This is a genomic window from Exiguobacterium sp. SH5S4, from assembly GCF_004337045.1.
Classification (GTDB): Bacteria; Bacillota; Bacilli; order Exiguobacteriales; family Exiguobacteriaceae; genus Exiguobacterium; species Exiguobacterium aurantiacum_A.
Map to the genome: position 1 here is coordinate 1 of NZ_SJUQ01000003.1, position 209,796 is coordinate 209,796.

Sequence of the window (209,796 nt, forward strand, 5' to 3'; positions counted from 1 at the left end):
CGTCCATGTTTTCAAGCACGGCCTTTACTTTGAATTCACCGGTGTATTGGATCGAGCGTTCTGAAACCGACGAGACGTTCGGGTTCGACTCAAGCTGATCAATTTGATGGATATTGAAAATGATTTTACTCATGGTTGTTTCTCCCGTCTGAATGAATAGGTTCATTATAGCGATTCGTGCGCATACGAAAAACCCCGAATGGGTCACTTATTTCAAGTGTCCTTCATTCGGGGTTCAGTTCAACTCAAAACAAGAGACACTTTTTTTATTTTGTATGCAATGAAGAAGACATCGCTTCTTTAAACCGCGCCGTGATCTGTTGTGGACGCGTGATGGCTCCACCGACGACGACGGCGTGCGTGTCGAGGTCCATACACCGTTTTGCCATCTCAGGTGTCAAGATATTGCCTTCCGCGACGACACAAATAATTCAACCGATTGATACGAAGGCTCCACCGCTCGCTACCATCTCGACGTTGACGAACCGCTCGTCCCGTGTGTTCGGACGTGCGGAAGCCGGCTCGACAATCGTCGTTCATCACAATAAGAAACAATTGACTACGACCGCTTAGTCAGCAGGTGTCTACTCACTTAACTTGTCGCAGCTGACACGTGGTGATACCGTGTCAGTCCAAGCAATGGACGCGGCCGGAAACACGTCAAGTTCGATCAAACGGACCGTGCTCGGTGTCCAAGCGAAGCTCACGGCGACGGCCACACCGCGTGTCGTCAGCGGTAAAGGTGAGCCAGGTGCGTTCGTCCGCGTGTTCATCGGGACGAAGATGATTGGGAAGACCGTCAAAGTGGACGCCAAAGGAGCGTATCGCGTCGCCATCCCAGCACAAGCGAAAGGGAAATCACTTCTCGTGACACAACAAAAAACAGGGTATGTGAAACAGACGCAGACCGTCATCGTCAAGTAGTCAGTACATAAGAATGGGGTCATTAGAAAAATTACACTTGAATGAAGTAAGATTTGAGACTTAAAATCGACGGAAATAGTAACTTATTTGTCACCTCAATTCCACTCCACTATTTAATTTCAACATGTGGTGATTTAGTATACTCTTCTCCTAAAGTAAAAACGCATTATCGACATAGCCTAATTCACACTCCGTCAAAGAAGCCGAATCGAAGCGGTTTTTCCCTATGATAGACTAAAAATGTGTAATGCGAACTCACCTAAAGTTTGCGATATACAACACAATTTTAAGCTTAGAAAAGAGGTGAATGAGCTTATGCTTTCTTTTTCAGTGAATGCGGAACAGACGTCAGTAGTTAAGTTTCAGCTTAACTCTGAAGTGAAGAATGCGTCTTACGCGGATGGAGTATTAGTCATCGAAACGGAGGATGGCAAACAAATTAAACTCAATGTAAATCAAGACGCATTGATTTTAAAATCTTCCCATCAATTCTCGGTTCAAAAACCTTACTTTTTTGAACTGGAAGAATTTTAAGAAAAGATCGGGCGAGTTTCTTATTTCGAAACTTGTGCCGAGCTTTTTACGTACATGGATATGTAACCCAAAGGAGGGACTCCCATGAAACGCGAACAACATATCCGCCGCCTCGTCGACTACGCACGGCAAGGCAAAGCAAAAGCGATTATGATCGGAGCCGGTTCCATCTTCCTGACGAGCACGTTCCTGCGAACGGTCGACCTCTCACAACCGCTCCTCATCGGACTCGGTTTTCTCGGCGTCGTCCCGCTGCTCGTGCGTGAATGGAAACTCGGGACAATCCGGAGTACGTTCAACGATGACGCGACGTATCAACGGCTCATCCGCTTCCCGTTTTGGCTGACGCTGTTTGGCCTCCTTGTCTTGTACGCGTTGCTTGGGTGGTTTGAAACCGGCTCGCCGGGGACGTCGTTCTTTCTAGCGCTCGGCGTCCTGTTACTTGGCATGTTCGCCCTGCAACGCACCTTCGACCGCGTCATCCTAAAGCTCGAACCCGACTATATCACCGACCGCGAACTGCATCGCGAACTGAACTGACCGACCGTCTCCTCGCGAGGCGGTCTTTTTTTTAGGTCCAAGTTCCTAAAAAGACAAAGAACGAAACGGAACGGCAACATGACATGATGTTGCGAAAAAATGATAAATGATTCCCTCCGATTGTCAAGATGAACAGGGAAAGAACGTATTACGGTAGGCTCATGCCTTATTTCTGTCGTCCATTCTGTCTGTAGGGAGGGAAACATTTATGAATCAGCAAACGACGATCGTCGGTGATCTCGTCGAGGTACTTAAGAAAAGCAAGTGGTTACTCGTACCGTTCATCCTGCTCGGCGGGCTCGCTGCTTATTATGTGAGCACGGCGTTCATCCAACCGACGTACGAGGCCTCGACGCAAGTGCTCTTAGTGACCGAACAAGAAGGCGACCGCGTCGACAGCTCGGAAGTGCTCTCGTCGCTCTCGCTCGTCAATACGTACCGGGTCATTATGAAGAGCCCGGCCATCTTGAACGAAGTGACAGAGCGCGTCCCGAACGCGCCAGACCCGATCAGTGACGTGCTCACGGTCGAGAGTGAGGAAGAGTCACAAGTCATCAGCGTCGTCATCACCCATACGGACGCGGCGGTGGCGGCGGAGACGGCGAACGTCATCAGCGAAGTGTTCGCGGACGAGATCCCGGACTTGATGAACATCGACAACGTCCGCATCTTGTCGCCGGCTGAAGTGCCGCTCACCCCGATCTCACCGAACATCCTCGTCAATACAATAATCGGTATGTTCGTCGGCTTGTTCTTCGGCGGGCTGATCGGTCTCTTACGCTACGTGTTCGACAAACGGATCCAAAACGAACAAGAGGCGGAACGGCTGTTAGACCTTCCCGTCATCGGATCGGTGCCGGTCATCGAACGGCGTGACATGAAACCGAAAAAAATAAAAACGAACACCCCTAAAGGGAAAGGAGAGGCCCCTCATGTTTCTGAGAAAAAAGAACGACAATCTTCCTGATTACGGGCAGCGTGATTTGATCACGCTCGCCAATCCGAAGTCGCCGATCTCGGAGCAGTATCGGACGATCCGGACGAACCTCGAGTTCACGTCGATCGGTCAGAAGCTACAGATGATCAACGTCACATCGGCCTCGACCGGGGAAGGGAAGTCGACGACCGCCGCGAACCTCGCCGTCGTCTATGCGCAGCTCGGAAAGCGCGTCCTCCTCATCGACTGTGACCTTCGTAAACCGACGGCGCAGTTCACGTTCAACCTCTCGTCCCAAGCCGGGCTATCGACGATTCTCGTCGGTCGGATCTCGCTCGAGCGGGCCATCCAACAGACGGGCGTCGAGCGGTTGTCGCTCCTCACCGCCGGACCGATCCCGCCGAATCCGACCGAGCTCGTCGCTTCTGACCAGATGGTCGAACTGCTCGACGAGGTGCGTCGGCAATACGATATCGTCATCCTCGACGCACCGCCGATGATGCAAGTGGCGGACGCCCGTCTGCTCGCAAAAATTGCCGACGGCACGATCCTTGTCATCGGCTGCGAGAATTCGGAGCGCCAACTCGTCGTGAAAGCGAAAGAACAGCTCGATCGGACCGGGACGCATATGCTCGGCCTCGTCTTGAACAAGCGGAAGAGCAGACGGCATAAGTATTACGCGTACGAGTGAGGTGGCGACGATGAAGATTCTCCATATTAACGCGATCAACGACGTGAAGAGCACCGGACGAATCTGTAAAGAACTCGCATCTGTCCATCACGACTGCGGACACGAGACACGTGTCGCCCATTCGACGGGACCGGTCACCGAGGCGAGTTACGTCATCGGCGATCCCGTAGACGTGAAGCTGCACGCGCTGCACGCCCGGCTCACCGGACGGCAAGGCTACGCCTCACGATTTGCGACGGAGAATTTGGTCCGTGACATCGAGCGCTACGCTCCGGACGTCGTCCATCTCCATAACTTGCATGCCAACTACGTTCATCTCAGGACGTTGTTCGAATACTTGGCCGCACGCGACATCCCGACCGTGTTGACGCTCCATGACTGCTGGTTCTTCACCGGCAAATGCACGCATTACACGACGGCCGGGTGCAACAAGTGGCAACACGGTTGCGGCGATTGCCCGCAACTTCGGGACGATATCCCGAGCTGGCTGTTCGACCGGACGAGTGAGATGCTCGACGACAAACGTCGCTGGTTGACGGCGATCCCGCGCCTCGCCGTCGTCGGGGTATCCGACTGGATCACGACCGAGGCGCGCTTTTCGTTCCTCCGACACGCTGCCGTATTGCGCCGGATTCATAACTGGGTCGACCTCGACGTGTTTCGTCCGGTCGACGCGACCGAGCTCCGGGTGCGGCTTCAGTTGGCCGACAAGATGGTGCTGCTCGGTGTCGCGAGCACGTGGAGTGAGGCGAAAGGGCTCGGTGCCTTCCTCGACCTCGCGGCGGCACGTCCGAACGACGCCTTTCTCTTGATCGGCCGGCTTGACGACACAGAGCTCCCGGACAACGTCATCCACGTCAACGAGACGAACGACGCCCGTGAGCTCGCCCGCTACTACGCGCTCGCCGACGTGTTCCTCAACTTATCGGAACAGGAGTCGTTCGGCAACGTCACGGTCGAGGCGATGGCGTGCGGGACGCCGGTGCTCGTCTTGGACGCGACCGCGAGCCCGGAACTCGTCACCGACGATACGGGTGTCGTCGTCGCGACACGGGGACTCACCGATTTGAATTACGGGATCGAGCGCATCTTTGCCCGTGGCAAACGGTCGTACAAAGACGCGTGCGTCACCCATGCCCGGACGAACTTTGCGCTCCGTGACCGCGCCATCGACTACTTGGACGTCTATGCGGCGCTCCGACACGAGAAAGTGAGGAATATTCTATGAAACCACTCGTCTCGATCATCATCCCGGTGTACAACGGGAGCAACTATTTGGCCGAATGTATCGACAGCGCCCTGGCCCAGACGTATACGCATATCGAAGTCATCGTCGTCAACGACGGCTCGACCGACGGAGGGAAGACGGCCGCCGTCGCCAAAACCTACGGCGACCGGATCCGTTACATCGAGCAAGTGAACGGCGGCGTCTCGAGCGCGCTCAACCGTGGGATCGACGAGATGCGCGGTGACTTCTTCTCTTGGCTCAGCCACGACGACTTGTACGCCCCGCGGAAGATCGAGGCGCAGCTCGAGACGCTCGAGCGGGAAAGACTCGACCCGTCGCGGACGATCCTCGTCACCGGCACCCGCTTCATCGACGAACACGGGGCCCCGATCCGGCGTTACCAGCGCAAGTTCACCGGGTTGTATCAAGCGGGTGATATGTTCCGTCACTTGATGCTGACGTCGAGCCTGAACGGTTGTGCGCTCCTCATCCCACGCGCGGCGTTCGCAGCGCGGCGCTTCTCGGAGGAGGACCGGTTCATCCAAGATTGGATATGTTGGATCGGGTTCGCGCTTGACGGGTTTGACTACTATTTGACGGATGAGCCGCTCGTTCTGTCCCGGATTCACGGGGCCCAACAGACGAAAAAGATTGCCCACCGTGCCGAAATCGAATCGGACCGCTATCTCAGCCAGTTACTGATCGATGTCGAGCGCCGTCCGGACGCGGGTACGCTCATCCCGATCATCTTGCGCCATACGTTCAAAGAAGACGCGGCGGCGGTGCGTGAAGCGTATCTCGCGACCCGGGACGTGCGTGACTATTTCAGTCCGTTCGAACATGGGCGTCTGCGGTTCAACGGACTTTTGATCTCGAACTTGCTGTCGCTCTATCGGGGCGTCACGAACCTCATCTATCGTTAGAAAAGAGGCGACCTCATGACCATCTATCTCGTCAACATCGCACTGCTCGTCCTCTGGGCGATGCTGCTCATGCGTTCTGACACGACTTACAGGCGCGGTTGGTTCGTGACGTTCGCGACCGTCCAGTGGATCGTCTTGTCGGGATTTCGTCACATCTCGGTCGGGGACGACACGGCGCAATACGGAGCGCTTTTTCTCGCGACGAAGCCGCTGCCGCTCGACGCGCTGACGCAGGACTTCTTTACCCTCGTCTTCACCGAGAGCGAGGACCCGGGCTATTATTTGTTCCAACGGCTCACCCAGTTCGTCATCTCGGACTATCAACTGTATCTCGTCTTGATCGCCGTCATCTTCATGGTGCCGCTCGGTTACTTCATCTATAAATATTCGAGCGAGCCGCTCATCAGCTTTTTACTCTTCTCGGTCCTGTTTTATGAATTTTTCGCCGTGACGGGGTTACGCCAGACGGTGGCGACGGCGCTCGTCGTCCTCATCGGTTATCACTTCGTCCGGGCCCGCAAGCTCCTACTGTTTCTCGTCCTCGTGCTCGTCGCCATGACGATCCATAAGTCGGCGCTCGTGTTCTTGCCGTTTTATTTCTTGGCCAACCGGCAACTGACGAAAGCGTACATTCTCGGCATGCTCGGCTTCATCGCCGCCTTGTTCGTGTTTCGGGGCCCGTTCTTTGAGATGTTGGTGACGTTATCTGGCTACGACACGTATGACTACATGAATGGGGCGGGTGCGATCAACTTCAGCGCCATGCTCCTGTTCGTCCTGCTCGTCGCCTTATGGCGGCGCGATGAGATCTTGGCGAACAACCCGTCGGCGACGCATTACTTTAACGCGTTGTTCCTCGCGGCATGCTTCTTGCCGCTCACGTTCATCAACCCGTCGATGATGCGGCTCGTCCAGTACTTCACGCTGTTCTTGATTCTGATGATCCCGGAGATCCTCAAGACGTTCGAGCGGCGCGAACGATTGCTCGTCTATTACGCGGCGGTGACGCTGTTAGTCTTGTTGTTCCTGCAGGACGCACCGGTGTATACGTTCTTCTGGCAGTAAGGAAGAGAGGTGGAAACACATGTCGACACGCGTCGAGCCCGATGAGGCCGCGAGCACGCGCAAAATCAAATACGGGGCAGCGATGTCGTATACACAAATCTTTTTCGGCATCTTGTCCGGATTGATCTATACGCCGTGGATGATCCAGGAGATCGGTCAAGCGAACTACGGGCTCTACATGCTCACCATCTCGCTGATCAGCATGTTCGCGATGGACTTCGGGCTCGACGCGGCCGTATCCCGGTTCATGAGCAAATACATGGCCGAAGGGGACGAGGATAAGGCGGCACGCTTCCTCGGCGTCGCCTATAAACTGTTCACCGTCATCGGCTTCGTCTTGTTCGTCATCCTCGCGGTCGTCTATTTCTTTCTCGACTCGGTATACGCGGGGCTGACCGCGGCCGAGCTCGACAAGTTGAAAGTCCTGTACGTCGTCGCCGGTCTGTTCATCGTCATGTCATTCCCGGCGAAACCGTTCACGGGCATCCTTGTCTCACATGAGTACTTCTTGTTCTCGAGCGCGCTCCAGTTAACAGAAAAGATTGCGACCGTCGTCCTCATGGTGACGGCGCTCATCCTCGGCTACGGGCTGTATGCGCTCGTCCTCGTCACCGCGTTCGTCGGCACGCTCGTGCTCATCATCGAATACATCTTTATCCACCGGAAGACGACGGTCCGCGCGAACTTCCGTGAACGCGACAAAGGAATTTATAAAGACATCTTCGGCTTCATGACATGGAGCACGGTCACGCTCGTCGCCCAGCGCTTCATCCTCAACATCACGCCGAGCCTGCTCGGGATGCTCGCCGGCAGTGCCTCGATCGCCTTGTTCTCGGTCGGGATGGTCATCGAAGGGTACGTCTGGACGATCGCGTCGGCGCTCGGTTTCTTGTTCTTGCCGAAAGTGAGCCGGATGCTCACGCGTGACGACAGGGGAGGAATCGCCGTCTTGTTCGTCCGGATCGGCCGCATCCAGCTCTATATCGTCGGATTGATCGTCCTGTCATTCTTCGTCCTCGGACAAGAGTTCATGCGGCTCTGGGTCGGCGAGGCGTTTCACGATTCGTATTACGTCGCGCTCCTCCTCATCGCCCCGAGCCTTATCACATTGACACAAGACATCGGCAACACGACGCTCATCGCCGAGAACAAAGTGAAGTATCGGGCGTATGGCGCACTCATCGTCGCCTGTATCAGCATCACGTTATCTCCGCTCCTCATCCCGATTTACGGGCCGATCGGGGCGGCTGTCGCCATCTGTATCGGCAATATCGTCGGGCTCGTCTTCTATATGAACTTCGTCTACAGCCGCATCCTCAAACTCGACATCGGGCTATTTTTCCGGTCATGCCACGTGAGGATTCTTCCGGCGCTCGCGCTCTATACGGTCATCGGCTGGGGCATCCAACAGCTGTTCCCGGCGTCGAACCTGTTCACCTTCGCCTTGAAAGGGGGCGTGCTCGTCGTCCTCTATGGCATCATCATGTGGTTCCTCGCGTTTGATGACAGCGAGAAAGCACTCGTCCATCAAGTGTTCGCCCAAGTGAAGATCCGCATCCTATCCATCCACCATACTTCTTAGGAGGGAACGTTATGAATCGACTCAAAGTGATGACCATCGTCGGCACGCGCCCGGAAATCATCCGTCTCTCGGCCGTCATCGCCAAGCTCGAGGCGTCGGAGGCGATCGAACACATCCTCGTCCACACCGGACAAAACTACGACTACGAGTTGAACGAGATCTTTTTCGAAGACTTCGGTCTGCGCACGCCCGACTACATCCTCGACGCCTCCGCGGACGGGCCGATGGCGACGATCGGCAACATCTTGATCGCGGTCGAGCCGGTGCTCAAGGCTGAACGACCGGACGCCGTGCTCATTCTCGGCGATACGAACAGCTGCCTCGCCGCCATCGCCGTCAAACGCCATAAAATCCCGATCTTCCACATGGAGGCAGGGAACCGCTGTTTTGACGAACGGGTGCCGGAAGAGACGAACCGCCGCATCGTCGACCATATCGCCGATGTCAATTTGACGTACAGCGACATCGCCCGCGAGTATCTTCTAAAAGAAGGGCTCCCGTCCGACCGCGTCATCAAGACGGGCAGTCCGATGTTCGAGGTGCTCACGCGCCAGCGAGACAAAATCGACCGCTCGGACGTGCTCGACCGGCTCGGTCTGACGGCAGGCGGCTACTTCGTCGTCTCCGCGCATCGAGACGAGAATATTAGTGCGGATGAGAACTTCTTCGATCTCGTCGACACGTTGAATGCGATCGCCGAGACGTACGACCTCCCGCTCATCATCAGCACGCACCCGCGCACTGCCAACCGGATTCGTGAGACCGGGGTGACGCTGCACCCGAATATCCGCACGCTCAAGCCGCTCGGGTTCAGCGACTATGTCCACTTGCAACTTCATGCGAAAGCGGTGCTCAGTGACAGCGGGACGATCAGCGAGGAGAGTTCGATCCTCGGGCTGAAAGGCTTAAACATCCGCCAAGCGCACGAGCGGCCCGAGGCGATGGAAGAAGGGGCGGCGATGATGGTCGGCTTGAAACGCGACCGCGTCCTCCAGGCGCTCCGCGTGTTAGAGGAGACGGATACACCGATGCGACTCGTTTCCGACTACGCGATGCCGAACGTGTCCGATAAAGTGCTCCGCATCTTGTTGTCGTACACGGATTATGTGATGCGTGAAGTGTGGAAACAGACGCCGGGGAGTCCGCTCAAGAGGGAGGTGTGAGGGATGCGCTATTTGAATCAAAAGCGGAAACTCGACATCGTCTTGAGTTCGCTCGCACTATTTTTGCTCGCACCGTTGCTCGTGTTGATCGCGATTTTGATCAAACTCGACTCGAAAGGACCGGTCCTGTTCAAACAGCAGCGCGTCGGTCAGGACGAGACGTTGTTTTGGATCTATAAGTTCCGGACGATGCGGGACGACACGCCGAAAGACGTGCCGACCCACATGTTCGCCGACCCGACGAAACACATCACGCCGATCGGTAGCGTCCTCAGGAAGACGAGCCTCGACGAACTCCCGCAACTCGTCAACATTTTAAAAGGCGACATGGCGCTCGTCGGTCCGCGGCCGGCGCTGTGGAATCAGACCGACTTGATCGAGGCGAGACGCGCGGAAGGCGTCGCCCCGGTCAAACCAGGCCTGACCGGGTGGGCGCAAGTGAAAGGACGCGATGAGCTCCCGATCGAGGTGAAGGCGAAGTTTGACGGGGATTACGTCCGGCACATGGGTCACCGTCTCGACCTCGTCTGTATCTTGTTGACGGTCCGAAACGTCCTCCTGCGCAAAGGCATCATCGAAGGGCAGGTCGAACCGCCGACCGTCCCGTTGAAAGAAAAAGAGATGACACATGTTGCGAAAAAATGATAGGAGTTTCCCTTCTATTACCAATTCATTTCAAATTTGGCGGGTAAAAGACTTCATACACAACCTCCTGACCTCTCAGACAATGCACCTCAGAAAGGAGACTCGATCATGTTTTCGAATAAGACTTTGCTCATCACCGGCGGGACCGGCTCGTTCGGCAACGCCGTCATGGAACGGTTCCTCCATACGGACATTAAAGAGATCCGCATCTTCTCACGTGACGAGAAAAAACAAGAAGACATCCGCAAACGCTACAACGATGACAAACTGAAATTTTACATCGGTGACGTGCGCGATTCGAATAGCGTCAAGAACGCGATGTACGGCGTCGATTACGTGTTCCACGCCGCGGCGCTCAAACAAGTCCCATCGTGCGAATTTTTCCCAATCGAAGCCGTCAAGACGAACATCCTCGGCACCGAGAACGTCTTGAACGCTGCCGTCGATGCCGGTGTCGCGAAAGTGATCTGCCTGTCGACCGACAAGGCGGCCTATCCGATCAACGCGATGGGCATCTCGAAAGCGATGATGGAAAAAGTGTTCGTCGCCAAGGCACGCGCCGTCGGTCCGGACAAGACGCTCATCTGCGGCACCCGTTACGGTAACGTCATGGCGTCACGCGGATCGGTCATCCCGCTCTTCGTCGAACAGATCAAAAACGGGGAACCGCTCACCGTGACCGACCCGCTCATGACCCGGTTCTTGATGAGTCTCAGTGACGCGGTCGAGCTCGTCGTCTTCGCCTTCAATTATGCGCACGCGGGCGACATCATGGTCCAAAAGTCACCGGCTTCGACGATTGGTGATCTCGCCGAGGCGCTCAAACAATTGTTCCAAGTCGACAACCCGGTCAAAGTCATCGGTACCCGGCATGGCGAGAAGACGTTCGAGACGCTCATGACACGTGAAGAACACGTCCTCGCCGAAGATATGGGTGGTTTCTTCCGCGTCCCGGCTGACAACCGTGACCTCAACTACGATAAATATTTCAGTGAAGGCAGCAGGGAGCTGACGGTCCAAGGCGAGTACAACTCGAACAACACCGAACAGCTCGGCGTCGAAGACGTGAAACGGCTGCTGTTGACGCTGCCCTACATTCAAGCAGAACTCGCAGCTTGGCACGTGCCGAGCTCGACGAAGCGGATCGGGTGAGGTGAATATGATGAAACAACGACTCGTCTTCATCACGAACATCGCCGCCCCGTATCAAGTCAAGTTCTGCTACGCGCTCCAAGAACATTTCGATACCGAGTTTTGGTTTTATGACCAATTGACCGCCCGACGTCCCGACTGGTGGAAAGTCCCGCTCGGCGACCGCTGTAAAGTGCTCAAAAGCAACTACTTCGCCGGACCATTGAACTATGTGTCACTCCAAGTGTTCCAAGAACTTGCCCGCTTCAAACCGGACATCATTCTCGTCGCCGGCTTCACACCGCTGCACTCGCTCATCTTGAAGCTCGCGAAACGGAAAGGCAGCAAAGTCGTCGTCTTGAGCGAGCCGATCCGCGACGTGTCGGGTGAGGATAACGCCTCGGACAAGCTGCTCGAACAAGCGAACGCGAAGTGGAAGACGCGGATCATCCACACGATGTTCCGTGACGCCGACCTGATCTTCGGAATGGGACAAGTCGCCCGCGACCAATTCGTCCGCGAGTTCGGATTCATGGAAGAACAAGTCGTCAACGCCCCGTACCCGATCGATATCGACGCCTATTTCGACCATCCGCTCCGCGTGAAGCGCCGAGGTGACCCGGTCCGGATCTTGTTCGCGAACCGGCTCATCGACCGCTACCAACCGCTTGTCGCCCTAAAAGCGTACCGGGCCTTGAAACGAGACTATCCGAACCTGTCGCTCGCGCTGAACCGGGACGGACACTTGTACGAGGCGTGTCGTGACTACATCAAGGAGCATGACCTCGAAGGTGTGACGTTCTTGGATGAAATCGACGCCTGGGACAATATGCATCTCGTCTATCGTGACTCGGACATCTTAGTCTTGCCGGCGACCTATTCGAACGGCAACTTGACGATCATCGAGGCGTGCGCGTCCGGGATGGGCGTCATCGTCAGCCGTCAAGTCGACAACGTCTCGGGGCATTTGACGGAAGGGGAGAACTGTTTCAAATGTGAGCCGACCGCTACGTCGCTCGAGGCGTCACTCCGGAACTACCTGGAAGCACCGGAACGGCTCGCGACGCATGGCGCCCTGTCAAAACAAAGCGTCGAGAATCGTCGCAACCGTGCGACCGCGGCGACGTATCGCCAACTGTTCACGCAAGCAAACATCATTTGACGCCAAAGGAGACCAACGACATGGTGAAGCTCATGCTGTTAGGAGGAGCGATGCATCAAACGCCCGTCATTTTAAAGGCGAAAGAGAAAGGGATCTTCACGATCCTGTGCGATTTCTTGCCGGACAATCCGGGGCGAAACGTCGCTGACCGTTATTACTGCGTCAGTACACTCGACCGCGAACGCGTGCTCGAAGTGGCACGCGAGGAACAGATTGACGGGATCATCGCTTACGCGTCAGACCCGGCCGCTCGCACGGCGGCTTACGTCGGCGAAGCGCTCGGGCTCGTCACGAACCCGTTCCAGACGGTCGAGACGTTGACGAATAAAGTCAAGTTCCGCGCCTTCTTGAAAGCGAACGGCTTCCCGACACCTGAGGCATACGCCTTCACCGAATTCGAAACGGCCGTTTTGGCACTGTCGACGCTGCGTGGGACGTACGTCGTCAAACCAGCCGACTCGTCGGGAAGCAAAGGGATTAGCCGCATCACCTCGTCGGATACGCCCAGGAGGATTCGCGAAAAGCTAGCCGCCGCCTTCGAGGTGTCACCGGGCGGGGAAATCGTCGTCGAACAGTTCGTCAAACGTGACGGCTATCAAGTCGCCGGAGACGGGTTCGTCGTCGACGGGAAACTCGTCTTTCGTTGTTTCGGTAACAGCCATTTCAACGTGAAAGGCGTCAACCCGTTCGCGCCCATCGCTGCGAGCTTCCCGAGCGTCCAACCGGACCGCGTCCAAGCGAAAGTCCACGCCACGCTTCAATGCATGATCACGAAAGTCGGGCTGAAGAACGGTCCGCTCAACTTCGACATTTTCGTCAGTAAAGGTGCCGTCTACTTGATGGACATCGGCCCCCGTAACGGCGGCAACTATATCCCGCAGATCATCGAACAGGCGACCGGCGTCGACATGGTGAGCGCGACGATCGACCTCGCGCTCGGACGACCGGTCGAACTGGAAATGAAACGTGTCACGACGCCGTCGAGTTACTTCATGCTCGGCAGCCAAGTACCAGGCCGTTTTATCGGACTCACGTTCGCATCCAAAGGGTACACGATCGTCAAATCGAATTTGGCCTACGCGATCGGTTCGGATATCCCGCGCTTCGAAGGGGCGAACAAAGCACTCGGCAGTCTCATCCTTCGGTTTGAAGACGTGCCGACGATGCTCAGGCTGCTCGATCATCCGGACAAATGGGTGACGCTTCACGTCACGCCGGCTACTCAACAGAAGGAGGGATTGTCATGGATATCGTCGTCACCGGAGCAAGCGGCTTTTTAGGAAAACACCTCACGCACGCACTTGAACAGGAAGGGCACAACGTCCTTAAGGTCACGCAGGAGACACACTTCGCTGAACGGAGCCGGATGCTCCGAGCGGCCGACTTCGTCTTCCATCTCGCCGGCGTCAACAGGCCGGAAGACCCGCACGAATTCATCACCGGTAACGTCGATTTGACCGAGGTCATCGCGACGGAGCTGTTGTCATACAACCCGGTCCCGATTGTGTTCGCCTCGTCGATCCAGGCGACGCAAGACAACGACTACGGCCGCAGCAAGCTTGACGCGGAAAACGTGCTCGTCGTCTACAGCGAACGCTCTGGGACACGGGTCCACTTGTTCCGCTTGCCGAACGTGTTCGGGAAGTGGGGGCGCCCGTTTTATAACAGCGCCGTCACGACGTTCTGTCATCAGATCTCGCGCGGCGAGACGGTCACGGTGAACGACCCTGAGCGGTTGCTCACGCTCGCCCACGTCGATGATGTCGTCGCCTCGTTTCTTGACACGTTGACGACGGACGTCGCGCTCTATCCGACCGTCCCGTCGCATGAGATCTCCCTGCTCGACGTCGTCCGTACGCTCGAGGCGTTCGAGACGATGCGGGCGGCGCACAGCGTGCCGGACTTGTCGGACGCGTTCACGAAACAGCTGTATAGCACGTACACGAGTTACTTGCCGAGAGAGCGGATGGTGACACCGCTCCTGATGCACCGCGACGCGCGCGGCTCGTTCACCGAGTTCTTGAAGACGCCGGACCGGGGGCAAGTCTCCGTCAACGTCGCCAAGCCCGGCATCAAAAAAGGGGAACATTGGCACGACACGAAGCATGAGCAATTTCTCGTCGTCAGCGGAGAAGGCGTCATCCGTCTCCGATTGGTCGACGACACGGAAGTCATGACGTTCCATGTGAGCGGGGAAACGCTTGAAGTCGTCGAGATCCCGCCTGGATACGTCCACAATATCGAGAACGTCGGCACGACCGACCTCGTCACCATCATGTGGGTGAACGAACCGTTCGACCCGGGCCAGCCCGACACGTACTCAGGCACCGTCGCCCGAGCTGAAACCGAAGTGCTGTGAGGAGGAAACGCGATGATCATGGTCAGTATCAACTGCATCACCTATAACCATGAGGCGTATATCGGTCAGACGATCGAAGGATTCCTCATGCAGGAGACGGATTTCGACTTCGAGATCCTGATCCATGAGGATGCGTCGACGGACCGGACGGCCGATATCGTCCGGAGTTACGAACGTCTTCATCCCGACAAGATCCGGGTCATTTATCAGACGGAGAACCAGTACTCAAAAGGCGTGTTCGTCAACTTGTTGAACGAAGAGCGGGCCCGCGGCAAATACGTCGCCCTCTGTGACGGTGACGACTACTGGATCGACCCGCACAAGCTGCAAAAGCAAGTCGACTACATGGAAGCAAATCCCGACTGCACGCTTTGCTTCCACGACGCCTACGTCGAGACGGACGACACGTTGCATACGGACTGGCGCGTCATTCCATGGATGCCTGAGAACCGGAAGTATGCGTCGTTTGAAGCACGGACGTACAACGCCGGTGAGCTGCAACTGCTCGGGTTCATCCCGACGATGTCGATGTTGTACCGAAACGGGCTGATCCTGGACGGGCCGGACTGGTTGAGCGATGCGCCGGCAAAAGACGGGGCGATGAAACTGTACGTCGCGAGTCATGGCTACGCTTACTATATGCCCGAGGTGATGAGCGTCTATCGATATGGCGTCGCAGGATCGGCGACGACGATCTGGAACGAAGGGAACCTCGAGCGGGATATCGCGCGTCACGAGGCGTTCATCCGCTTTATCGATACGTTCGATGCGTATTCAAACGGACAGTATCATCAGGAGATGGAACTTTCTCGCATCTCGTTCGAGGTCGGGCTGCACCGGCTGAGACGAGACTATGCCGCTTTAAAGTCACCACGATACGATCGCTACCTTGACCGTTTCGTCGGGAAAGAGCGGATTCGTCCTTACTTGATGGTGCGGCATCCGATCGTCACCGAACTGTTGATTCGGCTTCGGTCGCGGCAACTGATATAAGGGGGTCGTAAACTTGAAACTGGCAATCATGCAACCTTACTATTTTCCATACCTCGGCTACTTCCAACTCATGGCCGCGGTCGACACGTTCGTCATCCTTGACGATGTCCAGTTCATTAAAGGGGGCTGGATCCATCGCAACACGATCCTGCTCGAGGGTAAAACGAAGCCGATTTTAATGCCGGTCGAGCACATGTCCCAATTGCGTTTGATCAATGAGCATGACCGTGTGCTTGATTCGAAGCAGCGGCACTCCCAGTTACGTCTCATCCGTCACGCCTATCAGCACGCGCCACACTTTGCGGACGTCATGCCGATGGTCGAGCGGATCATGAAAGACGAGGAGCGGAACGTCGCCGCGTACTTAGGGCGTCTCTTGAGTGAGGTGCGTGACTATGTCGGACTCGACACATCAATCCTCTATTCGTCGGAGCTCACGAACAACAAAAATGCGAAATGTGAGCATCTCGTTTTATCCATCTGTGAACATTTAGATGCGGACCATTACATCAACGCGATCGGGGGCACGGCCTTATACGATAAAGCGATGTTCGCCGAAGCCGGGGTCGCGCTCGACTTCATTAAGATGGACCCGGTCACATACCGGCAATTCAATGAACCGTTCACACCGAACTTGTCGATCATCGATGTGCTCATGTTCAACTCGAAACCGAAAGTCCGCGAGCTGCTGAACGCCTACACGCTAACTTGACTTAATAGAAGGAGAGGGACTAGATGAACTTACCGAAACACGATCTGTCGCCGCCGATCCCCGTGACACGTCCGGCGATGCCTGAGTTCGAGGCGTACGTCGAGATGATCCGGCCGCTCTGGGACAGCCGCTGGCTCAGCAATCGCGGCGAACACGTCCGCGCACTCGAAGAAGAATTGACGGAAGTGCTCGGTACAGAGCACGTCTCGCTCCTGACGAACGGACATTTGGCGCTCGAGACGGCGATCGACGTCCTCGGCCTCTCGGGCGAGGTCATCACGACACCGTTCACGTTCGCCTCGACGACGCATGCGCTCGTCCGAAAAGGACTGACACCGGTCTTTTGTGACATCAATCCGCTCGACTATACGCTAGATGTCTCGCAGCTCGAGTCGCTCATCACCGACAAGACGTCGGCCATCCTTCCGGTGCACGTGTACGGCAACGTTTGCCACGTCGACGAGATTGACCGCATCGCCAAACGGCACGGGTTGAAAGTGCTGTACGATGCGGCCCATGCGTTCGGGGTCACGTATCAAGGACGGAGCATCGCCACATATGGAGACATGAGCATGTTCAGTTTCCATGCGACGAAAGTATTCCATACGATCGAGGGCGGTGCGCTCGCCTACAATGAGGCGAGTTTTCACGCCGCCATCGAACAGGCCGTTAACTTTGGCATCACCGGACCCGAAGCGGTCGAATCGGTCGGGGGCAACGCCAAGATGAACGAGTTCCAGGCGGCGATGGGGCGCTGTAACTTGCCGCGGTTCGAGCACGACGTCATGAAACGGCGCGCCATCGTCGAACGCTATGATGAACGGCTCAGGGGAATCCCGACGATTCGCTTGAACCGCCGAGGCGACGACACCGTCTCGAACTACGCCTACTACCCGGTGCTGTTCAAAGGTGACCGGCGCCACCGCGACGAGATGATGGCTTGGCTCGCCGAGCACGGCATCTTCGCCCGGAAGTACTTTTATCCGCTCGTCACCGATTTTAGTTGTTACGCGTTCGACGCCCACATGCCGAACGCGAAATATGTATCCGACCGCATCTTGACGCTGCCGCTCTATCCGGACATGACGCTCGAGATGGTCGACCGGATTTGCGACTTGATTATTGAAGGAGGGAACCGGACATGAAAGGAATCATTTTAGCAGGCGGTAATGGGACACGGCTCTATCCGATGACGAAAGCCGTCTCGAAACAGTTGCTCCCGATTTACGACAAGCCGCTCATCTACTATCCGATGTCGGTGCTCATGCTCGCTGGGATCCAAGACATTCTGCTCATCTCGACACCGAAAGACATCAATGGCTATGAGCGGTTGTTCGGGGATGGACATCAGCTCGGGTTGTCGATCACGTATAAAGTGCAAGACAAACCAGTCGGTCTCGCCGACGCCTTCATCCTCGGTGCGGACTTCATCGGCGACGACTCGGTCTGCCTCATCCTCGGTGATAACGTCTTTTATGGACAGGATTTGACGCAATTCTTACGTGACGCGAAACAACGCGAGACGGGGGCGACCGTGTTCGGATATCCGGTCAAGGACCCACGCGCGTTCGGTGTCGTCGAGTTCGATGATAATCGCCGCGTCATCTCGATCGAAGAGAAACCGGCGCAGCCGAAGTCGAACTATGCCGTGCCTGGTCTCTACTTCTATGACAACCGTGTCGTCGAGTACGCCAAACAAGTCCAGCCGTCCCCGCGCGGCGAGCTCGAGATCACATCGATCAACCAGATGTACCTCGAGGCCGGTGATTTGAACGTCGTCTTGTTCCGACGCGGGATGGCGTGGCTCGATACGGGGACGCCGGAAGGGATGATCAAGGCGTCGGTGTTCGTCCAGACGGTGCAGGAGCGGCAAGGTTACTATATCGCCTGTCTCGAGGAGATCGCCTGGCGCCGCGGGTTCATCACGTCGACCGAGCTCCGCGATATCGGCCAAACGTTAAAGATGACGGATTACGGGCAGTATATCCTATCACTTCTTGAAGAGGAGCGTGTCGAGCATGAAGACTTTACTCGTAACTGGCGGAGCCGGGTTCATCGGATCAAACTTCATAAAGATGCTTCTGGAAAACGAGCAGTGGCGTATCGTCAACCTTGACGCGCTCACGTACGCCGGTAACCTCGAGACGCTACAAGACATCGACGACCCGCGTTACGTGTTCGTCAAAGGTGACATCCGGGACCGCGAGACGGTCGAACGCGTGTTTGCGACGTATGACGTGACGCGCGTCATCCACTTCGCGGCCGAGTCGCACGTCGACCGGAGCATCGTCGAACCGGACGTGTTCTTGACGACGAACGTGCTCGGGACACAAGTGCTGTTAGACGCGGCGAAGCGGTACTGGAATTTACGTCCTGATGATAAACACTCACGTGACTATTCGGAAGGCGTCAAATTCGTCCACGTCTCGACCGACGAGGTGTACGGGACGCTCGGGCCAGACGGGCTCTTCACCGAGACGACCCCGCTCGCCCCGAACAGTCCGTACTCGGCCTCGAAAGCGAGCTCCGACTTCATCGTCCGGGCCTATCACGAGACGTACGGCCTCCCGGTCAATATTACGCGTTGCAGCAACAATTACGGGCCATACCAATTCCCTGAGAAGCTGATCCCGCTCATGATCCAACGCGCCGAGCGCGGGGAGACGCTCCCGGTGTACGGTGACGGTCAACAGATCCGTGACTGGCTCCACGTCAAAGACCATTGCGTGGCGATTTGGACGGTCGCTGAGCGCGGACGCGACGGCGACGTGTATAACATCGGCGGCAACAATGAACAAGCGAACGTGACGATCGTCCGCTTAATTTTAGAACTGCTCGGTAAAGATGACTCCCAGATCACATTCGTCGCCGATCGTCCCGGGCATGACCGCCGCTACGCGATCGACAACACGAAGATCACGACCGAGCTCGGATGGCGTCCGGCCTACACGTTCGACCAAGGCTTGCGGGAGACGGTCGACTGGTACGTCACGCATCCTGACTGGGTCGACCACATCGTTTCCGGGGATTATGCACACTACTACGACAAGATGTACGCGAAAGGGTGACGGGGAATGGCTGAGACGACGAAGACGACGAACACGACGAACACGACGTACGAATGGACGAACCGGCGCTTGCTGTTCAGTCCGGAACGAGATACCGACATCGATTGGATGGATGCATTCGCACAGGCGCCGTCCGTGCTCGAGCGCGATACGTATTTGCGCATCTATTTCAGTTGCCGGCCGAAACCGATCGATGGCCGCTACGTCAGCTATAGCGCTTACGTCGACGTCGATAAACGAGACTTCTCGATTTTGCGCGTGAGTGAACAGCCAGCGCTTTCGCTCGGGGAGCGGGGCACGTTCGACGAGTTCGGCATCTATCCGTTCTCGGCAATCGACGTCGGGGACGAGGTACACGCCTACTACGGCGGCTGGACACGTTGTACGTCGGTCCCGTTCAACGTCACTATCGGCAAAGCAGTGAGTCGGGACGGTGGCAAGACGTTCGAGCGGATCGGACCGGGACCGGTTTTGTCGTATACGCTCGATGAACCGTTCGTCTTGAGCGGGCCGAAAATCCGGCGCTTTGGAGACACGTGGTACTTGTTTTACATCGCGGGCCGGGAGTGGCTCATGCACGAAGGTAAACCGGAACCGGTGTACAAGATCCGTCTCGCCACGTCAGCCGACGGCGTGAACTGGGTGAAACAAGAGCGCGACTTGATCGAGAGCATCATCCCGGACGAGGCACAGGCGAGCCCAGACGTGTTTTATGAGAACGGGTCGTACCATATGTTCTTCTGTTATCGCGACGCGACCGATTACCGGAAGAATCCCGAACGGACGTATCGGCTCGGCTATGCGTCGTCTCAGGACTTGTTGAACTGGACGCGCGACGATGACGTCATGCGCTTCACCCGCTCAGACGTCGGGTTTGACGACGAGATGGTCGCCTATCCACACACGTTCGTCGTCGGCGGGAAGCGTTATCTGCTCTATCTCGGCAACGAGGTCGGACGGGCCGGTTTCGGCATCGCCGAGCGGAAGGAGGAAACGACATGAAGTGGCGGAAACTCGGGCATATTTTCGATCCCAAGCCGCACGGCTTTTTCGGGGACTATTCAGCGTTCGCTCAATCACCGCAAGCACTCGTCTTCGACGACTTCGTCCGCATCTACTTCTCGACCCGGGAGCCGGATACGGACGGGACGTTCAAGAGCCATATCCGTTACGTCGATATGACACCGTCGTTCGAAGTGATCGCCGTATCGCACGACCCGGTCATCCCGCTCGGAAAACTGGGCACGTTCGATGAGCACGGCATCTTCCCGTTCCACGTCACGCGGACGGACACGGGCCTGTACGGATATACGAGCGGCTGGAGCCGACGCGAGTCAGTGTCGGTCGAGACGGGGATCGGCCTGTCGGTCAGTCATGACGACGGGCATACGTTCGAGCGGCTTGGTGATGGGCCGGTGCTATCGGCGAGTGTTGACGAGCCGTTCCTCGTCGGGGACCCGTTCGTCTTCACGAAAGACAAGCAGTATATGTACTACATTTACGGTACGACGTGGAAGACGGGACCGGACGGCGTCGCCGAACGGACGTACAAGATCGCGCTCGCGACGTCCGAGGACGGGCGCACGTTCAACCGGTGCGGCCGCATCGTCGATGATGTGATTCCAGACGAGAGCCAGGCACTCCCGACCGTGTTCGAGGTGGGTGGCCGCTATCACATGGTGTTCTGTTTCCGTGACACGTTCGGCTTCCGGGACGACCCGACGCGCGGCTACCGGCTCGGTTACGCTTATTCCGACGACCTCATGCAGTGGACGCGCGACGACGCCTCGCTCGGTTTCGAGCGGAGCGACTCGGGGTGGGATTCAGCAATGGAATGTTACCCGCACGTGTTCGAGATGAACGGGCGGCAGTATTTGCTGTATAACGGCAACGCCTTCGGACGCGACGGCTTCGGTGTCGCCGTCTTGGAGGAAGTATGATCACGCTCGGCCGCGGGTCGGTCGCCGACTACGAGGCCCACCTCGAGGCGTGTGATGCGTTGTTCCCGACGGCACTGTCGGAGAGGATCGACTTGCACGAATATGCGCGTAAGCTGCATGACCGGGCGACATCGTTCGAACTGTGGGACGACGACCGGTTGATCGGCCTCCTCGCAGCCTACTTTGATACGGACGTCGCCTTCATCAGCCATATATGTGTCTTGCCGGAGGCGCCGAAAGGGAGCGGGCATGACTTGTTGGTCAGACTGTTCGATGAAGCGGCGCAGCAACATAAGCAGTTGATCCGGCTTCACGTCGAGAAGACGAATGAGCACGCCATTTCATTTTACAGAAAGCATGGCTTCGTCGGGACGGGACAAGCGGGGAACGATGTGATTATGGAGCGCGAAGCGTGAAGGTTCTGATTAGAATCGAAGCGCTTCTTTTTGTTTGGCCCGGGGAGTGTCAACAGAACGTCACTCGAGTTTTCATAGGAGGCGTGGTATAACAGACATATGTGAATAAATGAACATATGGAGGATGAGCATGAAACGTTTACTATTGATTCTATTAGGTGTGACGATGTTGGCGGCTTGCGGGACAAGCGAGTCGGATGACCGGGGAGAGCAGTTTACATATACGAGGTACGAGCTCCCGCTCGAAGATAAGGTCGCGCTCGGCGAGACCGGAGATCACGAGATCGTCTTCGTCTTTGACTACAGTTGCCCATGGTGCAAAAAATGGATGGAGAGCGTCTTGCCGGAAATCGAGTCGCGGTGGATCGAGACGGGAGAGGCGACGTTCAAAGGACAGCCGCTCGTCTTGCTGAATGAGCAGTCGCAACTGCTCGCTAGTGTCGATGCGAACGCTGAACAAGTGATGCCGGAACGGTACTATGCGTTGCAACGCCACATCGGGCTCGACGCCGAGACGGTCTCGGACTTCGGTACGGAGGCGTACGTCCACCGGCTCGCGGAAACGTTCGGTGTGGACGCGGAAGCTCTGCTCGCACCGCAAGTCGACGCGGGGATTCAAAACGCACGGCTCTATACGCGTGACCTCGGCGTCGAATACGTGCCGACCGTGTACGTGGACGGGATCAAGTTGCTCGATGCGTTCAGCTTAGAGGAGATGGAGCGGGTCATGTCTGGCGAGATTGAGGCGGGGGACCAAGTCGAGATGCCGAAAGAATGAACAAGCGACACCCTCATTTCTACTGGGTGTCGCTCTGTCCGCAGGCGATGCCGTCAAGATCGGTGTCGAACGACAGCAAATAGGCGTCGTGCTCGAGTGGGACACCGTCCGGGTAGACTGCGTTCAAATCGGTGCAGGAGCCGTACACCTCGAAGAACGCATCCGTCTCGTCGGCCGTGGCGACTGCGTCGTCTTGGAGGGCGGCTAGTTCACTTTCGAGTTGCTCGTTCAAGGCGTGCGCTTCCCGCAATTCGTCTTCGAGCGCGTACATCTCGGTCCGTTGCGTCTTAATGACTTCTTCTAAATCGAACACTTTTTGAAACAAGTTGTCTTTCATCGTGTCTTCGCGGACGGCAAGGCGTGCCTCGAGTTTCTCGGTCACGTCCCGCTCGATTTGAATCGCTTGCCAGGCGAGGGCGTCGGCATGTTGTTCCTCGAGGGCGAGCAGGGATTCGTCATAGTTCGCCTCGACCTCAGCTAAGTCGGCGCTGACGTGCAGCTTGTCTTGTTCCAAGTTGTAGTAGTAGACGCTCGAGCCGACGAACAGTAAATATAAGACGGTCGCGAAGACTTGTAGTTTGATCGGCTCGACCGGATGTTCGGCGAACCAGATGAACACGAGGCTGAGCGTGCTCGCCACGCATGCGGCCGTGATGAACGTCATGATCGTCATAGACACCCCTCTTTTCCTAGACTCTCTTTGACTATTCCTGTTTCGACTCGAAAACGAAGCGACAACGCGAGCATACTTTCAAGAAATCGAATCGACAGCTAGATATTGAACCACATTTATCACAGCGAATGTTCACGTGTCATACATATCGAAAAAGCAGGAGTTTCGGCAGATTCGTGGAATAAGTGCAAAAAGAAAAAAGCGTTCGACTGTCGTCAAACGCTCTTCTTGTCTTCAAGCTGTTGATTTTTCCGCCATTTCCAAATCACAAGACCGAGGACGAGGAAAATCGGAGCGGCCACCCAAGGACGGGCTTCGAGAATCGCGACAATTTCAAAGATGGACAACCATCCGCTGATCATGACGAGGATGAGCAACAAGGTTCGCAGTCCCCCCCGGACCGGAAACCAGTAATAGATGAATAACGTGATCAAAAAGAAAGCGAGCAAGCCCATGCGGTTAGTCCTTTCTAGCATCATTTTGACCAATTATAGCAGACAACATTGCGAGAGTGTTAGAGGCTTCCCTTTAAGACGACTTTTCGCTACAGTTGAAGATAGATTATTTAAGGAGGAACTAGCGTGAAATTTGGAATCATCGGCTTAGGGTATGTCGGATTAGCCACCCTGTGTGGCCTTGCAAAAGCGGGACATGAAGTCATCGGTGTCGAGAAAGACCAACCGAGACTGCGCCGCCTCATGAGCGGCCACGCACCGTTTCACGAGCCGGGTATGGCAGAAGTGCTCCAAGACTATGCAGACTCGATCACACTTACGGATAACACCGCCGACACAAATGATGTCGATTACTTGTTCTTGGCTGTCGGTACGCCGAGCAAGGAAGATGGCAGCTGCGACATGACGTTCGTCGATGCCGCTTTGTCTGAGATCAACACGAAGCAAAAAATCGTCATCCGCAGCACCGTGCCACCGGGAACGACCGACTTACTTAGCATCATGTATCCATTCCACACGTTCGCAGTCATGCCAGAATTCTTACAAGAAGGGCGTGCGCTCGCCGACGTCCTTAAACCGCACCGCGTCGTCATCGGCAGCGGAAGTCTTGAAATCAGCGAAGAACTCGCCGGCATTTATGGCCGTCTCGGTGTGCCGATTGTTTGCACGACACCGATCAACGCCGAATTGATCAAATACGCCTCGAATGCGTTTCTCGCCACAAAAATCAGTTTCATGAACGACTTGTCACGCCTCGCGGATAAAGCTGGCGCCGACATCGCGACGATTGCCGACGGGATGGGGCTTGACCCGCGCATCGGACGTTCTTACTTAAACGCTGGTCTCGGTTACGGCGGCTCGTGTTTCCCGAAAGATATGAACGCGCTCTTGAACGTCGCGGCCGAGAACGAACTCGACTTGCCGGTCATCCGTGCGGCGATTCAAGCGAACGATGAACAGATCGCCTATGTCGCATCGAAGATCGAACACCGCCCGAACCTGCGCGTCGCTTTCCTCGGTCTCGCCTTTAAACCAGGGACGGACGATATGCGTGACGCACCGTCGATCACACTCGCCAATCACTTACGGTTACGTGAAGTCGAAGTCGTCGGCTACGATCCGCTCGCGAAGTGGGAGTACCGTCAAGCGTTGACACCAGAAGAGGCGCTCAAAGGAGCCGACGTGGCGATTCTTGTCACGGAATGGGACGAACTCGTCAACTTGAAACCGGAAGCGTTCGCCGGGATGCGGACGAAACGGTTGATTGACGCACGCAACGCATGGAAGTATGCGCGCGACCCAGAAGACGTCGAGTACGAAGGCGTCGGCCGCATGCAGGGCAAGACGAACACACCGTCATCGAAATGAGCAAAGACGAGACCTTTCAACAGGTCTCGTCTTTTTGGTTGCGGTCTATGACCTAGGTGCTGAGTGCGACGGCGGTTAGCGGTTCGTCTGTTCTTTTGTCGGGCCCATGACACCAGGGACGTGTTGTCCGGCCTGGCGTAAAAGTACCGTCATCTGACCACGATGATGTGTCTGATGGTCGATCATCATGCGGAGGACGGCACCGCGCGGCGTCATCTTCCCGTGGACATCGACTTCTTCTAGCAAGTAGTCGTCTGAGAAACCGTCAGCGGCGCTTGAAATTTCTTGTGCGTATCGTTCGTACTGGTCGGCGATCGTGTTCGCTTGATCGGGCTGGGTCAGGCTCTTCAAAGCCGAGAGACGGAAGCCGAGCAAGTTCGTGAAGTAGCCGAGCGCGGTCGTGACGTGCCAACCGATCCAACCGAGCGAGTTATGGTCGGGGACGATTTTTTGGCCGAGCGTGTCATCGGTCATGGCGCGGAGCACGTCGAGCGTGCCGGTCGATGATTTTGTCCAATCCTGTTTGAAGTCGTTAGCGGTGCGATACATAAGACTACCTCCTTCTGCGTATTCTATCGCTAGTATACGCATGTGCCTTTCGTTCACGCACGTCTGATGATCCGATGAAACATTTCGGTCGGTTTTCCCGTAGAATGAAGGAGATAGGAGGGAGTCGTTCATGTGGATTCTTGTATTTGCAGCACTGCTCATGTTTGTCCTCGGCTTCATCTTTTTCATCGTCGGACTCATTGATCTAAATCTTGAAACGAACGAAGCAACGGAACAATTATATGAGGAGGTGATCACTCGATGAGTCCATGGTACGCGCGCAACATGCCGTTCTTTTTCCTGACGTTCTTTTTTCCGCCGCTCGCGCTGCTCTTGCTCGTCTGGCAGTGGGACAAATTTACGACGGACCGGGGCATCAAACTGTTTTTCGCGGTCGGGATGACGGTGTTCATCGTGTTCGGTCTATTGCCGCGTGGCACGCTTCCGGTCATCTTGCCGATCATCTTCGGCTTGATTGCCTTAAAGCTCGTACTGAACGTGATCAGACGAAAAAAAGGCTGACGCGCTAGACGTCAGCCGATCGGGACGCTCACTCAGGGCGTCCTTTTTCTTCGTTCACCCAAGCCTCGAACGCGTCAGATTTGAGCGCCGGGGCGTAGTAGTAGCCTTGTCCGAGCTCGACCCCTTCGGCAATCATCCGTTCGAGGTCTTCCTTCGTCTCGATGCCTTCGGCGAGGGATGTGAGCGCCTGCTCGCTCGCGAAGCGTGAGACGGCACGGAGGAAGGATGTGCTGTCTTTCGCTTTCCCGCTGACGTACATCCGGTCAATCTTCACTTCTTGAATCGGTAAGTGCCAAATCGCTTCGAACGAGGCGTAGCCGGTGCCGAAGTCATCGATCGACAAGCAGTAGCCGAGGTCGGCGATGTCCTCGAGCCGATCGAGCTCGTTCGCATGTGACATGATGTCGGCCGACTCGGTCAATTCGATTTTCAAGCGGTCCGGCAGCCACGGATACGTCTCGATCAAATCACGCAGCTTCGTGACAATCGACGGGTCGACCGAGTGGGCAGACAAGTTGTACGACAACGAGACGCCGGAGAATGACGTATCGCGCCAAGCGACGAGCTGGTTGATGACTTGGTCGAGGATCGAGTGTGACAACCATAAAATCTGGTCTGACCGTTCGGCGATGCGGATGAACTCGTTCGGCGGGACGTGACCGATATCCGGATGCTGCCAACGGGCGAGCGCCTCGGCCCCGACGACGCGTCCAGTTGTCAATTCGACTTGCGGCTGATAGGCGACGGTGATGTGTCCTTGCTCGATCGCCTCGGGGAGCGCCTGTTCGATCAAGGCGGCCCACTGCAGCTGGGCGAGGATGCTCGCGTCATACCAGACGAACGGCGTCCGCGTCTCTTTGGCGTGTTGGAGTGCTCGCGTCGCCTCGAACAAACAATCCGTATAGTTCGGCGTCGTGTGTGCCGCCCCGATTTGAACGTGGACGGTCTGTCGTTTTTGATTGATCAACAGTTCAGTCGGGAACAGCTCCATCAGTTCATGTTCGTCGAGCGTGTTGAACCCTCTGACGTACAGCATGAGCGTGTCGTCCCGATAGCGGCCGAACAAGTGATGCGCATACTTCTCGAGCCGGTCCTCGACGTGACGGGCAAACTCGGTCATGAGCAGGTCAGCATAAATCGTATCGTACCAATCGACGAGATGGTGGAAATCGTTCAACTTGATTAAGAGGAACGTTCCGTCGATATCTTGTTTTTCCCACGCTCGCATAAAACCGTACTCGTTATACAGTTCGGTGGCGAGGTCGAATCGGACGAGGCGATCGACTTTCCGTTCACGCTCGACGCGCTCGGTCTCATCTTCGAGGATCAAATAGTACGTGAGTGTCTCTCCGCGCTTGAGCGGGATGATTTTCGCGTTCAAGAAACGGGCATGTTCTCCTTTTAAATGCAAAATGAACTGGGCGCTCGTCCCGTGCTCGGTCACACCTTCAAGTGCTTCCTGAAACAGGCGACGGCCTGTGTTGGTGAACAGCTGATTGATCTCGTACAAGTTCCGTTCGCCGAAGAATTGGCCGAACACATCGTTCCGTTCGATAAAGTTATAGGCGTCATCAATCAACGCGATGGCGAGACCGGTCTCTGAGAACAGGGACGACCAACGCTCGTGATAGCGAAGCAGGTCGTTCGATTTCGTCTCGAGCGTGTTGACGGTCGAATGGACGCTCACCGCGATCTCGCGGAGCTCGTCCTCGATACCGCGGAAGTCATGACTGGCCGGGAATGACGCCTCGACCGGTTCGGTGCTCGGGTCGATGGCGAGCGCACGGGCCTTCAAATGACTTAAATCATGGGCATACATTTTGCGTGTACAGCAAAGCGCGGCCAAGAGCCCGGTCGAAAGCACGAGCGTCGCGAGCAAGACGAGGACGGCGAGCGTCCCATATCGGTTTCGTTCCTCTAGGAGAAATGACTCGGTCGACGAGCGGATGGTTTGGAGCGCTTCATGCGAGTCTTCGTAAAACTTGGTCCCGTTGACGTAACGCGCCTCGATCGTCGAGCCCGCCGAAGTCAGTCGTCCCAACGCTAGGGCGCTCTCCGTTAAATCAGCGGTCGACTTCGTTTGGAGAGCAGGATTCGTCGCGATAATCTCTTCAAGTAAACGCGCTTCAGTGGCGATGGAGGCGAGTTCGGCTTCTAATTTTTCTCGGTCCGGCGTCTCCGCCAGCAAGTTCGTCACGTTTTGGATGAACGTCATCTGCATCCGCATGACGGCATCGGTCAACTCGTAGGCCGTGTTCGCTTGGGAGGTCCGCTCTAAGCCTTGGTAGAGCCAACGCCGATCAATCGATTCGATGACGTCAAACGGGACGTTGTCGAATTCGCTCGACTCGCCGTCGAGCGTCTCTTCTAGTCGTTCAGAAAAAGCGAGGAGGGCATCCCGTTCGCGTTCGTGGACCCCGGTCTCGAAATCATCGAGCAGCTGGGTGTTATACTGGAGCGCGCGTTCGCGATAAGGCGAGGACAACAACGCCGTCGGCTGGCCCGAGTTCAGTTCGTACAGTTTCGCGGCCTGGTGGAGGACGAGGTAAGACTCGACGCCGGCAAGGTCGGATGCATGGTTCAAGTTCGTCACGGACTGATCGACGCTGACGTGTTTCTCTTTCCAGTAATAGCTTAATCCGAGACCGAATAACAACACACCGACGAGGCAGGCGACAGCAAGTACCATCGTATAGATCCGGTACGGAATTTTGGCGAATCGGTTGCTTCCCATCTTACACTCCCTTTCTACCTTTCCTATCTTATATCGCATTTCGAGTCTTTCAAGTGAAATCCTGCTAACTAAAAAAAAACCCGACAAAGGTCGGGTTTTCAAATGCGTCAAAGGTCACGGTCGCTTATAGCCGATGAGGCGTGATTTCCAATACGGCTCTTTGCTGATTTGATTGTAGCCGAGACCAAACGTCCCGGCGTGGATGAACGTATCGGCGTCGATCATGATGCCCATATGGGACGGACCGGCCGTATACGTGTTCTCGAAGAAGACGAGGTCACCGGCCTGGGGCACGAACGATTTGTCGAGCTGCGGCCCGAAGTAAGACCCGGCCCAATAGTTGGCGACGTTCGTCCGCGGGATCGAGACACCCGCTTGATTGAACGCGTAATAGATGATGCCTGAGCAGTCAAAGCCGCCGTTGACCGGACTAGATGACGCCCAAATGTACGGCGTCCCGACGTATTTCTTCGCGACGGCGATCGTCGCGAGCCGGGTTGCTTGGGCGGTCTGCCCGTTGACTTGGGTGACGAACGCTTTGGCGACGAAGCCTTGTGTCCCGTTCTCGTTGACGCGGTAGTGTGTCGCCGTCTCGCCGACGACGTTCAACAGTCCGCCGCGGAGCGTCGACCCGACGACCTGACTCGAATCGTTTGCTTGGGCGCGGATTGCGGCCGGACTTGCCGTATAGAACGTATGTGAGTCGAACGACCCGCTGACCCATGTCGGTGCTGTCGTTGAGCTTTTCGGTACTTCTTTGACGAACGAGGCTGCGACGAAGCCCGTCGTGTTGCCGATATAAATCTGGTGCCAGCCGTTTGCCGTCTGGACGACGCGGAGCGTCTGACCGGCTTTGACGCTACCGACGATGGCGGAACTCGTCGACGCAGCAGCACGGACGTTCAAGGACGGGGTGTTGACGACGTAATCGACCGAAGTGTTCCCAGCCCCGGCGTCACCTAAGTTCGGTGCGACCGGTGCACTCGGTGCGGTCGTCGTCTGTTTCAAGTAGCCGGCACTGACGTAACCGCTCTTTCCGTTATACGTGACGTAGTACCAAGTGCCGCTCTGTTTCGTTGCTTGCACGGTCGCGCCGTTCGGGATCGTCGTGACGAGCGCGAAACCGATGCCTGCTCCTTTTCGCACGTTCAAGTTCGCCGTCGTGACGAACGATTGATTGACGCTCTCTTCTTTCGGCGCTGCCGGTGTCGCCGGCTGACTCGGTGAAGGTGTGGCAGGTTGACTCGGTGAAGGCGTCGCGGCGGCTTTCTTTAAGTATGTAGTGGCGACGAAGCCTGTCGTCGAACCGTACTTGATGTGCGACCACGAACCTTCGACTTTGAGGATCGTGACCGTTTTTCCTTTCGGGATCGTGACGAGTACGTTCGCCTTTGTCGATTTCGAAGCCCGGAGGTTCAAGTTGACGGTCGTCTGTGACGTCGATTGGGCGGTCGGGCTGACGGTGCTCGTTGATGCCGTCGGCTTAGTCGTTGCTGCCTTGGCTGTACCGAGATAGTCGTTATGTACCCAGCCGGTCTTCCCGTTAAAGGTGACTTGCGACCACTTACCGCTCGTCTTGAGCGGTTTGAGCGTTTGACCTTTCGGGATGGTGAGCAAGACATTATGGCTCGTACCGGCACCGGCGCGAAGGTTCAATGCAGCGGTCGTGACTCGATTTTTGCTTACCGCCGTACTCGTTGTCGTGAGTACGGTCGGTGATCCGGCCAAGTTAAGTGTTTGTCCGATGGCGATTCGGTCGGTCGTCAAGTTGTTCATCGACTTGAGTGTCGCGAGCGGGATTTGATGCTGTTGGCTGATCGACCAAAGCGTGTCACCGGCTCGGACGATATGGGTGCTAGCGGCGGACGCTTCGTCGGCCTGGGCGAGGACGCTTACGGCGGCGATTGCGGCGAATGAGTACATGAGGCCGGACTTGTGATTCATGGAGTCACTTCCTTTAATATAATAGAGTCATTCATGACGGGTAACGATACACATTTATTGTACGGTGCCGAGAAACCGGGAAGCAATGGTGGAAAGGACTCATTCGAGCGAGATTCCTTGAAAAGCAGGTCAATATTTTTTGATAGGTCTGTCAGATAGATGTCTCCTAAAAAGAGGGAAATTAGAAATTGACTTTATGTTGAATTTTGGAAGGTCTCGTATTTGTGCTTCATGCTATCATTAAGGCAAAACTGTTTGAACGAGGGTAGGGGACTATGATCGAGGGGAACTTTTCAACACAAACATACCGTAAACATCAAGAGAAACTGTTCGAGCTCGTACGGATGCCGGACGTGTCCGACGCGACAGTCGAGCAGGCGATCAGCTATATGTGCGAAGTCGTCGCGGATATGCTCGAAGTCGACACCGTATCGATCTGGCACTTCGATGAGACGCAACACTCGATCAGTTGTCAAGTCGCATATTCAAAAGATAAAGGCATCAGCAAGCCGGCATTAACGGTCTATCGTCAGGATGCGCCGGTCTATTTTGATGCGCTCTGCACGAACCGTGTCCTCCTGTTTGAGAATGTCCGGACGCACGAATGGGTGAAAAATTTATATCAACAATACTTCGTCGAAGGACAACGGGTTTACTCGATGCTTGACGCACCAATCTTTGCGGACGGACAAGCCCGCGGTGTCATCTGCTGCGAGACATACGAGCTTCGGAAGTGGACGTATGTCGAAGAGCTGATCGTGAGTACACTCGCCGATTTTGTCGCTATTTTATATAGTCGGCTCGAACGTCAGTCGGTCGAACAACACATCGCCCGGCTCGCCTATACGGATGAATTGACAGGACTGATGAATAAGAACGCGTTCATCGAACGAGTCGACCGGATGCGGGACGAACTCAATCATCACCTCGGGTCACTCATTTACGTGAGAATCGATGAGTTCCGCTCTGTCGAGGACGCGTTCGGCAGCGAGAAGGCCAATCAATTAATCCAGGAAATCGCAGATCGGCTCCGTCTCGTCGTCGATCCGGCGATGATCGCCCGAAGTTCTCAATCCGGGTTCGTCATATGGACACCGTACGGCGACCGGATCAAAGCGTACGGGATTGCCGACATGCTTTGTGAGACGGTGACGAACGAGCCGTTTACCGTCGATGAACTGGATGTCGTCTTGACGATGAGTGCCTTTATCTCGATTGAGGATAAGGCGCGCTCGACGCTCGAGATGATTCACACGACACGGATCGCCGCTAGTCATCATCATGTCCAACGCGGTGGCATCATCTTCTATGAAGAGAAGATGGGAGAGAAGGCGACGGCCCGATTGACGCTCGAGATGAATTTGCGCAAAGGGCTCGCGTTGAACGAGTTTGCGCTCTACTATCAGCCGAAAATTGACGGGTCGACCGGACGGCTTAACGGTTTTGAAGGGCTCATGCGTTGGATCCATCCGGAAAAAGGGCTGATCCCGCCGCTCGACTTTATCCCGCTCGCCGAGTCGACCGGTGTCATCATCGCCCTCGAAGAGTGGGCGCTCGAGGAGGCATGCCGCCAATTGAACGCGTGGCACGCCTCTGGCCGGACATATCACTTGGCGCTCAATTTGTCGGCCCGTCACTTCCTATCAGAAGGCGTTGTTGAGAAGTTCGCCCGTGTCGTCGAAAGCATGGGTGTCTGCCCGAACTATTTGACGTTTGAAATCACGGAGAGCGTCGGAATGGAGAATCAGCAGCACGTCATCGAACGGTTCATCGCCTTCCGCACGCAAGGTTTCTCGATCTCGATCGATGACTTCGGGACCGGTTTCTCGGCGTTCGTCTATTTAAAGCATTATCCGATCCATGAGATCAAAATCGACCGTCAGTTCATCCAAGCGACGGAGAACGACCCGACCGGAAACGTCATCGTCCAATCGATCATCGAGCTCGCCCGCGGCCTCGGTTTAAAGACCGTCTGCGAAGGCATCGAGACGACCGAGCAGCACGACGCACTCCGTTTGCTTGGCTGTGACGAGATGCAAGGGTATTACTTCTCGCGTCCGCTCCCGATTGATGAGCTCGAGGCGTGGATTGAAGCTTATAACAATGAAAACAAGGATTCGCTCCGTTGAGCGAATCCTTGTTTTCATTGTGGCAGGTCAATCTGAATCGTCGTCCCGACACCGAGGTCACTCGTCACGGTGACCGTGCCCCCGTGTGCCTTGATGATGTCCCGGGAACGGTTATAAAAATAGACTCAAATCGAGTTCAACTCAAAAAGCCTTTCCCGACGATCAACGTGTCGTCGGGAAAGGCTTTTTGGGTGCTCATGCGAGTGAACTTTCTCGCTCGGCTAATTCGTATTGGAGTATGTACGTCAATTCTACATGTACTTGATCTGAAAAGTTAGTCTTTCTGACGTGCGTACGTGGTCGTAATCCACATTCCAAAGCAATATCGATGATTGTCCGAATCTGATTTTCCGTATAAAAACGTTTGCGTCCCATCGTGAACGGGGTCGGCGGTAAGACGCCGTCCGTCTCCCATTTGATCAACTGTTGCTGGCTGCGTGGGATGCCGGCGACAGTGAAGGCGCGACTCAATTCTTTAAGCGGATAGACAATTAAATGGCGTCCGTTATATTGAAATGGTTTACCTAGTTCGGGACGATATGCATCCCATTCGGTCGCAAAGAACGTTAAATCGATCGTGTCAACTTCAAATTGAGCGGAAGGAATTGGCGTGGCGAGTGTGATGTCTAAGTTGTTCATCTAGTGTTAGCTCCTTCTTCAAGTCTGCCGGGTGGTAGTACCCTCCCTCGTATAGTACCCTATTTTCAAAAAATTAACTGTTCATTTTTTGAAAGCGTGGAAATGAATTTATGGGACTTTCGATGCGGTTGTGAAATTTACACAACGTCTATAAAAATACCCTAAATGGTATGGCGATGCAAGTCATAGGAATGATTTGAGGCAGATATAACGACTGCTTGATGATGTGGTTCAAAAGTCACGGTTAGAAAATTTGCGGTTTTTGAGCAAAACGGTTTTAGTGTCGGTTAATAAGGGCGAAGGAGGTGAGACATATGGCAGTGTATCGAGAATACGCAAGCGTTTTTTATCTCGACACGAAACGGCTCGTTGACGGCAAGGAAAAACGTCAGCTCGTCCGCTTCGGTCCGCTCGGTGCGCGGATGGAGACCGAGGAGATCAAACAGTTTGGCGACTTGTTGATCCCGTTACTCGCGGTCGAATCCGCTACGTACGTCGTGTCGCGTGAATTCCACGTGACCGTCTAAATTGGAGGCTCCCACTTATGCTAATACCCCCTCGTCCCGCCGCTCACAATCGGCACGATGAGCAGGTGGTCACATGAGCTGGCCCGAACTCATCTCAAACCTCGGATTCCCGATCGTCGTCTCGCTCTATCTGCTCCACCGGATCGAGACACGTCTTGAGCGGATGATTCAGCTGCTCGAACGTCTGGACTCCACCTATCCGTCTGAATTGTAACCACTCCCCGAAAGGAGCCATCCCCTATGGCACAGCTGACAGAAAAGAAAGCCACGCTCGTCCTGACGACGCATCATGACCTCGAAAGTTTGAAACCGACGAAGAAGACGCAACGGTTCGGTCCGATTCGTTCAGCGCTCACGGCAGATCAAGCCGATTCATACGGTCAGCTCATGCTCGATCTTCTCGAACATGAAGATTTCACCGTGTCGGTCGTCCGCGAATACGACTTAGCCTAATCCACTCACATTCTAAGGAGGAAATGAACCATGACTGAGACAAAACTAGAGATCGCCTTTTTGGACACGTTTAACAAAGTTGCCCGCTTCCGTTTGAACAACGTCAAACAACCGGTCGATCCAGTGAAAGTGCAAGCGCTCGCCGACTTCATGGTCGCGAACGACCCGCTCGGCAAAAACGTCGTCAAGTGGACCGAGATCAAGATGATCGAAGGCACCGAGACGGTGTTGAACATCCAATAATCGACAAAGCATCGTCTCTAAAAAGAGACGGTGCTTTTTTATCCAATCAAAAATCGAAGAACGGTTTCAACCGACACAGATTATCGTCAACTATATAGGAGCGACGATAGTACATATTCAGGCAGGGACATATGATCGCTTGTTTTGCTGAATGTGTCCAAACGGCAAGAAAAGCTAAGTGGAATGTTGATTCCGCTTAGCTTTTCTTTGTATGGAGCTTAATTTGCCGAACCGTTATTCGTATAAGTGTGCTCTAGTCATGTTCAAGTCGTTGTTTACATGCTTAGTAAATAGCGTTTGGTGAAGATCCAATCCGCCGTTTCGGAAAAAGGCCGCACTAGATTGGAGATATAAGCGCCACATTCGGATGAAGCGTTCGCCGTACATCTCTTCACTTCTGTCTATCGTAGCTTCAAATCGAGACGACCAATGATCGAGTGTTTGCGCATAGTGGAGACGCAGACTTTCGATATCGACGACATGGAAATTGTACTCAGGGAGCAAAGTGACGATTTCTCGCAATGAAGGAATATAGCCGCCGGGGAAAATATATTTTTGAATCCACGGGTCACCGGCTTCTTCTGTTTGGTGAGTGATTGTGTGAAGTAGTGCCATCCCTTTATCTTTTAATAAAGTGTTCACGGTTTTCATGAAGGTCGGATAGTCTTTTTGGCCGACGTGCTCGAACATGCCGACGCTCGAAATTTTATCGAACGTTAATCCGCTATGGACTAACTCCCGATAATCCATCAGTTCCACAGTCACTTGATCTTCTAGCCCTAATTCTTCAATGCGAGCTTTAGTTTTGGCGTACTGTTCTTCACTGAGAGTGACTCCATGCGATCTGACTCCGTAAGCACGGGCGGCCCGGATAATCAGTTCTCCCCAACCGCTACCGATGTCGAGAAGCGTTTCGCCTTCTTTCAGTTGGAGCTTATTCAACACATGGTCGATTTTATTCAGTTGGGCTTGGTTAAGACTATCGTATGGTTCTTTGAAGTATGCACAAGAGTAACTCATTGTTTCATCGAGCCAGAGGGCATAAAACTCGTTACCGATGTCATAGTGATGTTCGATGTTTTGTTTGGCTTTTCTGATTGATAGATTCGGTAATTTAGGTACGTTTACGTTCCATAGCTCTTGTTTATTATGAAGAGCAAGCGAAATAATATCTTCAATGTCACCGTCGATTTCGATATCCCCGTCCATATAGGCTTCACCAAAAGCGATGCTCGGTTCTTTCAACAATCTCGTCAGGGAAAACCCTTCGTTAAGTTTCAGGTACAGACGAGGCTCTTCGTGCCCGTATTGGTTCACCGTTCCATCAGCAAATTGAACTGCGAAAGGAATATTCGCATCCAAGCGGTTGAATAGGGTGTCAATCATTAAAGTTTTCATCGTCATGTTCCTCCTTCAATTGTTTAAAAAGTTCTCCATCGATTGAAACGCATCTCGGGCATCAAGATAACCTTGCGTATGCATGTTTTCAAGCTTAGAAGCATCACGTTCGGCGCGTTTGATTTTAAAGTCCTGGCTCGGCCGGATAACGAATACTTTTCCCTCTTCTTCGAGGCGCTCGATTGTATCAAGTGTATCGTTGTATAACTTCCATCGTGTCTCCAGGGCGTGGGTAAGGCCACCATAGTTTTTGTAGAAATAACGAGTCGTTTTAGAAAAGAATGAAGGCTTTTTCCGATATCCTTTCGCCTTCGTCAAAACGATGACGCTTTTTTGGACGCCATCTTGCAAAGCCTTTTGGATCGGAATGGGGTCGGAAATGCCGCCATCCATTAAAAATTTGTTTTGATGGATGACTGCCTTGGACATAAACGGCAATGAGCTCGATGCGCGGACGATAGACAAAATGTCGGTCGCGCACTCACTCTTTTCAAAGTAAACAGGTTTTCCGGTCTCACAATCTGTCGTGCCGATGATAAAGTGCTGTTTCGAGGAATGAAACGTTGTGAAATCGAAAGGTACGAGTTTGTTTGGTATATGATCGAAAATTAAATCCATCCCGAAGAGTTCTTTTCTCATTAATAAGTTCTTTATTGAGATGTAGTCGGGATGCGTCACATAGTCGATGGTCACAGACTTATTTCGTCCAGGTTGTCTCGATACATATGAAGAGGCGTGACAAGCTCCAGCAGAAACACCGATGATGTATGTGAAGTATCGATTTTGTTCCATGAAATATTCAAGTACTCCAGCGGTATAAACGCCTCTCATACCGCCTCCTTCCAACACTAGTCCATCTTTAAACACTTTATGTCTCTCCTCCTTCCGGGTTGATGAAGTGAAAATGTTTCCACCTTGAACGTCATAAATGAATTTTTGTGAAGTCATTCACAAATTAACGTTCGTGATTTGTTCCGATTGAGCGAATTGGACGGATGGTACAGAACGATAGGATGAAGATTGTCAACAAGCCGACGGGCAAGATGTTGAAGGGGCATACATACCGCTTCTTCTGGCCGAGGAAAGAACGGAGAATGTTCATCGTGAAGACGTTCGACGGCCTAATCAAATTCTGCACCGAGACGAGGGCGTCATTCTCGTCCATCAAATAACGAGATCTGGGTTCCGTCGTAAGCAAAATCAGTATTGAGCTCGGTCGTGTTGCGGTCATGACGAACGACGAGTTAGAGACTTAGAATGCCAGTCCAACGTTCGCTCTCCCGCAAGAAATGTGGATTCAGGACTTCGCCTGAAAGTATGTAGCGACTCGAGTTACCGTTAAAGTATATTTATTTATATGTAACGTTTCGTTAGTAAGATACCGTAACAGACTATAATAGTGACAAAAACATGACAATACTTTGGACTTAAGAAAAATAATTCAGATAATTGAAAGCGTTTTTATTGACATGTCGCTAAAAGATCAAAGTGCGCGGTGAATGAACAGTGGGAGTCATCAAGACTAGTTTATGCCGATACAAGTGACTGATTTTTCAGTCATCTTTTTTTATTTTGGTCAATCCACTTTAAACTTCTCGACTTCAAGACGATAAAGAATGAAACGTTGTACTTGAGAGGGGAATACATACATGGCATGGAAAGAAAAATGGTCAGCGGCTGTACGTCGATTGAACCTGCGTCGCATCGATGTCCGCCGCTTCACATGGAAACCGAAACAACGGAGACGACAAAAAGTAGAGACATCCGCGCCTTCAAGTAAAGGCCTGACGATTCGTCAAAAGTTATGGGGGCTCGTCATCCTCGCGCTCGTCATGGTCGCCGGTGTCGGCGGCTACTCGCTGTTGTCACTCGCCGACGCGAACCGTCAAGGCGATGATATCGTCAACAACTGGAATAAAGGGCTCGACTACGCCCACGAGCTGAACACGCTCGCCGCGAACTATCGTGCGCTCGAACTCGAGCATATCGTGACCGAGGACGCGGCCGGGAAAGAAGAACTGATGGCGAGACTGAAAGAGATTCGGACCCGAATCAATGAACTCGCGCCGAAATATGAGGCGACAGCGTCAGGCGAGACGGACATAGAACTGTTTACGAACTTCGCCCGCCAATGGGAGATGTATCAACGCGTGTCAGACAACATGCTCATCTTTAGTACATCGGGCAACAACGGTATGGCCCGCTCGTACTACGATGCCCAGTCTCAGTCTACATATGATAACTTTACGCAACGCCTGACCGAACTCGTCGATTACAACTCAGGAGGCTCGCGGCAAGTCGGGGCGGACATGGAACGCAAGTTTCAACAAGCGCTCATCGCCTTACTTGCCGTGACGGTTGGGGCGTTTGTCATCCTCTTGTTCCTCGGGATGAGTCTACTTCGTTCAATCATCAAGCCGATGCGGATGCTTCAGACGAAATTCGATGAACTGGCATCACAAGGCGGAGATTTGACGATGTCGATCCCGGTCACGTCGAACGATGAGATCGCGCAAGTGAGCCGTTCATTCAACGTCTTCCTCGCCTCGCTTCGTGAGATTATGATTGATGTCGACGAGACGGCGAAAGTCGTGCTCACGTCGTCGCAAGAAGTCGCCGCGGAAGTGACCCAACTGAGCCGTTATATGGAAGAGACGTCAGGTACGGTCGAAGAACTGACGGCCGGGATGGAAGAGACGGCCGCTTCGTCGCAAGAGATGAGTGCCTCGACGACCGAGATGGGCAGCTCGATCGATACGATCGTCGAACTCTCGAACGATAGTGCCAAAACGGCAGAAAACGTCGAGCGTCGTGCCCATACGATGCGTACGCAAGCCATCGCCTCGAAGACGGAAGCGAACGCCATCATCCAGAAAAAACGCATCGAGCTCGATGAGGCGATCAAAGGTGCCAAGTCGGTCGAAGAGATCCGCGTCTTGACGAGTGCGATCCTCACAATTGCCGACCAGACGAACCTGCTCGCCTTGAACGCATCGATCGAGGCGGCACGGGCTGGAGACGCCGGACGAGGATTTGCCGTCGTCGCGTCAGAGATCCGCAAACTCGCCGAGAACTCTCGTCAAACCGTGAACGAGATTCAAGCGGTGTCGAATACGGTCATCGATTCGGTCGAACGGCTCAATACGAGCTCGGCGGATATGCTCACGTTCTTGAACACGAACGTGCTCACCGACTACGACCGGCTCGAGGAATCGGCAACGCAGTACGAAGAGGACGCCACCGTATTCGGCAAGACGGCGAACACGTTCGAGACGAACGCGTTGCAGCTCCGCCATATGACCGATAGCATTTTGCACGTCATCCAAGAAGTCGCGACGACCGTGACAGAAGGAGCGGACGGGACACAGTCGATCTCAGAGAAAGTCCAACTGTCCGTCGAACGGTTCAACGATGTCCAACAGCGGATGAACGAGACAGAACAGCGGGCGACCGAACTATCGAATCGCGTGTCACAGTTCAAGTTATGAGACAGGACCACAGTCAAACGACTGTGGTCTTTAATTGTGACAAAAATTGGAACATAAAACTGATAAAGGTAGTCAATAAGAAGTCAGACTTCTTTTATTTGGTACATATTAGGTTTTGTCATCCGATATAAGAGTGGCAATACAAAATTAGAGAGAAGTAGAGGTGGGAGAGGACGTGTTCCTCAAAAGAGATGAAACGATTGAAAACACTGTCATTAACGCAAAAATTATTTAGTGGTATCGGACTTATTTTATTGTTCGTCGCGTTCGGCATGGGCTATAACTTATGGACGCTTCAAAATATGACGAATCAGTATGAAGATATGATTAGCCATGATGTGATGAAGATGAAGGCGGCCGACGACCTGTCGCTCGGCATGACGCGTCAGGCGTATGGACTTCGGGGTTACATACTCGAGCAAGATGACTCGCGTCTCGACGCAGAGAAACGTGGGTCAGAAGACAAGAAACAGGCGATTCAGACACTCATCGAACTTGCCGAGACAGAAGAAGAGCAGACAGAGCTCGAGAATCTTTTATCCTACGCAACCGGCTATGATGAGTTAGCCGCCCAATTGATTGCAGCAATCGATGAAGGGGACGAAGAGGCGATCGACCGACTCGCGCTTCGACTCATGCCGGATGTGACAGCTTCAATCACGGAGACGGGCGAGCGGTTACAAGCCGAGTCAGAGGCGGAGATGTTTGAGCAGCAACGAAGACTTGAAAAGTTAGGTGAGAAGGCACTCTTGTACTCCGCGGGAATCGCGATTTTCATCCTACTCTTGACGGTCGGTGCGGGCTACATCTTGAAACAAATGGTGACCGTCCCGCTCCGGATGTTGTCAGACGAAGTCGCCGTCGTCGCGAATGGCGATTTGACACGTGCCGACTTGGTCGCGCTGACACGTGACGAGATCGGGCAGCTCATGGTCGGCTTCAACCAAATGAAAGGCAACTTGCGCGAGTTGATCGATGAAGTGACCCGTAACGCCCAAGAGATCACGGCGCAATCGGAAGAACTTTACGCCAGCACGGAAGAGATGTCGTCTCAAACTGAAGAAACGACTCGGATGATCGAGGCGGTCGTCGAAGAGACGATTCAACAAGCGAAAGAAGCGACGAGCAGTGCCAAAGCGGTCGCTGCGGCCGATGAAGGCGTCGAACAGATCGCTCGTTCAATCGGGACGATCAGCGAAGACGTCGCGATGAGTCTAAAGCTCGCCGAACAAGGGGACGAGACGATTCAACAAGCGAAACAAGAAGTGCTCGCCCTCGAAACCGAGACACGAATGACCGGGGAATCGATTGCGGCGTTGAAACATCAGTCGGACGAGATCGCCTTGATCACGGAAGTCATCCAATCAATCACGGACCAGACGAACTTGCTCGCCTTGAACGCGGCCATCGAAGCGGCCCGGGCCGGTGAACAAGGCAAAGGGTTTGCCGTCGTCGCCGAAGAAGTCCGGAAACTCGCCGAGCAGTCGAAACAGTCGGCGACACGGATTGCCGGGTTGATCGAATCGATCCAAGTCCAATCGAACGCCGTGCTCGCAAGGCACGAACTCAGTGCGAAGCGGGTCGAGGCGAATACGAAACTGTTGGAAAAAGCGACAAACGCGTTCCAACAAATCGTCGTCCAACTCGAGACGTCGGTTGAGAACACGAAACATATTCGTGTCGCCTCAAACGAGATCGCTTTGACGACAAAACAAGTCGCCACGGCCGCCCTCGGGATTGCGACCGAGAGCGAACAGATGGCGCAGACGATGCGTTCGGTCGGCGAGACAGCCGATTCACAGCTCGCGATGATCCAAGAGTTGAACGGCGTCGCCGAGTCACTCGGGAACATGACGGGCGATCTGCAGACGTTGATCGGAAAATTCAATACATGACTTTAGCCGTCCTCGGACGGCTTTTGTACGTTCAAAGGATTGACGATGCTACGTTTCGGGAATTGCGGGAGAGAATGCAATTTAAACAGAAAAGGGGAATTCAGATGAAATATACGGTCATCACAGGGGCAAGTTCAGGCATCGGCTACGAGGCGGCGAAGCAGCTTGCCAAGCAAGGGAAATCGTTCGTGCTCGTCGCGCGTCGCACGGACGAGCTTCAAAAATTGCGTGACGAGATCAAGTCAATCTCACCAGACAGCGACGTCATCCTCAAAACGAATGACTTGTCATATAGTGAAAACGTCTATGCACTCTATGAGTCGCTCGCCGACCTCGATATCGAGACGTGGATCAATAACGCCGGGTTCGGAGACTCGAATCTTGTGAAAGACGCCGAAGTCGGAAAAATGGAAAACATGATTCGTCTAAACGTCGAGGCGCTGACCGTCTTGTCGAACTTGTACGTTCGGGACTACCACAAGGTCGAAGGGGCGACACTCCTAAACATTGCCTCGGTCGTCGGCTACCGCATCGCGGCAAAAGGGGTAACGTACAGCGCGACGAAGTTCTTCGTCAGCGCCTACACGGAAGGACTCGCCCAAGAACTCATCCAAAACGGCGACAAGCTGCGGGCGAAAGTGCTCGCACCGGCTGCGACCGAGACCGGATTCGCGAGCCGGGCCCGCGAGGAAGAGAACTTTGATTATAGTGAGAACGTCGCGAAGTACCATACGGCCGAAGAGATGGCCGAGTTTTTAGTTCAATTGCTTGAGAGCGATGAAACGGTCGGCATCGTCAATCACGAGGACTACTCATTTGAACTGCGCGGACCGATTCACCCGTATATGGGGTGAGTTAGACAGCGTTCAATACCATAAGCCGACGACAGCCCGAACTCTTTTTGAGTTCGGGCTGTCGTTTAGGATTGTCGCATCGTATCCGCATAGCCCCCGGTCAGGCGGTGGGTCAGGCGATGATACCAGTAGCGCAGGCGCAGGCGATATACATACGTTCGGGACGTGTTCGGCAAGACGACGTTATCGATATAGTCGGCGAACATGGCGCGGAACATTTTGTCCTCACTATCGTCGTACGTCGCACTCCACATGCCGTGCTCTTCGACTTCGAGCAGCGTCGCGATCGTCTCGTCGTCGAGTTGGCCGTCTTCGGGCAAACGTTTGACGAGCATCTCGACCCGGTGGCTGCAAATCGAGGCATAGAGCGAATGGGCCCGCGGGTTTCGCGGATTCGCGTTCAAATAGCCGATTGCGGCTTTGAGCAGCTCGTCGTTCATCTCGAGCGGGATCTCGTCGAACGCTTGGAAGAATTCGAGCAACATCGGCACGGTCTCTTCGCTGAAACCGGCGAGACGGACGTAGTGCATGATGTGTAAGCCCGCTTCGCCGTAGAATTTACGATTGAAGTAATGGACGGCAAGGGCGCGCCGTGTCATCGGCACGTCCGGATAGCGCTCGACGGCGCGGCAGTAATGTTGCTCGGCCTCAAACGTAAACCCGGCGTCTTCGCTGAGGGCGCCGTGCAGGCAATGGATGAGGTAATGGTCGCCCATCGTACTCGCGGTTTCGAGCACTTGTCTGGCTGTCTTGAAATCGCCTTCGCGAATGAGCGGATAAGCGCGCATCGCCGGGAAGAACGGGTCGTTCGGGAAAGCCGTCTCGCCGCGGACGATGAGCGTCTCGATGGCCTCGGCGTTATAGTCTTCGATCAACTCTTCAAGGAGCATCATCTCAAGGAAGGTGCGCTGAAAGTCTGGGGTGTGTAAGTCGATGGTGTGTTTCAAATGAGGTCCCTCCCAGCTTTTGTGATTGTCGCTTTATTATACAAGTCAATCGCTTCATGAAGTAGCATTATTTGAGAAAATGGGAAAAGAAAAGAGGGGGAGCGCATTTGGGGGAAGGAGGGATCAACGTGGTCACGTTCACGGGCTATATCGTCGAACTCGAGGCAGCGCGAATTCGGGTCGCACCGAATTTGGAGGCTGAACCGTTCGACGGCATCGTGTTTCATCTAGACGAACAGATCGGGGACATATCGACGCTCACGGTCGGCCAATTCGTGCGGGTCGAGCATAGTGAGATGATGACGAAATCATTGCCGCCCCAGGCGGCGGCGCACCGGATTGATGTGCTATGATGGATGAGAGGTGAGTCATATGGGACAGTGGAATTTTCTTTGGCTCGGCGGCGTCATCGCGCTGAGCGCATTTCTCGTCTGGCTCTTGCAAGACGCGATCCCGTTTTGGATGCTATCGATTTTGTTGCTGTTACTCGGGGCCGCGGTCGGTAACGTGCAACGCAAATTGAATAAGGGCGAGTAAAAAGCACGTCTTCCGATTTAGTCGGAAGGCGTGCTTTCTTCGTCTCGCTCTGTGGCAACCGGTTTAGCTTTTTCTTCTTTAGCAGGCTTTTCTTCTTTAGCAGGCTTTTCTTCTTTAGCGGGCTTTTCTTGTTTAGCAGGCTGTTCTTGTTTGGCAGGCTGTTCTTTTTTAACGGGCTGTTCTTGTTTAGCAGGTTGTTCTTTTTGAACGGGCTTTTCTTGTTTAACGGGCTGTTCTTTTTCAACATGCTTTTCTTGTTTAGCGGGTTGGTCTTTTTTAACCGGTTTTTCTTCTGTGACCGGTTTCTCTTTTGGCTGATCTTTCGGTTTGCTTTCTTGCTTTTTGACTGGTTTCTCTGCTTCAGCCGCTGGTTTTTCAGGCGCCACCGGTTCTGCCGGTTCTGTCACAGGAGGTTCCGGCGTGACCGGTTCTTCTGTGACGGGAGGCGGCGTCGGTTCTTCAGCTGGCACTTCCGGTTCAACGACTTCAGGCTCTGGCGTTTCCTCTGGCGTTGCCGGTGCGTCTTCAACCGGCTCTTCGACAGGCGCGGCCGGTTCTGGTGCAGCTTCCGGGGCCTCGGCTTCTGGTTGCGGCGCTGGCGCTGGTTCCGTCACAGGTTGCTCATTTCGAGGTGGCGTGATTGGTGCGACCGGTGCTAGTTTAGCTAACGGTGGCGCTGGTGTGTCCGATTCAAGAAACGCGAGCACGTCTTGTTCGAACAGGGCGACCGGGAGTGCTTTTGACTTGAGGTGCATGGCGAGTACCCGTCCATCTGCAGCAACAATCGGACTGCCGATTGCCCGTCTCGGGATATCGAACTCGCGCTCATACCCGGTTTCATTGAACGTCATCTGGCCTTCGATCCGTTTAGACGGCATGAGCGTGATGAGCGTCTCGTCCGCCGCAGCAATTGCGTGGCTGAACATGAACGGCGTCTCTTTCATTTGATTGATCCGGATGACGGCGATGTCGACGGTACGTCCGACGACCGTTCCTTTTAGTTTCTTCCCGTCGTGGTCGATTGTCATCGTCGTTAACCCCTCAACATTATGGGCAGCCGTCAAGACGTCTTGAGGGCTGATCAAAAACCCTGTACCGGCACCGACGGAAAACAGACTGTTCTCAAGCGTCGCTAAATCAATCGTCGAAGCGTTATCGGCTGAGACGGTGTCTTCGGCGATGTTCAAGTTGACTTTGTCAGCGAGTGAATCCGTCGAACGAGGAGCTTCTTTCAAATAGGCGACTGTTAAAATAGAGATGAATGCTATAAGTGCAATCACGGTCGGAATGGCAATCCATTTCAAGCGACGGGGGCGATGGCCACACGTCGGACAAGCAGTTGTTTTTGAGCGGGTCTTCGTTCCGCAGCGTGGACAAGTCACGAGGGTGACACCTTCTTTCATATACATAGATGATTAGCTATACCTTAAATAAAGAGGGGATAAACAATATTTTGATGGGGCAAGCAGATGGGGTTGGAATGAACTTCCGGAAATCGGGAATGAAATAGATATCCTTCAAGAAAGGGGAAACGTCCATGCAGCCCTTTTGGACAACGCGTGCGTTCCGTAACGGGATCTGGGTACTGCTCATTTTGACGATCATCTTCATGGCGAAACAAGTCGAGTTTTTGTTCTATCCGATCGGCATCTTTTTCGCGACCGTACTGACACCGTTCTTGTTCGCCGGCATCTTGTTTTATTTGACGGTCGGTCTCGTCGATTTCCTTGAGATCAAATGGAAACGGCGTTCGCTCGCAATCATGAGCGTGCTCATGTTGTTACTCACGCTCACCGTGTTGTTCGTCGTCACGCTCGGACCGCTCATCACAAGGCAACTGCTCGCGCTGCTTGACGCGTTCCCACGTTTTGCCGAAGGGAGCTACCGCCAGTTTTTGCTGCTGTACGGACGGCTCGAGGAATACGAATGGTTTCGGGACTATGCCGAGCAGAACGCGACATCGGTCGAGACGTGGATTCGCCAGTTGACCGACGCGCTCGGATCACTCATCGGCACCGTCGCCGGTTCACTCGGACGCGTGCTCGCACTGATCGTGTCTGGACTGTTCACATTGTTCATCGCCCTGTTCTTGTACGTATTCATGCTCATTGACGGGGGCAAGCTGTCGACGGCAATCGTACGTTGGATCCCTGAGGTGTACGAACAAAACGCCCGCCACATTTTGCATGACATGCATGAGACGATCAAACGTTACGTGCGGGCCCAGCTCATCGTCTGCACGTTCGTCGGCTTCTTCGCGACAATCGCTCTTTGGCTGCTCGACGTCCCGTTCTTCCTGCCGCTCGGTCTGTTCATTTTCGCAACGAACATCATCCCTTACTTCGGTCCGTTTCTCGGGGCCGCACCCGCCGTTCTGATTGCGTTCATCGACGAACCGGTCAAAGCGCTCTACGTCATCATCGCCATCACCATCGTCCAACAACTTGACGCCAACATCATCTCACCGCTCGTCCAAGGTAAGTCACTCCGTGTCCATCCCATCACCATCACCCTTGTCCTGCTCGTCGCGGGACGCCTCGCCGGTATCGTCGGCATGTTGCTCGCCGTCCCGTTCTATGCCGTCCTGAAAGTCACGTTCCTCAACTTGCAAAAACTATACGCGCTACGCAAACTGTCGAAGCTTCCGATTGAAAGGGATCACCACGTCTAAATTGTCTCCGAGAAAGGTTGAAAACATCTAAAACAGCTGACCAGTCTAGTGCCAACATCATTCTTTATGTCTACGGCGGGAACTTGTCTAGCGAAACCATTAAATGATATGTCGAACAACGGATGAGGAAGTTGTTAGAAGGATACAAGACAATTATTCAATGGTCGCAATCATGTCTGTGTTTATCACCGGTATCTTGTTGCTTTCATCTACTAAGGAGGGAACGACATGGCATTATCGACAGAACTAGGGAACATCAAGCAGCTGCATAACGCGGAGGCAGGCGTACTGAGTCTCTACTTAAGTACGAAGCCGAGCGAACGCGACAAGTGGGAGATTCATTTGAAGAATGAGCTGCGCCGACTCGAGCAAGAAATCAAGAGCGGGGACGAGGCGAAGTTGAAAGCGTTCAAGGGCGTCCGGGAACGGGCCGAGCGTGAGATTATGGGCAACGAACATAAGCTGTTGCGCAGTATCGTCTTGTTCGCGGAAGGAAACGATGGCTTGTTCGAGCTCCACTTCCTGCAACTCGATGTCGACAATGATTTCCATTACGGCGACAAGCCGAATTTGGATCAAATCGAGAAACTTGACGCTGAATTCCCGAACACGGGCATCTTGTTGGCTCAACTCGACAGCATCACGGTGTACGATACGCGGCTCGGTGAAGTCGAAGACATCGTCGTATTCGATCTTGATTTAGACACCGATCAATGGAGACGGTACCAAGGCCGCGGAGCTGGTGGACATGCATCGTCGAGTAGTCAAGTCGACCAATTCGACAGCCGGAAAGAAAAACAAGTCCGACAATTTTATCGCGACGTCGCCGGTGAGATTCGCTCGCTGCACAAGAAGCACAAATGGAGCGATGTCGTCATCATCGGGCAAGACCGGAGTGCCAACTTGTTGAAAGACGAACTCGACATCGACATCGAGCGCGTCGTCAATCGGAACTTAGGTCACGCCGAGGAAGAAGAAGTATTGCGCCGGGCGTTCGAACAATAAAAAGTAGCGAGTGACGTCTCATGTCGCTCGCTTTTCGCTCTTCCTACTCGAGGACTCGAGCCGTATGGTATGCTAGCAAGAAATGGATAAAGGACGGGGGAAGAATGAAGCTTGTCATACTGATTGGTCCACAAGCTGTCGGCAAGATGACGGTCGGACAGGAGCTTGCGAAGCAGACAGGGTTGAAGTTACTGCATAACCATATGACGATCGATCTCGTCAGCCCGTTCTTTGATTACGGGACGGACGAGGGGCGCCGGCTCGTCCAACTGTTTCGGCACGAGTTATTCGAAGCGGTCGCGAAAAGCGATCAGCCCGGCTTGATCTTCACGTTCGTCTGGGCGTTTGATATGGAAGAAGACCGGACGTACATCGAAGGAGTGGCGGAACTGTTCGAGTCGCACGGGGCGGACGTCTACTACGTCGAACTCGAAGCGGACATCGAGGAGCGGCTCGCCCGGAACACGACCGAGAACCGGCTGGCACATAAGCCGACGAAACGGGATATCGCTTGGTCCGAGGCCGAATTGAAGCAGACGGCGACGATGTACCGCTTGAACTCGCGTGACGGGGAGATCGATGTCGACAACTATTTGCGGATTAATAACACGGACCTTGATGCCGAAACGGTCGCGCGACAGATCCAACGCCAGTTCAACCTTTAGAAGTTTGAAGAGCGACGGCTGATTTGCCAATCGGGACGAAAAGAGATAATCTAGCACTAGATAGTAACCATTACATTCTTTGCAGTCTATCCATTGAAATGCGAGGTGAACAAGATGATAGAATTCAAATATGATACACAACTGTTGATCGAAGGGGAACAACTGTCCGAAGATGCGATATTTGAGTACATCAACACAAGCTTCGCGGGAGATTGTTTGTTGGCAGTCGGGGACGAAAATCTAATCAAGATTCATTTTCACACGAACGAACCGTGGGATCTCGTTAAATATTGTGCGTCGCTAGGTGAGATTTACGATATTGTGATCGAAGACATGAGTAGACAAGAAAGAGGTCTACCTGGTTAATCTACGAACAGAAAAGAGAGTTGTTCGCCGGCAAACGGTGAACAACTCTCTTTTTCTACACCCACCAATCAGGGCGCTCATAGTCGATCAATAGCTGCTTTTCCAGTAAGCGTTGCACGAGGTAAGACGTGACGCTTGGTAAAATCTCATCGATGTCGGCCGGGTGGACCATGACCTCGATCGAGTCGCCTGGTTGAATTGCGTCGAGCGTTGCCCGAGACACACCATCGCCGTAGAACTGGTCACTGAACCGCTCGGTCACCCACAAGTCCCGTCGTGCATCGAGTGTCGTTAAGGCCCGAAACGTCGTGCCATATTCTTCGGCGAGACGGACGATGACGTCTTGGATCGCCGGCCAGCCATGGACGTGATGATGGCTGTCGAGGTGATGGAGCGACAGTCCCGTCGCGCGGAACGCGTCGATTTGCGCTTTCCACTCGAGGTAGACGAGCTCAGGGTCGGGTGCCGCTTCCGTCAGAAACCGGTTCGTGTAGCGGAACGTCCCGTCTTCTTTCGTGAGCGGTGTACTTGTCTTTGCGAGCGGCCGTCCCCACGTCAAGGCGAGGTGCACGCCGACGTGTAAGGCGGGATGAAGTTTTGCGAGCGCGACGGCTTCATCGACGGCATAGCCGTTCATCATAAGTGTCGCCGAATTGACGATGCCGTGGACGTGACTGTCGATGATGCCCCGGTTCACGCCGGTCGTCAATCCGAAGTCGTCGGCGTTGATCAAGACGTGCGTCTTATGCATTTTGCACGAGACCGAGCGCTTGGTCGAGCACTTGGTCGCCTTTCATGAGCCCGTAAGCCATATTGTCGATGACGGCGACCGGTACCGTGACGGATGCTTTGATCTTGCCTTCGAGGTAGCGGACTTGTGGTCCGATCAAGATGACGTCGACGTTCGTTTGTTCTTTCAAGCGCGATTCCGGGATGGCATCGATTGTCGCGTCCAAGCCACGTGCTGCGGCCTCGGTGCGCATTTTTTCAACAAGGATCGATGTCGACATACCGGCCGAGCAGACGAGTAAGATGTTCATTTCAGTTCCTCCAATTGGTTGAGTCGAGTGATCATGTCGACCATCTCGATCGCAAGTTCTTTGACGGTCATTGCCGTCATCAAGTGATCTTGGGCGTGGACGAGCAGGACGCTCATGTCGCTCGTCGCACCGCGTGCCTCTTCCTGCAACAGTTCGGTTTGAAGCTTGTGGGCTTCTAAAAACGCCTCATCCGCTTCTTTCATTTTCGCTTCGGCGAGTTCACCTTCGCCGCGTTTGGCGGCGGCAATCGCCTCGAACGCCGACGAGCGGGCGTTTCCGGCGTGTAAGATGATCATGAACGATAATTGTTGGATGCTTTCTGTCTTCAACTGATTTTCTCTCCTTCGTTGACTTCTGCTTTATTTTTATTGATTTCGGCCGTCATCGCTTTCGCCCCTGCCATGACGAACGGGATATACATCGCCGTCGCGATCGTCAAGTTGACGAGTTGAAGCAAGACGCCGCGGACGCTACCGCCGGTGACGAGGTAACCGCTGATGATTGGTGGCGTCGTCCATGGCACGATGGCGACCGTCTTCGGTACCATGCCCGTTGAGAGGGCGACGTACGATACGATCGTGAGCGTGACCGGCACCAAGATGAACGGGATCAACATGACCGGGTTCAACACGATCGGGAGACCGAAGATGACCGGTTCGTTAATGTTGAACAGTCCGGCCGGAGCCGACAGTTTCGCAACTTGGTGGTACGGGTGGTTGCGCTGTTTGCGGACGACGATGAAGATGGCGAGAAGCAGGGCGAACGTCGTACCTGATCCGCCCATGAAGACGAATGAATCGAGAAACGGTTTAGTCACTGTGTACGGGACATCATAAGCCGACACACCTGCTTGGAACGCGGCCAAGTTTTGCTCGATGAGCGGGAGATAGATCGGCTCGATGACCGAACCGATGATGTTCGTGCCGTGAAGTCCGAAGAACCAAAGGATATGGTTCAAGAAGGCGATGACGAGACCGGCCGCGAGCGAGTCGCCGAACCCTTGAAGCGGTTGCTGGATGACTTTGAAGATGACTTCAAAAATGCTGAGCTCGACTTGGAGTGTCATGAACAGTTGAACTCCGGCGACGAGCGTCAAGATGAGCATCGACGGGATGAGTGCTTGGAACGAACGGGTGACCCCACCCGGTACGCCTTCCGGCATCTTGATCGTCAGTTTCGTGTTGATGAGGTAACGGAACAGTTCGGTGACCGCGATCGAGACGATGATGGCGACGAATAATCCTTGGGCACCGAGCCAAGCGAAGTTTAAGCCCCAGTCTTCTGTGACCGGCACGAGCATGATGTATGACGCGACCGATAAAATACCGGCGGCGAGTCCATCGACCCCGTACGACCGGGCCAAGTTATATCCGATCGAGAAAGCGACGAGCAGCCCGAGTATGGCGAACGAGGCCGTCCAAATGTTGCCGCCAAGTCCTTGCCAGCTGCCTTCGCCGAACGCATTGTTCATCATGCCGACGAAGTCGAGCGAGAGGCCACCTAAATTGATGGCCGGGAAGTTGTTAATGAGGACAGCGAGCGAACCGACGATGATGAGCGGCATGACGGAGACGAAGCCGTCACGGATGGCGACTAAGTGTCGCTGGGAGCCGATGCGCCCAGCGATTTCGATAAACTTGTTCATGAGTAAACCTCCTTCTTGAATTGGGGTAAGTACGCTTCGTGCGCGTCGAACAAATCTCGCAAGAGCACATCGATTTTCTTCTCATCTTGGATGAGCGGGTTCATCAGGCAGGCGAGGTAGGCGTCGTTGTATGAGCCGGACATCGCTGCGCGGATGGCGAGCTGTTCAAACGTCTTCAAATTAGTGATGAGTCCTTTGATCGGGAGCGGTAACGCACCGATTGAAATCGGACGTGGACCAGCCTTCGTGATGACGGCGTTCACTTCGATGACGGCGTCGTCCGGTAAATCGCGAATCGCGCCGCGGTTCAGTGTGTTCACAGTCTGGATATCACCGCGGTCGTTGTAGATCGAGTCCATCAAGTTGCAGGCGGCGTCGGAATAATAGGCGCCGCCGCGCTGTTCGAGCTCAACAGGCTTCACGTCGAGTTCGACGTCTTTGTATTTCTCGAACAGTTGCGCCTCGACTTGCTGGACGACCTCGGCGCGCGTGCCGTTCTGTTCATACACCGCTAGATCTTTCGCGAGTACGTCCGCCGTTTGGAAATAGTATTGATGGTACGGGTTCGGCAACATGCGGAGCGATTTCAAGAACGACTCGCTCCAACCGAGCCCGACGATGTTCGCCGGCGAGTAGTCGGTGCCGGCGTTCAGTGACGCGAGTACGTCGTCCGTACGATCGACGCCGTCGACCCAGACGTGGCGGCCGAACACGAAATGGTTGAGTCCGATGAATTCGATGGCGACACGTTCGACCGGCGTGTCTAAAATCTCAGCGACCGAGTTGCGCATGTTGAACGGGATGTTGCAGACGCCGATGACTTTTTTGTGGGCCGAGTGCTGCAAGACGGCCTCGGTGACGATACCGGCCGGGTTCGTGAAGTTGACGAGCCACGCGTCCGGGCAAATCTCCGCCATCTCATTAGCGAGCTCGACGAGGACCGGGATCGTCCGGAACGCTTTGAACAAGCCACCGGCACCGTTCGTCTCTTGCCCGATGAAGCCGTGCTTGAGCGGGATGCGTTCATCCAAGGCGCGGGCTTTCAGTCCACCGACGCGGATCTGCGTCGAGACGAAGTCGGCGCCAACAAGTGCGGCTTTCCGGTCGAGCGTCCAACTGAGTCTGATGTCTGCGCCTGCCTTTTGAATCATCCGTTCGGCGAGACGGCCGACGATGTCTAATTTGTCTCTTCCTTCCTCGATGTCGACAAGAACGATCTCCCGAACCGGAAACGTCGCTTGCCGCTGGATCAAACCTTCAATGATTTCGGGGGTATAACTCGAACCTCCACCGATGATGACGACCTTGACTGCCATAGTGCCAACTCCTCCTTGTGAAAGCGATTTCTTTTTGTTGTAACAAATATAACAAATAGTACAACTTGTCGCAATATAAAAAGTACAAATAATACAAATTGTTTTTTGTATTTGCATTTGTATGTTTGCTGTATCAGAATAAAGGAAAGAAGGATGACACAAAGGGGTGACAGAATGTCGCAGTCGACGCTTCAAACAGCCATCAAAGAAGAGTTATTGTCCCGCATCAAGAGCGGGCATTATACAGAAGGCGAGAAATTCCCGACCGAGTACGCGTTATGCGAAGAGTTCGACGTCAGCCGGACGACGGTCCGCGGCGCGCTCAACCAGTTGACGACGGAAGGCTATCTCGTCCGCCAGCAAGGGCGCGGCACGTTCGTCGCCGGGAAGAAAGTCCGGCAGACGTTATCGCATACGCCGAACAATTACGCGGCCCAGCTCGCCGTCCAAGGCAAGCGCGGCCAAGTGTCGCTCATCGACTTGTCGGTCGTCTCGGCGAACGCCCAGCTCGCCGACGTATTCACGGTCGACGAACAAGCACCAATCCAAAAGATCGAACGGATCCGTCACGCCGACGGGGAGCCGACGCAGTACGAGGTCTCGTTCATCCCGTGGCAGATCGCGCCGGGTATCACGAAAGACCAGGCCGAGCACTCGCTGTTCCAGACGCTAGCGGAAGTCCACGACGTCCACGTCGCCAAGACGACCGAGGCGCTCGAGATCGCGCTCGCCGATGAGCGGATAAGCGATCTTCTCGACTGTCCGCTCGGGACGCCGTGCTTTTATATCGAGACGGTGACCGAGGACGCGTCAGGAAAAACGATCGAGTACTCACGTTCATATTTCCGAGGGGACAAGACAAGTTTTGTCATCGAACGGAGCTACGCTTGAAAACACGCCGAAACCTGGCGTGTTTTTTTGTAGTCATATTAAACAAAAATGAACGGGTTAAGGATTTGTCAGCCTTGGAGATATCGCATTCATTGAAACCGAGGGTCATGTTGCGTACAGTTAACAGTAGGAAGGCGGGATGTCATGTTATTCAAGAAAAAAACAGACGAGGAAGTGACAAGGGCGACGCGTTTCCAAGTCAAATTGACGGAACAGTTGCCGGAACTTGGCCAAGTTATGGTACTCGTCGACACAGCGACCGGTGTCAACTACATCCAGACATGGGTCGGGACGGGTGGTGGCATCACGCCGTTACTTGATTCAAACGGTGATGTCGTGGTCGACGACGTGTCTAACTTTCAGTAAATAGGGATCGGATCGAGAAAGGATTGAAGGCACATGCACATTATCGAATTCATTGGGGTCAGTCATAACGACATCCTACATAACATCACCGGCTACTTCCGCGAAGGCCGGATCACGACGTTCGTCGGACCGAGCGGCGCCGGCAAGACGACGTGCCTGAAGCATATTAACGGGCTACTGTCGCCGGACGCGGGCGACATTTATTTCAAAGGCGAGAACATCCGCGATATCGATGTCATCGCGCTCCGGAAACAGATCGGCATGGCGTTCCAAAGCGCCCCGATGATCGACGGGACGGTGTACGACAATTTGAATTTGCCGAAAGTGATTTTCGGGGAGACGCTCGACCGGGATAAAGCGACAGAGCTGCTCGGAAAAGTCGACTTGGACGGCATCTCGCTCGACCAACCGATCAAGACGTTGTCGGGCGGGGAGCGGAGCCGGGTCGCCATCGCCCGGACGCTCGTCAATAAACCGGACGTCTTGCTGTTAGATGAGATCACGTCGAGCCTCGACTACCGGACGGTGAAAGAGATCGAGCATTTGATCGTGCGACTTCAAAAAGATTTCGGGGTCACCGTCATTTGGATCACCCACGACCTCGATCAAGCGAGACGGGTCAGTGACGACATGTGGTTTTTACGGAACGGGGAATTGATTGAGTTCGGAGACGCGTCGTTCATCGACGAGTCGGACAATCCGATGATCGGACGTTTCGTCAGGGGGGAAGAGCTATGACGTTCATCGAACTGATGACTTCCTTGATTTTTGTGGCGATTCCGCTCGGGTTGGCGTTGTTTTTGAAGCTCGGTCTCGAGCGTGACATCGTCATCGCGACGGTACGCTCGATCATTCAACTGTTGTTGATCGGCTACATTTTGACGTTCGTCTTCGAGAGCGATACCCCGGTGTTCATGCTGCTAATGATCCTCCTCATGATTGGCGCGGCGACGCAAAACATCATCAAAAAAGGGGACGGCATCCCTGGCATCACCTGGATGATCGTCCTCACGCTCGTCACGGTTGAATCGCTGACGATGGGGCTCATGCTCGGGCTCGGCATCATCCCGTTCGAGCCGGAGAAAATCATTCCGATCAGCGGTATGGTCATTGGCAACTGTATGGTGTTGTCACTCCTGTTTTTGAACAAGTTCAAAGACGAGGTCGAACGAAGCGACGAGGTCATCGAGCTCATCCTGTCGATGGGCGGGGCACCGAAAATCGCAATCGAGCGGAGCTTGAAGAACGCCATCCGGACGAGTATGATCCCGACCGTCGAGGCGCAAAAGACGATGGGGCTCGTCCAGCTTCCGGGCATGATGAGCGGTCTCATCATCGGCGGCGCCGACCCGATGGAGGCGGTGTTGTACCAACTGCTCATCTTGTTCCTCATTTTGACGACGGCGACGATCTCAGCCGTCATGGTCGGCTATATGTCGTATCCACGCTTGTTTAACCAAAAACTGCAGTTCATCGGATTGACGTATCGGAAGGGGAAAACGACATGATCACAGGCATCCATCACGTCCAAATCACGATCCCAAAAGGTGAAGAAGCGAGGGCACGCGCGTTTTATTGCGATATGCTCGGCTTGAATGAAATCGACAAACCGGAGTCGCTTCAAGGACGAGGCGGGTTTTGGCTTCAAGTCGGCGACCAAAGCGTCCATGTCGGTACCGAGGACGGGGTCGATCGGCTGAAAACGAAAGCACATGTCGCCTATACGGTGACTGATCTAGCGGAATGGGGACGGAAACTCGAAGCAGAAGGAATCGAGCGGATTGAAGGGATTCCAATCCCTGGATTTGACCGGTTCGAGTTCCGCGACCCGTTCGGCAATCGGGTCGAGATGATTCAGGCGATATGAGAAAAGGGAGCGCCCAAGTGGGTGCTCCCTTTGTCGGTTCACGAGATGCCGAACAGTTCCGTGACGGCTTTCCAGCTCGATGGGTAGGCGTTGCTGCCGGAATGCTGATGGATCAGTTTCCCGTGACGTTTCACAACAAGGCTCCACTGCGTCCCATCGGTGGTGTAATATCCTTTTTCTTCAAACACTTCAGGCCAACGATGTGAGGAGAGGGCGACGAATCGTTCGTGGACGCGTATCGCATCCTCCTTTTCGTACCAACCTGAGCTTGGGATTGCTACGCTCAAGTCGTAATCTTCGCGCCAAATCACTTCTCGTTTGACCGACCCGTCTTCAAAGAACGTCAACGTGGACTCGTTGTGGACACCGAAGCCACCGACGGAGAACGTGACGGTGATGGTCGGTTTCTTTTTACGGATGGCATCGAGCGGGATCGTCGGCTCGAACATCAATTTCTTTCGGCGTGACTCCATAAGCGCTAACTTCTCTTCTAACGTGGCTCTCGGTCGTCGCATGACCGGTTCAAAGTGATTGCGTGTGCTATATGTATTCAATTTTGTCGACCCTCTCTTTTGGTGTCATTCATACGTGAATTATAGGACATCCGGACAAGGCGGGTGAGTAAAATAAAGGGTAGGGTGAATAGAAAAAAAGGGGGCGCTTAAATCGGCGCGCCCTATCTATCGTTATTGTGCAGGTGTCCCTTGATGGAATCGCATTTTCCATACGCCGTCAATCCTGACCCAAATCGAGCTGCGGAGAGCGGTCTTCTCAGTCGCGTGATTCTCGGTTCGATACGTAGCGAGCACGACATCGTCGCGGATGACTTCGAGGTTGAAGTCGGACAGTGTGATGTCAATCTCTCCAAGGTCCATCGTATTCGTGTCGTCTTCTTTGTATAAGACGCGACCGGAACTCCCGATTTCAAAGAAATCTTCGGTCAACAGTTCACGCAACCGCTCGGGCGATGTCCGAACTTCCGTCGTCAATAAAAGGCGTTCTTTCTCTTCGATCAATGGTGCGAGCATTCGCATCACTCCTTTCTAAAAACGTTAGCCGTGTACCGTATTCGTTTTCCCGAAATTCATGACGATGACACCGAGCACGATGAGTCCGATCGCAACTGTGCCGAGATATATACGGGTGTCGACAGAACAAGGGAACGCAAACACAGAAGCTTAGGAAAATGATCAAATATCTACAGCATTCTCAAACGAAAACGAGACAAGAGAACCTGAAACCTAACCTTTCAGAAAGTGGTCGAGCACCACTTTCTTTTTATTTTGCGTTAGATAGTAGGAAAAATATTACCAATCTCTTTTTGAAAATTTAGCATTGCGCATCCTTTTTTTGTTTGCTATGCTTCTCAATGAAAACGACAATGATAATCATTATCAATGAGAAAGTATTCCTGTGACTTACATAGACAAAATCAACAACCGGGATGCCGTTCGATTGAGAAGGTTGTCAGCGTACTCAATACATATAGGGAGATGGAAAAAGTGGGGAAATTGAAAGCATCAATCATGGCGACATCGCTCGTCTTGTTACTCGCGGCGTGCGGGAACGAGAATGAGGCGAAAAATACGGGCAACGCGGAAGCGGAAGCGACACCGAAGACGGTCGAGATCACGGACGCCCATGGCAAGATCGAAGTACCGGTCAACCCGGAGACGGTCGTCGCACTCGACAACCGGACGTTCGAGACGCTCGCAGAGTGGGACGTCGAACTCGCGGCGGCGCCGGTCGGCTTGATGCCGGCTGAGTCACCATACGTCAAAGACGAAGACATCGTCGACGTCGGCATGCACTTCGAGCCGAACTTAGAAGCGATCGCCGGAGTCGATCCGGACGTCGTCATCGTCGGTCAACGTTTCGCCGACTACTACGAGGACATCAAAAAGTTGGTCCCGAATGCGGCCGTCATCGACTTGAACATCGAACTTCCAGAAGATTCAGGCACACCGGGTGAGATTTTAGTCCAAGGACTTGAAGACACGACGCTCACGCTCGGTCAAATCTTCGACAAAAACGAAGAAGCGGAAGACATGGTCGCTGACCTCGACAAGTCGATCGAAGACGCGAAAACGGCTTACGACGGTAAAGCATCAATCATGTCGGTCATCGTCTCGGGCGGAGACATCGGGTTCTCAGCGCCGATCAGCGGCCGCGTATTCGGACCGATGTACGACATCTTCGGCTGGGTGCCAGCACTAGAAGTCGAGAAGACGACAGGCGACCACCAAGGCGACGAAGTATCGGTCGAAGCGATCGCCGAGAGCAACCCGGACTGGTTGTTCGTACTTGACCGCGACGCACCGCTCGCTGACGCGGAAGGCGCAGTCCCGGCTGAAGACGTCATCGATAACGCACCTGCACTTCAAAAGACGACAGCCGTCAAGGAAGACCAAATCGTCTACACACCGAAAGACACGTACTTGAACGAATCGATTCAAACGTACTCGGAATTCTTTGAGAGCGTCGCAAAAGCGCTCGCGAAGTAACGGGGTCACGTTGTGCAAAATCCAATACTAGACAGGGTTGAGACGAGTGCTCAACCCTCCTTTTCTAACATTTGGACGAAGTCGTTCATCTTTGCCATGCTCGTCGTCCTGATGCTTGCGATTCTATCGCTCTTCACCGGTGTATACGACATTAGTAAAGCGGACGGCTTCGATATGTTTTGGATCACGCGGGTCCCGCGGACGGTCGCGCTCATGTTGACTGGTGCCGCAATGGCGATGGCGGGGCTCGTTATGCAGTTGATCACGCAAAACCGATTGGTCGAACCGACGACGACCGGCACGATTGAATGGGCTGGTCTCGGGTTGTTGGCAGTCTACTTGTTAGTCCCGGCACCGTCACTCATGATGCGTATGACGGGAGCAATCGTATTCTCGTTTATCGGAACGATGGTATTCTTTTGGTTTTTACGGTCGGTCAAACTTCGTTCGTCCTTAATCGTCCCGATTATCGGACTCATGCTCGGGGCGGTCGTCTCGGCCGTGTCGACGTTTCTTGGATTGTTCTTCCGGGCTAGCCAGACGCTCGAAGGCTGGTTCGTCGGCTCGTTCGCCTCGGTCCAAGTCGGACGTTATGAATACTTATGGCTCATCATCATCGCCACGTTCTTTATTTTCTTACTCGCGAACCGGTTGACGCTCGTCGGACTCGGGGAAGATATTGCGACGAGCCTTGGCGTCAACTACAACTTATTGATGTTGATCGCAACCGGCTTGATTGCGTTATCGGTCGGGGTCGTCGCGACCGTCATCGGTAACTTGCCATTCCTCGGCTTGATCGTCCCGAACCTCGTTTCGATGTTCCGCGGTGACGACCTCCGCAGCAACTTGCCGTGGGTGTGTGTCATCGGGATGGGGGCGATCCTTGTCAGTGACTTGATCTCCCGGACGATCATCATGCCGTTCGAGTTGCCGGTGTCACTCATTCTCGGGACGGTCGGCTCGGTCGTGTTCATCGCGATTCTGTTGCGACAACGGAAGACGGGAGGTGTACGATGAGTACGGTCATGGAGAGAGAAACTTACGAAGAAGACGTTCGTCCGCTAAGCGGGAAAGAGCGGAGCGCGTCTGCGTTTCGCTCAAAAAAAGAAGAACGCCGCTATTGGGTGTTCCTCATCGCTTTCATTATTGGGGGTCTGTTATGCGCGTTCGGTCTTCTCGTCTATAACAATCCGGTCCCGTTCGACTCACCGTCATTCATGCCGGTCGTCGAGCGCCGTGTCGTCGCCGTCATCACGATGGCGATTGCGGCACTTTGTCAAAGTCTCGCGACCGTCGCGTTTCACTCGGTGACGAACAACCGCATCATCACTCCGTCCTTACTCGGGTTTGACGCGCTCTATTCAACGATTCAAACGAGTATGATCTTCTTCTTCGGGGCTGGGGCTTTGGTCGGTTTCAGCGGGACGGGTGCGTTTTTGAGCCAAGTTGCCGTCATGGTGCTGATGAGTCTTCTGTTGTACGGCTGGCTGTTATCGGGAAAATACGCCAACCTCCAACTGATGCTCCTCATCGGGATCATCATCGGGACCGGGTTGAACTCGGTGTCGACGTTCATGCGCCGCATGCTCGCACCGTCCGAGTTTGATCTGTTGCAGGCGCGTCTGTTCGGTTCGGTGACGAATGCGGACGCCGCCTACTTCCCAATCGTCATCCCGATCGTTGTGGTCGTCGGTGTCTTGCTTTACTTGTTCTCGAACCAGTTGAACATCGTCGCGCTCGGGAAAGACATGGCGACGTCGTTCGGGGTGAACCATCGCCAAAGCGTCATCTATACGCTTATACTCATCTCGCTCTTAATGTCAGTGTCGACGGCCTTGATCGGACCGCTGACGTTCTTCGGCTTCTTGGTCGCGACGCTCAGTTATCAGGTCGCGGCGACGTATGACCATAAATACGTCTTCCCGATGGCGTTCGCGCTTGGCTTCTTCGTACTGACGAGCGCATATTTTTTTATTTATCACATTTTCAATGCACCGAGTGTCGTGTCCGTCATCATCGAATTGTTCGGCGGTGTGATTTTCTTAGCGGTGATATTAAGGAAGGGGTCCCTATGATACAAATCGAGCAAGTAAAAAAATCGTATACGGACGACGTCCAGATCGGGCCGCTCGACCTTCAAATCCCGAAAGCTGGATTCACGTCGTTGATTGGTCCGAACGGGGCCGGCAAGTCGACGACGCTCATGATGATTGGCCGTCTGCTCAACTTGGACGAAGGACAGATCCAAGTCGCAGGGATGGACGTGTCGAGCACGAAATCGAAAGACTTGGCGAAAATCATCACGATCTTACGGCAAGAGAACCATTTCGTGACGCGTCTCACCGTACGACAACTCGCCGGGTTCGGCCGTTTCCCGTACTCAAAAGGGCGGTTGACGCAAGAGGACGAGCGCATCATCTCGAAATATATCGACTTCCTCGACTTGACGAGTTTGGAGCACCGTTACCTCGATGAACTGTCGGGCGGTCAGCGCCAACGCGCTTACGTCGCGATGGTGCTCTGTCAGGAGACGGAATACGTGTTGCTCGACGAGCCACTCAACAACTTGGACATCGCCCGCTCGGTCCAGATGATGGAGTACTTGCGCCACGTCGCCGACGAGTTCGGCCGGACGATCGTCACCGTGCTCCACGACATCAACTTCGCGGCCAAGTACTCGGACCGGATTTGTGCGATGAAAGACGGCAAGATCGCCGCCTTCGGTACGGTTGATGAGATCATGGTCGCCGAGACGCTATCCGATATCTTCGAGACGAAGCTTGAAATCATTCAAGGACCATACGGACCGATTGCGGTCTATTAATAGAAGGAAGGAGTGACGACGATGCAAATTTACTGGACGCCAATCCTGAAAATCGTGAACGAAGCGCCGGATACATACACGTTCCAACTCGAGCTGCCCGACGGCTTCACGTGGGACGAGGGGGCGCATACCCACTTCGCTTTAGAAGGGTTCAACAAAGAAGACAGACCGAACCGGAGCTTGATTCGCCACATGTCGATCTCGACGTTGCCGCGTGAAGGCGCGATCGGTATCACGACACGGATCAAGCGAGAGTGCTCCGAGTTCAAGTCGATCTTGCGTGATATGAAGATTGGCGAACAAGTCGCCATCTTCAAGACACATTCGAACGTCCCGCTCCAGCGTGACGGGAAGAACGTCTACCTGCTGTCGGCTGGCGTCGGGCTCGCGACGTTCCGCCCGATCGTACTCGAATACTTACAGAATGGGGCAGGTATCCCGCATCTCCATTCGTTGAACGTCGACACGTCAGCGAACTATCTATTCAACGACGTATTTACGTCATCAAACAGCTTCACGGCAGAGTTTGTCGCCAATCGTTCAGATTATTACGCGGCGGTCGAGATGCTCGCGACCGATCAGGATGGTTTGTATTACATCGTTGGGAGCGACGACTTCTTGCGGGAGACGATCGCGACACTACGTGAGCGAGGCATCGCACGCGATCAAATTATGCTCGACAAGCATGACTTTCAGTTGGATGAGTTTTTAGCAGAAAGAGACAAAAACACGATCTCTTCTTCAGGCAAAGGATAACGATTGAGCAATCTCGTGCAATCAAAAAAAGGGTGCCGATTCATTCGAAAACAGAATGAGTCAGCACTCTTTTTCATTTGCTATGGACGTCAGGCATGCCTCAGATTGTGAACTCGATCCCTTTTGAGGTGAGCCAAGCTATTAACACGCCATACCCGAATATACTGATGGCTGAATAGATGAGAAGTGTAGAGCGCCTCATCCCAATCGAATGACCAATCACGCCAACTACCCATGATCCTAATAGAGGCGTGACGAGGATGATGGACCAACTGCCATGTTCGCGCATTAAATGACTAAAACGGTGTTTCTCTAGGCGGTCTAACCAGCCACTAAGACGTTTGAATCGATGAAGCCAATCGTAAAAATAAGCGAGCAGAGGAACCGGCAAGAAGTTACCAAGCCCGGCCCAAAGGACGGCAGAGACGCCGTCGAGACCGAGTAACATCGTACTCGGGATGGCTAAATAGATTTCGAACATAGGGAAGAAGCCCATGAACCATGCGGTCGCAGACAGGCTAATGTATTCAAATAGATTCATTTTGATTCTCCTTTATGTTCAATCGTTTGACCACTTGTCTTCACGGTGAATGCCTAAATTCAAATTATTGAATACTTCAATTGAGCCTTTCACATCAGTCCATTCTTCTAATAAATAATCATAGAATCGTCCTTCGTTTCGAATCAATTTCTTTGAGTTGGGCGGGACATCCTCGAGAAAGAGCTCCATCTGATATTCATTTTCCACGTGTACATAATAGTGTAAATCACCGATGAATCTTGGGTCTTCAATCACTTCGATTTTCATCAGTCCGCGTTCCTCGGCATTCGAGAGTCGCATTACAAAGAGCCAACAATACATACATTCTTTTCACTTTGACGGTCTTTACTAAAAAACACGTCTCGGAAGAATTATTGCTTAATCCATTTCGCACTCCGGCCGAGTCCAGACGGAGCGATTTCCCCTTCATCCCGCAATTCCCGAAGGACACGGTTGATGGTCGCCTCACTAATGTCGGGGCAGGCGCTTCGGATATCCGACTTGGTAAACGGTACGATTCTCCCTTCTACGAATCGTCTAATCCGACTACTCTTACTTTGACTTCCTGACGTGACGAGTCCTACACGATCTTCTAGCTCTTTATATGCGGCAAGAATCACGCTCAACAGATAATGAATCCATGGAAAAGGGTCTTGTTGATTCTCATGCCAATCGATTGAGGACAATCGTAGGGATTCATAGTAATCTTCTTTTCGTTCCTCGACAATCTTCTCGAGACTAATATAGCGACCGACCTCGAAGCCGAATTGATAGAGCATCAACAAGGTTAAAAGACGGGCGATTCGTCCGTTCCCGTCATTGAACGGATGGATGGATAAAAAGTCGAGGATGAACATACTCGTCAAGATGAGCGAATCGACGTCTTCATTTTGCCGACGTTCTTTTACACTGTCACATAAGGCCTGGACAGCCGCTGGGGTCTCAAAGACTGGGACTGGTACGAAACGCGTCCGGCGCGTGCCATCAGGGAAGGTCTCACTGATTTCATTATCGACATTCTTCCATCTCCCGCCCTCAATCGGAACAAACTTGTAGAGCTCTTTATGGAGCTGAAGCAATATGTTCGGGTTGATTGGGATGTCCTGGGCTGAGGCATGAATCAAGTTCAATACATCCCGGTATCCGGCAATTTCAGCTTCCGAGCGGTCGGCCGGGTCAGAGGTCTTCGACATGATGGTGTGTAGGCGGCTCTCGGTCACGACGATTCCCTCGATTGCATTGGAAGCCTTGGTCGATTGGATGACAGCCACGTCACGCAAGGTGTTCAGAATTTGAGGCGCCTGTTGTTTATACAGGTCTTGTTTGCCTTTGTATTCATTGATGTGGCCGATCAATCGTACGGTCTCCATCGGCAAGGAGAGATTTCTTAAATACTGATAATCGTAATTTCGCATAAGAATCACCCTCATTCATTATCAAAATTGATTAAACATATTCATTTCATCAATTTTTGACTATGTTTAGCTATAATATAACCTATTTATGATGAGTTTAAAATATTAAACATACTCATTCTCTTAATGTATGACTATGTTTAGGGATAGATGAGTTATATTTCAAATTATGAACGTGAGTGACATGAAAAAGCGCATCTCCGATTTCAACGAAGACGCGCTTGGTTCATATGATTCATCGTATGTGTAGCATCAGACTTCTTCATCATTGTACGGAAGTTCGACATTCAGACCGAGGACACGTTCCCCGGTCTTTTTGTGTGACAAATCGCGACGAACCGTTCGAACAGGTCTCGTCCGTCCGGTGTCCCGATCGACTCGGGGTGGAACTGGACGCCGTACGTCGGATGTTCGGGATGCTCGAGCGCCATGATGACACCGTCCGCAGTCGTTGCCGTCACGACGAGTTCCGTCGCTTGGACGACGAGCGAGTGATAGCGCATGACGTCCATCGGCTCGCCGTCAAACAAGGCACCAGGTGTCGTCTCGATCACGGACGTCTTGCCGTGCATGACCTCACGGGCCCGGCCGACCGTGCCGCCGAACGCTTCGGCGATGACTTGATGACCGAGACAGACACCGAGAATTGGGATCTGTCCCGACAGCTGCCGGACGACGTCGAGGGAGACACCGGCGTCACCTGGACCACCTGGACCAGGTGAAATGATGATACCGGACGGGGTAAGGGCGCGAATTTCATCGACCGTCAGCTCGTCGTTACGGACGACCAAGACATCGCTGAACCGGGCGACGTCTTGATAGACGTTATACGTGAACGAGTCGTAGTTATCGATCAGTAAAATCATGCGAACACCTCCAACAGGGATTTGGCTTTATGCAGCGTCTCTTCATATTCCGATACCGGATCCGAGTCAAAGACAATGCCGGCCCCGGCTTGGACGTACGCCGTATCGTTTTGGACGACCATCGTCCGGATGGCGAGGGCGAAGTCGAAGCCGCCCCGGACGTCGAGATAGCCGACGGCCCCGGCGTATACTTCACGTTTCACCGTCTCGAGCTCATCGATCAGCTGCATCGCCCGAATCTTCGGTGCCCCGGAGACGGTGCCGGCCGGGAGACAGGCCCGAAGTGCGTCGATCGGGTTCAAGTCGTCACGCAGTTCGCCTTCGACTTCGGAGACGAGATGCATGACGTTTTTGAAACGCTCGACTTCCATCTGTTTCGGGATCGTGACGGTGCCGACTTTGGCGACGCGGCCGATGTCGTTCCGGCCAAGGTCAAGCAGCATCCGATGTTCGGCCAGCTCTTTCTCGTCTTCAATCAAGTCGGCGGCGTGGCGCATGTCTTCTTCGACGGTCTTGCCGCGCGGGCGCGTACCGGCGATCGGGTTCGTCGAGACGCGGTTCCCTTCGACACGGACGAGACTCTCAGGCGACGCCCCGAGGACGATCGCTTCGCCGAGGTCGATGTAGAATAAGTACGGGCTCGGATTAAGTTTTCGCAGCGTCCGGTAGAAGTGGAACGGGTCACCGGTGAACGTCGCGTCAATCCGTTGCGACAACACGAGTTGGAACACCTCGCCGGCAAGGATTGCTTCTTTCGCTTTCAAGACACGCTCGATAAATGCGTCCTTGTCGGTCAAGATCCGTTCGCTCGTTCGGACGACCGGCGCGAGTTCATGCGTCTTCGCCGTCTCGAGCTCGATTTTCAACTGTTCGAGCCGGGCCGCTCCGTCGCTGTCGCCGGTGTCAATCAAGATGACACGCTCCTCGAGATGGTCGTATAAGACGACCGTCTCATAGCGCTGGAACAACGCGTCCGGCAAGTCGCGCGTCTCGGTCGGCGTGTTCGGGATCGGCTCATACGTCCGCAGCAGGTCGTAGCCGATATACCCGACGGCGCCGCCGATGAACGGGTAGGGCGCGTCTTCCGTGTCGCGTTCGATCAATGTGGATAAGACGGCGAGCGGGTCGTCCGCCTGGGTCGTGCCCGTTGCATCGGTCACGGTGTTGCCGTCGACACGGATCGTCTCGACCGGATTTGCCGCGATGATCGAGTAACGTCCGTGTTTGCCTTCAGCCCGGCTCTCGAGCAGTATTTTCCGCTCTCCTTGCAACCGGTGGAAGATGGCCACCGGGGTCAGTTCGTCGCCGTTGATGATCAGTTGTTCCATGTAATCTCCTCCTCCAAATAAAAAAGTCCCCCGCCCGACATGTCTAAATAGACATGAAGGACGGGAGACCCGTGGTGCCACCTTCGTTGGGGGAGTTCCCCCCACTCATCGCGAACGATCATTCGCTGTCCTCGGTAACGGGAGGACCCGTCAGAGCCTACGTATCGGTCTGAACGCTCAAAAGCCCATTCACGCGAGACACGTCACCGGTTCGCATCGACCACCGGCTTTCTGGAGACGTTCCTTCGCGCTACTCTTCTTTCTCATCGCGAGTTCGTATAATGTTATCGTTACTTTAACGGGATGAAGTGAGATTGTCAAGGTCTATCCGAGAGTTGCTGATCCGTCTGCTGTTTCCCGATGAATGTATAGGCAATCGAGAACGAGATGACGGGGAAAATTAAATTCCAAGAACTTAAGCTGATCATGCTCCATTCATAATGAACCGTCACCGGGGCGCGCTGATGGACGCGATCGAGGACAGATGCAATCGGCTCGGTCGAATGAACGAAATTGTGCTATGATGTACGGTGAAAGGAAGGTACAGCTATGGAAACACTCAACATGAAACAACTTTCTGACGACCGGTCCGCGTCTCAAACGGCGGGCGACCTTGACGCGATGCGGGGCATCATGCACGATGAATTCCGCTATGTCGACTCGAGCGGGCGTCAGTTCGATAAAGAGACATTTTTAGATCAGTTCGTCGACCCGGCCGCCATTCAATGGATCGCCCAAGAGACGGTGACGTTCGACGAGACGATCAAAGGTGAGCTCGCCGTCGTGCAACTGTTGCTCGAGGAGCGGTTCATCCTTGGGACGAACGCTTACGAGGGCCGATTCTGGGCACTGCACTTGTACGTGAAAGACCAGGATACGTGGCTCTGGCAAGGCGGACAAGCGACGATGATTCACGAGACGTGATCAGGCATCTCCAGCGATGGAGATGTTTTTTTGTGTGCTGAAGAGAAATGTGCACCTAAAATAGAAAATTATGTACCTATTTTTAAAAAAATCCATTAAAATAAAGCTGTTGTCTAATTCGATACATTATTTAGGAGGAATTCATAAAATGAAACAACCGAAATACTTAGCGCTTTTCCTCGCCGGGACACTCGTCATCGGTGGCTTTACACCGACGTTCGTCGCGGCTGAAGGAGACACGACGACTGTCGCCGACGTGACGGCACCTGCTGCGCCGGTCGTAGCGGCACCGTTCCATACGTCGACGTCGCTCACGATTCAAGGGGAGATCGGTGCAAAAGCTGAAATCCTTGTCGCTGGGAAAACATACGAGCGCGTCATCCGTACGAACGGTGAAGCCGTGTTCACGATGTCCCCACAACCAGTCGGCCGCGTCATCGATGTCCGTTTAGTCGATGCGAGCGGGAACGCAAGCGCTGTGACACGCGTCATCGTCGCGGAAGACCCGGCGGCACGTCCGGCGGCACCGGTCATCAATCCAGTCGATAACTCGGCTCGTGCGATCGAAGTGAAAGGTACACCAGGACTCGCCGTCACTGTGACGGTCGGGGGCAGCACGTTCAACGGCTCGTTCGACGCGAACGGGAACTACCGCCGTGTCATCGCGCTTCAAAAAGTCGGTACCGTCTTGACGGCGCAGGCGAAGACGGCGAACGGTGCGATCAGCGAACTCGTCAAATCGACGGTCGTAGCGGATAAGGTCGCACCGAGCAAGGCGCGCCTCACGCAAGCGGTCACGACGCTTTCGAACGGGATTGCCGGAACGGCAGAGCCGCTCGCGACGGTCATCGTGACGATCGACGGGAAAGCGTACACGGTCCCGGTCATGTCGACAGGGAAGTTCGTTCTCCCGATCCCGAAACAACCGCTCGGCAAGAAGATGTCGCTCGTCGTCCGTGACGGTGCCGGCAACCGTAGCGCATCAGAGACGCTCACGGTCCAACACGCACTCTTCAACAACTTCCACCGTGTCAGTGACGAAGAGGGAAATCGTATCGTCGTTCATAAGGAAGTGTTCGCGGCGGATGGTTCGACTCGTTACAACGAGACGTTCGCACCGTTCTTCTTCGAACGCCCGACGAAAGCGAGCATGGGCTTCCTCTTGCAGTACTATGCGGAAGACGGTGAGCCGCTCGAATTCGAGAAGCTCCGTATCCGTGTCGGTTCGGCATCGTACGTCCATACGATCGATCCGTTCGATGTCGACTATATAGAGTACGACGATGGAACGGTCGACGAGACGTATTGGTTCATTCCGGATGCGAAGATGATTGCGTTCATTAAGCAACACGTCCGTCCAGAGAACCGGATCGTCATCACCATCGAAGGCTACGAGTATGAATTCGAATGGGCGCTCCTCGGAGGCGAGAAACGGGCCTTCATTCAATCGCTCCAATACGCGGGTTACTAATATAGAAGAAAGACGTTTTTCATAAGCTACGGACCAAACCGGTTCGTAGCTTTTTTTGTGTATAATTTGCAACCGGACTAGTCAAAATGTATTCCCCAAATTTCAAACTAGTCTTATTGAATCAGTTTTAAAAGTTTGGTCAATGTAAAAATAAGGGTTAATTTATTCCTTATTTTGATACAATCTAAAATTAGACATGGTAATTATATGAGGAGGGAATAAAAGTAAAATTAAATACATTTAAAGGATTAATCATATCGAAAAATGTCGAAATGGCGTTATATCGGCGTTTTTCGACGGTTTTCGACATTTTTAAAAGTGGGTAATGTGATATTGAATTATCTCGCAAACCCCAAAATTCAAAATTATTCCCATTTTTGCAAAAAAAACGCTTGTGCTGATTGGAAGCGTTATGTATATTATGGATGTAAGGTTTTCCAAGTTCATACTTGGTAAATTGTTCAAGAGTCACATCTTGAAAAATACCTATCAGTTTAAGTGAAACTCAAGACCTAAAGGATCAGGTTGGATAAGTCGTTCGAACGAATGGCGTATACATATGGAATCGTTTAGTGGGGGGAGCGTAGCTTGCAAGCTGGTAGAGCAAAATCGCAACATACCAAAGGGAGGATTTACACAAGATGGCAAAGAAATCATTCAAGCTAGTCAAAGCGTCAGCAGCACTTGCTGTGACGGCAGCAGCTCTTACTCCGGTAATGGCAGCAGAAGCTTCAACTTCAACAGTAGAACTTAAAGCTGAGGTCGTACTCGGCGGCAAGTTCAAAGAAGCGCTCGCGCTTAACACGCCTAAAGGTGTAGAAATCAAATGGGGCAAACACCTCGTTACTGCAATCAACACATGGCAGACAATTAAAGGCCAAGGTTCTGATGGCAAGACTTACATCAAAAAACTTTACGCTCGTAACTACCCACTTTACATCTTCGATCAAGATCTTGGCGAAGTAAAAGCTGGTTCTGAACTCGAAAAACCATCGATTCGCGTTATGTACCGCGACGGTAAAGTTTACACACAAGCTCCTGAGCGTTTCACAATGAGCTCAACTTACAACACGAAAGATGCAGGCGAGCAAAAAGTCCTCATCTCTTACAACCACAACGGTAACCGTATCACTTCGTTCTTGACTTACACAGTTAAAGATACTGCTGGAGCAATCTCTTCTGCAAAAGCTTTGGGTAAAACAACTGTAGAAGTAGCTCTTAACCAAGAAGTAGATGCTGTATCAGCTGCTAACTTCTCAATCGCTGATGCTAACGTTACAAGCGCGACTCTTAAAGCAGACAAGAAAACTGTAACTCTCGAAGTTTCAGGTCTTGACTATGCTAAAGACTATGTCGTAGCTGCTAACAACATCATGGTTAAAGGTGAAGCGAAAAACTTCGGTTCAAAAGCGTTCAAATCACTTGCTGTAAACGAAGTGTGGAACCTTAAAGTAACACCAAAATCATCTAGCCTTGTTGCAAACGGTTCTGACAACACAGAAGTTATGCTTGAGCTTGTTGACGTTGCTACTGGCCGCGTTGACGCAGGTGCAGACAACATCGTTCTCGACTTGAACGCTACTTTCGGAACATTGTCTTCGAAACGCGTGACGATCCAAGACGGTAAAGCTACTGTAGTCTTGACTTCTGAGTTCTCAAACACAGGCGTCACTTCAAAAATCGATGCGCAAATCATCGAAGCTTCAGGCGACTACAAAGCACTTATCGGTAAAGTTGCTGGGTCAGCCAACGTAACGTTCGCTACTGCTTCTAACGGTAACGTAGAAACTGTAACGCTCATCGCTGCTGAATCAAACCAAGCTGACCGTTTCACACTCTTCTTTGATAAAGCGGTTTCGCTCGATCACTTCGTTAAGCAGTCGAATGGCAAATACCTTTATAAAGAAGTTAAAGGTACTAACGAAACTACATCGGTACCAACAGGTGCAGGTGAAGCTTACCGTCACGCATTCCTCGTTGATGGTGCTGAAGAATCTGTAGAAATCACACAAAATGGCAAGTCGTTCCAAGTTAAAGGATTCAAACCTGTTGCAGGTAACCCGAAAGCAATGGAAGTCATCCTTGACAAGACAACACCGTTCACTGACAACGCACGCGTTGAAGTTGAAGTTAACACAGTTAACTCAATCTCTAAAGTGACGAAGTCTTCTGCATCGTTCGTTGTTACAGACGCACGTAAGCCTGAAGCTACTTCAGTTGCACCTGAAGGATTGAACACGTTGAAAGTGAAGTTCTCTGAGTCAATCGCGGGAGCAAACTTCTTGCTTGATGGACGTTTCGTTGAAGGCACGCACTTCGATGTGGCAATCGGCGACTACAACCCGGTAACACTTGCTGACAACCGTGATCTTGCAACACTTTCACTTAAAGCAGCTTACAACGAAGGCAAAGCTACATCTGTAGCAGGGTACTTCGGAGCTGGCCAACACTCGGTTCAGATCTCTTCAATCGCAGACTTCGCTTATGCGACTGACCGCAACAACCTTGGATCGACACAAAACTTGTACTTCGACATCGTTTCTGATCCAGCTAAACCGACTGCATCTGTTTCTGTTGAATCTCCAGAACAGTTCCGCGTGAAGTTTGATAAGTCTGTTGCGCCAGTAGCTGCTTCTGAGTTCGTTCTTCAACGCCTCGTAAACGGCAAATATGTTGATACAACTAATGTTCCTTACGAAGTTACACGTGTCTCAGCAACTGAGTACGTAGTAGAGCTCACTGAAGACTGGACAAGCATCTACAAAACGAGTTCGTCGAACAAAAACTACTACAACGATGATTACCGTATCTTCGTCGCTAAAGATAGCGCAACTAACATTGCGAACGGTCTTAAAAACGAAGATCTTGCACTCGACTTGAACTATGCAGGTTCACTGCTTAACACACCAGATGTGACAAGCCCAGTGATCTCGCAAATCAGCCGTGTAGATATGACGCGCTTCTTCGATGTCACGATGAGCGAGCCGGTTAAACTTGTAGACCAAGATGATGCAGGTAACACACTTGCACAAAAACAAGGTCCACTTACTCGTACAACTGCTCAATTCATCGGTAAAGACAAAGATGGGAAGACTGTAACAATCGATGGTGTTGTACCTAGTTATTCTAACAACGCAAGCGGTATGGACAACGTCCTCCGTGTCGAGTGGAGCAACGTACAAGGCGCTCTCACACCACAAGCTGTTGTTGATGGTGGCGGATCGACTGAATGGACACTCGTTGTTCGTGCAATCTCTGACGATGTCGGTAACACAGCTGCTTCGGCTACGAAGTCGTTCACAGTTGCTAAATCACCAGCTGCTAACACGCCATTCAAATTGACTGCTGTACTTGGTCAAGATAACGAAGAGCGTCAAGACACAGTTAAGCTCACATTCTCTGAAGGTGTACAAACTGCAGGAATCAGTGATGCTACAAACCCAGCACAATACACAATCAACGGTAAGACGCTTCCGACAGGAACTTCTATCCGCGTTTCAAACGAAGATGCTATCGCTGGATTTGAAACTGTAACAATCGAACTCCCAGACGGAACTTTGAGCAACAAAGCTAAAGAGTCTAACGTCATTACAGTCAACAAAGATCTTCTTTCGCACGATGGATCGAAGTTCGAAGGTCCGGTCGAAAACACATTCAAGTTGATCGATCACCAACTGTAATTAATTGCTGACCCTCCCTTAGGGTTAAATAGAGCAACGTCTTCGGACGGAGCCATCTTGGACCGCTGACACATCATGTGTCAGCGGTTTTTGTTATATGTTAGAAGCCATAGGCAATAGCCCTCGTTTCAGATTGTCTGAAACGAGGGCTATTTGATTCATTTATTCTTGATTTCCTTCAATTTCTTGTTGCCTTGCCTTTACCCATTTCGTGAACGCACCTTCCTTCACTTCTTCAAACGTATGCGTAAAGTCAATGAAGTCGGCGTTTGCTCCGTTTGCATGTGAGTGTGAAATCGCAGCGATCGGTTCCTTTAACTCGCCCCCATCAAAATAGAAGTGTGATCGCGTTGACGCGTCTTCGATCACTTCAATCCCGACACCGAACTCTGTGTTTCCTTCTGTAGTCAGTCCGTAAGCGGTGACGTGTGAGCTATTCGCCATCACGCCGCCGACTCCGTTGTTACGGGAAGTGACGTTCTTTAGAACGGCGTCACCTTTGTTAATAATATTGATTCCGTAACGGGGCGCACCTTCGACAGTTAACTGTTCGATTGAACCTGTATAAGAGCCGCGATTCAATTGGATCAAATCGTCACCATCAAAATCGTTTGCCGCTGTCAACGTCCCATTATGTTCCCCACGAAGCACAACTTCTTCTGACAATTCAATCGTCTTGGCGACAGGGTGTTTTCCATTGATGACGATTTGATTGAATGACTCGACAGAGGAGGTCGCTTGCTCAATGTTTGTGAATCGCTCAGTCGTTCCGTTTCGTTTTAACTTGTAAATACCTTCTTGTCGGACCCACTGCGTTTCTCTTGTGACCTGATCTTCGCGTGCTACAAATTCGTCGGGCAACGAGAGTTCGATTTTTGAACCGCCTGTTGACGTGACGATAGGTGTTTCTTCTGTCATTGCCGCATGTTGTACGGTGACGGATGAGGCGTCCCCATCGAACCAGTTCTCGATTCGGATAGCAAGGCCTCCATTATCTTTCGTATAAAGGTAATCAATGTTCAAGTCTGCGTTTTCGACAACTATGGCGCCCTGTTTATTGTCGACGAATGTGACATGTTTTAACGTAACGTCATCTGCTCGTGTGACGAGTAGGCCAGCTCCGTTTCTGTGTGAGAATGAAATTCCTTCGAGTGTGATTGGATGGTTTGTCTCTCGGACGATGAAGAGGAAACCGTATCCGTGAGCCTCGATTTCATTGAACTGTTCAGAAGCTCGGATGGTCGCTCCACGAGATGACTTGATATGCACTCTTCGCGCTTGCAACGGCTCGTCTATTTCGACGTCTTTCTCTAAATAGACGATATCGCCGTGATTGATTGCCTCTTGCAACGAATCACGTGCGAAAAATGTTCTCGGCATTTCAGGGAACAAATCACTTTTTATTGAGGAGAAAATGCCTTCCGGGAAGACGGGTAACTGAATACTTTCTTCGAAGTTCATTTTTTGATTGTTTAAAAGTGATGGCTCTTCGAGATAGACGGTCCCTTCTCCCATGAATTGAATTTGATGACCGCCCGTGATAGGTTCATTCACGGTTAGCGTCACGTCTTTTGGGACATGGATATACATATGTTTCTTCGATTCAAATCCACCAATTGTCACATCTTCCCACGCGATAAAATCTGAGTCAATCGAAGTCTTGTAAAACTCAAACAATTCTTCGGTTGTAGAACTCGTCTCTTCTTCTGGCGGGTCGATCGGTTCAACGATTGGCGGTGTGACGACAGGCGGTGTAACAACAGGTGGTGTTAGTACGGGTGTCTCAATCGGTGGTGATGGCGGTACGACTTCCTCTTCCGTGACGTCGTTTTGACCGACTTCTGTTTTCCTGGTGTCGATTGTTCCTGTATTCGCTTCGGTTGCTTCGACATGATTAACTTTTGGTACATCGAGGGTAAGTGGTGCTTCCCCGTCTAAGACGACACGTTCAATTGAAGCACTTCCTGAAACCCGTATCGCGTCCTGACCTTTTCCTTTCACCGTCATGGTCGCTATCGGCACGTGCAAGACGACGTCTTTTACTCGTTCACCGAGTTCGAGGGACTTCACCATTCCACTGCCTTCTACTGTCAAGCGGTCCTCGGCTTGAATGCTATTGATTGTACGATTTTTTCCGATGGATAGAACCGTCTCGTTTGTGGCAACTAATTGGTCGACTGAGGCATCCAAATCAATCACACTTTTCTCGCCGCTTATGCCTACTTTTTTAAGTGGTTGGATAGATTGAAACTTAGCAGAAGCGTTAAATTCAACCGTATCGACCGTGGCGTCTTTGTTCACGGAGATTGTCGTGTCGGCGGCAAGCACTTTTAGCCGTGCGACGGTTCCAGAGACTTCAACATCGAGTCGGGCTTGTTTTGTCTTCATAACTAAGTCACCAATGGTTGATTTTCCTGTAATCGACAATGTGCGTGACGCGTTATGAATGGTCGATACATCTCCATTTAAATGAAGCGACGTCACCTGGTGCCCGCTCAGGACGTCTTGGATCCGTGCAGCCGCCGTCGATTGAATCGATGTGTTGGCGAATGAGCGAACTTCATTCAAAACGGTGTTACCTCGGGCTTGTAGGCGTGTGTTCGTCCGTTGCAAATCGATGGAGTCGAACGTTCCGGCTTGAATGATAATCCTCGATAAAGGTGCTGATTGTCGTTGGCTCGTTTTAGGCAAAGATGCCTGACTGAGCTTTTCAGCGTTTACATTCACGAATTGAGTCGTCGCATTGGCATGATTCGTCAAATACACATAGTTAACGGCTTTCACGTTTTGGAGGATGACGTTTCGTGCGTTGATTCGAATCATACCGGAAAAAGATTGATGGAGGCCGTTCAAAGTGATTGGATGATTGAAATTTTTTCCGTGTTGGTTGATCTCGAGTCCGATTATTTCTTCAATCTTCCGATTCTCAGAATAACGAACAGCTAAACGAGCGTTCGTTAACGCTTGTTGATTTGCTTTGAAAAAGGCAGCTTGGTCTTTTGTAATCCGAAAATGTGTTTTTCCTAACCGAATCGCCGAATCATTGATAACGGTGAGGTGATTAAGTGGGAACGTCTTCAAGGATTGGTTTTGTTTGATTTGTGAGACGGGATTACTGACAGAAGTAGCGAATGAAGGGATAGGTGAAGACGTTAAAAGCAATGAAGCAATCGCTAGTCCGCTTGTGACTTTTGGCAAATGTTTTGGCATAAAAAATAATTCCTCCTAGTATGAATAAATGGTCATATAAAAGGGATTATAAATCATAAAAAGGGATAAAAGGGGAATTAATGACGTTTAAATTGGAAAAATAATGTTTTTTAAGTTATGAGTCATTAGTGTATAAATAATTTTCTAATTTAAGGGATTTTCATAAGAAAATAAGATGGATTAACATAAGTGAATTAAAAACACAAAAAACTATTCCCCTTTTCTAAAAAAGCAATTATACTTTTTTTGTAATAAAAAATATCATTTCCCATAATTTTAAGAAAAGAGGAAAACATACGTGAAACGAATTATCTTTTTGTTGGTTCTCTTCTTGGTTGCCTCCGGCTTCGCTTTGCCAAGTGCGAACGCCGAGACGACCAATGAGCCGATCCCAGGGCACCACCGGATCTCAAACAGCCCTTACGTCTTACTAAACGACTGGACGGCGCTATATGAGCCTGCGACCGGCGAGCGCATCCCGCTCGAGGAGACGCTAGACATTATGCGTCACCATGACGTCAATAGCTTCGCGAGTATTGATGGTGACCACGTCGTCATCTTGAGAAGTTGCTCGGGTTGTTCCACGACGAGTTACCTCATCGGGTTTGACGGCAATGTCACCACGTTCTGGTTCGATGAAGACGACAAATTGCTCGGGGCGGATATTGAGAACGACCGTTTGCTCTGGTACAAAGACGGCAAGACCATCATGACAACACTCAACCGCGACGTAATTTGGGAAAAAGACCTTGGTACACGTTACGTGTCGTTGTCGACAGATCGAAAAACGGTGCTCGCCGCGTCGAGCCACCTCGAGACGGTCGACCACGTGTCGGCCGAGACGGGCGCGACGCTCTTTACTCGGACGTCACCCCGTCAACTGAACCCGATCAACAAAGTGCTCACATTCGAAAAGACGACCGTCTATGTGACAGGTTATTCGAACGAGGCCCACTACATTTACAATGAAACGACCGGTGCGGTCACCTTGACGACACGAAACCACTCACGGACCGAATACGCGATGTCGAACGGGGCGCTGCACTGGACCGGACAAAAAGCTTACTCGGTGCACGATGTGACGACCGGCGAAACCGAGACGTTCCAAACGGACACTGTGCCGCGCGTCTATAATGACGTCCTCAGTTTCACGGATCAGACGATGCCGATGGCGGATTACAAAAAGCTTCCGACGAAACTCGAACTCGTCGTCGACAAGCGTCAAAATCGCGAAGGGGACACGACGATTTATACGAAGCGTGACTACCCGGTCTATTTGAGCGCGACTTACCTGGACGGGACGACCGAGTCCATCTCGATTGAACGAGCGAAGAAAAATGGCCGTGATGAGCTGTTGACGTCGCCGTTCAATCGGAGCTATGCGACGACCGTCTATTACGATTTTATTTATCTGGGGAAAGTATTTAGCGGTAGTTTGAATACGACAGATGAAGGGACGGTCAGTTTAAATCGATTTGGTCTTGCTGGTGAAATTGTCGGACAGACGTCGCCGCGGGCAAGTGTCACCGTCCGTGTGTTGAAGTCAGAGACTGACGTGTTGACATACACGGCGAGTGCTGACGCGACGGGTGTCTTCCGTATGCAGACGGAGCGCCTGCTCCCGGGGACACCGCTCACGGTGACGTCGAATTCGAGCGGGACATACGTTTATCGGAAACCGTTCGTCGTGCCGACGCCGAATCCGGAAGCGAACACGATCACGGTCGTGAGCGATTCAGCGGAGGCAGGTGTCGTCTTCAAGACGGTGCCGAACGGGAAGATTGATTTGTACGTCATCGAGTATGCGCACCGCTACTATGACACGATACAAGCGGACGCGAACGGTATCGCCCGTGTGACCGATACGGTCGACCCGATCGCCAAGGGTGTCGAGATCCAGTACGCGCCGGCCGGGACGGAAGGAGCCGAGAAGAAGCTCGTCGTCTATGAACGGGCCGAACCGGTATTCAGTCTAGCCGGCACGCCGAACGAAGGAGATACGACACTCACGATATCTTCGACGGCAAAATTGACGACGTTCACACATTATATCAACGGAAAACACGTCGGGAATGGGAAGACGGTCTCGTTGACGACGCCATTAAAAGACGGGGACGTCATCAAAGTCGTCGCCAAAGCCGGTGACCGGGAGAAGACGCTCGAACATCGTGTCGCCGCAGTTGGTCCGACCATCCTCCAAGTGACGGACGTCGCGATGACGGCGACGCATACGGTCGTCAGTGTTCGCCGTGACACGCGCGCTGTGCTCCAATTCTTCATCAACGGGAAGTTGACGACGGCGACACCGGTCTCATCGACACGCTTCACGGTGCCGGCAAAACCGGGCGACATCGTCCTCGTCCGCTTGACACGAGGCGGGCAAAAGCTCGACACACGCCTCGCCCTCCCGCAAGTGACGTTCAGCAACATTCGTCTCCACGATGAACAGAAGACGTGGGTCGGCATGGTGCTCCCGAACAGTCGCGTCACGTTGCAGAACGGGACGAAACAAGTCGCGAGCGGCAAGAGCTCATCGACGGGCCGTGTCGTCATGAGCTTGGTACCGCAACCGCTCAAGGCGAAGATCACGCTCGTCAGCACACGCGGTGTCTATCGCTTCGTCCAGACGGTGAACGTGAAGGCGGGTCTTACCCCGGTCATGAAGGTCGCCGCCCCGACGAGTACGATGCGCACGCTTACGGTGAACACGAACGTCGACTACGGCACGATTACGGTCCGTCGCGGAACGACGCTGATCGCGACGAAGACGGTGACGTCGAAATCGACACCGGTCGCGATTGCGGCACAAAAGTCAGGCACGCGCCTGACCATCAAATTCACGACGCCGAAAGGGCGTACGCAGACGGTGTATGTGACCGTCCGCTAAACCGAAAAACGCCTGTCCGAATTGAAATCGGGCAGGCGTTTTCTTGTAAAGAAAAACGAGGCGCGTGAAGCACCTCGTTTGAAAAATTAATTGATGACCATGACAGACAGGCAAGACGTCGCCGCTTTGAGGCAGTCGCGCTGCGTATCGTATTTGGCTTTGACGTTCGGGAACCATTTCCAAAGCGCTGCCGAGTCGAGTGAATCGATTTGTTGGAATGGCTCGGCTAGCTTCGCTTGCTTACTGACGCGCAGCGTGAACGAGAATTCAGATGTGGCTGACTGGTGCAAATCGATCTCCGCGAGCCGCTGTAAATTTCGTTTATATGTGAATCGCTCGGAACAAGGGAGAAAAGTTGTCATGACCGCACCTCTTTCTATCAGTTTCTTCCACATCAGTATACATTAATACCCATAATTTGTCGCTTCTTTTTTTGTTTTTTTAGGTTGTGATTTTGGATTAATTGACGTTTACTCTTTTATGAATTCCAAATACAAGGAATTGAATAGTTTTACGAAATTACGTTTCAAAAACATAGATATTAAGGGATTCTGACGAGTACATCCTTGTAGCCATACGCTTGAATCCGAATCGATTTTCCTTTGCTCAATCCGTAACTGCCGGCCGCGAGGTATGTCCCTTTGTTCCAATCGCCGGCATCCGACACGTTGCCCACCGCGAGTTGGGTCGGTTCATCATAAGTCCCGCCTGTCTTGAACTGTTGAGCGTGTTGTAGCCATGCCTGGTCCGACGAGCGGATGAAGATGTACCCGCTGCTCAGTTTGACTTCGACTTTTGGTGCGGGCTTTTGAAAAGCATGCAACGGTTGTCCGTTCACTTTGACGATGCCGAGACGTCCGTCGACATCGGCGACTTCGACGGAGACGATGTGCCGCTTTCCGTTTTGGATGGACACGTGACGGTACAGACCGGGTGCCTCGTATGGTTCAAGAATCATTTGACTGTCAAGGGTGCCGAACTGATGCAATTTCGGATTGGAATGCGTCCGCTTGAAGGCAATCTGTTCGAACTGACCCGTTGGACCGATGAGCCCGATCAACTCGTATTGATAAAGATCCGTTCGGTCGGTCTTCAAATCACGAAGCGGGCGATCGTGACGGACGAGGATGTCGTTGTCGTTCGCCAAGACGAACGGGTGATCATACGTCGTTGTGCCGAGTGAGGCGTTCACGTCGAGGATGAGCCGCTGCCAAGACTCAAGCGTCCCCATCTCGATGCGTGTGTTGGTCGCTTTCGCGTTCGTCTCGAATGCGAGTCGGTATGAGGGGAGGGCGTCGTCCGTGACGTGTTTTAAACCGAGCTGCGTGAACCATTGACGTAGCGTCTTGTCATCGATGGTTCGATTCGCCATCATCTCGGTCCAAGAACTGATTCGCCGCTCAGGGTCATTCATCCACCGTCCGCGAACGAGCGTCGCTTGCGGTCTTGTCCCGCGGATGAGGCCGAATTGACCGTCGAGCAGCTGATTGGCGTCCACACCTTTAAGGTTACGGACGACGGTCGTTTTTCCGAGTGTGACTTGGGCGTCCGGGTAGAGGCTCTCTAGGTGCGTGATCGTCCCATTGATTTGGACGTCGGCCGTGTAGCTGTGGGCGGACGGATATAGGTCGCCCATCCGCAGGACGAGGCGGTCGATCGTCGCTTTACCGGTGAGGGTGGCGCGACCTGTCAAGTCGACTTGCCGGAACGTTCCGTTCAAGCGCAAATCGCTTTCCCCGTAAAACCCTTTCTCATACGGTCTAGCGCCATACGTCGCGAGCTGGCGAACCGGGGCGGCCGCCGTGATCGTGACGGGCAGGTTCGGGAAGGCGTCAATCGGGACGACGAACGTGTGGATGCGGCTCGCCGCCGTGGCATCGATCTGAATCTGGGCAGCTTTAGGGCCGCGCAAATCAAATTTCAGCTCTTTATAGCCGGTCACGGTATTTCCGGATATGATCGGCAGTCCGAAGATTGTCTGCAGGGTGGCCATGTTTTTTTTGAAGAACGGCAGCAGCGGCGGGTCGATTTTATAGCTTTTCCCATAAATGCTGATCACCGAACCGCCTTTGTAAGAGGCGAACTGTGTATACGCATAACTTGGTGCCGGCAACGTGCCCGCCCCCGGTTTCGGCGCGGCGGTCTGCTTCTTGATGTCGCGCTTGGCGACGTAGCCTTTCTGCTTGCCGTATTGGACGTTCGACCAGCTGCCTTTATCGGACAAGTGGGTGACGACCTTGCCTTTCGGTATGGTGACGAGCGTCTTCGCTTTCGTCGACGCCGATTGCTTGAGGGCGACTTGCTTCACGGTCACATATGTTGCCTTCGCCGAGACGGCCGGCGGGAATACGCCGATGAGGAGTGTAGCGATCAAGGTGAAGATGATAAATCGTTTCATGGGACTGGACTCCTTTACGCATTTTCTTTCAGTATAGCAACGACCGGATATGCAAACAGACCCTTTTGTCAGAAGATGGAAATGAGTTATTTGGAAACGGAAATAAAAAATGGTTCCCTTCATTTTGAAAAAGTTTCCTTATGTACGTGTTATGATGGTAAAAAAAGATAAATGGGGTATTCGATGAACACATTAATGAAAGGGACGCTTCTCACGACGGCGCTCGTCATGGCGGCGACGTCTGTCGGGGCCGAGGCCGGCGCGCGTCCCTTCTTCACAGAAGTCGCGAAAGACACGACCGTCTATCGGCTCATGCCGGATAAGTCGATGAGGCCGATCGCATTGCTCACGCCGAACAAGCGCTATGACGTCGTCGGCGTCTCGGGCGGGTACTATCAAGTCGAGGTCAATGGACGTCGTACATACGGATTGAAACGGGACATCCCGCTCAAGACGGCACTCCTCACGCAGGCGGTCGTCGCGGACAGTCAGTACGACCGTCTGCTCCACAACTATACGGCGCACTCGGTGAAGCGCGGAGTGCCATACTATTATGGTTTCTTGACCGAGGCGCAGGCGGTATCGCAAGCGGACTCGGCGCTCAAAGGCAGTTGGCGTCTCGGTGCAGCACCGGGTCGACAAGCCGTCCCGGACATCGCGACGTTCGATTGGGAACGTGACATTCGAGTCGGCGACTCGACGTCGTTCATGTTCCAGGCCCAGTACTGGATGGTCTTGAACCAAGTGACGATGGCGTACCATTACACGAAAGACGCCAAGTATTTGGCATACGGTAAACAGCTCGTCGAAGGGTGGGTCAAACAGTATCCGACGGCGCAGTATAAGCGTTATCCGAACGCCTACCATCAGCAAGGGACGGCCATCCGGACGTTCCACTTGATCAACTTTTGGAATCAATTTAAAAAGTCGCGTCTGAATAACGACCCGGCGTTCAGCGCGCTCGTGTTGCGCACGGTCGAAGGACACGGTGACATCCTATCGACGCCGTCATTTTATCGTCCGCGCCATAATCACGGCATCTTCCAAGACATGGCGCTTACCGATATCGCCGAGACGTTCCCGGAACTCGAACGGTCATCGGAGTGGCGCGACCTCGCCGCGTTGCGTCTGACCGAGCAGCTCGACCACTCGTTGAGTCCGGACAACGTCCATCTCGAGCATTCGCCGGGCTATCAAGTGTACACGTATGAGATGCTGTACCGCTTCAATCGCTGGATCGAGGCGAACGCCTTCACGACGTCACCACGGCTCGAAGCCGTCCGACAGATGCCGGAGACGCTGACTCATCTCGTCAAGCCGAACCGGACGCTGCCGCTGTTTGGGGACACGACAGGCGAGCCGCGGACGATGTCGATGATATCGACGCTGCGCAATTATCCGCATCTCATGTATGCGGTCAGTGGCGGGAAGGAAGGGGAACGCCCGCTCGAACGGACGAAACAGCTCCATACCCAATACGCGATTCTACGTGAACATTGGGGTGAGAAGGAGCCGTTCGCTGATGCCATCTCCCTCATGATGACGGCCGGCTTCCATAATACGGCGCACAAGCATCAAGACGACTTGAGCATCGACTTGTACGGCTACGGCCGTGACTTCATCGTCGAGACGGGACGCTTCGGGTACACGACGCTTCCGCAGAGAAATGCAGCGGTGCACGTCAACGCCCATAACACGGTGAACACTGGCACCCGGCAATTGACGCTTCATCCGAGTACGATCGGTAAGAGCGGGATCGTCTCGGTCGAGGAGACGGAAGGGTTACAACGAGCACTTGGGTACAGCGAGTTGATTGGGCAGGATATGCACCATACGCGCAGTATCGCCCATGATCAAGCGGGCACGGTTATTGTCGCCGATACGATTCGGTCGGACTCGCGTGCCTCGTTCACCCAACGTTTCCACCTCGGTGTCGGGTTAGAACCGGTCGCGGAACAAACTGGTGAGATGACGTTCCGCGACAAAGAGGGACGCACTCTCCAAGTCGTTCAGCTTCCGGTCGCGTCGTCTGGTGCGATGAAACGAGAGTCGAGCTTTATCGCCTACCGTGACTTCGAGTGGGTGCCGCGTCACCAAGTCGTCTCGACGAAAACGGGTGCAGGGACATCGTTCGTCACGTTGTTCCACATGTCGAAGTCGGGGACGAACGTTACGTTCTCGAACGTGGTTGAGAATGATGCGAGTTATGTTGTCACGTATTCTCTTTCGGACGGACGCTCGCGGACGATTGAGATGCCGAAGGGTGAAGGACCGGTGTTGGAGCTTGAGGAAGTTGAAATATCAGAATGAGCGAGAGGATGCCAATCGGTGTCCTTTTTTTCAAAATTCAAAAGAAATAACGAAATATTTACAGAAAAGTAATTGTGTTATTTTATGAGATTGCGTATCTTTAAAAGTGAAGTCTGTACGCGTTTTGTAATCGCTTCCATTGGCTTGAGGTCAGACATCTGGCAGTGGCGACGAAATGGCGGTTATGACTTCGGTTCGGTCGACTTATACATAATAGAGGAGGAACAGTGCATGTTGAATTCGAAGACACGCAAGTTTTATCAAGGGATGCTCGCGGCGACGCTCACGGCATCGGTGATCGCCCCGGCGGTCGTGACAGAGGCAGCCCCGGCGAAAAAAACGTTCAAATTGAAGGCGGCTTTCGTTGAGAACGGGGATCTTGACGCAGCGCTCGATAAGACATACCAAGGCAACAAGATCTATTGGTACAAATCGACAGTCAACATGGACAAACTCGGTACATATCAAACGGTAAAAGGCTACATCAAGTGGAAGAACCAACACTTCGAGAAGAAAGTGCGCGTCATCAACTATCCGAAAGCGATCATCGCACCGAAGGGTGAGTGGACGTTCAAGCACGGCGAGAAGTTGACTGGGCAATTGAACACGCTCCAAATCCAATTCGTCGACCGCGTTCTACGCCAACCGGTGAAGTGGACGAACTTATCGACTGACAAGATTGGGAAGTTCACGGCGACGGCATCGTACACGCACAAAGGCCGCACGGTGACGCTCGACGTTCCTTACGAAGTAAAAGGTTTCGAACTCTCGTTCATGCATACGAACGACACGCATGCGTCGCTCGACTTTGCGGCGAACCGTGCTTCGGCAGTCAAAGAACTCCGTGCCGCTAACCCGAACCGCCTCTTAGTTGACGCGGGTGACGTCTTCTCAGGCTCGCTCTACTTCAACGAATTCAAAGGACAAGTCGATCTTAAGCTCATGAACTATATGAAGTACGACATGATGGTACCGGGTAACCACGAGTTCGACCTCGGCACAGAGCAAGGCCATAAAGAGTTGGCACAATTCGTCCGTTACGCGAACTTCCCGTTCGTCAGCTCGAACGTCGACTACTCGAACGATCAATACGTGAAGTCGCTCTTCCGTGATGAGATCGCGATGAAGCCTTACAACGGTCGCTTGTATGAAGGGATCATCCAAGAAGTCGACGGTAAGAAAGTCGGATTCTTCGGTTTGACGACGGAAGACACGGCGAACATTGCGAGCCCAGGACCGATTCAATTCCAAAACTATATCGACGAAGCGAAAAAAGCCGTCAAAGCGTTCGAAGACATGGGCGTCGACCAAATCGTCGCTGTCTCGCACCTCGGTTACGACGACAACCCGGCAATCGACAACGACCTCGAACTCGTGAAAAACGTCGACGGCATCGATGTCATCATCGGCGGTCACTCACACTCACGTCTTGACGCACCGGTCGTCATCACAGAAGGTGGTAACTCGACCGTCGTCGTCCAAGCGTATCAATACGGTGACTTCCTCGGTACGCTCGACCTCGTCTTCGATAAAGACGGAAAAGTCGTCTCACAAGCCGGTAAGCTCATCGATGTGAAGACGTATGCACCAGACCCAGGCGCAGCCCGACTCCTCGCACCGTTCGCGGCTGAAATCGACGGCATCAAGAACGCTGAAATCGGCGCGACAGCGACTGCCGAGTTTGAAAACTTGCGTGACGCAGGTGACGTGACGAAGCCGAGCGTTCGTAAAAATGAGACGGCTCTTGGTAACTTGATCACGGACGGCATGCTCGAACGTGCGAAACAAGCCGACCCACAAGTCGTCGCGGCGATTCAAAACGCGGGCGGTATTCGTGCTAAAATCGATGCAGGCCCAATCACGACAGGCGAAGTGCTCACGACGCTTCCATTCGGAAACACACTCGCGGTCATGACGCTTCAAGGCAGTGAGTTGCTCGCGGCACTTGAACGTAGTGTCAGCGTCTATCCGATCGAGAGCGGCGGCTTCCTCCACATGTCTGGCATGAAGCTTGAGTTCGATAGCTCGAAACCGGCGAACAGCCGTGTCGTCAAGGCGCAAGTGCTCCAAGGCGAGACGTATGTCGACATCGACCCGGCAGCAACTTACAAGATTGCCACAAACTTCTTCGCAGCGAAGGGTGGCGACAACTACCTCGAGTTCAAGAAGGCTTATGAAGAAGGACGCGTCAACGACCTTGGTCTCATCGACTGGGAGATCATGCGTGACTATCTCGTGAAGCAAGGCGAAGTCACACCAACTGTTGAAGACCGTATCAAAGACGTCAAATAATGATTTTCGAAAGGACATCCACTGGGTGTCCTTTTTTTGTCTCCGTTTTGTCAAACAGATGATTTTGCCTTTTGAATTGAGCGTTTGCTATAATCAATGGGTGTCGAAACGAGATGTTTCAAATAACAGGGCATCGGCTAAAGAGAAAACGATGCCATTATGAATTTGGAGGAACCCCCCATGAGTTGGAAACGAAAAGTGAAGCGTGGTGTCTATTTAGGCATGCAACGCGGCAAACGAATCGGCCGTCGGTTGATGAAAGGAACGAAGACGCAAGTGCAGACGAGACAGTTCGTCGAAGTCGTCCCGTCTTGGCACGCTCGGACGTCTGCGAACTATGAAGTTGACGGTGCGGCGCTCGTTTCTACGATGGCTGAAAAACAATTTTTATCATACGGTGAGCGCGCCTCGTCGTTTCGGGCGGTACCTGGTGCGAACTCGTTTCAACTCAACCCGTCAATCCGCGAGTTTGACGCGAGTTTAAACGTTGAGAAGAGCGGTGACATCGAGGTCACGTTGCTCGTCATGATTTATAGCGATGAAGAACGCAAGCGTGTCGTTCGCGTCGGAGACGGTGTCCGTACGACGGTCTCGCTTGTAGACGGTGAGACGAAGACACGCTTTGTGATTCAAACGCAAGGAAAAGGTCGGGTCTTGATTCAATCGCTCCTGATTGACGGACAATCGCTTTGGAACGTCGAAGGAATGAGCAGTGCGGTGGCAGACGCCGACTTTGACGCGATGATTCCTTTAGATGTGGATTCGCTCGAACTCATCTCGCCGCTTAGCCGAATCGTTGAGATCGATGGCGGACTCATTCGTGTCAGCGGGCAAGGGAACCAATACGAGCACTACGGTGTGCTCGAGACGGCTCTCCCTCACGTCGACACCGAACGCGGTATCGATTTTTCGCTCGCCGATATGGACGATTACGTCTATCGTTTCTATTTAAAAGGAGAAGCCGAAGAGCTGGCGAAAGCGACGTTGTTCGTCGCGACGTATGCCCACGGTGAGCGCGACCAGCTCATCGAGGTCCCGCTCGGCTTCAGTAACGTCTTGAGCCTTACGCCGAGCCATGATTCGGTTCGTTATTTCGTCCGTTTCCACGGCAACGGTACACTCTCGGACTTGAAGCTCGGCGTCATCCGTGAGAACAGTGTACGCCGTACCGAGACGTTCGACCTTGACCCGACGTTCTGGACGATCCCGACACCGGAATCAATCAAGTTAAAACAAGATCCGTCTGGTCTCCGTCTCGTCCTCGATGTCGAGCCGGACGTGCGCCGCTACGTGTCGTATATGGAGACGAACAACCGCTTCACGGTCCTCCCGAAAGAGAAACCGTATACGGTCCGACCGAACCATCGTTACCGTGTGACGGTCGACGGTGAACTCGATGCGAACACCGGTGTCGTCCTCTACATCATCTCGTATTCGTTGACTGAGCGGTTATCGATGCAGCAAGTACAACTCGGCAGCGAGAAGATTTTCGAGTTCGGGAAAGACGTGCGCTACCTGCGCTTCGCGCTCCGCGTCGACGGGACTGGCGAAACGCTCGTCACGAACATTCGCGTCACCGAAGAGATCATCACGGACCGGACGCAAGTGCCGGAGTGGATCGACCCACGCGAGGCCCGTCTGTTTGAAGCGAAACCACGCGAGCTTCACGAGATGAAAGTCGCAGCCATCTTTGATGAGTTCACGACCGCCTCGTATCGCCCTGAATGTGAACTGATCACGTTCTCGCCGGACGATTGGCCGGCTGTTCTCGCCGACCGTCAACCGGACTTCCTCATGGTCGAATCGGCCTGGAAAGGGAACGACAAGACGTGGGAGAAGAAAATCGTCAAATATGGCACGAACACGTGGGAAGAGCTCGACGCGCTCCTTGACTGGTGCCGCGTCAACAACGTGCCGACCGTGTTTTGGAATAAAGAAGACCCGATTCACTATGACCGCTTCATCGAGACGGCGAAACGGTTCGACTTTGTCTACACGACGGACGCGAACATTCTCGATAACTATAAAGAAGACTGCGGACATGACCGGGTCGGTGCTTTGCCGTTCGCGGCGCAGCCGAAAGAGCATAATCCGATCCGTCTGCCGGGCACACGTGAACCGTACGCCTCGTTCGCCGGTTCGTATTACGCAAACCGTCACGAATCGCGCCGTATCGATATGGATCGCTTGTTCGCGGCGGCTGATAAATATGGCCTTGTCATCTATGACCGGAACTATGAAATGAACCAACGCGGTGAGACGGATCAACTCCAATTCCCGGAGCAGTTCCGTAAATCCATCCGCGGTAGCTTGAAGTACAACCAAATCGCTAAAGCGTATAAAGGCTTCAAAGTCATGCTGAACGTCAACTCGGTGAACGATTCACCGACGATGTTCTCACGCCGCGTGTTCGAAGGGCTCGCTTGTGCGACGCCGGTCGTCAGTACGCGCTCTGTCGGCGTCAAGCAGATGCTCGGGGATTACGTCTTCCTAGACGAAGGCGACGAGATGCTCGAAGAGACGTTCCGCAAACTGCTCACGGACGACAGCTTCTATGAAGACGTCGCCATGGGCGGCATGCGACACGTGCTCAAGTACCACACGTACACACAACGTCTCGCCCAAGTCGTCGGCAACATCGGTCTGCCTTATCGTGTCGATCACCCGGAAGTCGCGCTCGTCGCGTTCGTCCGCTCAGCCGACGAGATGGACCGCGCCGTCGAGACGTTCCGCGCGCAAGACTACGAGCATAAACACCTCGTCGTCTTCCTCGACAAGTTCGAGGGGCATCTTGACTTGTATGAAGCTTACAACACCGAGGACATCTCGACGTTCATGCTCAGTTACTTGACGCAATATAACGCCTTGTCTGAGATTCTTGAAGGCTTCGACTGGATGGCGTTCATCCGTCCGAGTGACTATTACGGACCGGCGTACGTGTCGGACTACATGCTCGCGACGCGTTACGCGGACTCGAACATCTTGACGAAAGAAGATTACTTCGTCTGGAAAGACGGACTCGAGAAGATTGACTCGGACGGCACGTACCGCTACGTCTTCGACGCGACCCCGTCGCGCTCGATCATGAAGCCGGATGTGCTCCGCTTCTACAGCGTCCTTGAAGCGCTCGATGTCTTAAAACAAGACGAGACGCTCAAAGAGCTCGCTCAGTCCGGAGAACGGATCTTCAGTACAGACCCGTATCAATACGTGAAAGCAGGGAGCGATATGCCAAAAGCGGTCGCTCAGGAGGTACAATTATGACGACACCACTTCGCGTCCTCGTCTATGGGGATGTCAATTTAAATTTGATCGACGGATCGGCCATTTGGCTGACGTCCGTCGTCTCGATGTTGAACCAAGACCCATCGATTCAAGTCGACGTGCTGCTGAAGCGCTCGATCACAAAACCGGAAGTGACGGCCGGCATCCGTGAGTTGCCGAACGTCCGCTTCATCGATGTGTTCGCCAAAGATTCAGGCAGACAAGACGCGCCGTACTACGAGCGCGGAGTACTCCAAGCCGACGAAGCGGCCAGGCTGATTGACGAGTTGATGACGGCAGGCGGCTACGACATGTCATTCATCCGTGGCTTCCAGCTTGCCTACGACTTGTCACAGTATGAACGGACGATGGCGAAGACGTGGACATATATCACCGACTTCACACACGACCATACGCAGGCGTCGGCAGAAGAACTCGCCCGCTTGCAGCAGATCGCGTCGCGTTCGGCGCGCATGCTCTGTCAGACCGAGGCGATGAAGACGTATTTCGAATCGTTCCTGCCGACGGACCGGCCGTTCCTCATCTTGAACCCGATGATCCCGAACGTGAAAGACGAGACGCCGACGTTCACGAAACCGAACGATCGCCTCGTCTATACGGGCAAGTTCGCCCCGCTGTGGTATTCGACGGAGATTCTCGACGCGTTCGCGAAGCTTCGGGCCGACTACCCGGCCGAACTCCACGTCGCCGGCGACAAGTTCAATCAAGACCCGAACAACCCGAACTTTAAACGAGACGTACTCGCCCGCTTGAAGGCGGATGACGGCGTCCATTGGTTGAAAGGGATTCCACGCGCCGATGTCGAGACGTTGATCGACTCGAGTGCGATCGGTGTGTCGTGGCGTCATCCGGAGCTCGACGCGAGTCTTGAACTGTCGACGAAACTGCTCGAGTACGGATCGCTCGGAAAACCGGTGCTGTTGAACCGTAACCCGATGCACGAACTCATCCTCGGTGCGGACTATCCGCTATTCGTCAATTCGGAAGACGAGTTCATCGAGAAGGCGAAGCTCGCGCTCACAGATGAACGTGTCTATCGCGATGCGGCGAGTCGCCTCTATGAGATGGCGCAATATTACACGTTCACGAACACGTATAAACGTCTCCACGATGAACTGTGGGGGATGAAGAAGATCAACTTGCTCTTCGCCGGACACGATTTCAAATTCCTGCGTCTGTTCATGGACTACTTCGAGCGCCATCCGCGCTTCAACGTCTTGATTGACGAGTGGGAAGGTCACAAAATCCATGACGTGAATCACAGTAAGGCGTGCTTAGACCAGGCCGATATCATTTTCTGTGAATGGGGTCTCGGTAACGCCGTCTGGTATTCGCACCATAAAAAGCCACACCAGACGATGATCGTGCGCATCCACCGCCAAGAGAAAGAGACGCCGTTCCCACGGGAGTACAACCTTCACAACATCGACCGGATCATCCTCGTGTCGCCGTATATGCTCGAAGAGATGTACCGCTTGTTCCGGATCCCGCGTCATAAGATGACGATGATTTACAACGCGGTCGATGGGACGCGTCTCATCCAACCGAAACAGCTGGACGATTTGACGTTCCACCTCGGTATGATCGGGGTCAATCCGAAGTTGAAACGACTTGATCTCGCGCTCGACATGCTCGAAACGCTCCGCAAGGAAGACACGCGCTACAAGCTATTTATCAAAGGGCATCATCCGAACGAGATTTACTGGATCAATAAACGGGAAGACGAGCGCGCCTATTACGATCGTCTGCTCGAACGACTCGAGGAACCGACGTTCAAGGACAGTGTCGTCTTCGACGGTCACGGTGATGATGTTCCGGAATGGCTGACGAAAATCGGCTTCATCTTATCGACGAGCGACCTCGAGAGCTTCCATCTTGCGCCAGCAGAGGCGATGACGTCGGGAACGTTCCCGATCATCCGCCATTGGACGGGGAGCGAGACGATTTATCCGGACGACGTGCTGATGGAAAACGTGCTAGACGGCGTCGACATCATCCGATCGTTCCGCGATGATTCAGCCAAGCTACTCGCGGCGACACAAGACTATATGGCTTACGCACATCATCATTTCGCCATCGAGACGCTCGCACCGAAGCTTGAACAGCTCCTTTTGATAGAATTGAATCGGAAACACTAAAAGCAAGCCCGGTCATCCCGGGTTTGCTTGTTTTGAAATTATTTTGAGGAGATACGCTATGAGCCATTTTATATATGAATCGACTGGTCAGACGCTTGATTTCGAGCGCCGCGACGGTCTGACACACATCGTCTCGGAGACGCCGCTCGACGTTCGTCTCGGTATGTACGATCAGTCACGAGACGAACCGAACGGAATGAACATCTCGTTCACGTTAGACGAACAGTTCAGCGTCGCCGTCCCGTTCAATAACTTGATCCCGGTCTACTATTCAGAAAGTCCGATCGTCGTCGGGACGTCACTTGAAGAAGTGGCACAGCTAGCCGGGAAAACGGCCGTTCGCGCAGAGGCCGTCTCACAGATGCGCCTCATTGGGCATGTGTTTGGGGACGGCACTCGCTTCGAAGGGATCAAACGTCTCGGTGCGGGCGAACGATTGACGGTGCGTGACGGAGCGATATTGATCGACACGTGGGACGAACTTCCGCAAAGTACGCCACAGCTCCGCGACGATTTTGTCGACTCGTGGATGACGACGCTTCGAAACGCGGTCAACGTACCGATGCAAGCCGTCAATATCCCGTTTGCCGGGTCAGCGCTCGACGTGTTGCTCACAAAACTTTATCTCGAAGCCGGAAAAAACGTGACGCTGCACGTACCTGACATGGGAGGGAACGAGGCGCGTGTCGCACGCGACTTGTTCGACGACATCGAGCTCGCCGAGACGGCTGCCCCCGAGGCGACACTCGCGTTGTCGCTCTCTAAACGGATCGCCGCTTCCTACGAGGCGACAGACGGCAACTTGACTGCCTATGAGAGCATCCCGACCGGTAGAGCCGTTGACCTTGACTATGTCGAGGTTGGGAAACACGGGACGGATTGGTTGTATGGGAAACACGTGTTTTTGAAAGACAACATGGATGAGCACGAAGCGAAGCAACAACTGTCGCGTAAGGCGATTCGTGCATTCGAAGGATTTGGTGAAGCGGAACGCGAACAAGTTGAAGGTATGCTCGACCGCCTATTCGACGCAGAACCGGAACGCGATTGGAACGGCCGGCTCGAGGCGGTCTGGTTCCATTTGAAGATCGAACATTTCCATGCTTACGCACGGCGTGGGTTCATGGGTGAGATGACGCTGTTGCAACCGCTCTTCGATCGCGACGTCTTGCGTCACATCCTCGAAGCGCCATACGAACTGCGCCGCCAAGGTCATCTCGTCAAAGTTGCGCTTGAGGAGCTATTTGGTACGAAGCCGCTCCACTTCGTCAAGGAGACGTTCGCTTGGAGTGACGCACCGCTGCTGCCGACGGTCGTACCGACGCCGCTCAACTGGCGGCTCATGCTTGAAGCGACCGCATCAACTCAAGTGAAGCGAATGAATGAATTGCTCGGTGTCGAATCGGGCGTGACTGAGGCTTTCCAACCGAGCGAGACGCCAGACCATGGCTACGTCTCACTTTGGAACGACTGGACGGCTAAAAACTGGTCGGCCCGCCTGTCTGGTTCGGAAATCGAACCGGAGACGGTCGAGTTGATGATTCCGGAGGCACACAAGCCGCGCAGCGTCACGATCAAGCCGTTCATCTATCACTACTTCATCCCGTTCAACGCCGAACTGTTCAACATGCGTGAACAAGGATTTGCCACCCATATCGAAGTCAAACCGCTCGGCGGGGAGAACGGCTACGTACAATTGTTCAACCAGAGCTTCAGTGCGCCGCCATCGACAGAGTTCCAAAAAGATGCGACACTCGGTAGCGCCCCTTATATAAACATCGAAGGAACGATCGAACTCGTGTCTGACGAGACGACACCGATCGAACTATACGTCATGCAATACGACGCGAAAAAGAATTTGAAGAAGACGGCGTTCAGCCATGAGCTCCGTCCCGGCGTGAACACGCTAAGCCACCGTTTGCCGAAAGAAGTCGAGGCCAAGTTCGTCAAGTTAGCGATTAAATTCCAAAACAATCAACACACCGTCCAAGTGAGGATGGGGTCGTGGGTCATAGAAAGCTGAGGAAATCGTCATGGATCGTCAACAAGTTGAATATGTAGAACGTGAGAACGCATTTTTGCGGGAACAGTTACATGCACTGACAGACCAAATCGAAACGGTGAAGCAAGACGTGCTTGAAGAAGGCGCGAAGCATATTCGCGGCAAAGAGAACACCGTCCAAAAAATGAAAGAGCTTGAACGCGAAATCCGCCAAGCGAAAGCGAATACGGACAAGTGGAAACAAGAAGCGATGAAGGAGAAGCAGCGAATCGAAGAGTTGACTAGTCAAGTTGAGCGTTTGCAAGGCGTGGTCAATCGGGCGAAATCAATCCCGTTCGCGGGTAAACTCGTCACGAAACTCGAGCAGGAAGGCAAGCCATCATGAGTCACTACGATGAGCTGTTAGCTGAAATCGTAGCCGAGAAGAAAGCGTGGAACCGATTCGTCGAGCAAACGTTCGAACCGGTGAAACTCCCGCCATGGTTTGACGAGCCGGTCGAACGGGGAATCAGTGTCATCGTGGCCTCTCATGACTCGGAAGAGCTGCTCGCGACATGTCTCGCCTCGCTCGAGGCCCAGACGCTTGACGCCTCGCTCATCGAATGGGTGCTCGTCTTCAATGGAGACAAGAACGAAACGTTGCTTGAGGCGAGTCGGCAGTTTGGCCGTGACGTGACCGTGCATCGTCTGCTTGAAGACGAAGCGAACGTAAGCATCGCCCGAAATCGAGGACTCGAGACGGTGACGCGTCAATACGTGACGTTCTTGGACGAGGACGACACGTTCAGCCCGACCTACTTGGAACGACTATTAAACGAGGCGTTGCCGGACCGGGTCGTCATCGCCGATATACAAGACTTCGATCCCGAGGGCAACGTACTCGTCTCGCCGCTCCATCGTGAGTTCGAGCGACTCGCCGGAGGTGACTGGTCGTACGAACAAATGGCACAGCTGTTGACGCTGAACGCCTGCAAGCTCATCCCAGCGGTGTATGCGAAACAAGTCCGTTACGAGCCGTCGCTTCGCAGCGGGGAAGACGTCGTGTATTTCTCGACGCTCTTCTCGACCTATCAACCGGCCGTCACGCTGTTGCCGAGCGGGACGGACGCCGTCTATTTCCGCCAAGTGAGAGACAATTCAGTATCTCGGCAAGGTTTGAGCCGCGAGTTCTCGATTCGACAACGCCTCGCCGTCATCAAGTCGCTTAGCGATTTGCTTATGAACGCGAACGACGCATCGCGCCGTTTCATCGAGCGCAAGATTGATGCCCAAACATCGATGATGAGCCTATACTTCAAAGATCATCCTGAGGAGCGTGGGGCCATTCATCAACTTGTCGTCGAGAGCGATCTGCCGTACTTTTCATACAGCATCTTGAACCAACACGCGGCAACGGTTGGACTTGTTCTCGGGGAAAAACTCGAGAACGTCGAACGACTCGTCTCGGAATATCCGGGCGACACGATTCTCCGAGTTTACTTGCTTAGTCCGTTCACACGAGGTAAGCTTGCCGAAGCTGTCAGTCCGGAAGTATTTCGTCGTCTGACGTTCGCTAACATGACTTCAGTGTCGAATTGGTCATTATTGCCTGAAGTTTGTTATAGTTTAGGAGATGTTCGGGCGGCGGCCTTGAGCACGGAATATGTGCTTAGTACGACCGTGCGAGCGGTTGCGTCGTCGTAATCCCGTTTTGTCATTAAAATGTAATTGCTTCTCAATTCACATCAGGAGTATAATGGGTTTGATTTTTGATGAATTCTTAAATAAAGTGAAATGTTAAGCAATATTCAGTGACCAGTGTCACTAACATCTATGGAGGTAAGCTCAACTATGAAAGTATGTACAATCGGATTAGGATATATTGGACTCCCAACGTCTGCAGTCTTCGCCCAATACGGTGTCGATGTGCTCGGCGTAGACATCCATCAGTCAGTTGTCGATAAATTGAACCGTGGTGAAATCCACATCGAAGAACCGGGCCTCGGAGACGTCGTCAAAGACGTCGTCGCTAAAGGCAAGTTCCGTGCCTCGCTCGAGCCGGAGAAGGCAGATGCATTCATCATCGCCGTTCCAACACCGAACAACGATGACGAACATAAATCGTGTGACCTCACGTACGTTCTTGAAGCGACGAAACGCGTCCTTCCTTACGTTGAAAAAGGGAACGTCATCATTGTTGAATCAACGATTGCCCCACGTACGATGGATGATCACGTCAAGCCCCTCGTTGAAGCAGCAGGCTTCACAGTCGGCAAAGACATCTTCCTCGTGCATTGCCCAGAGCGTGTCCTCCCAGGACAAATTCTGCATGAGCTCGTTTACAACAACCGTATCGTTGGCGGCATCACGCCAGACTGTGCTGAAGCCGGTGCTAAAGTATACGGTACGTTCGTAAAAGGTGAGATTATTAAAACAGATGCGAAGACGGCTGAAATGTCGAAACTCATGGAAAACACGTTCCGTGACGTCAACATCGCACTTGCGAACGAACTTGCGAAAGTGTGTAACGCCCTCGATATCAACGTCCTCGACGTGATCGAAATGGCGAACAAACACCCGCGTGTCAATCTTCACAGCCCAGGCCCAGGTGTCGGTGGACACTGTCTTGCGGTCGACCCGTACTTCATCGTCGCGAAACAACCAGAGCTCGCGAAAATCATCAAGTTGTCACGTGACACGAACGTCTCGATGCCGGCATACGTCGTTGAAAACGTTCAAAAACTTGTGTCAGGTCAAACAGATGCAAAAATCGCCGCGTTCGGCGTAACGTATAAAGGGAACGTTGATGACATGCGTGAAAGCCCAGCTGTTGAGATCATCGAAATGATGCTCGAGCAAGGCATGAACGTCGCCGTCCACGATCCACACGTCGAAGTTTCATCGTCGAAACACTTCGATCTCGTCTCGAAAGAAGAAGCGGTCAAAGATGCGGACGTCGTCCTCGTCCTCGTTGACCATAACGAGTTCAAAGCGCTCGACTTCAACGAGTTGAACGCAGCGATGCGTCGCCCGATGATTTTTGATACACGTAATATCGTGAAGGCTGATGACAGCGACCTCGCGGTTGTAAACTACGGAAACTTGTACAAATACGTCAACGGAAAAGTAACGTTGGCTTAACCTGTGTGCCGACTATGATCAAAGCCTCGAAGCAAGTATTCATCGAATTATGGGAGAGTCTCTATTTAATTGTGAGACTCTCTCTATATGAAACGAAAAGTCGCTATTCGATGCAGTACTTCGGATACTTGTGGGAAATCTTGACGCCAATCATTCAAATCAGCATCTATTGGCTCGTCTTCGGGTTCGGTCTTCGTGCGGGTCGAGACGTTGGTGATGTCCCGTTCCTTCCATGGCTCGTCTCCGGAATTGTGCCATGGTTCTTCTTTGGACCGGCCATCGTCAGTGGTTCTCGATCCGTTTTTTCGAAGATTGCACTCGTCTCAAAGATGAGCTTCCCGATCAGCACAATCCCGGCGTACGTCATCTTGTCGGAACTATACCGACACGTAGCGATGGTCGTGATCGCGTTCATCTTGATGATGGCGTTTGGCATCAGTGAAGGCTGGAACATCCTGTTCTTGCCGTACCTGCTTCTCAGTGCGCTCGCGTTCCTTTATGCGTTCTCACTTTTGACGTCGGCACTGGCCACGATTATCCGCGACTTTCAAAATTTGCTGTCACAAATTATTCGGATGATGCTTTATTTACTACCTATCTTTTGGCAACCGACCGGAACGCTTGAAACGATTCTCATGATCAACCCGCTCTACTACTTGGTGGAAGGGTACCGATCGATGTTCCTCGGAACGGATTGGCTCATGCAAAATCTTAGCTACGGCCTCTACTTCTGGGTCTTCACGCTCGTGACATTCTTAATCGGTTCGGCGATCCACGTTCGTTTCCGTCGCTACTTCATTGACTATATTTAAGGAGCGGTGACGTATGAGCTACCAAGTAAAGTTTGAAAACGTATCAAAACGGTACACGTTGTACCGGAAACAAAGTGATAAGCTAAAAGAAGTGTTGTTCAACCGGGCGAACGGGAAGCAATTTTATGCGCTCCGTAACGTCACGTTCGAAGTCCCGCCTGGGGAAGTCGTCGGGATTCTCGGGATTAACGGTTCGGGGAAATCGACGATGTCGAACCTTTTGTCGGACGTCATCCCGCCGACGCACGGCAAGATCGAGCTGCGCGGAAAACCGTCGCTCATCGCCATCTCGTCTGGGCTGAACGGAAACTTGACCGGGATGGAGAACATCGAACTGAAATGCCTCATGCTCGGCATGGACAAGCATCAAATCAGAGCGATCACCCCGGAAATTATCGAGTTTGCCGATATTGGCGACTTTATCGATCAACCGGTCAAGACGTACTCGAGCGGAATGAAGGCACGACTCGGCTTCGCCATCTCGATCAATATCAACCCTGACATCCTCGTCATCGATGAGGCGCTCTCGGTCGGAGACCAAACGTTCACCGACCGCTGTCTCGTCAAGATGAACGAGTTCAAAGACGAAGGAAAGACCATCTTCTTCATCAGTCACTCGGTGTCACAAGTTCGGCAGTTTTGTACGCAGGCGATCTGGCTTGAATACGGTGAGATCCGTGAGTACGGACTCGTCGACGATGTGGCCGACGAGTACATGAAGTTTTTGAAATGGTTCCGTACGCTTGATTCGAAGCGTCAATCGGAGTTCAAACAGCAAAAAATGGAGCAACGCACAACGATCGTCGACCAGCACGATATCGGTGAGACGATCATTTTGCCGCGTCACCCCCGAAAAGGAGAATCACTATGATTAAAGTTATGACCGTGTTCGGCACGCGTCCCGAAGCCATCAAAATGGCTCCACTCGTTTTGGAGCTCAAAAACCGTGAAGGGATCGAACCGATCGTCGTCGTCACAGCCCAACATCGGGAGATGCTCGACCAAGTCTTGCAATTGTTCAAAATCACACCAGACTATGACCTAGACGTCATGAAGAAGAATCAAACGCTCTTCGACGTGACGACACGCGTCCTTCACGGACTCGATGAAGTCATGAAGGAAGCGAAACCGGACATCGTCCTCGTCCATGGGGACACGACGACGACGTTCGCGGCGTCACTCGCGGCGTTCTACAATCAGATTGCCATCGGTCATGTCGAGGCAGGGCTACGCACGTACAACAAGTACTCGCCATATCCGGAAGAGATGAACCGTCAATTGACTGGCGTCATGGCTGATCTACACTTCGCACCGACTGAGACGTCAGCTGAGAACTTGCTTCGTGAGAACAAGACAGAAGCAGACATCTTCGTCACAGGCAACACGGCAATCGATGCGTTGAAGACGACCGTTCAAGACGGGTACGACAATGAACTGTTGAACTCAATCACATCACAAGGCAAGCGCCTCGTCTTGTTGACGGCACATCGTCGGGAGAACCTCGGTGAACCGATGCGCAATATGTTCCGTGCTGTCCGTCGCTTGATTGAAAAATATGACGATATCGAAGTCGTCTATCCGGTCCATATGAACCCGATCGTTCGTGAACTGGCCGGTGAGATTTTAAACGATCTCGACCGCGTCCATTTGATCGAGCCGCTCGACGTGTTCGATTTCCATAACTTCGCATCACGCTCACACTTGATCTTGACAGATTCAGGTGGCGTACAAGAAGAAGCACCATCACTCGGCGTACCGGTCCTTGTCCTTCGTGACACGACGGAACGTCCAGAAGGTGTCGCAGCCGGAACGCTCAAACTCGCAGGCGTTGAAGAAGAAGTCATCTTCGGCCTCGCTGACGAGCTCTTGTCTGACGCGGCGGCGCACCAAAGCATGGCGAAAGCGTCTAACCCATACGGGGACGGGGAGGCGTCACGCCGCATCGTCGACGCAATCGTCGAACGCTTCACGCGTTGATGGGTTTAGGCTGTCCCTCGGGGCAGCCTTTTATTTTTTATGAGAAAGGAGGGAACTCATGCTCTTCAGTTCGACGATTTTTTTATTCTGGTTTTTACCGATTGTTCTTATTCTCTATTATGTCGCACCGCGTTTTTTGAAGAACACGGTGCTCCTGATTGCCAGTCTATTGTTCTATGCGTGGGGAGAACCGATCTATACGACGGTCATGCTCGCATCGATCGTCATGAACTATGCGTTCGGTCTGCTCGTCGACAACAACCGTGACGACAAGAAGAAGGCGAAATGGCTCGTCGGGGCGATGGTCGCTGGAAACGTGTTGCTGTTATCCGTCTTCAAATATACGAGTTTCATTATCGAGAACGTGAACGCCATCACGGGTCTCGAGCTGACCGATCCCAAAATCCCTCTACCGATCGGGGTGTCGTTCTTCACGTTCCAAGCGATGAGTTACGTCATCGATGTGTATCGAAAAGATGGGAAAGTCCAGCGCAACCCGCTCGATCTCGCGCTCTACATCTCGCTCTTCCCACAACTGATTGCCGGGCCGATCGTTCGCTATCAGACGGTCGCTGACGAGATCAATGATCGCCGTGAGACGATGGACGACTTTGCGAGCGGGGTGCAACGGTTTGTCATCGGCCTCGCTAAGAAAATGCTCCTCGCCAACAACGCCGGCTACGTGGCCGACCAAATTTTCTCACAAGACGCCGGGGAGATGTCGATGGGCCTCGCTTGGATCGGGATTATCGCGTACTCGCTTCAGATTTATTTTGATTTCTCTGGATATTCCGACATGGCGATCGGGCTAGGACGGATGTTTGGTTTTCATTTCCTTGAGAACTTCAATTATCCGTACATTTCAAAGTCGGTGTCTGAATTTTGGCGCCGCTGGCACATCTCGCTCGGTAGTTGGTTCCGTGACTATGTCTATATCCCGCTTGGTGGGAACCGTGGCAGTGCGTGGAAGCTCTATCGTAACCTCGCCGTCGTCTGGATTCTGACCGGGGTTTGGCACGGTGCGAGTTGGACATTTATCGCCTGGGGTGCCTACTATGGAATCTTTATCATGCTGGAGCGGGCGTTCCTCGGGGCGTGGCTCAAAGCACTCCCGGCACCGCTCGCCCATGCGTTCACGTTGTTCGTCGTCATCATCGGTTGGGTGTTCTTCCGAGCGGATGATTTCCCGTACGCCATCTCGTACTTGGCGGCCATGTTCAACTTGAATGGGGCGGCGGTATGGGATAGTGAGGCGATGTTCTACTTCGTCCAATACGGGGTCATCTTACTGATTGCGATGATTGCGGCGACACCGCTCCCGAAAGTGTTTGGGGAAAAAGTGCTCTGTCTTGAACAGGAGAGCAAGAAACTATGGGTCAACTACATGGCCGGTTTCATGCGCCTCGGATTTATGGCGACGATCTTCATCTTCGCCGTGTCGTATATTATCGCGAGCAGTTTCAACCCGTTCATCTATTTCCGGTTTTAAACGACAGGAGCGCAACGTATGTGGCATACGTTGCGCTCTTTGTGTTCGGTGAGATTATCTGACAGGCTATTCATAATTCAATTTCCATAAAACAAGACATTTCCCATTTTTAAGTTATATTTATATAGTTAAAATGGTATAATTCCAAAAGAAAGGAAGTGAGTTTTTGAAAAACCTACATAAACTACTATTTGTACTGATCAGCATTCTTTATTTATCGGGATGTGACACATCATCCTCTGCAAGACCTACTGTTGAAAAAGAGGATATTCATATAAGCGATTCAAGAGTATTTTACAACGAAGAGATTGAAGGATTGCTCGTGTGGTTCACGAGTAACCTGGAAGAAGGCTTGGATGTGAATGCGACATTGTATGATTCGAGCGACGCCCCCATCGCGACAACTGATGCGGTGCTCGAATACTTTAGCGATCATGAAACGCGAATCAGCATGCCCCTTACGGAAGAAGAGCTAGCACACTTGAAAGATCCTGACGTGTACTTGGAATTGGCGATCGAGGTGAGAGATATCGGTAGCCCTAGCAAGAATCAACAGTTCTTGTCGGCCGTAGGCGGTGGAACGAAGACATCGGTTATGGAGCAATATGCAGACTCGGACGATGTCGTCATTGTGGAGGGGTCTACGAGTGATGAGTTTGATTACGCGATGAAAGTGACCGCAGATCCCGTTTTGATTAGGGATTTCGAACTGTTGCAACAGGCTCAGAATGAAGCCGAAGCCGAAGCCGAAGCCGAAGCCGAAGCTGAAGCTGTAGCGGTTGTCGATGTGGAAGAAGAGGTGGTCGAAGGAGAAGTGCTCGTCGATGAGCCTGTACATTACTCTGACGACTTTAACGCATACAACGCCAAATACTATCAGCACTTTGGCAACTATGAGGATTTGTTGGGGAGTAACTTTGAGATTTTAGCAATGGATGGTTTCGGCAATCAAAATATTTTAGACGATTTAATTAGATGGACGCAAGAGTTCGATGAATTCTTAGACGTGTATGAAGATGGAGCGAAACCGCTCAATGAGGTTGATTTGGCGCTTTATCACCATACGTTGACGATGATTGATCAGCAAAGGACGGTTAACCGGAATGTCATACTCGGACTGACGGAATATGACGAGTACTATTTGCTTGAAGCAGCGAATGAGCTTGCGTCTGTCGTTGATTTATTCCTGGAAGGTGAAGACCTTCTTTCGCGACCAATCTAATTCAAAAGAGGCGTCGCACACCTGAAAAAAGGGTGATGGTTCCGACAAGTGTCGTGACCATCACCCTTTTTCTTTTTACTCATTCAACTTGTCGTGATAGAGCGGGATGAACTCACCGAGGTTGACGTTGTGGATGAACAAGACGACGTCGATGTCGTTATCCTTCACATACGTTTCAATCGATGACTCATCGAAATGGCGGATATCGATGACCGACAGATGACCAAAATGTTCCGGCAACAGCGTTAGCATCGGATTGGCGTACGAATCTTTCAAGATGAGTGTCCGTGTATCATTCTTCGGCGTCTCTTGGTTCATTGTGATAAGTGGCCAGTTACGGTGTAAGAAGAGCGAGTACATCTCCGTGTACGTCTCTTCCGATTTGAGTGGTTTTTTGTTGATCAAATTACCGTTACACGGTTCGGCCCGGTTGTAACAAATCGAACTTGGCGTGAATCCGGCCTTTGGTTCCATCCATTCGAACGTATCACCGCTCTTGACGTATTGGAGCGTTGTGCTACGGGCGTAAGAGCCGTAGTATGGGCGGTCGTGCGCCTTCTTCCGGAGTTCGCCTGGCTTGAGCGGATCACTTACTTCGGGATGTTTGGCAGCAATCTGCTTCACCGTTTGGACGTAAGCCAGATAAGCGCCGTTTATATTCCAGTGGTAGTCGGTCTTATAAAAGACGTCACTCAATTTGTCCGCCGTGTTCAGTGGCTTGCGGTAATCCATGACCGTCATTCCCTCGACCGTAGCCAAGCTGTCACGCGTTTCTTTAAAGATTGTTGGTGCCTCGTTGCCCATGTAGTCAGGCATGTTCGGTTCGACTTCGACCATCGAAGCTTTGTTCGGGGCAAGCCCGAAGTAGACATCGACGCCAGCCGACTGCATCGATGTCGTGAACGCCGACAGATCATCGAGGAGCATGTTCGTGTCGATCGTCTCTTTCATGGGAGACTCCATCGTCCCGTCAGCCGAAACGTAAATCCCATTCTTCACGGTCTGCCGGAACAAGTCTTTCGATAAAAACGCATGTAAGCTGATCCAGCTGTCACGGTTAAAGACGTGATCGGTGACATACGTCTCGACGCTCTTCATATAGGCGCCGGACATGACGTTCTCGAACGTGAGGTCGGCGGTCGCTTTGGCGAGTTCGCGATTCTCCATGGCAGAGACTTCGCGTTTCTCCGAAGAGAGCGTCACATAGGCGCCGCCTATAAGAAAGGCTAAGAAGCCTATGATTAGCAAACTATGGAATACTCGTTTTGTAACGATATGTCGCGTCTCGTGCCGCTGTCGTGTGCTCCGAGGCGTAGGATTCAAGTTTTGCATTGTTGCGACTCCTTCAAATTCAAATTAATCCGATACTCATTCTACCATATATTTGCTTTACCTACTGTAACAAAAACGTATCAGTCAATCGAAGAAGCCGTTGATGTTATACTTGAAATCAAGGCAGGTGACCCCTATGCGACGACATCAAGCGGACGGTACGTACCGGTACGTCCTCATCTTAGGGGCGAAAGTGAACGGGACGGCACCGTCACGGGCGCTCCGAAACCGAATCGACGTGGCGGCTACATATGCGCGACAGCATCCGCACGTCATCCTAATCGCCTCCGGCGGGCAAGGTCCGGACGAAGGGATGGCCGAGGGGCGCGTCATTGCCCGGGAATTGATCGACCGTGGCGTCGACCCGGGACGCATTCACGTCGAAGCCGACTCGACATCGACGTACGAGAACTTTTTATTCAGCCGCGACGTGTGGGCAGGCGAGACGGGATTGACGGTCGTGACGAACGACTTCCATGTGCGCCGGACCCGGCTCGTCGGGCGGCTCTACTTCGGGCTCGAGACGGACGCGCTCTATGCCCCGACGCCGGCTGCGGCGAAAGCGAAGTATGTCATCCGCGAACAGCTCGCCTATATCAAGCTATTGATCAACTATATGCGCTGGAAGTGGCGCCCATGAAAACAAGGACTTAGCGGTTGCTAAGTCCTTGTTCGTCGTGACAGCCGATCTCTTCGGACAACAATTTCCCGAACGCCTCGGCGCCATCGATGTTCAAATGGACACCGTCACTCTCAAAGTAGTCGGCTTTATCGGCGGACGCTTCATGCCAGTCGATGAGCGTGACGAAGTCGTGCAGTTCGCTCGCGCGCTTGAGCAACTCGTTCACTTCACGTTCCCACGGGCGCGGGACATGCGTATTGATGACGTACACGTGATCGGCTGATTCAAACATACCGATCAACGTGTCGAGCTGTTCCATCTTGAAAGCTCCGTTCGTCCCGAGGTGGAGGAAGACGACGTGGCCGGGGGCGTCAAAGTCACGATAGCCCGCGGCGACATCTTGCGCGTCACGGACTTGGCGACCGACTTCGGCGTCGATCGTCATGTTCGGGAACGCGGTACCGAGATACTCGTTCAAGCCGAGCAAGACCGAGTCGCCGATGGCAAGTGCGGGCGGACACGACTCGACCGGCCGTTCGGTCGTCGCTTCTTTTGGCTTCGGCTTCGGTGCTTTGACGACCGGGAGATCGTGTTGCCGGTCCGAGTTATCCGTGAACGCGAGGATCGTCAAATTCCCGACGAGGACGACTGACAAGACCGTCGCGATTGTGATCGCAAACAGTCGAGCCGGTTTGATGTTGCGAGTCGGGATCAGGTTGCGGATGACATGGCGGAACCCGTCGCGGCGAATCGGTGTCTCGACGTAGCGGTAAGACGCTTCAGCGATGAGTAGCGTGAGCATGACTTGACCGAGTGCGAGAAGGGGATTGAACGAACTGATCCGCTCAAGCGGGGTCGTCAAGATGATGACCGGATAGTGCCATAAGTAGATGCCGTACGTCCGTGTCCCGATTAACCGAAGCCAAGCGCTTCCAAACAGACGGGACCAGAGCGTCGACGGATGGGCCGTCGCGGCAATCAACACACCTGACGCCACGGCGACGAGCAAGAAACCTCCATAATACAGGAACGCATCATAGGCGTTCGCTGTCATCATGACCGTGACGAGCGTTATGAGCGCTCCGGCACCACCGCCGTTCAAAATACGAAGACCGAGCGCTGGCATCTCGCGCTTGAACGCATCCGGACGCCAACCGAACGCGAGCAACGCCCCGATGAGGAGCGCGAACAGGCGCGTGTCGGTGCCGTAATAGACACGGCTCGGATCGGTCCCGGGTGTGAAGCTGATTGCCATCCAAACGGTGGAGGCGAGTAAGACGATGCCGGTGAGCTGGAGGAAGCGTTTCTTCACGGTCAGCCCAAAGATCAACAGCAGCGGCCAGACCAAATAGAACTGCTCCTCGATCGAGAGCGACCACAGGTTTTGGAGCGGTGACGGCTTGCCGAAACTCTCGAAGTACGAGACGTCGTGGAAGATATACCACCAGTTGTTCACGTAGGCGAGCGCGGCGAGCGTATCTTGGCGCACCGTATCAAGCAGTCCGCGCTCGAACAACGTGACGTACGCCATGACGACCGATAGCATGAAGACGAGCGCCGGCAACAGGCGCCGGAACCGGGCGATATAGAATCGTTTCAAATTGATCTGTCCGTGTTTAGCTTGCTCCCGAAGCAAGATGCCGGTGATCAAATAACCGGACAGGACGAAGAATAAGTCGACGCCGAGGAAGCCGCCGGGTATGTATGGTGCGTTCAAATGAAAGAGTATGACTGCAAAAACGGCGAACGTGCGCAGGCCGTCGAGACCTGGCATATACGTTGCTTTATGGTGTAAGGGCTGCATGACCCCACTTCCTTTCTCAAGTCCAAGCGGAACGTTTCCCTCTTTTGTAAAGGGATCCATACTCCAGTATAGCGAGCGCTAGACTTGAAAAAGTTTCAAATGATTAACATTTTAGCTTACGAAGTGGAGGATAACAGGGAACAAAAAAGGGACACGAAGTCCCTAGTCACGTTACAACATTCCGATAATCGTTCCACCGACGACGCCAGCGATGACGAGTGCCCAAGGCGGCAGTTTCCAATAGGCGATCATGACGAACAAGAGGGCGGCGAAGACGAAGTCGACGGCGCCATTCACCGTGCTCGTGAAGATCGGCTGATAGAATGCGGCGATCAAAATCCCGACGACGGCCGCATTGACACCAATCAACGCACCGGCCACTTTCGGGTTGCGCCGGAGTGCGTCCCAAAACGGTAACGCCCCGAGGATGAGCAGGAACGCCGGCAAGAAGATGGCGAACGTCGCGAGCAGTCCGCCCGGGACACCGTTGATGACGGTCCCGAGGTACGACGCGAACGTGAACAGCGGACCCGGTACGGCTTGGGCCGCCCCGTAGCCGGCGAGGAACGCCTCTTCGCTCAAGAATCCGGCCGGGACGAGCTCGCGCTCGAGGAGCGGCAAGACGACGTGACCACCGCCGAAGACGAGGGCACCAGACCGGTAAAAGCTGTCGAACAAGGCGAGCGACTGGCTTTCAATCGTCTCACGCAAGAGCGGCAAGATGACGAGTAAGGCTCCGAACAGACCGAGCAGCGTCGCCCCGAGCCGTTTCGAGAGCGGGAACGAGGCCGACTTGACGTCGAGATGTTGCGGTTTGAACAACAAGAATCCGGCGAGCGCGGCCAAGCCGATGACGAGCACTTGGCTATACGTCGTCTGCCAGAGGAGCACACCGGCGAGCGCGAAGAAGGCGATCGTCCGCGTCTTTGCGTCCGGCGTCAGCTTGCCGGCCATCCCGAGAATGGCGTGGGCGACGATGGCGACGGCGACGATTTTTAAGCCATACAGCCAGCCCGCGTCGGAGACGTCGAGTCCTGAGACCAAAAGGGCGAACAAGATGAGGGCGATGACGGACGGTGCCGTGAACCCGATGAACGAGGTTATGCCGCCGAGGATACCGCCACGGACGATGCCGATGCCGATCCCGACTTGACTGCTCGCAGGGCCAGGTAAGAACTGACAGAGGGCGACGAGGTCGGCATACGTTCGCTCGTCCATCCATTTCCGGCGCCTTACGTATTCCTCATGGAAGTAGCCGAGGTGGGCGACCGGTCCGCCGAACGACGTCAAGCCGAGCCGGGTCGATACGAATAAAATCTCCAGTAACGTCTTGAACGTCACACGTTGATTGGCCATTGGTTTCACTCCTTGATCTCTTTGAATAGTTCGTGCGCTTTTTGCCGGGCTTCGGCCAAGACGACGAGCCCTTTTTCGGTCGTCGTATAGTTCTTGCGGATATGACCGTCGACCAACTCGTTCGTCCGAGTGAGCAGGCCGTCTTGTTCCATGCCGTGCAGGATCGGATAGAGCGTCCCGGCACTGATCGAGTAACCGTGCTCGCGCAGCTCTTCGACCATCCACGCCCCATAAACCGGGTGTTCGGACGCATGGTGCAAGATATGGATATGAATAAAACCAAGAAACAGCTTACGAAGGACGCGGTCTTCCACTTGCTTCATCTCCTTGAAATCGGTTTTCGATATCGGTTTTCGTAATCATATTAACAACGGGGAGCGAACCGTGCAACCCGTGAGGCGGCATTTACAAAAACTTAACCTTTGCACATCGGTAGGAATCGATTCGGAAAATATAGGGAATTTATCGAAAATGAGGTAAACTAAAATGTAGAAAACAGCGTAGGAGGAAATGACGTGACAGAACGAGACAGCACCCCATACAGATCCTTGTTGCGCCATATGCCCCAAGGCTACGTCGAATTCAAAGTCATCTTCGACGGTGCCGGGGAGCCGGTCGATTATGAGTTTGTCGAAGTGAACGAAGCGTTCGAAAAAATGATGAAGGCGAAGCGCAAACAGTTTCTCGGCGGACGCATCACCGAGCAGTTGAAAGACTTCGAATACAGCGAGCGCGAATGGATCGTTCAAGTCGCGCGGGCGGTGAACAACGGCGAGACGATTAAGTTCGAACATTTCTCGCGCCGGAACAAAGCGTGGTATGAACTGTCCGTCTTCAGCGAACGACCAGGTTACGTCTCGACCTTGTTCCATGACATCACCCCGCACGTCCAAGAGAACAACGCCTTGAAACAACTCGTCAACGTGTCGCATCGCTTCGTCGCCACGGGCCGGGAACTGTTAATGAACCAACATTTCCTCGACCAGATCCGTGACTTCACCGGTGCGAAAGCGGTGACGCTCAACTTGATGAATGACGATGGACAAACGTACTCGACGGTCGCGATCTCTGGGATTGACGAGCTGCTCGAACGCAGCTTGGATGTCCTCGGCTTCCACCCGGTCGGCAAGAAATGGCCGATGAGCCGAAAACGCATCGAGCTGTTGGAGTTACCGAGTCCGATCATCTTGGACGAAATCGAACCACTCATGGACGGGGTATTGCCGAAGCGGCTCGTCAAAAACATTTTACGCATCTTCGACCTCGGGCAAGTCATCTTGTTCAAGATTGAAAAAGACGGCGTCTTTTACGGTGACTTGACGATCGTCATGCAAGGGAAGAAGCGGGCCGACCGTCTCGGTCTCGTCGAGCTGTACATCGTTCATATCCTCGAACAGATGACGAAAGTCGACCGTCAAGTCGGCGAGGCGAAAGATTCGATGTTTGAAGGGTTCGCCACCGTCGACCTCGAGTGCATCATGTCACTCGCGACGCGAGACGTACTGCATTTGAACAAAGCGTGGGAGCGTGTGCTTGGCTTCTCGATCGAGTCACTCGAGAACATGGACTTCATCGGGCTCATCCATCCTGACGATCAGGCGAAGACGAAAGCGTCCTTTAGTGAGCTCGATACGGCGCGTGAACTGTTTCGGTTCGTCAACCGTTACCGGACGATCGATGGGGATTACCGCTCGATCGAATGGCATTGCAAAGTCCAAGGCAACTACATCTACGCCGTCGCCAAGGACGTGACCGAACGCGTCCAGCTCGAAGAAGAACTCGCCGAGCGCGACCGTCTGCTGACGAAGTTGTCCGACCAAGTCCCGGGCGCCATCTATCAGTTCGAGCTCCGGCCGGACGGGTCGTTCCATTTCCCATTTATTAGCCATGGCTTTGAAGTGTTGACCGGGATCCCGGTCGATGAAGTGAAACGAGACGCGGATCTCGTGTTCAAAAAGATGCACACAGACGATTATCCGCAAGTGATGGCGAACATTGAAGAGTCCTATCGCAATTTAACGATATGGGATGCCGAATTCCGCTTTCATCGACCGGACGGGCGGACGAAGTGGATCCTCGGGTCATCCCGTCCCGAGAAGCTCGCCGAGGGGCACGTGCTCTGGCACGGCTACATCGGGGATGTGACCGAGAAGAAGACGTACGAGATGGAAATCGAGTATTTGAGCTATCACGACCAGTTGACCGGGGTGAAGAACCGCCGCTACTTCGACGAGGCGCTCGTCACGTTCGACGAGCCGGGCTATTACCCGCTCGCCCTTATCGTCGTCGACATCAACGGCCTGAAACTGACGAACGACGCGTTCGGCCACTTGGTCGGAGACCGCCTCTTGATCGAAGCGACGAATATTTTGAAGCGTGAAATCAGCGGTGTCGATACGGTCGCCCGGATCGGCGGTGACGAATTCGTGATCATCTTGCCGAATACGCCGTTGTCTGACGCGCGGCAGTTGTCCAATCGATTGAGCCGTTTATTCCTTGAAAAATCGATTGAAGGGTTGCCGATCTCGGCATCGTTCGGAGAAGCGGTCAAAACCGACGGCGCACTGTCGATCATGGACGTGTTCAATTTGGCTGAAGACCAGATGTACCATCATAAAGTGTCCGAGAAGCAGAGCCGCCGCCACTCTTCGATTCAATTGATCATGCGGACGCTGTATGAGAAAATCCCGCGCGAAGAGGCGCACTCGCAGCGTGTCGCCGAGCTATCAGGTCAGCTTGGCGAGGCGATGAACTTGACGAGCAGTGACGTGAACGAGTTGAAGACGGCCGCCATCTTGCACGATATCGGCAAGGTCGCGATCAGTAATGAGATTCTCGACAAATCGGGTGCTTTGACCGAAGCCGAGTGGCGCGAGATCAAACGACATCCCGAGGTGAGTTACAATATTTTGAGCACTGTCCCTGAGTACGGGACGCTGTCAGAGATCGTGCTGTCGCACCATGAGCGTTGGGACGGGAACGGTTATCCAAACGGCATCAGCGGGTTTGATATTCCGCTCGCCTCCCGGATCATCGCGCTCGCCGACACGTTCGACGTCATGATGACGGGCCGACCGTACCGCCAAGCGAAGACGCTCGCCGAGGCGCTCGCCGTCATCGAACAAGAGGCAGGTCGTCAGTTCGACCCTGTGCTCGTCGAGGTGTTCTTCCAAAAGATTGTTCCGACGTTACAACGCTAACAGGCGAGACGCTCTGATGAGTGTCTCGCCTTTTTTGTGTCATGTGAGCGGTCGTTTTTTCAACGCGAAGACGGTCGCCGCGAACACGACGAGCGCCATACCGACCATGACGAGGACAGACAGCGTCGGGAACCGATCGTCATACATGTCGGCGACCCCGCTGTTGAACCAATAGGTCGGCAAGAAGCGTCCGACGAGCTGGAGCGACTCCGGGAGCCACGTCAGGCTGATAAAGGCGCCCCCGGTGATGGCGGCGGCCATCGTGACCGACGTCTGCCAAATGTTCGCCTTGTCCCGATTCGTCGCGAGGACCGCGATGAGTGAACCGATCGCGAGACAGACGAACAAATAGACGGTGAACAACAACGTGAGCACGGGGAGGTGAGCGATGATGTCTTGCCGATAGAGGACGGCGCTAAAGACGAGCAGCATGAGCACGTAGATGAGCCCGACGGCGCAAAATGATAAAAACAGCGACCCGACGTAGCGGCGCGGCGTGACCGGTGCCGCGAACAAGCGCGAGTAGATCAATTCATCCCGGTCGTCGGCGACAAAAAGCGGAATGAACTGGAGGAACGCCGACATCATGACGAACGACAACAGCCCGAGGAACGCCTGTGTCCGCGCGGTCGTGCCGACACTTTCTTGGAACGGCTCGCTCGAGAGCGTGTAACCGTTCATTGTCTCCGCTTCCGCCAACTCGAGGAAGCGCCCTTCGTCAAACTCACTCGCCGCGAGCAGTTGCCGCTCGCGGGAAAGGTGGGAGTTGAGCGCCTGTTCGATCAAGGCGGCGTCACTCCCTTCGGTCGCGCTGAACGAGAGCCGCGGAATGTCGCCGGCGAACAAGTCTTCCGTAAAACCGTCCGGGATCGTTAAGACGATATCTTGTCCTTCGAGCAGCGCCTCGTCGGCCTCGTCCGTCTCAAGCGGTGTCACCGAACCGAACCGGCCCGCCTCTTCGATGACCCGGCCCGACAACGAGCCGCCGTCACGGTCGAGAATACCGATCGAGACGTTCAAAGCAGACGTCGAGTTGAGGAACGACAGGACGAGGGCGAATCCGAAGACGGATACGAACGTGAACACCCATAACCCTTTTCTTCGGAGCATCCGTTTAGCGACATGTCTAAACAAGACCACGGCGGCTCACTCCTTTCCACAACAGCAGGCTGATCACGGTGAAGACGGCGACGTGCAAGGCGAGCCAACCGAGACCTTGCCAAAACAAGGTGACGTCCCCGCCCCGGAGCAGCACTTGGAGGATGCCGTCGCGCATAAAGATCGGCATGAACACGTATTTCGCCCACGGTGCGACGCTCAGCGTCACTTGGTCGAATCCAGGCACGTAGCCCCCGGAGAGGATCATGATGATGGCGACGCTACCGTTGACGATCGCGTCTTTCGTGCCGCGCGTGACGCGAGGCAGACTGGCGATTATAAATCCGAACGTGGTGCCGTAAAGGGCGAGTGCGACCCAGGCGAGAAACAACAGTCCGAAGTGGACGTAGTCGAGCGAGAAGCTTCGGTAGACGAAGTGACTGAACCAAAAGACGAGCACGAGCTGTAGGAAGATGAGCACGTAACGGCTGACCGTGCGGGCGAGCCGGTAGTCGATTGTCTTGACCGGAGCGGCCTGGATCCGGAGATAGCTGCCTTTCATCGGCTGTTCCTCACTGAGCATGCCCGTGATATAGAAGGCGCCGAACAAGGCGGTCATGATCGAAATCGTGACCGTGAAGTATTCGAGCGAGGTCGGGGTGCGGCCCGACAAGTCGACGCTCTCGCTGTCGATGAACGTCTCCGGCTCGAACGGGACGGCGACGCCTGACTCGGCGAGCATGATCTGTTGATTGGCGACGTCGGTATATTGCCGGATGACCGCCTCGAGCACATCGAACTCGATCGTCGTCGGTTCTTCATACAAGAGACGCACGTTTGACCCGTCGAGGTGCAAGATGACGTCGGCATCGCCGTCGTTGACGCCACGTTCGGCAGCGGCGACGCTGTCGTACGGGACGAGGTTGACGAACGCCTTGATGTCATCGTCGGCGAGGAACGTCTCGAGCGGGACGCGATAGTCGTCGGTCGACTGCTCGACATAAGCGACGTCTGTGACCGGGAGTGAGAAGTCGTTACTGAAAATGGCAGACAGCATCGTGCCGAGCCCGAAAATGAGGATGATCGGGAACAGCAACATCCAAAACAAGGTCGAGCGGTCGCGCAGTTGTTGTTTGACATCGTATTTGATGAACGTCCACGTCTTCATGACCGTCACTCCCTTAGCGTCTTGCCGGTCAAGGCCAGGAAGACGGTATTCAAGGACGGGCGGTCGACAGTGATCGACGTGAACCGGACCTTCGCGTCGTGGAGCACGTCGAGGAGCGGGGCGAGCGGCGTGTCTTTCTCGAGCGACACCTCGATGTACGGCTCATGATATTCGACTTTCTTTACTTGACTGAGTGCGCCGAGCCGTTCGATGAGCCCTGGCGTCAAGGCATCAACTTTGATGCGGGCCGTCTCGAGCGTCATGACTTGGTCTTTCAACTCGTCTTGCGTCCCTTCGGCGATGATCTTCCCTTCGTCGACGATGGCGACGCGGTCGCACAGCATCTCGACTTCCTCCATGTAATGGGACGTATAGATGATCGTCGCCCCACGCCGGTTCAACTCACGGATGTTCTCGAGGATCGTGTTCCGCGACTGCGGGTCGATGGCGACGGTCGGTTCGTCCATAAAGATGAGCTCCGGTTCATGGACGATGCCGCAGGCGATATTTAAACGACGCAGCAGCCCTCCGGACAGTTCCGGCGGACGTTTCTTTTGGTGAGCGGTCAGCTCGACGAAGTCGAGGGCGGCCTCGGTCTTTTGTTTCGCCTCGGCCGGCTTGAAGCCATAAAGTTCGGCGAAAAATTGGATGTTTTCGAACACGGTCAGCTGGTCATAGACGGAAACGTGCTGCGGGACGATGCCGACGCGTTGCTTGATCGCCTGTTCGTCTTTCGGCATGACGCGGTCAAAGATACGGATCGTACCACTGTCGGCAGGATATAGGTTGAGCATGACGGAGATGGCGGTCGTCTTGCCGGCCCCGTTCGGACCGAGCAGACCGAACAGTTCGCCTGCTTCGACGTGGAGCGAGAAGTCGTTCAAGGCGATCGTCTCCCCGAAACGCTTCGTGACATGGTCGAGTGCGATGATGGACACGTGGACGCAACCCCTTTCAGATGGACGGACAGAAAAAGAGCATACAGAGATTTGTTCCCGTTTGCAGGGATTTTGAACGTGTTGGCGAATCAATTTATTATAGTCCGATTATTCAGACAATTATAAAAAGAGGGAAGTAGGGATTGAGTATGAAAGGGTGGCAGTTCAACAAAGGAGAAGCGGGTGAAAAATTTCCTGACGAGATGGCGTGGGCGTTATTTTGCACGGTCGAGCCGAAGCGGATGGATGCGACGCTCCCGTTTTATTATGACGAGTCAGTGTTCCGCTTCACGAACGGGAAAGAGTCGTTCTATTTTAAAGTCTCCCCGAGCTACCACGAGTTCGAGGTGAACGTCAAAGGCGAGACGGGCGAACTGCTCTACTATCAACTGCTCCGCACCGTCAGCAAAGTCGAAGTGCTCGAAGACCGGCGCGACCATGGGGAGCTTTTAATCGTCATGACCGAGGACCGGACCCGGACCGTGACGACGATCGAGCTGACCGTCCGGCCGCGGTTTCGTGTGCTCGTCAAAGAGCACTATGTTTGAGTTTTCTTCAGAGTGGTACATTGTTTAGACACGATACCACGAGGAGGAGATCCATATGAAAGACGGACTAAACAAAAAAGTCGACGGGTTCATCGATAAAGCGGCCGGAAAAGCGAAAGAAGCAGTCGGCAAATCGTCGGACAATCAGTCGCTCAAACGTGAAGGTCAAAAGGATCAAGTCAAAGGTACGGCAAAAGAGAAGACGGGCCAAGCCCAGCAAGATCTCGAAAGCTTGAAAGACGAGCGCCGCTAATCAAAATGGAGGACCGCCATGGGGCGATCCTCCATTTTTCATTTCGTCAAAAACACTTGGACATGAATCGTCGATCCTTGGGCGTTTTTCGCTGTGCCGACCCCGAGATGCGTGAAGCGGCCGTTCAAGATGTTGGCGCGGTGCCCGCTCGAGTTCATCCAAGCGTCGACCGCTTGGCCAGGGTCGCTCGACCCCATATAAATATTCTCGCCCCAGCCACGATAGTTGACGTTGTAGGCGTCGAGCGTGTCACCCGGGCTGCCGTTCTCACGGAGTTGGTGCGAGAATTGACCGGTCCGTGCCATCTCATCGGCCCGGACTTGGGCGACGCGGTTCGCTTCGCTCGAGGCGGCGAGCGTTGTCAGGCCAGCCGCTTGGCGCTCTTTGTTCGTCTCGCTCAAGACGCCGCTCGCAGGAGCGGTGAACGTGACGTGTTTCGCCATGATGTAACCGGTCTTCGTCCCACTCGTCGCCTTGTACCAACGTGTCGAGCCGGTATAACGGTACGAGCTCGTCTCGAGCTTTACACCTTGGCGGAGAAAAGCGACGTTCGAAGACGTCGTGAGCGGCCGTGATTTCAAATAGACGCTCGACGGGGCGACGTAAGCCGTTTTTTTGAACGCGACTTCCGCCGTCGACAGTTTGACGTAAGCGGCCGGGACGTAGGCGACGCCAGCCCCCCATTTGATCTTGTACCACGTTGATCCGCCGACGGTGAACGACGTCCGGACGGTCATCGTGCCGTAACGCTTGATCGTACCGAGTCGTGCTGCTGAAAGCGACGGGGTTTTGCGGACCGGGAGCTGGCTGATGCCCGTGACCGAACCTTTCGTGTTGATTGCTGTTTCTGTATACGCCGCTTGGACGGTGGCCTGTTCGAGCGGGAGTGAAGCCGTCGACGGGGTGAACGTGAGCGCCGCGGCGAGTGCGCTTGATACGAGGATGGTAGTTGGTTTTTTCAAGAGGGAAGTCTCCTTTTTCGATAATATAACCATATAATATATTGAATAGGGCAATAGTGGGTATTACCATTCGATTACAAATAAGGGCAGACTCAAAAGAGCCTGCCTTCGTTTCATTCATACAGAAGATAATCTTTACGAATCGGTAAGAACGCGTCGCGCTCGGCGTCGACTTTATCCATGATCGCCTCAAGCGACTCTCCGTCGAGGATCATGTCCTTCACGTAGGCGTTTCCGGTCAGCTTCGTGATGAAGTCGTTCGCGAGGAACTCGAAGTCGTCCGGGTACAAGTCGTGCGCCACTTTCAACATGACGATGCCGGTCTTGACCGCTTCGAACTTCGTCGGTTCGGTGACGTAGACCTCGACGCCGTGCGATAGCTTGCCCGCATTCTTCGAGAACGTTGGTGTGAACGAGGCGGCGCGGAACGTGACACCTGAAAGGTCGAGCGCGTTCAGCGTCTTGGCGTACTCGTGCGCGTTGATGTACGGGGCGCCGATCAATTCGAACGGTTTCGTCGTGCCGCGCCCTTCGGACAGGTTCGTTCCTTCGAACAGTCCAGTCGCCGGATAGACGTTGACCGTGTCGGTCGTCGGCATGTTCGGTGACGGCATGACGAACGGGAGGCCTGTATCTTCGTACAGCATCGAGCGTTTCCAGCCTTTCATCTTGACGACTTCGAGGTCGGCTTGAAGTTGGTATTCACGGTTGAACAGACGTGCGAGTTCACCGACGGTCATGCCATGTTTGAGCGGGATCGGGTACAGGCCGATGAAGCTTGAATAGGCCGGATCGAGCACCGGTCCTTCGACACGGAGGCCACCTTGCGGATTCGGCCGGTCGAGGACGACGAACGGGATGTCATTCTCGGCCGCAGCTTCCATCGCGTACGCCATCGTATAGATGTACGTGTAGTAACGGGTGCCGACGTCTTGGATATCGAAGACGAGCACGTCGACGTCTTTGAGCATCTCAGGCGTCGGTTTTTTCGTCGCCCCGTACAAGCTATACACCGGAAGACCGGTCACGTCGTCGATATACGAGCTGATCGTCGAGCCGGCCTGCGCATCACCGCGGACGCCGTGCTCCGGTCCGTACAGTGCCGTCAGTTCAAAGTCGTCCGCGTTGTGAAACAAGTCGACGATGCTCGTCATCGTGGCATCGACACCGGTCGGGTTCGTGATCAGCCCGACGCGTTTACCTGCGAGCAGTTCCGGGTCGTCCATCAACCGGTCGACCCCGAGTTCAACTTTCGGTTTCTTCGGTGTCGACTTGGCATCGGCGTCGAGCAAGACGACGGATGAGGTCACGAGCGTTAGGGCAGCGAGGCCACCAATCCATTTCTTCATAAGAGTTCCTCCTTTAGGAAATGTAAGCGCTTTAAAGATTACTCAGAGTGTAGCATTTTGCATTTATAATTCAATAAAATCTATCATAAATAGGAAATTAGATTTCTTGATTTGATTCGTTATACCTAAAAAAGCCACCGATTTCTCGGTGGCTCATGAATCAATGGACGGCGAAAATGCCAATCAAGGGTCAAGAGGAACGACTCAAAAATAATAAACGCTTGGATGCGATAACCAACGCCAGCCCGATCAAGACAATGCTAGTGACGAGCGGCCACGTGACACTGATATCTTCGATCAACGCTTGACCCGACAATCCGCCAAGGTTCCAAGGCAACCAGTCCCAATCGATCCAACTGAGCAGGAGCGATAAGACGAAGTGGACACCGAGTGTGATGACGAGGGCGACGAGTCCGCTCTCGAGCAGCGCGGCGAATAAGAAGAAGATCGACAGCTGCACGACGAAATGGACGATCAATAGACCCGTAGAAATGACAAAGTCCGTCACATCGAACGAGTCGAACAAGATGACCGTATAATAGGCGGCTGTGCCTTGGGCGAGCAAGATGGAAACAGCGGAAAGTAACGTGTAGTGTGCCCATTTACTCATGACGATGCGAGAAGCCGGAATGTTGAGCGACTTGAGCCAAGCGAGCGTACCGAGTGTACGTTCTTGGCTGAACGTATGCATCGCCGACAGCAGGACGACGAGCAGGCCGATCTGTCGCAGCTGCTCACTGACCGATAAGAGTACTTCGGCCGGTGTCGGCGTCGGGATCTCGATGACGGTCCCGTCCGGCAAGTTGCCGCCTGACGCTAAAATGTCTGGTAAGAAGTAGAGCGTGAGCGGCTGCATCGCCGCGAGCAACATCAGAGCGACCGGCACCCAAACGAGCCGTTTATTGCGCCACGATTCTTTCCATTCTTGTTTAAAGATGGCTGTCCGCATTAAGCGTTCACCTCCAAAAACAGTGATTCGAGCGACGGATGACCGACGTGGAACGATTGGATCATCAGTCCTTGGGCGAGGACGCGTTGCAGAATCGCCCGCTCGGACATCGTTTTATCGGACGTCTCGAACGTCCATGTCGTCCCCGTACGCGAGACACGGACGACACCCGCGAGCGCGCTCCAATCGTCTTCTGTCGTCGTGTCATCGAACAGGCGAAGTTGGATGGATGATTTGGCCCCGAGCAAATCGGTGACGGTGCCTTCCATGAGCAGGCGTCCTTGCCGAAGCAGGAGCACCCAGTCGCTCGCCTCCTCGGCGTCAGGGAGCACGTGCGTCGAATAGAGAATCATCCGCTCACGCTTCAAGTCACTCAAGAGATCGAGCACTTCCCGGCGGCCGCGCGGGTCGAGCGCCGACACCGGTTCATCGAGCAACAATAGTTCCGGGTCATGGACGAGCGCTTGGGCGATGCCGAGCCGTTGCCGCATCCCGCCTGACAAGTGCGCCGCCGGGCGGTCGACCGGTTCTAAGCCGACGCGTTTTAAGAGGTTCAAGGCGTCGACGCCGGTCGTGCCCGTCAAGTCGGCCGCATATTTAATCGTCTCGACCGGTGTGAGGGAAGGGTAAAGCGCCGGCCGTTGCGGTAAATAACCGACCCGGATCGTGTCGTGACCCTCGATCTGTCCGGACGTCGGCGTCGTCACACGGGCGATCATGTTCAGAAGCGTCGTCTTGCCGGCCCCGTTCTCGCCGAGGAGCGACGTGCAGCCCGGGCGCAGCGAGAAGCTGACGTCATCGAGCGCGGTGAACGTGCCGAATCGTTTTGTGAGATGGCTCGCGTTCACTGTTTTGTCCGTCCCCAGAGGAAATAGACGATCGGACCGAGGATGTTGATAAAGACGATGACGAGGAGCCACACCCATTTCGGTCCGTTCGTTTCAGGCCGCTTGAATAAATCGATCATGGCGACGACGAGGAGGATCAGTTGCAGTAATAATAAAGGCAGTAAAATTAATAGTAACGTACCCGGGTCGTTCATAATTTCCATAAAATTTCCCTCCTTAGTTAGCTGTGCATATACTAGTTGATTCCACACATAGGACGTTGTTCCTGTATCAGACACAAAAAATCCCTTTCTCGACTCGAGAAAGGGGAGGGCTTATTTGACGATGATGACCGGTGCTTGCGCCCGTTTGGCGAGTTTGTGGCTGACGCTGCCGAGGACGAACTCTTGGAACGTATTGAGGCCGCGCGAGCCGACGACGATATATTCAAACGGATCGCGATTGGCGTATTTGACGAGCTCGACGTCCGGTTCACCGCGGAGTTCGACGTATTCATAGGCGATGCCTTCCGCTTCGATCGTATCGAACAGCGGTTGCATCATGCGTTTTCGTTTCGCTTCGAGATCAATCTTGCCGGTCGAGTGGAGCGCGGCCTCTTTCGATTCTTTCGAACTGACGACGTGAACGATATCAATCGATGCGTCTGACGCTTTTGCGAGTTGGATTGCCTTTGTTAAAGCTCGTTTCGAGTGATCCGAGCCATCTGCCGCTAAAAAGATTTTACCCATTCTTTCAACGCCTCCTCTTATACGCTTGCTACTACAAGTATATGCGATTTTTTATGAAAGCGCATTCGTAATTGTGTCGATTCGAGATACAGAAAAAAAGGAAGTGAACGCTGAGGTTCACTTCCTTTTTGATTATCGGACGATGACGACCGGCGCGAGCGCGCGTTTGGCGAGCTTATGGCTGACGCTGCCGAGCACGAACTCTTGGAATGTGTTCAAGCCGCGCGAGCCGACGACGACGTATTCGAACGGTTCATGGTTCGCATACTTGACGAGCTCAACGTCCGGTTCACCACGGAGCTCGATATATTCGTACTCGAGTCCGGCTGCTTCGATCGCTGTGAAGAAACGTTGCATCCGCTGCATCCGTTTCGCCTCAAGGTCGATCTTGCCTGTTGATTGCAGGGCACTTTCTTTCGACTCTTTCGAGCTGACGACGTGAACGACATCAATTTTGGCGCTCGAGACTTTCGCGAGCTCGATCGCTTTCGCGGTCGCACGCATCGAATGGTCCGATCCGTCAACGGCTAAGAAGATTTTTGTCATGTGAATCCCTCCCGAATTAATGTCCGATGCCCGCATCTTGTTGTTTCAAGTGAAGCGCGAGCGTATTGAGCAGCTTCTCTGAATCTTTGTTCAAGTTCAACAGTTCTGGCTCGATACCGTGCACACGGTATTTGAAGACGACTTTGTCGATGGCGCCGATGGCCGAATCGTCCCAAAGGTGTGTGTTCGAGAAGTTGATCGTCACATGTTTGATGTCTGCTTCGATATCTTCTTCGACATCGAATTGGTTGACGAACTCAGACGTTGATGCGAAGAACAATTGACCGTTCACGACGTAGTGGGCGTGGTCGGCTTCGACGTTGCGGTCGAGTTCGACTTTCGAGATTTTCGCGGCGAACAAAATCGCAGCTGTTAAAATCCCGGCGAACACACCGATTGACAAGTCGTGCGTGAGCACAGTGACGAACACGGTGACGAGCATGACGACCGTATCCGATTTTTGAGCCGTCCGGAGCGTCTTGAGCGAGCCCCAGTCAAACGTCGCATAGGCGACGAAGAACATGACACCGACGAGGGCGCCGACCGGAATGAGCATCAAGATGTCGCTCATCGTCATGATCATGATGAACAACGCGAGTCCAGCGACGAACGTCGATAGACGACCACGTGCTCCTGACGAGACGTTGATGACCGATTGGCCGATCATCGCACAACCTGGCATCGCGCCGAAGAAACCGGCGATGATGTTGGCGATCCCCTGACCTTTTGACTCACGATTCTTGTTCGAATCCGTTCCTGTCATGTCATCGACGATTTGAGCCGTGAGCAACGACTCGATCAAGCCGACGAAAGCGAGCGAGGCGGCATACGGCAAGATGATCATGAACGTCTCGAGCGTGAATGGAACGTCAGGGAATAAGAATTCCGGCAACGTTGCTGAGATCGTTCCCATGTCGCCGATGTTTTTCGTATCGAGCCCCATAAAGACAGCAGCGAGTGTCATCGCGACGATGGCGACGAGCGGTGCCGGGATCGCGCCCGTGATGCGTGGGAACAAGAAGATGATGACGAGTGATGCGGCGACAATCGCCCACATGATCCAGCTCTCGCCCTCAAATTGTGGAAGCTGGGCTTGGAAGATCAAAATAGCGAGGGCGTTAACGAAGCCGACCATGACCGCACGCGGGATGAACTTCATAAGACGCGCTATACCAAAGAACCCGAGCACGATTTGAATAATACCGGCTAAAATACCGGCCGCTAATAAATATTGGAGACCGTAATCTCGAACTAAATCGACAACGAGGAGCACCATGGCTCCGGTTGCAGCTGAAATCATTGCTGGTCGTCCACCCGCAATCGAGATGACCATTGCGATAATGAATGAAGCATATAGACCGACCATCGGGTTCAGTCCAGCGATGAGTGAGAATGCGATCGCCTCAGGGATGAGAGCGAGCGCGACGACGATCCCCGCAAGGACGTCAGCCCGGACGTTACCGAGCCATTCTTGTTTGACAGTATTCAATTTTTCCAAAAAGAACACACCTCTCTTTTATAGTAGTTTTAATTTTGACCTCCGAGTCTCACGAAGATCAAATGCGTCATTATATGAAGGAATAAGTTGAAACGATACATATTTGCACAACGTGTTTTATCATAGCGAACTTTTTCAGAAAAGACAATTGCAACTTGCAAAAAACTGTGGTAATTTCATAACGTAAAGGTTATATAACGGTTTTGTTATACATGGGGTAAAGGAGAATGACGATGCATACCGCAGAAGAACTGAGTAAAGTGCTCAAAGTGCTCGCCGACCCGACGCGGTTGACGATGTTAAAGCAAATGCAGGACGGGGAACAGTGTGCCTGTAGCTTCGTCGACTGCTTTGACATCTCGCAGCCGGCGATCAGCCGGCATTTGAAGATGATGCGGCAAGCGGGACTGCTGCTCGAGCGCCGGGACAAGCAATGGATCCATTATCGGTTGAACGAGGCGAGCCCGTTCTATTCGATCGTCGTCGATCTGCTCGGACAAGTCGAGATGATCGATGCGAGCTGTGACTGTGACGCCGAGTGTGCCATTTAAGGAGGAATAAACGATGAAACTTGAAGTATTCGAACCGGCCATGTGCTGTCCGACCGGACTATGCGGGCCGTCGATCGACCCGGAACTGACGCGGATCGCGACGATCCATTACGTGTTGAAACAACGCGGTTTCGACGTTGAGCGTTATAACCTCGCCTCGGAGCCGAACCGTTTCGTTGAAAACGCAAACGTGCAAGCCGAGATCACGAAAGGGCTCGACACGCTCCCGCTCACCGTCATCGATGGTGAGATCGTCAAACGCGGCGCCTACATGACGAATGAAGAGATTGCTGAACTGACCGGTCTCCCGGTCGCGGCGTTCGCGAAACAAGACGGCGAGAAACCGAAAGTCCGCATCACGCTTAAAAAATAAGGAGGCGCGTCATGATGAATCGCTTTGATTTTAATACGATTGAGCCGACCCGTTACATGTTTTTGACCGGGAAAGGCGGCGTCGGGAAGACGTCGACCGCCTCGAGCCTCGCCTTGACGCTCGCTGACCGTGGCAAGCGCGTCTTGCTCGTCTCGACCGACCCGGCAAGTAATTTGCAAGACGTGTTCGAGATGGAACTTGACGAGACACCGCGAGCAGTCCCGGGGACGGAGCTATTGATTGCGAACTTCGACCCGGAAGAAGCGGCAAAAGCGTATATGGAACGCATGGTCGGCCCGTATCGCGGCGTGCTCCCGGACGTCGCCATCCAGTCGATGGAAGAGCAACTGTCCGGTGCCTGTACGGTCGAGATCGCGGCGTTCGATCAGTTCACCGAGCTGTTGACGTCAGAGACGGCCCGTGACACGTACGACCATGTCATCTTCGACACGGCACCGACCGGGCATACGCTCCGGTTGCTCACGCTCCCGAGCGCATGGGACGAATTTTTAGAGACGAACACGACCGGCGTCTCGTGCCTCGGTCCGCTCGCTGGATTATCAGACAAGCAACATCAATATAAACGGGCGGTCGAGACGCTCTCGAACGGAGACGAGACGACACTGTTGCTCGTCGCCCGTCCTGAGACGTCGACGCTCGTCGAGGCGAGTCGTGCCGCGATGGAACTCCACGCCATCGGGATCGAGCGGATGCAGCTCGTCATCAACGGTGTCGTCGATCCGGCGGAAGGCACGGACCGTTATACGAGACGGTTCATCGAGCGCCAACAAGACGCGCTCGCCAACTTGCCACAAGGCGTCGACACGCTCGAGACGTTCACGCTCCCATACGCTTATGAGAACTTGGTCGGCGTCCCGGCGCTGCGCCGTTGGGTGAACGGGGAGGCGGTCGACGTACCGGATATGACATATGATGCGAGCCGTTACGGTTCGATCGATACGCTCGTCGATGAGATCGAAGCGGACGGTCCGAGCGTCATCATGACGATGGGCAAAGGTGGGGTCGGCAAGACGACGCTCGCCTCACTCCTCGCCGTCGCTTTAAGCGAACGAGGTCACGCCGTCCATTTGACGACGACCGACCCGGCGGCACACGTCGCTTTCACAATCGGTGAGGACGTGCCCGCCACGTTCACGGTCGACGCGATCGACCCGAAAGTCGAAATCGAAAACTATCGGGCCGACGTGTTCCATGAAGCAGGGGACATGACCGATGAACAGCGCGCGATGCTTGAAGAAGACTTGCGTTCGCCGTGTACGGAAGAGATCGCGGTGTTCCGCGCTTTCGCCGGTCAAGTCGCCAAAGCGAAAGACCGGTTCGTCGTCATCGACACGGCACCGACCGGACATACACTGCTCTTGCTCGACGCGACCGAGAGCTATCACCGTGAGCTCGAACGCTCGACCGGTGTCGTCCCGGAAGCGGTCCGCGAACTGTTGCCGAAGCTTCGTGACCCGAAACAGACGCACGTCGTCATCACGACGCTCCCTGAAGCGACACCGGTGTATGAAGCCGAGCGGCTCGTCACCGACTTGGAACGTGCCGGTATCAGTCCGTTCGCCTGGGTCGTCAACCAATCGTTCACACCGCTCGACGTCGAAAGCAAACTGCTCACGGCGAAAGTCGCGAGTGAGGCGATCTGGCTCGAACGGGTGAACGCGTATCCGCGCCCGACGCTATTGTCTTGGCAACAACACTTGCCGGTCGGCTATCCGGCGTTATCTCAACTATTGAAGGAGGAAGTCAAATGAACATCACGAATGAAGCAATCGATTTTATGAAAACAGCACTCGAGGATGAAGAAGTGAAATCAGTCCGGATTTGTACGGAAGCAGGGTGCTGCGGACCGACGCTCGGTCTCCACATCGCCGCCCCGGAAGCGACGGACGACGTGAAAGACTATGACGGCCTCACGTTCGCTGTCTCGAAAGACGCAGAAGCGATGGCCGAGAACGTCACGCTCGACGTCGAAATGACAGAAGACAGCGCAAGCCTGTTCTTACGCGGTCTTCAACAAACGTGCTAACAAAAATAGAGATTATTGGAGGAACTCATTGTGCAATGGATTGCTAGTATCATTTTCTTAGTGACGCTCTTCCTCATCATCAAGCAACCGAAAGGCCTCGGCATCGGTTACTCGGCGATGGGGATGGCGGCCATTGCCCTCATCACCGGGGTCGTCAATTTTGATGACGTCGGAACGGTGTGGGACATCATTTGGAACGCGACGTTTACGTTTATCGCCATCATTCTCATCTCGCTCATTTTGGATGAGATCGGATTCTTTGAGTGGGCCGCTTTACATATGGCTCGGATCGCCGGAGGCGGCGGTGTCAAACTGTTCGTCTACATCACGCTACTCGGTGCGCTTGTCGCCGCATTATTCGCGAACGACGGGGCGGCGCTCATCTTGACGCCGATCGTACTCGCGATGGTACGGGCGCTTAAATTACCGGACGCCGTCGTCTTGGCGTACGTCATCGCCTCGGGCTTCATCGCCGATACGGCAAGTTTGCCGTTCGTCGTCTCGAACCTCGTCAACATCGTCTCGGCCGACTTCTTCGGCATCGGTTTTGCTGAGTATGCAGCGCGGATGGTGTTCGTCAACGTGTTTGCCGTCGCCGGCAGTCTGCTCGTCTTGTACTTGTACTTTAAGAAAGACATCCCGAAGCAGTACGACTTGTCAAAACTCGTCGAGCCGAGCACGGTCATTAAAGACCATAAGATGTTCCGCTTGTCGTGGGTCGTCCTCGCGTTGCTCGTCATCGGCTACTTCACGAGCGACATCATCGGCATCCCGGTCTCGCTCGTCGCCGGTGTCATCGCCCTGTTCTTCCTGATCATGGCGAACCGTTCGCCTGCTGTGAAGACGGAGCAAGTCGTCAAAGGCGCGCCGTGGGCGATCGTCTTCTTCTCGCTCGGGATGTACATCGTCGTCTACGGTCTACAAAACGCGGGGCTGACACAAGTGCTCGCCAACTTCATCGATTGGTTCTCTGTCGATGTGTTCACGGCTACGTTCGGGATGGGCTTCTTGGCCGCGATCTTATCGTCGGTCATGAACAACATGCCGACCGTCATGATCGACGCGCTCGCCATCGATTTGACGAATACGTCGGGTCAGATTCGCGAAGCGCTCATCTATGCGAACGTCATCGGTTCCGACCTCGGACCGAAGATCACACCGATCGGGTCGCTCGCGACGCTGCTGTGGCTTCACGTGCTCCGGACGAAAGGACTTAAGATCGGTTGGGGGCAATACTTTAAAATCGGGATCGTCTTGACGATCCCAACGCTTGCCATCACGTTGCTCGGCCTGTATATCAGCTTACTACTATATTGAGGAGTGGATTTTCTATGAAGTTAGTCATCATCGGTTCAGTCGCTGCCGGCACATCAGTCGCGGCGAAAGCACGTCGTAACAACGAAGACGCACAAATTACGATTTACGACCGCGATTACGATATCTCCTACTCAGGTTGTGGGATCCCGTATTACGTCGGAGGCGAAGTCGAGTCACGCGATGACTTGACGCCACGCGACGCCGCTTTCTTCAAAAAGCGTTACAACATCGACGTCATGACGCGTCATAACGTGACGGCAATCGACAAAGACGCGAAGACGGTCACGGTCGAAAACCTGGAGACGGGTGAGACGTTCACGGACAGCTATGACGTCCTCGTCCTCGCGACCGGCGCTTCGAGCATCGTCCCGCCGATCCCGGGCGTGAAGTCAGATAACGTCTTCCCGATCCGCAACATCCAGAACGCGGAAGCGACACGCAACTTCGTCGACGCGACGAACCCGAAACATGCGACGGTCATCGGGGCCGGCTTCATCGGTCTTGAGATGGCCGAGCAGCTCAAACTGCGTGGCATCGACGTCACGATCATCGAGCGCATCCCGCAAGTGATGCCGCCGCTCGACAAAGACATGGCGTGCCGCGTCGAGGACCACCTCGAGAAGAACGGCATCGAGCTGTTGCTCGGTGAGACCGTGACAGAGCTCGTCGGCGACGGTCACGTCGAACGCGTCGTCACGGAAAGCGGGAAGACGATTGAGACCGACCTCGTCATCCTATCGGTCGGTGTCCGTCCGAACACGGAACTCGCCAAGTCGATCGGTGTCACGATCGGTGAGACGGGTGCGATCGCCATCAACGAACGGATGGAGACGAACGTGGACAGCGTCTATGCTGCCGGCGACGTCGCTGAAAGCGTCTCGCTCGTCACGGGTAAACCGATTTGGCGCCCACTCGGCTCGACAGCGAACAAGATGGGACGTTCACTTGGTGATCTCCTCACGGGCGGGGAACTCGAACACCGCGGCATCCTCGGGACGGGCATCTTCAAAGTGTTCGGCCTCGCAGTCGCGCAGACGGGTCTCTCGGAGCGTGAAGCGCGTGACCTCGGCTACGACGTCGAAGTGCTCCACAACACGAAACCGGACAAGCCGGCCTACATGGGCGGGAAAGACATGACGATCAAAGCGGTCGGCGACCGGGCGACACGTCAACTGCTCGGCGTCCAAATCGTCGGCTTCGAAGGCGTCGACAAGCGTATCGACGTGTTCGTCACGGCGATCACGTTCAAAGCGAAAGTTGATGATTTGTTCCACCTCGACCTCGCGTACGCACCGCCGTTTTCGACGACGAAAGACCCGGTCATGTACACGGGGATGGCACTGGCGAACAGCATGAACAAGTCGGCCCGTCTCATCACGCCGGCTGAGCTACAGCAGCGAATCGACGCGAACGAGGACATCCAGGTCATCGATACACGGAAAGCGGCGCAGTTTGAGAAGGCGTGCGTCGACTGTGCGGTCAACATCCCGCTCGGCAAGCTTCGCGAGGCGTCAAAAGACCTCGCGAAAGACAAGCCGACGGTCGTCTACTGCAACGGCGGCGTCACGGGGAACGCGGCGCAAAACGTGCTCCGTAACCTCGGTTTCACCGACGTCTACAACTTGTCAGGCGGCAACAAGAATTATCAGTTGTTTAAAAAATACGGTAACTAATCAATTAGACCCGACTCACATGAGTCGGGTCTAATTTGCATGTTGCTGATTCCATTTACTGACCCGGTTGCGACCGCTACGTTTGGCGACGTACAGACCGAGGTCGGACTTTTTGATGAGTTGTTCGGACGTGACGATCTTTGGTTCGGACGTACTTGTGACGCCGATCGAGACGGTGATGTCGAGCTGTTTGCCGTCCGGCAGCAAAAATGGACTTTCCGCGATTTGACGCAAGTAGCGGTTGGCGATGACGAACCCTTGCGACAAGTTGCAGTCCGACAACAGCACCGAGAACTCTTCGCCACCGTGGCGACACACCATGTCATCGGTACGGGCCGTCTCTGTGAGCCGTTTGCCAAGCTCGATCAAGATGGCGTCGCCGGCATCATGGCCATACGTATCGTTCACCGATTTAAAATGATCGATATCGAGTAAGAGCAGCGTGATGTCGTAAGGACTCGAGAACACTTCCTCGTCGACGCGCTTCATCTCCTCCTCGAAGCGACGACGGTTGCCAAGACCCGTCAAGGCGTCGGTGTAGGCGGCTTCTCGATATTTTGTGATCTGCCGTTCCGAGCGCTGCATTTTGCGGATGCCCCCATAGACGATATGAAGGACGAACCCGGTTGAATATCCAATTATGATGAAAGCGACCAACGTATAGACGTACATCCTTGGAGCGGCATAGTTACTAAAATTTAAGAGCGAGAATAAAATGATAAATCCGAGGGTGATGGCGTTGACGATGCGGATGTCCCGTGTCGGTTTGATCCGCTCCCGGAGTTTCATATAGACGACTGCGGTTGTGGCCGCGACCGTATAGTCGAGAAAAACGATTAACAGCAACGTATCCGATATGATGAACGGGAGCAGCAGTATGCTCGAGACGTACGTGATCCGGACGCCTTGGAGGCCAAAGTAAAGACCGGCAATGATGATGGGGACAAACCCGTACTGAAAGTCGGCTTGGGCGTTCCAGAGCACACCATGCAACGTAATCACGATCGTCAGGCCGGCGAGGAGTAGTGAAATCGTGATTTGCCGTCTTAACGGGAGCTTGCTCGTGAACCCGAGCTTCGTGAGGCGCGAGATCATATAAAGGCCGATCAGCAGTAAGCTGGCGTTGGCAATCAAATTATTGATTAAATTGGTCATCGACATTTTAAAAATACCTCCTCTAATATCTATATTCGGCAGAGGAGGATAAAAAAGCAATCATTTTGTGATGGGAAAATGAGTTCGAACCAACAAGTGGCTTGATCTGGGAAACGTTAGTAGTTTATTTAGAAAAGAATTGAAATTAAGGAAGCGAACGTTTACAATTTTTGTGTAAGCGTTTTCCTAAATTCATGCTACAAGGAGGGACCCACATGGTCAACAAACAATGGAAACCAGTATGGGCAGTTGTGCTAACGTTTGCACTGATTCTGTCGATGTTTCCGATGTCAGCGTCTGCCCTTGATAAAGAGTCGACGTTAGTCGTCGTCCACTATCAAGAGGCGCCAGACAATCAAATGGATTGGAACTTATGGCTTTGGGCGAATGGCCCAGATTACTTCCCGAACAAAGGCTTCGCCTTTAACGGCGAGGACGATTACGGAAAGGTGGCGGCCTACGAATTCCCGGTCGACTCACCTGAACAGATCGGTCTCATCGTCCGAACGGACAATTGGGACAAGGATAAAGGGTCGGAAAACGACCGCCTGATCACGAAAGACATGATCAAGGACGGTGTCGCCGAAGTGTGGATCAAGTCGGGCGACTCGAAAATCTACACGTCGAACCCGGATGGGGAGACGGCGAAGACGGAAGTCGACATGAAAGTCCACTACTTCCGCTATGACAATACATACACCGACTGGGGTGTTTGGACGTGGCCGGACGGTGGCGACGGTCAAAGCATCAACTTTGATGAGACGGACGCCTACGGCGGTGTCGCGAACGTGAAGTTTGCGAATCCGGACGCGAAACAACTCATCGGTCTGATCACGAAAAAAGGCGAATGGTCCGACAAGGACGGCGAAGACCGCTTCGCGCTCAGCACGGCGAAAGAGATTTGGCTCGTCGAAGGTGATTCGACGATTTACTATTCAGAGCCAGAAATCGACCGCTCACCAAAAATCGTCTCGTTCGAGGCAAACACGTTCCGTCAGGCGGAACTAACGCTCAACCGCGCGATCGATGAGCAGTTCCTTAGTGAATTGAAGGTCGATGGCGCGGCAGTCGAGTCGGTCGAGAAGACTGGCGACAAATCGGTCACGTTAAACTTCAGCGCTGATCTCGACTTGGCGCAAGTCATCACGGCGTCGCACCCGACGTTCGGTGACAAAGTGCTGCAAGCGGGCGACGTACTTCGGTCACCAGAATTCGATGCGAAGTATGCGTATAACGGCAAGCTCGGCATCACGTATCAAAAGTCGAAAACAAATTTCGTCTTGTGGGCACCGACGGCTCAAGACGTTTCACTCGAACTGTGGAACATGCCGAAAGACCGTCCGGCGAACGACAAGGATATCAAGAAAACGATTGCGATGAAACGCGGCGAGCGCGGCACGTGGACTGCTGAAGTCCGTGGCGACCTCGACGGCATCGGCTACACGTACAACGTCAAGCATGCGTCAGGCAGCGTCCGTGCGGTCGATCCGTATGCGACGGCGGTCGGCGTCAACGGGGACCAAGGGGTCATCGTCGACTTGAACGAGACGAAACCGAAACGGTGGAACTCGATGAAACCGAAGCTTCAAAACGCAACGGACGCGATCATCTACGAGACACACGTCCGTGACTTCTCGATCTTTGACGTCACATCGAACACGTACGATTCAGGAATTCGCTATAAAGGCAAATACCTCGGTGTCGTTCAACCGGGTACTCGTTTGATTGAAAACGGGAAGAAGACGGCGACGAAGACAGGCCTTGACCACGTCAAAGACCTCGGCGTGACGCACGTCCAGTTCATCCCGGTGTATGACTACAACACGGCCTCGGTCGACGAGACGAAACCGAACGCGACATACAACTGGGGCTATGACCCGAAAAACTATAACGCGCCGGAAGGCTCATACTCGACGAACCCTTATGACGCAAAAGTTCGAATCATGCAAATGAAAGAAATGATCCAAGGTCTCCACGACCACAACTTGCGTGCCGTCATGGACGTCGTCTACAACCACATGTTCGATGCGCAAGCTTCGAACCTTCATAAGATCGTACCAGGCTACTACTACCGTTACACGGCAGGCGGCGACTTCGCGAACGGGACGGGCGTCGGCAACGACACCGCGTCTGAGCGCAAGATGATGCAAAAACTCATCGTCGATTCAGTCGTCTACTGGGCGCAAGAATATCATTGGGACGGGTTCCGCTTCGACCTCATGGGCATCCACGACGTCGAGACGATGAACCAAGTCCGTCAAGCGCTCGACAAAGTCGATAAATCGATCCTCGTCTTCGGCGAAGGTTGGGACCTCAACACACCACTCGACCCGGCACTGAAAGCGAACCAAAAGAACGCCTACAAGATGCCCCGCGTCGCTCACTTTAACGACAACATCCGTGACGGCTTGAAAGGCAGCGTCTTTATCGACACGGACAACGGCTTCATCAACGGCAAAGACGGTCTTGAGAACCGCATCAAGACGGGAATCGTCGGTGAGATCGACTACAATGCCGAGATCAAAGGCTTCACGAAAGAGCCGACGCAAGCAATCACGTACGTCGAAGCGCACGACAACCACACGCTTTGGGACAAGCTCGAACTCACGAATAAAGAGACGGCGGAAGCGGACCGGACGAAGATGCATCGTCTCGCGTCAAGCATCCTCTTGACGAGCCAGGGGACGACATTCCTCCACGCCGGGCAAGAGTTCATGCGGACGAAAGAAGGCGACCACAACTCGTACAAATCACCAGACCGCATCAACCAAATGGATTGGAAACGCGCCGCTGACCGTAAGGCGGACGTCCAGTACATGAAAGGCTTGATCGAGATGCGTAAACAAAACCCAGGGCTTCGCATGACGAAAGCGACTGACGTCAAGAAGAACGTCAAGTTCTATCGTTCTGCGCCAAACGTCATCACGTATTTGATCGATGACAAAGCGCCTGGCCAGAAGAAAGACTTGTTCATCACACATAACGCCAACGCAGAAACGGTCAAAGTGAAACTTCCGACAGGACAGTGGAACGTGATTGTCGACGGCAGTCAGGCAGGAACGAAGACGATCAAACGCGTCTCGGGCTATGTCGACGTGCCATCGTATGCGACGGTCGTCGTAAAACAACCATAATGCGCGAGACCACGGAGCCAACATCCGTGGTCTTTTTTACGTCGTCATCGTGTGGGAGAGGAGTAGGTTAACAGCACATTAAGGCATGACATTTTTTTGAATATATGTGTGTAAATCGGTACATTTCCCTTATTTGCAAAATGCAGAAGCGTTTTCAACTAATCAATCTTGTATAATCAAGTTAACACGTATCGAAACGTGACATTTGTCACACGAAGGAGTGGTACACATGGGCTTCTTTCGTAATTGGAAGCATGTATTGGAATCAAACGTTGAGCAGGCCGAGCATGAGGGGCAAATCAATATCGATCCGTTATTGCTCGATCAATATCCGGACGCGGTGTACGTCCTTGATCGAGATTTGAACTTCATCGACTCGAACGAAAAGTTGTCGCTTCTCTTCAACAGGGAAGAGGAACGTTTCGTCGATCCTGCCTCCTGGCTTCCAAAACTAGAAAGCGAACGTGTTCACGCCTTTCATCAGCGGGCGCTCCATGGGGAGACGGTCCATTATGAACTGAAAGCGCTGAATGCGGACAAGCGACGCATTCATCTGTCGGTCACGAATACGCCGCTCTATACCGGCCGGGTCATCACCGGCCTGTACGGCGTCGTCAAAGACTTGACGACCCAGACGGAACTGCGCGAACGATACAATCGGATGAAAGTGGGACGGACGCTGTTCGAGCGCATCCCGGGTCTCATCCTGATCGAACTTGACCTCGAGTCTGGCGAATTTTATCATTCACCGCAGACGGGTGAACTGCTCGGGCTGTCTAAACGTCAGTTAGGGGGAATGGAGCGCGAGCATTTCCGTAATATGATTCATGAGAATGAACGTGAAGCGTTTGCGGCGGCCGTCGAGTCGCTTATCAATGACCCCGAACAGCACGATTATGAGACTCAAGTCAAAGCGTTCAATCCGAAGCAACAAAAATATTTGGACTTGATTGTCCACGTCGGGATATCGAAAGATCGGAAATCGGTGACGTGGGCGATGTTTGACCTCACGAACTTGGTCGATGCCGAATCGGCGCTCACGAAAGAACGGTTAAAAGTGAAACAACTGTGCGAAATCGTCGACTCGGTCATTTTTGAACGTTACTTCGAGACGAAACAGTTCAAATTTTTGACACCGGGCTTCTCGCTCATCTTCGGTTATACGGAAGACCAATTCAATACGCACCCGGACTATTGGCAGCGTATCGTCGTGCCGGATGACCTTCCGAAAATCAAACAGGCACGCGAAATGACGCTCAGCGGAAAACCGGTGACGTTTTCCTACAGAATCTTCGCCAAAGGGAACGTCAAGTGGGTCGAAGAGAACCGGGAACCGATTTTCTCTGAAGGTGGAATCGTCATCGGTTTTCGGACGCTCGTCAAAGACATCACCCAACTGAAAGAACAGCAACAAGAGATCTGGCGCCTCGCCTCGCTCGACCCGATCACGAACATGCCGAACCGTGAATCGATCACAGGATCGGTCTATCAACTCACGCGCAAACGCGACCCGTTCACGTTGTTCTCGCTTTCGTTCAACCGCATCACTGAAATCAACAATACGTTCGGCTACGAGCTCGGTGACGAGTGGCGTGTCGCGACGGTGAACCAATTGATTCGTCTGTTGCCACAAGACGCCTTGCTCGGTCATCTCGATGCGGATAACGTCTTGATCGTGTTGCCACGCCGGATGGAAGACCCGGAAGTGCTCGCGCTCGGGAAAGAGTTTGGGACGCTGTCGAAGCACCGGTTCCGTATTGACGCGTATGACTTGTTCGCGCGCATCTCGATCGGCGTGAGCCGCTATCCTGAAGACGGGGCACAGGCGAGCGAACTGATCAAGCACGCGTGTGTCGCCATGAACCGGGCCGATAAAAAGTTCGGGACGAAACTCGAACTGTATTCGTCCCAAATGGACATCGAGTCACTTAAACGCTACGAGCTGTTGCGCGATATGCGAGGTGCGCTGAAAAACAACGAGTTTTATTTGATGTATCAACCGAAAGTGAACGCCTGGACCGGTCAAATCGTCGGAGCCGAGGCGCTCATGCGTTGGACGCACCCGACGTGGGGCTCGATCTCGCCGGCTGAATTTATTCCGCTCGCCGAGGAGAGCAACCTCCATCTCGACTTGACGAACTGGTTGATCGAGGAGGTGTGCCGCTATATCACGTCGCTCAAACATCGAGTCCCGATCTCGATCAATGTCTCGGCCAAATACTTGTATCAAGAACGGTTTGAACGCGTGTTTGAAGAGATGTTAGACCGCTTCCACGTCCCGGCGTCGTATCTCGAAGTCGAGATCTCGGAGACGTCACTGTTAGACGACGCCCAGCAGATCACACAGGCGTTCGAGCGGTTGAACAACCTCGGTATCCCAATCGCGTTTGACGACTTCGGGAAAGGTTATTCGTCGCTTGCTTACTTGCAGGCGTACAGTGCCCAGACGATCAAGATCGACCGCATCTTCGCCCATAACGTCAATCAAAGCCGAAAAGCCCAAGGCATCATCCGGAGTCTGCTCCTCATCGCCGAAGAGTTCGGGATGAACGTCGTCGTCGAGGGTGTCGAGATGATGGATGACCTGCTTCGGCTCCGTGAGTTCGGTTGTCACGTCATTCAAGGTTTCATTTTCAGCCGACCGTTGCGAGAATCCGATTTTGAACAAGCGCTTGAAGCGGGAACGCTCATCCCGATCGAAGAGTACGTCGAGACGATCCAACCGTCGAACCGGTTGATCCACGCCGGCATCACGATCACACGCCTGCGCAATCAAGCGGTCGCGGTCGGGACATCGCCGATCGTCATTATGAAGCGCGGTTTTAAAGCGATCGCCTTTTATAGCTCGATTCGGTTACCGGTCGACAGTGATATCAATCTCGTCATCTTGCTTGACGACGGGCAGCCGTCACTGCCGATTCAAGTGACGCGATTGACCGAGCTCGCGAACGGATTGTATCAATATGAAGCGACGTACGAACAGACCGTCGAACTCGAGAAACGGTTGACCGCGCTTGAGAGTGACAAACCGCGCGGCTTCACGATTCAACAAGCGAAAGATTTAGTCGAAGAATGAGACACAGCGAGCCGGATTTGCCGGCTCGCTTTTTGTGCGCCCTAAAACTAGAAACGGGACGTGATTTTCTCTAAGATGGAAGGGACAGATTAGAAGAGGAGACAGAAACGATGGATCGACTACAGGCAGCCCGCCACTTTTTCTCACAACTTGATGGGGAGCATACCGAACGGTTACGGGAGATCGAAGCCGAAATCGAGCGGACCGGGACGTACACGCTCACGACGGACGAATTGGCGTCCGGGGCACAACTCGCATGGCGCAACTCGAACCGCTGCATCGGCCGCTTGTTTTGGCAGACGCTCACCGTCCATGACGCGCGTGACGCGGAAACGTTCGATGACGTGTTTGAAGCAATCGTCGCCCATCTTCGCTACGCGACGAACGGCGGAAAGATCCGCTCGACGATGACCGTCCTCCCGAACCATTTTCGGATTTTGAACACGCAACTCATCCGTTATGCGGCGTACGAGACGACAGACGGCATCGTCGGTGACCCGCTATCGCTGTCGATGACGAGACAAGCGATGCGTTTTGGGTGGGTCGGGGCCGGTACTGCTTTCGATCTGTTACCGCTCTTGCTTACAGACGGGAACGAGATCCGCATGTATGAACTGCCGGCCGACGCCGTGCTCGAGGTCGACATTCGCCATGACGACGTCGATTTGTTCGGGGGACGTGACGTCAAGTGGCACGCCGTCCCGGCCATCGCTGACATGGAGCTTGAGATCGGTGGACACCGCTTCACATCGGTCCCGTTCAACGGATGGTACATGGAGACAGAGATCGGGGCGCGCAACCTCGCCGACGTCGAGCGCTATAACCTGCTCCCGCTCGTCGGGGTATCACTCGGTCTCGATACGTCAAAAGAGCGGACGCTCTGGCGTGACCGCGCCCTCGTCGAGCTGAACGTCGCCGTCTTGCAATCGTTCGAGCGCGCCGGCGTGACGATTGTCGACCATCATACAGCGGCGAAACAATTTAAACGGTTCGAGAAAAATGAGACGGACGCCGGTCGTGACGTGACCGGACAGTGGAGTTGGCTCATCCCGCCGCTGTCACCGGCCTCGACCCACGTCTTTCATCGCCACTATGATGACAAGATTGTGACGCCGAACTTGTTCGCGCGGTCAGGTTGTCCGTTTTCAGCGTTTCAAGCCAAGCCAAAAGAGGAATCTAAAGGCTAGGAAACGAAACGAAAGGATGATGAACGTGGCAGTCCCAATCTGGAAACGCGCTGTAGCTAGTCGAATCGATAAAATCCTATTAGAAGCACCCGCGAAACTCGTCGAGAAGACGATCCGTAAAAGAATTTGGCCGGATAAAGAAGTGAAGCATTATTACTTACCGACAATCGTCTCCATCGCAGGAGAAGCCTACTTCTTGCTCAACCGGGACGGGCAGACGATCGGCGACAAAATCGTCGGGATTAAAGTCGTGAGCCAAGACGGCCGGCCGCTAACGCTCGAACAAGTCATGAAACGGACGCTCTACAAGGACGTCGTCTATCCGGCGACGCTCGGTCTACCACTTCTTCGTGCACTTCAACAGATGAAGTCGAATAAAGACCTCGAACTGCCGCACGATGAGTTCGCCCATACAAAGCTGATTTCGACAAAATGAACGGGAGCAGGGCGATTCCGCAATCGTTCTGCTTTTTTCTTCGGGGAAGTGGCGGGGAAAATGGGTTATAATAAAAGAGGAAAAAATTGAACGACTACTGGAGGACTATTTGTTATGACAAAAATTGCATGGATTACCGATAGTATGGCTAACTTCTCGAAAGAGGAGGCCGCCCAGCTCGGCGTTGAGATCGTCCCGATCCAATTGATCGTCGATGGGAGCGGCTACAGTGAAGTCGACCTCTCGATTGAGGACTTGCACCGCTACATGATTGACCAAAAGAAAGAAGCGAAGACGTCGCAACCGATTTTTGGTGACTTCATCTCGCGTTATGAGCGCTTAAAAGAAGAAGGGTACGATTGCGCCATCGCCGTCCACTGTTCGAACGGATTGAGCAGCACCGTCAAAAACTCGAGTGCTGCGGCCGAAGCGGCTGGATTTGAAGTGCATACGGTCGACTCGCACGCGGCGCTCGAGGCGCAGCAAGAGCTCGTCCGTCTCGGTCTCGCTGCCGAGAAGGAAGGCAAGTCGGTCGAGGAGATCGTTGCTCTTCTCGAAGCATGGCGTGACAAGAAAAACTTCTTCATGATCATCGGGAACATGGAGACGATGCGCCGAGGCGGACGTGTGTCATCAGGTGAGATGTTCCTCGCGAACATCTTGAACATCAAACCGATCATCACGCTCGACGAATCCGGGAAAGTCATCCCGTTCAAGAAAGTGCGTTCGATCAAAAAAGCGTACGCTGAGATGGTCACCGAACTCGAACGTCTTCATGCGGCGAACGGGATCTATAACAACCGCGTCTTCGTCCAGACGGCGCTCGCGCCAGAGATGCAAGACAACCTCGTCGCCCTCATCCAAGCGAAATTGCCGGAGGTTGAGGTCGTGAAGACACGTTTCTGTCCGTCGATTGCGGTCCATGCCGGCTTTGAGACGGTCGGTGTGCTTTGGCTCGACGCTTAAGTTGAAAGGGGGAGACAGCATGGAGGCAGTGAAGGCACTGACGACATTGAAAGAGCGGGTCGCGGATGCCGAGCAGTTGCTCGTCTATGTCTCGCACCCGGGATGCAGCGTTTGTCACTCGCTCAAGCCGCAAGTCGAGGAGATGCTCGTTGATTTTCCCGACATCGAGGCGGTCGCGGTCGATTCGGACGAAGTGCCGGATATCGCCGGCGCCTATTCGATTTTCACCGTACCGGTCGTCTTGTTCTTCATCGACGGCAAAGAGATGCTCCGCCGGGCCCGGTTCGTGCCAATCGGTGAGTTGACCCACCAACTCGAACGGCTCCAAGAGATGAGAAAGTAAATCCACAGACGTGTGTCTGTGGATTTTTTTGATTGTCGTGATGATTTAGGTAAAATTAGTGAGGTTAGGAAGGGTGCGACCATTACTTTTTGCCGCTCGACATGCCGAAACAACAAGAGCTCACAGACGAATGATCTGTGAGCTCTTGTTTACTTTAGGGGCTGGTAGCGAGTGGATGGACCGTTTCCGACACGGATGATTTTCCGTTCGGCTATTAGCTGTTCGATTAGTTTTCGAACAGTACCTTTTTGTTGCTCGTCCGATGGCGCCCCGACTCCTGCAGGAAAGCAATCCGACGGAGACCCAGCAGCGACGCGAGTCGCGATGCGGCTCCGGGATTGCCTGCGGAAAGCGTGGGCGCCGGAAGGACGAGCGATATCAAAAAATCGATCAATCTGGATGTGGGTCCAAATTAATCGATTGACATGTTATTCTGCAATTTGTGGTACGAGATAGATCAAGCCGAACGGGTTATGGAGCAAGTTGTCGATTGATGTGCGCTCGTCTTCGCCCATCTCGACCGTGAACGTCTTGCCGTCCTCGAACGTGAAGCTATCGCCATCACCGAACATCGATCCGCCTGCGATCAAATGGAAGTTGAACGAATGGATGACGTGGATCGCGTCTTCGATCTCGAGCGTTTCTGGTACGGCGACGTCGGCATGGCCGAACGCTTTCATGCCCCACGATACGTACGCCGTCTCTTCTTCCGTGATGGCGGTGAGGAGCGAGTAGTCGAGGGCGAGGTCTTCTTCTTTCGACGCTTGCCATTCGTCTTTCGAATAAGCGACGCCTGCCGTCTCGACCATGACACCGAGTCCGCCGGCGTTCAACAGGGCGTTCGCCCCGCGACGGGCCGCGGCGATGTCTGTCACATCATTGACGTCGCCGATCAAATAGACGATATGCGTGTGGCGCGTGAGTCCTTTGGCGATTTTCGGTGTGAAGCCGCTCGTGCTGGCGTGAATCATCGCCTCGGCGAGCGCCGGGTCGCGTTCGACGACTTCGACGGTGAACGCTTTTCCGGTCTCGTCTTCTAACAGCAACAGACCGGCCATCGTATAGCCTTCGCTATGTAAACTGATTTTTTCGCTCACGGCCTCGGCCGATGGCCAGTTTCCTGGGATGGCGAGCAATACTTGTGTACGGTTCATTAGAATCATCCTCTTCTGCAAATAGTTAGGCCCCTCAAGCGAGAGGCCTAGTCTCTTCTCTTATTATGCCCTATTTCGAGCAAAATTATTCTTGATACGTCTTCAACACTTCTTGGAGCGGGATTTGATCGATCTTGCGCCGGCTGATGAACGTGCTGACGAAGAACAAGAGCGTGACGGCCCCGACCGTATAGAGCACGTATATCCATTCAAACTCGAGCGGCAAGACGAGCCCGTAGTCCTCGGCGAAGACGACGATGATTATCCGGAGGACGACGAGGGCGATCGGGATGCTCAGGAGTGCCGAGATGAGTGCGTAGACGAAGTAGCTGTCAAGAATCATCGAGCGGACCTCACGTCGATTATACCCCATCACTTTGAGGAGCGAGATGACGTAATAGTTCTTCTCGACCGTGAGCGCGGTCAAGACGAACAAGATGCTGAAGGCGATCAAGGCGGAGCCGCCGATCATGACGTTCATCATCAAATTCATATATTCGTTGATCGACTCGGACTGTTCGATCAAACCGTCGCGCGACAGAATCGTCGGATACACCGACTCGTCCGGCCGTTCACTGGCGTAGACGCCGTTGAACAAGTCGCTCGAGGCGCCGTCTGTCAGCTCGTTGCTGAGCATTTCAATTGGTAAATAGACGACGTCACCCGTGAAGTCGTCGGCGATGCCGAGGATCGGGTACGATAACGTCTCCCCGTCGAGCTCGACATCGATCGTGTCGCCGACGTCAAAACTCTGTTTTAAGGCGAGCGGTTCGGTGACGATGACGCCATCGGTTGCAGGGGTCAATTCGTTCCCGTCCCGGTCTTGCAACCGGTAGAGCGTGTTGTCGTCGCTCAAGCCTTTAAGGGTGACGAGTTGATCATCGACGAACGCGAACGGATAGGCGAGGAACGGTTCCTGACCGTCGGCGAGCATTGGCGGCGATTCCGTGTTCGCGTACGCCTCATACGCATAGTCGACGTCGTTCAATCCGCCGACCGTCATCCGGTCGACGGCCCCGTTCATCATGAGTGCGAACACGATCAACAATGTCGAGAACAAGATACCGAGGAAGAAGATGATGAAGCTGCCCGTGCTTTTGACGGCGTATAAATATTTGAACTTCGTTTTCCCGCTGGCCTGGCTTAGCATTCGGCTGACGAGCCGGCTGAGCCGATTGAGCGATATGTTGTCGCGCGGTGATAACAGTGCGAGCGCGCTCTCGCCCATGAGCTTGTAGATGACGGCACCGGCGACGATGCCGAAGAAGACGAGCGGGACGAAGACGGCGGTCAAAAAGACGAGCGGGTTTTGAGCGATCGTGATCGATGGCAACAGATAGAAGTCGAGATACAGGTTTTTGAGCGGGTCGGCGAAGTAGAGGCCGAGGAAGTACCCGATGACGAGCATGAGCGTCGCGAACACCAAGATGAGCACCAAGTAGGGGGCTGAAATCTGGCGCCGGTTGTAGCCGATCGCTTTCAACAGCCCGATCTGACCACGTTCGGTCTCGAGCATGTTCGAGATGAGAATGGCGACGATGATGACGGCGATCGAGACGATGAATAGGCTAAGTCCGAGCGCCATCGCTTTCCCCGACGAGATCTCACTATAGATGGCCCCGCTGCGCATAATATTCTCCGTCTCCATGACCGAGACGACGAACGGGAGCTCGACGGTGTTGATCGCGCCGTCCGTGACGCCTGCGAGCCGGAACGATTCCGTGCCGACGACCGCTTCATACGCCTCGTCCGTCATGAGCAGGAGCGTCTGCGTCCCGGCGTCGAGATTGAAGAAGTTCTCATCGAACAGCGGGAGCGTATAGTCCGGGAACAAGACGAAACCGCTCACCGTGAACGGCGTGCCGAGGTCGATCGTGTCACCGACCTCGATCCCGTTCTTCTCGGCGTATTTGGCGTTGAGCGCGACCTCGTCGTCCGTCGTCGGACGCGAGCCCGCTTCGAGGTAAGACTGATTGATCGTCATTGTTTCTTTTAAGACGAGCCCCCGATGTTCACTGCCCGCGAATGGATAAGTGATCAGTTTGGATTCGCGAAGTTCGATTGTCGCCTCGGGCATGACGGATTCGACCGCGTCGATCCGGGCGCCGATCAAGTCGTCGAAGCGTTTCGGGTCGACCTGTTTCAAGTCGGCGAGCGTATATGTGCCCGAGGCGACGTGGGAGGCGATTTCGGGGTCGTTCGCTTCGTCCTCGGTGACGCGGTTGAGCATCTCGACGGCGAAATCCTCTTGGTTCGACGACGCCAAATAGTCCTCGGTCGGGACCTCGATCCCGCTGATGCCGTAGAACATCATCGTATAGGTGAGCGAGCTCATGACGATGATGATGGCGATGGCGACGAGCTGCATCCATTTGCCGACGAGCGTCTTCAAAACGTTTTTATACAGCATGGTCGAAACCTCCTAACCCCAAGCGATGTCTTGCGCGGCTTGTCGGACCGGGTTGTGCGTCAGTTCGACGATGCGTCCCGAGTTCATCTTGATGACGTCGTCGGCCATGGCGCTGATGCCGGTGTTGTGGGTGATGACGACGACGGTCTTGCCGTACGTCGTGTTCAATCGTTCGAGCAGCTCGAGCACTTTCTTCGAGTTGTCCTCGTCGAGCGAGCCGGTCGGTTCATCGCAAAAGATGATCGACGGGTTTTTGGCGAGACTCCGGGCGACCGAGACGCGCTGCTGCTCACCGCCGGACAGTTGGTACGGGTACTTGTCGCGCGAAGGCGACAGCCCGACCTGCTCTAACAGCTCGTCGATACCGAGCGGTTGCGTCGACAGGTCGGCCCCGATCTGGATATTTTCGTAGACGGTCAAGTTTTGGAGCAAATTGTATTGTTGGAAGATGAAGCCGAGATGGTCGCGCCGAAACGCCGTCATCTGTTCCGGGGACAGGTCGGTCAAGACGGTGTCATCGAACGTGATGTTCCCGGACGTGACCGTATCGAGCCCGCTGATGACGTTCAAGAGTGTACTCTTGCCGCTGCCGCTCGGTCCGAGGATGACGACGAACGCCCCATCGTTGATCGTCAAGTCGACGTCTTTCAAGGCGGCCGTCTCGATGTCACCGGTCTTATAAATCTTATTGACGTTCTCGATTCGAATCATAAAAAAACGCCTCCTTTGTCCATGTTATCTTTTACCCGTTTCGGGCGGATTGTGGACCTTAGAGGTTTGAACGTTTGACGAAGACGGGTACATTTTTTGAAAAATTAGTGAAACCGTTTCACCTGTGATAAAATCATACTACCAGGTACTAATCACGATTTTAAAGGAGAGGCTCACATGAAAATTGCCTACATCACGGACAGCACGGTCGTCTTGCCAGATTCGATCAAACACCACCCAGACATCCATATCGTCCCGCTTTACGTCGTCAAGGGCGATCAACCTTATAAAGACGGCATCGAAGTCGACGCCGAGACGGTGTACGACTGGATCGATGCCGGCGAGCGCGTCTCGACGAGCCAACCGGCAATCGGGGATTTCGCCACGCTGTATGAAGAGTTGAAGCCGAAGTATGACATGGGCATCGCCGTCCACCTGTCGTCTGACTTGAGCGGCACGTACTCGGCGTCGATCCAAGGGGCCGAGATCGCCGAGTTCAAGCTGCTCGCCATCGATTCACGGTCGGGTATTTATACGATGGGTCTGTTGCTCGAAGAACTGATCGAGCGCGTCGAGCGCGGAGACGCCCTTGATGACGTCGAGGCGTACATGAAACAGCGCGTCGAGGACGTCCGGATCGAACTGACGATTCAAAATTTGACGCAAATGCAAAAAGGTGGACGCATCTCGAAATCAAAAGCGCTCATCGGCAACATGCTGCAGCTGAAGCCGGTGCTCCGCTTCGAGGACGGGCTCATCGTCCCGTATCAGACCGTACGGACGTATAAAAAGGCGCAAGCCCACTTGTTCGAGGTCATCCGGGCGGCGATCGAGTCAGGCGAATGCACGGACGTCTCGATTTTCCACGGGAACGTGCCGGAGCTTGCGGAGTCGTGGAAACAGGAACTCGGCGACAAGGTGCCGATCCGCGTCGACACGCTCGCGCCGCTACTCGGGGCCCACACCGGGTCCGGCTCGATCGGCATTTCTTATTTGAAAGCGAAATAACGGACAGACCGTGGCGTGCGCCACGGTTTTTTTCATTGTCACAACTTTCAAACAACGACTGGAATGTTTCCCCGAAACCCTTCATACTGTTAAGGAATGTTACAAGAAAAGGGGGGAGACGATGCGGTTTCGGAAGTATCTCATAAGGAGCTGGCTTTCGTGGTCGCTCGTCTTCATCGGGATCGTCTATTACATGTGGACCGATATGGAAACGTTCGATTGGACGTTCTTCTGGTTCATCTACACGCTCGGTGCCTTGTTCGTCATGAACCCGTTAAAGCGGCGGCATCTGCACTTCACATTCCACGAGCTGTTCGTCTTCATGACGTTCTTCTTGTACGGGCTCGTCCCGGCACTTTTAATGGGGCAATTGCTGTTGTTGACGTTCCAGGCACGGGCGTTCAACAGGAAAGTCGGCCGCCGGCGTTTCTTACACTTTTATCCGCTCAACACGCTGATCGAGGCGATGATTCTCGTCATCCCGGGTCTCGTCTACTTTTCGCTCGGCGGTGAGATCGGGTCGACCGTCCACTTGCTTGAGCAGGGAGCGGCACTGATCGGTTTCTTCGGAGTGCTTTATCTCGTCCTCGGCTTTAGCTTCGTCATGTCCCGGTTCTTGATCGGGGAGAGGATCCCGCTACCGATTATGTGGCGTCTGTTACGGTTCGATTGGCTCGTTATCTCACTCGAGCTGTTGTTCACGATGGTCGCGCTCGAGGCGTTCCAACTGTTCGGGTATGTCGGGTTGATGGCGACGTTCCTGCTCTTGTCGATCTTGAAGATGGGGTTGTCGAAAGCGACACAGACAGAAGAAACGCAATCGAAGATCGATCAAGTCGAGCGGTTGAAAGAACAGCTCTATCGCGTCGACAGCGAAGCGCTGTTAATTGAAAAATTTTGGAACGGCTTACGGGAAGTCGTCGAGGTCGAGCGTGGTTGGCTTCAAATCAATCGAGACGGGGACCAGACGTTTTATGATGTACGGGGGCGGAAAGCGGAAGCGGTCGCTGATGCGTATACGCTCGAGCGGCACCGTGACGCGAGTGAGCCGTACTTTCTGTACGATTCGCTCCACGAGTGGCATCCGGAGCTTCAGGCGAACCAAAGCGAACTACATCATTCCGCGCTCGTCATTCAACCGGTGACGAGCACGACGAACGCGGTCAGTTGTATGATTTCGACGACGGCGAACGGGGCCTATGATGAGGCGCTCGCGGTCGAGATTCACCGCTTGCTCAAGACGCTATCGTGGTCACTCGAGCGGATCGATGAACGGGATCGGCTCCAGCACGAGAGTCTGACCGATCCGTTGACCGGGTTGCCGAACCAGCGGGCGTTGAAACGTTGGACGAAAGAGCGATTGAACGACGTCGCGTCGTATCCGTTGTCGGTCTTCTTGGTTGACCTCGACCATTTTAAATCGATTAACGATACGTACGGCCATGCGTTCGGTGACGAAGTGTTGATTGAAGCGGGGGTCCTGTTCAACCGGCTCGTCCGGAGCAGTGACCTCGTCACGCGTTACGGCGGCGAAGAGTTCGTCTTCGTGTTCCCGAGGACGAACGAGGCGGCGGGGATTGTGACCGGTGAGAAGATTCGGCAAGCGCTCCGGTCACACCCGTTCGGGACGGAAGGAATCCGGGTCCAAGTGACGGCGAGCATCGGCATCGAGACGATTCATGAATACGAAGAGCTCGATACGGTGTTGCGGCATGCCGACCGGGCGATGTACGTCGGGGCGAAGTTTAACGGGCGCGACCGTGTCGCCCATTACCGGGACACATCGACCGAACGAATTCAATGAAAAAAGGAGGACCGTTAAACGGTTCTCCTTTTTGAATGAATGATTATGATTTCTGGCTGAATATATCGGACTCGACCGCATGGATGGCAGCGGACCAAGACCCGTAACGATGCAAGATCGCTTTCGTAGATGGCTTGTTGTTGCGTTTTGCCCATTCTCGGTACGCCTCGAATGAAAGAGAGAAGCCCATCTCATGAATCGCTTCTCGAAGAGCGTTCGACAACTCTGACTTCGAGTAAGTCACGCTCGCCTCAAGACCGGCTTCGGCGCAGGCATCATGCCACGAACCGAACGTCTTGACGATGTGGTAATGGCTCGGTGCTTTCGGGTGTAGTTTCCGCCATTCTTGATACTTCTTCAGCGTGATGATCGAACCCATGTCCCGTGAATAGAGGGCAAGCGTCTCGACGATATCGTCGCGTGTATATTTTGGCATTTTATCGGGTAAATCAACGGCGATTTCCCCATGCCATTCATAGCCGGCGATGGCGAGTGCCTCGGCCCATGATCCGAACTGTCGAATGATCGATTCGGGAGACGGCCAGTTTTGCTCCATCGCGAAGCGACGATAGACAGAGCGACGAGGACGTTCCTTTAATAAATCCCCGAGCAAACGAATACAGTGAATCATGCGTTGCTGTTCGGTTGATAAATGATGAGTATTAGTGGATAGCGTTTGACTCAATGATGGTTCCTCCTTCCATGGACTCATATCTGAACCGACAATGATGACGAAAGTGCTTCTACAATCATACTATCGGATAGTTTTTACGATTTATAAGCGCTTTTGTAAGTTTTTTATGTTAAAAATGGGACTCGGTAGGTATAAAGTTGGATAAAAGATTTAAAAAAAAGGTAACAGGCATATTACAAATTTAATATTATATGGATTCATTTGTAAACAAAAAGTTTTATTTTTGGTAAATTATATGAGTTCCATACGAAAATGTACCCAACTGGACAATGGGGTCATCGCCGTTGTCCAGTTGAGTACCCTTCTATAATAAATTTAATTTTCAGACTAATCAATAAAATTTTTCAAAATATACGAAAAAATTTTAAATGGTGGTCAATGAAACCGTGGTTCTGCTAAAATATCCGCATTGAGCGAATTTGAGAAAAGAGGATATTATGATATGACAATATGGTTATTTTACTTGCTGCTTGGTCTCGTCCAAGGGTTCACGGAACCGATCCCGATCTCGTCGAGCGGTCATTTGGTCATCTTCCAAGAGTTATTCAATATCGAATTACCGGGGCTGTCGTTCGAGATTTTCGTCAACTTTGCGTCGCTCCTCGCCGTCTTGACGATTTATCGCCAAGACGTCGTCCGGCTCGTCGTCAGTCTGTGGACGTTCTTATTTAAGAAAGACCGCAGCGAGGATACGATGATCGACGTCAAGTTCATCGGTCTCTTGCTCGTCGCGACCGTACCGGCCGGCGTGCTCGGCGTGTTATTCGGCGATTGGATCGGTGAGACGCTCAGCGGCGTCGCAACGGTCGGCTATACGTTGATCTTGACCGGGGTCGCACTTTGGTTCATCCGCAACATGCGCGGGAGTAAAGGTGACGGCGGTATCACGTTACGTGACGCCATCTTGATCGGTCTCGCCCAAGCGGTCGCGCTTATCCCAGGGATCAGCCGCTCGGGTGCCACGATCGTCATGGCGATGTTGCTCGGCATTAAACAAGAGTCGGCGCTCCGATTCTCGTTCTTCTTGTTCATCCCGGTCAGTCTCGGGACGATGATCTTGGACGGGCCGGTATTGTTCACCGATCCGACGACGCGCGATCTGTTCGGTCCGCTCGTCTTGGCGTTCATCGCCTCGTACGCGCTGACGGCCATCTCGCTCAAATGGTTCCAGCACATCATGGCGAAGGGTGAGCTCAAGTACTTCTCGTTCTATTGCTGGATCGTCGGTTTGCTCGTCGTCTTATTCTTGGCTTGATTGGAAGCGCTGCTCATCGGAGTGGCGCTTTTTTTGCGCTTTTATTTTTGCCTTCGATTCTTTTTTGCGCTAAAGTAAAGGAGTACAAACAAATATTCCTTCGGGGTCGGGTGCAATTCCCAACCGGCGGTGATGGGCGCAAGCCTTAAGTCCGTGACCCGGGCGCACGTGTGCGAACGGTGGATCTAGTGCGATTCTAGAGCCGACAGTATAGTCTGGATGGGAGAAGGAAAAAAGACAGGTCCTCGTGACCTGCGCTTCGTCGTACGTTTTTCTGTAAAGAAAACGTTTATTTGGCTCGACCAATGACGACTGAGACCTCCCGCCGAGACCCTAAGGACATCCTTAGGGTCTTTTTGTCTGTACGAAACAAGGAGGGAGAACGATGCAACAGTACATGCAACAAGCAATCCAATTGGCCAAGTCCGCTGCCGGACAGACCGGTGTGAACCCGCTCGTCGGGGCCGTTGTCGTCAAAGACGGTCGCGTCGTCGGATTCGGTGCCCATTTGAAGGCCGGTGAACCGCACGCCGAAGTGCACGCCATTCGCATGGCCGGTGCGTCCGCATACGGTGCGACGATTTATGTCACGCTCGAGCCGTGCTCGCACTACGGGAAGACGCCGCCGTGTGCCGACTTGATCGTCGAGTCGGGCATCAAGCGCGCCGTCATCGCGATGGAAGACCCGAACCCGCTCGTCGCAGGGAAAGGTGTCGCCCGTTTGAAGGCGGCCGGGATCGACGTCGAAGTCGGTCTGCTCGAAGCCGAGGCCCGTGCGCTCAATCCGGCGTTCCTACGTTCGCTTGAGACGAAACGGCCGTACGTCGTATTGAAGACGGCGACGAGCCTAGACGGGAAAGTCGCGCTCGACACGGGTGAGAGCCAGTGGGTGACCGGGACTGAAGCGAGACGTGACGTCCACGAACTACGGGCGACGGTCGATGCCGTCTTGACTGGAATCGGGACCGTGCTCGCCGACGACCCGGCCTTGACCGTCCGGCTCGACATGCCGACACGTCAGCCGCTTCGGGTCGTCCTCGACCGCGAGCTCCGCTTACCGCTCTCGAGTCAGCTCGTCCGGAGCGCGAAAGACGTGCCGGTGCTCGTCTATACGCTGTCCGATGATGAAGTGAAACGGACCGAGCTCGCTCAAAACGGTGTCGAGCTTGCCGACTATTCGACACTCGACAACGTCCTTCGTGACTTGCATGGTCGCGGCGTCGGCCGTTTGCTCATCGAGGCGGGACCGACGCTCGTGACGTCACTCTTTGACGGCCGATACGTCGACGAATGGGTCATGTATCAGTCACCGCGCGTGTTCGGTGGGAACCGAGGCGTCTATCGCTCGAGCCAAGCCGGACCGTTAGATGCGATCGAGCGCTTCGCGATCGGCTCGGTCGAGACGGTCGGTACCGACATCAAGCTCGTCATGAGAAAGGGGGAGTCCGATGTTCACGGGAATCGTTGAAGAAATCGGCAGTGTGAAAGCCGTGAAGCGGAACGGGCCGTCGCTACGGCTCACGCTCGCGGGCAAGATCGTGTTAGAAGACGTGAAGCTCGGCGACAGCATCTCGGTGAACGGGATTTGCCTGACCGTGACGGCGTTTGATCAAACGAGTTTTGCCGTCGACGTCATGCCGGAGACGCTCAAAGCGTCAAGTCTAGACGGGGTCCGCCCTGGAACGGACGTCAACCTCGAGCGGGCGATGCCGGCGAACGGTCGCTTTGGCGGTCACTTCGTCTCGGGACACGTCGACGGGGTCGGTCGCATCGTCAAGAAGCGTCCGCTCGCGAACGCGGTCTACATCGATATTAGTTGCGAGCCGTCGTTGCTCCGTTTCATCGTCCCTAAAGGTTCGATCTCGGTCGACGGGACGAGCTTGACGGTGTATGAGGTCACTGAACGCGGCTTCACGCTGTCGCTCATCCCGCATACGTACAGTGAGACGGTGCTCGGGATGAAGCAGGCTGGGGATAAGGTCAATTTGGAATGCGATATGTTGGCTAAATATATGGAAAAGCTAGTGAATCAAAAAGACATGACGCTCGAATCACTTGCGTCGATGGGATACGGAAAGGCGGGATGGTGATGTTTCACACAATCGAACAAGCAATCGAAGATTTGAAAATGGGGCGTCCGATCATCGTCGTCGATGACGAGGACCGGGAGAACGAAGGTGACTTCGTCGTCCTCGCCGATAAGATGACGGCCGAGACGATGAACTTCCTCATCACGGAAGGGAAAGGGCTCGTCTGTGCCGCCCTGGCGGAAGAAGTCGCCGTCCGGCTCGACTTGTCGCCGATGGTCGACAACAGCACCGATCCACACGGGACGGCGTTCACCGTCAGTGTCGACCATGTCGACTCGACGACGGGCATCTCGGCGAGCGAACGGGCCCACACGGTCCGCGAGCTGGCCAATGCGAACGCGCGTCCGGCCGATTTTCAACGGCCGGGACACATCTTCCCGCTCATCGCGAAAAAAGGCGGCGTCTCGGTGCGGCGCGGCCACACCGAAGCGTCGGTCGATTTGGCCCGACTGTCAGGGAGTGAGCCGGTCGCCGTCATTTGCGAAATCATCCGTGAAGACGGCGAGATGGCTCGAGTACCGGACCTGGTCCACGTCGCGGAACGGCACGATTTGAAATTCATCACGATCGAGGAGCTCGTCCGCTATATGGAGACGGACCTCGTCGAACGAGAGGCGGACGTCAATCTCCCCTCGGCAAAAGGGACGTTTCGCCTGATCGGTTATCGAAACGTCCTTGACCGCGAAGAGCACGTCGCGCTCATCAAAGGCGAACTTGAACATGCGCCGCTCGTCCGCATCCATTCGGAATGTCTGACCGGTGACGTGTTCGGCTCTTACCGCTGCGACTGCGGTCCGCAACTTGATGCGTCACTCGCTAAAATTGAAGAAGAGGGCGGCGTCGTGCTCTACATGCGCCAAGAAGGGCGCGGCATCGGCTTACTGAATAAATTGAAGGCGTATGAACTGCAGGAGCAAGGGCTCGACACGGTCGAGGCGAACGTCGCGCTCGGGTTGCATACCGACTTGCGTGACTACCGGGTGAGCGCGGGCATGCTGCGTGACCTCGGCGTCACGAACGTGCGGCTCATGACGAACAACCCAGAGAAAGTCGATGCCTTGGAGGCGTGCGGCATCACCGTCGTCGAACGCGTCCCGATCATCGTCGGGGAGCACGCCGAGAATGAACGCTATCGCTTGACGAAACAACAAAAAATGAATCATTTTGGAGGAGAAGAATAATGTTGCATACATTTGAAGGTAACTTGGTTGGTAAAGGCTTGAAAATCGGGATCGTCGTCGGACGGTTCAACGATTTGATCACGATGCGCTTGCTCGACGGGGCGAAGGATGCGTTGAAGCGCCACGGCATCGAGCAAGACGACGTCGAGATCGCGTTCGTCCCGGGCGCGTTCGAACTTCCACTCGTCGCTAAAAAAATGGCGATGAGCAAGAAGTATGACGCCGTCATCACGCTCGGCGCAGTCATCCGTGGGGCGACGCCGCACTTCGACTACGTCTGCAGCGAAGCGGCGAAAGGTGTCGCCCAAGCGAGCTACCAGTCGGAAGTGCCGGTCATCTTCGGTGTCTTGACGACCGAGACGATCGAACAAGCGATCGAGCGGGCCGGCACGAAAGCCGGGAACAAAGGCTGGGAAGCAGCGACGGCGGCGATCGAGATGGCGAACTTGATGCGCACATTTTAAGTAGGACTATAACGGAGGAGAGCGACGTCGCTCTCCTCTTTTTTGATTGTTCAAATTGAGATTAGCGACGCGGGGACGACGGGAAAAGAATAGGGTGCGCATACAAAGCTTAAGGGGAGGCGATGGCGATGTGGGACGGGGTGGCTCAACTGAGTCCGGCCATGCAAGCCTTGCTCGGGACGTTGTTCACATGGGGCATGACGGCGCTCGGGGCGGCTGTCGTGTTCACGACGAAATCGATCAATCAACGGCTGATGGACGGGATGCTCGGATTTGCCGGCGGGGTGATGATTGCCGCCAGTTTTTGGTCGTTGCTCGCGCCGGCGATCGAGATGGCAGGACAGGACGCTTGGCCGGCCTGGTTGCCGGCCACAGTCGGCTTTTTATTGGGCGGATTCTTTTTATGGGGCATCGATCAACTGATTCCGCACTTGCACCCGACTTCCCCGCTCAGTGAGGCGGAAGGAATCGGCCCGTTCAAACGAAAGCGCAGCACGTTGCTCGTCTTAGCGATCACGTTGCACAACATACCGGAAGGACTAGCGATCGGGGTCGCGTTCGGGGCGGTCGCGGCTGACTTTCCATCGGCCTCGTTGACGGGTGCCATCGCCCTCGCGATCGGGATCGGGATTCAAAACTTTCCAGAAGGCGTGGCGGTGGCGCTGCCGTTAAGGCGGGACGGGATGTCACGACGAAAGAGTTTTTTCTACGGACAGCTGTCGGCCGTCGTCGAGCCGGTCGCCGCCTTATTCGGCGTTTGGGCGGTGTTTGTCATGGAGCCGCTACTGCCGTTCGCATTGAGCTTTGCCGCCGGGGCCATGATTTTTGTCGTCGTCGAAGAAGTCATCCCGGGGTCGCAAGAGAATGGCCATAAGGACTTGGCATCGATCGCCTTGATGCTTGGATTTACCGTCATGATGATTTTAGACGTGGCGTTAGGGTGAGGCCGACACAGAAAAAAGGCACGACGGGCTGTCCCGTCGTGCCTCCCTGGATTAAAACGTCTCTGACGTCGTTTTCGCTTGCATGTGGAGCTGGATGTAATCCGGCCCGCCTGCTTTTGAATCGGTCCCTGACATGTTGAAGCCGCCGAACGGCTGATAGCCGACGATGGCGCCTGTGCAACCACGGTTGAAGTACAAGTTGCCGACGTGGAAGTTTTGGCGTGCGTATTCTTGGTTCGAGCGGTCACGCGTCAGCACCGCGCCCGTCAAGCCGTACTCGGTGTTGTTGGCGATGTCGATCGCTTCTTTGAAGTCTTTCGCTTTCGTGAAGGCGACGATCGGCCCGAAGATCTCTTCTTGCATGAGACGTGCTTTCGGTGCGACGTCGGCGACGACCGTCGGCTCGACGAAGTAGCCGGTCGAGTCGTCCGCTTTACCGCCCGTGACGATGCGTCCTTCTTCTTTCGCGACGTCGAAGTATGACGTGACCTTCTTGAACGCGGCCGCATCGATGACCGGTCCCATGAAGTGTTCGTTCTGCTCGGTGTTTCCGACTGACAGTTCGTTCGTCAATTCGACGACGCGGTCGAGCACCGTGTCATACACGCTGTCGACGATGATGGCGCGTGAACAAGCTGAACATTTTTGTCCCGAGAAGCCGAACGACGATTTGACGATCGACTGGGCCGCGAGTTCGAGGTCCGCTGATTCGTCGACGACGATCGTGTCTTTTCCGCCCATCTCGGCGATGACGCGTTTGAGCCAGATTTGGCCATCGTTCAACTTCGAGGCACGCTCGTTGATGCGGAGACCCACGTCGCGTGAACCAGTGAAGCTGATGAAGCGCGTCTTCGGATGGTCGACGAGGTAGTCGCCGACTTCAGCGCCCGGTCCCGGGATGAAGTTGAGGACGCCTTTCGGGAGACCCGCTTCTTCCATGACCTCAACGAATTTCGCCGCGATGATCGGTGTCGTCGAAGCTGGCTTCAAGAGGATCGTGTTACCGGCGACGATGGCCGCGACGGCCGTCCCTGCCATGATCGCGAACGGGAAGTTCCATGGGCTGATAATGATCCCGACCCCGAGTGGGATGTAGTCATAGCGGTTGTACTCGCCCGGGCGACTCTCGACTTTCTTACCAGGTTTGAGTTCGAGCATTTGACGCGCATAGTACTCCATGAAGTCGATCGCTTCCGCCGTGTCCGCGTCCGCTTCATTCCAAGGCTTGCCCGCTTCTTTGACGAGGTAGGCCGAGAACTCGTGCTTCCGTTTACGGACGATGTTCGCCGCTTTGAACAAGACGTCGGCACGGACAGACGGGTCGACGTGACGCCACGTGTCGAACGCTTTGAGCGCTTCTTGCATCGCACGTTCCGCGAGTTCTTGGTTCGCTTTCGAGACGTGTCCGATGACTTCGTCTTTATTGGCCGGGTTGTAAGACGTGATCTTACCTTCCGTCGTCACTTTTTCCCCACCGATCACGAGCGGATAGTCCTGACCAAGCTCCCCGTTCACTTTCTCGATCGCCGCTTGAATCAAGGCAGCGTTCTCTTTGTTTGTAAAGTCTGTGAATGGTTCATGTTTGTATGGAATCATTCTCGTTCCCCCTTAAAGTGATTATGCAGTTAAGCGCTTACGTCTGTATTGTATCGGAATTCTTCATGAAATCCTAGTGAAACAATTTTCCGGAAAAGCGTGTCGTTTCCGCTCTAAATTCAGTCGTGGTAGGATGGTGAAAAGAGATTGATCGAGGAAGGAATGATTGGATGAGAAAATGGATGTTGCCGCTGGCGCTCACACTCATGCTCGGCGCTTGCGGGAATGAAGAGGCAGCACCGGTCGAAGAGACGAAACGACCGCTCCCGGACGAGGTCGAGACAGTGTATGAATCGTATCAACAAGCGCTCCGTGACGGAGACGCCGAGGCGCTCGCGGACATCGACTACGCTGCTGCCCGGACCGACATCCCGGCGACAGGTGCCGTGACGCGTGACCTGACGCCAGGTGACATCGTCGAGAGTTGGGTGAACGAGGACGAGGACGTCGCCTATATCGTCCATGAGATGGAGGATGGTGACGGGAACGAACTGCCGAACCGGCTCGCCAAAGTCGCGATCAAGGAAGGCGACGATTGGTCGCTCGTCGTCACACCAGCCTTGGTCCCGGCTGACGTGATCGGTGAGGTCGGGGAGTTGTTGACGGGGATTGAAGCGAGCGAGTACGGGGTGAACGCTGAAGCGAACGCCCGTCTCGCCGACGTGCCGGAAGATGAGGCCGGACCGATTTACGACCGGGTCAACGCCCAGACGGACTATGTCGCGCTCGAGGCGGACAATAACGTTTTCCTGCTCATGTCAGAGACGCTCACCGTCCCGGAAAACCAAGCGATCATGACCGATTACTTTAAAGCGTACCAGACGTGGTATATCGATAACGAGGCCGCGCTCCGCGATGCGGCCGCGATGGAAGACCCGGTCGACTATCTCGAAGTGCTCGACCCGCTCAAACAAAAACTAGAACAAGCGATCGACGGATATGACGAACAGCTCGTCGACCCGTCGTTCGGATAAGGAGGAAATCAGATGCTAGCACCAACATTTACACTACCGAACCAAAACGGGGACATGGTCGCACTCGAAGACTATCGCGGCCAGAAAGTCGTCCTCTATTTTTACCCGAGAGACGCGACGCCGGGCTGTACGACCGAGGCGTGCGATTTCCGTGACGCCGCACCGAAGATGAGCGGGGCCGTCGTCATCGGCATCTCGGCCGACAGCCAGAAGAAGCATCAAAACTTTATCGAGAAGAACGATTTGCCGTTCGACTTGCTCGTCGACGACACGCATGAAGTGTCAGAGCTATACGGCGTCTGGCAGCTGAAGAAGAATTACGGCAAGGAGTATTACGGCATCGTCCGCTCGACGTTCCTCATCAACGAGGACGGCTATATCGAAGAGGAGTGGCGCAGTGTCAAAGTGAACGGTCACGTCGACGAAGTCGTCGCGGCGCTCGCCAAATAAGCAAGACCCAGCCGATTTCCTGATAGAGGAAGTCGGTTTTTTGCTGAATTGAATCGTTACATTTTTATTTCAAATACTAAAGTCGGAAACAGGATAAAACCGAGTGTTGAACAGATATATTACAAAAACATTACGCGGAATCGGTATGATTTCACCCCGCGTCAACTTGACGAAGTTGAGAATGTTCTGAAAAATATAAACCAGTAGTCAAGCGAATACATACATAGGGGGAACATCACGTGAAGCAGTTTGAAAGTTGGGTGACGAGTCTATCGAACCTCGTCTGGGGACCACACTTGCTCATACTATTGATCGGGACGGGCATCTTCTTGACGTTCCGGCTCGGATTCATCCAAGTGACACGGCTCGGGTTCGGCTTGAAAGAAGCGTTCATCCCGAAAAAGCAGAGTGGGGCGGAAGCCGAAAAACGAAAACGGCAACGTGGGGACATCTCCCACTTCCAAGCGCTCATGACGGCGCTCGCGGCGACGGTCGGTACCGGCAACATGGTCGGGGTCGCGACCGCGATCGTCCTCGGAGGACCGGGTGCGATCGTCTGGATGTGGCTGAGTGGCTTCATCGGCATGGCGACAAAATACGCCGAGGCGATCCTTGCCGTCAAGTATCGTACCGTCGATGAACGGGGCGAGGTTGCCGGCGGCCCGATGTACTATTTAGAACACGGGCTTAAAAAACGTTGGCTCGGCATGACGTTCGCCTTGTTCGCCTCGATCGCCGCGTTCGGCATCGGCAATGGCGTCCAGACGAACTCGATCAGTTTAGCGCTGAACACGTCGTTCGGTGTCCCGATGGTCGCGACCGGTATCATCATGATGGTCCTGACGAGGTTCGTCATCCTCGGTGGCGTCAAATCGATCGGGAAAGTCGTCGGGATTTTCGTCCCGGTCATGATTTTCGCTTACGTCGGGGCCGGGCTCGCCATTTTAGTCATGAACTTCGACTTGATCCCGTCCGCACTCGCGACGATCTTCTCGAGTACGTTCAGTGCCGAAGCAATCGGCGGCGGGGCGCTCGGTGCCGCGATCCGTTACGGGGTCGCGCGCGGCGTATTCTCGAACGAGGCTGGTCTCGGCTCAGCACCAATTGCGGCCGCGGCCGCGAAGACAGATTTCCCGGGACGGCAAGCGCTCATCTCGATGACACAAGTGTTGATCGACACGCTCATCGTCTGTTCGATCACCGGGCTGACGATCGTCATGGGCGGTCAGTATACGGAAGGGCTGCAAGGCATCGAGCTGACGCAAGCGTCGTTTGCTTACTTCCTCGGCCCGATCGGTGAACTCATCGTCACGATCTCGCTCGTCTTCTTCGCCTTCTCGACCGTGATCGGCTGGTGTTATTACGGGGAACGATCGGTCCATTACCTGCTCGGGGAGCGGGCGATCGTCCCGTACCGGATGGTGTACATTGTCGTCGCCGGACTCGGTGCGATGACGACGAACTTGAACTTGATTTGGGCCGTCTCCGACGTCTTCAACGGTCTGATGGCGATTCCGAACTTGATTGGGCTCTTGTTCTTGTCGGGTGTTGTCGTCGCCGAGACGAAGCGGTTCGAACTTGAGATACGGAAAGAGCGGCAACAGTCGGCCGCATGACAAAAGGACGCATTCCCGAGGGAGTGCGTCCTTTTGTTTACACTTTGAACTGGCCGATCAACTCGCTCAACTCGTCCATCTTCCGTTGCGACGCTTCGGTGACACGGTTCAACTCACTGAACCGGTCGACCGACAGCGTCACTTTCTCGGCGATGTCTTGCGTACCGAGCGCCCCGTTATTGACCGTCACGGCGACGTCTTGAATGACGCCGATCATACCGGACGTCAATTGTTCGAGTTCGATGGCCGCTTCGGCGAATTCAGAGGCTGTCGCCTCAAAGCGCCCGGCGTCTTCGCTGTAGCGTTCGGCCGCGTCTTCGAGCTGGTCGTAATCTTTCAATACGTTCGTATCGAGGAAACCGAGCATCTCGCTCGACGTCTCGTTCAAATGGTCGACCGAATGGAGCACGGTCGTCGAGATCGCTTGGATCCGTTCGACGGTCGTCCGGCTCGTCTCGGCGAGTTTACGGATCTCGTCGGCGACGACGGCGAACCCGCGTCCCGCCTCACCGGCCCGTGCCGCTTCGATCGAGGCGTTGAGCGATAACAGGTTCGTCTGCGCCGCGATGTCTAAAATATCGTTCGTGAGCGTCGCGATCTCGCGAACGGCTTTGGCGTCATGCATGGCCCGTTCGAGATTGTGCCGTGTCGAGGACAAGACGTCGATCGCTGACGCCTTCGCTTCGATGGCGTGGCTGCGGAGCGCCATGGCCCGGGCATCGACTTGCTCCGCCTCGACTTTTCGTTCGGCCGCCATCGTTACAATCTGATGGAGCGTCCGTTCCATATCCGACGCGGAGGCGTTCATTTCCTGGGCGCTCGCCGCGGTCTGTTGCATGCCGGCCGTCAAGTCCTCGGTCGTTGCGGCGGTCGTCGTCATATACGTATTAAGCGCTTTCAATTCGTCGTACATGCGAGTGGATTGCTCGGTCACCCCGCGTGAGACGCCGTTCACTTGCAAAATGAGCTGGCGCAGGTTGGCGATGAATTGGTTGAAGTCGCGCGCGAGCCCGGAGAACTCATCACGTCGCTTCACCGGGATCGACGTCGTCAAATCGCCTTGGCTCGTGGCGAGTTCGCGCATTTTCACTTTGAACTCGTTCAATGGTTCGAAAATCGAGCGGAAGATGAACACCATCATGAGTACGGTGAAGACGATGGCGGCGATCATGATGACGATGAGCGTGAGTTGGACTTGTGCAAACAACGCTTCACCAGCCTCGGTGTCAGAACGAATCCCATCACGGTTCAAGTTGACGAGGAGACCGAGCGTATTCGATAACGCGTCGACGCTCGGCGTGGCCGTGTCTCGGATGTAGGAGTCGGCCGCGGCTTGTCCTTCTTCATTCGAGATACGAATCAATTCCTCAATGTTTGACTGGAACGTCGTCCATTGTGCCGTCGCCTGATCGAACAGTTCACGGTCGGTCTTGTTGATGATCGTCGACTCATAGCCGGTCATCTGTTGTTTTAAAATCGTGACGCCCGTCTCAATGCTGAGCTCGACATTTTGCTTTGTCACCTCGTCCTCGACTAGAGCGTGGCGCATCATATGCTGACGAATCTCTAGCAACTGCTTGTCGATTTGATGAATTTGGTCCATGCCGGGCACCCAAGAGACGTTCATGTCTTGTTGGGCTGCCTTCGAGGCGTTCAACGCATAGAATGAATAGCCGCTCACACCGAGTAATAAGACTAACAGGACGGTGAAGGCGACGATCAATTTGTTACGGATTGACATAGTGATCCCCCTCAGAAAATGTTTGCTACTCTCTTAGCATAATGAGAATTGCCCGTGTACCGTAGAGCTGTTTTTTGAAACGAGTCAATATTCTAGCGCGATTCCCTAACTTTCAAAAAATGGTCATCTTTGACCGGATTGGATTTTCTTTTTTGTCTTATGGAAAAGTGGTATGATAATGAACGATGTATTGAAAACTGTTGGAGGTGGAACCTTTGGCTCGAATCACTGAAGCTGAAGTTCGGCACGTTGCCGGACTCGCCCGACTTGCGATCACGGAAGATGAAGTGACGCACTTCACGGAGCAATTGACAAAAATCCTCGAGTTCGCCGAGCAACTCGATGAACTCGATACAACGGGCGTCATCCCGACGACCCATGCCCTAGATTTGAAAAACGTAATGCGCAAAGATGAGGTCCGCCCGTCACTTCCTCGCGAGGAAGTCGAACGGATGGCGCCTGATTGGGAGAACGGTCAAGTCCGCGTCCCAGCCGTCTTTGAGTAAGGAGGCCCTTCATGACACTATTCGATCACGGTGTAGCCAAGCTACATACCTTATTAAAAGAAGGTGAGGTCACGGTAACGGACCTCGTCAAAGAATCATTTGACCGCATCGAGGCGACCGATGACAAAATCGGTGCTTTTCTCACGTTGAACGAGGACGCGTTCGAGCAAGCGAAACGGATAGACGACCTCGCCAAGACAGCGGACAACCCGCTCTTCGGGTTGCCGATCGGCGTCAAAGACAACATCGTCACGAAAGGGACACGCACGACGTGTGCCTCGAAGTTCCTTGAGAACTTCGTCCCGGCCCATGACGCGACGGTCGTCGAGCGTCTTCACGACGCCGGTGCCGTCACGATCGGGAAGTTGAACATGGACGAGTTCGCGATGGGTTCATCGAACGAGAACTCGGCGTTCAAAGTCGTCCGTAACCCGTGGGACACGACGCGCGTACCAGGCGGCTCGTCAGGCGGTTCGGCCGCGACGGTCGCAGCCGGACAAGTACTGTTCAGCCTCGGTTCGGATACGGGTGGCTCGATTCGCCAACCGGCGGCCTACTGTGGCGTCGTCGGGATGAAACCGACGTACGGCCTCGTCTCACGTTACGGCCTCGTCGCCTTCGCCTCGTCACTCGACCAGATCGGTCCGCTGACGCGCTCGGTCGAAGACAACGCCTATTTGTTGAACGTCATCTCAGGTCATTGCGACATGGACTCGACATCGGCGACAGTCGACCTTCCGGACTATACGACATCACTTCATGGCGACATTAAAGGCATGAAGTTCGCCCTGCCGCAAGAGTTCATGGCAGAAGGTGTATCAGACGGTGTCCGCAAACAGATCGAACAAGCGGTCGAGACGCTCAAGTCGCTCGGTGCGACCGTTGAGACGGTATCGCTCCCGACCGTGAAATACGCGCTCCCGACTTACTACTTACTCGCTTCATCTGAGGCGTCTTCGAACCTCGCCCGTTTCGACGGCATCCGTTACGGACGTCGCGCCGAGGCCGATGCGCTCGAAGAAGTGTTCACGTATTCACGCGAGCAAGGGTTCGGCGAAGAAGTGAAACGCCGCATCATGCTCGGGACGTACGCGTTAAGCTCAGGTTATTACGATGCGTTCTACAAGAAGTCACAACAGGTGCGTACACTCATGAAGCAAGACTTCGCGCGCGTGTTCGAGAACTATGACGCGATCATCGGACCGACGGCGCCGACGACGGCGTTCAAGCTCGGCGAACAACTCGAAGATCCGCTCACAATGTACGCCAACGACATTATGACAATCCCGGTCAACTTGGCTGGCGTACCAGCCATCTCGGTGCCGGCCGGTCTCTCAGACGGCCTCCCGGTCGGTCTACAGATCATCGGGAACCACTTCAGCGAACCAACACTCTACCGCGTGGCCCATGCTTTTGAACAAGCAAACGGCGGTTTCAAAATGCCACAGCTCTAAGGAGGACGTACGATGAACTTTGAAACGATCATCGGGATCGAGGTGCACGCCGAGCTGAGCACGAAGTCGAAGATTTGGTGTGGCTGCTCGCGCACGTACGGTGCCGAAACGAATACGCAAACGTGTCCGATCTGTCTCGGACACCCGGGCGTTTTGCCGAAATTGAACGAAGAGGCGGTCAACCTCGCCATCAAGGCCGCGATGGCACTCAACTGTGAAATCGCGACCGATACGAAGTTCGACCGCAAGAACTACTTCTATCCGGATACGCCGAAAGCGTACCAGATCTCGCAGTTCGACCAACCGATCGGCTTTAACGGCCACGTCGACGTCGAAGTCGATGGCGAGATGAAACGGTTCCGCATCGAGCGGGTCCATCTCGAGGAAGATGCTGGGAAGATGAACCATACGGGCGAGAAACATTCGGTCGTCGACTTCAACCGGACCGGCTCACCACTCATCGAGATCGTCAGTGAGGCCGACATGCGGTCACCGAAAGACGCGGTCGCTTACCTCGAACGCTTGAAAGAAGTGCTCTCGTTCGCGGGCGTCTCGGACGTCAAGATGGAAGAAGGGTCGCTTCGTTGCGACTGTAACATCTCGGTCCGTCCGTTCGGCCAAGAGCCGTTCGGCACGAAGACGGAGCTCAAAAACTTGAACTCGTTCTCGAACGTCTTGAAGGCGCTCGATTATGAGGAAGAGCGTCATCGTAAACTCCTCATCATGGGCGGCGTCATGCGTCAAGAGACGCTCCGTTTCGATGAGGCGGCGAAGAAGACGATCCTCATGCGTGTCAAGGAAGGGGCGGCCGATTACCGCTACTTCCCAGAGCCGGACCTCGTCCGTCTCGAGATCGACGAGGAGTGGAAGGAACGCATTCGCAAGACGCTTCCGGAACTTCCGGTCGAACGTCGCGAACGTTACATGAACAACTATGGCCTGTCGGCTTATGACGCCAAGGCGCTCACGTCGACGCGCGAGTTCTCGGACTTCTTTGAAGCGACGACAGCGGCCGGTGCCGAACCGAAAGCTGCCGCGAACTGGCTCATGGGCGAAGTGCTCGGCCACTTGAACAAGTCGAACGAGACGGTCGAAACGATGAAGTTGACGCCGAGCTCGCTCGCGGAGTTGATTCGTTTGATCGGAGAAGGTACAATTTCTTCGAAGATCGCTAAACGCGTGTTCACGGCCATGATCGAGGAAGGCGCCGAACCGAAGGCGTACGTCGAAGCGAACGGTCTCGCCCAAATTTCGGACGAGAACTTGCTGCGCGGCTACATCCTCGACTTGTTCGAAGCGCATCCGCAGATGATCGAAGACTTTAAGAACGGGAAAGACCGTGCCAAAGGCTTCATCATCGGGCAGATCATGAAGCAGACGAAAGGGATGGCGAACCCGGCGCTCCTCGATGGCTTGTTCCACGAAGAGATCGCGAAACGTTAAGCAGCAGCGAGGCACTTGTGTCTCGCTTTTCGCTCGAAATGAGCATAGGGGAGAGAAACGATATGCAACGAAAACGCGCACGGGTCATCTATAACCCGACATCTGGAAAAGAAGTGATCAAACGGGAGCTCCCGTATATCTTGAACCGCCTCGAGGATGCGGGTTATGAGACGTCGACGTACGCGACGAAAGCGATCGGTGACGCGACGCTCGAAGCCGAGCGGGCCGCGGCGGCCGAGTTCGACTTGATCGTCGCGGCCGGCGGGGACGGGACGTTGAACGAGGTCATCTCGGGACTCGCTCCGCTCGATGAGCGTCCGACGATCGGGCTCATCCCGGTCGGAACGACGAACGATTTCGCCCGGGCGATGCGGATTCCTTTGAGCGTCGTCGGCGCCCTCGACGTCATCTGTGACGGTTTTGAGATGCCGGTCGACCTCGGGGAGATCGAAGGCGAGGCGGGAGACATCCATTACTTCATCAATATCGCCGGCGGCGGCATCATGACCGAGCTGTCGTACGAAGTGCCGTCGAAGTTGAAGACGGCGCTCGGCCAGCTCGCCTATTACGTCAAAGGGATGGAGAAGCTGCCGCTCATCAAACCGACGTATATCGAGCTTGAGCATGACGAAGGGACGTTCAGCGGGGAAGTGATGATCTTCCTCACGTCGAACTCGAACTCGGTCGGCGGCTTCGAGAAGATCTCGCCGCACGCGTCACTCAATGACGGCTTGTTTGACTTGTTCATCTTACGGAAATGTAACTTGTTCGAGTTCATCCACGTCGTCCGCTTGTTGCTCCGGGGTGAGCACTTGTCGAGCCCGCTCGTCGAGCACGTCAAGACGGGCCACGTCAAGATGAAGACGACGACGGAGCGGATGAGTCTCAACATCGACGGCGAGTACGGCGGCGAATGCACGGGTGAGATGCGGAACTTGTTCCGCCACTTGACGGTGCTCGCACCGAACGCGCGCATCCGCGAGATGGAAGAGTTGAACGCTCAGTACGAACGCGAACAGATGATCAAGCAATTGTTCAACGTGTCGAATGAGAAAGCAGAATAAGTCGGCTCGGCGTGGCGCTCACGCCGAGCTTTTCATTGGCCTCTGAACGGGTAATGAACCAATACGTACTTCTCGAATCGGGAAAGGAGAGACTCATGCTACCAGTAACTAAAAACGACCGTCTCGACGTCCACATCCATGACCTCACACACGAGGGGGCAGGCGTGGCACGCGTCGACGGTTATACGTTGTTCGTGCCGAACGCGCTCCCGGGTGAGACGGTCGAGATCGTCGTGACGAAGACGAACAAACAGTACGGCTTCGCCCGGCTGATCGAAGTGAAACAAGCGAGCGCGGACCGGGTTGAACCGCCGTGCCCGATCTTTTATCAATGTGGGGGCTGTCAGCTCCAACACTTCAGCTATGAGGGACAACTTCGCCAAAAACGGGACCGCGTCGTCGAGGCGCTCCAGCGGCTCGGCCAGTTTGACGTCCCGGTCCACGAGACGATCGGGATGCCGGAACCGTGGCGTTACCGCAACAAGGCGCAAGTGCCGTTCAAGCAAGAAGGAGATCGTCTCGTCGCCGGGTTCTACCGCCCACGCTCGCACGACATCGTCGAGATGAAGGAATGTCTCATCCAAGACGAGCGGAACGATGAGGCCGTCCAAGTCGTCCGCGACGTGCTCGCGGCGCACGGTGTGCCGGCGTATGACGAGAAGACAGGACGCGGCGTCATCCGCCACGTCATGGCCCGTTACGGGTACCATTCCGGTGAATTGATGATCGTCCTCATCACGAAGACGACAAAAATCAAAGGGGTCAATGAGATCGTCGCCGACATCTTGAAACGTCTTCCGGACGTGACGTCGATCATGCAAAACGTCAACCCGGACAAGACGAACGTCATCTTAGGGGCGACGAATAAACTCTTATACGGGCACGAGACGATCGAGGACAAGATCGGCGGACTGACGTTCACGATTTCCCCGCATTCGTTCTTCCAAGTCAACCCGGTCCAGACGGAGAAGCTGTACGGCAAGGCGCTCGAATATGCGCAGTTGACCGGCACGGAACAAGTCGTCGACGCCTATTGCGGTATCGGCACGATCAGCCTGTTCCTCGCCCGAAAAGCAGCGCACGTCTACGGTGTCGAAGTCGTACCGGAAGCGATCGAGGACGCGAAACAGAACGCGCTCGTCAACGAGATCGATAACGTGACGTACGCCTGTGGCGCGGCCGAAGATGTCCTTCCGAAGTGGAAGCAAGACGGCATCGATCCGGACGTCATCGTCGTCGACCCGCCGCGCAAAGGCTGTGCCGAGTCGTTCCTCGAGACGATGGTCGAGATGGCACCGAAGCGGATCGTCTACGTATCGTGTAACGTCGCGACGCAAGCGCGCGATATGCGTTATCTCGCCGACCGCGGTTACGAATTAGTCGAAGTGACACCGGTCGACATGTTCCCGCATACGGCGCATGTGGAGACGGTGGCGTGGATGGAGAAAATATAAAAAAATCCTTAGATTAGCCGTTTTAAGACGGTTAGTCTAAGGATTTTTTTGATAGTCACTGTGCTACCGATTCAAGAGTGGTGAGCACGTTTGGATCGGGATGAACATGAGGGATGATTACGATTGATTGATTTTCGCTTACAACGCTTTACCGATCGCGGTTTCTCGTCCAGGAACTGCATCTTCACGCAACGCGTTGATTTCTTTGTATTCGTTCGTATCTTTCCACAACTCGTCTTTCAACGGATTGAGTTTGTATTTGACGATGCGCGTCACTTGCCAGACGGCGAGGACGACGTTTAATGCAAGACTGAGCAGCGCGATCGTCCAGTTCGCTGCCGGATTATACGACACGCTCACGTTGAACGTGCTGCCGACGGCGAAGAAGTAAGGGAACGTCATGACCCACATCATCCAAAACGTGAGTGTTTGGGCGCGGTTTTGCATCCACGTCCCTTTCGCCCAAAGGAGGACAGGAACCGTCGCGGCGATGTTCAAGGCAAAGCCTGAATAGAATGCATTGCCTGGTGCACATGAATAGACGTAGGCGATATTCCAGATGCCGTAAGCAACAATCCAAAGCTTCGTCTGATCTGGCCAGAGCATGTCTTTTTTCTTGCCGGATGTCGCGAAGATGCCGACCCAACCACAGATGAGTAGCAAGTTCAGGATCCCGGCAACGGCGTTCACGTAGTTCCAACCACCCGAGATGTAATTCATCCCGTCGACCATGCCTTCAAACCCCATAATGCCGACTTGGAATTCTCGAACGACGGCCTCGGCGATATTGAGGGCCAAGATACCCGGCACGAGTATCAAATACCATGGATGTTTTTTGTGATAATCGGTGAAGCGGATGACCATGTAAATCAAGCTTCCGGCGAGAGCGGAATACACTTTCACCCAGTGAAACCATGACGTGATTTCAGGGTCGGCGGTGAAGAACCAAATCGGGGTCAACACGACCGGGACCGCCATGAACATGAGAATGCTGGCTTTTTTGCTAGACCGGACGATTTCATTTAATCCGATCAACAAGCCGAATACAACGAACCACATGACGACATTGTACCAAGGAATGGATTCAAAGAAGAACATACGATAACGCCCCTTTCATTTCTAAAGTATTGGTGACGAAACAACAATAAAAAATATAAGATCGACAAACATACCGAACGTTCGTTATGTTTATGTGAAAAGTGTAACAAACTATTGGAAACGTTGTCAATGATGTTCGGGACGTCACAGGTACATGTCATAGAACCGTCAAATCATTATGATATAATTAGTCATTATTACGTGAGGAGCGTCGGAGCATATGATGAACGAAGGGAAACAAAAGATATTAGAAGCAGCGCGAGCGACGATCATCGAGAACGGGATTCAAGGCACGACGCTTCGTGGCATCGCGAAGAAGGCGGGGTTTAGCACGGGCGCCATCTATCACTATTACAGTTCCAAAGAGGCCATTCTTTACGATGTGATGGACGAGGGCTTGGGCGAGATTCGCCGAATCGCGACCGTATCGATCGAAGACAAAAAAGAGGCCCGTGACATCATTCAAGAGATTTTCGACGGGATGCAAGACCGCTTAAAAAAAGATGCGGAGAGTCGACTGCAGTTTTACTTGGCACATGAAGCGATGCTCGGGAACGAGGAGTTACAGAACAAGTTTCGAGAAAAGTACGAGGATTGGATCGACCGGGTGGAGGCGATCTTCGTACGAGCATACGGTGTCAAGCGAGGTCCTTCGACGCGAGCGGTCGCCGCATGGACGATGGCGGCGATCGATGGGATGGTGCTCCAAACGTTGCTACAGACAAATGTTGTCGAGCCGGAACATATGAATCGTGTGCTCGAATACTTGTTGCAAGACGGATTCACGCACTTCTTCAAAATTATTGAGAATGAGGAGCAGTGAACTACTCACCACTTATTTGCTTCGCAACTTGAAGTGGGAGCTTCTTGGGAAGACCGTGCTTTGACCAGCCACGGTTGTGGACCAAGCTCGTCGGGCAGTCCCTGCCCTGGAGTGTTTTAGTCTGCGAGACTCAACAGGTTGAGGCTCGCGTTGACGTCGCGGTCACGGTGCGCCCCGCATGCGGCGCATGTCCACTCGCGGACGTGCAGGTCCTTCTTGCCGCCGTTCTCGCCGCAGGCCGAACAAACTTGAGTCGAGGCGAACCACGGGTCGGCCTTGATGAGCGTCCGTCCATAGAACCTCGCCTTATATTCCAGCTGGCGGACGAACTCGCCCCACCCGGCGTCCCCGATCGACTTCGCCAGGCGGTGGTCCTGCATCATCTCCCTCGGCTTCAGCGTCTCGACCACGACGACTTGGTTCTCGTCGACGATGCGTCTTGACAGCTTGTGGAGGAAGTCCCTGCGTCGGTTAGCGACCTTCTCGTGCTTCTTGGCCAATAGGAGCCGTGCCTTCTCGCGGTTCCTGCTGCCGGGCTTCTTGCGGGAGAGCGCGCGCTGCGCCCGTTTGAGCCGTTCCTCGGCCTCGCGCAGGTTGCGCGGGTTCGCGACCTTCTCCGTCACCATCGCGTCGTTCGTCATGACGGCGAAGTGCCCGAGGCCGAGGTCGATCCCGATCTTGTGCTCGGCCGGGACCCACGGCTCGTCGGACTGCTCGACGAGGAGCGACACGAAGAACTTGCCCGTCTTCGTCATCGACACGGTCGCCGACCGGATGGCCCCGTCGAAACCGCGGTGCTGTGTGAACTGGATGAACCCGACCTTCGGGAGCCGGACCCGGTCCCCCTCGATGCGGATCGTGCCGTGCTGGTTGTTCGTCGTGTAGGAGGCGCGCGATTTCCGTCTCGACTTGAACACCGGAAAGCCGGCCGTCCCGGCGAAGAACTTCGCGAACGCCGCGTCGAGGTGAAGCTTCGCGTTGGCGAGCGCGAGGCTGTCCGCCTCACACAGGAACGGGAACAGCGGCTTGTACGAGGCCGGTGTCGGCGGCTTCCGCTTCGGCCCGTTCCCTGCCTTCGCCTCCTCGTGGATGGCGATGCGGTCCTCGAGCAGCTTGTTGTAGATAAAGCGGGCGCAGCCGGTATTTGTAGCCCTTCAGCATGTCTGCGCCTCCTCTCGGCCGATGATCGTGATGAACGCCTTCCTCATCAGATACCCGCGGCGGGGGAAGGGAAATCTGACAGAATCACGAACTTATGTTCGTCATATCTGTCACAGGGGTGGCCAAGAGGTTTATGTACGGGCGATTCATCTCCCACCTACGCTGGGCTTCGCCCCAGACGCTTAGAGGTGGGAGAATTCTCGCTTAATTATGTTAAAAAATTCGAAAGTATTGTCAGTTGATACATTCCCCCGTCCGTAATAGAATGTATACAGTGATTTTATTGGACTGATTACGAAAGGGAATGATTCTATATGAACGAAAACTTCTGGCGCGACCTGCCGCGTCCATTCTTTATACTTGCCCCAATGGAAGATGTGACCGATGTCGTCTTCCGTCACGTCGTCGCCCATGCCGGCCGGCCGGACGTGTTCTTCACCGAGTTCGCCAACTCGGACAGCTACTGCCATCCGGAAGGGAAAGGCAGCCTCCGTGGACGGTTGACGTTCACCGAGGACGAGCAGCCGATCGTCGCCCACATTTGGGGCGACAACCCGGACTACTTCCGCGAGATGAGCATCGGCATGGCCGAGATGGGTTACAAAGGCATCGACATCAACATGGGTTGCCCGGTCCCGAACGTCGCTAAGCGCGGAAAAGGGAGCGGCCTCATCTTGCGTCCTGACGTCGCGGCCGAATTGATTCAAGCGGCGAAAGCCGGAGGCATCCCGGTCAGCGTCAAGACGCGTCTTGGCTTTTCGAAGCTTGACGAGTGGCGCGACTGGTTGACGCACATCTTGAAGCAAGACATCGCCAACTTGTCGATTCACTTGCGCACACGCTCCGAGATGAGTAAAGTCGACGCGCACTGGGAGATGATTCCGGATATCATGAAATTGCGTGACGAGATTGCACCGGATACGCTCATCACGATCAACGGCGATATTCTCGACCGTCAAATGGGTCTCGAGCTCGTCGAGAAATATGGCGTCGACGGCGTCATGATTGGCCGCGGGATTTTCAAGAACCCGTTCGCGTTCGAGAAAGAACCGCGTGAGCATTCGATGGAAGAACACCTCGATCTTCTTCGTCTCCAACTCGACCTTCAAGACAAGTTCCAAGAGGACGTGCCACGTTCGATCTCGAACTTGCACCGTTTCTTCAAGATTTATGTGAAAGGTTTCCGCGGGGCGAGCGACCTCCGTGTGAAGTTGATGGATACGAAATCGACAGACGAAGTGCGGGCATTGCTCGATGCGTTCGTCGAGAACTATCACAAAGAAGAAGCGGCGCTCGCCGAGGCGGCGTCGACAGTAGAATGATTTTTGAAGGGATTCAGTGTATACTGGGTCCCTTTTTCTGTAAAATGAAAAAGTAGAACTACATAAAGGAGTGAGCACGATGGGACTATTGGAACGTCTTCAAGGTGGGGACTTGCGTTCCATCGGGCGGGTCGATGAGGTCGTCCAGATCGTCGGCGACGATCCAGAACGATTCGCGGAACTGATGACTGGGTTGACCGATGACCGTCCCGTCGTCCGCTATCCGCGTTTCCATGACGAACTGATTGATTTGCTCCATAAACAACTCGAGACAGGAAGTCCGGCTGTCCGCAGCCGTTGTAACACATTGTTGGTTAAATGGCGAGAGAGTGAGTGAAAAATGAAACATTTTATTGGGTTAATTCGTATGTAGTGAGCGGAAGGAAGGTGGTGGTGGAAATGAACGAATGGCGCGAATCAGCGGTCGGGCTTGGTCTTATTTTCGGAACGGCTGCCGGGATGATCATCTCTCTACTATTCGATTTTACGGTTGCATACGGGATTGTCATCGGCTCGATAATCGGCTATTTGATTGGACTCATCATTTCCATTCGCGCGATGAAACAATGACTATGATGATATAAGAGTGGGAGGCAAGTAACATGAGTGAATTTCAATTTATGACGAGCGATAGACCGCTAAAAGAAGTCGAAAATCCATTTATCGAATACTTATCAATTAATGAAGCCATCAAAAAAGGTGTCGTGTTGCCTGAAATGCTCACGGAGGATGAAGAACTCGATCGTGACGAAAAGATTTTGATGCACGTCGAGTCAGAAGAGCAACTCGACGAGATTGAGGTCAAACGAGAACTTTATTATGCAGAGGAAAACGTCGAGGCGTACTCGAAAAAACCGCACGTCGCTGAATTGCGTTGGCGCTACACCGAAACGAGAGCCCAGCAACTCGTTGACTACATCACCGACCACCTGAAGACGGCGGACGAAGTCGAGATTTGGAAAGTGTGGGTCGATGAACAGACCGAACCGAGCGTTCGTTCGATCACGCTCGACGAGTTGACGATTGATGAGTTGCGGTTTTTAGGGGATGTCGGGTTTGAGCGGCCAGAGTGTCTCCATGTCGTGAAATCGTGACATTTTCGTAAAATGCTTGTAGATTTTCCGGACGTGGTATCATGTTCGGTTTTTTGTCTCCTCTTGAAAAAAAGACTGCTATATTAACAAGAGAATAGTTGGATTGGGGCATCGAGTGTTCGCTTGCTCACTCTTTTCATTTCTTGTACGAACTGACCGATGTCAAGTGGGCGGTTAGTGCGATGCCATCGTGAAGGAGGTTTCGAAGTCGCTGGCGAATTGTAGCAACATCACGTATTGGCAGAGACTGGATGCTGTTCAGTGAAAGCTTTATAGAGGGGAGTGGCACAGTGATCTCATTTCGACCGTATTCCCATGAGCCTTATGTGTCGGAGGATGCTGTAAAAGTAAGAGACTTTCTCATCAGAATCAACTCAACGGAGCTGCAGGCACCACGTCTTTTATGGGGGGCATGGGACTGGGCGGTGAACCATGCGCTTCGTGATCAAGAACATGTGCATCGGATTGGCATGTGGGAAGATGATGGGCGCCTTGTCGCCCTGGCGACGTATGAGCTCAATTTAGGGGAAGCGATTTTGGTCGTAGAGAAAGGGTACGACGCATTGAAACCTGAACTCGTTGCCTATGCGGTCGAGCGGTTGCATAGTCACGGTGATTTGCGACTGCTGTTACCGGATGAGGATGAGTGTCTGCAGCTTGCCGCCTTAGAGACAGGATTTCGACCGACGAGACAAATCGAGCGGTTCGCGAAAATTCACGTTTCCCGGATAAGTAAGGAGTCGTTGCCGCACGGGTTCTCCTACGTATCTCTCGCGGATGAATGGGATTGGCGACAATACAACCAAGTGATGTGGCGTGGCTTTGACCATGATGGGAATGCGCCGGATGATGCCGCGACCATCGCCGGACGGAAAAAAATGTTGTCGAGTCCAGCGATTCTACCCGAACTGATCGTTGCCATTGCCTCACCTGAGGGGAAGTATGTGGCACATTGTGGTGTCTGGTATCGCCCGGGTGATCGCTATAGTTACGTCGAACCGGTCGTGACAGACCCGACGTACCGGGGGAAAGGCTTCGGAAAGTCGGTCGTCTATGAGGCAATCATACGGAGCGGGAAACTAGGGGCAGAACAGGCGATTGTCGCTTCAGACCAGATGTTTTATTACAGCATCGGCTTCGTTCCGTTTCGGACGATGACGCAATGGCAATTGCACAATTAAGCGACTTAGGATAGAGAAAGGGGAGAATGAAATATGGAACGCACCATCACAGTCAAAGGAACGGGAAAAGTATCGGCCAAGCCAGACTTGATTGTCGTGAAAATGGAGTTGACCTCGAAGGCCGTGCGTTACGAGGAGACGATGAACGAGGCGGCGACGGCCGTGGCGCGTCTGCAAAAGGCGCTTGGACAGGCCGGCTTCGATAAGACCGCTCTAAAGACGACGGACTTCTCGATCGATACTGACTATGAAAGTTACCGTGACGAGGATGGAAATTATAAATCTCGTTTCCGTGGCTATGCGTGTGAGCAACAGACTAAACTTGAGTTTGACCTCGACACGAAACGCTTGTCTGACGTCATCCAAAGCGTCACGAACTCAATGGCAGATCCGAAACTGTCCATCAAATTCACGATTAAAGATTCAGATACGGTTAGCGATGCACTCCTCGCCAGTGCGGCGGAGAGTGCGTTGCATCGGGCTGAACTGTTGACGAAAGCGGCCGGTGCGAAGCTTGGGGAATTAAAACGGATTGACTATACGTGGGCCGAGCTCCATCTTTACTCGCCAACGAATTTAGTATTCCATGAAGAGGTGTTCCATTCACAGGCGTCGATGCCAGAGCTTCAGCCGGACGATATTGATTTGAGCGATACGGCGACGTTCGTCTGGGCGATCGAATGAAACGAGTCATTTGGATGGTGGTGTTGCTGCTGTCCGTCTCACTGTCGGTCCACGCCTTGTCATGGGCGTATGCGTTCGTCGTCTTGGACGGACGAGTGTATGAAGTGACGGACATTAAGGTCTCGGAGGCTGATCTTGGCGACGTCGTCGGCGAGGTCGAGACGTTGGCTGACGATATGACCGGCGACTATTATGGGGACGCCTCGAACATGTATCCGATCGGTACGGAATATCGTCAAGTTGATGGAGAGTCGGTCGAAGACGTGCTCGCGGTCGAGGATGAGACGGAGTGGAAGCGGGCCGAATTCGTCCATGAGGCGCCGTTTGACAGCCGAAATCATGTAGACGTAATCGCCTATGCCGCCATCGGCTTGGGGATCGCGGTATTTTTGGCCACTAGACTGAGGAAACGTTGATGAACTTATATGACTTTGAGGACAGATTTCGAATCGGATTATAGAAAAAAGAATGGATACATGATGAGCGGTCCACCATTAAGGGAATAGTCCCATGTAGACCGAGAGAGCTTTCGCTTAATGGAGGGATACGTCATGAAAATCCTCATCACTTTTGACTCGATGTACGGATGCACAGAAAAAGTCGCCCACGCCATCAAAGACGGATTCGGCGAGCTTCATCAAGTCGAGGCGGTTCACATCAGTCATATCGGCTACGGGGATCTCGCCAACCTCGATTTACTCGTCGTCGGATCACCGACACACGGCGGACGCGAGACCGAGGACGTGAAGACGTTTCTCGACGGACTGTCGGATCATGCGCTCCGCGGAGTGCGGGCCGCAGCGTTCGATACGAGCATGGCCGAAGAAGACCAAGGCTTTTTCGTCGGGAAGATCGTCAAATGGTTCGGCCACGCCGCGACCCGGATCGAACGGGCGCTTACGGAAAAAGGAGCAGAGCCGGTGCTTCAAGAATCATTCCTCGTCCTCGACAAAGAAGGACCGCTCAAAGAGGGAGAGCTCGAGCGGGCCCGTGACTGGGCGAGCCATCTGTTCGATAAGTGAACGAAGACGCGTTCCTGATGGGATGCGTTTTTTGTTGTGTTGTATGACCGAACAGCACGAGAAACGGGTAAATACAAATGTAGCTCTTTTTCTAAAGAATGGAGGGAGAAGGATGAAAAAATGGGAACGAGATGTGCTTGTCGGGTGGATCATCGTCTTGCTTGTGTTGATCGCCCATTACGCGATCACCGTGTCGCTCGGCAACACCTATTTTGCCGAATCGACGTTGAATCGGATGCTCTGGTTCAGTAGCTTCCCGGCCTTTTTGATCGCGTTTATCGCAGCACTCTTCCAAAAAACGAACACGATCACCCTTGCCGTCCGGCGCGCCGTCATTTGGACAGCCGAGCTCGTCGTCGGGTTTTCAGTTGTCGCCTTGTTCTTCCGCGCGTTCGAACCGTTGTTCGCAAGCCCCGGTGCGTATTGGCTGTTCGGTGCCGTCTTGCTCGCCCCGCTCGTCTACTTGTTTGCGTTCCGCCGCCAAGACCGCAGCACGAAAGCCGGAGCCCATTAATCGAAACGCCTTCCTCGGGAGGCGTTTTTAGCTTGCCTCGAAATGGGAAAGGGGTACAGAAGACATGAATGGAGGGAATCATATGAGTACTTATTTTTCATCATCTTACGACGAGTCGCGCGAGAGGTTTCTCGATTTGCTCGACACCGTCAAACAATACTACCCGAGCGCGCGGACGATGTCGCATTCAATCGGGGAAGATACAATCGACGTGATCATCGGCGAACCGGCCGGGTCACGTGAGGCGATGCTGCTCATGACGATCGGCGAGCATGGGATCGAAGGCTACGCCGGTGCGGCCGTGACGCAGCAATTCATCGAGACACAGCTCGGCAACGTCCGCCATGACGTGACAGGTGTCTGCTTCATCCATGCGGTCAACCCATGGGGGATGAAACATTTCCGGCGCGTCAACGAACATAACGTCGATTTGAATCGAAACTACGTCGTCGACCGGGAATCGCTGCCGCGAAACGTCAATAAAGAGTATGAGGTGATGCGCCACTTGTTCGTCCCGGACGGTGTCATCGACGACTATCACGAGGCGCGCGAACACATTTATTCGTTCCTCGGCTCTGGCATCAAGCTCGACGGGTTCGACGCGATGAACGAGGCGAAAGGGATGGGCCAGTACCAATTCCCGAAAGGCGTCTATTATGGCGGGGACGCCGACGAACCGTCCGCCGTCTTCATGAAAGAGATCCAGCACGATCTTCTCGACCGTTACGACCGGGTCGTCCATATGGACTGGCACACCGCGCTCGGGCCGACGAACGAAGTGACGATGCTCGTCAGCGAGCGGGACGGACGCAGCGCCGAGCAGTTAAAACAGACGTATGGGTTGAAGAACATCAAGACGTACAATCCGGATGACGTGCTTGGCGACTCGACGAACCATTTCTATTACGTCCGCGACACGCAGTATCCGGACAAGCAGCTCGTCTCGGCCTTGTTCGAATTCGGGACGTTCGGCACGTCGACGAAAGCGCTGATCCGTGAATTTTTGACGATCATTTTAGAGAATCGTCTCTATTTCGAAGGCACGAAAGACCCGGAGGCACGCAACGGCATCAAAAAAGAATTCATGGCCATGTTCTACCCGGAAGATGAGACGTGGAAGACGTCCGTGTTACGAGAAGGCGCGCAAGCGGTCGAGCATATCTTGAAGGCCGAATCGCTCTGGCGCGATGGTTGACAGGTTTTCAGTTCGCTCAAACGGGAACAGATGGGTTGTGGGCAAACGTACGGCGCACAACGCTCAACAATACGATTGGGGGTTTTGAATGATGGGGAATTACATTACAGCACATGACGGGACGTCTATTTTTGTCGAGGACGTCGGAACGGGCGACGCGGTCGTCTTCTTGCACGGCTGGCCGGCGAACAACAACATGTTCGAGTATCAGAAGAACGCGCTCTTGGAGGCGGGCTATCGCTACGTCGGCATCGATTACCGCGGTTACGGGAAGTCGGACGCACCGGCTACGGGCTATGACTACGAGACGATGGCGTCTGACGTGAACATGGTCGTCAACGGCCTCGGTGTCAAAGATTTCACACTCGTCGGCTTCTCGATGGGTGGGGCGATCGCGATCCGTTATGCGGTCGATTATCCGGACGGTGGTTTGAAAAAACTCATCCTCGCCGGCGCGGCGGCACCGGTGTTCACGCAACGCCCGGACTATCCGTACGGGATGACAAAGGAAGAAGTCGACGCCTTGATCGAAGATACGATGAAAGACCGGCCGAAGATGCTCGAAGGGTTCGGCGAGATTTTCTTCGAGAAAGAACATTCGAAACCGACGCAAAACTGGTTCCACAGCTTGTCGCTCATCGCCTCGAGCCACGGGACGATCGCCTCGGCGAAAGCGCTCCGCGACGAGGACCTTCGTGAAGACTTGCCGAAAGTCGGCGTCGAGACGCTGATCATTCATGGCGTGCACGACAAAGTCTGTCCGTTCGAGTTTGCCCTAGAGATGGAAAAAGGCATCCCGAACGCGCGCATCGAGCGTTTCGAGGAGAGCGGTCACGGTACCGTGCTCGATGAGATGGAGAAGTTCAATCAAACGATGTTACATTTTATCTGATTAGACGAGACGCCTTGATCGAAAGGCGTCTTTTTTAATGGACTCGGATGGGTAGAATCGATGCGTACAGGGTATAAATAATTGGAGTTACTTTCCAGTTTTCTGTTGATGACGTGTCATGCCGGTCCTGTTCTTGTAAAGGACTTTTTTCTGTGACAGCAACTGATGAAAGGAGGGTGAAATAATTGTGGGGTGTGGTCAACTATTGCGGTCAACCCTATGATTCATGGTACAATAGCGTGGTGGATTAACAGATTGAGGAGAGATTATATATGAACATCGCTTTCTTTTTATATCCGAAAGAAGACGTCAAATATTTAGACCCGGAGTCGACGGTGCGGCAAGCGCTCGAGAAGATGAAGCATCATCGCTTCACCTCGGTGCCGCTCGTATCCGAGAACGGCTTTTACGCCGGAACGATGACGGAAGGAGACTTACTGTGGGCACTCGCCGAACAACTTCGCGGGGAAGAAGATTACGAGAAAGTGCTCCGGACTCGCCTGAAAGACATCAAACAACGCATACGCTATAAACCGGTATCGATCACGGCGCAAATCGAGGAGCTCGTCGATGCGATCACCGATCAAAACTTCGTGCCGGTCGTCGATGACGGCAAGTATTTCATCGGCATCATCCGACGCCGTGACATCATCGAGTACTACTCGACGAAGTTGAAACAGCTCGAGAGCGAAGTACGCTAACTCAGTGGCTCGGCCCTTATTAAAGGGTCGGGTCATTTTTTTGTGTCGATTATATCCTCTATAAGTCGGGTACAGTGTCAGAGACAAGGAGGCGATCACATGGACATGTCCACATATCGGTTTAAAGATGACGGCTCGATTCCGAACAACCCGTATTTCCCGGTGCTGTTATACCGACGCGTGTTCGATGAGGCGGACGGCATCCAGGCGACGTTCGAGCATAACGGTTGGGGCAACAGTTGGGTGAACGGCGTGTTCGACTATCACCACTATCACAGCAACACGCACGAGGTGCTCGGGGTGAGGTCAGGCCGTGCGACCGTTCAACTCGGCGGCGCGACCGGCGATCTCGTCTCGTTGAATGCGGGTGACGTGTTGATCCTGCCGGCAGGGACGGGACACCGTCGACTCGAGGCGAGCGATGACTTCGAAATCGTTGGGGCGTATCCGGAAGGACGCGACTATGACACGTTGACGGGCAAGCCGGAAGAACGCCCGGACAACGTCCATCGAATCGAACGCGTCGACAAACCGGCGACCGATCCCGTCTTCGGGACGACAGGGCCGTTGCACGATCAATGGATCAAGGAGGAAACAACATGAACCGAATTCCACACACACTGATTTTGGCGGCATTGAAACAACACGTGGTCAAATTGCCGGACGGGCGCGAGATGCGTGCCCTCGGTCAAGGCACGTGGCGCATGGGCGATGACGCATCAAAACATGACGCGGAGATCGAGGCGTTACAGACAGGTCTCGACTGCGGATTACACGTCATCGACACGGCCGAGATGTACGGGGAAGGCAAGTCGGAGACACTCGTCGGGGAAGCGATCCAAGACCGTCGCGAGGACGTCTTCCTCGTCTCGAAAGTGTATCCACATAACGCGGGGGGCGATAAGCTCGTGCAGGCGTGCGACGCGACGCTCGAACGGCTCGGCACCGACTATCTCGACCTTTACTTGTTGCATTGGCGCGGCGACATCCCGCTCAAGGAGACGGTCGACGGGCTCGAACAGTTGAAAGCAGACGGGAAGATCCGGGCGTGGGGCGTCTCAAACTTTGACGTCGACGACATGAAAGAACTGCTCGCCTTGCCGAACGGGAAGCATTGCGCGGTCAATCAAGTGCTGTATCATCTCGGCAGCCGCGGCATCGAGCACGACTTGTTGCCGTTCCTAGAAGAGCAGCGCATCCCGGTGATGGCCTATTCGCCGCTCGCCGAAGGCAGCGACGTGAAAGAGAAGATCTTCAACGACGAGACGGTGAAACGGATCGCTGAGGCGTATCATGCGTCGGTGGCTCAAATCCTGCTTGCGTGGACGGTCCGGAGCGGCAACGTCATCGCCATCCCGAAAGCGGGGCAGAAAGCGCACGTCGAAGAGAACGGGGCGGCGCTGCTCCTCAATCTGACTGAAGAAGATTTCAAAGCGCTCGACGAGGCGTTCCCGCCGCCGAGCGGGAAAGAACCGTTAGATGTGATTTGAGGACAAAAAGGGTGAGCCCATGCGGACTCACCCTTTTTCTATCTTCAGTTCGCTAACGGGTGCTTCAATAGATAGTCTTCAATCTGTCCGAGCGTTTCTTTTAACACACCGTCTTCGAACGGTGACTTGAGTCCGGCCAGTTCGACGAGCTCGAGGAACGAGCGGCTGCCGCCGGCCTGACAGAGTGTGAGGTAATCGCTCCACGCCGACTCACGGTCCTCATGCATGCGCACCCAAAACTGGAAGGCACAAACTTGGGCGAGCGTGTAGTCGATATAGTAGAACGGGCTCTGGAAGATGTGGCCTTGTTGATGCCACCATGCGCCCGACTCGAGGTAGTCGTTCGTCTCGTAGTCGCGGTGCGGCAAGTACACCTTCTCAAGGTCACGCCACGCCTGACGACGTTCTTCTGCCGTCATGTCGGGCTTCCGGTAGACGATGTGCTGGAACTCGTCGACGAGGACGCCGTACGGGAGGAACGTGACGCTTCCGGCCAAGTGGTTGAACTTGTACTTGTCGACCTGGTCGCCGAAGAACAGCTCCATCCACGGCCAGCAGAAGAACTCCATCGACATCGAGTGGATCTCGCACGCCTCGTACGTCGGGAACGCGTATTCCGGTGTCGTCAAATGACGGCTCTCATATACTTGGAAGGCGTGACCGACCTCGTGCGTGAGCACGTCGATGTCGCCGGCCGTGCCGTTGAAGTTCGAGAAGATGAACGGGAGACCTTCAGACGGTAAGTACGTGCAGTAACCGCCGCCGGCTTTGCCGGGCTTCGCCGTAAGATCGAGGGCGCCGCGCTCTTGCATGTACTGGAAGAACTCGTCCGTTTCGCCCGAGAGCTCACGGTACATCTTGTTGCCGCCCTCGATGATGAACGACTCGTCGCCTTGCGGTGTCGCGTTGCCGTCCGGGAAGACGAACGATTCGTCATAGTAACGGAGCGTATCGACGGCGATGCGTTTCGCTTGCTTGTCTTTTAACGTCGTCGCGAGCGGGACGATGACGTCGCGCACTTGTTTACGGAAGTTGTCGACCATCGACTCATCATAGCCGACGCGTTGCATCCGGGCGTAGCCGAGTTCGACGAACGACGGGAAGTCGAGCGCGTGCGCGATCTCGGTCCGGACGCGGACGAGTTCGCCATAGATGCGGTCGAGCTCGTCACCGTTGTCGGCGAGGTATGTATAACGCGCCTCGGACGCCGCTTTTCGTACCGACCGGTCGGGTGACTGTAAGTATGGGCCGAACTGCGACAAGTTGAGCGTCTTGCCATCGAACTCGATCTGTGCGGCCGACATCACTTTTTGATAGCTCGTCGCGAGTCGGTTCTCTTCTTGCAGTTTCGGGATGAGCGACTCGTCGAACGTTTTGAGTGCCCGTTCCGCGAGTTCGAACAATTGGCTGCCCCATTCCGCTTCGAGCTGGCTGCGGAGGTCGTGCTCCGTCAAGACGCGATAGTACGCCTGGACTTCTTTCTCGTAGACCGGCAACGCGTCGTCAAAGAACGTCTGCTCGGCTTCGTAGAACGCATCGCGCGTATCGATCGAGTGGCGGATCGCGACGAGCTGACTTTGCGTCTCGAACGCGTTCCGTTCCTGGTTGATTTGGCGAATCAATTCGTTCGCCTCTTCGAGTGTGCTCGCTTGCTGCAATTCGACTGAATAGTCCGACAATCGGCTGTTTAAAGCGTCCACGTCGGGCCGTTCGTATGACAATTTTGTGAAAGTCGTCATTGTAAGCGCCTCCATCATGTGAAATTTTTATAAAGTGTAAAAAGAGCTTGCAAAAGCGATTGCACACTCGTATTCTTACGATGTGTAAACGAATTCGCACTACCTTGATACAACTATACCGTGAATAGGGTAGGGATTGAAGTAATAGCTTTTCGGGTATAAAAGCTAAGACTTTGATTAACAGAACATGTTGGAGGGATTAAGCTATGGGATTCTTTAAAAAACTTTTTGGTGGTAAAGACGAGCAATTGAACGCGGTGTCACCACTTACAGGGAAAGTCATCGATATTACGAACGTGCCTGACCAAGTGTTCTCACAAAAAATGATGGGTGATGGTATCGCCATCGAACCGACAGACGGAAAAGTCGTGTCACCGGTCAACGGGACAATCGCGACGGTCTTCCCGACGAAACATGCGATCGGCATCAACGCGGACAACGGTGCGGAGTACTTGATCCACATCGGTTTGGATACGGTCAACCTTAAAGGTGAAGGCTTCGAGACGCACGTCACGGAAGGCCAAGCCGTCAAAGCAGGCGACGCGCTCGTCACGTTCGATCTTGACTTCATCAAAGCGAACGCACCGTCGACGATCACACCGATCATCATCACGAACCATGACAGCTTCGCTGTAAACAAACTTGTTGCCGAAGGCGACAACGTCACAGCCGGTTCATCTGAAGTCGTCGAGTTGACGAAAAAATAATTAATTCGACCACTTGCTCGGAAGCATGCGCTTCCGAGTATTTTTTTGTGGATTCGGGAACTATAATGGAAAAGAGGGGGGAGAATGCAATGGATGGTAAAAATGCACCGTACCGGGGTTATGGGGACCGGATCCGAATCTTGCGTGAGCGGACGGGTATCTCGATCGAGGCGCTCGCCGAACAGATCGGTGTCGCTCCGTACTTTATTCGCCGGACCGAGCTCAGTGAAGTGTACCCGACGATGCCTTACATAGAGGCGCTCGCCGAGGCGCTGAAGATTGACGCGAACTACTTGGCACGGCACATTTGGACGGGGGAGTCCTTGAAGGTGCTCATGAAAGGCAAAGCCCCTGAACTCGAACAGATGAAGCTCGCCTATGAAGAAGCGATGCACGGGAAGTCGACGGAAGACATGCAGCATCAGCTCGAGACGCGCATGCGCATCTTCGACTTGATGCACGAAGAGGAACTGCGCCGCATCTTTGAAGAGGACGAGGAACCGACGTCGCACCACGCGTTAGAAGCGTTGGTCGATGCCGTGCTCGACCTCGGACGGACGCATGAGGCGACACATCGCATCGTCCCGTTCGCCCGCTACGTCGATCAGCTCGTCCCGGAACAGTTCGTCGATAACTCGTTCCAATATACGGAGTTTGGCATCGTCGATAAGTCGTATAAGTTACAGTGAGCACAAAAAAGCAGCCGTTCTGAGCAGAACGGCTGCTTTTGATTTAACGCATTGGTCTTGCTTCATAACGCACTTTCGGTTTCGTCCCGGCAAGCAGGAAGCCGAGCACGATGTTGAGAATCGTGAGCACCCAGCCGATGTAACCGAACGTATAGGCGAGGCTCGCGAGCATCGTCTGCCAGTCGAGTAAGGATGCGGCATCACCGCGAACGGTGAAGCGGATGATCGTGAATCCGACGAGTGTCGTCAGCGTGATCAAAATCCCGATCCACGCGCCGCCGAACCTTGACGTCTCAGAACGTCGACTGACCGGATACCAAAACGCGAGCGTTCCGAGGAACGTGCTGCCCGCGTATGCGAGCAAGATTTGCCACAACGCGTCGGCCTCTAAGAAGACGGTATAACAGATGAACGTCGTGAGCGTCGTCATGAATGTAAAGATCAAGGCTGCGAGTAATCGTGATCGCATAGTTCGTTTCCTCCTCATTTTGCACATTCTTTAGAGTATACGAAAACGAAAATGCTGTAAACGTTATTGACGATTTTGTAATATTTGACGCCATTGTTTAATCGCGTTCTTCCCGTAGAACAGGACGCCGCCGCGATAGAACTTCGAACCGATCCAGAGAATGACACCGATCGAGCCGAGCATGATGCCGATCGACAAGGCGACTTCCCAGACCGGTACGTCGACGAGCATGACGCGGAGGAACATGAGCATTGGCGTGAAGAACGGGACGAACGACAAAATCGTGACGATTTGCGCGTCCGGATTATTCAACCCGAACATCGCGGCGAGGAAACCGGCGACGAGGAGCATGATGACCGGCATCGTCATCTGCTGCGACTCTTCGACACGGCTGACGAGCGAGCCGAGGACGGCGAACATGGCCGCATAGAGCAGATAGCCGAGCGTGAAGAACGTCAATAAGTAGATGACGGCCCGGGCGTTGCCGGCGTTGTCGATGACCGATTGGGCCATCTCATTGCTGCGGGCACTGAAGTAACCGAACCCGAGGAAGATGCCGATCTGTAACAGGGCGAGCGTACCGATCGCCGAGATCTTGGCGAGCATGTGCGTCACCGGATGCGTCGTCGAGATGATCAGTTCCATGACGCGCGACGACTTCTCGGTCGTCACTTCGGTCGAGATCATCGAACCGTACGTGATGATCGATACGTAAAGCAGCATGAGCATGATGTAGACGAACGCGAATGACGAGAACAGCTCTTCTGAGTTCTCGCCGCCACGGCCGAGGTAAGACTCCTCAATCGGGACCGGCTCGTTCAAGGCGGCGAGGACGGTCGGATCGATGTTCGACGTCTCGATCAGCTCGGCGTTGCGGACTTCGCGGAGCGCCGTCTGCAGGAGTGTCGTGAAATCGGGCTCAGGACGGTCGGACAAGACGCGGGCCGAAGCGCCGTCGGTGAAGGCGACGATCTCGTAGTCCCCGTTATCGAGCCCAACGCGCGCCTCGGCTTCGGTGATATCGGCCGATTCGACCCCTTCGTAACCGAGCGACTGCATGATTTCAGTCAGTTCGGCGTTTTGCGTGACAAGGAGCGCCTGGCCTTGATCGGTGTCCTCGAAGTTCGCGAGCAGGCGGTCGATGTTCGTGAAGCCGAGGATGAACACAATCGTCAAGATTGTCGAGATGAGGAACGCCTTCGACCGAAGTTTCGAGCGTAGCGTGAACGCGTACAATGGTTTGAAGTTATGAAACATGGCTGCCTACCTCCTTGATGAAGATGTCGTTGAGCGAGACGGGTTGGCGCATGAACGTCTTGACGGAAGCATCTGCTTGCACGAGGGCGCCGAGCACCGCGTCGCTGCCTTCGAACGAGTCGAGCCGGACGAGGTGACCGTCGCGATGAGGTTCGACCGCTTTGACGATCGGGAGTGCCGTGAGGACGTCGACGCGATCGGTCTCGATGAAGAGCACGGGCTCGGCGTAATGCGACTTGATTGTCGGGACATCGCCGCTGACGACGGCGCGGCCGCCTTTCAAGATGCCGATATGTTGGCACAGCTCTTCGACGTGCTCCATCCGGTGACTCGAGAAGACGATCGTCGTCCCTTCGTCGCGCAGGGCGAGCACTTCACGCTTCAAGATCTCGACGTTGACGGGATCGAGGCCGCTGAACGGCTCGTCTAAAATGAGCAGTTCTGGGTTGTGGAGCAGCGCCGCGATCAACTGAATCTTTTGCTGGTTTCCTTTTGACAGCTGTTCGACACGCATCAATTCGTACTGCGGGATCTCGAGTCGTTCGAGCCACGACTTGACGGCACGTTTCGCCTCAGTTGACTTCATGCCTTTCAGGCTGGCGAGAAAGACGAGCTGGTCGCGGACGGGCGACTTTGGATACAGGCCGCGCTCTTCCGGCAAATAGCCGACGATGCGGTGGTCGACGTTGCGTCCGTCCCAGCGAATCGTGCCGTCAGTCGGCTTTAAAATGTCTAAGATCATCCGGAACGTCGTCGTCTTGCCGGCACCGTTCGCCCCAAGCAGGCCGTACATCTCGCCACTAGGGACGTGAAAGCTCAAGTCGTCGACGGCCGTGAACTCCCCGAACTGCTTCGATACACGATCAATTTGTAAAGTCATATGTAAGTCCTCCCTATTTAGGTGTCTACTCCTAGCGTACGGCATTGTGAGCAAAAAGTTTCACTTTTTATCGGAAATGATTTATCTTGAAATCAAGATAATGAAAAAGGGGGATACGTCATGACGACGCACTCAGCAGGTATCCATCACATCTCGGCGATGGTGAAAGACCCGCAACGCACATTAGATTTTTACGGCAACGTCCTCGGTATCCGCTTCATCAAGCAGACGGTCAACTTCGACGACCCGGGTACGTACCACTTTTACTTTGGGGATGAAACCGGGACGCCGGGGACGGTCATCACGTTCTTCCCGATCCCGGGTATCGGGAAAGGCAGCGTCGGCAGCGGGCAGGTCGGTGTCACCGCGTATCTCGTACCAGTTGGCAGCCTCTTGTTTTGGGAGAGTCGCCTGCAAGCGCACGGTGTCGCGACGGTCGCGACCGAACGGTTCGGCGAGCCGTCACTGTTGTTCGAAGACCCGGACGGACTCGTCGTCGAGCTCGTCGCGCGGGCGAGCACGAAACAGACGGACTGGCTCGTGTCAGGTATCACGAAACAAGAAGCGATCACCGGGTTCGCCGGGGCGACGCTCTTGTCGAAAGACCCGGAGGCGACGGTGCGGTTATTGACCGAGCTGTTTGGCTTCACGAAGACGGGGGAAGACTCGGAATGGGTCCGACTCATCGCTTCGGCCGATTACGGCAACGTCATCGACGTCAAAAAGGCCGTCCTCCCGAACGGCGTGCCCGGTGCGGGGACGGTCCACCATATCGCCTGGCGCATCGCGGACGGCGACGAGTATACGACGTGGCAAGACGCGATCTTTGACCTCGGCCTCCGTCCGACCGAGGTGAGAGAGCGGCACTACTTCCGCTCGGTCTACTTCCATGACGAAGGACGCATCTTGCACGAGCTCGCGACCGACGCACCCGGGTTCCTCGTTGATGAAACGATCGACGGACTCGGCAGCGTATTGAAGCTGCCGGACTGGCTCGAAGTCGACCGCGACAAGATCACACGAACGCTACCCATCATCACAATCCCGAGAGGAGACAGAATATGATTCATCAATTCATTAAAGGCACGACCGAGACGACGCTCGTCTTGTTGCACGGTACAGGCGGGACGGAGCAGGACTTGATCCCGCTCGCCCGTGAACTATCAACTGAAGTGAACATTCTCACGCTCCGGGGCGACGTCCTCGAGAACGGCATGTCCCGGTTCTTCCGCCGTCATGCGGAAGGCGTGTTAGACCTTGAAGATTTGAAGAAACAGACGGAGCGCTTCCTCACGTTTCTTGACGAGGCGGCAGCTAAATACGGCGTTGCCCGCGACAAGATGATCCCGCTCGGCTACTCGAACGGTGCCAACTTGATCGGATCGGCCTTATACCGGGACAACGCGTTCAAAGCGTCGCTCTTGTTCCATCCGATGGTACCGGACCGCTCGCTCACGCTCCCTGACTTGACGGGTGCGACCGTGTTCATCTCGGCCGGCGAGCGTGACCCGATTTGTCCGAAACAAGAAACAGAAGAGCTGACGTCGACGCTACGGGAAGCCGGAGCGGACGTCGAGCTCTTCTATCACGGGGGCGGGCACGAGCTGCGAATGGAGGAAGTCGAAGCAGCTCGGGCATGGGTTGTGCCGTTAATCGATTGAAACGGTCAGGCCATTTTCTTCGGTTTGGACGATCTCGAGTAGACGACGAGGACGCCACGATCAATCAAATAGGCAGCGAACATACGTTTCGCTTCTTCAGCACGAACGGTTCGGTCGATTTGGATGTACAGTCGGCCGAGCTTTTTTTGTGAGGTGCGGGTCAACAACCAGATCGAGTCGAGCGTGTATTGCCAGCTCCGGAGTGTGTCCGCCCCGACATACATGTACCGGTTCGACGTGCGCTCGAGCAGGTAGTTGAGCCACCAGACGTCACGGGCGAGCTTCATGACGACACCGGCCACGAACGAGATGCCAATCAGGAACAAGACTGAAGCGACCGGATGTAAGGCGTTGAACCGTTCACGGAGCGGTTCGAAAGCGATGATGAATAAACCGATCGTAAACGCGCCGATACTCCACCAAAATCCAAAGTTAGAGAACGAACGTTTCGGGTCATGGACCACGTGATGACGGTTACGGATGACAGAAGCCATTCTCCACACCTCCTTTATTAGAATATTCTGATTATTTAGTAAAACCACTATACTATACTCTACCCACTCTCGTCCATTTGAATACGCGCAAAACCTGCTCGCGCATGAAGATTTGTTAACGATTCGGCTTGCAAGCGGCAGATACGGGGAATGATGACAATGACGTCATCATTTTTTTGTTGAATCGTAATTTCATCGCTCGTAAAAATCGGCTATGATGGGAAAGGAAAAAAATGAAGTGGGTGGTCAGATGAAGAAGCTAAAAGTCGGCGAACTGCGTGCCGAGTTGAAGCGTTTCACTCAAGATGAGTTGATTGAGCTCGTCGTCGGCTTGTATAAACAGCACAACGATGTGAAGACGACGTTGAACCGATACTTCAACGAAGGGTTCGAACAAGAAGAGGTCCACCGACTCGTCGATGCCATCCAAAAGCTAGCCGAGCCGAATCCGCGGAATCTATTCAAATTCACTCAATTACGGGAAGGGGCGAAGTTTGTCAAAGAGGCGACCGCATTCACCGACCCGGTTGCGACAAACGTTGTGCGGGTCTTTTATCTAAACTATTTCGTCGAATATGTGGAAAGGCAGGCCGATGTGATTCATTCGGTCGCGCCGGGTGAGTTGAACGCTTATTTCACCGAATTCGATAAGCTGATGAAGACGTTACAAACAGAACCCGAGCTCGTCGTCTTCGGACTGACCGAAGAAGTCGATCATTTGTTCGAGCACGTCCCGGCTGAGGACAAGGCGGTCCTGCTCAAGTGGTGGGAGCGAAAGAAACGCCAACTGAACGAAACATGATCGGTGCAGGGAACGGCTGAAATCCGGGTCGTCGCTCAGAAGCGATACGCCAACATCAAAGAGGAAAAGCAACAGGAGAACTAGAGGGGACGCTATGCGAAATCATTGGTACGACAATATTAAAGGCGTACTCGTCTTGCTCGTCGTCTTCGGTCACTTGCTGACCGATGTGCGCGGTGCCTACGACGATTTACTGCCGAAGTGGGTTTATTTGTTCTTATATACGTTTCATATGCCGTTATTCATTATGCTGAGCGGTTACTTCTTCCGGGAGAACCGTTATTTGCGTGTCATCCAGCTGTTCGTCGCCTACGTGATCTGGCAAGTCATTCTCGGCTCGTGGTTCGCCTTCACGGAAGGGGTCCCGCTCTTGTCGCTCGAGAACCCGGGACTGAACGTGCTCAAGCCGTACTGGGCGCTCTGGTATTTGATGGCCATCGTCATCTGGTACGTCATCACGCCGTACGTGACCCAGTTGAAAGGGTATGTGCTCTATGCGCTGTTGTTCGCCCTGTTGTTCGGCTTCCAAGAAGAATCGACCGGGTTCTTCGCGCTCCGGAAAGTCATCATGTTCTATCCGTTCTTCTTGATCGGCAACTGGATGAGTGAGCGCAACACGATGAACTTCTTCGAGTTGCCGAAGCGGGCCGAGCAACGGAACCGTTACCGAATCGGCGGCGCGGTCGTCTTCACCGTGCTCACGCTCGGACTGCTCGCCTCGATGAGCTTTCAAAAAGAAGGCACGTTCTATCATGTCGGCAACTTGTTCAAGTTCCGGTTCGCCTACGAGACGGCGGTGCCGGAGGCGATTTGGAGCGGTCCGTTCGCTTTCTTGATCGTCTATACGGTGTCGACGCTCATGGCCGTCAGCTTCGCGCTCATCGTGCCGGGGCGTGAGTTGCCCGTGTTCACGCGGGCAGGGAAGTATAGTCTATACGTCTACTTGGTCCATGTGTTTTTAATCGTCGCCTGGAAGGCGTTCGTGCCGGCCGGATTCATGCCGACGTCATGGCAACAGTTGCTCGTCTTGTTCGGTGTCGCCTGCCTCATCGTCCTGCTCATCATCAGCCCGCCGGCCGTCCGGATGTTGAGGCCGCTCGTCGAGATCGACGTCCGCCGCGCGCAGGACGTGAAAGACCGAAAATCGTAAACCCTTTTCTAAACGGCGGTTTTCCGCTACACTTTAGATGGAAACCGAAACTAGAGCTAAGGAAGTGACAGCATGCCATATGAAAATGGAATGAACAGTACAGAAGGAGACGTCAACGTCTCACGCCACGTCGTCGAGATGATCGCCGCGGTCGTCGTCAAAGAAACGAAACACGTGTCGTTCACACAAGAAGACACGAAACTCTCAGAGCGTGCGCTCATGAAGCACGTCAAAGTCGATGAGTCGTCGGAAGGCGTCATCATCAACTTGTCGCTCTACATCGCTTACGGTCAATCGATCGTTAAGACGGTGACGGCCGTCCAAGAGCGCATCACCCAAGACATGGATACGATGCTCGCGATGACACCGCTAGCGGTGAACGTGAAAGTCGTCGGTATTCAATTGTAAAATGGTAGGAGGAGCGAAGCGCTCTTCCTATTTTTTATTTTTCTGCGAAAGCGGTTGCATAGATGAGGCGTTATCCGATATAATAGAAATCGAACAAGTGCAACCGTTTGCATCATTGACCAATCGTGCAACGGGTACTTGTCAAGTTCCCTAAATGTAGTCTGAGGACACAAACATTTGAAGGAAAGGCGGAAAGCATGTATGTCGACGATAGAAGCAGTCATTTTTGATTTGGACGGTGTCATCACTGACACCGCGGAGTACCATTACCTCGCTTGGAAACAACTCGGAGAAGAGCTCGACATTCCATTTGACCGCGAGTTCAATGAGACGCTCAAAGGCGTGAGCCGGACTGACTCGCTCGAACGCATCCTTGCGCTCGGCGGAAGACAGGACGATTTCACCCCGGATGAAAAGGCGGAACTCGCCCAGAAGAAGAACGAGCATTACGTTGAACTCATTCAGCATATCTCTTCGGCCGATTTGCTTCCTGGCATCGTTTCATTTCTTGATGAAATTAAAGAGGCCGGTCTCAAAATCGGAATGGCATCTGCTTCAAAGAACGCATTCGCGGTCGTTGACGCACTTGGTGTCCGCCATTACTTCGATCACATTGTCGATGCAGCAACTGTCGCCGACTCAAAACCACATCCCGAAGTGTTTTTGAAGGCTGCCTCTGCCCTTGGCGTGAAACCCGAACATGCCATCGGCGTTGAAGACGCAGCCGCAGGCGTGACTGCAATCAAAGCGGCAAACATGTTTGCTGTCGCCGTCGGGGAAGAGTCGATGCTTGGTCATGCAGACCTCATCGTCGCTTCGACCGATGAACTTTCGCTCCGACGCATCCTCGAACGCGCCGGCGCGTGACAGACTACGTTCATCTTCCGTGAGATGACGACTGCCCCGAACAGTCGTCATCTTTTTTTGCGGGCCAAAAGTCCTAAAAAGACAAAAATGCCCAAAAACAGATGACAAACACATTACACCTCCGTTACACTTTTAGAAGATAATAAGTAATAATTAGAAAATCTTGATTTAAAATAGGTAATCGAGAAGTTCAATTGGATGTAGAAGGGGAATTGTGTATGGAATCTACGAACATCAACGAACATATCTATCGGGAACTGATGGAGATCGAGGAGTCGTATCGTCAATTACAGCGCCGGGCCGAATACTTAATTTCTGAACTGAGCCGGGACAAACGGGAAGAAGAGCTGTCGACAGATCCATCAAAACGGCTGCGTCCGCGTCGCGTCAATCAACGTTATCCGCTCGAGGTTTACGTCCATCAGGTCACAGACCTTTTGAAAGAACGGCAGACGATGAGTGTGCGTGACATCCAGATGGAGCTCGAGCTTCGCTACCGTCACCACATTAGCAACATCTACCAATTGATGGTCAAGATCGAATCGGTCAACCCGGAAATCAAGAAAGTCGGGCGTGGACTATATACATATGCATCAGCTGAAGAAATCACGACTGAACCAGCACACGCTTGACTTTTATCCGACGAGACCGCTCGTCGGATTTTTTGTTGTAACATTTCTGATACGATTTTGGTGACGGGAAATATGCTATAATTCGCCAGAGTCTATTTTTTTGAGAGAGGAAAGTTGGCCATGTTATGGATTGCCATGTTGGTCAGTTTTGTGATGGCCATCTTGATCACGCCGCTCGTTCGCCGGTTCGCTTTTCTGATCGGAGCGGTCGATCACCCGAACGCCCGAAAAGTACATTTACGGACGATGCCGCGAATCGGCGGCCTCGCCATCTTCATCGCCTTCCTGATCGGCTACGCCTTGTTGTTGCCGACGAGCCGTTATAACGAGGCCATCTTGATCGGAGCGGTCATCATCATCTTGACCGGCCTGATCGATGACCGGTTCCAGTTGAACGCCCGCATCAAGTTGATGGGGCAGATGATCGCGACGGTCGTCGTCTTGAACGCCGGGATGCGGATCGAACTCATCAACTTGCCGTTCGACCAACAGCTCTATCTCGGCGCTTGGAGCATCCCGGTGACGTGTCTCTGGTTGATTGGGATCACGAACGCGATCAACTTGATCGACGGCCTCGACGGTCTCGCCGCCGGGGTCTCGAGCATCGCGCTCGGGACGATCGCGCTTCTGGCCATCATTCAAGGGAACGTCTATTTGACGATGATGGCGCTCTTGCTGCTCGCGAGCACGCTCGGGTTCCTCGTCCACAACTTCTACCCGGCGAAGATATTCATGGGGGACACGGGTGCGCTCTTCCTCGGCTACATGCTCGCCGTGTTCTCGCTGATCGGCTTCAAGAACGTGACACTGTTCTCGCTCGTCGTGCCGGTCCTCTTGCTCGGACTGCCAATCTCGGATACGATCTTCGCGATCGTCCGCCGGCTCGTCCAAGGGCGCCCGCCGATGTCGCCTGACAAGTCACACATGCACCACCAATTGATCGATATGGGGTTCACGACGCGCCAAGCGGTGCTCCTCATGTATGGGATGACGTTCTTCTTCGGCATCGCCTCGATTCTGTTCGCGAAGACGACGATGGTCGGTGCCGTCATCACGTTCGTCATCGTCTTGATCGTCATCGAACTGATCGTCGAGTCGACGGAGTTGATCCACCCGAACTACAAACCGATCATCCAGACGTCACGCCGCCTGCTCGGCCGGGCGAAGACGTGACTTGGATATACACATAGAAACGACCAAGGACGCCATGTCCTTGGTCGTTTTTTTAGGTCAATACGTCGTCGTCTCGCTAAAACCGTCGCCTGGGTCAGGTCCACTGTCTTCGGCCGTGACCGGAAGACCGAGCTCTGTTTTCAACAGTGCCCGCTTATCGTTCAAATCCGCCTGGTCCAACTCATAATAGTAGACACCGCCGATCGTCAAGTCGCCGCCTTCTAGCGTCTCTTGGTTGAATGAGCGGAGTGATTTCGTATACGGCTGGAGCTGGGACGCCTCGGAGAGCGACATGTTCGTTCGGATATTATTGCCGACCGCAGTCATGATCCGGTTGAGCTTCGTGAACGAATTGATCGTCGTCGCCTCGTTGATGATGGCCTCGAGCACTTGTTGTTGGCGCTTGGCCCGGCCGATGTCGCCTTCTGGGTCGTCTTTCCGCATGCGGGAATAGGCGAGTGCTTCCTTGCCGTCTAGCATCTGGACGCCCGGTTCGAGCTCGACGTTGCCGGTGGCCCGTCCTGAGATCGGGATCAACACGTCGACTTCGACGCCGCCGACCGCGTCGACGAGGTCTTCGATGCCGTCAAAGTTGATCGTCGCGTAATAATCGATCGGGATGTCAAACAGCGTCTCGACCGTGGCGATCGTCGTGTCGATGCCGCCGTACGCATACGCATGGTTGATCTTGTCCTTGAACTCGCCGTCCTCCGTGACGATATCGACGTACGCGTCGCGGGGGATACTGACGAGCGTCACTTGGCGAGATTCCTTGTTGAACGTCGCCACCATCAGTGAGTCGGTCCGTCCCTCTTCGAGCGAGGCGCCGCCATCGACGCCGGCGAGCAGGACGGAGAAGTGATTTTTCGTCAAATCGATCGTGTCGTCGCGACGTTCCGATTTGTCGCCACGCGTCAGTTCGCTGTTCGTGGTCTCTGCCGTCTCGTTCGCCTTGAAAACGAAGTAGCCGAAGGCCGAACCGCCGATCAGCAGGACGAGGCCAAGCACGAGCAGACCGATTGTCCACACGGAGCGTTTCTTGCGGGAGTCTTGTTCCATGTCGTCTCCTCATTTCAGTCATTTCTTTTAGTATACGGGACCTAGCGCACAAAATCACGTTCGATGATACGGACGTCCTGGGTCTCGAGTCCGCCTTGACCGTTCGTCAAATCGACGAGCCAGGCGAGCGCTTCCTCGGTCGCTTCGACCGGTACCGAGATGTGGAACGTGACGGTGTCGGCATAGACAATCTCGTCAAGCAAATAAGTGGACTGGCGGAGCTCGTTCTCGACTTTCCCGATCCATCCGTAGTCGACCGTGAGCGTGAGACGTTGCATCGGCAACCGTTCGACGATCCCGACCGCATCGAGCCCGTCACTCACCGTCCCGCCGTAGGCGCGGATGAGTCCGCCGCCGCCGAGCTTGATGCCGCCGAAGTAGCGGGTGACGACGACGACCGTGTCTTTCAAATTGCGTTTACGGAGCACTTCGAGCATCGGCAGGCCGGCCGTCCCGCTCGGCTCGCCGTCATCGTTCGCTTTTTGGAATTCGTTCCGGGCTCCGATGATGTAGGCTGAACAATTATGATTGGCGCTCCAATGCGCTTTTTTGATCGTTTGGATGAACGTCTGGGCTTCCGCTTCGGTCGCGACGCGTTTAAAGTGAGCGATAAATTTTGATTTTTGTATGACGACCTCGTATTCTCCGTCTTGTTTTATAGTATAATTTTGTTCAGTAGACATTTCTGAAAATTCTCCTTTCTATTTTCATGTATTTTTTTTGAAATCGAGTAGGCGTCTGTAGATTAAGTGGCGAATTGTGAAGACAGCCTCTGATTCTTACTGGAAACGAACGCTTATGCAGTCGATAATAGAAACAAATGAGGACTTACTACCGAACTATTAGGGGATGGCATCGTGAATCATATTACCGATCGTACAGCATTAGAGCATATCATAACAAATATGATTGATACGGTGACGGAGAGTAAAGAGGAGATCGTCCGTATAACTGAAAATTCAGCTAATGAGTATTCGTCGATCCAAACGGAGTTAAAAGAGTTGACGCAAAAGATCGAGTTTCACATTAAAGAGTCCGAGCGCCTCGATCTATTAGTGAAAGCGGCGAAGAATAAACTCGTTCAAGTGAGTAAGAAGTTCCATATACATAGTGAGCAAGAGATTCGCGAGGCGTATGAACTCGCCAACCAGATGCAGCTCGAGCGGTTCCTCATCCAAAAAGAGGAGATGGTGAGCCAGCAGCGCCGAAACGACCTCGAGCGGCGGTTGCTCGTCCTTCAGGATACGATGGAGCGGGCGGACCGGTTAGTCAGCCGCGTCACGGTCGTCCTCAACTTTTTACGCGACGACCTGCAGCAAGAGTATTCGGACATGATGAAGAAGCAAGAGATGGCGATCAGCGTCTTCGAGGCGGCTGAGCGTGAGCGGCGCCACCTGGCCCGGGAAATGCATGACGGCCCCGCGCAATCCCTTGCCCATATTTTGATTCGGGCCGACTTGATCGAGAAGACGTTCGACCGAAGAGGCAAGGACGAGGCGTTCGCCGAACTGCACGAGCTGAAACGGCTGATTCGTGGGGCGCTCGTCGACGTGCGCCGCTTGATTTACGACCTGCGGCCGATGTCGCTTGACGACCTTGGCTTCTTGCCGACGCTCGAGCGTTATTTACATCAGACGGAAGAGTACACGGCGATCAAGACGCGGCTCAACTACCGCGGCAACCGGGCACGTCTCTCGGAAAAACTCGAGATCAACGTCTTCCGGCTCGTCCAAGAGGCGGTCCAAAATGCGATCAAGCATTCGAAGACGACGGAAATCATCGTCAACGTCGAGCAAGCGCTAGACGTGATTCACATTCACGTGCGCGATCACGGGGTCGGCTTCGTGCCGAGTATGATCGGGCAAGAGTCGTTCGGTATCGTTGGGATGCGCGAACGGATCGAGCTTGTGAACGGCAGTATCAATATCGATTCGGAAATCGGCAAAGGGACGGTCGTCCGCATGTCGATCCCGATTTTGTAATACAGATAAAGGGGAGTGTACGATGGAAATGACAAATACAATCCGCATCGCAATCGTCGATGACCATGAGCTGTTTCGAGAGGGCTTGAAGCGGATCTTTGATTTAGAAGACGAGTTCACCGTCATCGCTGAAGGGCGGACGGGTGCTGATGCGATTCGCATCGCCAAAGAGGAGAAACCGGAGATCATGATCCTCGACATCAACATGCCGGACTTGAACGGGATCGAGGCGACGAAACAGTTGACCGCGGCATCGTCGGACACGCGCGTCCTCATCCTGTCGATCCATGACGACGAATCTTACATAACGCATGCGCTCGAGGCCGGGGCATCGGGCTTTCTGTTGAAAGAAGTTGCTTCAAGCGAACTCATCTCGGCCGTTCGTTCGGTCGCGAAAGACGGGGCGTACTTGCACCCGAAAGTGACGACGAACGTGTTGAAGGATTATCGCCGCCTGCTCCAGTTCAAAGGAGAACAAGCCGAACGGAATGTCGTGAACCGGATGGACGATCCCGTTTATCGGTTGCTGTCGCGCCGTGAGGTCGAAGTGCTCCACTTGCTCGCCGATGGCCGCTCGAACCGCGACATTAGCGACATGCTGTTCATCAGTGAGAAGACGGTCAAGAACCACGTCTCATCGGTCCTTCGCAAAATGGAAGTGAACGACCGGACGCAAGCCGTCGTCGATGCGATCCGCCGCGGGTGGGTCGAGATTTGACCTTGACCGATGCAATACATCGCTTTTGTGCTACAATATGGAATGGAATCTTAATTCAATTGGAAAAACGAAACGATGTAAAGTGAGGATATAGTATGGGAAACATAGCGATTTTGACCGACAGTACCGCTTATTTGCCGGCCGATTTTTGTGAGCGCCACGACGTCCACGTCGCACCGCTCAGCGTCATCTTCGGCGGAGAATCTTTCCGTGAGGCCGTCGATATCACGACGGAGGCGTTTTATGAACGGATCGAGGCGGGGAATTTGCCGACGACATCGCAACCGATCATCGGGGAGACGGTCGAACTGATCGACAGCCTTCCGGCTGAAGTGACCGACGTCGTCGCCATCACGCTCTCGAGCGGGATCAGCGGTACGTATCAATCGATGATCGCCTTGAACAACATGGTCGATGTCAACGTGCATACGTTCGACTCTGAGATCTCGTGCATGCCTCAGGCGTTTCTCGTCGAAGAGGCCGTCCATATGCGTGACGCTGGGGCCTCGGCCGAGGAGATCATGCAGCATCTCGAGAAGACGCGTGAACGGATCCGTGCCTATTTCGTCGTCGATGACCTCGACCACCTCCAACGGGGCGGACGGCTCAGCGCGGCGCAAGCGCTCGTCGGCTCGTTCCTGCAGATCAAGCCGGTCCTTCATTTTCAGGATAGACAGATCGTCCCGTTCGAGAAGATCCGGACGTACAAGAAGGCGGTCCGTCGCATCGAAGAGATGATGGACCAATCGATCGTCGGTGACGGCGCCGGCTATTGCATCGGCATCATCCACGCCAACTGCCCGGAACGTCAGGCCGAAGAGATTGCCTCGATGAAACAGAAGTTTCCGCAAGCGCAAGTCACGGGTGGTCATTTCGGACCGGTCATCGGGACACACCTTGGCCCTGGTGCGATCGGCATCACGTGGTATCACTGCGAACGCTAAACAGAAGACGGCCAAATGGTCGTCTTTTTCGATGAAGAAAGGAGTGGGCTTGTGGCCAAGTATCGTCAAATCTACGAACGGCTCGCCGAACGGATGAAAACGGGTGAGTACGAGGCGGAGTCGAAACTGCCGTCGGAGACAGAACTCATGCATGAATATGAGGCGAGCCGAGGCACGGTCCGTAAGGCGCTCGATCTGCTCCAAGAGCACGGCTACGTCCGCAAACATCACGGCAAAGGCGTGTTCGTGCTACGCCGCGACCAGATCGAGTTCCAGTTCAACGGCATCGTCAGCTTCTCGGAAATATACGCCAGTATGCTCGGACGTTCGATCGAGACGAGCGTCGCCTCGTTCGAGGAGATCGAGGCACCAAGTTGGCTCGCCGAGCGGATGGGCCTTGAGCCCGCCACGCTCGTCTACCGGATCGAACGGGTCCGCAACTTCGACGGGGAGAACGTCATTTTAGACGTGAACTATTTCGTCAAAGACCTCGTCCCCGGTCTGACGAAACAGGTTGCCGAGCACTCGATCTATCAATACGTCGAGCACGAGCTCGGGCAACAGATCAGCTATGCGAAGCGGAAAATCGCGGCCGAGGACGTGACCGAGCTTGACCGGTCGCGGCTCGACTTGGGTCATTACGAATATGTCATCGTCATCACGAACGACACGTTTTTGTACGAGGGCCGGCAGTTCGAATACACCGAGTCCCGTCACCGGCTCGACAAGTTTCAGTTCAGCGATGTGGCCCGTCGTTAAGGCTCCTTCTTCAAGAAGGGGTCTTTTTGTCGTTTTGAATCGGGAGGAGAGGGAACAAAAATAGTGAACGCTTGTCACACAGTCGTCACGATAAACTTATATAGATAAGTTGTTGACAGGACTCGTCTATATAAGTTAAACTTTGTTTGTAATCATATGTAACCGTTCTCAACAAACGCTTTCACACAAAGGAGGCCTATCTTATGAAGGCAGATTATCGTCAAATCGCCGCGGATATCCTAGAAGCCATCGGAGGCAAGGATAACGTCGATAAAGCGGCGCACTGTGTCACGCGACTCCGTCTCTCACTGAAAGATCAGTCGCTCGTCAATGAGGCAAAAGTAAAAGAAGCCGATCTCGTCAAAGGGGCGTTCGAGAATTCGGGCGTGTACCAAGTCGTCATCGGTGCCGGGGACGTCGAGCGCGTCTATGCCGAGTTCATCAAACTCGCCGGGCTCGAGGCGGCAACGGTCGCTGAAGTCAAATCGTCCGGCGGCAAGAAGATGAACCCGCTCCAAAAACTCGTCAAAGTGTTCTCGGACGTGTTCATGCCAATCATCCCGGCCATCATCGTCGCCGGTCTCTTGATGGGGATCAACAACTTGCTCGCCTCAGAAGGATTGTTCGTCGACGATGCGACGCTCATCGAGGCGTATCCGAACTTGCAAGGCTTATGGGACCTCATCAACATGATGGCGAACACGGCGTTCATCTTCCTGCCAGCCCTCGTCGGTTGGTCGGCAACGAAGCGTTTTGGCGGCAGCGAAGTGCTCGGTATCGTCATGGGTCTACTGCTCGTCCACCCGGACTTGTTGAACGCATGGGGTTACGGGCAAGCGGCGCTTGAAGGCGATATCCCGACGTTCGACATCCTCGGGCTGTTCGAAATCGAGAAAGTCGGCTATCAAGGTCAAATCTTGCCGATTTTGGCCGCGGCCTTCATTTTGAGCCATATTGAAATGTTCTTGAAAAAACATGTTCCGAACGCGATTCAGCTACTCGTCGTGCCGATCACGACAATCGTCGTCACAGGTTTCCTCGCCCTTGCGATCGTCGGACCGGTCACACGTGGAATCGGTAACGTCATCGCGACGAGCCTCGTCAACGTGTTCGAAGCAGTACCGATTGTCGGTGCGCTATTGTTCGGTTTGTTCTACGCACCGCTCGTCGTCACGGGGATGCACCACTTGTTCATCGCGATCGACTTGCAACTCATCGCGGAGACGGGCGGCACGTTCATCTGGCCGATGCTCGCTCTGTCGAACATCGCCCAAGGTTCGGCTGCGTTCGCTATGTTCTTCGTCTACAAGCACAACGCCAAACAAAAGAGTATGGCGTCGACGTCAGCGATCTCGGCTTACTTCGGGATCACCGAGCCGGCCATGTTCGGGGTGAACTTACCGAACAAATTCCCGTTCTACTCGGCGATGATCGGATCGGCGACTGCCGCCATCTTCATCACGCTGAACGACGTCCAGGCCATCGGGATCGGCGTCGGGGGACTCCCTGGCTTCCTGTCGATCTTCACGGACAAGATCTTGCTCTTCATCGTCGGGATGATCATCGCGATCGTCGTCCCGTTCGTGCTCACGTTCGCCTTGTCGAAACGCTACATGAAAAAAGGCGAACTCAAAGAAAACAAAGTTGCATAATAGGGGAAAGACCAGGGGAGGGACGGAGGTTCTTCCCCTTTTCCTATCAAAATGAAAACTCTTACAAAAGGAGCTGTCGTTCATGACACAAACAAACTGGCGCAAATCAGTCGTCTATCAAATCTATCCAAAAAGCTTTTACAGCCCGGAAGGTAACGCTACCGGCTCGATCAAAGGAGTGACGTCGAAACTCGATTATCTGGCCGAGCTCGGTATCGAATATATTTGGATGACACCGGTGTACAAGTCACCGCAAAACGATAACGGGTACGACGTGAGCGACTATTACGCAATCGACCCGTCGTACGGGACGATGGATGATTTGGACGAGCTCGTCCGCGAGGCCGAGGCGCGCGGGATCGGACTGATGATGGACATCGTCGTCAACCATTCGTCGACCGAGCATGAGTGGTTCCAAAAATCGCTCGCCGGTGACGAACGGTACCGGGACTATTACATTTGGCGCGACGAACCGACGAACTGGGAGTCGAAGTTCGGGGGCAACGCCTGGAAGTATGACGACAAGAGCGGTCAGTATTTCCTCCACTTGTTCGACGAGACGCAGGCCGACTTGAACTGGGAGAACGAACAGATGCGCGAGGACGTCTACGAGATGATGCGGTTCTGGCGCGAGAAAGGCATCAAAGGGTTCCGCCTCGACGTCATCAACTTGATCTCGAAGCAACAGGACTTCCCGGAGGACGAGTCGGACGGCCGCAAGTTTTATACGGACGGACCGCGCATCCATGAGTTCTTGAAAGAGATGAACCGCGAAGTGTTCGAGGGGCATGACGTCATCACGGTCGGCGAGATGTCGTCGACGACGCTCGACCATTGCGTCCGCTACTCGAGCCCGGACGAGCGTGAGCTCAGCATGACGTTCAGCTTCCACCACTTGAAAGTCGACTACCCGAACGGCGAGAAGTTCGTCGCCGCACCGTTCGATTTCGTGCAGCTGAAAGATATCATGTCGACGTGGCAGGAAGGGATGCATGGTAAAGGCTGGAACGCCATCTTCTGGTGCAACCACGACCAGCCGCGCGTCGTCAGCCGCTTCGGCAACGATACCGACCACCGCGTCGAGAGCGCCAAGATGCTCGCGACCGTGCTCCACGGCCTACAAGGGACACCGTACATCTATCAAGGCGAAGAGATCGGCATGACGAACCCAGGGTTTGACTCGCTCGACGAGTACCGCGACATCGAGACGCTCAACATCTACAAGTTGAAGCGCGCCGAGGGCGTGTCGCACGAGGACATGATGGCCGCCATCAAACAGAAGTCACGCGACAACTCACGGACGCCGATGCAGTGGGACGCGACGCCGCACGCCGGCTTCACGAGCGGGACACCGTGGATCAACGTGGCGCCGAACTATACGGAGGTCAACGTCGAGACGGCGCTCGACGACCCGGATTCGGTGTTCTACCACTACAAGAACTTGATCTCGCTCCGCAAAGAGCTCGACGTGTTGACGGACGGGGACTATACACTGTTGACGAAACAGGACCTAGACGTCTGGGCATACACACGGAAGACGGACGAAGAAGAAGTACTCGTCGTCGCCAACTTCTATGGGCCCGAGACAACGTATGAGATTCCTGAATCGTTCACGTGTGCCGACGTCGTTAGCCATAACTACGACGTGCCGCAGCTCGACGGAACGACGTTGTCGCTCCGGGCGTACGAGGCGATCATGTTCCATAAACAGAAATAAGCGTAGGCCTGACTCGATCCGAGTCAGGCCTTGTTGTGTGTCGTAACACCATCCCATCCGGTGAACAAGCGAGTTCGTGCTTCGTCACGGCCCGTGCTACCGTCAAGAAAAAAAGGGGATTCGTATGGGACAACTCATCATCAGTCCGACCGGGAGACCGGCCATCCGCTTCGGCGTCTGTCAGCGCTGTCTGAGCACCGATATCCGCGCGTTCACCTGTCATCACGGCGCCTGTCAGTATTGCCGCAACTGCTTGCACCTCGGGCGCGTCTGTCGCTGTGACTATTTAGAAGAGCGGGATATCACGACACCGCCTGAACCGACCGAGCTCGTCATGCCGTTCGCACTGGCAGACGCGCAACAACGTGTCAGCGAGCAACTGCTCACGTGGTGGGAGAAACGACAGACCGGTCTCGTCCACGCCGTCTGCGGCGCCGGCAAGACCGAGATGGCGTTCCCGGTCATCGAGCGCGTCGTCAACGAAGGGGGGCGGGTGTTGATCGTCTCGCCACGGCGTGATGTCGCCATCGAGTGGGCCGATCGTCTCGAGGCAAGTTTCACCGTCCCGATCACAAGGCGCTACGGGGGCGGGGACAAGGAATCGATCGGGATGATCACCGTCGCGACGGCCCCGCTTCTTGTGAATTTGCGCGACGTGTTCGATTATGTCCTCGTCGACGAGTCGGACGCGTTCCCGTTCGCCTTCGACTTGTCGCTCTGGTGGACGCTCTGGCGCGCCGGGAAAGGTGTCTTCTTGTTCGTGACGGCGACACCGACGCTCTGGCAGCGCCAGTTCCCAACCATCCACTTGTCGCGCCGCTACCACGGCCACGACTTGCCGGTGCCGCGGCTCGTCAAACAGACCGATGAGGCCATTCTCGACTTTTGCCGGAGCCATGAGGCGCCGCGCCTGTTGTTCGTCCCGACGAAACCGGACCTTGCCCGTTATGGAAAGCTACTTGAGACGGCCGGGCTCGACTACCGGGCCGTCTCGGCCGACACTGATGAGCGGACGGATACGCTCGTCTGGATAGAAGAAACGAACGGCATCGTGCTCGCGACGTCGATTTGGGAGCGCGGCATGACCGTCCGCGGCGTCCAGGTCGCCATTCTCGATAGTGACCATCGGCTGTTCTCGACGCGCGCCCTCATCCAGATGGCGGGTCGGGCCGGACGGAAGCCTGACGCGCCGACCGGGGACGTCGTCTTGTTCTATACCGAGCGGACGTTCCGGCAAGACCGGACCATCCGCGCGATCGAGGAGGCGAACCGGCGATGAACTGCCTCGTCTGCCGCCAACTGATGACGGTGCCGTGGAGTCCGGCGACGCTATTGAAACGCGACTGGGTCTGTCCGGACTGTGAAGCGATGTTGACCCCGCTCGAAGCGGGATGTCCACGCTGCGGTCACCCTAGCCCAGACGGGAAGACGTGCCCGGACTGCATCCGTTGGCTCGCGCTCGGTCTCGATTTGACGGTCCGTTGCCTCTACGTTTACGACGAGGCCGGTACGAATTGGCTCCATCGCTTCAAGTTCGGCGGGGACGTCGCGCTCGTCGGCCACGTGACAGACGTGCTCAAACGGACGCGCGAACCGGGCGCCATCTACGTGCCGATCCCGCTCGGGGAGGAGCGGCTTTTGACGCGTCGCTTCAACCAGGCCGACGTGCTCGCCCGATCGATCGGACCGACAAAACAACTCCTTCAAAAAGAAGAGGTTTCAAGTCAGCGTGAATTTGGGAAAGGAGAAAGGCGGCACCGTCCAAACCCGTTTGCTGTACAAGCTGCGACTACATATGGGAAAATCGTGCTCGTCGATGACGTCTATACGACCGGCACGACGCTCCACCAAGCAGCGTACACACTGAAGAAAGCCGGCTATGCAGAAGTTTCTGCGGTTTGCCTGTTCCGGGCGCTAAACAAATCAAAAATGCGTCCGATATAAAGGGCAGAGGTGAATGACATTGGAAGCAGCAACTTGTCAGATGTGTGGGCGTTTGTTTATGAAACAAAGCCGCTCGCCGTACTGTCCGTCATGCAGTGAAGTCGATTTCCAAAACTTCTTGAAAGTTCGGGACTTCATTCGGGAACCAGCCAACAAACAGACAACGATCGGGGCCTTAGTCGAAGCGACAGGTGTCTCCGAACTTGATATCACGCGATATATCCATGAAGGACGCTTGATCATCAAGGACAACCCAGCAATGAGCATCGCTTGTGTGCGCTGCGGCAAGGCGACGAACGAAGGAAAAGTTTGTTCGGCTTGTCAGGCGGAGATGCAGCAAGAACTACAAGGTTTACAAGCAACTGTAACCAAAACGAGCGCTCGCGCTTATCGTTTGGACTAACAACTTAGAAGAGGGGGGACACGCATGCGCATCGATTCTGCAAAGTGGGTACATTTACCGAACACTTACGAGAAGAAAACGCAAGCCGAGACGAAGCCCGAGCTAACACGCCAAACGGACCGAATATCGATATCGGCAGAAGCCCGCGCCCGGTTTGAAGAACCGGTGAAAAATCCGGACCGTCTTGAGAAGATCAGCGCCTTGAAGGCGGAGATCAACGCAGGGACGTATACACGGGACGCGCGCGACATCGCCAAACGCTTTCTACAAGGATGAATGGAAGCGAGGTCCGCTTGAGGCCTTCGCACTTATAACACGGCACGGAAGCTGACTAGACAAGGGAACCCCTTTTTAGTCAGCTCTTTTTTTGGAAAAAGGAGACCATTATGCTCACATTACATACACGTTTACTCGAACTCGCTTACGCAAAAGAACAACTGCTCATCAAAGGTGATATGCCCGCTTTCAGCGCGCTCGTCAAAGAAGAAGCGACGATTGTCCGACAAATCGGACAAAAAGAGACGGAACGACTTCAAGGTTTGCTCGTTTTGGACGATGAAGAGAAGGAAGCGCTACGACCGGTGCTGTTCGAACTGAAGCGACAGAATGAACTGAACGCGACGTTGCTCGAACAGTCGCTCCGGTATATCAATTGGCATTTGGACATGCTCATGCCAGAAGCAGACGATTTCACATACGGGCAACAGGCGTTCGAGACACGCTCGTTCAGCCGTGACGTATAAGGAGGAACATTCATGGGCTCAACATTTATGGGATTAGAGACGGCGCGACGCAGTTTGACGACGCACCAGTGGGCGCTGCAGGCGACGGGGAACAACGTCGCCAACGCCTCGAACCCGGGTTATTCGCGCCAGCGGCTGACGATCGGCATGACCGAGCAACTGAGTGTCAACTTCGGCGGAACGAAGGCCGGACAGTTCGGCACCGGTGTCCGCGGCGAGACGCTCGCCCGCATCCGTGACTTGATGGTCGACCAACAGTACCGTGACGAGACGGTCAAAAACTCGTTTTACGCGACGAAAGAAGCGGCGTTCGGCCGGATGGAGGATATCATCAACGAACCTTCTGAGAATGGTCTCGCCAAATCACTCGACTTGTTCTGGGGATCGCTCCAAGACTTGTCGGTCAACCCGGATGACACCGGCGCCCGCAGCGTCGTTCGTCAACGGGCGATGACGCTCGCCGAGACGTTCAACTATATGTCGTCCTCGCTCACGAAAGTCCAAGACGATTTGAAGTCAGAAGCCGACGTCGTCATCAAGAAAGTGAACGACCTGTTGACGAAGATCAGCGACGTCAACCGCCAAATCGGGGACGCAGAACCGCTCGGCGCGCTCCCGAACGAACTGTATGACGCACGTGACCGCTACATGGACGAGCTCGCGCAATACGTCGAGTTCGAGCGCAAACCGGTCGACTACTTGAACGGCGAGACGCGCGGTAACTCGCAGCGGATGGCCGAGGGGCGGATCGACATTGTCGTCAACCTCGGAACGAAAGCCGCACCGAACAACGTGACACTCGTTGACGCCATCGGAGGAGGGGTCGGGAAATTTGACGGCCTCGAATTGACGGATGCGGCAGGCGCAGTCACGCCGCTCACCCACGCCGAGATTCCGAACGGGAAGTTGAAAGCACTCGTCGAAATGTATGGCGAGGGTGCGAGCGAAGGGATTGACGGGGCCTTCACCGTCATGCTGAAAGATTTGGATGAGATGGCCAATCAATTCGCGACTGCCTTCAACACCGCGCATAGTGGCAATATCGATGCGACAGGCGTCGCCGGCACGGATCAATTCTTCGTGAACGTGACGAGTGCGGCGGATATAACCGTCGGCGATGACATTATGAAGAACCTCGATTTGATCGCTGCTTCAAAAGACGGCAACATCGGCGACGGCAGTGGGGCGTTGGCGCTTGCCGACTTGAAGAACCAAGCGTTGGCGTTTACGGGCGGCTCGGTCACGACCAATTCGTCGATCGGGAAGTATTATCAAAACGTCATCGGCAACATGGCCGTCTCGGCGAGCCAGAGCGGAAGTCTCGCCAAGAGCACGTTCGCGCTCATGGCGAGTTCGGACCAACGCCGCCAATCGGTGAGCGCGGTCTCGCTCGACGAAGAGATGACGATGATGATCCAGTATCAGCACGCCTATAACGCGGCGGCACGGAACATCACGGCGGTCGACGAGATGCTCGACAAAATCATTAACGGCATGGGTGTCGTAGGGAGGTAATGAGTAATGCGTGTCACACAGACGATGCTCACACAGACGAACTTAAAACATTTATCGAGCAGTTATAACACGCTTGCCCGCGTCCAAGAACAACTGATCAGCGGGAAACGGATCCAAAAAGCGTCCGAGGACCCGGTCGTCGCGATGCAAGGCATCCGTTACCGGACCGAAGTGCGCGAAGTCGACCAGTTCCGCCGTAACGTCAGCGAAGCAACGAGCTGGATGGACTTGACCGACTCGACGTTGAACGAAGTGACGGAAGCCGTCAAACGGATCCGTGAACTGACGACGCAAGCGGCGAACGACACGTACGAGTCGTCGCAACGCGAGATCATCAAGAGTGAGATCGACCAACTCGTCGAACATATCGGTTCGCTCGCGAACTCGAAAGCCGGCGAGAAGTATATTTATAACGGGACGAAGACGGATCAACCGCTTATCGATATGGACAAGTTAAAGGGCTATTTAAAGAACGATCCTTTAAATCCGGTCACGATTGCTGAAATTTATACAGCAAACGAAATACCGGGTGATCCTGACCCGAGCGGTAAAATCGAGTTCGAAGTCTCGAAAGGGATCAAGATGCAAGTGAATATGCAACCGGAGACAGTCTTTGGACAAAAGCTGTTTGAGGGACTTCAAAAGTTAAGTGGCTTGCTTGGGGCAGCGACGACAGGTGGGGCCGATCTATCAGCCGAACTGGCGACGCTCGACACGCTCGGTCAAAGCTTGATCACGGAGCGGGCCGAACTCGGGGCTCGCGCCAACCGCCTCGAACTCGTCGATAATCGTCTGCAAGACCACGAGATCATCGCCAAGACGATCATGTCGAACAATGAAGATATCGATATCGAGAAAGTCATCATGGAGCTCAAGTCACATGAGACGGTACACCGGGCCGCACTCTCAGCCGGGGCCCGCATCATCCAGCCGACGCTCCTCGACTTCCTCCGGTAAGCGCGGATGAACCTGGCGAGACTTGAGATGCGGCAGACGCAGGCCGCGATCCAGATGACGTCGAACCGCCCCGTGCTCGAGATGAGACAAGGGCGGGCCGACGTGTCGATGACGCAAGGCAAGGTCGAGATGACGCAACAGACGAGACAAGGCACGCTCGAAGTCGACTCATCGGTCGCACGCAGTGAGAGCAACTTGAAAAGCGCGCTCGAACTCGGCCGCTACTTCGGCCAGCTCGGCGAACAAGGCGTGCGTGAGGCGACGAGTCAGGCGGCCCGGGAAGGCGATCAACTGATGCGGATCGAGAACGGCAACCCGATCCCGAGCATCGCCGCGAGTAAAGTGAACGACCCGTACCCGATCGTCGACATGGGCTATATGCCGAAGTCGATCGACCGCGTCAAGTTGACGTATACGCCGGCGGATGTCAAAATCGAATGGAACCTGACGCCGGCACAAATAGATGTATCGCTTACCCCGGCCGAGATTTCGTTCACACCATGGACGACGGACATCTCGCTTCGCCAAGAGGCGTCGCTCGAGATGTGGCCAATCGGTGGCATGTATGATGAGACGCGTTGAAAGTGAGGACAAACCATGTTCATTGAGACAGATTATTTTGGCAAGATTGAAGTGAATGATGAAGAGACGATTTCGTTCGTCAGCGAGGTGCCCGGTTTTCCGGACTCGAAGACGTTCGTCCTCATTCCGTACGGGGACGACCTCCCGTTCTGGTCATTGCAGTCGATCGAAGATGCGGCTTGTGCGTTCGTCGTGACGAACCCGTTTTGGCATAAGGCGGATTATGCGTTCGAACTGACGGACGGTGCCAAGGAGCAACTCGCGATCGGTGAGGCCGAGCACGTCTCGGTATACGCCATCGTCACGCTTCGCGAACCGTTCGACGCCTCGACGCTCAACTTGAAGGCACCGATCGTCATCGAGACGAAAGAGCGCCGTGGCAAGCAAGTCATCCTTGACGATGCCTACTCGGCCCGCTACCCGCTCGGCGGCCAGAAAGCAGAGGTGCGCTGATGCTCGTATTGAAACGAAAACAAGGTGAGGCGATCCATATCGGCGACGATGTGACGCTCACCGTGCTCGCCATCGAAGGCGACCAAGTCAAGCTCGGCATCGACGCCCCGCGTCACATCGACATCCATCGCCACGAGGTGTATGTCCAGATGCAAACCGAGAACGAATCGGCCCGCGATAGTGCCAATTTGATGAAACAAATGCTTAAAAACAAGTCGGAAGCATGAGCTTTCGACTTTTTGGCTGGCTGAATTTTTAGATAGGCTGACACGTGTCATACGGGTACGATAGGATAGATAGGAAGAATTGGGAAAGGATTGGGTCGATTGGGTCAGGTTGTAAACATTTTTTTTATCAATATCAGCATCATCTATTTGCTCATTTCGTTGACGTTTTATGTGATGCGTGACGTTTTGCCGATTCAAGTGTCATCACCCATCTCGATCCGCATCTGGTTCGGGCTGTCGAACGGACTGATCGCTGTGTTGCTGACGATCAACTCAATCGTCGTCGACGGGGCCAAAATCGACCTGCGGATCATCCCGTTCGCACTCGCGGCGGCATTCGCCGGTCCGGTCGGGGTGACCGTCGCCATCATCACATCTGTCGCGGCCAGGTTGATGACAGAGGGATTCAGTGCGGTCATCATGAACGCCTTCGTCATGATCGGCATTTTTTGGGTGATTGCCGTCGGGCTCGGTCGCCAATCGGTGCGCCGAGGTCATTCGTTCGCGGTGTACATCGCGATCGGCATGGCGCTCGTCCTCGTCCGCGTCGTCGGCAACGTCTCGCTCGATACGTTTATTGACGTGTTCATCCCGTATTTCCTGATGACATCGCTCGGGGCTTGGATGTGCTACTGGGGTGCCAAGAAGTTGGAGACCCACCTTTGGATGTTCCGTCTGCATACCCATCGGGCGACGGTCGACGAGTTGACGGGACTCCCGAACCGCTACATGACGCTCGAACGGTTGAGCGAGGTGGAACTGTCAGGTCGACCGTGGGCACTCTTCGTCATCGATGTCGACCATTTCAAGCAATTGAACGATACATATGGCCATCGTGCCGGCGACGAGGCGTTGCGTCAAATCGGTGAGACGTTACGCCTGAACTGCCCGGACGGGGGATTTGTCGGTCGGTACGGCGGCGAAGAATTTTTGATGGTCGTCGAAGGTGCAGGGGAGGCCGTCGTGGCGCTTGCCGACGCGGTCGTCGATGTCGTCCGCGAGACACCGTTCACGTTCGAGGGGGAAACGATCCCGATGACGATCTCGATCGGGGCATCGGTCGCCGACGCCGAACCGAGCATGCTTGTGTTCGAGCGGGCCGATGCGGCGCTTTATGCGGCGAAGATGAGCGGACGCGATCAGGCACGATTAGGATAACGCGAAAGGTCGGCCCCGGGGCCGACCTTTTTAGTGAATATTTTTCTTTTTGAACTGTCCGCCCCGGACATCGTAAATGTTGCCGATGGCAAGGAACGCCTTTTCGTCATAGTCGTCGAGGATGTCTTTCAGTTTCGTCTCCTCTAAGCGGCTGATGACGGTGAAGATGACTTTCTTGCCGTCGCCCGTGTACGCCCCTTCGCCGTGAAGGTACGTCACGCCGCGGCCGAGCCGGTCCATGATGGCCTGACCGATCTCATCCGGTTCGGTCGTGATGATCCACGCCGATTTCGATTGGTCGATCCCTTCTAACACGATGTCGATCGTCTTGAAGGCGACGAAATAAGTGATGAGCGAGTACATGGCCCGGTCCCAGCTGAAGACGAAGCCGGCCGTGCCGAGGATGAAGATGTTGAAGAACATGACGATCTCGCCGACGGAGAACGGGAGCCGGTCCGTGAACGACACGGCCAAAATCTCGGTCCCGTCGAGCGACCCGCCGGCCCGGATGACGAGTCCGATCCCGGCGCCGAGCAAGAAGCCGCCGAACACGGTTGAGAGGAGCAGATCGTCCGTGAACGGTTCGATCGAGTGTAACAGGATCGTGAAGCCGGACATGAGTAAGATGGCGACGAGGGTGACGACGGCAAACGTCTTCCCGATCTGGCGGTAGCCGAAGAAGATGAACGGCAAGTTGAACAGGACGAGCCAGATGGCGATTTTTGTTTCCGTCAGATACGAGACAATGATCGAGACGCCGACGATGCCGCCGTCGATGATCTGGTTCGGGACGAGGAACGCCTCGAGCCCGATGGCGAAAATGAAGGCGCCGATCAAGAGGAGCAGCGCTTTTGCGAAGAGCTCGGTCGGTTTGATCGGGTTATGTTCCCGCTTTAAGCGGAGCACTTCCTCCGGGGTGGGGGAAGGCATCGGTGGACGCTGCATCGCGTATCGCCCCTTTCCTTTTTGTTTTAGTATAGCAAACCTCACAACGGATTTTACGGTCGAGGCAGGAAATCTGACACAAATTATGGAACAAGTCGAGAATCAGGAAGGAGAGATCTCATGCGTCCATATGGATTGTTCGGCAAGTTGACCGCTATTCCGGGTGAGCGTGACACGTTGCTCGCGATCTTGCTCGAGGCGGCCGAGGCGATGAAACAAGAGTCGACGTGCGCTATGTACCGGGTGAACGTCTCACTCGATGACGATTCGATTCTCGTCTACGAAGTGTGGGAAAGTGTAGACGCCCATCAGCAATCGCTCTCGCTTGAGACGACGAAGACGCTGATCGAGCGGGCGCGACCGGTCTTGGCCAAAGTCGAGCGCTTGGCCGTGTTCGAGCCTAGAGGCGAATATTGAAAAACATCCACGTCCGCGGACGTGGATGTTTTATCATGCTTTCGTCAAACTGCCTTTGACCTGCTCATAAAACTCGTCCATCATGCCGGTACGGCTACCGAGCTGACAGATGAGTTCGAGCGTTTCTTTATAGAACTTTTTAACGAGTCCTTTGTTTTTGACTTCCATCGACGCGAGCGTCTTGTCGAGGTTTTGGAGAATCTCCTCGATCTGGTTGTCCGAGTCCGGTTTGACGACCGTCATGTTGTCCGGGATCTTGACGACTTTTTCTTGTTCCTGGTGACGGAACGAAGCGCCGAAGCCGAGGTTCTCGATGAACAAGTGCGGCATCGCCTTCTGACCGAAGAATTGTTGGTGCCACTCGCTCGCTTTCATCGTGTCCATGTCTTGCTTGAACGTGGACGCCGTCGAGACGTATTTTTTAAACAGATCCGTCATGAATTTTTCGATGACCGGGATTTGCAGGGCGAAGACGTTTTTCAAGAGCGCGTCGAGCTGTGCGCGCGACAATTGGGATTCGTTTGACATGTCAGTTCCTCTTTTCTGTAATACGATATCTTTATCGTATGGGATTGGCGGACGGGCGTCAACGCATCCTAAAAAGTTTTTTCAGAATATTTAATGATTTGACGTTAATTTGTGCGATAATCGTCTCATGGCAGTCATCAAAGAGGAGTGAGTTCAACATGAATAAAACAGTAAAATGGGCCGTCGCGCTTGGCGTGACCGGTGCCCTCGTCGCAACGGTCGGTGTCGTCTCGTCACGCGGACGGACCGATGATACGTCACAGACGATCCGTGACCGCGACCTCGGCTACGAGATCATTCTCCCGTCGAAGATCGCCGAGGCGATCGAGCGCGGTGACGTCTATATCGAAAAAGCACAAGACGTCGTCGATATCGGCGATAAAAATAGCTACGGCACGTTCGACCTCTACTATAACGTCGAGGACGGGGACGACCAACTGTTGTTCCACCTTGACTTGATCGACCGTGAACTCTCGGAAGAGGCGTTCGCGACCGAAATCGGTTACGGCAACTATCTCGGCGCGAGCGACAAGACGTTCTTCTGGGTCGAGCCGACCGAGGCCGTCCCAGGCGCCGAGGCGCATACGGATGAGATCGCGGAGTTACTTGAGACGCTCCCGGAGCTCGAGTTCCGTACGTTATGAGTCAGCCCGCTTCGGCGGGCTTTTTCGATTATGCTACAATACAGTTGAGGTGATTCGTATGAATTGGACAGTAGAAGAAGCAAGACAGGCAGAACAGGTTTTAGCGCTCGAAGGAGCGGTCAACGCGCATGACGCGATCGACGTGAAAATCGGTCACGTCGCGGTCGGACAGAACGACTACGCCGTCTATGACGGTGAGACGTTGATCGGTTATTTGATGTTGTTCCCGTATCTCCCGAACGAGTATGAGGTCAATGCGCTCGTCCATCCGGACTACCGCAAGCAAGGCGTCTTCACGGCGCTCCTCGATGCAGCGAAACGCGACGCGAAAGAGAACGGTTGCGAGGCGTTCACGTTCGTCATCGACCGCAAGTCGAAGTCGGGTAAGGCGGTCGTCGACCACCTTGGCGCGGCGTATCAGTTCTCGGAGTACAACCTCGTCTTGAAGAAAGCCGAGTTGTTCTTGAAACCGAACGAAGTGTCGCTCCGTGAGGCGACGGACGCTGACCGTCCCGTCATCATCGAGACGCTCAGTGAGGCGTTCGGTGACCCGGTCGACGTGACCGAGAACATCTACAGCCAAATCGACACGCCGGACCGCGTGACGTACATCGGTGAAGTTGAAGGGCGTCCCGTCGGTGTCATCCGCGCGCTGTTGTCAGGTGACGATGCCGCGAGCATCCACGCGTTCGGCGTGCGGGCGAGCGAACAAGGCCAAGGCTACGGCACGAAGATGCTGAAGCAGATGGTCCAACAGCTGTTCCGTATGGGCCGCACGAAGCTCGAACTCGATGTCGAGACCGAAAACAAGGCCGCACTCGAGATTTACAAGCGGGCCGGATTCGCTGAGAACGGCGGCTATGAGTTTTACTTACTAGAACTGTGAGGTGGAGACGATGGTTCGGAATTTGAAATGGTTAGGTGCCGCGTTTGAGGCGTTGCTCGGCATCCCGGTGCTCGGTGGGCTGTTCATCATCAGTATGGGTTATTCACCGCTCGGATTCATGCTCGTGTTTCACATCGTCGTCCTGATTCTGTCGGTATCGCGGTTGAACAAAGTCTCGTTCGGCCCGATCGTCGGGATCACGGCGTCAGTGCTCGGCTTCATCCCGTTCGTTGGCATGATGTTGCACTGGGTGGCGGCGATCGCTCTTGCGATCGATGCGCTCACGACGACCCGTGAACGGACACGTGTGATAAAAGAAGACGACCGCTTTTAAAGGACGCTCTCGAATGGAGGGCACTGAAAAACCTCCGCTCTATCCGAGCGTGAACAGAAAAAAGGGCGATTGGACCGACTCAAGTCGGGACAATCGCTCTTTTTCCTTGCCCTTATCCTGTTTTTTCTTTTGAGAGGGTGATGATCCGCTTCAGGTTTACCGCGATGATCGCCATCACGCTCTGTAACGTCATGCCTTTCAGGTCTGACGTTTTGTTTCGCGCCA

At 54.1% G+C, this 209,796-nt stretch carries 205 protein-coding genes, 2 pseudogenes, 1 riboswitch and 1 other annotated feature; of the genes and pseudogenes, 148 read left to right on the forward strand and 59 right to left on the reverse strand.

Going from position 1 to position 209,796, the window contains the following annotated elements; translation table 11 throughout:
- Nucleotides 1-266: 266 nt before the first annotated feature.
- A pseudogene (locus tag EVJ32_RS02440) lies at nt 267-428 on the reverse strand (N-acetylmannosamine-6-phosphate 2-epimerase); the annotation flags it as partial.
- Between EVJ32_RS02440 and EVJ32_RS16150 the strand changes: the two are divergent.
- The 25 genes from EVJ32_RS16150 to EVJ32_RS02560 all read left to right on the forward strand — a co-directional run bounded on the left by EVJ32_RS16150 (nt 406) and on the right by EVJ32_RS02560 (nt 22,791).
- Nucleotides 406-573, forward strand: coding sequence for a hypothetical protein (locus EVJ32_RS16150; protein ID WP_161568763.1), 168 nt, complete (start codon nt 406-408; stop codon nt 571-573). The pseudogene EVJ32_RS02440 and the gene EVJ32_RS16150 sit on opposite strands and share 23 nt — an antisense overlap.
- Before the next feature lie 51 nt (nt 574-624).
- On the forward strand, nt 625-924 hold the full coding sequence (locus EVJ32_RS02445) for an Ig-like domain-containing protein (protein ID WP_131456354.1): 300 nt from the start codon (nt 625-627) through the stop codon (nt 922-924).
- 315 nt (nt 925-1,239) lie between these two features.
- The gene (locus EVJ32_RS02450; protein WP_131456356.1) at nt 1,240-1,458 is read left to right on the forward strand and encodes a hypothetical protein; all 219 of its coding nucleotides are present in this window, start codon (nt 1,240-1,242) and stop codon (nt 1,456-1,458) included.
- Nucleotides 1,459-1,542: 84 nt separating this feature from the next.
- Nucleotides 1,543-1,998 (forward strand): hypothetical protein, encoded by a 456-nt coding sequence (locus EVJ32_RS02455; protein ID WP_131456358.1) that lies wholly within the window; start codon nt 1,543-1,545, stop codon nt 1,996-1,998.
- A gap of 208 nt (nt 1,999-2,206) precedes the next feature.
- Nucleotides 2,207-2,965 carry a YveK family protein gene (locus EVJ32_RS02460; protein WP_131456360.1) on the forward strand — a complete coding sequence of 253 codons (759 nt, stop codon included), beginning with the start codon at nt 2,207-2,209 and terminating at the stop codon, nt 2,963-2,965.
- Nucleotides 2,931-3,626, forward strand: a complete 696-nt coding sequence (locus EVJ32_RS02465) for a CpsD/CapB family tyrosine-protein kinase (RefSeq protein ID WP_131456362.1) — start codon at nt 2,931-2,933, stop codon at nt 3,624-3,626. The genes EVJ32_RS02460 and EVJ32_RS02465 overlap by 35 nt, the downstream gene beginning before the upstream one ends.
- Nucleotides 3,627-3,636: 10 nt before the next feature.
- A complete protein-coding gene (locus tag EVJ32_RS02470; RefSeq protein WP_201740680.1) occupies nt 3,637-4,854 on the forward strand; it encodes a glycosyltransferase in 1,218 nt (405 codons plus the stop codon).
- Complete coding sequence (locus EVJ32_RS02475) at nt 4,851-5,777, forward strand: glycosyltransferase family 2 protein (protein ID WP_131456366.1); 927 nt, start codon at nt 4,851-4,853, stop codon at nt 5,775-5,777. The genes EVJ32_RS02470 and EVJ32_RS02475 overlap by 4 nt, the downstream gene beginning before the upstream one ends.
- Nucleotides 5,778-5,792: 15 nt before the next feature.
- Nucleotides 5,793-6,842: an EpsG family protein gene (locus tag EVJ32_RS02480; RefSeq protein WP_131456368.1), complete on the forward strand. Its 1,050-nt coding sequence runs from the start codon at nt 5,793-5,795 to the stop codon at nt 6,840-6,842.
- 19 nt (nt 6,843-6,861) lie between these two features.
- A complete protein-coding gene (locus EVJ32_RS02485) occupies nt 6,862-8,424 on the forward strand; it encodes an oligosaccharide flippase family protein (protein ID WP_131456370.1) in 1,563 nt (520 codons plus the stop codon).
- An 11-nt stretch (nt 8,425-8,435) separates the two neighbouring features.
- Complete coding sequence (gene wecB, locus EVJ32_RS02490; protein WP_131456373.1) at nt 8,436-9,587, forward strand: non-hydrolyzing UDP-N-acetylglucosamine 2-epimerase; 1,152 nt, start codon at nt 8,436-8,438, stop codon at nt 9,585-9,587.
- Nucleotides 9,588-9,590: 3 nt separating this feature from the next.
- Entirely contained in the window at nt 9,591-10,232 is a 642-nt protein-coding gene (locus EVJ32_RS02495; RefSeq protein ID WP_131456375.1) for a sugar transferase, read from the forward strand.
- A 108-nt stretch (nt 10,233-10,340) separates the two neighbouring features.
- On the forward strand, nt 10,341-11,384 hold the full coding sequence (locus tag EVJ32_RS02500; protein WP_131438962.1) for a polysaccharide biosynthesis protein: 1,044 nt from the start codon (nt 10,341-10,343) through the stop codon (nt 11,382-11,384).
- A gap of 7 nt (nt 11,385-11,391) precedes the next feature.
- On the forward strand, nt 11,392-12,525 hold the full coding sequence (locus tag EVJ32_RS02505; protein ID WP_236639465.1) for a glycosyltransferase family 4 protein: 1,134 nt from the start codon (nt 11,392-11,394) through the stop codon (nt 12,523-12,525).
- A gap of 20 nt (nt 12,526-12,545) precedes the next feature.
- The gene (locus EVJ32_RS02510) at nt 12,546-13,805 is read left to right on the forward strand and encodes an ATP-grasp domain-containing protein (protein ID WP_131456377.1); all 1,260 of its coding nucleotides are present in this window, start codon (nt 12,546-12,548) and stop codon (nt 13,803-13,805) included.
- On the forward strand, nt 13,769-14,884 hold the full coding sequence (locus tag EVJ32_RS02515) for a polysaccharide biosynthesis C-terminal domain-containing protein (RefSeq protein WP_131456379.1): 1,116 nt from the start codon (nt 13,769-13,771) through the stop codon (nt 14,882-14,884). The genes EVJ32_RS02510 and EVJ32_RS02515 overlap by 37 nt, the downstream gene beginning before the upstream one ends.
- Before the next feature lie 12 nt (nt 14,885-14,896).
- Nucleotides 14,897-15,877 (forward strand): glycosyltransferase family 2 protein, encoded by a 981-nt coding sequence (locus EVJ32_RS02520; protein WP_131456381.1) that lies wholly within the window; start codon nt 14,897-14,899, stop codon nt 15,875-15,877.
- Between the two features lie 13 nt (nt 15,878-15,890).
- Nucleotides 15,891-16,589 (forward strand): WbqC family protein, encoded by a 699-nt coding sequence (locus EVJ32_RS02525; RefSeq protein WP_236636056.1) that lies wholly within the window; start codon nt 15,891-15,893, stop codon nt 16,587-16,589.
- 23 nt (nt 16,590-16,612) lie between these two features.
- Nucleotides 16,613-17,734 carry a DegT/DnrJ/EryC1/StrS family aminotransferase gene (locus EVJ32_RS02530; protein ID WP_131456383.1) on the forward strand — a complete coding sequence of 374 codons (1,122 nt, stop codon included), beginning with the start codon at nt 16,613-16,615 and terminating at the stop codon, nt 17,732-17,734.
- Nucleotides 17,731-18,705 (forward strand): glucose-1-phosphate thymidylyltransferase RfbA, encoded by a 975-nt coding sequence (gene rfbA / locus EVJ32_RS02535; protein ID WP_070328455.1) that lies wholly within the window; start codon nt 17,731-17,733, stop codon nt 18,703-18,705. Before EVJ32_RS02530 ends, rfbA begins: the two co-directional genes overlap by 4 nt.
- A complete protein-coding gene (gene rfbB / locus EVJ32_RS02540) occupies nt 18,608-19,657 on the forward strand; it encodes a dTDP-glucose 4,6-dehydratase (protein ID WP_131456385.1) in 1,050 nt (349 codons plus the stop codon). The genes rfbA and rfbB overlap by 98 nt, the downstream gene beginning before the upstream one ends.
- 6 nt (nt 19,658-19,663) lie before the next feature.
- Complete coding sequence (locus EVJ32_RS02545; RefSeq protein ID WP_131456387.1) at nt 19,664-20,659, forward strand: glycoside hydrolase family protein; 996 nt, start codon at nt 19,664-19,666, stop codon at nt 20,657-20,659.
- The gene (locus EVJ32_RS02550; RefSeq protein WP_131456389.1) at nt 20,656-21,597 is read left to right on the forward strand and encodes a glycoside hydrolase family protein; all 942 of its coding nucleotides are present in this window, start codon (nt 20,656-20,658) and stop codon (nt 21,595-21,597) included. Before EVJ32_RS02545 ends, EVJ32_RS02550 begins: the two co-directional genes overlap by 4 nt.
- The gene (locus EVJ32_RS02555; protein ID WP_131456391.1) at nt 21,594-22,013 is read left to right on the forward strand and encodes a GNAT family N-acetyltransferase; all 420 of its coding nucleotides are present in this window, start codon (nt 21,594-21,596) and stop codon (nt 22,011-22,013) included. Before EVJ32_RS02550 ends, EVJ32_RS02555 begins: the two co-directional genes overlap by 4 nt.
- A 130-nt stretch (nt 22,014-22,143) precedes the next feature.
- Nucleotides 22,144-22,791, forward strand: a complete 648-nt coding sequence (locus tag EVJ32_RS02560) for a thioredoxin domain-containing protein (RefSeq protein WP_161568764.1) — start codon at nt 22,144-22,146, stop codon at nt 22,789-22,791.
- 19 nt (nt 22,792-22,810) lie between these two features.
- Here EVJ32_RS02560 and EVJ32_RS02565 read toward each other — a convergent pair whose 3' ends face one another.
- Both EVJ32_RS02565 and EVJ32_RS02570 read right to left on the reverse strand, forming a co-directional pair.
- Nucleotides 22,811-23,464: an excalibur calcium-binding domain-containing protein gene (locus EVJ32_RS02565; RefSeq protein ID WP_131456395.1), complete on the reverse strand. Its 654-nt coding sequence runs from the start codon at nt 23,462-23,464 to the stop codon at nt 22,811-22,813.
- 215 nt (nt 23,465-23,679) lie between these two features.
- A complete protein-coding gene (locus EVJ32_RS02570; protein WP_070328462.1) occupies nt 23,680-23,919 on the reverse strand; it encodes a hypothetical protein in 240 nt (79 codons plus the stop codon).
- A gap of 126 nt (nt 23,920-24,045) precedes the next feature.
- On the opposite strand from EVJ32_RS02570, the gene EVJ32_RS02575 reads away from it, so the two are divergent.
- Nucleotides 24,046-25,287, forward strand: coding sequence for a UDP-glucose dehydrogenase family protein (locus tag EVJ32_RS02575; RefSeq protein ID WP_131456397.1), 1,242 nt, complete (start codon nt 24,046-24,048; stop codon nt 25,285-25,287).
- 75 nt (nt 25,288-25,362) lie between these two features.
- On the opposite strand, the gene EVJ32_RS02580 is transcribed toward EVJ32_RS02575, so the two are convergent.
- Complete coding sequence (locus tag EVJ32_RS02580; RefSeq protein WP_131456399.1) at nt 25,363-25,836, reverse strand: DinB family protein; 474 nt, start codon at nt 25,834-25,836, stop codon at nt 25,363-25,365.
- A 130-nt stretch (nt 25,837-25,966) separates the two neighbouring features.
- Between EVJ32_RS02580 and EVJ32_RS16430 the strand changes: the two genes are divergently transcribed.
- Together EVJ32_RS16430 and EVJ32_RS02585 are read left to right on the forward strand one after the other, a co-directional pair.
- Nucleotides 25,967-26,101: a hypothetical protein gene (locus EVJ32_RS16430; protein ID WP_255417724.1), complete on the forward strand. Its 135-nt coding sequence runs from the start codon at nt 25,967-25,969 to the stop codon at nt 26,099-26,101.
- Entirely contained in the window at nt 26,098-26,358 is a 261-nt protein-coding gene (locus EVJ32_RS02585; RefSeq protein ID WP_070328468.1) for a hypothetical protein, read from the forward strand. Before EVJ32_RS16430 ends, EVJ32_RS02585 begins: the two co-directional genes overlap by 4 nt.
- 28 nt (nt 26,359-26,386) lie before the next feature.
- Here EVJ32_RS02585 and EVJ32_RS02590 read toward each other — a convergent pair whose 3' ends face one another.
- Nucleotides 26,387-29,092, reverse strand: coding sequence for an EAL domain-containing protein (locus EVJ32_RS02590; RefSeq protein ID WP_131456401.1), 2,706 nt, complete (start codon nt 29,090-29,092; stop codon nt 26,387-26,389).
- Nucleotides 29,093-29,206: 114 nt separating this feature from the next.
- Complete coding sequence (locus EVJ32_RS02595; protein WP_236639466.1) at nt 29,207-31,036, reverse strand: C40 family peptidase; 1,830 nt, start codon at nt 31,034-31,036, stop codon at nt 29,207-29,209.
- 275 nt (nt 31,037-31,311) lie between these two features.
- Here EVJ32_RS02595 and EVJ32_RS02600 point away from each other — a divergent pair, with 275 nt between their 5' ends.
- Entirely contained in the window at nt 31,312-33,165 is a 1,854-nt protein-coding gene (locus EVJ32_RS02600) for a sensor domain-containing phosphodiesterase (protein WP_131456403.1), read from the forward strand.
- Between the two features lie 195 nt (nt 33,166-33,360).
- On the opposite strand, the gene EVJ32_RS02605 is transcribed toward EVJ32_RS02600, so the two are convergent.
- On the reverse strand, nt 33,361-33,804 hold the full coding sequence (locus tag EVJ32_RS02605) for a MerR family transcriptional regulator (protein ID WP_131456405.1): 444 nt from the start codon (nt 33,802-33,804) through the stop codon (nt 33,361-33,363).
- Nucleotides 33,805-34,118: 314 nt separating this feature from the next.
- Between EVJ32_RS02605 and EVJ32_RS02610 the strand changes: the two genes are divergently transcribed.
- The 4 genes from EVJ32_RS02610 (at nt 34,119) to EVJ32_RS02625 (ending at nt 35,027) form a co-directional block, all read left to right on the forward strand.
- On the forward strand, nt 34,119-34,331 hold the full coding sequence (locus EVJ32_RS02610; protein ID WP_131456407.1) for a hypothetical protein: 213 nt from the start codon (nt 34,119-34,121) through the stop codon (nt 34,329-34,331).
- A gap of 73 nt (nt 34,332-34,404) precedes the next feature.
- Nucleotides 34,405-34,545: a YvrJ family protein gene (locus tag EVJ32_RS02615; protein WP_021066374.1), complete on the forward strand. Its 141-nt coding sequence runs from the start codon at nt 34,405-34,407 to the stop codon at nt 34,543-34,545.
- 26 nt (nt 34,546-34,571) lie between these two features.
- Complete coding sequence (locus tag EVJ32_RS02620) at nt 34,572-34,784, forward strand: hypothetical protein (RefSeq protein ID WP_131456409.1); 213 nt, start codon at nt 34,572-34,574, stop codon at nt 34,782-34,784.
- A 30-nt stretch (nt 34,785-34,814) separates the two neighbouring features.
- Nucleotides 34,815-35,027 carry a DUF2922 domain-containing protein gene (locus EVJ32_RS02625; protein WP_070328480.1) on the forward strand — a complete coding sequence of 71 codons (213 nt, stop codon included), beginning with the start codon at nt 34,815-34,817 and terminating at the stop codon, nt 35,025-35,027.
- Nucleotides 35,028-35,261: 234 nt separating this feature from the next.
- On the opposite strand, the gene EVJ32_RS02630 is transcribed toward EVJ32_RS02625, so the two are convergent.
- Together EVJ32_RS02630 and EVJ32_RS02635 are read right to left on the reverse strand one after the other, a co-directional pair.
- Nucleotides 35,262-36,413: a class I SAM-dependent methyltransferase gene (locus EVJ32_RS02630; RefSeq protein WP_131456652.1), complete on the reverse strand. Its 1,152-nt coding sequence runs from the start codon at nt 36,411-36,413 to the stop codon at nt 35,262-35,264.
- 27 nt (nt 36,414-36,440) lie between these two features.
- Nucleotides 36,441-37,292, reverse strand: a complete 852-nt coding sequence (locus tag EVJ32_RS02635; protein ID WP_255569892.1) for a patatin-like phospholipase family protein — start codon at nt 37,290-37,292, stop codon at nt 36,441-36,443.
- Nucleotides 37,293-37,438: 146 nt separating this feature from the next.
- Between EVJ32_RS02635 and EVJ32_RS16155 the strand changes: the two genes are divergently transcribed.
- The 4 genes from EVJ32_RS16155 to EVJ32_RS02650 all read left to right on the forward strand — a co-directional run bounded on the left by EVJ32_RS16155 (nt 37,439) and on the right by EVJ32_RS02650 (nt 42,662).
- The gene (locus tag EVJ32_RS16155; protein WP_161568765.1) at nt 37,439-37,597 is read left to right on the forward strand and encodes a hypothetical protein; all 159 of its coding nucleotides are present in this window, start codon (nt 37,439-37,441) and stop codon (nt 37,595-37,597) included.
- A gap of 477 nt (nt 37,598-38,074) precedes the next feature.
- Nucleotides 38,075-39,913: a methyl-accepting chemotaxis protein gene (locus EVJ32_RS02640; protein ID WP_131456413.1), complete on the forward strand. Its 1,839-nt coding sequence runs from the start codon at nt 38,075-38,077 to the stop codon at nt 39,911-39,913.
- A gap of 200 nt (nt 39,914-40,113) precedes the next feature.
- Complete coding sequence (locus tag EVJ32_RS02645) at nt 40,114-41,808, forward strand: methyl-accepting chemotaxis protein (protein WP_236639467.1); 1,695 nt, start codon at nt 40,114-40,116, stop codon at nt 41,806-41,808.
- Nucleotides 41,809-41,912: 104 nt separating this feature from the next.
- On the forward strand, nt 41,913-42,662 hold the full coding sequence (locus EVJ32_RS02650; RefSeq protein WP_131456417.1) for an SDR family NAD(P)-dependent oxidoreductase: 750 nt from the start codon (nt 41,913-41,915) through the stop codon (nt 42,660-42,662).
- A 65-nt stretch (nt 42,663-42,727) separates the two neighbouring features.
- On the opposite strand, the gene EVJ32_RS02655 is transcribed toward EVJ32_RS02650, so the two are convergent.
- Nucleotides 42,728-43,609 (reverse strand): tetratricopeptide repeat protein, encoded by an 882-nt coding sequence (locus EVJ32_RS02655; protein WP_236633332.1) that lies wholly within the window; start codon nt 43,607-43,609, stop codon nt 42,728-42,730.
- A 128-nt stretch (nt 43,610-43,737) separates the two neighbouring features.
- On the opposite strand from EVJ32_RS02655, the gene EVJ32_RS02660 reads away from it, so the two are divergent.
- Entirely contained in the window at nt 43,738-43,962 is a 225-nt protein-coding gene (locus EVJ32_RS02660; RefSeq protein WP_131456419.1) for a DUF3221 domain-containing protein, read from the forward strand.
- 19 nt (nt 43,963-43,981) lie between these two features.
- Nucleotides 43,982-44,146 carry a hypothetical protein gene (locus EVJ32_RS16260; protein WP_167615699.1) on the forward strand — a complete coding sequence of 55 codons (165 nt, stop codon included), beginning with the start codon at nt 43,982-43,984 and terminating at the stop codon, nt 44,144-44,146.
- A gap of 17 nt (nt 44,147-44,163) precedes the next feature.
- Here the strand turns inward: EVJ32_RS16260 and EVJ32_RS02665 are convergent, their stop codons facing one another.
- The gene (locus EVJ32_RS02665) at nt 44,164-45,528 is read right to left on the reverse strand and encodes a S1 family peptidase (RefSeq protein ID WP_131456421.1); all 1,365 of its coding nucleotides are present in this window, start codon (nt 45,526-45,528) and stop codon (nt 44,164-44,166) included.
- Nucleotides 45,529-45,683: 155 nt separating this feature from the next.
- On the opposite strand from EVJ32_RS02665, the gene EVJ32_RS02670 reads away from it, so the two are divergent.
- The 4 genes from EVJ32_RS02670 (at nt 45,684) to EVJ32_RS02685 (ending at nt 48,853) form a co-directional block, all read left to right on the forward strand.
- On the forward strand, nt 45,684-46,817 hold the full coding sequence (locus EVJ32_RS02670; protein WP_131456423.1) for an AI-2E family transporter: 1,134 nt from the start codon (nt 45,684-45,686) through the stop codon (nt 46,815-46,817).
- A 228-nt stretch (nt 46,818-47,045) separates the two neighbouring features.
- A complete protein-coding gene (locus tag EVJ32_RS02675) occupies nt 47,046-47,822 on the forward strand; it encodes a VLRF1 family aeRF1-type release factor (RefSeq protein WP_131456425.1) in 777 nt (258 codons plus the stop codon).
- A 104-nt stretch (nt 47,823-47,926) separates the two neighbouring features.
- Nucleotides 47,927-48,487 carry an AAA family ATPase gene (locus EVJ32_RS02680; protein ID WP_131456427.1) on the forward strand — a complete coding sequence of 187 codons (561 nt, stop codon included), beginning with the start codon at nt 47,927-47,929 and terminating at the stop codon, nt 48,485-48,487.
- A 114-nt stretch (nt 48,488-48,601) separates the two neighbouring features.
- Nucleotides 48,602-48,853, forward strand: coding sequence for a dihydroxyacetone kinase (locus tag EVJ32_RS02685; protein ID WP_035386313.1), 252 nt, complete (start codon nt 48,602-48,604; stop codon nt 48,851-48,853).
- Nucleotides 48,854-48,908: 55 nt separating this feature from the next.
- Here the strand turns inward: EVJ32_RS02685 and EVJ32_RS02690 are convergent, their stop codons facing one another.
- The 5 genes from EVJ32_RS02690 to EVJ32_RS02710 are packed head-to-tail and all read right to left on the reverse strand — an operon-like array spanning nt 48,909 to nt 52,854.
- On the reverse strand, nt 48,909-49,604 hold the full coding sequence (locus tag EVJ32_RS02690; protein WP_131456429.1) for a carbohydrate deacetylase: 696 nt from the start codon (nt 49,602-49,604) through the stop codon (nt 48,909-48,911).
- Nucleotides 49,597-49,893, reverse strand: coding sequence for a PTS sugar transporter subunit IIB (locus tag EVJ32_RS02695; RefSeq protein ID WP_131456431.1), 297 nt, complete (start codon nt 49,891-49,893; stop codon nt 49,597-49,599). The genes EVJ32_RS02690 and EVJ32_RS02695 overlap by 8 nt, the downstream gene beginning before the upstream one ends.
- Nucleotides 49,890-50,189 (reverse strand): PTS sugar transporter subunit IIA, encoded by a 300-nt coding sequence (locus EVJ32_RS02700; RefSeq protein ID WP_035386318.1) that lies wholly within the window; start codon nt 50,187-50,189, stop codon nt 49,890-49,892. Before EVJ32_RS02700 ends, EVJ32_RS02695 begins: the two co-directional genes overlap by 4 nt.
- 29 nt (nt 50,190-50,218) lie before the next feature.
- A complete protein-coding gene (gene celB / locus EVJ32_RS02705; RefSeq protein ID WP_131456433.1) occupies nt 50,219-51,538 on the reverse strand; it encodes a PTS cellobiose transporter subunit IIC in 1,320 nt (439 codons plus the stop codon).
- Nucleotides 51,535-52,854 (reverse strand): 6-phospho-beta-glucosidase, encoded by a 1,320-nt coding sequence (locus tag EVJ32_RS02710; RefSeq protein WP_131456435.1) that lies wholly within the window; start codon nt 52,852-52,854, stop codon nt 51,535-51,537. The genes celB and EVJ32_RS02710 overlap by 4 nt, the downstream gene beginning before the upstream one ends.
- Before the next feature lie 174 nt (nt 52,855-53,028).
- Between EVJ32_RS02710 and EVJ32_RS02715 the strand changes: the two genes are divergently transcribed.
- From EVJ32_RS02715 to EVJ32_RS02735, 5 genes are all read left to right on the forward strand, one after another.
- Nucleotides 53,029-53,745, forward strand: a complete 717-nt coding sequence (locus EVJ32_RS02715; RefSeq protein WP_131456437.1) for a GntR family transcriptional regulator — start codon at nt 53,029-53,031, stop codon at nt 53,743-53,745.
- 144 nt (nt 53,746-53,889) lie between these two features.
- Nucleotides 53,890-54,111 carry a DUF6440 family protein gene (locus EVJ32_RS02720; protein WP_131456439.1) on the forward strand — a complete coding sequence of 74 codons (222 nt, stop codon included), beginning with the start codon at nt 53,890-53,892 and terminating at the stop codon, nt 54,109-54,111.
- A 33-nt stretch (nt 54,112-54,144) separates the two neighbouring features.
- On the forward strand, nt 54,145-54,849 hold the full coding sequence (locus tag EVJ32_RS02725) for an ABC transporter ATP-binding protein (protein WP_131456441.1): 705 nt from the start codon (nt 54,145-54,147) through the stop codon (nt 54,847-54,849).
- Nucleotides 54,846-55,619 (forward strand): ABC transporter permease, encoded by a 774-nt coding sequence (locus EVJ32_RS02730; protein ID WP_131438910.1) that lies wholly within the window; start codon nt 54,846-54,848, stop codon nt 55,617-55,619. The genes EVJ32_RS02725 and EVJ32_RS02730 overlap by 4 nt, the downstream gene beginning before the upstream one ends.
- Nucleotides 55,616-55,978: a VOC family protein gene (locus EVJ32_RS02735; protein ID WP_131456443.1), complete on the forward strand. Its 363-nt coding sequence runs from the start codon at nt 55,616-55,618 to the stop codon at nt 55,976-55,978. The genes EVJ32_RS02730 and EVJ32_RS02735 overlap by 4 nt, the downstream gene beginning before the upstream one ends.
- Nucleotides 55,979-56,016: 38 nt before the next feature.
- On the opposite strand, the gene EVJ32_RS02740 is transcribed toward EVJ32_RS02735, so the two are convergent.
- Both EVJ32_RS02740 and EVJ32_RS02745 read right to left on the reverse strand, forming a co-directional pair.
- Nucleotides 56,017-56,532: a hypothetical protein gene (locus EVJ32_RS02740; protein ID WP_131456445.1), complete on the reverse strand. Its 516-nt coding sequence runs from the start codon at nt 56,530-56,532 to the stop codon at nt 56,017-56,019.
- A 132-nt stretch (nt 56,533-56,664) separates the two neighbouring features.
- Nucleotides 56,665-57,006 (reverse strand): nuclear transport factor 2 family protein, encoded by a 342-nt coding sequence (locus EVJ32_RS02745; RefSeq protein WP_070328502.1) that lies wholly within the window; start codon nt 57,004-57,006, stop codon nt 56,665-56,667.
- 465 nt (nt 57,007-57,471) lie between these two features.
- Between EVJ32_RS02745 and EVJ32_RS02750 the strand changes: the two genes are divergently transcribed.
- From EVJ32_RS02750 to EVJ32_RS02770, 5 genes are read left to right on the forward strand one after another with little or no spacing between them, the layout of a single operon-like run.
- Nucleotides 57,472-58,482, forward strand: a complete 1,011-nt coding sequence (locus EVJ32_RS02750) for a siderophore ABC transporter substrate-binding protein (protein WP_131456447.1) — start codon at nt 57,472-57,474, stop codon at nt 58,480-58,482.
- Nucleotides 58,483-58,494: 12 nt separating this feature from the next.
- Nucleotides 58,495-59,499, forward strand: coding sequence for an ABC transporter permease (locus EVJ32_RS02755; protein WP_131456449.1), 1,005 nt, complete (start codon nt 58,495-58,497; stop codon nt 59,497-59,499).
- Nucleotides 59,496-60,557, forward strand: a complete 1,062-nt coding sequence (locus tag EVJ32_RS02760) for an iron chelate uptake ABC transporter family permease subunit (protein ID WP_131456451.1) — start codon at nt 59,496-59,498, stop codon at nt 60,555-60,557. Before EVJ32_RS02755 ends, EVJ32_RS02760 begins: the two co-directional genes overlap by 4 nt.
- A complete protein-coding gene (locus tag EVJ32_RS02765; protein WP_131456453.1) occupies nt 60,554-61,306 on the forward strand; it encodes an iron ABC transporter ATP-binding protein in 753 nt (250 codons plus the stop codon). The genes EVJ32_RS02760 and EVJ32_RS02765 overlap by 4 nt, the downstream gene beginning before the upstream one ends.
- Nucleotides 61,307-61,327: 21 nt before the next feature.
- Nucleotides 61,328-62,062, forward strand: coding sequence for an FAD-dependent oxidoreductase (locus tag EVJ32_RS02770; RefSeq protein ID WP_131456455.1), 735 nt, complete (start codon nt 61,328-61,330; stop codon nt 62,060-62,062).
- Nucleotides 62,063-62,162: 100 nt separating this feature from the next.
- Here the strand turns inward: EVJ32_RS02770 and EVJ32_RS02775 are convergent, their stop codons facing one another.
- From EVJ32_RS02775 to trpE, 5 genes are all read right to left on the reverse strand, one after another.
- Nucleotides 62,163-62,603 (reverse strand): small multi-drug export protein, encoded by a 441-nt coding sequence (locus tag EVJ32_RS02775; RefSeq protein WP_070328512.1) that lies wholly within the window; start codon nt 62,601-62,603, stop codon nt 62,163-62,165.
- A gap of 18 nt (nt 62,604-62,621) precedes the next feature.
- Nucleotides 62,622-62,870 (reverse strand): hypothetical protein, encoded by a 249-nt coding sequence (locus EVJ32_RS02780; protein ID WP_131456457.1) that lies wholly within the window; start codon nt 62,868-62,870, stop codon nt 62,622-62,624.
- A gap of 104 nt (nt 62,871-62,974) precedes the next feature.
- A complete protein-coding gene (locus tag EVJ32_RS02785) occupies nt 62,975-64,018 on the reverse strand; it encodes a Fic family protein (protein ID WP_236639468.1) in 1,044 nt (347 codons plus the stop codon).
- 287 nt (nt 64,019-64,305) lie between these two features.
- Nucleotides 64,306-64,884 (reverse strand): anthranilate synthase component II, encoded by a 579-nt coding sequence (locus tag EVJ32_RS02790; RefSeq protein WP_131456461.1) that lies wholly within the window; start codon nt 64,882-64,884, stop codon nt 64,306-64,308.
- Complete coding sequence (trpE, locus tag EVJ32_RS02795) at nt 64,881-66,212, reverse strand: anthranilate synthase component I (RefSeq protein ID WP_131456463.1); 1,332 nt, start codon at nt 66,210-66,212, stop codon at nt 64,881-64,883. The genes EVJ32_RS02790 and trpE overlap by 4 nt, the downstream gene beginning before the upstream one ends.
- Nucleotides 66,213-66,265: 53 nt before the next feature.
- Nucleotides 66,266-66,488 (reverse strand) — a binding site (T-box leader).
- A 273-nt stretch (nt 66,489-66,761) separates the two neighbouring features.
- Between trpE and EVJ32_RS02800 the strand changes: the two genes are divergently transcribed.
- The 3 genes from EVJ32_RS02800 (at nt 66,762) to EVJ32_RS02810 (ending at nt 72,287) form a co-directional block, all read left to right on the forward strand.
- Nucleotides 66,762-67,136 (forward strand): nuclear transport factor 2 family protein, encoded by a 375-nt coding sequence (locus EVJ32_RS02800; protein ID WP_131456465.1) that lies wholly within the window; start codon nt 66,762-66,764, stop codon nt 67,134-67,136.
- 148 nt (nt 67,137-67,284) lie between these two features.
- Nucleotides 67,285-68,607: an Ig-like domain-containing protein gene (locus EVJ32_RS02805; RefSeq protein WP_131456467.1), complete on the forward strand. Its 1,323-nt coding sequence runs from the start codon at nt 67,285-67,287 to the stop codon at nt 68,605-68,607.
- Between the two features lie 641 nt (nt 68,608-69,248).
- Nucleotides 69,249-72,287, forward strand: a complete 3,039-nt coding sequence (locus tag EVJ32_RS02810; RefSeq protein ID WP_131456469.1) for a hypothetical protein — start codon at nt 69,249-69,251, stop codon at nt 72,285-72,287.
- 162 nt (nt 72,288-72,449) lie between these two features.
- On the opposite strand, the gene EVJ32_RS02815 is transcribed toward EVJ32_RS02810, so the two are convergent.
- Nucleotides 72,450-75,497 (reverse strand): right-handed parallel beta-helix repeat-containing protein, encoded by a 3,048-nt coding sequence (locus EVJ32_RS02815; RefSeq protein WP_131456471.1) that lies wholly within the window; start codon nt 75,495-75,497, stop codon nt 72,450-72,452.
- 298 nt (nt 75,498-75,795) lie between these two features.
- Here EVJ32_RS02815 and EVJ32_RS02820 point away from each other — a divergent pair, with 298 nt between their 5' ends.
- On the forward strand, nt 75,796-78,384 hold the full coding sequence (locus EVJ32_RS02820; protein WP_131456473.1) for a hypothetical protein: 2,589 nt from the start codon (nt 75,796-75,798) through the stop codon (nt 78,382-78,384).
- Nucleotides 78,385-78,470: 86 nt separating this feature from the next.
- On the opposite strand, the gene EVJ32_RS02825 is transcribed toward EVJ32_RS02820, so the two are convergent.
- Nucleotides 78,471-78,746 (reverse strand): hypothetical protein, encoded by a 276-nt coding sequence (locus tag EVJ32_RS02825; RefSeq protein WP_070328525.1) that lies wholly within the window; start codon nt 78,744-78,746, stop codon nt 78,471-78,473.
- 179 nt (nt 78,747-78,925) lie between these two features.
- Complete coding sequence (locus EVJ32_RS02830) at nt 78,926-80,782, reverse strand: SH3 domain-containing protein (protein ID WP_131456474.1); 1,857 nt, start codon at nt 80,780-80,782, stop codon at nt 78,926-78,928.
- Nucleotides 80,783-80,965: 183 nt separating this feature from the next.
- On the opposite strand from EVJ32_RS02830, the gene EVJ32_RS02835 reads away from it, so the two are divergent.
- From EVJ32_RS02835 to EVJ32_RS02895, 13 genes are all read left to right on the forward strand, one after another.
- The gene (locus EVJ32_RS02835; RefSeq protein WP_161568766.1) at nt 80,966-83,092 is read left to right on the forward strand and encodes a heparinase II/III family protein; all 2,127 of its coding nucleotides are present in this window, start codon (nt 80,966-80,968) and stop codon (nt 83,090-83,092) included.
- A gap of 231 nt (nt 83,093-83,323) precedes the next feature.
- Nucleotides 83,324-85,384, forward strand: coding sequence for a bifunctional metallophosphatase/5'-nucleotidase (locus EVJ32_RS02840; protein WP_236639469.1), 2,061 nt, complete (start codon nt 83,324-83,326; stop codon nt 85,382-85,384).
- A gap of 180 nt (nt 85,385-85,564) precedes the next feature.
- Nucleotides 85,565-88,648, forward strand: a complete 3,084-nt coding sequence (locus EVJ32_RS02845) for a CgeB family protein (protein WP_131456476.1) — start codon at nt 85,565-85,567, stop codon at nt 88,646-88,648.
- Entirely contained in the window at nt 88,645-90,807 is a 2,163-nt protein-coding gene (locus EVJ32_RS02850; protein ID WP_131456477.1) for a glycosyltransferase, read from the forward strand. The genes EVJ32_RS02845 and EVJ32_RS02850 overlap by 4 nt, the downstream gene beginning before the upstream one ends.
- Nucleotides 90,808-90,865: 58 nt before the next feature.
- Nucleotides 90,866-92,830 carry a hypothetical protein gene (locus EVJ32_RS02855; RefSeq protein ID WP_131456478.1) on the forward strand — a complete coding sequence of 655 codons (1,965 nt, stop codon included), beginning with the start codon at nt 90,866-90,868 and terminating at the stop codon, nt 92,828-92,830.
- 10 nt (nt 92,831-92,840) lie between these two features.
- Nucleotides 92,841-93,194: a hypothetical protein gene (locus EVJ32_RS02860; RefSeq protein ID WP_131456479.1), complete on the forward strand. Its 354-nt coding sequence runs from the start codon at nt 92,841-92,843 to the stop codon at nt 93,192-93,194.
- A complete protein-coding gene (locus EVJ32_RS02865) occupies nt 93,191-94,492 on the forward strand; it encodes a glycosyltransferase (RefSeq protein WP_131456480.1) in 1,302 nt (433 codons plus the stop codon). Before EVJ32_RS02860 ends, EVJ32_RS02865 begins: the two co-directional genes overlap by 4 nt.
- 147 nt (nt 94,493-94,639) lie before the next feature.
- Nucleotides 94,640-95,929, forward strand: coding sequence for a nucleotide sugar dehydrogenase (locus EVJ32_RS02870; protein WP_131456482.1), 1,290 nt, complete (start codon nt 94,640-94,642; stop codon nt 95,927-95,929).
- A 14-nt stretch (nt 95,930-95,943) separates the two neighbouring features.
- On the forward strand, nt 95,944-96,741 hold the full coding sequence (locus EVJ32_RS02875) for an ABC transporter permease (RefSeq protein WP_131456484.1): 798 nt from the start codon (nt 95,944-95,946) through the stop codon (nt 96,739-96,741).
- Nucleotides 96,742-96,754: 13 nt separating this feature from the next.
- Entirely contained in the window at nt 96,755-97,612 is an 858-nt protein-coding gene (gene tagH / locus EVJ32_RS02880; protein ID WP_131438859.1) for a teichoic acids export ABC transporter ATP-binding subunit TagH, read from the forward strand.
- Nucleotides 97,609-98,718 (forward strand): non-hydrolyzing UDP-N-acetylglucosamine 2-epimerase, encoded by a 1,110-nt coding sequence (wecB, locus tag EVJ32_RS02885; protein WP_070328536.1) that lies wholly within the window; start codon nt 97,609-97,611, stop codon nt 98,716-98,718. Before tagH ends, wecB (EVJ32_RS02885) begins: the two co-directional genes overlap by 4 nt.
- Nucleotides 98,719-98,776: 58 nt before the next feature.
- A complete protein-coding gene (locus EVJ32_RS02890; protein ID WP_131456486.1) occupies nt 98,777-100,207 on the forward strand; it encodes an MBOAT family O-acyltransferase in 1,431 nt (476 codons plus the stop codon).
- Between the two features lie 166 nt (nt 100,208-100,373).
- Nucleotides 100,374-101,429, forward strand: a complete 1,056-nt coding sequence (locus EVJ32_RS02895; protein WP_131456488.1) for a hypothetical protein — start codon at nt 100,374-100,376, stop codon at nt 101,427-101,429.
- A gap of 75 nt (nt 101,430-101,504) precedes the next feature.
- On the opposite strand, the gene EVJ32_RS02900 is transcribed toward EVJ32_RS02895, so the two are convergent.
- Nucleotides 101,505-102,596 (reverse strand): DHHW family protein, encoded by a 1,092-nt coding sequence (locus EVJ32_RS02900; protein ID WP_161567607.1) that lies wholly within the window; start codon nt 102,594-102,596, stop codon nt 101,505-101,507.
- Nucleotides 102,597-102,897: 301 nt separating this feature from the next.
- On the opposite strand from EVJ32_RS02900, the gene EVJ32_RS02905 reads away from it, so the two are divergent.
- Nucleotides 102,898-103,401 (forward strand): YdcF family protein, encoded by a 504-nt coding sequence (locus tag EVJ32_RS02905; protein WP_131456492.1) that lies wholly within the window; start codon nt 102,898-102,900, stop codon nt 103,399-103,401.
- A gap of 10 nt (nt 103,402-103,411) precedes the next feature.
- On the opposite strand, the gene EVJ32_RS02910 is transcribed toward EVJ32_RS02905, so the two are convergent.
- The 3 genes from EVJ32_RS02910 to EVJ32_RS02920 form a co-directional block, all read right to left on the reverse strand.
- On the reverse strand, nt 103,412-105,187 hold the full coding sequence (locus tag EVJ32_RS02910; protein ID WP_131456494.1) for an acyltransferase family protein: 1,776 nt from the start codon (nt 105,185-105,187) through the stop codon (nt 103,412-103,414).
- 171 nt (nt 105,188-105,358) lie between these two features.
- On the reverse strand, nt 105,359-106,543 hold the full coding sequence (gene chrA, locus EVJ32_RS02915) for a chromate efflux transporter (RefSeq protein WP_131456496.1): 1,185 nt from the start codon (nt 106,541-106,543) through the stop codon (nt 105,359-105,361).
- A gap of 5 nt (nt 106,544-106,548) precedes the next feature.
- Nucleotides 106,549-106,857 (reverse strand): PadR family transcriptional regulator, encoded by a 309-nt coding sequence (locus EVJ32_RS02920; RefSeq protein ID WP_131456498.1) that lies wholly within the window; start codon nt 106,855-106,857, stop codon nt 106,549-106,551.
- 201 nt (nt 106,858-107,058) lie between these two features.
- On the opposite strand from EVJ32_RS02920, the gene EVJ32_RS02925 reads away from it, so the two are divergent.
- Complete coding sequence (locus EVJ32_RS02925) at nt 107,059-109,743, forward strand: HD domain-containing phosphohydrolase (protein WP_236639470.1); 2,685 nt, start codon at nt 107,059-107,061, stop codon at nt 109,741-109,743.
- A 39-nt stretch (nt 109,744-109,782) separates the two neighbouring features.
- Here EVJ32_RS02925 and EVJ32_RS02930 read toward each other — a convergent pair whose 3' ends face one another.
- From EVJ32_RS02930 to EVJ32_RS02940, 3 genes are read right to left on the reverse strand one after another with little or no spacing between them, the layout of a single operon-like run.
- Nucleotides 109,783-110,883 carry an ABC transporter permease gene (locus EVJ32_RS02930; protein WP_131456500.1) on the reverse strand — a complete coding sequence of 367 codons (1,101 nt, stop codon included), beginning with the start codon at nt 110,881-110,883 and terminating at the stop codon, nt 109,783-109,785.
- The gene (locus tag EVJ32_RS02935; RefSeq protein WP_236634068.1) at nt 110,870-112,009 is read right to left on the reverse strand and encodes an ABC transporter permease; all 1,140 of its coding nucleotides are present in this window, start codon (nt 112,007-112,009) and stop codon (nt 110,870-110,872) included. The genes EVJ32_RS02930 and EVJ32_RS02935 overlap by 14 nt, the downstream gene beginning before the upstream one ends.
- Nucleotides 112,010-112,014: 5 nt before the next feature.
- Nucleotides 112,015-112,947: an ABC transporter ATP-binding protein gene (locus tag EVJ32_RS02940; RefSeq protein ID WP_070328545.1), complete on the reverse strand. Its 933-nt coding sequence runs from the start codon at nt 112,945-112,947 to the stop codon at nt 112,015-112,017.
- Between the two features lie 149 nt (nt 112,948-113,096).
- Here EVJ32_RS02940 and EVJ32_RS02945 point away from each other — a divergent pair, with 149 nt between their 5' ends.
- Together EVJ32_RS02945 and EVJ32_RS02950 are read left to right on the forward strand one after the other, a co-directional pair.
- Nucleotides 113,097-113,495, forward strand: a complete 399-nt coding sequence (locus EVJ32_RS02945) for a hypothetical protein (protein ID WP_070328546.1) — start codon at nt 113,097-113,099, stop codon at nt 113,493-113,495.
- A gap of 55 nt (nt 113,496-113,550) precedes the next feature.
- Entirely contained in the window at nt 113,551-113,748 is a 198-nt protein-coding gene (locus EVJ32_RS02950) for a CsbD family protein (RefSeq protein ID WP_070328547.1), read from the forward strand.
- 38 nt (nt 113,749-113,786) lie between these two features.
- Here the strand turns inward: EVJ32_RS02950 and EVJ32_RS02955 are convergent, their stop codons facing one another.
- From EVJ32_RS02955 to EVJ32_RS02990, 8 genes are all read right to left on the reverse strand, one after another.
- Complete coding sequence (locus EVJ32_RS02955) at nt 113,787-114,710, reverse strand: CAP domain-containing protein (RefSeq protein ID WP_131456504.1); 924 nt, start codon at nt 114,708-114,710, stop codon at nt 113,787-113,789.
- A gap of 113 nt (nt 114,711-114,823) precedes the next feature.
- Nucleotides 114,824-116,059 (reverse strand): exo-beta-N-acetylmuramidase NamZ family protein, encoded by a 1,236-nt coding sequence (locus tag EVJ32_RS02960; protein WP_131456506.1) that lies wholly within the window; start codon nt 116,057-116,059, stop codon nt 114,824-114,826.
- Nucleotides 116,060-116,249: 190 nt separating this feature from the next.
- A complete protein-coding gene (locus tag EVJ32_RS02965; protein WP_070328550.1) occupies nt 116,250-117,008 on the reverse strand; it encodes an ABC transporter permease in 759 nt (252 codons plus the stop codon).
- Nucleotides 117,008-117,856, reverse strand: a complete 849-nt coding sequence (locus EVJ32_RS02970; RefSeq protein ID WP_131456508.1) for an ABC transporter ATP-binding protein — start codon at nt 117,854-117,856, stop codon at nt 117,008-117,010. The genes EVJ32_RS02965 and EVJ32_RS02970 overlap by 1 nt, the downstream gene beginning before the upstream one ends.
- Nucleotides 117,853-118,059: a PLD nuclease N-terminal domain-containing protein gene (locus EVJ32_RS02975; RefSeq protein ID WP_083274089.1), complete on the reverse strand. Its 207-nt coding sequence runs from the start codon at nt 118,057-118,059 to the stop codon at nt 117,853-117,855. Before EVJ32_RS02975 ends, EVJ32_RS02970 begins: the two co-directional genes overlap by 4 nt.
- A 111-nt stretch (nt 118,060-118,170) precedes the next feature.
- A complete protein-coding gene (locus EVJ32_RS02980; RefSeq protein WP_070328552.1) occupies nt 118,171-118,584 on the reverse strand; it encodes a universal stress protein in 414 nt (137 codons plus the stop codon).
- A 132-nt stretch (nt 118,585-118,716) separates the two neighbouring features.
- A complete protein-coding gene (locus EVJ32_RS02985; protein WP_131456510.1) occupies nt 118,717-119,130 on the reverse strand; it encodes a universal stress protein in 414 nt (137 codons plus the stop codon).
- Nucleotides 119,131-119,146: 16 nt separating this feature from the next.
- Complete coding sequence (locus EVJ32_RS02990; RefSeq protein ID WP_131456512.1) at nt 119,147-120,628, reverse strand: SulP family inorganic anion transporter; 1,482 nt, start codon at nt 120,626-120,628, stop codon at nt 119,147-119,149.
- 233 nt (nt 120,629-120,861) lie between these two features.
- Here EVJ32_RS02990 and EVJ32_RS02995 point away from each other — a divergent pair, with 233 nt between their 5' ends.
- From EVJ32_RS02995 to EVJ32_RS03020, 6 genes are read left to right on the forward strand one after another with little or no spacing between them, the layout of a single operon-like run.
- Nucleotides 120,862-121,179 carry an ArsR/SmtB family transcription factor gene (locus tag EVJ32_RS02995; protein WP_070328555.1) on the forward strand — a complete coding sequence of 106 codons (318 nt, stop codon included), beginning with the start codon at nt 120,862-120,864 and terminating at the stop codon, nt 121,177-121,179.
- A gap of 13 nt (nt 121,180-121,192) precedes the next feature.
- Nucleotides 121,193-121,552 (forward strand): arsenite efflux transporter metallochaperone ArsD, encoded by a 360-nt coding sequence (gene arsD, locus EVJ32_RS03000; protein ID WP_131456514.1) that lies wholly within the window; start codon nt 121,193-121,195, stop codon nt 121,550-121,552.
- Nucleotides 121,553-121,566: 14 nt separating this feature from the next.
- The gene (arsA, locus tag EVJ32_RS03005; RefSeq protein WP_236636086.1) at nt 121,567-123,324 is read left to right on the forward strand and encodes an arsenical pump-driving ATPase; all 1,758 of its coding nucleotides are present in this window, start codon (nt 121,567-121,569) and stop codon (nt 123,322-123,324) included.
- A complete protein-coding gene (locus EVJ32_RS03010) occupies nt 123,321-123,599 on the forward strand; it encodes a Fe-S cluster assembly protein HesB (RefSeq protein WP_131456518.1) in 279 nt (92 codons plus the stop codon). The genes arsA and EVJ32_RS03010 overlap by 4 nt, the downstream gene beginning before the upstream one ends.
- Before the next feature lie 30 nt (nt 123,600-123,629).
- Nucleotides 123,630-124,916, forward strand: coding sequence for an arsenic transporter (locus EVJ32_RS03015; RefSeq protein WP_131456519.1), 1,287 nt, complete (start codon nt 123,630-123,632; stop codon nt 124,914-124,916).
- 14 nt (nt 124,917-124,930) lie between these two features.
- The gene (locus EVJ32_RS03020; protein WP_131456521.1) at nt 124,931-126,589 is read left to right on the forward strand and encodes an FAD-dependent oxidoreductase; all 1,659 of its coding nucleotides are present in this window, start codon (nt 124,931-124,933) and stop codon (nt 126,587-126,589) included.
- Between the two features lie 30 nt (nt 126,590-126,619).
- On the opposite strand, the gene EVJ32_RS03025 is transcribed toward EVJ32_RS03020, so the two are convergent.
- Complete coding sequence (locus tag EVJ32_RS03025) at nt 126,620-127,750, reverse strand: GGDEF domain-containing protein (RefSeq protein WP_131456523.1); 1,131 nt, start codon at nt 127,748-127,750, stop codon at nt 126,620-126,622.
- 209 nt (nt 127,751-127,959) lie between these two features.
- Between EVJ32_RS03025 and pulA the strand changes: the two genes are divergently transcribed.
- From pulA to EVJ32_RS03055, 6 genes are all read left to right on the forward strand, one after another.
- Nucleotides 127,960-130,878 carry a type I pullulanase gene (gene pulA / locus EVJ32_RS03030; protein ID WP_236634066.1) on the forward strand — a complete coding sequence of 973 codons (2,919 nt, stop codon included), beginning with the start codon at nt 127,960-127,962 and terminating at the stop codon, nt 130,876-130,878.
- A 229-nt stretch (nt 130,879-131,107) separates the two neighbouring features.
- On the forward strand, nt 131,108-133,954 hold the full coding sequence (locus EVJ32_RS03035) for an EAL domain-containing protein (RefSeq protein WP_131456525.1): 2,847 nt from the start codon (nt 131,108-131,110) through the stop codon (nt 133,952-133,954).
- A 110-nt stretch (nt 133,955-134,064) separates the two neighbouring features.
- Complete coding sequence (locus EVJ32_RS03040) at nt 134,065-135,141, forward strand: nitric oxide synthase oxygenase (RefSeq protein WP_131456527.1); 1,077 nt, start codon at nt 134,065-134,067, stop codon at nt 135,139-135,141.
- Between the two features lie 19 nt (nt 135,142-135,160).
- Complete coding sequence (locus EVJ32_RS03045; protein ID WP_236634065.1) at nt 135,161-135,577, forward strand: RDD family protein; 417 nt, start codon at nt 135,161-135,163, stop codon at nt 135,575-135,577.
- Nucleotides 135,578-135,691: 114 nt separating this feature from the next.
- Entirely contained in the window at nt 135,692-136,543 is an 852-nt protein-coding gene (locus tag EVJ32_RS03050; RefSeq protein WP_131456531.1) for a DegV family protein, read from the forward strand.
- Nucleotides 136,544-136,562: 19 nt separating this feature from the next.
- Nucleotides 136,563-136,886: a thioredoxin family protein gene (locus EVJ32_RS03055; protein WP_070328566.1), complete on the forward strand. Its 324-nt coding sequence runs from the start codon at nt 136,563-136,565 to the stop codon at nt 136,884-136,886.
- 428 nt (nt 136,887-137,314) lie between these two features.
- Here EVJ32_RS03055 and EVJ32_RS03060 read toward each other — a convergent pair whose 3' ends face one another.
- The 3 genes from EVJ32_RS03060 to EVJ32_RS03070 form a co-directional block, all read right to left on the reverse strand.
- Nucleotides 137,315-138,040: a DUF4261 domain-containing protein gene (locus EVJ32_RS03060; protein WP_233589709.1), complete on the reverse strand. Its 726-nt coding sequence runs from the start codon at nt 138,038-138,040 to the stop codon at nt 137,315-137,317.
- A gap of 85 nt (nt 138,041-138,125) precedes the next feature.
- Nucleotides 138,126-140,450 (reverse strand): ABC transporter permease, encoded by a 2,325-nt coding sequence (locus tag EVJ32_RS03065; protein WP_131456533.1) that lies wholly within the window; start codon nt 140,448-140,450, stop codon nt 138,126-138,128.
- A 12-nt stretch (nt 140,451-140,462) separates the two neighbouring features.
- The gene (locus EVJ32_RS03070; RefSeq protein WP_131456535.1) at nt 140,463-141,161 is read right to left on the reverse strand and encodes an ABC transporter ATP-binding protein; all 699 of its coding nucleotides are present in this window, start codon (nt 141,159-141,161) and stop codon (nt 140,463-140,465) included.
- 177 nt (nt 141,162-141,338) lie between these two features.
- On the opposite strand from EVJ32_RS03070, the gene EVJ32_RS03075 reads away from it, so the two are divergent.
- The gene (locus EVJ32_RS03075) at nt 141,339-142,169 is read left to right on the forward strand and encodes a DegV family protein (protein WP_131456537.1); all 831 of its coding nucleotides are present in this window, start codon (nt 141,339-141,341) and stop codon (nt 142,167-142,169) included.
- 121 nt (nt 142,170-142,290) lie between these two features.
- A complete protein-coding gene (locus EVJ32_RS03080; RefSeq protein ID WP_131456539.1) occupies nt 142,291-143,973 on the forward strand; it encodes a GGDEF domain-containing protein in 1,683 nt (560 codons plus the stop codon).
- Between the two features lie 43 nt (nt 143,974-144,016).
- Here the strand turns inward: EVJ32_RS03080 and EVJ32_RS03085 are convergent, their stop codons facing one another.
- On the reverse strand, nt 144,017-144,658 hold the full coding sequence (locus EVJ32_RS03085) for a homing endonuclease associated repeat-containing protein (protein ID WP_236634064.1): 642 nt from the start codon (nt 144,656-144,658) through the stop codon (nt 144,017-144,019).
- Between the two features lie 451 nt (nt 144,659-145,109).
- Here EVJ32_RS03085 and EVJ32_RS03090 point away from each other — a divergent pair, with 451 nt between their 5' ends.
- From EVJ32_RS03090 to EVJ32_RS03115, 6 genes are all read left to right on the forward strand, one after another.
- A complete protein-coding gene (locus EVJ32_RS03090) occupies nt 145,110-145,922 on the forward strand; it encodes an undecaprenyl-diphosphate phosphatase (RefSeq protein ID WP_131456543.1) in 813 nt (270 codons plus the stop codon).
- A gap of 92 nt (nt 145,923-146,014) precedes the next feature.
- Nucleotides 146,015-146,157, forward strand: a riboswitch (FMN riboswitch).
- A 150-nt stretch (nt 146,158-146,307) separates the two neighbouring features.
- On the forward strand, nt 146,308-147,390 hold the full coding sequence (gene ribD / locus EVJ32_RS03095; protein ID WP_131456545.1) for a bifunctional diaminohydroxyphosphoribosylaminopyrimidine deaminase/5-amino-6-(5-phosphoribosylamino)uracil reductase RibD: 1,083 nt from the start codon (nt 146,308-146,310) through the stop codon (nt 147,388-147,390).
- Nucleotides 147,371-148,012 carry a riboflavin synthase gene (gene ribE, locus EVJ32_RS03100; RefSeq protein ID WP_070328588.1) on the forward strand — a complete coding sequence of 214 codons (642 nt, stop codon included), beginning with the start codon at nt 147,371-147,373 and terminating at the stop codon, nt 148,010-148,012. The genes ribD and ribE overlap by 20 nt, the downstream gene beginning before the upstream one ends.
- Nucleotides 148,012-149,193 carry a bifunctional 3,4-dihydroxy-2-butanone-4-phosphate synthase/GTP cyclohydrolase II gene (locus tag EVJ32_RS03105; RefSeq protein ID WP_070328589.1) on the forward strand — a complete coding sequence of 394 codons (1,182 nt, stop codon included), beginning with the start codon at nt 148,012-148,014 and terminating at the stop codon, nt 149,191-149,193. Before ribE ends, EVJ32_RS03105 begins: the two co-directional genes overlap by 1 nt.
- Nucleotides 149,193-149,657 carry a 6,7-dimethyl-8-ribityllumazine synthase gene (gene ribH / locus EVJ32_RS03110; RefSeq protein WP_070328590.1) on the forward strand — a complete coding sequence of 155 codons (465 nt, stop codon included), beginning with the start codon at nt 149,193-149,195 and terminating at the stop codon, nt 149,655-149,657. Before EVJ32_RS03105 ends, ribH begins: the two co-directional genes overlap by 1 nt.
- Nucleotides 149,658-149,785: 128 nt before the next feature.
- Nucleotides 149,786-150,601, forward strand: a complete 816-nt coding sequence (locus EVJ32_RS03115; RefSeq protein WP_131456547.1) for a ZIP family metal transporter — start codon at nt 149,786-149,788, stop codon at nt 150,599-150,601.
- Between the two features lie 51 nt (nt 150,602-150,652).
- Here EVJ32_RS03115 and pruA read toward each other — a convergent pair whose 3' ends face one another.
- Complete coding sequence (pruA, locus tag EVJ32_RS03120) at nt 150,653-152,197, reverse strand: L-glutamate gamma-semialdehyde dehydrogenase (RefSeq protein WP_131456549.1); 1,545 nt, start codon at nt 152,195-152,197, stop codon at nt 150,653-150,655.
- 170 nt (nt 152,198-152,367) lie between these two features.
- Here pruA and EVJ32_RS03125 point away from each other — a divergent pair, with 170 nt between their 5' ends.
- From EVJ32_RS03125 to EVJ32_RS03135, 3 genes are all read left to right on the forward strand, one after another.
- Nucleotides 152,368-153,171 carry a hypothetical protein gene (locus EVJ32_RS03125; RefSeq protein WP_131456551.1) on the forward strand — a complete coding sequence of 268 codons (804 nt, stop codon included), beginning with the start codon at nt 152,368-152,370 and terminating at the stop codon, nt 153,169-153,171.
- A gap of 12 nt (nt 153,172-153,183) precedes the next feature.
- Nucleotides 153,184-153,621 (forward strand): thioredoxin-dependent thiol peroxidase, encoded by a 438-nt coding sequence (gene bcp / locus EVJ32_RS03130; RefSeq protein WP_071398073.1) that lies wholly within the window; start codon nt 153,184-153,186, stop codon nt 153,619-153,621.
- A 239-nt stretch (nt 153,622-153,860) separates the two neighbouring features.
- Nucleotides 153,861-155,237, forward strand: a complete 1,377-nt coding sequence (locus EVJ32_RS03135; RefSeq protein WP_131456553.1) for an alanine/glycine:cation symporter family protein — start codon at nt 153,861-153,863, stop codon at nt 155,235-155,237.
- A gap of 37 nt (nt 155,238-155,274) precedes the next feature.
- Here the strand turns inward: EVJ32_RS03135 and EVJ32_RS03140 are convergent, their stop codons facing one another.
- Complete coding sequence (locus EVJ32_RS03140) at nt 155,275-156,978, reverse strand: methyl-accepting chemotaxis protein (RefSeq protein WP_131456555.1); 1,704 nt, start codon at nt 156,976-156,978, stop codon at nt 155,275-155,277.
- Between the two features lie 215 nt (nt 156,979-157,193).
- Here EVJ32_RS03140 and gatC point away from each other — a divergent pair, with 215 nt between their 5' ends.
- The 5 genes from gatC (at nt 157,194) to rlmD (ending at nt 162,899) form a co-directional block, all read left to right on the forward strand.
- Nucleotides 157,194-157,484, forward strand: a complete 291-nt coding sequence (gene gatC / locus EVJ32_RS03145) for an Asp-tRNA(Asn)/Glu-tRNA(Gln) amidotransferase subunit GatC (RefSeq protein ID WP_016509877.1) — start codon at nt 157,194-157,196, stop codon at nt 157,482-157,484.
- Between the two features lie 11 nt (nt 157,485-157,495).
- Nucleotides 157,496-158,938 (forward strand): Asp-tRNA(Asn)/Glu-tRNA(Gln) amidotransferase subunit GatA, encoded by a 1,443-nt coding sequence (gatA, locus tag EVJ32_RS03150; protein WP_131456557.1) that lies wholly within the window; start codon nt 157,496-157,498, stop codon nt 158,936-158,938.
- Between the two features lie 12 nt (nt 158,939-158,950).
- Nucleotides 158,951-160,381, forward strand: a complete 1,431-nt coding sequence (gene gatB / locus EVJ32_RS03155) for an Asp-tRNA(Asn)/Glu-tRNA(Gln) amidotransferase subunit GatB (protein WP_131456559.1) — start codon at nt 158,951-158,953, stop codon at nt 160,379-160,381.
- A gap of 62 nt (nt 160,382-160,443) precedes the next feature.
- On the forward strand, nt 160,444-161,445 hold the full coding sequence (locus EVJ32_RS03160; protein ID WP_070328599.1) for a diacylglycerol kinase: 1,002 nt from the start codon (nt 160,444-160,446) through the stop codon (nt 161,443-161,445).
- A 95-nt stretch (nt 161,446-161,540) separates the two neighbouring features.
- Nucleotides 161,541-162,899 (forward strand): 23S rRNA (uracil(1939)-C(5))-methyltransferase RlmD, encoded by a 1,359-nt coding sequence (gene rlmD / locus EVJ32_RS03165; RefSeq protein ID WP_131456561.1) that lies wholly within the window; start codon nt 161,541-161,543, stop codon nt 162,897-162,899.
- Between the two features lie 138 nt (nt 162,900-163,037).
- On the opposite strand, the gene EVJ32_RS03170 is transcribed toward rlmD, so the two are convergent.
- Nucleotides 163,038-163,997, reverse strand: a complete 960-nt coding sequence (locus tag EVJ32_RS03170; RefSeq protein ID WP_131456563.1) for a DUF5692 family protein — start codon at nt 163,995-163,997, stop codon at nt 163,038-163,040.
- A 220-nt stretch (nt 163,998-164,217) separates the two neighbouring features.
- Here EVJ32_RS03170 and EVJ32_RS03175 point away from each other — a divergent pair, with 220 nt between their 5' ends.
- A complete protein-coding gene (locus EVJ32_RS03175) occupies nt 164,218-164,820 on the forward strand; it encodes a TetR/AcrR family transcriptional regulator (RefSeq protein ID WP_131456565.1) in 603 nt (200 codons plus the stop codon).
- A 116-nt stretch (nt 164,821-164,936) separates the two neighbouring features.
- Here the strand turns inward: EVJ32_RS03175 and EVJ32_RS03180 are convergent.
- A pseudogene (locus tag EVJ32_RS03180) lies at nt 164,937-165,959 on the reverse strand (RNA-guided endonuclease TnpB family protein); the annotation flags it as partial.
- A 336-nt stretch (nt 165,960-166,295) separates the two neighbouring features.
- Here EVJ32_RS03180 and EVJ32_RS03185 point away from each other — a divergent pair.
- From EVJ32_RS03185 to EVJ32_RS03245, 14 genes are all read left to right on the forward strand, one after another.
- The gene (locus tag EVJ32_RS03185) at nt 166,296-167,303 is read left to right on the forward strand and encodes a tRNA dihydrouridine synthase (protein WP_131456567.1); all 1,008 of its coding nucleotides are present in this window, start codon (nt 166,296-166,298) and stop codon (nt 167,301-167,303) included.
- A gap of 79 nt (nt 167,304-167,382) precedes the next feature.
- Complete coding sequence (locus tag EVJ32_RS03190; protein WP_131456569.1) at nt 167,383-167,640, forward strand: hypothetical protein; 258 nt, start codon at nt 167,383-167,385, stop codon at nt 167,638-167,640.
- A 62-nt stretch (nt 167,641-167,702) separates the two neighbouring features.
- A complete protein-coding gene (locus EVJ32_RS16160; protein ID WP_161567002.1) occupies nt 167,703-167,873 on the forward strand; it encodes a hypothetical protein in 171 nt (56 codons plus the stop codon).
- A 32-nt stretch (nt 167,874-167,905) separates the two neighbouring features.
- On the forward strand, nt 167,906-168,397 hold the full coding sequence (locus EVJ32_RS03195; protein WP_131456571.1) for a hypothetical protein: 492 nt from the start codon (nt 167,906-167,908) through the stop codon (nt 168,395-168,397).
- Nucleotides 168,398-168,687: 290 nt separating this feature from the next.
- Complete coding sequence (locus tag EVJ32_RS03200; protein ID WP_161568767.1) at nt 168,688-169,578, forward strand: GNAT family N-acetyltransferase; 891 nt, start codon at nt 168,688-168,690, stop codon at nt 169,576-169,578.
- Between the two features lie 33 nt (nt 169,579-169,611).
- Nucleotides 169,612-170,262 (forward strand): SIMPL domain-containing protein, encoded by a 651-nt coding sequence (locus EVJ32_RS03205; RefSeq protein ID WP_131456575.1) that lies wholly within the window; start codon nt 169,612-169,614, stop codon nt 170,260-170,262.
- A complete protein-coding gene (locus EVJ32_RS03210; protein WP_131456577.1) occupies nt 170,259-170,678 on the forward strand; it encodes a hypothetical protein in 420 nt (139 codons plus the stop codon). The genes EVJ32_RS03205 and EVJ32_RS03210 overlap by 4 nt, the downstream gene beginning before the upstream one ends.
- 135 nt (nt 170,679-170,813) lie before the next feature.
- The gene (locus tag EVJ32_RS03215) at nt 170,814-171,284 is read left to right on the forward strand and encodes a flavodoxin family protein (protein ID WP_070328611.1); all 471 of its coding nucleotides are present in this window, start codon (nt 170,814-170,816) and stop codon (nt 171,282-171,284) included.
- 112 nt (nt 171,285-171,396) lie between these two features.
- A complete protein-coding gene (locus EVJ32_RS03220) occupies nt 171,397-171,798 on the forward strand; it encodes a hypothetical protein (RefSeq protein ID WP_131456580.1) in 402 nt (133 codons plus the stop codon).
- A gap of 82 nt (nt 171,799-171,880) precedes the next feature.
- Nucleotides 171,881-172,993, forward strand: a complete 1,113-nt coding sequence (locus tag EVJ32_RS03225) for a M14 family metallopeptidase (RefSeq protein WP_131456582.1) — start codon at nt 171,881-171,883, stop codon at nt 172,991-172,993.
- Nucleotides 172,994-173,084: 91 nt separating this feature from the next.
- Nucleotides 173,085-173,885, forward strand: coding sequence for an alpha/beta fold hydrolase (locus tag EVJ32_RS03230; protein WP_131456584.1), 801 nt, complete (start codon nt 173,085-173,087; stop codon nt 173,883-173,885).
- Nucleotides 173,886-174,157: 272 nt separating this feature from the next.
- Entirely contained in the window at nt 174,158-174,586 is a 429-nt protein-coding gene (locus tag EVJ32_RS03235) for a CBS domain-containing protein (protein WP_016510664.1), read from the forward strand.
- A 99-nt stretch (nt 174,587-174,685) separates the two neighbouring features.
- The gene (locus EVJ32_RS03240; RefSeq protein ID WP_070328616.1) at nt 174,686-175,189 is read left to right on the forward strand and encodes a cupin domain-containing protein; all 504 of its coding nucleotides are present in this window, start codon (nt 174,686-174,688) and stop codon (nt 175,187-175,189) included.
- Nucleotides 175,186-176,076, forward strand: coding sequence for an aldo/keto reductase (locus tag EVJ32_RS03245; protein ID WP_131456586.1), 891 nt, complete (start codon nt 175,186-175,188; stop codon nt 176,074-176,076). The genes EVJ32_RS03240 and EVJ32_RS03245 overlap by 4 nt, the downstream gene beginning before the upstream one ends.
- A gap of 44 nt (nt 176,077-176,120) precedes the next feature.
- Here EVJ32_RS03245 and EVJ32_RS03250 read toward each other — a convergent pair whose 3' ends face one another.
- Nucleotides 176,121-177,815, reverse strand: coding sequence for a M3 family oligoendopeptidase (locus tag EVJ32_RS03250; protein WP_131456588.1), 1,695 nt, complete (start codon nt 177,813-177,815; stop codon nt 176,121-176,123).
- A gap of 206 nt (nt 177,816-178,021) precedes the next feature.
- Between EVJ32_RS03250 and EVJ32_RS03255 the strand changes: the two genes are divergently transcribed.
- Together EVJ32_RS03255 and EVJ32_RS03260 are read left to right on the forward strand one after the other, a co-directional pair.
- A complete protein-coding gene (locus tag EVJ32_RS03255) occupies nt 178,022-178,522 on the forward strand; it encodes a PTS sugar transporter subunit IIA (RefSeq protein ID WP_131456590.1) in 501 nt (166 codons plus the stop codon).
- 89 nt (nt 178,523-178,611) lie between these two features.
- Complete coding sequence (locus tag EVJ32_RS03260) at nt 178,612-179,211, forward strand: helix-turn-helix domain-containing protein (protein WP_016509316.1); 600 nt, start codon at nt 178,612-178,614, stop codon at nt 179,209-179,211.
- 43 nt (nt 179,212-179,254) lie between these two features.
- Here the strand turns inward: EVJ32_RS03260 and EVJ32_RS03265 are convergent, their stop codons facing one another.
- The 3 genes from EVJ32_RS03265 to EVJ32_RS03275 form a co-directional block, all read right to left on the reverse strand.
- Nucleotides 179,255-179,680 (reverse strand): hypothetical protein, encoded by a 426-nt coding sequence (locus EVJ32_RS03265; protein WP_070328620.1) that lies wholly within the window; start codon nt 179,678-179,680, stop codon nt 179,255-179,257.
- A gap of 63 nt (nt 179,681-179,743) precedes the next feature.
- The gene (locus EVJ32_RS03270) at nt 179,744-180,937 is read right to left on the reverse strand and encodes an ABC transporter permease (protein WP_131456592.1); all 1,194 of its coding nucleotides are present in this window, start codon (nt 180,935-180,937) and stop codon (nt 179,744-179,746) included.
- The gene (locus tag EVJ32_RS03275) at nt 180,927-181,817 is read right to left on the reverse strand and encodes an ABC transporter ATP-binding protein (RefSeq protein ID WP_131456594.1); all 891 of its coding nucleotides are present in this window, start codon (nt 181,815-181,817) and stop codon (nt 180,927-180,929) included. The genes EVJ32_RS03270 and EVJ32_RS03275 overlap by 11 nt, the downstream gene beginning before the upstream one ends.
- Before the next feature lie 120 nt (nt 181,818-181,937).
- On the opposite strand from EVJ32_RS03275, the gene EVJ32_RS03280 reads away from it, so the two are divergent.
- Both EVJ32_RS03280 and EVJ32_RS03285 read left to right on the forward strand, forming a co-directional pair.
- Complete coding sequence (locus EVJ32_RS03280; protein ID WP_131456596.1) at nt 181,938-182,882, forward strand: VOC family protein; 945 nt, start codon at nt 181,938-181,940, stop codon at nt 182,880-182,882.
- Entirely contained in the window at nt 182,879-183,478 is a 600-nt protein-coding gene (locus tag EVJ32_RS03285) for an alpha/beta hydrolase (RefSeq protein WP_070328624.1), read from the forward strand. The genes EVJ32_RS03280 and EVJ32_RS03285 overlap by 4 nt, the downstream gene beginning before the upstream one ends.
- A 5-nt stretch (nt 183,479-183,483) precedes the next feature.
- On the opposite strand, the gene EVJ32_RS03290 is transcribed toward EVJ32_RS03285, so the two are convergent.
- Nucleotides 183,484-183,972 carry a restriction endonuclease subunit S domain-containing protein gene (locus EVJ32_RS03290; protein ID WP_070328625.1) on the reverse strand — a complete coding sequence of 163 codons (489 nt, stop codon included), beginning with the start codon at nt 183,970-183,972 and terminating at the stop codon, nt 183,484-183,486.
- Between the two features lie 250 nt (nt 183,973-184,222).
- Here EVJ32_RS03290 and EVJ32_RS03295 point away from each other — a divergent pair, with 250 nt between their 5' ends.
- From EVJ32_RS03295 to EVJ32_RS03320, 6 genes are all read left to right on the forward strand, one after another.
- Entirely contained in the window at nt 184,223-184,774 is a 552-nt protein-coding gene (locus EVJ32_RS03295; RefSeq protein ID WP_131456598.1) for a hypothetical protein, read from the forward strand.
- A 94-nt stretch (nt 184,775-184,868) separates the two neighbouring features.
- Nucleotides 184,869-185,924, forward strand: coding sequence for an acyltransferase family protein (locus EVJ32_RS03300; protein WP_131456600.1), 1,056 nt, complete (start codon nt 184,869-184,871; stop codon nt 185,922-185,924).
- Between the two features lie 72 nt (nt 185,925-185,996).
- Nucleotides 185,997-186,332: an Asp23/Gls24 family envelope stress response protein gene (locus EVJ32_RS03305; protein ID WP_131438761.1), complete on the forward strand. Its 336-nt coding sequence runs from the start codon at nt 185,997-185,999 to the stop codon at nt 186,330-186,332.
- A 201-nt stretch (nt 186,333-186,533) separates the two neighbouring features.
- Nucleotides 186,534-187,199 (forward strand): beta-phosphoglucomutase, encoded by a 666-nt coding sequence (gene pgmB, locus EVJ32_RS03310; RefSeq protein ID WP_131456602.1) that lies wholly within the window; start codon nt 186,534-186,536, stop codon nt 187,197-187,199.
- 218 nt (nt 187,200-187,417) lie between these two features.
- Nucleotides 187,418-187,831, forward strand: coding sequence for a Rok-like winged helix domain-containing protein (locus EVJ32_RS03315; RefSeq protein WP_131456604.1), 414 nt, complete (start codon nt 187,418-187,420; stop codon nt 187,829-187,831).
- A 120-nt stretch (nt 187,832-187,951) separates the two neighbouring features.
- On the forward strand, nt 187,952-189,004 hold the full coding sequence (locus EVJ32_RS03320; protein WP_131456606.1) for a glycosyltransferase family 4 protein: 1,053 nt from the start codon (nt 187,952-187,954) through the stop codon (nt 189,002-189,004).
- Between the two features lie 57 nt (nt 189,005-189,061).
- Here the strand turns inward: EVJ32_RS03320 and EVJ32_RS03325 are convergent, their stop codons facing one another.
- Both EVJ32_RS03325 and EVJ32_RS03330 read right to left on the reverse strand, forming a co-directional pair.
- Complete coding sequence (locus EVJ32_RS03325; RefSeq protein WP_131456608.1) at nt 189,062-190,063, reverse strand: LCP family protein; 1,002 nt, start codon at nt 190,061-190,063, stop codon at nt 189,062-189,064.
- A 41-nt stretch (nt 190,064-190,104) separates the two neighbouring features.
- Nucleotides 190,105-190,746 carry a YigZ family protein gene (locus EVJ32_RS03330; RefSeq protein WP_131456610.1) on the reverse strand — a complete coding sequence of 214 codons (642 nt, stop codon included), beginning with the start codon at nt 190,744-190,746 and terminating at the stop codon, nt 190,105-190,107.
- A 174-nt stretch (nt 190,747-190,920) separates the two neighbouring features.
- Between EVJ32_RS03330 and EVJ32_RS03335 the strand changes: the two genes are divergently transcribed.
- The 17 genes from EVJ32_RS03335 (at nt 190,921) to EVJ32_RS03415 (ending at nt 205,817) form a co-directional block, all read left to right on the forward strand.
- On the forward strand, nt 190,921-192,045 hold the full coding sequence (locus EVJ32_RS03335; protein WP_201738337.1) for a sensor histidine kinase: 1,125 nt from the start codon (nt 190,921-190,923) through the stop codon (nt 192,043-192,045).
- Nucleotides 192,046-192,067: 22 nt separating this feature from the next.
- Entirely contained in the window at nt 192,068-192,763 is a 696-nt protein-coding gene (locus EVJ32_RS03340) for a response regulator transcription factor (protein ID WP_131443248.1), read from the forward strand.
- Between the two features lie 95 nt (nt 192,764-192,858).
- Nucleotides 192,859-193,707 (forward strand): DegV family protein, encoded by an 849-nt coding sequence (locus EVJ32_RS03345; protein WP_131456614.1) that lies wholly within the window; start codon nt 192,859-192,861, stop codon nt 193,705-193,707.
- Between the two features lie 15 nt (nt 193,708-193,722).
- Complete coding sequence (treR, locus tag EVJ32_RS03350; RefSeq protein ID WP_131456616.1) at nt 193,723-194,466, forward strand: trehalose operon repressor; 744 nt, start codon at nt 193,723-193,725, stop codon at nt 194,464-194,466.
- A 203-nt stretch (nt 194,467-194,669) separates the two neighbouring features.
- Nucleotides 194,670-196,118: a PTS system trehalose-specific EIIBC component gene (gene treP / locus EVJ32_RS03355; protein WP_131456618.1), complete on the forward strand. Its 1,449-nt coding sequence runs from the start codon at nt 194,670-194,672 to the stop codon at nt 196,116-196,118.
- A gap of 82 nt (nt 196,119-196,200) precedes the next feature.
- Nucleotides 196,201-197,835 carry an alpha,alpha-phosphotrehalase gene (treC, locus tag EVJ32_RS03360; RefSeq protein ID WP_131456620.1) on the forward strand — a complete coding sequence of 545 codons (1,635 nt, stop codon included), beginning with the start codon at nt 196,201-196,203 and terminating at the stop codon, nt 197,833-197,835.
- A 124-nt stretch (nt 197,836-197,959) separates the two neighbouring features.
- Nucleotides 197,960-199,114 (forward strand): DEAD/DEAH box helicase family protein, encoded by a 1,155-nt coding sequence (locus EVJ32_RS03365; protein ID WP_131456622.1) that lies wholly within the window; start codon nt 197,960-197,962, stop codon nt 199,112-199,114.
- A complete protein-coding gene (locus tag EVJ32_RS03370; protein ID WP_131456624.1) occupies nt 199,111-199,779 on the forward strand; it encodes a ComFC family protein in 669 nt (222 codons plus the stop codon). The genes EVJ32_RS03365 and EVJ32_RS03370 overlap by 4 nt, the downstream gene beginning before the upstream one ends.
- Nucleotides 199,780-199,837: 58 nt before the next feature.
- Entirely contained in the window at nt 199,838-200,182 is a 345-nt protein-coding gene (locus EVJ32_RS03375) for a flagellar protein (protein ID WP_131456626.1), read from the forward strand.
- 24 nt (nt 200,183-200,206) lie between these two features.
- The gene (locus EVJ32_RS03380) at nt 200,207-200,458 is read left to right on the forward strand and encodes a flagellar biosynthesis anti-sigma factor FlgM (RefSeq protein WP_131456628.1); all 252 of its coding nucleotides are present in this window, start codon (nt 200,207-200,209) and stop codon (nt 200,456-200,458) included.
- A gap of 110 nt (nt 200,459-200,568) precedes the next feature.
- Nucleotides 200,569-200,925 (forward strand): flagellar export chaperone FlgN, encoded by a 357-nt coding sequence (gene flgN, locus EVJ32_RS03385; RefSeq protein ID WP_070328643.1) that lies wholly within the window; start codon nt 200,569-200,571, stop codon nt 200,923-200,925.
- Between the two features lie 12 nt (nt 200,926-200,937).
- Nucleotides 200,938-202,440 carry a flagellar hook-associated protein FlgK gene (gene flgK, locus EVJ32_RS03390; RefSeq protein WP_201740681.1) on the forward strand — a complete coding sequence of 501 codons (1,503 nt, stop codon included), beginning with the start codon at nt 200,938-200,940 and terminating at the stop codon, nt 202,438-202,440.
- A gap of 6 nt (nt 202,441-202,446) precedes the next feature.
- Entirely contained in the window at nt 202,447-203,397 is a 951-nt protein-coding gene (gene flgL / locus EVJ32_RS03395) for a flagellar hook-associated protein FlgL (protein WP_131456630.1), read from the forward strand.
- A gap of 27 nt (nt 203,398-203,424) precedes the next feature.
- Complete coding sequence (locus EVJ32_RS03400; RefSeq protein WP_236635510.1) at nt 203,425-203,979, forward strand: DUF6470 family protein; 555 nt, start codon at nt 203,425-203,427, stop codon at nt 203,977-203,979.
- 15 nt (nt 203,980-203,994) lie between these two features.
- Entirely contained in the window at nt 203,995-204,432 is a 438-nt protein-coding gene (gene fliW / locus EVJ32_RS03405; protein ID WP_131456634.1) for a flagellar assembly protein FliW, read from the forward strand.
- A complete protein-coding gene (gene csrA, locus EVJ32_RS03410; protein ID WP_016509303.1) occupies nt 204,432-204,659 on the forward strand; it encodes a carbon storage regulator CsrA in 228 nt (75 codons plus the stop codon). The genes fliW and csrA overlap by 1 nt, the downstream gene beginning before the upstream one ends.
- Nucleotides 204,660-204,758: 99 nt before the next feature.
- Nucleotides 204,759-205,817 (forward strand): GGDEF domain-containing protein, encoded by a 1,059-nt coding sequence (locus tag EVJ32_RS03415; protein ID WP_236639471.1) that lies wholly within the window; start codon nt 204,759-204,761, stop codon nt 205,815-205,817.
- Nucleotides 205,818-205,847: 30 nt separating this feature from the next.
- Here the strand turns inward: EVJ32_RS03415 and EVJ32_RS03420 are convergent, their stop codons facing one another.
- Nucleotides 205,848-206,762: a YitT family protein gene (locus EVJ32_RS03420; protein WP_236639472.1), complete on the reverse strand. Its 915-nt coding sequence runs from the start codon at nt 206,760-206,762 to the stop codon at nt 205,848-205,850.
- A 120-nt stretch (nt 206,763-206,882) separates the two neighbouring features.
- Here EVJ32_RS03420 and EVJ32_RS03425 point away from each other — a divergent pair, with 120 nt between their 5' ends.
- Nucleotides 206,883-207,179 (forward strand): putative quinol monooxygenase, encoded by a 297-nt coding sequence (locus tag EVJ32_RS03425; RefSeq protein WP_131456636.1) that lies wholly within the window; start codon nt 206,883-206,885, stop codon nt 207,177-207,179.
- A 33-nt stretch (nt 207,180-207,212) separates the two neighbouring features.
- Here EVJ32_RS03425 and EVJ32_RS03430 read toward each other — a convergent pair whose 3' ends face one another.
- Complete coding sequence (locus EVJ32_RS03430) at nt 207,213-207,707, reverse strand: hypothetical protein (protein WP_131456638.1); 495 nt, start codon at nt 207,705-207,707, stop codon at nt 207,213-207,215.
- Between the two features lie 158 nt (nt 207,708-207,865).
- Between EVJ32_RS03430 and EVJ32_RS03435 the strand changes: the two genes are divergently transcribed.
- From EVJ32_RS03435 to EVJ32_RS03445, 3 genes are read left to right on the forward strand one after another with little or no spacing between them, the layout of a single operon-like run.
- On the forward strand, nt 207,866-208,351 hold the full coding sequence (locus EVJ32_RS03435; RefSeq protein ID WP_236635493.1) for a hypothetical protein: 486 nt from the start codon (nt 207,866-207,868) through the stop codon (nt 208,349-208,351).
- A 58-nt stretch (nt 208,352-208,409) separates the two neighbouring features.
- Nucleotides 208,410-209,237 carry a GNAT family N-acetyltransferase gene (locus EVJ32_RS03440; protein ID WP_131456642.1) on the forward strand — a complete coding sequence of 276 codons (828 nt, stop codon included), beginning with the start codon at nt 208,410-208,412 and terminating at the stop codon, nt 209,235-209,237.
- Between the two features lie 10 nt (nt 209,238-209,247).
- Nucleotides 209,248-209,571, forward strand: coding sequence for a hypothetical protein (locus EVJ32_RS03445; protein WP_236633692.1), 324 nt, complete (start codon nt 209,248-209,250; stop codon nt 209,569-209,571).
- Nucleotides 209,572-209,796: the final 225 nt, after the last annotated feature.

Coding starts and splice junctions, on each gene's coding strand:
- EVJ32_RS03125 (WP_131456551.1), top strand. CDS start 152,368: ATGAGAAAATGGATGTTGCCGCTGGCGCTCACACTCATGCTCGGCGCT.
- EVJ32_RS03340 (WP_131443248.1), top strand. CDS start 192,068: ATGGAAATGACAAATACAATCCGCATCGCAATCGTCGATGACCATGAG.
- EVJ32_RS02510 (WP_131456377.1), top strand. CDS start 12,546: ATGGTGAAGCTCATGCTGTTAGGAGGAGCGATGCATCAAACGCCCGTC.
- EVJ32_RS02505 (WP_236639465.1), top strand. CDS start 11,392: ATGATGAAACAACGACTCGTCTTCATCACGAACATCGCCGCCCCGTAT.
- EVJ32_RS02600 (WP_131456403.1), top strand. CDS start 31,312: ATGATCGAGGGGAACTTTTCAACACAAACATACCGTAAACATCAAGAG.
- EVJ32_RS03220 (WP_131456580.1), top strand. CDS start 171,397: ATGAAAAAATGGGAACGAGATGTGCTTGTCGGGTGGATCATCGTCTTG.
- EVJ32_RS02465 (WP_131456362.1), top strand. CDS start 2,931: ATGTTTCTGAGAAAAAAGAACGACAATCTTCCTGATTACGGGCAGCGT.
- gatB (WP_131456559.1), top strand. CDS start 158,951: ATGAACTTTGAAACGATCATCGGGATCGAGGTGCACGCCGAGCTGAGC.
- treC (WP_131456620.1), top strand. CDS start 196,201: ATGACACAAACAAACTGGCGCAAATCAGTCGTCTATCAAATCTATCCA.
- EVJ32_RS03115 (WP_131456547.1), top strand. CDS start 149,786: ATGTGGGACGGGGTGGCTCAACTGAGTCCGGCCATGCAAGCCTTGCTC.
- EVJ32_RS02480 (WP_131456368.1), top strand. CDS start 5,793: ATGACCATCTATCTCGTCAACATCGCACTGCTCGTCCTCTGGGCGATG.
- EVJ32_RS03190 (WP_131456569.1), top strand. CDS start 167,383: ATGGGACTATTGGAACGTCTTCAAGGTGGGGACTTGCGTTCCATCGGG.
- EVJ32_RS03325 (WP_131456608.1), bottom strand. CDS start 190,063: ATGGAACAAGACTCCCGCAAGAAACGCTCCGTGTGGACAATCGGTCTG.
- EVJ32_RS02555 (WP_131456391.1), top strand. CDS start 21,594: ATGATCACGCTCGGCCGCGGGTCGGTCGCCGACTACGAGGCCCACCTC.
- EVJ32_RS02935 (WP_236634068.1), bottom strand. CDS start 112,009: ATGAAGACGTGGACGTTCATCAAATACGATGTCAAACAACAACTGCGC.
- EVJ32_RS02805 (WP_131456467.1), top strand. CDS start 67,285: ATGAAACAACCGAAATACTTAGCGCTTTTCCTCGCCGGGACACTCGTC.
- EVJ32_RS03285 (WP_070328624.1), top strand. CDS start 182,879: ATGATTCATCAATTCATTAAAGGCACGACCGAGACGACGCTCGTCTTG.
- EVJ32_RS02450 (WP_131456356.1), top strand. CDS start 1,240: ATGCTTTCTTTTTCAGTGAATGCGGAACAGACGTCAGTAGTTAAGTTT.
- flgN (WP_070328643.1), top strand. CDS start 200,569: ATGCTCACATTACATACACGTTTACTCGAACTCGCTTACGCAAAAGAA.
- pulA (WP_236634066.1), top strand. CDS start 127,960: ATGGTCAACAAACAATGGAAACCAGTATGGGCAGTTGTGCTAACGTTT.
- EVJ32_RS02590 (WP_131456401.1), bottom strand. CDS start 29,092: ATGGGAAGCAACCGATTCGCCAAAATTCCGTACCGGATCTATACGATG.
- gatA (WP_131456557.1), top strand. CDS start 157,496: ATGACACTATTCGATCACGGTGTAGCCAAGCTACATACCTTATTAAAA.
- EVJ32_RS02995 (WP_070328555.1), top strand. CDS start 120,862: ATGCATACCGCAGAAGAACTGAGTAAAGTGCTCAAAGTGCTCGCCGAC.
- EVJ32_RS03400 (WP_236635510.1), top strand. CDS start 203,425: ATGCGGCAGACGCAGGCCGCGATCCAGATGACGTCGAACCGCCCCGTG.
- EVJ32_RS02725 (WP_131456441.1), top strand. CDS start 54,145: ATGCACATTATCGAATTCATTGGGGTCAGTCATAACGACATCCTACAT.
- EVJ32_RS02640 (WP_131456413.1), top strand. CDS start 38,075: ATGGCATGGAAAGAAAAATGGTCAGCGGCTGTACGTCGATTGAACCTG.
- EVJ32_RS02580 (WP_131456399.1), bottom strand. CDS start 25,836: ATGTATCGCACCGCTAACGACTTCAAACAGGATTGGACAAAATCATCG.
- EVJ32_RS03370 (WP_131456624.1), top strand. CDS start 199,111: ATGAACTGCCTCGTCTGCCGCCAACTGATGACGGTGCCGTGGAGTCCG.
- pgmB (WP_131456602.1), top strand. CDS start 186,534: ATGTCGACGATAGAAGCAGTCATTTTTGATTTGGACGGTGTCATCACT.
- EVJ32_RS02495 (WP_131456375.1), top strand. CDS start 9,591: ATGCGCTATTTGAATCAAAAGCGGAAACTCGACATCGTCTTGAGTTCG.
- EVJ32_RS03035 (WP_131456525.1), top strand. CDS start 131,108: ATGGGCTTCTTTCGTAATTGGAAGCATGTATTGGAATCAAACGTTGAG.
- EVJ32_RS02945 (WP_070328546.1), top strand. CDS start 113,097: ATGAAAGGGTGGCAGTTCAACAAAGGAGAAGCGGGTGAAAAATTTCCT.
- EVJ32_RS03300 (WP_131456600.1), top strand. CDS start 184,869: ATGCGAAATCATTGGTACGACAATATTAAAGGCGTACTCGTCTTGCTC.
- EVJ32_RS03225 (WP_131456582.1), top strand. CDS start 171,881: ATGAGTACTTATTTTTCATCATCTTACGACGAGTCGCGCGAGAGGTTT.
- EVJ32_RS02625 (WP_070328480.1), top strand. CDS start 34,815: ATGACTGAGACAAAACTAGAGATCGCCTTTTTGGACACGTTTAACAAA.
- EVJ32_RS02620 (WP_131456409.1), top strand. CDS start 34,572: ATGGCACAGCTGACAGAAAAGAAAGCCACGCTCGTCCTGACGACGCAT.
- EVJ32_RS02615 (WP_021066374.1), top strand. CDS start 34,405: ATGAGCTGGCCCGAACTCATCTCAAACCTCGGATTCCCGATCGTCGTC.
- EVJ32_RS02810 (WP_131456469.1), top strand. CDS start 69,249: ATGGCAAAGAAATCATTCAAGCTAGTCAAAGCGTCAGCAGCACTTGCT.
- EVJ32_RS02980 (WP_070328552.1), bottom strand. CDS start 118,584: ATGGGTAAAATCTTTTTAGCGGCAGATGGCTCGGATCACTCGAAACGA.
- EVJ32_RS02560 (WP_161568764.1), top strand. CDS start 22,144: ATGAAACGTTTACTATTGATTCTATTAGGTGTGACGATGTTGGCGGCT.
- EVJ32_RS02675 (WP_131456425.1), top strand. CDS start 47,046: ATGGCATTATCGACAGAACTAGGGAACATCAAGCAGCTGCATAACGCG.
- EVJ32_RS02850 (WP_131456477.1), top strand. CDS start 88,645: ATGACGACACCACTTCGCGTCCTCGTCTATGGGGATGTCAATTTAAAT.
- EVJ32_RS03435 (WP_236635493.1), top strand. CDS start 207,866: ATGAATAAAACAGTAAAATGGGCCGTCGCGCTTGGCGTGACCGGTGCC.
- EVJ32_RS02595 (WP_236639466.1), bottom strand. CDS start 31,036: ATGAATCACAAGTCCGGCCTCATGTACTCATTCGCCGCAATCGCCGCC.
- EVJ32_RS03240 (WP_070328616.1), top strand. CDS start 174,686: ATGGACATGTCCACATATCGGTTTAAAGATGACGGCTCGATTCCGAAC.
- EVJ32_RS03445 (WP_236633692.1), top strand. CDS start 209,248: ATGGTTCGGAATTTGAAATGGTTAGGTGCCGCGTTTGAGGCGTTGCTC.
- EVJ32_RS16430 (WP_255417724.1), top strand. CDS start 25,967: ATGTGGATTCTTGTATTTGCAGCACTGCTCATGTTTGTCCTCGGCTTC.
- EVJ32_RS02585 (WP_070328468.1), top strand. CDS start 26,098: ATGAGTCCATGGTACGCGCGCAACATGCCGTTCTTTTTCCTGACGTTC.
- EVJ32_RS02765 (WP_131456453.1), top strand. CDS start 60,554: ATGATACAAATCGAGCAAGTAAAAAAATCGTATACGGACGACGTCCAG.
- EVJ32_RS02905 (WP_131456492.1), top strand. CDS start 102,898: ATGCGACGACATCAAGCGGACGGTACGTACCGGTACGTCCTCATCTTA.
- EVJ32_RS02475 (WP_131456366.1), top strand. CDS start 4,851: ATGAAACCACTCGTCTCGATCATCATCCCGGTGTACAACGGGAGCAAC.
- EVJ32_RS02800 (WP_131456465.1), top strand. CDS start 66,762: ATGGAAACACTCAACATGAAACAACTTTCTGACGACCGGTCCGCGTCT.
- EVJ32_RS03375 (WP_131456626.1), top strand. CDS start 199,838: ATGAAACAAAGCCGCTCGCCGTACTGTCCGTCATGCAGTGAAGTCGAT.
- EVJ32_RS02700 (WP_035386318.1), bottom strand. CDS start 50,189: ATGATCATCTTACACGCCGGAAACGCCCGCTCGTCGGCGTTCGAGGCG.
- wecB (WP_131456373.1), top strand. CDS start 8,436: ATGAATCGACTCAAAGTGATGACCATCGTCGGCACGCGCCCGGAAATC.
- pruA (WP_131456549.1), bottom strand. CDS start 152,197: ATGATTCCATACAAACATGAACCATTCACAGACTTTACAAACAAAGAG.
- EVJ32_RS02860 (WP_131456479.1), top strand. CDS start 92,841: ATGGATCGTCAACAAGTTGAATATGTAGAACGTGAGAACGCATTTTTG.
- EVJ32_RS16155 (WP_161568765.1), top strand. CDS start 37,439: ATGAAGATTGTCAACAAGCCGACGGGCAAGATGTTGAAGGGGCATACA.
- EVJ32_RS02530 (WP_131456383.1), top strand. CDS start 16,613: ATGAACTTACCGAAACACGATCTGTCGCCGCCGATCCCCGTGACACGT.
- EVJ32_RS03010 (WP_131456518.1), top strand. CDS start 123,321: ATGAACATCACGAATGAAGCAATCGATTTTATGAAAACAGCACTCGAG.
- EVJ32_RS02830 (WP_131456474.1), bottom strand. CDS start 80,782: ATGAAACGATTTATCATCTTCACCTTGATCGCTACACTCCTCATCGGC.
- rfbB (WP_131456385.1), top strand. CDS start 18,608: ATGAAGACTTTACTCGTAACTGGCGGAGCCGGGTTCATCGGATCAAAC.
- EVJ32_RS03270 (WP_131456592.1), bottom strand. CDS start 180,937: ATGTTTCATAACTTCAAACCATTGTACGCGTTCACGCTACGCTCGAAA.
- EVJ32_RS02730 (WP_131438910.1), top strand. CDS start 54,846: ATGACGTTCATCGAACTGATGACTTCCTTGATTTTTGTGGCGATTCCG.
- EVJ32_RS03230 (WP_131456584.1), top strand. CDS start 173,085: ATGGGGAATTACATTACAGCACATGACGGGACGTCTATTTTTGTCGAG.
- EVJ32_RS02835 (WP_161568766.1), top strand. CDS start 80,966: ATGAACACATTAATGAAAGGGACGCTTCTCACGACGGCGCTCGTCATG.
- EVJ32_RS02825 (WP_070328525.1), bottom strand. CDS start 78,746: ATGACAACTTTTCTCCCTTGTTCCGAGCGATTCACATATAAACGAAAT.
- EVJ32_RS03305 (WP_131438761.1), top strand. CDS start 185,997: ATGCCATATGAAAATGGAATGAACAGTACAGAAGGAGACGTCAACGTC.
- EVJ32_RS03440 (WP_131456642.1), top strand. CDS start 208,410: ATGAATTGGACAGTAGAAGAAGCAAGACAGGCAGAACAGGTTTTAGCG.
- EVJ32_RS03290 (WP_070328625.1), bottom strand. CDS start 183,972: ATGGCTTCTGTCATCCGTAACCGTCATCACGTGGTCCATGACCCGAAA.
- arsD (WP_131456514.1), top strand. CDS start 121,193: ATGAAACTTGAAGTATTCGAACCGGCCATGTGCTGTCCGACCGGACTA.
- EVJ32_RS03055 (WP_070328566.1), top strand. CDS start 136,563: ATGGAGGCAGTGAAGGCACTGACGACATTGAAAGAGCGGGTCGCGGAT.
- EVJ32_RS02960 (WP_131456506.1), bottom strand. CDS start 116,059: ATGAAGAAATGGATTGGTGGCCTCGCTGCCCTAACGCTCGTGACCTCA.
- EVJ32_RS02550 (WP_131456389.1), top strand. CDS start 20,656: ATGAAGTGGCGGAAACTCGGGCATATTTTCGATCCCAAGCCGCACGGC.
- EVJ32_RS03430 (WP_131456638.1), bottom strand. CDS start 207,707: ATGTCAAACGAATCCCAATTGTCGCGCGCACAGCTCGACGCGCTCTTG.
- EVJ32_RS03185 (WP_131456567.1), top strand. CDS start 166,296: ATGAACGAAAACTTCTGGCGCGACCTGCCGCGTCCATTCTTTATACTT.
- chrA (WP_131456496.1), bottom strand. CDS start 106,543: ATGGCCAATCAACGTGTGACGTTCAAGACGTTACTGGAGATTTTATTC.
- EVJ32_RS03280 (WP_131456596.1), top strand. CDS start 181,938: ATGACGACGCACTCAGCAGGTATCCATCACATCTCGGCGATGGTGAAA.
- bcp (WP_071398073.1), top strand. CDS start 153,184: ATGCTAGCACCAACATTTACACTACCGAACCAAAACGGGGACATGGTC.
- EVJ32_RS02500 (WP_131438962.1), top strand. CDS start 10,341: ATGTTTTCGAATAAGACTTTGCTCATCACCGGCGGGACCGGCTCGTTC.
- ribE (WP_070328588.1), top strand. CDS start 147,371: ATGTTCACGGGAATCGTTGAAGAAATCGGCAGTGTGAAAGCCGTGAAG.
- treR (WP_131456616.1), top strand. CDS start 193,723: ATGGTCGTCTTTTTCGATGAAGAAAGGAGTGGGCTTGTGGCCAAGTAT.
- EVJ32_RS02890 (WP_131456486.1), top strand. CDS start 98,777: ATGCTCTTCAGTTCGACGATTTTTTTATTCTGGTTTTTACCGATTGTT.
- EVJ32_RS02455 (WP_131456358.1), top strand. CDS start 1,543: ATGAAACGCGAACAACATATCCGCCGCCTCGTCGACTACGCACGGCAA.
- EVJ32_RS03315 (WP_131456604.1), top strand. CDS start 187,418: ATGGAATCTACGAACATCAACGAACATATCTATCGGGAACTGATGGAG.
- EVJ32_RS03045 (WP_236634065.1), top strand. CDS start 135,161: ATGAACGTGGCAGTCCCAATCTGGAAACGCGCTGTAGCTAGTCGAATC.
- EVJ32_RS02680 (WP_131456427.1), top strand. CDS start 47,927: ATGAAGCTTGTCATACTGATTGGTCCACAAGCTGTCGGCAAGATGACG.
- EVJ32_RS02870 (WP_131456482.1), top strand. CDS start 94,640: ATGAAAGTATGTACAATCGGATTAGGATATATTGGACTCCCAACGTCT.
- EVJ32_RS02605 (WP_131456405.1), bottom strand. CDS start 33,804: ATGAACAACTTAGACATCACACTCGCCACGCCAATTCCTTCCGCTCAA.
- rfbA (WP_070328455.1), top strand. CDS start 17,731: ATGAAAGGAATCATTTTAGCAGGCGGTAATGGGACACGGCTCTATCCG.
- EVJ32_RS02715 (WP_131456437.1), top strand. CDS start 53,029: ATGTCGCAGTCGACGCTTCAAACAGCCATCAAAGAAGAGTTATTGTCC.
- EVJ32_RS03380 (WP_131456628.1), top strand. CDS start 200,207: ATGCGCATCGATTCTGCAAAGTGGGTACATTTACCGAACACTTACGAG.
- EVJ32_RS03070 (WP_131456535.1), bottom strand. CDS start 141,161: ATGATTCGAATCGAGAACGTCAATAAGATTTATAAGACCGGTGACATC.
- EVJ32_RS02910 (WP_131456494.1), bottom strand. CDS start 105,187: ATGCAGCCCTTACACCATAAAGCAACGTATATGCCAGGTCTCGACGGC.
- EVJ32_RS02515 (WP_131456379.1), top strand. CDS start 13,769: ATGGATATCGTCGTCACCGGAGCAAGCGGCTTTTTAGGAAAACACCTC.
- EVJ32_RS02485 (WP_131456370.1), top strand. CDS start 6,862: ATGTCGACACGCGTCGAGCCCGATGAGGCCGCGAGCACGCGCAAAATC.
- EVJ32_RS02670 (WP_131456423.1), top strand. CDS start 45,684: ATGCAGCCCTTTTGGACAACGCGTGCGTTCCGTAACGGGATCTGGGTA.
- csrA (WP_016509303.1), top strand. CDS start 204,432: ATGCTCGTATTGAAACGAAAACAAGGTGAGGCGATCCATATCGGCGAC.
- EVJ32_RS02720 (WP_131456439.1), top strand. CDS start 53,890: ATGTTATTCAAGAAAAAAACAGACGAGGAAGTGACAAGGGCGACGCGT.
- EVJ32_RS03105 (WP_070328589.1), top strand. CDS start 148,012: ATGTTTCACACAATCGAACAAGCAATCGAAGATTTGAAAATGGGGCGT.
- EVJ32_RS03020 (WP_131456521.1), top strand. CDS start 124,931: ATGAAGTTAGTCATCATCGGTTCAGTCGCTGCCGGCACATCAGTCGCG.
- EVJ32_RS02470 (WP_201740680.1), top strand. CDS start 3,637: ATGAAGATTCTCCATATTAACGCGATCAACGACGTGAAGAGCACCGGA.
- EVJ32_RS03160 (WP_070328599.1), top strand. CDS start 160,444: ATGCAACGAAAACGCGCACGGGTCATCTATAACCCGACATCTGGAAAA.
- EVJ32_RS03140 (WP_131456555.1), bottom strand. CDS start 156,978: ATGTCAATCCGTAACAAATTGATCGTCGCCTTCACCGTCCTGTTAGTC.
- EVJ32_RS02845 (WP_131456476.1), top strand. CDS start 85,565: ATGAGTTGGAAACGAAAAGTGAAGCGTGGTGTCTATTTAGGCATGCAA.
- EVJ32_RS03275 (WP_131456594.1), bottom strand. CDS start 181,817: ATGACTTTACAAATTGATCGTGTATCGAAGCAGTTCGGGGAGTTCACG.
- EVJ32_RS03295 (WP_131456598.1), top strand. CDS start 184,223: ATGAAGAAGCTAAAAGTCGGCGAACTGCGTGCCGAGTTGAAGCGTTTC.
- EVJ32_RS03170 (WP_131456563.1), bottom strand. CDS start 163,997: ATGTTCTTCTTTGAATCCATTCCTTGGTACAATGTCGTCATGTGGTTC.
- EVJ32_RS02780 (WP_131456457.1), bottom strand. CDS start 62,870: ATGAAAATCGAAGTGATTGAAGACCCAAGATTCATCGGTGATTTACAC.
- EVJ32_RS02610 (WP_131456407.1), top strand. CDS start 34,119: ATGGCAGTGTATCGAGAATACGCAAGCGTTTTTTATCTCGACACGAAA.
- EVJ32_RS02965 (WP_070328550.1), bottom strand. CDS start 117,008: ATGCGGACAGCCATCTTTAAACAAGAATGGAAAGAATCGTGGCGCAAT.
- EVJ32_RS02460 (WP_131456360.1), top strand. CDS start 2,207: ATGAATCAGCAAACGACGATCGTCGGTGATCTCGTCGAGGTACTTAAG.
- EVJ32_RS02695 (WP_131456431.1), bottom strand. CDS start 49,893: ATGAACATCTTACTCGTCTGCTCGGCCGGTATGTCGACATCGATCCTT.
- EVJ32_RS03260 (WP_016509316.1), top strand. CDS start 178,612: ATGGATGGTAAAAATGCACCGTACCGGGGTTATGGGGACCGGATCCGA.
- EVJ32_RS02520 (WP_131456381.1), top strand. CDS start 14,897: ATGATCATGGTCAGTATCAACTGCATCACCTATAACCATGAGGCGTAT.
- EVJ32_RS02565 (WP_131456395.1), bottom strand. CDS start 23,464: ATGACGATCATGACGTTCATCACGGCCGCATGCGTGGCGAGCACGCTC.
- EVJ32_RS02545 (WP_131456387.1), top strand. CDS start 19,664: ATGGCTGAGACGACGAAGACGACGAACACGACGAACACGACGTACGAA.
- EVJ32_RS02650 (WP_131456417.1), top strand. CDS start 41,913: ATGAAATATACGGTCATCACAGGGGCAAGTTCAGGCATCGGCTACGAG.
- EVJ32_RS02785 (WP_236639468.1), bottom strand. CDS start 64,018: ATGCGAAATTACGATTATCAGTATTTAAGAAATCTCTCCTTGCCGATG.
- EVJ32_RS03245 (WP_131456586.1), top strand. CDS start 175,186: ATGAACCGAATTCCACACACACTGATTTTGGCGGCATTGAAACAACAC.
- EVJ32_RS02760 (WP_131456451.1), top strand. CDS start 59,496: ATGAGTACGGTCATGGAGAGAGAAACTTACGAAGAAGACGTTCGTCCG.
- EVJ32_RS02950 (WP_070328547.1), top strand. CDS start 113,551: ATGAAAGACGGACTAAACAAAAAAGTCGACGGGTTCATCGATAAAGCG.
- EVJ32_RS03060 (WP_233589709.1), bottom strand. CDS start 138,040: ATGAACCGTACACAAGTATTGCTCGCCATCCCAGGAAACTGGCCATCG.
- EVJ32_RS03420 (WP_236639472.1), bottom strand. CDS start 206,762: ATGCAGCGTCCACCGATGCCTTCCCCCACCCCGGAGGAAGTGCTCCGC.
- EVJ32_RS02735 (WP_131456443.1), top strand. CDS start 55,616: ATGATCACAGGCATCCATCACGTCCAAATCACGATCCCAAAAGGTGAA.
- fliW (WP_131456634.1), top strand. CDS start 203,995: ATGTTCATTGAGACAGATTATTTTGGCAAGATTGAAGTGAATGATGAA.
- EVJ32_RS03265 (WP_070328620.1), bottom strand. CDS start 179,680: ATGCGATCACGATTACTCGCAGCCTTGATCTTTACATTCATGACGACG.
- EVJ32_RS02790 (WP_131456461.1), bottom strand. CDS start 64,884: ATGATTTTACTGATCGATAACTACGACTCGTTCACGTATAACGTCTAT.
- EVJ32_RS02865 (WP_131456480.1), top strand. CDS start 93,191: ATGAGTCACTACGATGAGCTGTTAGCTGAAATCGTAGCCGAGAAGAAA.
- EVJ32_RS02985 (WP_131456510.1), bottom strand. CDS start 119,130: ATGACAAAAATCTTCTTAGCCGTTGACGGATCGGACCATTCGATGCGT.
- EVJ32_RS03330 (WP_131456610.1), bottom strand. CDS start 190,746: ATGTCTACTGAACAAAATTATACTATAAAACAAGACGGAGAATACGAG.
- EVJ32_RS03255 (WP_131456590.1), top strand. CDS start 178,022: ATGGGATTCTTTAAAAAACTTTTTGGTGGTAAAGACGAGCAATTGAAC.
- EVJ32_RS02855 (WP_131456478.1), top strand. CDS start 90,866: ATGAGCCATTTTATATATGAATCGACTGGTCAGACGCTTGATTTCGAG.
- EVJ32_RS02775 (WP_070328512.1), bottom strand. CDS start 62,603: ATGAATCTATTTGAATACATTAGCCTGTCTGCGACCGCATGGTTCATG.
- EVJ32_RS02630 (WP_131456652.1), bottom strand. CDS start 36,413: ATGATTGACACCCTATTCAACCGCTTGGATGCGAATATTCCTTTCGCA.
- EVJ32_RS02875 (WP_131456484.1), top strand. CDS start 95,944: ATGATCAAAGCCTCGAAGCAAGTATTCATCGAATTATGGGAGAGTCTC.
- EVJ32_RS16160 (WP_161567002.1), top strand. CDS start 167,703: ATGAACGAATGGCGCGAATCAGCGGTCGGGCTTGGTCTTATTTTCGGA.
- EVJ32_RS03025 (WP_131456523.1), bottom strand. CDS start 127,750: ATGTCGATGACCAATTTAATCAATAATTTGATTGCCAACGCCAGCTTA.
- EVJ32_RS02975 (WP_083274089.1), bottom strand. CDS start 118,059: ATGGAAATTATGAACGACCCGGGTACGTTACTATTAATTTTACTGCCT.
- EVJ32_RS02690 (WP_131456429.1), bottom strand. CDS start 49,604: ATGCATAAGACGCACGTCTTGATCAACGCCGACGACTTCGGATTGACG.
- EVJ32_RS03195 (WP_131456571.1), top strand. CDS start 167,906: ATGAGTGAATTTCAATTTATGACGAGCGATAGACCGCTAAAAGAAGTC.
- EVJ32_RS03250 (WP_131456588.1), bottom strand. CDS start 177,815: ATGACGACTTTCACAAAATTGTCATACGAACGGCCCGACGTGGACGCT.
- rlmD (WP_131456561.1), top strand. CDS start 161,541: ATGCTACCAGTAACTAAAAACGACCGTCTCGACGTCCACATCCATGAC.
- ribD (WP_131456545.1), top strand. CDS start 146,308: ATGCAACAGTACATGCAACAAGCAATCCAATTGGCCAAGTCCGCTGCC.
- EVJ32_RS03065 (WP_131456533.1), bottom strand. CDS start 140,450: ATGCTGTATAAAAACGTTTTGAAGACGCTCGTCGGCAAATGGATGCAG.
- EVJ32_RS03320 (WP_131456606.1), top strand. CDS start 187,952: ATGTTATGGATTGCCATGTTGGTCAGTTTTGTGATGGCCATCTTGATC.
- flgL (WP_131456630.1), top strand. CDS start 202,447: ATGCGTGTCACACAGACGATGCTCACACAGACGAACTTAAAACATTTA.
- EVJ32_RS03040 (WP_131456527.1), top strand. CDS start 134,065: ATGGATCGACTACAGGCAGCCCGCCACTTTTTCTCACAACTTGATGGG.
- EVJ32_RS03205 (WP_131456575.1), top strand. CDS start 169,612: ATGGAACGCACCATCACAGTCAAAGGAACGGGAAAAGTATCGGCCAAG.
- arsA (WP_236636086.1), top strand. CDS start 121,567: ATGAATCGCTTTGATTTTAATACGATTGAGCCGACCCGTTACATGTTT.
- EVJ32_RS03075 (WP_131456537.1), top strand. CDS start 141,339: ATGAAAATTGCCTACATCACGGACAGCACGGTCGTCTTGCCAGATTCG.
- EVJ32_RS02815 (WP_131456471.1), bottom strand. CDS start 75,497: ATGCCAAAACATTTGCCAAAAGTCACAAGCGGACTAGCGATTGCTTCA.
- EVJ32_RS03090 (WP_131456543.1), top strand. CDS start 145,110: ATGACAATATGGTTATTTTACTTGCTGCTTGGTCTCGTCCAAGGGTTC.
- EVJ32_RS03050 (WP_131456531.1), top strand. CDS start 135,692: ATGACAAAAATTGCATGGATTACCGATAGTATGGCTAACTTCTCGAAA.
- EVJ32_RS02685 (WP_035386313.1), top strand. CDS start 48,602: ATGATAGAATTCAAATATGATACACAACTGTTGATCGAAGGGGAACAA.
- EVJ32_RS03175 (WP_131456565.1), top strand. CDS start 164,218: ATGATGAACGAAGGGAAACAAAAGATATTAGAAGCAGCGCGAGCGACG.
- EVJ32_RS03365 (WP_131456622.1), top strand. CDS start 197,960: ATGGGACAACTCATCATCAGTCCGACCGGGAGACCGGCCATCCGCTTC.
- flgK (WP_201740681.1), top strand. CDS start 200,938: ATGGGCTCAACATTTATGGGATTAGAGACGGCGCGACGCAGTTTGACG.
- wecB (WP_070328536.1), top strand. CDS start 97,609: ATGATTAAAGTTATGACCGTGTTCGGCACGCGTCCCGAAGCCATCAAA.
- EVJ32_RS03215 (WP_070328611.1), top strand. CDS start 170,814: ATGAAAATCCTCATCACTTTTGACTCGATGTACGGATGCACAGAAAAA.
- treP (WP_131456618.1), top strand. CDS start 194,670: ATGAAGGCAGATTATCGTCAAATCGCCGCGGATATCCTAGAAGCCATC.
- EVJ32_RS03080 (WP_131456539.1), top strand. CDS start 142,291: ATGCGGTTTCGGAAGTATCTCATAAGGAGCTGGCTTTCGTGGTCGCTC.
- EVJ32_RS03210 (WP_131456577.1), top strand. CDS start 170,259: ATGAAACGAGTCATTTGGATGGTGGTGTTGCTGCTGTCCGTCTCACTG.
- EVJ32_RS16260 (WP_167615699.1), top strand. CDS start 43,982: ATGGGACAGTGGAATTTTCTTTGGCTCGGCGGCGTCATCGCGCTGAGC.
- EVJ32_RS02840 (WP_236639469.1), top strand. CDS start 83,324: ATGTTGAATTCGAAGACACGCAAGTTTTATCAAGGGATGCTCGCGGCG.
- EVJ32_RS02570 (WP_070328462.1), bottom strand. CDS start 23,919: ATGGGCTTGCTCGCTTTCTTTTTGATCACGTTATTCATCTATTACTGG.
- tagH (WP_131438859.1), top strand. CDS start 96,755: ATGAGCTACCAAGTAAAGTTTGAAAACGTATCAAAACGGTACACGTTG.
- celB (WP_131456433.1), bottom strand. CDS start 51,538: ATGAACAAGTTTATCGAAATCGCTGGGCGCATCGGCTCCCAGCGACAC.
- EVJ32_RS03425 (WP_131456636.1), top strand. CDS start 206,883: ATGCGTCCATATGGATTGTTCGGCAAGTTGACCGCTATTCCGGGTGAG.
- EVJ32_RS02900 (WP_161567607.1), bottom strand. CDS start 102,596: ATGGAGAATCGCGAACTCGCCAAAGCGACCGCCGACCTCACGTTCGAG.
- trpE (WP_131456463.1), bottom strand. CDS start 66,212: ATGGAACAACTGATCATCAACGGCGACGAACTGACCCCGGTGGCCATC.
- EVJ32_RS03345 (WP_131456614.1), top strand. CDS start 192,859: ATGGGAAACATAGCGATTTTGACCGACAGTACCGCTTATTTGCCGGCC.
- EVJ32_RS02710 (WP_131456435.1), bottom strand. CDS start 52,854: ATGGCAGTCAAGGTCGTCATCATCGGTGGAGGTTCGAGTTATACCCCC.
- EVJ32_RS02750 (WP_131456447.1), top strand. CDS start 57,472: ATGGAAAAAGTGGGGAAATTGAAAGCATCAATCATGGCGACATCGCTC.
- EVJ32_RS02745 (WP_070328502.1), bottom strand. CDS start 57,006: ATGCTCGCACCATTGATCGAAGAGAAAGAACGCCTTTTATTGACGACG.
- EVJ32_RS02770 (WP_131456455.1), top strand. CDS start 61,328: ATGCAAATTTACTGGACGCCAATCCTGAAAATCGTGAACGAAGCGCCG.
- ribH (WP_070328590.1), top strand. CDS start 149,193: ATGTTGCATACATTTGAAGGTAACTTGGTTGGTAAAGGCTTGAAAATC.
- EVJ32_RS03235 (WP_016510664.1), top strand. CDS start 174,158: ATGAACATCGCTTTCTTTTTATATCCGAAAGAAGACGTCAAATATTTA.